Annotated in this window: 132 protein-coding genes and 2 pseudogenes; 75 read left to right on the top strand and 59 right to left on the bottom strand. The window is 72.4% G+C overall.

Annotation, left to right across the window (positions count from 1 at the left end):
- The first annotated feature begins 276 nt into the window (after window positions 1-276).
- Window positions 277-1,566 (top strand): DUF6986 family protein, encoded by a 1,290-nt coding sequence (locus ACFYOY_RS34045; protein ID WP_351894044.1) that lies wholly within the window; start codon window positions 277-279, stop codon window positions 1,564-1,566.
- Window positions 1,567-1,843: 277 nt separating this feature from the next.
- On the top strand, window positions 1,844-3,055 hold the full coding sequence (locus tag ACFYOY_RS34050) for a hypothetical protein (protein WP_351894048.1): 1,212 nt from the start codon (window positions 1,844-1,846) through the stop codon (window positions 3,053-3,055).
- 64 nt (window positions 3,056-3,119) lie between these two features.
- Here the strand turns inward: ACFYOY_RS34050 and ACFYOY_RS34055 are convergent, their stop codons facing one another.
- Window positions 3,120-3,788: a GAP family protein gene (locus tag ACFYOY_RS34055; RefSeq protein WP_351894051.1), complete on the bottom strand. Its 669-nt coding sequence runs from the start codon at window positions 3,786-3,788 to the stop codon at window positions 3,120-3,122.
- 136 nt (window positions 3,789-3,924) lie between these two features.
- Between ACFYOY_RS34055 and ACFYOY_RS34060 the strand changes: the two genes are divergently transcribed.
- Complete coding sequence (locus tag ACFYOY_RS34060; RefSeq protein WP_137969848.1) at window positions 3,925-4,308, top strand: SHOCT domain-containing protein; 384 nt, start codon at window positions 3,925-3,927, stop codon at window positions 4,306-4,308.
- Between the two features lie 23 nt (window positions 4,309-4,331).
- Here the strand turns inward: ACFYOY_RS34060 and ACFYOY_RS34065 are convergent, their stop codons facing one another.
- Window positions 4,332-4,778, bottom strand: coding sequence for a hypothetical protein (locus ACFYOY_RS34065; RefSeq protein ID WP_351894056.1), 447 nt, complete (start codon window positions 4,776-4,778; stop codon window positions 4,332-4,334).
- 164 nt (window positions 4,779-4,942) lie between these two features.
- Window positions 4,943-6,004, bottom strand: coding sequence for a LacI family DNA-binding transcriptional regulator (locus ACFYOY_RS34070; protein WP_351894059.1), 1,062 nt, complete (start codon window positions 6,002-6,004; stop codon window positions 4,943-4,945).
- 145 nt (window positions 6,005-6,149) lie between these two features.
- On the opposite strand from ACFYOY_RS34070, the gene ACFYOY_RS34075 reads away from it, so the two are divergent.
- Both ACFYOY_RS34075 and ACFYOY_RS34080 read left to right on the top strand, forming a co-directional pair.
- Window positions 6,150-7,127, top strand: a complete 978-nt coding sequence (locus ACFYOY_RS34075; protein WP_388591350.1) for an ROK family protein — start codon at window positions 6,150-6,152, stop codon at window positions 7,125-7,127.
- 114 nt (window positions 7,128-7,241) lie between these two features.
- A pseudogene (locus tag ACFYOY_RS34080) lies at window positions 7,242-8,212 on the top strand (serine/threonine-protein kinase).
- A 47-nt stretch (window positions 8,213-8,259) separates the two neighbouring features.
- On the opposite strand, the gene ACFYOY_RS34085 reads toward ACFYOY_RS34080, so the two are convergent.
- A complete protein-coding gene (locus ACFYOY_RS34085; protein ID WP_388591352.1) occupies window positions 8,260-10,317 on the bottom strand; it encodes an NPCBM/NEW2 domain-containing protein in 2,058 nt (685 codons plus the stop codon).
- 214 nt (window positions 10,318-10,531) lie between these two features.
- Here ACFYOY_RS34085 and ACFYOY_RS34090 point away from each other — a divergent pair, with 214 nt between their 5' ends.
- The 4 genes from ACFYOY_RS34090 to ACFYOY_RS34105 all read left to right on the top strand — a co-directional run bounded on the left by ACFYOY_RS34090 (window position 10,532) and on the right by ACFYOY_RS34105 (window position 14,908).
- Window positions 10,532-11,815 carry an ABC transporter substrate-binding protein gene (locus tag ACFYOY_RS34090; protein WP_351894069.1) on the top strand — a complete coding sequence of 428 codons (1,284 nt, stop codon included), beginning with the start codon at window positions 10,532-10,534 and terminating at the stop codon, window positions 11,813-11,815.
- Between the two features lie 12 nt (window positions 11,816-11,827).
- A complete protein-coding gene (locus ACFYOY_RS34095) occupies window positions 11,828-12,742 on the top strand; it encodes a sugar ABC transporter permease (RefSeq protein ID WP_351894072.1) in 915 nt (304 codons plus the stop codon).
- On the top strand, window positions 12,739-13,656 hold the full coding sequence (locus ACFYOY_RS34100) for a carbohydrate ABC transporter permease (protein ID WP_119993222.1): 918 nt from the start codon (window positions 12,739-12,741) through the stop codon (window positions 13,654-13,656). Before ACFYOY_RS34095 ends, ACFYOY_RS34100 begins: the two co-directional genes overlap by 4 nt.
- Window positions 13,657-13,873: 217 nt before the next feature.
- Window positions 13,874-14,908 carry an NUDIX domain-containing protein gene (locus ACFYOY_RS34105; protein WP_351894078.1) on the top strand — a complete coding sequence of 345 codons (1,035 nt, stop codon included), beginning with the start codon at window positions 13,874-13,876 and terminating at the stop codon, window positions 14,906-14,908.
- Window positions 14,909-15,059: 151 nt separating this feature from the next.
- On the opposite strand, the gene ACFYOY_RS34110 is transcribed toward ACFYOY_RS34105, so the two are convergent.
- The gene (locus ACFYOY_RS34110; protein WP_351894081.1) at window positions 15,060-16,421 is read right to left on the bottom strand and encodes a dipeptidase; all 1,362 of its coding nucleotides are present in this window, start codon (window positions 16,419-16,421) and stop codon (window positions 15,060-15,062) included.
- A 169-nt stretch (window positions 16,422-16,590) separates the two neighbouring features.
- Here ACFYOY_RS34110 and ACFYOY_RS34115 point away from each other — a divergent pair, with 169 nt between their 5' ends.
- The 3 genes from ACFYOY_RS34115 to ACFYOY_RS34125 all read left to right on the top strand — a co-directional run bounded on the left by ACFYOY_RS34115 (window position 16,591) and on the right by ACFYOY_RS34125 (window position 20,199).
- Window positions 16,591-17,796, top strand: a complete 1,206-nt coding sequence (locus ACFYOY_RS34115; protein WP_351894085.1) for a geranylgeranyl reductase family protein — start codon at window positions 16,591-16,593, stop codon at window positions 17,794-17,796.
- A gap of 484 nt (window positions 17,797-18,280) precedes the next feature.
- Complete coding sequence (locus ACFYOY_RS34120; RefSeq protein ID WP_388591356.1) at window positions 18,281-19,510, top strand: sensor histidine kinase; 1,230 nt, start codon at window positions 18,281-18,283, stop codon at window positions 19,508-19,510.
- A 23-nt stretch (window positions 19,511-19,533) separates the two neighbouring features.
- Window positions 19,534-20,199, top strand: coding sequence for a response regulator transcription factor (locus ACFYOY_RS34125; RefSeq protein ID WP_351894422.1), 666 nt, complete (start codon window positions 19,534-19,536; stop codon window positions 20,197-20,199).
- Between the two features lie 69 nt (window positions 20,200-20,268).
- Here the strand turns inward: ACFYOY_RS34125 and ACFYOY_RS34130 are convergent, their stop codons facing one another.
- From ACFYOY_RS34130 to ACFYOY_RS34150, 5 genes are all read right to left on the bottom strand, one after another.
- The gene (locus tag ACFYOY_RS34130) at window positions 20,269-21,174 is read right to left on the bottom strand and encodes a DUF2797 domain-containing protein (RefSeq protein WP_388591434.1); all 906 of its coding nucleotides are present in this window, start codon (window positions 21,172-21,174) and stop codon (window positions 20,269-20,271) included.
- Window positions 21,174-21,416 carry a DUF6332 family protein gene (locus ACFYOY_RS34135; protein WP_351894090.1) on the bottom strand — a complete coding sequence of 81 codons (243 nt, stop codon included), beginning with the start codon at window positions 21,414-21,416 and terminating at the stop codon, window positions 21,174-21,176. Before ACFYOY_RS34135 ends, ACFYOY_RS34130 begins: the two co-directional genes overlap by 1 nt.
- A 6-nt stretch (window positions 21,417-21,422) precedes the next feature.
- Window positions 21,423-21,932: a DUF4442 domain-containing protein gene (locus tag ACFYOY_RS34140; RefSeq protein ID WP_351894093.1), complete on the bottom strand. Its 510-nt coding sequence runs from the start codon at window positions 21,930-21,932 to the stop codon at window positions 21,423-21,425.
- Window positions 21,933-22,000: 68 nt separating this feature from the next.
- A complete protein-coding gene (locus tag ACFYOY_RS34145) occupies window positions 22,001-22,735 on the bottom strand; it encodes a maleylpyruvate isomerase family mycothiol-dependent enzyme (protein WP_351894095.1) in 735 nt (244 codons plus the stop codon).
- 54 nt (window positions 22,736-22,789) lie between these two features.
- Window positions 22,790-24,049, bottom strand: coding sequence for an MFS transporter (locus tag ACFYOY_RS34150; RefSeq protein ID WP_351894097.1), 1,260 nt, complete (start codon window positions 24,047-24,049; stop codon window positions 22,790-22,792).
- Window positions 24,050-24,066: 17 nt separating this feature from the next.
- Between ACFYOY_RS34150 and ACFYOY_RS34155 the strand changes: the two genes are divergently transcribed.
- Window positions 24,067-25,296: an ROK family protein gene (locus ACFYOY_RS34155; RefSeq protein WP_388591359.1), complete on the top strand. Its 1,230-nt coding sequence runs from the start codon at window positions 24,067-24,069 to the stop codon at window positions 25,294-25,296.
- Between the two features lie 23 nt (window positions 25,297-25,319).
- Here ACFYOY_RS34155 and ACFYOY_RS34160 read toward each other — a convergent pair whose 3' ends face one another.
- Window positions 25,320-25,907, bottom strand: coding sequence for a DUF4865 family protein (locus tag ACFYOY_RS34160; RefSeq protein ID WP_351894099.1), 588 nt, complete (start codon window positions 25,905-25,907; stop codon window positions 25,320-25,322).
- 227 nt (window positions 25,908-26,134) lie between these two features.
- Between ACFYOY_RS34160 and ACFYOY_RS34165 the strand changes: the two genes are divergently transcribed.
- Window positions 26,135-26,428: an SHOCT domain-containing protein gene (locus ACFYOY_RS34165; protein WP_351894102.1), complete on the top strand. Its 294-nt coding sequence runs from the start codon at window positions 26,135-26,137 to the stop codon at window positions 26,426-26,428.
- Window positions 26,429-26,558: 130 nt separating this feature from the next.
- Here the strand turns inward: ACFYOY_RS34165 and ACFYOY_RS34170 are convergent, their stop codons facing one another.
- Together ACFYOY_RS34170 and ACFYOY_RS34175 are read right to left on the bottom strand one after the other, a co-directional pair.
- A complete protein-coding gene (locus ACFYOY_RS34170) occupies window positions 26,559-27,275 on the bottom strand; it encodes an ATP-binding protein (protein ID WP_388591361.1) in 717 nt (238 codons plus the stop codon).
- A 185-nt stretch (window positions 27,276-27,460) separates the two neighbouring features.
- Window positions 27,461-27,796 carry a hypothetical protein gene (locus ACFYOY_RS34175; RefSeq protein ID WP_059145517.1) on the bottom strand — a complete coding sequence of 112 codons (336 nt, stop codon included), beginning with the start codon at window positions 27,794-27,796 and terminating at the stop codon, window positions 27,461-27,463.
- 179 nt (window positions 27,797-27,975) lie between these two features.
- On the opposite strand from ACFYOY_RS34175, the gene ACFYOY_RS34180 reads away from it, so the two are divergent.
- Entirely contained in the window at window positions 27,976-29,097 is a 1,122-nt protein-coding gene (locus ACFYOY_RS34180; protein ID WP_351894107.1) for a PLP-dependent cysteine synthase family protein, read from the top strand.
- Between the two features lie 43 nt (window positions 29,098-29,140).
- Here ACFYOY_RS34180 and ACFYOY_RS34185 read toward each other — a convergent pair whose 3' ends face one another.
- Together ACFYOY_RS34185 and ACFYOY_RS34190 are read right to left on the bottom strand one after the other, a co-directional pair.
- Complete coding sequence (locus tag ACFYOY_RS34185) at window positions 29,141-29,614, bottom strand: SRPBCC family protein (RefSeq protein ID WP_351894111.1); 474 nt, start codon at window positions 29,612-29,614, stop codon at window positions 29,141-29,143.
- A 24-nt stretch (window positions 29,615-29,638) separates the two neighbouring features.
- The gene (locus ACFYOY_RS34190; protein WP_014058797.1) at window positions 29,639-30,484 is read right to left on the bottom strand and encodes a DeoR/GlpR family DNA-binding transcription regulator; all 846 of its coding nucleotides are present in this window, start codon (window positions 30,482-30,484) and stop codon (window positions 29,639-29,641) included.
- 135 nt (window positions 30,485-30,619) lie between these two features.
- Between ACFYOY_RS34190 and ACFYOY_RS34195 the strand changes: the two genes are divergently transcribed.
- Window positions 30,620-33,070 carry a hypothetical protein gene (locus tag ACFYOY_RS34195; protein WP_351894117.1) on the top strand — a complete coding sequence of 817 codons (2,451 nt, stop codon included), beginning with the start codon at window positions 30,620-30,622 and terminating at the stop codon, window positions 33,068-33,070.
- Here ACFYOY_RS34195 and ACFYOY_RS34200 read toward each other — a convergent pair.
- From ACFYOY_RS34200 to ACFYOY_RS34220, 5 genes are all read right to left on the bottom strand, one after another.
- Window positions 33,040-35,478 carry a right-handed parallel beta-helix repeat-containing protein gene (locus ACFYOY_RS34200; protein ID WP_351894119.1) on the bottom strand — a complete coding sequence of 813 codons (2,439 nt, stop codon included), beginning with the start codon at window positions 35,476-35,478 and terminating at the stop codon, window positions 33,040-33,042. The genes ACFYOY_RS34195 and ACFYOY_RS34200 overlap by 31 nt on opposite strands.
- A 211-nt stretch (window positions 35,479-35,689) precedes the next feature.
- Window positions 35,690-36,292 (bottom strand): hypothetical protein, encoded by a 603-nt coding sequence (locus ACFYOY_RS34205; protein WP_351894122.1) that lies wholly within the window; start codon window positions 36,290-36,292, stop codon window positions 35,690-35,692.
- An 80-nt stretch (window positions 36,293-36,372) separates the two neighbouring features.
- Complete coding sequence (locus ACFYOY_RS34210) at window positions 36,373-38,130, bottom strand: GAF domain-containing sensor histidine kinase (RefSeq protein WP_351894126.1); 1,758 nt, start codon at window positions 38,128-38,130, stop codon at window positions 36,373-36,375.
- Window positions 38,131-38,244: 114 nt separating this feature from the next.
- Window positions 38,245-39,186, bottom strand: coding sequence for a universal stress protein (locus tag ACFYOY_RS34215; RefSeq protein ID WP_351894130.1), 942 nt, complete (start codon window positions 39,184-39,186; stop codon window positions 38,245-38,247).
- A 79-nt stretch (window positions 39,187-39,265) separates the two neighbouring features.
- Window positions 39,266-39,691 carry an ATP-binding protein gene (locus ACFYOY_RS34220; protein ID WP_388591436.1) on the bottom strand — a complete coding sequence of 142 codons (426 nt, stop codon included), beginning with the start codon at window positions 39,689-39,691 and terminating at the stop codon, window positions 39,266-39,268.
- 244 nt (window positions 39,692-39,935) lie between these two features.
- Between ACFYOY_RS34220 and ACFYOY_RS34225 the strand changes: the two genes are divergently transcribed.
- On the top strand, window positions 39,936-40,385 hold the full coding sequence (locus tag ACFYOY_RS34225) for a cyclic nucleotide-binding domain-containing protein (protein ID WP_351894137.1): 450 nt from the start codon (window positions 39,936-39,938) through the stop codon (window positions 40,383-40,385).
- Window positions 40,386-40,508: 123 nt separating this feature from the next.
- Window positions 40,509-41,201: a response regulator transcription factor gene (locus ACFYOY_RS34230; protein ID WP_351894140.1), complete on the top strand. Its 693-nt coding sequence runs from the start codon at window positions 40,509-40,511 to the stop codon at window positions 41,199-41,201.
- A 412-nt stretch (window positions 41,202-41,613) separates the two neighbouring features.
- Here the strand turns inward: ACFYOY_RS34230 and ACFYOY_RS34235 are convergent, their stop codons facing one another.
- Window positions 41,614-42,108, bottom strand: a complete 495-nt coding sequence (locus ACFYOY_RS34235; RefSeq protein WP_351894143.1) for a DUF6643 family protein — start codon at window positions 42,106-42,108, stop codon at window positions 41,614-41,616.
- Between the two features lie 239 nt (window positions 42,109-42,347).
- Between ACFYOY_RS34235 and ACFYOY_RS34240 the strand changes: the two genes are divergently transcribed.
- Complete coding sequence (locus ACFYOY_RS34240) at window positions 42,348-43,748, top strand: TerD family protein (RefSeq protein WP_351894426.1); 1,401 nt, start codon at window positions 42,348-42,350, stop codon at window positions 43,746-43,748.
- 25 nt (window positions 43,749-43,773) lie between these two features.
- Here ACFYOY_RS34240 and ACFYOY_RS34245 read toward each other — a convergent pair whose 3' ends face one another.
- Complete coding sequence (locus tag ACFYOY_RS34245; protein WP_351894146.1) at window positions 43,774-45,006, bottom strand: glycosyltransferase; 1,233 nt, start codon at window positions 45,004-45,006, stop codon at window positions 43,774-43,776.
- A 68-nt stretch (window positions 45,007-45,074) separates the two neighbouring features.
- Here ACFYOY_RS34245 and ACFYOY_RS34250 point away from each other — a divergent pair, with 68 nt between their 5' ends.
- Together ACFYOY_RS34250 and ACFYOY_RS34255 are read left to right on the top strand one after the other, a co-directional pair.
- Window positions 45,075-45,869: an aspartate/glutamate racemase family protein gene (locus ACFYOY_RS34250; RefSeq protein WP_351894150.1), complete on the top strand. Its 795-nt coding sequence runs from the start codon at window positions 45,075-45,077 to the stop codon at window positions 45,867-45,869.
- Between the two features lie 98 nt (window positions 45,870-45,967).
- The gene (locus ACFYOY_RS34255) at window positions 45,968-46,525 is read left to right on the top strand and encodes a hypothetical protein (RefSeq protein WP_351894153.1); all 558 of its coding nucleotides are present in this window, start codon (window positions 45,968-45,970) and stop codon (window positions 46,523-46,525) included.
- 134 nt (window positions 46,526-46,659) lie between these two features.
- Here the strand turns inward: ACFYOY_RS34255 and ACFYOY_RS34260 are convergent, their stop codons facing one another.
- Window positions 46,660-47,595, bottom strand: a complete 936-nt coding sequence (locus ACFYOY_RS34260) for an O-antigen ligase family protein (RefSeq protein WP_351894157.1) — start codon at window positions 47,593-47,595, stop codon at window positions 46,660-46,662.
- A 291-nt stretch (window positions 47,596-47,886) separates the two neighbouring features.
- On the opposite strand from ACFYOY_RS34260, the gene ACFYOY_RS34265 reads away from it, so the two are divergent.
- The 3 genes from ACFYOY_RS34265 to ACFYOY_RS34275 all read left to right on the top strand — a co-directional run bounded on the left by ACFYOY_RS34265 (window position 47,887) and on the right by ACFYOY_RS34275 (window position 51,522).
- Window positions 47,887-48,366: an NUDIX domain-containing protein gene (locus tag ACFYOY_RS34265; RefSeq protein WP_059145500.1), complete on the top strand. Its 480-nt coding sequence runs from the start codon at window positions 47,887-47,889 to the stop codon at window positions 48,364-48,366.
- A gap of 55 nt (window positions 48,367-48,421) precedes the next feature.
- A complete protein-coding gene (locus tag ACFYOY_RS34270) occupies window positions 48,422-49,228 on the top strand; it encodes a 3-hydroxybutyrate dehydrogenase (protein WP_351894160.1) in 807 nt (268 codons plus the stop codon).
- Window positions 49,229-49,473: 245 nt separating this feature from the next.
- On the top strand, window positions 49,474-51,522 hold the full coding sequence (locus tag ACFYOY_RS34275; protein WP_388591369.1) for a helix-turn-helix domain-containing protein: 2,049 nt from the start codon (window positions 49,474-49,476) through the stop codon (window positions 51,520-51,522).
- Here the strand turns inward: ACFYOY_RS34275 and ACFYOY_RS34280 are convergent.
- The 9 genes from ACFYOY_RS34280 to dhaK form a co-directional block, all read right to left on the bottom strand.
- Window positions 51,516-52,937 carry an MFS transporter gene (locus tag ACFYOY_RS34280; RefSeq protein WP_351894164.1) on the bottom strand — a complete coding sequence of 474 codons (1,422 nt, stop codon included), beginning with the start codon at window positions 52,935-52,937 and terminating at the stop codon, window positions 51,516-51,518. The genes ACFYOY_RS34275 and ACFYOY_RS34280 overlap by 7 nt on opposite strands.
- A 199-nt stretch (window positions 52,938-53,136) precedes the next feature.
- On the bottom strand, window positions 53,137-53,817 hold the full coding sequence (locus ACFYOY_RS34285; protein ID WP_351894167.1) for a helix-turn-helix domain-containing protein: 681 nt from the start codon (window positions 53,815-53,817) through the stop codon (window positions 53,137-53,139).
- Between the two features lie 200 nt (window positions 53,818-54,017).
- On the bottom strand, window positions 54,018-55,379 hold the full coding sequence (locus ACFYOY_RS34290; protein ID WP_351894171.1) for a cytochrome P450: 1,362 nt from the start codon (window positions 55,377-55,379) through the stop codon (window positions 54,018-54,020).
- A gap of 82 nt (window positions 55,380-55,461) precedes the next feature.
- The gene (locus ACFYOY_RS34295; RefSeq protein WP_351894174.1) at window positions 55,462-56,823 is read right to left on the bottom strand and encodes a cytochrome P450; all 1,362 of its coding nucleotides are present in this window, start codon (window positions 56,821-56,823) and stop codon (window positions 55,462-55,464) included.
- 14 nt (window positions 56,824-56,837) lie between these two features.
- Entirely contained in the window at window positions 56,838-57,761 is a 924-nt protein-coding gene (locus ACFYOY_RS34300; protein ID WP_351894178.1) for a hypothetical protein, read from the bottom strand.
- Window positions 57,758-58,837, bottom strand: a complete 1,080-nt coding sequence (locus ACFYOY_RS34305; protein ID WP_351894181.1) for a polyprenyl synthetase family protein — start codon at window positions 58,835-58,837, stop codon at window positions 57,758-57,760. The genes ACFYOY_RS34300 and ACFYOY_RS34305 overlap by 4 nt, the downstream gene beginning before the upstream one ends.
- Before the next feature lie 693 nt (window positions 58,838-59,530).
- A complete protein-coding gene (locus ACFYOY_RS34310; protein ID WP_059145491.1) occupies window positions 59,531-59,947 on the bottom strand; it encodes a PTS-dependent dihydroxyacetone kinase phosphotransferase subunit DhaM in 417 nt (138 codons plus the stop codon).
- Window positions 59,944-60,579, bottom strand: a complete 636-nt coding sequence (gene dhaL / locus ACFYOY_RS34315; protein ID WP_208521067.1) for a dihydroxyacetone kinase subunit DhaL — start codon at window positions 60,577-60,579, stop codon at window positions 59,944-59,946. The genes ACFYOY_RS34310 and dhaL overlap by 4 nt, the downstream gene beginning before the upstream one ends.
- A 58-nt stretch (window positions 60,580-60,637) precedes the next feature.
- Window positions 60,638-61,630, bottom strand: a complete 993-nt coding sequence (dhaK, locus tag ACFYOY_RS34320; protein WP_351894189.1) for a dihydroxyacetone kinase subunit DhaK — start codon at window positions 61,628-61,630, stop codon at window positions 60,638-60,640.
- A gap of 142 nt (window positions 61,631-61,772) precedes the next feature.
- Here dhaK and ACFYOY_RS34325 point away from each other — a divergent pair, with 142 nt between their 5' ends.
- Together ACFYOY_RS34325 and ACFYOY_RS34330 are read left to right on the top strand one after the other, a co-directional pair.
- Window positions 61,773-63,881 (top strand): pyridoxamine 5'-phosphate oxidase family protein, encoded by a 2,109-nt coding sequence (locus ACFYOY_RS34325; protein ID WP_351894192.1) that lies wholly within the window; start codon window positions 61,773-61,775, stop codon window positions 63,879-63,881.
- Window positions 63,882-64,017: 136 nt separating this feature from the next.
- Window positions 64,018-65,208: an acyl-CoA dehydrogenase family protein gene (locus ACFYOY_RS34330; protein WP_388591374.1), complete on the top strand. Its 1,191-nt coding sequence runs from the start codon at window positions 64,018-64,020 to the stop codon at window positions 65,206-65,208.
- A gap of 115 nt (window positions 65,209-65,323) precedes the next feature.
- Here the strand turns inward: ACFYOY_RS34330 and ACFYOY_RS34335 are convergent.
- A pseudogene (locus ACFYOY_RS34335) lies at window positions 65,324-66,447 on the bottom strand (FAD-dependent oxidoreductase).
- A gap of 380 nt (window positions 66,448-66,827) precedes the next feature.
- On the opposite strand from ACFYOY_RS34335, the gene ACFYOY_RS34340 reads away from it, so the two are divergent.
- The gene (locus ACFYOY_RS34340; protein WP_351894198.1) at window positions 66,828-67,220 is read left to right on the top strand and encodes a hypothetical protein; all 393 of its coding nucleotides are present in this window, start codon (window positions 66,828-66,830) and stop codon (window positions 67,218-67,220) included.
- Window positions 67,217-71,662, top strand: coding sequence for a caspase family protein (locus tag ACFYOY_RS34345; RefSeq protein WP_388591376.1), 4,446 nt, complete (start codon window positions 67,217-67,219; stop codon window positions 71,660-71,662). Before ACFYOY_RS34340 ends, ACFYOY_RS34345 begins: the two co-directional genes overlap by 4 nt.
- Before the next feature lie 72 nt (window positions 71,663-71,734).
- Here ACFYOY_RS34345 and ACFYOY_RS34350 read toward each other — a convergent pair whose 3' ends face one another.
- Together ACFYOY_RS34350 and ACFYOY_RS34355 are read right to left on the bottom strand one after the other, a co-directional pair.
- Entirely contained in the window at window positions 71,735-74,128 is a 2,394-nt protein-coding gene (locus ACFYOY_RS34350) for an excinuclease ABC subunit UvrA (protein WP_351894205.1), read from the bottom strand.
- Between the two features lie 122 nt (window positions 74,129-74,250).
- Window positions 74,251-74,661 (bottom strand): VOC family protein, encoded by a 411-nt coding sequence (locus tag ACFYOY_RS34355; RefSeq protein WP_351894208.1) that lies wholly within the window; start codon window positions 74,659-74,661, stop codon window positions 74,251-74,253.
- A gap of 120 nt (window positions 74,662-74,781) precedes the next feature.
- Here ACFYOY_RS34355 and ACFYOY_RS34360 point away from each other — a divergent pair, with 120 nt between their 5' ends.
- The 8 genes from ACFYOY_RS34360 to ACFYOY_RS34395 all read left to right on the top strand — a co-directional run bounded on the left by ACFYOY_RS34360 (window position 74,782) and on the right by ACFYOY_RS34395 (window position 84,295).
- Window positions 74,782-75,210 (top strand): helix-turn-helix transcriptional regulator, encoded by a 429-nt coding sequence (locus ACFYOY_RS34360; protein WP_351894211.1) that lies wholly within the window; start codon window positions 74,782-74,784, stop codon window positions 75,208-75,210.
- Window positions 75,211-75,219: 9 nt separating this feature from the next.
- Window positions 75,220-75,636 (top strand): VOC family protein, encoded by a 417-nt coding sequence (locus ACFYOY_RS34365; protein WP_078645797.1) that lies wholly within the window; start codon window positions 75,220-75,222, stop codon window positions 75,634-75,636.
- A gap of 71 nt (window positions 75,637-75,707) precedes the next feature.
- Window positions 75,708-76,658: an oxygenase MpaB family protein gene (locus ACFYOY_RS34370; RefSeq protein WP_388591379.1), complete on the top strand. Its 951-nt coding sequence runs from the start codon at window positions 75,708-75,710 to the stop codon at window positions 76,656-76,658.
- Window positions 76,659-76,680: 22 nt separating this feature from the next.
- The gene (locus tag ACFYOY_RS34375; RefSeq protein ID WP_351894219.1) at window positions 76,681-78,852 is read left to right on the top strand and encodes a serine/threonine-protein kinase; all 2,172 of its coding nucleotides are present in this window, start codon (window positions 76,681-76,683) and stop codon (window positions 78,850-78,852) included.
- 131 nt (window positions 78,853-78,983) lie between these two features.
- Window positions 78,984-80,540 carry an NAD(P)/FAD-dependent oxidoreductase gene (locus ACFYOY_RS34380; protein WP_351894221.1) on the top strand — a complete coding sequence of 519 codons (1,557 nt, stop codon included), beginning with the start codon at window positions 78,984-78,986 and terminating at the stop codon, window positions 80,538-80,540.
- Between the two features lie 120 nt (window positions 80,541-80,660).
- On the top strand, window positions 80,661-81,764 hold the full coding sequence (locus ACFYOY_RS34385) for a nitronate monooxygenase family protein (protein WP_351894223.1): 1,104 nt from the start codon (window positions 80,661-80,663) through the stop codon (window positions 81,762-81,764).
- Window positions 81,765-81,903: 139 nt separating this feature from the next.
- A complete protein-coding gene (locus ACFYOY_RS34390; protein WP_388591381.1) occupies window positions 81,904-83,460 on the top strand; it encodes an acyl-CoA synthetase in 1,557 nt (518 codons plus the stop codon).
- A gap of 232 nt (window positions 83,461-83,692) precedes the next feature.
- Window positions 83,693-84,295, top strand: a complete 603-nt coding sequence (locus ACFYOY_RS34395; protein WP_351894230.1) for a chorismate mutase — start codon at window positions 83,693-83,695, stop codon at window positions 84,293-84,295.
- Window positions 84,296-84,935: 640 nt separating this feature from the next.
- On the opposite strand, the gene ACFYOY_RS34400 is transcribed toward ACFYOY_RS34395, so the two are convergent.
- Window positions 84,936-86,564: an acyl-CoA synthetase gene (locus ACFYOY_RS34400; protein WP_351894233.1), complete on the bottom strand. Its 1,629-nt coding sequence runs from the start codon at window positions 86,562-86,564 to the stop codon at window positions 84,936-84,938.
- Between the two features lie 165 nt (window positions 86,565-86,729).
- On the opposite strand from ACFYOY_RS34400, the gene ACFYOY_RS34405 reads away from it, so the two are divergent.
- From ACFYOY_RS34405 to ACFYOY_RS34430, 6 genes are all read left to right on the top strand, one after another.
- Window positions 86,730-87,536, top strand: a complete 807-nt coding sequence (locus ACFYOY_RS34405) for a crotonase/enoyl-CoA hydratase family protein (RefSeq protein WP_351894237.1) — start codon at window positions 86,730-86,732, stop codon at window positions 87,534-87,536.
- 58 nt (window positions 87,537-87,594) lie between these two features.
- Entirely contained in the window at window positions 87,595-88,554 is a 960-nt protein-coding gene (locus tag ACFYOY_RS34410) for an OB-fold domain-containing protein (RefSeq protein WP_351894240.1), read from the top strand.
- Entirely contained in the window at window positions 88,555-89,622 is a 1,068-nt protein-coding gene (locus tag ACFYOY_RS34415; protein ID WP_388591384.1) for a thiolase domain-containing protein, read from the top strand.
- Complete coding sequence (locus ACFYOY_RS34420) at window positions 89,619-90,785, top strand: thiolase domain-containing protein (protein WP_351894246.1); 1,167 nt, start codon at window positions 89,619-89,621, stop codon at window positions 90,783-90,785. The genes ACFYOY_RS34415 and ACFYOY_RS34420 overlap by 4 nt, the downstream gene beginning before the upstream one ends.
- A gap of 93 nt (window positions 90,786-90,878) precedes the next feature.
- Entirely contained in the window at window positions 90,879-91,124 is a 246-nt protein-coding gene (locus tag ACFYOY_RS34425) for a DUF397 domain-containing protein (protein ID WP_086708648.1), read from the top strand.
- Window positions 91,125-91,532: 408 nt separating this feature from the next.
- Entirely contained in the window at window positions 91,533-93,365 is a 1,833-nt protein-coding gene (locus ACFYOY_RS34430) for an AMP-dependent synthetase/ligase (protein WP_388591386.1), read from the top strand.
- An 88-nt stretch (window positions 93,366-93,453) separates the two neighbouring features.
- On the opposite strand, the gene ACFYOY_RS34435 is transcribed toward ACFYOY_RS34430, so the two are convergent.
- Window positions 93,454-94,608 (bottom strand): isoafricanol synthase, encoded by a 1,155-nt coding sequence (locus tag ACFYOY_RS34435; protein ID WP_351894257.1) that lies wholly within the window; start codon window positions 94,606-94,608, stop codon window positions 93,454-93,456.
- A gap of 250 nt (window positions 94,609-94,858) precedes the next feature.
- On the opposite strand from ACFYOY_RS34435, the gene ACFYOY_RS34440 reads away from it, so the two are divergent.
- Together ACFYOY_RS34440 and ACFYOY_RS34445 are read left to right on the top strand one after the other, a co-directional pair.
- Window positions 94,859-97,786, top strand: a complete 2,928-nt coding sequence (locus tag ACFYOY_RS34440; protein WP_351894259.1) for an AAA family ATPase — start codon at window positions 94,859-94,861, stop codon at window positions 97,784-97,786.
- 61 nt (window positions 97,787-97,847) lie between these two features.
- Window positions 97,848-98,348 (top strand): hypothetical protein, encoded by a 501-nt coding sequence (locus ACFYOY_RS34445; protein ID WP_351894261.1) that lies wholly within the window; start codon window positions 97,848-97,850, stop codon window positions 98,346-98,348.
- Between the two features lie 116 nt (window positions 98,349-98,464).
- On the opposite strand, the gene ACFYOY_RS34450 is transcribed toward ACFYOY_RS34445, so the two are convergent.
- Window positions 98,465-100,489 (bottom strand): N-acetylmuramoyl-L-alanine amidase, encoded by a 2,025-nt coding sequence (locus ACFYOY_RS34450; protein ID WP_388591389.1) that lies wholly within the window; start codon window positions 100,487-100,489, stop codon window positions 98,465-98,467.
- Between the two features lie 33 nt (window positions 100,490-100,522).
- Complete coding sequence (locus ACFYOY_RS34455) at window positions 100,523-101,683, bottom strand: aminoglycoside phosphotransferase family protein (protein WP_388591391.1); 1,161 nt, start codon at window positions 101,681-101,683, stop codon at window positions 100,523-100,525.
- A 246-nt stretch (window positions 101,684-101,929) separates the two neighbouring features.
- On the opposite strand from ACFYOY_RS34455, the gene ACFYOY_RS34460 reads away from it, so the two are divergent.
- Window positions 101,930-103,438, top strand: coding sequence for a hypothetical protein (locus ACFYOY_RS34460; protein ID WP_351894272.1), 1,509 nt, complete (start codon window positions 101,930-101,932; stop codon window positions 103,436-103,438).
- Window positions 103,439-103,579: 141 nt separating this feature from the next.
- Here the strand turns inward: ACFYOY_RS34460 and ACFYOY_RS34465 are convergent, their stop codons facing one another.
- A complete protein-coding gene (locus ACFYOY_RS34465; RefSeq protein ID WP_351894275.1) occupies window positions 103,580-105,103 on the bottom strand; it encodes a SpoIIE family protein phosphatase in 1,524 nt (507 codons plus the stop codon).
- Between the two features lie 314 nt (window positions 105,104-105,417).
- Between ACFYOY_RS34465 and ACFYOY_RS34470 the strand changes: the two genes are divergently transcribed.
- The 6 genes from ACFYOY_RS34470 (at window position 105,418) to ACFYOY_RS34495 (ending at window position 115,005) form a co-directional block, all read left to right on the top strand.
- Window positions 105,418-106,842 (top strand): HEAT repeat domain-containing protein, encoded by a 1,425-nt coding sequence (locus tag ACFYOY_RS34470; protein ID WP_351894278.1) that lies wholly within the window; start codon window positions 105,418-105,420, stop codon window positions 106,840-106,842.
- A 313-nt stretch (window positions 106,843-107,155) separates the two neighbouring features.
- Complete coding sequence (locus ACFYOY_RS34475) at window positions 107,156-108,322, top strand: glycosyltransferase family 1 protein (RefSeq protein WP_351894282.1); 1,167 nt, start codon at window positions 107,156-107,158, stop codon at window positions 108,320-108,322.
- A 118-nt stretch (window positions 108,323-108,440) separates the two neighbouring features.
- Window positions 108,441-109,670, top strand: a complete 1,230-nt coding sequence (locus ACFYOY_RS34480; protein WP_388591394.1) for a glycosyltransferase — start codon at window positions 108,441-108,443, stop codon at window positions 109,668-109,670.
- Window positions 109,667-110,851, top strand: a complete 1,185-nt coding sequence (locus tag ACFYOY_RS34485; RefSeq protein ID WP_388591396.1) for an SGNH/GDSL hydrolase family protein — start codon at window positions 109,667-109,669, stop codon at window positions 110,849-110,851. The genes ACFYOY_RS34480 and ACFYOY_RS34485 overlap by 4 nt, the downstream gene beginning before the upstream one ends.
- The gene (locus ACFYOY_RS34490) at window positions 110,848-114,486 is read left to right on the top strand and encodes a hydantoinase B/oxoprolinase family protein (protein WP_388591398.1); all 3,639 of its coding nucleotides are present in this window, start codon (window positions 110,848-110,850) and stop codon (window positions 114,484-114,486) included. The genes ACFYOY_RS34485 and ACFYOY_RS34490 overlap by 4 nt, the downstream gene beginning before the upstream one ends.
- Window positions 114,487-114,738: 252 nt before the next feature.
- Complete coding sequence (locus ACFYOY_RS34495; RefSeq protein WP_388591400.1) at window positions 114,739-115,005, top strand: WhiB family transcriptional regulator; 267 nt, start codon at window positions 114,739-114,741, stop codon at window positions 115,003-115,005.
- 79 nt (window positions 115,006-115,084) lie between these two features.
- On the opposite strand, the gene ACFYOY_RS34500 is transcribed toward ACFYOY_RS34495, so the two are convergent.
- The 3 genes from ACFYOY_RS34500 to ACFYOY_RS34510 are packed head-to-tail and all read right to left on the bottom strand — an operon-like array spanning window position 115,085 to window position 117,437.
- A complete protein-coding gene (locus ACFYOY_RS34500) occupies window positions 115,085-115,996 on the bottom strand; it encodes a biotin-dependent carboxyltransferase family protein (protein ID WP_351894297.1) in 912 nt (303 codons plus the stop codon).
- Window positions 115,993-116,661: an allophanate hydrolase subunit 1 gene (locus ACFYOY_RS34505; protein ID WP_351894300.1), complete on the bottom strand. Its 669-nt coding sequence runs from the start codon at window positions 116,659-116,661 to the stop codon at window positions 115,993-115,995. Before ACFYOY_RS34505 ends, ACFYOY_RS34500 begins: the two co-directional genes overlap by 4 nt.
- Window positions 116,658-117,437 carry a 5-oxoprolinase subunit PxpA gene (locus ACFYOY_RS34510; RefSeq protein ID WP_351894302.1) on the bottom strand — a complete coding sequence of 260 codons (780 nt, stop codon included), beginning with the start codon at window positions 117,435-117,437 and terminating at the stop codon, window positions 116,658-116,660. Before ACFYOY_RS34510 ends, ACFYOY_RS34505 begins: the two co-directional genes overlap by 4 nt.
- Window positions 117,438-117,673: 236 nt before the next feature.
- Between ACFYOY_RS34510 and ACFYOY_RS34515 the strand changes: the two genes are divergently transcribed.
- From ACFYOY_RS34515 to ACFYOY_RS34550, 8 genes are all read left to right on the top strand, one after another.
- Complete coding sequence (locus tag ACFYOY_RS34515) at window positions 117,674-118,411, top strand: GntR family transcriptional regulator (protein WP_388591403.1); 738 nt, start codon at window positions 117,674-117,676, stop codon at window positions 118,409-118,411.
- Window positions 118,412-118,551: 140 nt separating this feature from the next.
- Window positions 118,552-119,274, top strand: coding sequence for a DUF969 domain-containing protein (locus ACFYOY_RS34520; RefSeq protein WP_351894303.1), 723 nt, complete (start codon window positions 118,552-118,554; stop codon window positions 119,272-119,274).
- On the top strand, window positions 119,271-120,239 hold the full coding sequence (locus ACFYOY_RS34525) for a DUF979 domain-containing protein (protein ID WP_351894305.1): 969 nt from the start codon (window positions 119,271-119,273) through the stop codon (window positions 120,237-120,239). Before ACFYOY_RS34520 ends, ACFYOY_RS34525 begins: the two co-directional genes overlap by 4 nt.
- An 11-nt stretch (window positions 120,240-120,250) precedes the next feature.
- On the top strand, window positions 120,251-120,895 hold the full coding sequence (pcp, locus tag ACFYOY_RS34530; RefSeq protein ID WP_351894309.1) for a pyroglutamyl-peptidase I: 645 nt from the start codon (window positions 120,251-120,253) through the stop codon (window positions 120,893-120,895).
- Window positions 120,892-121,959, top strand: a complete 1,068-nt coding sequence (locus tag ACFYOY_RS34535) for a DUF2891 domain-containing protein (protein WP_388591405.1) — start codon at window positions 120,892-120,894, stop codon at window positions 121,957-121,959. Before pcp ends, ACFYOY_RS34535 begins: the two co-directional genes overlap by 4 nt.
- Window positions 121,960-122,089: 130 nt before the next feature.
- On the top strand, window positions 122,090-123,622 hold the full coding sequence (locus tag ACFYOY_RS34540; protein ID WP_351894312.1) for a hypothetical protein: 1,533 nt from the start codon (window positions 122,090-122,092) through the stop codon (window positions 123,620-123,622).
- 58 nt (window positions 123,623-123,680) lie between these two features.
- Window positions 123,681-124,550, top strand: coding sequence for a hypothetical protein (locus tag ACFYOY_RS34545; protein ID WP_388591438.1), 870 nt, complete (start codon window positions 123,681-123,683; stop codon window positions 124,548-124,550).
- A gap of 62 nt (window positions 124,551-124,612) precedes the next feature.
- Window positions 124,613-130,021 carry a hypothetical protein gene (locus ACFYOY_RS34550; RefSeq protein WP_351894319.1) on the top strand — a complete coding sequence of 1,803 codons (5,409 nt, stop codon included), beginning with the start codon at window positions 124,613-124,615 and terminating at the stop codon, window positions 130,019-130,021.
- 10 nt (window positions 130,022-130,031) lie between these two features.
- Here the strand turns inward: ACFYOY_RS34550 and ACFYOY_RS34555 are convergent, their stop codons facing one another.
- The 6 genes from ACFYOY_RS34555 to ACFYOY_RS34580 all read right to left on the bottom strand — a co-directional run bounded on the left by ACFYOY_RS34555 (window position 130,032) and on the right by ACFYOY_RS34580 (window position 147,346).
- Complete coding sequence (locus ACFYOY_RS34555) at window positions 130,032-139,691, bottom strand: Ig-like domain repeat protein (protein WP_388591407.1); 9,660 nt, start codon at window positions 139,689-139,691, stop codon at window positions 130,032-130,034.
- Between the two features lie 199 nt (window positions 139,692-139,890).
- The gene (locus ACFYOY_RS34560) at window positions 139,891-141,357 is read right to left on the bottom strand and encodes an aldehyde dehydrogenase family protein (RefSeq protein WP_351894326.1); all 1,467 of its coding nucleotides are present in this window, start codon (window positions 141,355-141,357) and stop codon (window positions 139,891-139,893) included.
- On the bottom strand, window positions 141,354-142,511 hold the full coding sequence (locus ACFYOY_RS34565) for an aromatic ring-hydroxylating dioxygenase subunit alpha (protein WP_388591410.1): 1,158 nt from the start codon (window positions 142,509-142,511) through the stop codon (window positions 141,354-141,356). The genes ACFYOY_RS34560 and ACFYOY_RS34565 overlap by 4 nt, the downstream gene beginning before the upstream one ends.
- Before the next feature lie 162 nt (window positions 142,512-142,673).
- Complete coding sequence (locus ACFYOY_RS34570) at window positions 142,674-145,145, bottom strand: FAD-dependent oxidoreductase (RefSeq protein ID WP_388591412.1); 2,472 nt, start codon at window positions 145,143-145,145, stop codon at window positions 142,674-142,676.
- A complete protein-coding gene (locus ACFYOY_RS34575) occupies window positions 145,142-146,227 on the bottom strand; it encodes an S-(hydroxymethyl)mycothiol dehydrogenase (RefSeq protein ID WP_388591414.1) in 1,086 nt (361 codons plus the stop codon). Before ACFYOY_RS34575 ends, ACFYOY_RS34570 begins: the two co-directional genes overlap by 4 nt.
- A 321-nt stretch (window positions 146,228-146,548) precedes the next feature.
- On the bottom strand, window positions 146,549-147,346 hold the full coding sequence (locus ACFYOY_RS34580; RefSeq protein WP_059145443.1) for an IclR family transcriptional regulator: 798 nt from the start codon (window positions 147,344-147,346) through the stop codon (window positions 146,549-146,551).
- 152 nt (window positions 147,347-147,498) lie between these two features.
- Here ACFYOY_RS34580 and ACFYOY_RS34585 point away from each other — a divergent pair, with 152 nt between their 5' ends.
- Window positions 147,499-147,861 carry a bifunctional 3-phenylpropionate/cinnamic acid dioxygenase ferredoxin subunit gene (locus ACFYOY_RS34585; RefSeq protein WP_351894342.1) on the top strand — a complete coding sequence of 121 codons (363 nt, stop codon included), beginning with the start codon at window positions 147,499-147,501 and terminating at the stop codon, window positions 147,859-147,861.
- Entirely contained in the window at window positions 147,858-149,060 is a 1,203-nt protein-coding gene (locus ACFYOY_RS34590) for an NAD(P)/FAD-dependent oxidoreductase (RefSeq protein ID WP_388591416.1), read from the top strand. The genes ACFYOY_RS34585 and ACFYOY_RS34590 overlap by 4 nt, the downstream gene beginning before the upstream one ends.
- Here the strand turns inward: ACFYOY_RS34590 and ACFYOY_RS34595 are convergent.
- The gene (locus ACFYOY_RS34595) at window positions 149,008-149,427 is read right to left on the bottom strand and encodes a hypothetical protein (RefSeq protein ID WP_059145440.1); all 420 of its coding nucleotides are present in this window, start codon (window positions 149,425-149,427) and stop codon (window positions 149,008-149,010) included. The genes ACFYOY_RS34590 and ACFYOY_RS34595 overlap by 53 nt on opposite strands.
- A gap of 363 nt (window positions 149,428-149,790) precedes the next feature.
- On the opposite strand from ACFYOY_RS34595, the gene ACFYOY_RS34600 reads away from it, so the two are divergent.
- From ACFYOY_RS34600 to ACFYOY_RS34615, 4 genes are read left to right on the top strand one after another with little or no spacing between them, the layout of a single operon-like run.
- Window positions 149,791-152,496, top strand: a complete 2,706-nt coding sequence (locus ACFYOY_RS34600) for a nitrate- and nitrite sensing domain-containing protein (RefSeq protein WP_388591418.1) — start codon at window positions 149,791-149,793, stop codon at window positions 152,494-152,496.
- Window positions 152,493-152,921 carry a roadblock/LC7 domain-containing protein gene (locus ACFYOY_RS34605; RefSeq protein WP_078645849.1) on the top strand — a complete coding sequence of 143 codons (429 nt, stop codon included), beginning with the start codon at window positions 152,493-152,495 and terminating at the stop codon, window positions 152,919-152,921. The genes ACFYOY_RS34600 and ACFYOY_RS34605 overlap by 4 nt, the downstream gene beginning before the upstream one ends.
- A 16-nt stretch (window positions 152,922-152,937) precedes the next feature.
- Complete coding sequence (locus tag ACFYOY_RS34610) at window positions 152,938-153,333, top strand: DUF742 domain-containing protein (protein WP_351894356.1); 396 nt, start codon at window positions 152,938-152,940, stop codon at window positions 153,331-153,333.
- The gene (locus ACFYOY_RS34615; RefSeq protein ID WP_161562416.1) at window positions 153,314-153,907 is read left to right on the top strand and encodes an ATP/GTP-binding protein; all 594 of its coding nucleotides are present in this window, start codon (window positions 153,314-153,316) and stop codon (window positions 153,905-153,907) included. The genes ACFYOY_RS34610 and ACFYOY_RS34615 overlap by 20 nt, the downstream gene beginning before the upstream one ends.
- 73 nt (window positions 153,908-153,980) lie before the next feature.
- Here ACFYOY_RS34615 and glpK read toward each other — a convergent pair whose 3' ends face one another.
- The 4 genes from glpK to ACFYOY_RS34635 all read right to left on the bottom strand — a co-directional run bounded on the left by glpK (window position 153,981) and on the right by ACFYOY_RS34635 (window position 158,175).
- The gene (glpK, locus tag ACFYOY_RS34620; protein WP_351894360.1) at window positions 153,981-155,513 is read right to left on the bottom strand and encodes a glycerol kinase GlpK; all 1,533 of its coding nucleotides are present in this window, start codon (window positions 155,511-155,513) and stop codon (window positions 153,981-153,983) included.
- Between the two features lie 14 nt (window positions 155,514-155,527).
- On the bottom strand, window positions 155,528-156,292 hold the full coding sequence (locus ACFYOY_RS34625) for an MIP/aquaporin family protein (protein ID WP_351894364.1): 765 nt from the start codon (window positions 156,290-156,292) through the stop codon (window positions 155,528-155,530).
- Window positions 156,293-156,538: 246 nt separating this feature from the next.
- Window positions 156,539-157,729 carry a lipid-transfer protein gene (locus ACFYOY_RS34630; RefSeq protein ID WP_351894367.1) on the bottom strand — a complete coding sequence of 397 codons (1,191 nt, stop codon included), beginning with the start codon at window positions 157,727-157,729 and terminating at the stop codon, window positions 156,539-156,541.
- The gene (locus tag ACFYOY_RS34635) at window positions 157,726-158,175 is read right to left on the bottom strand and encodes a zinc ribbon domain-containing protein (RefSeq protein WP_351894370.1); all 450 of its coding nucleotides are present in this window, start codon (window positions 158,173-158,175) and stop codon (window positions 157,726-157,728) included. Before ACFYOY_RS34635 ends, ACFYOY_RS34630 begins: the two co-directional genes overlap by 4 nt.
- Before the next feature lie 127 nt (window positions 158,176-158,302).
- Between ACFYOY_RS34635 and ACFYOY_RS34640 the strand changes: the two genes are divergently transcribed.
- The 4 genes from ACFYOY_RS34640 (at window position 158,303) to ACFYOY_RS34655 (ending at window position 162,347) form a co-directional block, all read left to right on the top strand.
- Window positions 158,303-159,385, top strand: a complete 1,083-nt coding sequence (locus ACFYOY_RS34640; RefSeq protein WP_351894374.1) for an ABC transporter ATP-binding protein — start codon at window positions 158,303-158,305, stop codon at window positions 159,383-159,385.
- Between the two features lie 91 nt (window positions 159,386-159,476).
- Entirely contained in the window at window positions 159,477-160,658 is a 1,182-nt protein-coding gene (locus ACFYOY_RS34645; RefSeq protein WP_388591422.1) for an ABC transporter substrate-binding protein, read from the top strand.
- A 1-nt stretch (window position 160,659) separates the two neighbouring features.
- Window positions 160,660-161,505: an ABC transporter permease gene (locus ACFYOY_RS34650; protein ID WP_351894380.1), complete on the top strand. Its 846-nt coding sequence runs from the start codon at window positions 160,660-160,662 to the stop codon at window positions 161,503-161,505.
- Between the two features lie 29 nt (window positions 161,506-161,534).
- Window positions 161,535-162,347, top strand: a complete 813-nt coding sequence (locus tag ACFYOY_RS34655; RefSeq protein ID WP_351894383.1) for an ABC transporter permease — start codon at window positions 161,535-161,537, stop codon at window positions 162,345-162,347.
- 3 nt (window positions 162,348-162,350) lie between these two features.
- Here ACFYOY_RS34655 and ACFYOY_RS34660 read toward each other — a convergent pair whose 3' ends face one another.
- A complete protein-coding gene (locus tag ACFYOY_RS34660; RefSeq protein ID WP_351894432.1) occupies window positions 162,351-163,151 on the bottom strand; it encodes a M15 family metallopeptidase in 801 nt (266 codons plus the stop codon).
- A gap of 121 nt (window positions 163,152-163,272) precedes the next feature.
- On the opposite strand from ACFYOY_RS34660, the gene ACFYOY_RS34665 reads away from it, so the two are divergent.
- From ACFYOY_RS34665 to ACFYOY_RS34675, 3 genes are all read left to right on the top strand, one after another.
- Window positions 163,273-163,518: a hypothetical protein gene (locus tag ACFYOY_RS34665; protein WP_208521121.1), complete on the top strand. Its 246-nt coding sequence runs from the start codon at window positions 163,273-163,275 to the stop codon at window positions 163,516-163,518.
- On the top strand, window positions 163,505-163,981 hold the full coding sequence (locus tag ACFYOY_RS34670) for a Clp protease N-terminal domain-containing protein (RefSeq protein ID WP_388591425.1): 477 nt from the start codon (window positions 163,505-163,507) through the stop codon (window positions 163,979-163,981). Before ACFYOY_RS34665 ends, ACFYOY_RS34670 begins: the two co-directional genes overlap by 14 nt.
- A gap of 101 nt (window positions 163,982-164,082) precedes the next feature.
- Window positions 164,083-165,240, top strand: a complete 1,158-nt coding sequence (locus ACFYOY_RS34675; RefSeq protein WP_388591427.1) for a serine hydrolase domain-containing protein — start codon at window positions 164,083-164,085, stop codon at window positions 165,238-165,240.
- A 257-nt stretch (window positions 165,241-165,497) separates the two neighbouring features.
- Here the strand turns inward: ACFYOY_RS34675 and ACFYOY_RS34680 are convergent, their stop codons facing one another.
- Window positions 165,498-167,936: a glycoside hydrolase family 31 protein gene (locus ACFYOY_RS34680; RefSeq protein WP_351894395.1), complete on the bottom strand. Its 2,439-nt coding sequence runs from the start codon at window positions 167,934-167,936 to the stop codon at window positions 165,498-165,500.
- A 209-nt stretch (window positions 167,937-168,145) separates the two neighbouring features.
- Here ACFYOY_RS34680 and ACFYOY_RS34685 point away from each other — a divergent pair, with 209 nt between their 5' ends.
- The gene (locus ACFYOY_RS34685) at window positions 168,146-170,185 is read left to right on the top strand and encodes an acetoacetate--CoA ligase (RefSeq protein ID WP_351894398.1); all 2,040 of its coding nucleotides are present in this window, start codon (window positions 168,146-168,148) and stop codon (window positions 170,183-170,185) included.
- 374 nt (window positions 170,186-170,559) lie between these two features.
- Here the strand turns inward: ACFYOY_RS34685 and ACFYOY_RS34690 are convergent, their stop codons facing one another.
- On the bottom strand, window positions 170,560-171,882 hold the full coding sequence (locus tag ACFYOY_RS34690; protein ID WP_351894402.1) for an aminotransferase class I/II-fold pyridoxal phosphate-dependent enzyme: 1,323 nt from the start codon (window positions 171,880-171,882) through the stop codon (window positions 170,560-170,562).
- Between the two features lie 48 nt (window positions 171,883-171,930).
- Between ACFYOY_RS34690 and ACFYOY_RS34695 the strand changes: the two genes are divergently transcribed.
- Window positions 171,931-173,418, top strand: a complete 1,488-nt coding sequence (locus tag ACFYOY_RS34695) for an MFS transporter (protein ID WP_388591430.1) — start codon at window positions 171,931-171,933, stop codon at window positions 173,416-173,418.
- Window positions 173,419-173,440: 22 nt separating this feature from the next.
- Window positions 173,441-174,442 (top strand): hypothetical protein, encoded by a 1,002-nt coding sequence (locus tag ACFYOY_RS34700; RefSeq protein WP_351894408.1) that lies wholly within the window; start codon window positions 173,441-173,443, stop codon window positions 174,440-174,442.
- Between the two features lie 72 nt (window positions 174,443-174,514).
- Here ACFYOY_RS34700 and ptsP read toward each other — a convergent pair whose 3' ends face one another.
- Both ptsP and ACFYOY_RS34710 read right to left on the bottom strand, forming a co-directional pair.
- Window positions 174,515-176,185, bottom strand: a complete 1,671-nt coding sequence (ptsP, locus tag ACFYOY_RS34705; protein WP_351894412.1) for a phosphoenolpyruvate--protein phosphotransferase — start codon at window positions 176,183-176,185, stop codon at window positions 174,515-174,517.
- Between the two features lie 108 nt (window positions 176,186-176,293).
- A complete protein-coding gene (locus ACFYOY_RS34710; RefSeq protein WP_388591432.1) occupies window positions 176,294-176,740 on the bottom strand; it encodes a PTS glucose transporter subunit IIA in 447 nt (148 codons plus the stop codon).
- Between the last annotated feature and the right edge of the window lie 423 nt (window positions 176,741-177,163).

The raw sequence follows: 177,163 nt of genomic DNA on the forward strand, positions 1-177,163 counted from the left end.
CTCCGATCTTCGATCTGGTCGACTACGGCGTGGTCGGTGACCTCTTCGAGGTCGTCCCGCAGCTGACCGAGGAGGTCAAGACCCGCAAGGGCTGATCCTTCGCGATCCCCGCAGGGCATTCCGCGAGGCCCCGTACGCGACGCGCGTACGGGGCCTCGCGTCTGCCGAAGGGGGTGTTGACCCGCCGTCGAGCGCCCGGATAACTTCGCGCTACGGATCATCGTTTCCGTAACGTGGAAACAAGCTGGGCGCGGTGGGAAGGGCGGAGGAGCAGACATGAAGCCTCAGGAGACCGTGCCGACCAGCCTGCCGGGTGCCGTACGGGCGTCCATCGCCGACTCCCTCGCCGCCGTCGACGCCGAACTCGCCCGCCGCTACCCCGGCGACCCCGGCACCCGCCAGCCTATCCACACCGTCTATGTGCCCGCCGACCTCCTTACCGTCACCACCGTGCGCGATTGGGGCGACCAGGCGCTGGCCGCCCTCGACCAGCACGCCCCCGACGCCGACTCCTTCGCCGCCGTCCTCGGCCTCCCCGACGACCTCGCCGAGCCCGTCCACACCCGGGTGCGGGCCAAGCTGGAGCGCGAGCCGGTGGAGGATCTGCGCATCGACTTCGAGGACGGCTACGGCCCGCGCCCCGACGCCGAGGAGGACGCCGCGGCCGCCCGCGCCGCCTCGCTCCTCGCGGCCGCCTGCGCGGAGGGCAGCGCACCGCCCTATGCGGGCATCCGCATGAAGTGCATGGAGGCCGCCGTACGCGACCGGGGCATCCGCACCCTCGACATCTTCCTCACCGGGCTGATGGCGGCCGGCGGACTGCCGGATGGCCTGGTGCTCACCCTCCCCAAGGTGACGTACGCGGAGCAGGTCACCGCGATGGTCCGGCTGTGCGAGGAGTTCGAGAAGGCGCGCGGGCTCGCCCCGGGTCGCATCGGCTTCGAGATCCAGATCGAGACCACCCAGGCCATCCTCGGCCCCGACGGCCGGGCCACCGTCGCCCGGATGATCGACGCCGCCGAGGGGCGCGCCACCGGACTGCACTACGGCACCTTCGACTACAGCGCCTCCTGTGGGGTCGGCGCCGCCCACCAGTCCATGGACCACCCCGTCGCCGACCACGCCAAGGCCGTCATGCAGGTCGCCGCTGCCGGCACCGGCGTACGGCTCTCCGACGGCTCGACCAACGTCCTGCCCGTCGGCCGCACCGAGCGGGTCCACGACGCCTGGCGGCTCCACCACCGCCTGGTCCGGCGGTCCTTGGCGCGCGCGTACTACCAGGGCTGGGACATGCACCCCGGCCACCTCCCCACCCGCTACGCCGCCGTCTACGCGTTCTACCGCGAGGGCCTTAAGGCCGCGGCGGAGCGGCTCGCCGCGTATGTGGACCGTACGGCCACAGGCACCGGCATCGCCGACGAACCGGCCACCGCCAAGGCGCTCAGCGGCCATCTGGTGCGCGGGCTGGACTGCGGAGCCCTCGACGGCGCCGAGGTCGAGCGGCTGACCGGCCTGGGCCGCGCCGAACTCGACGCGCTGGCGGGCCGGGCCCCGGCCGCATCCTGACCTCGGCAGTCGCGGGTTCGCCGGAGCCCGCCAGATCGGCGGGAGCCTGCTGATCTGCCGGAGCCTGCGGGTCTGTTGGAGCCCTCAGATCGGTGGACACGTGTCGACTTGCAGGAGCCGTAGACCCGACTGAGCCCGCCGGTCCGCTGGGGACCGCCGCGCCGGAGCCCACAGTTGCACCCGGTGCGCCGGGCCCGCTGATCCGCTTGGCCATATCCGCTCACCCGCACGTGTCACCCGGGATGCGGCCCCGCCGGGGAAGGCGGGAGATGGGTTCATGGCCAGAAGCGCCGTGTCGGCCCTGCTGATCCTGCTCGGTTGCCTGCTCGTACCGGTGTCCGTGCTGACGGTGTGGGTCCACGACATCGTCCTGGACACCGACCGCTACGTGGCGACGGTCGCCCCGCTGGCGAAGGACCCGGCGATCCAGGACACCGCCGTGGACCAGGTCAGCGAGGCCGTCGACATCCGCCACAACAGCCGGGAGGTCACCGCCGACATCGCCTCCTGGCTGCGCGCCCACGGTCTTCCGGAACGGGCCGCCGACACCATCGAGGGGCTGGCCCCGCAGCTGGACTCGGCCCTGGACCAGGCGGTGCGGAAGGTGGCGGCCCATATCGTGCGCAGTGAGCAGTTCCCCGCTGTGTGGACCGGCGCCAACCGGGCCGCCCACACCGCCGTCGTGGGAGCCCTCACCGGCAAGGGCGGCGGGCCGGTCGGCGTCGAGGGCCACACCGTCACCCTCAACGTCGGCGCCGCCGTGGAGCGGGTCCGACAGCAACTGGTGGACGCCGGGCTCCCCGCGGTGACCGGCATCCCCGACATCCATCAGCGGCTCGTCCTCTTCCACTCCGACCGGCTCGACACCATCCGACGCTCGGCACGCCTCCTCGACCTGGCGGGCAACTGGCTGCCCGCGCTGACGGTGACGCTCGGCGGCACCGGAGTGCTGCTCGCCCACCGGCGCCGCCGGGCGCTCGCCCGCGCGGCCCTGGGCGCCGCACTCGCCTCCCTCGCCCTGGCACTGGTTCTTGCGGTGGGCCGTCGCTACTACCTCGACCATGTGCCGGTGAGCGTGCTGTCCAGGGAGGCCGCCGCGGTCCTCTTCGACACGGTGGTGCGCTTTCTGCGGGTCACCGTGCTCACCGTGCTGGTGCTCGGCGTCGTGGTCGCGCTCGGCGCCTATCTGGTCGGCCCGGGGCGTCTGCCGAGCACGGTACGCGGCACGGCCGAGGTCCTCGCCGACAGCGCGGCCCGCTGGGGCGCCGCCCACGGGATGCGTACCGGCCGGGCGGGCATCTGGACCGCGGACCACCGGCGGGGACTGACGACGGCGGCCCTGCTGGTGCCGGTCGCGGTGTTCGCCCTGTGGAACCACCCCACCGTGCTGACGGTGCTCTTCCTGGTGCTGATCCTCCTGGCCGCCCTCGCGGTGATCGCCCTCCTGGCCGCCACGGGCCGCACGGGGGCGCACGGCAGGGGCCGTTAGGGGCGACAGGCCGTCAGGGGGCCAAGCCCGTCAGGGGGTCAAGCCCGTCAGGGGGTCAAGCCCGTCAGGGAGTCAGGATGAGCACGATGAAGATCAGGCATGCGACGACATTGACCACCCAGCTACGGGTCGCGAGCCACTCCCGGAGCCGGGGCATCGCGCGTCGCGCCCGGTCGCCGAGGAGGAGGTAGACCAGCAGCGGCAGCGCCGCGATCAGTACGGTGGCGGCGATGAACGGCAGCGCCGCCGCCAACCCCGCCTGGTGCTGCTCCAGATTCGCCCCTACGGTCAGCATGACCACGATGTCGGACGGCATGAGCAGGATGATCAGCAAGCCGGTCGTGAGCGCCTTACGGGGACCGGCTTCCATCAGCGTGCCCAGCCACTTCGGCGGCTCGACCGTCCGCCGCTTCACCATGTTCTTGACGGCGACCAGTACCAACAGCCCCACTAGCACCAGCTGTACGACCGAGGCGGCCGATCCCCGATGGGCCGGGCTGCCCGGCGAGAGCGCCTGCCCCAGCAGCCCGCACAGCCCCCGGGCGAGAGCGGCCCCCGCAGCGGTCGCGACCGCCACCCCGAGCAGAAACGCCAGGGACACCCGCACCGGCCGCGCGGTGGTCACCAGGATGACCGCGGCCACGATCTGAGGTCCGGCCATCATGGTGACGGCCAGGGGGAGAATCTGGAGATCCACGGCCGCCTGCCCTTCCAGCCCGCGTCGCCCGATCACCCTCCGACTCCCATTTCTACGCACGGCCCGCCGCCACGGCATCCGGCGCTGCGCCGACCGTGGCGCCGTAAGCTGAAGGCGTGGGCCCGGCGGGGCGCTCACGCCCGCGCCGGGCGTGGCCGACGGGAGGCTGACGATGGACTACCCACTGCTGAATGTTTTCCTGACCACGATGTGGGTCTTTCTCTGGATCCTCTGGCTGGCGCTTCTGTTCCGTGTCTTCACCGACCTCTTCCGTGACGACTCGCTGAGCGGCTGGGCCAAGGCGGGCTGGACCGTCTTCGCCCTCCTGCTGCCCTTCCTCGGGGTCTTCGTGTACCTGGTGGCACGGGGGCGGGGGATGGGCATGCGCGAGATGAAGCGTGCCGAGCAGGCGGAGAAGGACTTCCGGGAGTTCATGCGCACGACCGCCACCACCGGCCGGGCGGAGGAGCTCGAGCACCTCGTGGAACTCAAGAACCACGGCGACCTCACGCCCGAGGAGTACGAGCGGGCCAAGGCCAAGGTCCTGGCCGCTTGAACAAACCACCGGCACCGCGGTGATCAGTACCGCACCGCGGTGCCCACCTGTGCCGTGATGCGGCCGGTGAGCTTGCGGTGGCTGCGGGCGGTGGCCTTGGTGGGCCGGTGCGGGGGCACCTTGGACAGGTGCAGGACGACGGCGTCGACCAAATCCCCGCTCGCGTTGCGGAAGTTGACCTCAATGGCGTAGTTGGCCGGGTGCTTGCCCCCGTTGGTGACGGTCAGCGGTGCCACGGCCCGGCCCGCGCCGTTGCGGGTCACCCGGCCGGCCTTCACCTCGCGCTTGGCCTGGGAGCCGCCCTTGATCTTGTCCAGCTCGGCCTGGGCCGACGTCCTCGCGGAGGCGATGGCGGCGGAGGCCCGGGACACTTGGGACGACGGGGTGCCCCCGTCGTCCGAGCAGCCGACGGCGGCCGGCGCCAGCGCGGCCATGAGGCTCACCGCGCAGATCGTCCGCGTTCGGCGCATCGCGTCTCCCTCGTTCCGCCGGCCGGGGTCCCGGGCCCTCCGCATCCACCCTCGGGGCGGCGGGGGGCCGGGGCAACCGGAGCGGGGCCGTTCAGGCGTTCTGGGAAACGCGCCGTGGAACGGCCGAAGCGCGCGGGGAAGCGCGGCCGTTCGGGTAAGGCCGGTCAGGAGGTGGACGTCGCGGGCGGGGGGAGTTCGCCCGAGCCGCGCGGGATCAGCCGGGTCGGCAGGACGACCCGCTGGGGGTCCCCGCCCGCGCCGTCGAGGCGGCGGAAGAGCAGATCGGCGGCGGTGCGGCCGAGCTGGGCCGAGTCCTGGGCTATGACGGTGATCCCGGGGGAGAGCAGATCGGCGAGCTCGAAGTCGTCGAAGCCGACGAGGGCCACCGGCGCGGCGGGCGCGGGGCGCTCGGCCAGGACCCGTACGACCGTGACCGTGACCCGGTTGTTGCCCGCGAAGAGCGCGGTGACCGGCTCGGCGGCGTTCAGCATCGCGGTGGCCGCGGCCCGGACCCGCTCCGGACCGGTGGGGCCGGGCGAGACCCAGGCGTCATGGACCGGCAGCCCGGCCTCGCTCATCGCCGCGTGATAGCCGCGCAGCCGCTCGGCGGCGGTGTGGATGCCCGGCAGGTCGCCGAGGAAGCCGATCCGGCGGTGGCCGTGGGCGATCAGATGGGCGACGGCGTCGCGGGAACCGCCGAAGCTGTCGGAGAGGACGGCGTCGGCGTCGACACGGCCCGCGGGCCGGTCGACGAAGACGGTGGCGACCCCGGCCGCCATCTCGGGGGCCAGATAGCGGTGGTCATGACCGGCCGGGATGATGACGAGGCCGTCGACCCGGCGCGCGCACAGGGCGAGCACCAACTCCTGCTCGCGCTCGGGGTCCTCCGCGCTGGACCCGTTGATCAGCAGCGCGCCATGGGCCCGGGCGACCTCCTCGACGGCGCGGCTCAGCGGACCGTAGAAGGGATCGGCCAGATCCTCCAGGACCAGTCCGATGCTCGCCGTTCGGCCCTTGCGCAGAATGCGGGCGCTGTCGTTGCGGCGGAAGCCGAGTGCGGTGATGGCCTCCTGGACGCGGCGCTCGGTGTCGGGGGTGACGCCCGGTTCGCCGTTGACCACTCTGGAGACGGTTTTGAGGCCGACCCCGGCCCGTGCGGCGACATCCTTCATAGTGGGCCGGGTGCCGTAACGGCGTGTGGCGGTGCTCGGGGCGGTGTCGGTCACAGTGCGCTCGTCCCGTCGCTGGTCGTCGTGGGGGAGGGAGTGACGAGCATAGCCCCTGGACAACGTTGTCAGCGGCGGGAAGACTGTTGTCGCACAGCGAACACGCCCATGCCCACCAGCATGCCCACCAGGAGAGTCGACACCTATGCCACGTGACCTCATCGCCGCACTGGACATCGGCGGGACCAAGATCGCGGGCGCTCTGGTGGACGGGAGCGGAAAGCTGGTCGTACGAGCCCGCCGCGCCACCCGTGCCCAGGAAGACGGCGCGACGGTCATGCGGCAGGTCACCGCGGTGCTCGAGGAGCTCACGGCCACCGCGCACTGGTCACGCGTCGCCGCCGTCGGCATCGGCAGCGCGGGCCCGGTGGACGCCTCCGTGGGCACCGTCAGCCCCGTCAACATCCCCGGCTGGCGTGACTTCCCGCTGGTCGCCGGGGTCCGGGAGACCACCGGCGCACTGCCGCTGTCGCTGGTCGGCGACGGGCCGGCGATGACGGCCGCCGAGCACTGGCAGGGCGCGGCGCGCGGCCGTAAGAGCGCGCTGTGCATGGTGGTCTCCACCGGCGTGGGCGGCGGGCTGGTCCTGGGCGGCCTGCTGCACCCGGGCCCGACCGGCAACGCCGGGCACATCGGCCACATCAGCGTGGACCTCAACGGCGACCTGTGCCCCTGTGGCGGACGCGGCTGCGTGGAGCGGATCGCCAGCGGCCCGAACATCGCCCGCCGCGCCCTGGACGGGGGCTGGCGCCCGGGTCCGGACGGCGACACCAGCGCCCAGGCCGTCGCCGCCTCGGCGCGGGACGGCGACCCGGTCGCGCGGGCCTCCTTCGAACGGGCCGCCCAGGCCCTGGCCGCCGGGATCGCCGCGACCGCCGCGCTCGTCGAGATCGAGGTGGCGGTCATCGGCGGCGGGGTGGCGGGCGCCGGGGACGTGCTCTTCACGCCCCTGCGGCGCGCCCTGCGCGACTACGCGACCCTGTCGTTCGTCAAGGGACTGGAGGTCGTCCCGGCGCAGATGGGCACCGACGCGGGGCTGGTGGGCGCGGCCGCCGCGGCCGCGCAGGAGGCACGGCTGGAGGGGTTCGGCCCGGCGGCGGGCACGCATCCGACCGGCGAATAAGCCCCGCTGTCACCGTCTCCCCCTAAGCTGTTCGCCCCGAGCCCTGAGCCCGGCAGCGGCCAGGCGGGGCCGAGGACAGCGCGAGGGGGAGCGGAGCGGTGGCCACCGGTGGACATGGGCGGCGATCTGTCCGGCAGGCTCCTGGGCGGGCGGTACCGGGTGACGGGCCGGCTCGGCCGGGGCGGCATGGGCGTGGTCTGCAGGACCGTGGACGCGGTGCTCGGCCGGGAGGTCGCGGTCAAGGTGCTGCGCGCCCATACCGACGCGTCCAGCGCCGAACTGGCCGATCTGCGCACCCGGATGCAGCGGGAGGCGCGGGCGGCGGCCCGGATCCGGCACCCCGGGGTGATCACGGTCCACGATGTGGCCGAGGAGGACGGGCTGCCGCTCATCGTCATGGAGCTGATCGACGGGCCCTCGCTCGACGATGTGATCGACGAGCGGGGCACCATCGACCCCCGGGAGGCCGCGGGGTCGGCGCCGAGGTCGCGGACGCGCTCGGCGCGGCCCATGAGCCGGGGTGCTGCACCGGGATGTGAAGCCCGGCAATGTGCTGCTGGACCGCGGTGGAGGGCCCGTCGCCGTTCCGCCGCGCCTCCGTATGGTCGACGCTCACCGCGATCGTCACCGAGCCGCTGCCCGAGCGACGGCTGGCCGGGCCGCTGGCGCCGGTGTTGCAGGCGCTGATGGACAAGGATCCGCGGGGGCGACCGTCCGCCGCCGAGGCGCGCCGGATGCCGGCGGATGTGGCCGCCGGGCGGACGCCGCAGGGCGTGCGACCTCCGTCCGCACCGTCGGGCCGCGCCGGTCTGCCACGGCAGCGGCGGCGGAGGTACGACTGCGAGGTGTGGCGGGACGCGACCTCGTACTCCCATGGCGGTGAGCCGGTCGGCGCCCTCGAGCACGGCGTGAACTACTTCTTCTGCCAGGAGAACCTGGGCCGCCGGGAGACCTACGGCAAGTGGTCGAACGTGTGGTGGGCCAGGACCGACGACGACAACGGCCATCGCGATGTCTGTGTGAGCGTCGTCTACGTCAAGGGCGGGAACAACGACGGGCCCCTCCCCGGGCTGCCCGAGTGCTGAGCCCGGGCGGCCGCGGAAGGGGCGCATCTCCGTGGGGTGAAGAGGTCTCAGCAGCTGAAGGACGCGTCGGCCCAGTCCCCGTGGTCGCTGGTGACCCCGTCCCCGCCGTCGGTGACGACGAGCCGGACCGTGTCCGCGTCGCCGATGGCGGCGTCAAGGGCGGTGGCCGGATCGGCGTTGGTCAGCGTCTTGGACGACGCCACCTTGGTGTCGTCCGCCCAGACCTCGAAGGCGACCGTGCCCTCGGTGCCCTCCTCGTCGTCCACGCCGACCTGTGCGGTGAAGCGCGAGCACCGGCCCCCGGTGTAGTAGGTGACCTCGCTGGGCGCGTGCACGCCCAGGCCCTTGTCGTACGTGGTGCCGCCGAGGGTGAGCGGATGGCCGTCACCCGCCGCGCTCTCGCCGACGCTGGTGTCCTTCTCCACCGGACCCCAGCCGTTGAGCGCGCTCAGCCAGGGCAGATCGCTCGCGTACGAGCTGCCGGAGGGCGGCGCGACCACCACATGGACCGCCGAGACCAGCCGCGCGGCGGCCTTGGCGCCCTTCGGTGAGCGGTAGTCGGCGCCGACCGTCAGATCGTACGCACCGGGCGTGGCCCCGGCGGGCGCGGTGACCTGCCAGCGGGTGGCCAGCTTCGAGCCGGTGGGCAGCGAGGCGGCCCGGGTCGGGGAGGTGGCCTTGATCCGCCAGCCGTCGGGGCCGGTGAGGCGGACCGAGACCTGATGGGCCGGGGTGCGGCCGAGGTCGGTGACCGTGGTGACGACCTGGGCGGTGGCCCCGGCCTCGGTCAGCGCGGTGCCGTCGATGCCGAGTTCGGCGACGGGCGGGTAGGAGGCCCAGCGCGCGTCGGCCGAGACCCGGTAGAGCACGGTGCCATGGGCCGGGACGGTGGCCGAGATGGCTCCGGCGGTGTTGTAGTCCCTGTGCGACCACAGGTCGCGCAGCCGGTACGCGGTCTCCTGGGGCAGCCCGACCCCGGTCGCCGTGGTGGCGATGTGCTGCGGCCGGTCGGTCTCGTTGAACAGCGCGACGGCGCGGCTGCCGTCCGCCATCTCCTTGGCGATGACCCAGCGCCCGCCCTCGGAGGAGACCACGGTGCCCTGCTTGCCGAGCGGGTCCTGATCGACGCCGATGACCTCGCGATTGCCGAGGATCTCATAGGTCTCGGCGCCGGCCTTGCGCAGATCGGTGCCGATCAGCAGCGGCGCGGCCATGATCGACCACAGCGAGAAGTGGCTGCGGTACTCGGTGTCCGTCATCCCGCCGTTGCCGACCTCCAGCATGTCGGGGTCGTTCCAGCGGCCGGGTCCGGCGTACTGCGCGAGCGGCAGGTTCTGCTTGGCGATCGACAGCATGCTGCCCCAGCTGTCGCTGATGTCGCCCGTGGTCCGCCACAACTGGCCGAATTCGCCGGCCCACTCCCATGGCTTGTTCTCGCCCCATTCGCAGATGCTGTAGACGATGGGGTGGCCGGTGGACTCGGACGCGGCCTTCAGCGCGTCGCGCATGTCGCGATAGCGCTGCTTGGCGTCGACACCCTGGTTATTGCAGTTGTCGTACTTGAGGTAGTCGATGCCCCAGTCGGCGAACTGCTGGGCGTCGGACTTCTCATGGCCGAGCGCCCCGGGGAAACCGGCGGTGTTGCAGGTCTTGGTGCCCGCGCTGGTGTAGATGCCGATCTTCAGCCCCTTGGAGTGGACATAGTCGGCGACGGCCTTGATGCCGTTCGGAAAGCGGACGGGGTCGGGGACCAGCTTGCCGTCCGCGTCGCGCTGCGGCAGCGCCCAGCAGTCGTCGAGGTTGACGTACTGGTATCCGGCGTCCTTCAGCCCCTTCGCCACGAAGATATCGGCGATGCCCTTGACCATCGCCTCGTTGAACTCGGCGCGGCAATGGGTGGAGTTCCAGTTGTTGAAGCCCATCGGAGGGGTGAGGGCGAGCCCGTCACCGGGCGCGGCGCCCGAGGCGGAGGCCGGTGTGGTGACCTCGGCGGGGTGCGACGGCTGGGCGACGGCCGGCAGGGCCAGGCCGGCCGTGGCCAGCAGGCCGGCGCTCAGTGCTCCGATGACTCTTCGCTTCGAGGGTCGAAAACAGCGGTGGCGCACGGTGCGGGTCCTCCGTTCTCAACGGGGGTGACGCAGTGTCATGACTGCGTTCACATGCGAGCGTTTACGGTAGACCCTGTTGGAGTCTGTTGGAAGAGATGCGATAACAGTTGTTCGATATCTCGTCAAAACCCTTGACGATTCGCCTGAGTGCCGGGTGAGATCCCCTCACTCGCGTTCGATTGTGTTTGATTGGACCTCTGTGGAGGGGCACATGGCACCGTCATTGTCAGGACATCGGATCTCCCGCCGTGCGCTGCTACGAGGTACCGCGGCCGGAGCCGGCGCGGTCGCCCTGCCGACGCTGCTGACCGCCTGCGGTGGTCCGGGCAACGAAGTGAAGATCGGCTCCAACGCCTCCGACGCCGTGCCCCGGAAGGCGTTCGCCGAGGTCTTCAACGCGTACGAGAAGAAGTCGGACAAGAAGGTCAAGGTCAACACCGTCAACCACGAAGCCTTTCAGGAAGGCATCAACCGCTATCTGAAGGGCACCCCCGACGACGTCTTCATGTGGTTCGCCGGGTACCGCATGCAGTTCTTCGCCGAGCAGGGGCAGCTCGCCGAGATCAGCGATCTGTGGAAGGGTTTCGACGGCTTCTCCGACGCGCTCAAGGCGCAGTCCAGCGGCAAGGACGGCAAGCAGTACCTCGTGCCGTACTACTACTACCCCTGGGCGGTCTTCTACCGGAAGAGCGTCTTCGCCCAGCGCGGCTATGAGGTCCCGAAGACCTTCGACGAGTTCCGGGCGCTCGCCAAGCGCATGGACAAGGACGGCCTCGACGCCATCGCCTTCGGCGACAAGGACGGCTGGCCCGCCATGGGGACCTTCGACTATCTCAATATGCGGGCCAACGGCTACGACTTCCATATCTCCCTGATGGGCGGCAAGGAGTCCTGGACCGATCCCCGGGTCAAGAACGTCTTCGATCTGTGGCGCGGGCTGATGCCGTACCACCAGAAGGGCGGCAACGGACGGACCTGGCAGGAGGCCGCCCAGAGCCTGGCGCAGAAGAAGTCCGGTATGGCGGTCTTCGGACTGCCCCACCCCGGACAGCAGTTCTCCGAAGCCGACCGCGACGATCTCGACTTCTTCGCCTTCCCCGAGATCGACTCCGCCTATGGGCAGGACGCGGTCGAGGCGCCGATCGACGGCTTTCTGCTGGCGAAGAAGTCCAAGCGGCAGAAGGAGGGCAAGGAGCTGCTGAAGTACCTTGCCACACCTGCCGCCGAGGAGATCTACCTGAAGCGCGACCCCAACAACATCGCCGTCAACGACGGCGCGTCCACCTCCTCGTACAACGCGCTGCAGAAGAAGGCCGTCGACCTCGTCTCGAACGCCAAACAGATATCCCAGTTCATGGACCGTGACACCCGGCCGGACTTCGCGTCCCAGGTGATGATCCGGGCCATTCAGCAGTTCATCAACAAGCCGGATGACATCGACTCCCTGACCAAGGACATCGAGTCCCAGAAGAAGACCATCTTCGCCGGCAACTAGGAGATTCGCGCCGTGCCGCTCATCAACGCGCGGCGTGCCAAACGGCGGGGTCCCCGGAGGTTCACCTCCCGCGACCTCGCCGTTATCGGCGTGCTGCTGGGCATACCCATCCTGCTCGACCTGGCCCTGATCTGGGGCCCGACCCTCGCCTCCATCGGTCTGTCCTTCACCAACTGGGACGGGATCGGCGATATCCAATGGGTCGGCATCGACAACTACAAGACCCTCTTCACCGACTATCCGCCGTTCTGGCCCGCCGTCCGCAACAATCTGCTCTGGGTGGCCTTCCTCGGCCTTGTCGCGACCCCCTTCGGGCTGCTGCTGGCCGTACTGCTGGACAAAGGCGTCCGGTTCAGCCGGTTCTACCAGTCCACCCTCTATATGCCGGTGGTGCTCTCCCTCGCCATCGTCGGCTTCATCGCGCAGCTGATCTTCTCCCGTGACCAGGGCGCGCTGAACGCGATTCTGGCCAACAAGGACAACCCGGTGGACTGGCTGGGAGACCCGGAGCTCAATATCTGGATGGTGCTGCTGGCGGCCGCCTGGCGGCACACCGGGTATGTGATGATTCTCTATCTGGCCGGGCTCAAATCCGTCGACCCCTCGCTCAAGGAAGCGGCCGCGATCGACGGCGCCAGCGAGACCCAGACCTTCTTCCGGGTCGTGCTGCCCACTCTGCGGCCGGTCAATGTCATCGTCGGCGTCATCACCGTGATCGAGGCATTGCGCGCGTTCGACATCGTCTACGCCATCAACCATGGCCGTAACGGGCTCGAACTGCTCTCGGTGCTGGTCACCGACAACATCATCGGCGAGGCCAGCCGGATCGGCTTCGGCTCCGCGATCGCCGTCGTTCTGCTGACCGTGTCCATGGGATTCATCGTGACCTATTTGGTGCAGGAGCTACGAGGGGGGAAGAAGGGATGACCATCACCCGGACCGCCCCCGTACGGACCGTGGCGCCGGTGACCGGCACCGGCAAGCGCCGGGTGAGCCGTGGACGGCTCGGGCTGCACGCGTTCCTGATGACCGTGTCGCTCGCCTTTCTCGCCCCGCTGCTGCTCGCCATCTACGCCTCGCTGCGGCCCTACGAAGAGACCGCCAAATACGGCTATTTCTCGCTGCCGCGCCATCTGTCGTTCGACTACTACGCGCAGGCGTTCAACGACTCCGGAATGGGCAAGTACTTCATCAACTCGCTCATCATCGCCGTGCCCGGAGTGCTGCTGACGCTGTTTCTCGCCTCGTTCGTCGCCTTCTGTGTGACCCGGCTGAGAATGCGCGGCGGGCTCGTGCTGCTGATGGTGTTCACGGCGGGCAATCTGCTGCCGCAGCAGGTCATCGTCACCCCGCTCTATGTGCTCTTCACTAAGATCAATCTGCCCTACTGGATGTCGGACTCGATGACGATGTACGACTCCTACTGGGCCGTGCTCGCCGTCCAGGTCGCCTTCCAGGTGGGTTTCTGCGTCTTCGTCCTCGCCAACTTCATGCGCACCCTTCCCGAGGAGATCACGGAAGCGGCGCGGGTGGATGGCGCGGGGGTGTGGACGCAGTACTGGAACATCACCCTTCCGCTGTGCCGGCCGGCCCTCGCCGCGCTCGCCACATTGCAATTCACCTGGATGTACAACGACTTCCTGTGGGCGCTCGTCTTCATCTCCGACGGTGACAAGCTGCCCATCACCTCCGCGCTCAACAATCTGCGCGGCCAGTTCTTCACCGACTACAACCTGCTCGCGGCGGGTTCGGTGATCGTGGCGCTGCCCACGGTGCTGGTCTTCCTGCTGTTGCAGCGCCACTTCATCGCCGGACTCACCCTCGGCGCCAGCAAGGGCTGATAAGGGCTGATACGGCAGGGGTCACCGTGGTCCATGTGGCCGCGGTGACCCCTGTGGCACGAGGGCCCCACGACCCCCGGCCGCGCCTCACCGCACCGCCCCGCGTCATGCGCCCATACGGTCCGGAGCGGCGCGATCCGTCACTCGGTCGTCTTCGGGCGTTTCCGTGGCAGGGTGATGCGGGCAACTGTCAGGAGGCGATGGAATAGGGGGAAATGTGATCGTCTGGCTGAACGGTGCGTTCGGTGCGGGTAAAACCGCCACGGCCCGTGAATTGGTGGACTTCATGCCCGGCAGCACGTTCTACGACCCGGAGCTGGTCGGTAACGGTCTGCGGATGATGCTTCCGCGTAAACGTCTTGAACAGGTGTCCGACTACCAGGATCTGCCCTCCTGGCGCCGGCTGGTCGTGGACACCGGAGCGGCGCTGATCGCGGAGGTCGGCGGTCCGCTCGTAGTGGCGATGACGGTCCTCAGACAGGAGTACCGGGATGAGATCTTCGGTGGTTTCGCGGCCCGTCGCATCCCCGTGCGGCATGTTCTGCTCCACACCGATGAAACGATCCTTCGCGAGCGGATAGCCGGGCGCGAGGAGATACCCGGGGACCGGGACGCGAACGAGTCCATACGCCAGTGGTGCCTGGCCCATCTCGCCCCCTACCGGGCGGCCCTGCCCTGGCTGACCGCCGATGCCCATGTCGTGGACACCACCGGCATCACCCCGCGCCAGACCGCCCAGCACATCGCCGACGCCGTCCGCGACGGCGCCGGGAGCTGCGACATCGTGCAGACCCCGGAGCCGACGGCGGAGACGCTGGCCGCCGGGGTGCTGCTCTTCGACGAGGAGGACCGCGTGCTGCTCGTCGACCCCACCTACAAACCCGGCTGGGAGTTCCCCGGCGGCGTCGTCGAACCGGGCGAACCCCCGATGTGTGCCGGAGTGCGCGAGGTCACCGAGGAGCTGGGCGTACGGCTGGATGAACCCCTGCGGCTGCTGGTCGCCGACTGGGAGCGTCCCCAGCCGCCGGGCTACGGGGGCCTGCGGCTGCTCTTCGACGGTGGCAAGCTGTCCAGCGCGGCCGCCAGGGAGGTGCTGCTGCCCGGCTCCGAACTGCGCGGCTGGCGCTTCGTCACCGAGAGCGAGGCGGCCGCGCTGCTGCCACCGGTGCGGCTGAGCCGACTGCGCTGGGCGCTGCGCGCCCGCGAGCAGGGCCGCCCGCTCTATCTCGAAGCGGGCGTCCCCACCGGCTGACCCACCGGCCCGTCTCGTACTCCACCGGTCCACTTCGTATCCCGCCGGCAGGCCCCGCCCATCCGCGGGGTCCCGCCGCGTCCCACCGCCGGACCGTGCTTTCGCCCCACGGTCCGGAACCGGCCGCGGGGCGACGGCAGGAGGGGGAAGCTCAGCCCTTGCCCGCCGCGTACATCCCCAGGAACAGCGCCTCGGTCAGCGAGAGCTTCTCCAACTCCTGCGGCGAGACGCTCTCGTTGACCGCGTGGATCTGCGCCTCCGGCTCGCTCAGCCCGATCAGCAGGATCTCCGCCTCCGGGTAGAGCGAGGCCAGCGTGTTGCACAGCGGGATCGAGCCGCCCTGCCCCGCGATCGCCATCTCCTGGCCGTCGTACGCCAGGCGCATCGCCTCCCGCATCGCCGCGTACGCCGGGCTCGTGGTGTCCGCGCGGAACGGCTGGCCCTGGCCGACCTGCTCCAGCGAGAGCCGCGCGCCCCACGGCACCGAGGACCGGAGGTGCTCGACGAGCAGCCGGTTGGCCTCGGCCGCGTCCACGCCCGGCGGTACCCGCAGGCTGATCAGCGCCCGCGCGCTCGCCTGGACGGACGGGGTGGCGCCGATCACCGGCGGGCAGTCGATGCCGATCACGGTGACCGCGGGGCGCGCCCAGATGCGGTCGGCGACCGTACCGGAGCCGACCAGCCCGACCCCGTCGAGCACCTTGGCGTCGTTACGGAACGCCTCTTCCGGATACTGCAACCCGTCCCACTCCGCGTCCGCCTCGAGGCCCTTGACGGTGGTCGAGCCGTCCTCGGCGCGCAGCGAGTCCAGGACGCGGATCAGCGCGGCGAGCGCGTCCGGGGCCGCCCCGCCGAACTGGCCGGAGTGCAGATTGCCCTCCAGGGTCTCCACCGAGACCCGCAGCAGCGTCATTCCGCGCAGCGTGGCCGTGACCGTCGGCAGCCCGACCCGGAAGTTGCCCGCGTCGCCGATCACGATGGTGTCGGCGGTCAGCAGCTCCGGATGGGCCTCGGCATAGCGCTCCAGGCCGCCCGTGCCCTGTTCCTCCGAACCCTCGACGATCATCTTGACGTTGACCGGGACCCCGCCCTGCTCCTTGAGCGCCCGCAGGGCGGTGAGATGCATGATCACGCCACCCTTGCAGTCCGCGGCGCCCCGCCCGTACCAGCGGCCGTCGCGCTCGGTCAGCTCGAAGGGCGGGGTGTGCCAGGCGGCCTCGTCCAGCGGGGGCTGCACGTCGTAATGCGCGTAGAGCAGCACGGTCGGGGCACCGGCCGGGCCGGGCAGAAATCCGTAGACGGACTGGGTGCCGTCGGGGGTGTCCAGCAGCGCCACGTCCTCGAACCCCTCGGCGCGCAGGGCATCGGCTATCCAGCGGGCGGCGGCCTCGCATTCCTCGCGCGGGAACTGCGCCGGGTCCGCGACCGACTTGAAGGCCACCAGCTCGGCCAGCTCGGCCCTGGCCCGCGGCTGCAGGGCGGCTACGGTGGCGGCGAGAGGTGCCTTCTCCATGGGGGTCACTCCTGGGATGCGACGGGCAAGCGGCGGGATGCGCTGCGATGGGCACGTATGTACGGCTTGATGCCGCGTGGCCGATCATCCCACAGCGGGGTCATCCGTCGGTGAGCCGTAGGATGCCGGGTAGGCGCATCAGGTCGGTCGATTGGGAGCGGATCCACACGTGAGCAGCGACAACGCAGCCCCGGACAATGAGACGGTATGGGACGTCGTCGTGGTGGGCGCGGGCCCCGCGGGTGCTTCCGCGGCCCATGCCGCCGCCTGCGCCGGACGCCGGGTGTTGTTGTTGGAGAAGGCCGAACTGCCGCGCTACAAGACGTGCGGCGGCGGCATCATCGGTCCCTCGCGCGACGCGCTCCCGCCGGGTTTCGAACTGCCGCTGCGGGAGCGGGTGCACGCGGTGACCTTCTCGCTCAACGGCAAGCTGGCCCGCACCCGCCGCTCCAAGCACGCGCTCTTCGGGCTGATCAACCGACCGGAGTTCGACGCGGCCCTGGTCGAGGCCGCCAAGGACGCGGGCGCCGAGATCCGTACGGGCGTCGCGGTGACCCGTGTCGAACAGCACGGCCCGGCCGTGCCCGACCGGCGCACGGTCGCCGTGGTGCTCGCCGACGGTGAGACGGTGCTGGCACGGGCCGTGGTCGGCGCGGACGGCAGCGCGAGCCGCATAGGCGCGCATGTCGGCGTGAAGCTGGACCAGGTGGATCTCGGTCTGGAGGCGGAGATCCCCGTTCCGCAGACCGTCGCGGAGGACTGGGCGGGCCGGGTGCTCATCGACTGGGGCCCGATGCCCGGGAGTTACGGCTGGGTCTTCCCGAAGGGCGACACCCTGACCGTCGGCGTCATCTCGGCACGCGGCGAGGGCGCTGGGACCAAGCGCTATCTGGAGGACTTCATCGCCCGGCTCGGCCTCGCCGGATTCGAGCCGAGCATCTCCTCCGGCCATCTGACCCGCTGCCGCGCCGACGACTCGCCGCTGTCGCGCGGCCGGGTCCTGGTGTGCGGGGACGCGGCCGGGCTGCTGGAGCCGTGGACGCGCGAGGGCATCTCCTACGCGCTGCGCTCGGGCCGGCTCGCGGGGGAGTGGGCGGTGCGCGTCGCCGAGGCGCATGACGCGGTGGACGCCCGCCGTCAGGCCCTGAACTACGCCTTCGCGATCAAGGCGGGGCTCGGCGTGGAAATGGGCGTCGGCCGCCGTCTGTACACGGCCTTCGCCCGTCGCCCCGGGATGTTCCATGCGGCGCTCACCGGCTTCCGCCCGGCCTGGCGCGTCTTTACGAAGATCACCCGCGGCACCACCACCCTGGGCGACCTCGTCCGCACCCACCCGGCCGCCCGCCGGGCCCTGGCGGCGATGGACCGGGGCTAGGCCCTGTCCGGCGGATCTTCGCGGGCCCGCGACGCCTGGCACGGCGCCCCCAGCTACCGCTGGGACGTGCCCCCGGCTGCGTTGTCGGGATCGTCCGAGTGTGACCCGGTACGAGGCGACCCTCCGCCTTGCGATGCTCCCCCAGCTTCCGCTGGGAGGTGCCCCCTGCCCCAGACGCCGCGGGCCCCGCGGCGCCAGCCGCTGATGTCACAGGCGCGAAGATCCACCGGACAGGACCTATCCGCTTTCGCCCGGGCGTCGCGCGGCGGTCATGCGTCATACGCCGGTGATGCGTCGCGCGGCGGCCCCGAGGCTTCGCCGGTGATGCGTCGCGCGGCGGTCCCGCGTCCTCGTCGGCGATGCGGAGGACCGGGTGCATCCCGGCGGTCCGGGCTCGGGCGGCGCGACGTACTCCGCCGGGAGTACGCGCGGGCACCGCGCAAGGGGGACGCCGGGCCCGCCCGGCCGGTTTAGCGTTGCCCGTATGCACGGATTCACGGGGGAGCACGGTCCCTGGCACCGGCCGGGCGGACGCCGGCGCGAGATGCCCTTCGGCCCACCGCGCTCGGCCGTACCCTGGCCCTCCTCGCTCGCCATCGCCGTCGTCCAGCTGATGGGCACGGGGTTCGCCGCGCATGACCAGCCCGCCCGGGTGGGCCTCGGGCCCGGGGCCGGTGCGCTGCTGCTCGCCGGACCCGCGCTGCTGCTTCTGCGCCATCGCCACCCCGGGACCGTCGTGGTGGGCACGGCGGCGGTGACCGTGGTCTACATCGCCGCCGGATATCCGTACGGGCCCGTCTTCCTCAGCGTCGTCGTCGCCTGTGCGGCGGCCGTCGCCGCCGGGCGGCGGATCGCCGCATGGAGCGCGCTCGGGCTGCTGTGGGGGAGCCATCTGCTCATCGGCCACTGGCTCTACCGCTGGCTGCCGCCGGACGGTGACGGGCCCGTCGGATGGGGGCAGGAGCTGGGGATCACCGCCTGGGCGATGGCGATCGTCGCCGCGTCCGAGCTCGTCCGCGTACGGCGTGAGCGGTGGGTCCGCGAACGGGCCGAACGGGAGGCGGCGGCCCGGCGCCGGGCGGATGAGGAGAGGCTGCGGATCGCCCGCGAACTGCATGACGTCCTCGCCCACAGCATCTCGGTCATCAATGTCCAGGCGGGCGTCGGCCTCGCCCTCCTCGACCAGGACCCCGAGCAGGCCCGCACCGCGCTGACCACCATCAAGGCGGCCAGCAAGGAGGCGCTGGGCGAGGTCCGCCAGGTCCTCGACACGCTGCGGACCTCCGGCGCGTCCGGCGCCGCGCCGCGCTCGCCCGCGCCCGGCCTGGACCGGCTGGAGGAGCTGACCGGGCAGGCGGCGGACGCTGGGCTCGCGGTGCGGGTGGAGGTGGAGGGCGTACGGACGGCCCTGCCGCCCGGCGCCGACCTCGCGGCGTTCCGTATCGTGCAGGAGGCCCTGACCAACATCGTCCGCCACTCCGGCTCCCGGAACGCCCGCGTCCTGTTGCGCTACGCCCCCGGTGAGTTGGAGCTGCGGGTGGACGACGACGGTCCGGCGGCCGGGGGCGAGGTGACGGGCGGCGGCAACGGCCTGGTCGGCATGCGTGAGCGGGCCGCCGCCCTCGGCGGCACGGTGGAGGCGGGCCCCCACCCGGACGGCGGTTTCCGCGTCCGGGCCCGGATCCCGTTCAGGAGCGCGAGGGAGACACCATGAGTGATGGGGACAGGGAAGAGGCCGTGATCCGTGTCGCGCTCGCCGATGACCAGCTCCTCGTCCGCGCCGGCTTCCGCGCCCTGCTGGCCGCGCAGCCGGATATCGAGGTGGTCGGCGAGGCGGCCGACGGGGAGCAGGCGCTGGCGGTCGTGCGGGAGCAACACCCCGATGTCGTCCTTATGGACATCCGCATGCCGGTGCTCGACGGCCTCGCCGCGACCCGTCAGATCACCGGGGACCCGGCCCTCGGCGAGGTGAAGGTGGTCATGCTGACCACCTTCGAACTCGATGAGTACGTCTTCGAGGCGATCCGCTCCGGCGCCTCCGGCTTCCTGGTCAAGGACACCGAACCGGAGGAGCTGCTGCGGGCGGTGCGCGCGGTCGTCGGCGGCGACGCGCTGCTGTCGCCCGGGGTGACCCGCCGCCTCATCGCCGAGTTCGCGGCCCGTTCCAGGGAACCCGCGCCCGCGGCGGCGCTGGCGGAGTTGACCGAGCGGGAGCGGGAGGTGATGGCCCTGGTCGGTATGGGGCTGTCGAACCAGGAGATCGCCCGGCGGCTGGTGGTCAGCCCGCTCACCGCCAAGACCCATGTGAGCCGCACGATGGTCAAACTGGACGTCCGGGACCGCGCCCAACTCGTCGTGCTCGCCTATGAGTCGGGCCTGGTCCGGCCCGGCTGGCTGGGCTGAGCAAGGCCCGGTGCTCAGGGAGCGGTGGCGAGGATGCCAGGTGCTCAGGGCGTTCTCGGAGTCCTTCGCTCAGAACAGCCCCTCCGGGGCCTCCGCCTCCCGCACTCGCGCCGCCACCGGCGCCGTCGTCGGGGCGTCCGCCGCGGCCGCCGTCAGCGGCCAGCCCGCCAGTTGGCGGGTGTCCAGCAGCAGGATCCGGCCGTCCGTCGAGGTCAGGTGGATGTCCGGGCCCGCCACAGCGTCGATCCGACCGGCCACAGTGGCCTCGGGGACGAGCTGGATCAGCCCCAGCGCGGGGCGCACCCGGTCCAGATGGAACGCCGCGTCATGGTGCACTGGCTCGAACGGCGCCAGGGCCAGCGACTCCGGCAGTCCGCCCAGGCCGCGCGCCCGCTGGTGGAGCGCGGCGAGGTCGGCGGCCCGCCGCTCCGGGGGCGGCGCGGCCTCGCGGGCGGTGCGTTTGGCGGCGTAGGGGAAGCGGTCCGGGACGCCGAGCGCGGTGCCCAGCACGGCCTCGGCGCGGCGCGCGGCCATCAGCGGGCCACGGCCCAGCAGGCAGTACGAGAGCGCGGCCTGCTCCAGCAGCCGTGCCCCCTGCCGCTCGGCCGCGGTGATCCCGACCTTGACCAGGTCCGGGTCGAACCAGGCGAGATAGACGTCGTAAGGGCGCGGGTCGTCCGTACGGGTGTCGGCGGCCACGGAGTACGAGCGGTCCAGCCGGGCGCAGTCCGGGCACTGCGCCGATACGGCGGGGGCCGGGACCTCGGCCCCGGCCGGGCACGGGGTGTGCCGGGCGCCTCTGCGGACGCCGACGCAGTCGCGCCGGGGCCCGGTGGTGAAGGAGAGCGGGCGGTCCGGCGTCAGCGGGGAGAGCCGTTCCCCCTGGGCCGGATGGCGCCAGACCAGCGCGGGCCCTCGGTGGCCCCAGCGCGATCCCGCGCACTGCCACCGTGCCGGCCGCGGGGCCTGGGCCATCAGCGCCGCTGCCGGGAGAAGAGCCACAGCGCCCGCACCAGGCGGACGGCGAATCCGACGGTGGCCACCGCGAAGGCGGCTGCCTTCCAGGCCGTGTCCTGGGCCCGGCCCAGGTCGCCGAAGAGCGCGGGGCTCGCGACCGCGACATAGAGCACGGCCGCCAGCAGACCGGCCGTGACCAGGGCGAACACAATCTCGACGGTGAGCGTGTCGCGCTCGTCCTGGGAATGGGGTCCGGTCATCTCGAATCAGCCCTCCGCCTGCTGTCCCGTGGCTGCCGCCGAGTCGGTCCTCCCCGGCTCGCGCTGCCCGTCACGCTGCTTGTGGCGCACATACAGCTGCTTGCGTACGCGTGCCACGACCGTACCGTCCGCGGCGACCACGTCGTTCTCGAACCACGGCAGTGCCTTGCCGCCGTCCGCCGTGGCCTCGCGGATCTCCTCCAGCCGCTCCTCGGTGAGCTTGAAGTCGGCGAACACGTCGCCGCGGCCGGGTGAGACGAAGTCGATCTCGCCGGCCTTGTCCCAGACGATGTAGTCCCGGCCGAGCCGGTTCATCACCAGCAGCATCCAGAACGGGTCGCTCATCGCGAACAGCGAACCGCCGAAATGGGTCCCCACGTAATTGGAGTTGAACCGGTGCAGCCGCAGCCTGACCCGGACACTGCTCCAGTCCTCCGCGAGGTGGACCACCCGCACTCCGGCGAAGAGATAGGGCGGCCACCAGTTCATCGCGCGGCGCAGGCGGCGCGCAGACATCGATCGACGTGACATGTCAGGAAGCTAGCACGTGATATTACCCGTCGGTAACCCAATTGCTCGGCGTATCAGATGCCCGAGCGCTCCCGCCACAGCTCGGCCAGCTTCTCGTCCCCCTCCGTGGTCAGCGCGGTGATCGGCAGCCGGTTCCAGAGCGCGAGATAGAGGTCGCCGGCCGGGCCGCTCAGCTCGCAGTCGGCCGCCCCCTCGCCGTCGCGCTCGGTGCGCGGAACGTCCTGTGACAGCCGCATCGTCCACACCGCGTCATGGTCCGTGGCCCTCACCCGGAACGTGCGCGGGGTGTCCGTGCGCACCCGGGACCGGTCCAGGCCGTGGAAACCAACCAGCAGCTCATCGACCCCGTCGGCCGCGAACTCCGGGGTGAACGGGGAGAGGTCCCCGCCCCGCGCCGACTCCGCGTCGATCCGGTGGATGGCCGTCTCATGGGCCTGGCGCCGGGCCCAGAAGCCCAGCGGGAACTCCGTGGGCAGGAAGGTGAAGCACTTCAGCTCGGGATCGGCATCGGTGAGGGTGCCGACCATCCGTCCATGGACCTCGCGGTACCAGGACAGGATCTCGGCGTCGGCCGGCGCCGGCTCGAGCGTCGGCCGGACCGGGTCCGTCAGGCCCTCGCCGACGATCCGGGCGGCCCAGCCGTGCACCTGGCCGATGTGGGACAACAGGTCACGGACGCGCCAGTCGGGGCAGGAGGGCACCGGGGCGTCCACTCCGGCCTCGGCCGCGGCGTCGGCCAGCAGGCGGCCCTCGCGGTCCACGATTTCGATCAACTCGGCAGTCTCCATGGCGGAATCATGCCAGCCGCCTCCGACATCCACCGGGTCAGGACGGCGAGGATGTCAGTTTCCGGCCGGGCGCACGGCGTTCCGCGTGCCGTACGCGACCACCGCCGCCACGGCCGCCAGTGCCGCGACCGTGGTGAGCGCGATCGGCAGCGAGGACCAGTCGGCGAGGAAGCCGATCGTGGGCGGGCCCAGCAGCATGCCGCCGTAGCCGAGCGTGGAGGCCGCGGCGACCCCGCCCGGCCCCGTCAGCGCGCCCGCCCGCGCGATGGCGACGGGGAAGAGGTTGGCCAGCCCCAGCCCGGTGACCGCGAAGCCCAGGAGCGCGAGCCAGACCGTGGGCGCGAGCGAGCCCAGCAGCATGCCGGCCGCGGCCGTGGTGCCGCCCACGATCAACGCCCTGGTCTGGCCGAGCCGTTCGAGCAGCGCGGTGCCGGTCAGTCGGCCGATGGCCATCATCAGCGCGAAGACGGCGTAGCCCGCGGCGGCGAGTCCGGCGGACGCGTCGAGGTCCTGGTGCAGATGGAGGGCTGCCCAGTCGGCCATCGCGCCCTCGCCGTACGCCGTGCAGAGCGCGATCAGGCCGAAGACGGCGACGAGCCACCGGGCGCGGCCCGGCCGCTCTGCGCCGGGGGACGGCTCGGGGCCGGCGGCGGCGTTCTGGGACTCGGCCGCGGGCCCGGCGCCGTCCCGCGGCGCGGGCGCCGGCAGCGCGATCAGCGTCCGGCCGGCGGCCGCCGCGAGCAGCAGCCCGAAGACCGCGAGCAGCGACAGATGACGAGTGGGGGAGAGGTGGTCGGCGATCAGCCCGCCGAGCCCGGCCCCGGCCATCCCGCCCAGGCTGAAGGCGGCGTGGAAGCCGGGCATGACCGGGCGGCGCAGGGCGGCGATGAGGTCGACCGCCGCGCTGTTCATGGCCACGTTGAGCGCGCCGAACCCGGTGCCGAAGACCAGCAGCACCAGGCCGAGGGCGAGCGCGGAATGGGTCAGCGGCGGCAGCGCGACGGAGCCGGCGAACAGCACACCGGCGGCCACCGTCGTCGGGTGGTTGCCGAAACGGCGGCACAGGCGTCCGGTGGCCATCATCGTGGCCGTCCCGCCCGCGGACACGCCGAGCAGGGCCAGCCCCAGCGCGCCCTCCGAGGCGCTCGTCTGGTCCTTGATCGCGGGGATCCGGGCGACCCATCCGGCGAACACGAAGCCGTCGAGGAAGAAGAACGCGGTGATGGCGGCGCGGAGTCGGGCGAGGTCGCGATCCGCGGTGACGGAGCGGCGCGCGCCCAGGATGGCCGTCCGTGTTTTGTTTGGAGTCGGCACAAAGTGAGAATAGGGGCGTGACCCAGACACGGACAAGGCTCGAGCGCGGCCGAAGCGCTCTTGGCCCGGCACTGGCACTCGTCCACACCGGCCGCGCGCCCACCCGCGCGGTGCTCACGGCCGAGCTCGGGGTGACCCGTGCGACCGCGGGCGCCGTCGCCGCCGAGCTCGAGGCGCTCGGCCTGATCCAGGTCGACTCACGGCCGCTCGGGGCCGCCGGGGCGCAGGGCCGCCCCTCGCACCGGCTGTCGATCGCCCCCCGAGGGCCGGTCGCGCTCGCCGCCCAGGTGCACGCCGACGGGTTCCGCGCGGCGCTCGTCGGGCTCGGCGGCCGGACCGTGGCCACGGCCCCGGGCTGCATGACCGTGCCCGCCGACCCGGCGCATGTCATCGACGCGGTCGTGGAGGCGGGTGCCCGGCTGCTGCGGGAGACCGGCCGCCGCTGTGTGGGCGCGGGGCTCGCTGTCCCGTCCGCCGTCGCCGAACCGGAGGGCACCGCTCTGAATCCGCTGCACGTCGCCTGGCCCGCGGGCGCTCCGGTGCGCGAGCTGTTCAACCGCAGCCTGGCCGCGGCCGGTATCCGCGGCGACGACGGGGAGCCGGTCACCGGCTTCGCGGGCAATGACGTCAACCTGGCCGCGCTCGCCGAACATCGCCATGGCGCGGGCGGCGGCGCCCAGCATCTGCTCTGTGTCGCCACCGGGCACCGGGGCGTCGGTGGCGCGCTGGTGCTCGACGGTCGGCTGCACACGGGCAGCGCGGGGCTCGCCCTCGAGGTGGGCCATCTGACCGTCAACCCCGAGGGCCCGCCCTGCCACTGCGGCAGCCGCGGCTGTCTGGACATCGAGGCCGATCCGCTCGCCTTCCTCACGGCGGCCGGGCGCGACCCGGGCCCGGCGGTGTCCCTGCTGCAGCAGGCCCGCGATCTGCTGCGCGAGGAGTACGCCACGGAGCCGTCCGTACGGGCCGCCACCTGCCAGCTCATCGACCGCCTCGGCCTCGGGCTGGCCGGTCTGGTCAACATCCTCAACCCGGACCGCATCATCCTCGGCGGGCTGCACCGCGAACTCCTGGAGGCCGACCCGGAGCGGCTGCGCGCGGTGGTGGCGGAGCGGAGCCTGTGGGGCCGGAGCGGGGGCGTGCCGATTCTGCCGTGCACGCTGGACCACAACAGCCTGGTGGGCGCGGCGGAGTTGGCGTGGCAGCCGGTGCTGGACGACCCCTTGGCGGCCCTGGGCGTGGGCTGACCACCGCGCGGTCCTTACGGCGGTCACCACTGGCGGCCCCGGGGGAGCGCGTCCAGGTCCGGGGTCGACAGATGGAGCACCTGGTAGCGGTCGCCGGGCTCCGAGGGCGGTGCGGAGTCCTCCCAGAGCGTGAAGTCGATCAGCTCCCAGCCGCGCGGGTCGATGCCGAGGGCCGTCGCGTGGACGCCGTCCGTACGGGCGCGCTCGGCCAGCCGCGCCAGCGCGTCCTCGACAACGGAGGCGGGATCGGCGGCGGCCGGGACCGGCGTGGCGTGGCGGGTGGCCGCGCGCGGCACGGTGCCTGCGGCCGGGCCCCGTTCGAAGGCGAGCCCCTGCCAGTGCTCGACCGTGGGCCTGCCGAAGTCCCGGACGATGCCCTGGAATCCGGGGCCCCACAGAAAGCGGTTCATGGCCTCGGGCGCGGTCCACAGATAGAACGGGGCGTACTGATGGACTGGCGAGCCGTCCACGCCGTGCTCCCGGATGCCGTATGCCTTGAGGCCCAGCCCTGAGAAGTCGTCGAGCAGCGGTCCCTTCGTCTTCACCCGGTCCCGGATGATCCTCATGTCGTAGTCGGCGGGCAGGGTGATCCGGTACTGCATGACGAGCATCGGTGAACTCCTGTCGGCGGGGCGTGCGTTCGCGTGAGTTTCGCTGCGTTCGACTCGATCGTACACACTAGTAGGTACAGAACGGGTAACTACCGGCGCGGGTACTCCCCAGGAGGTACCGGGAGTGTCGTCGACCGTACGACGACCGGGGCACCGTAAGGGAGTGATCCTCGAAGTGGCCATGAGAACGGGCCACGAGACAACCACTCCCGAGGAGCGCGATCATCATGAACCCCCTGGCGCACGGCTTCGCCGACGGCGACGGCCCCGGACCGTGGATTCTGCTCTTCCCGCTGATGTGGGCGCTGGTCGTCGGCGGTGCGGTCTTCCTGTTCAGGCGCGCCGGGCGGCGTGGACGCGCCCCCTGGCGGCAGGGGCGCGTGGACTTCGGCGAGCAATCTCCGATCGCGGTGCTGGGCCGTCGGTTCGCGGCCGGTGAGATCGATGAGGACGAGTACTGGCGCCGACTGTCCGTCCTGGACGAGCAGTTCGGACGCCATGCGAAGGGCGGGGCCCTGTGACCGTCGCTGACGGCGGGGGCGCTGACGCGGGGCGCTCAGGCCGTCCGGGCTGTCAGGGCGGTTGGGGTTGTCCGGGCCGTCGGGGTTGTCCGGACCGTCCCGCCTCGCGGGAGGCGGGACGCCTGCGTGCTCAGCGGGAGGCTGCCGACCGGGCGGCCGCGGGGGCCCGCTCGCGCACCGCAGGCGCCGCGGCCGCGGCCGGTGCCGGGGCCGCGGCGACGGGCGCGGGGGCCGGTGCCGGGGCGACGGGCGCGGGTGCGACGGGTGCGGGGGTGGGTGCCGGTGCGACGGGCACCGGCGCCGGGGTGGTGGCGGGCCCGGGGGTGGGCGCGGGGCCGGTGATGGGCGTGGTGGGCGCCGGCGCCGGGCGGGAGGCGTCCGTGCGATGGGGCGGTGCGGTGCGGCCCGCTCCATGCGCAGTGAGGGGCGACTTGGCGGTGGCGGTGGGCCGCGGCACGGCCAGCGTGAACCAGACGACCTTCCCGCTGCCGTCGTCCCGCGCATGCATCCCCCAGCTCTGGCTGACGGCCGCGACCAGCGCGAGCCCCCTGCCATGCGTGGCGACGGGATCGCATGCCCGAAGGCGGGGCAGCCGCGGATCCTGATCGCGGACCGAAACGGTCAACCGGTCCAGCATGAGAACGATCTCCACCGTGCACTGCTTGTCCGGCTCGGCGTGCCGATGCACATTGGTGAGCAGTTCGGTGACGCCGAGCGCCGCCGGGTCGATGAGCGGATCCAGATGCCAGTAGCGCAACTGCGCCGACACGATTCTGCGGACCTGTCCGATCCGCGACGGCAGGGCCTGCAGCTCCACCGTGCACTGCCTGCTAGGACGACTGATCACGGCTGCGACTCCCTGAAGAAGTTGGGGCTAGCCTGATTCAGATGCGGGCGACGAACACGTTCAGCAGTGGTGGCTGCTGGGCGCGACCGGTGGGACGGTTCTCTGCGTCACCGCTTGTTGACCCTCAGTGATACTGATACACGTCCAGGGTCGGTCCCACCGCTCGCATGCGCAACTCGGCCACTTCACCGCTTCTGGGAGTGCCCCCGAGCGGACCGGACGGCGTCGAGGAAGCGGCTGGCGGCCCCGGAGCCGGACTTGGCCGAGGTGGACTTGGTGTCCTGCGAGCCGAGGGTGAGGCGGTAACGGGTGCCGTTCACGGTGGCCATGGCCTGGTCCCCGTCCACGAACCAGGGCTTGCTGGCGCGCACCGACTGCACCGGCGCGCTGTCGATCTCGCGGCCGTAGCTGGTGAGCAACTCCAGCCTGCCGTCCTTGATCAAGACCTGTCCGGCGCGGGTGACCGAGCGCAGGAACCGCTCGATCCGCACTCCCCTGGCGTTGAACTCGTTATCGGCCATCACAACCGCCTCCCCGATGGCTCCGACTGGCGCTTCTGCCGCCGTCTCTCATTTTCCCTGCTGCGCAGTGTGCCCGGGACCGGCCCCGGGCACCAGGGCGCACTGGGGGACAATGAGGATCGAAACGGCACGAGTATGCCACCTGGGCTGGGTGTGGGCACAAGCAGGAGGAGTGGGCGTTGGACGGCACGGCGCGCGGGATCATCAAGACGATCGACGTGGACCGCAGCGACCACGGCTATCGCGAGTGGCTGAAGGAGGCCGTCCGAAAGGTGCAGGCGGACGCCCAGCGGTCCGCGGACACCCATCTGCTGAGCTTCCCGCTGCCCGAGCGCTGGGGGATCGACCTCTACCTCAAGGACGAGTCCACCCATCCCACAGGGAGTCTCAAGCACCGTCTGGCACGCTCGCTGTTCCTCTATGGGCTGTGCAACGGCTGGATCCGGCCGGGCAAGCCCGTGATCGAGGCGTCCAGCGGCTCGACCGCCGTATCCGAGGCGTACTTCGCCAAGCTGATCGGGGTGCCCTTCATCGCGGTGATGCCCCGCACGACCAGCCGGGAGAAGTGCCGCCTGATCGAATTCCATGGCGGCCAGTGCCATTTCGTGGACGACCCGCGGACGATGTACGAGGAGTCCGCCGCCCTCGCGGCGGAGTCCGGGGGGCACTACATGGACCAGTTCACCTACGCCGAGCGGGCCACGGACTGGCGCGGCAACAACAACATCGCGGAGTCGATCTATCAGCAGATGCGTCTGGAGCGGTATCCCGAACCGGCATGGGTCGTCGCCACGGCGGGCACCGGAGGCACCTCGGCGACCCTCGCCCGCTATGTCCACTACATGCAGTACGACACCCGGGTGTGCGTCGCCGACCCGGAGAACTCCTGCTTCTTCAACGGCTGGGTCCACCATGACGACGACGCCTCCAGCGACCACGGTTCACGCATCGAGGGCATCGGCCGCCCCCGGATGGAGCCCAGCTTCGTGCCGGGTGCGATCGACCGGATGATGAAGGTCCCGGACGCGGCGAGCGTCGCGGCCGTGCGCGCCCTGGAGCGGGCCATCGGCCGTAAGGCGGGCGGCTCCACCGGGACGGGGCTGTGGAGCGCGCTGCGGATCGTCGCGGAGATGGTCGCCGCGGGGCGGACCGGGAGCGTGGTGACGCTGCTGTGCGATCCGGGGGAGCGGTATCTGGACAAGTACTACTCGGACGCGTGGCTCGAGGAGCAGGGGCTGGACATCGAGCCGTATGCGAAGACGCTCGACATCTTCCTCACTACGGGGAACTGGACCGACTGACGGCGCTCACGGCCGGATCGGCCGACCTGCGCCCGTACGGCCGTCAGGCCGCCGCCACCATCCGGTCCAAGTTCCGCACCGCTTGGTGGAACGCGCGCCGCAGACCCGGCCGCATCGCCCGCACGACACCGCGCAGCAGTACCGTGCCGTCCACCGCGAACACATACCGCACCACGGTCCCGCCGCCGTCCGAGGGCCGCAGCGTCCACTCCTCCAGCAGCGCCCGCAGCCCCGGTGCGTTGGTCTCGTCGACGCGGTAGGCGTAGCGCTCGTGCGGATCGGCCGCCATGACCGTCTCGCGGAAGCGGCCGCCGCCCACGAGGCGGATCGCCCTGCCCTTGCCGCCGTCCGTGGAGCGGGCGTCCTTCACCGCCCGGAACCACCGCGGCCAGCCCTCGACATCGGTGAACGCCTCGAACACCGCCTCGGGAGAGGCCGAGACCTCGGCGACGAAGACGAGCCGCAACGGTGCGGTCTCGGCGTACTCCAGTCCGACGGAACGCAACCGGTGTGTCATGGACACACGATAACTGTCGGGGTGTCAGATGTCTGCGGTGCGGGACGGCTCGCCCGCCACCACCAGCTCCGGCAGATACTCCGAGATCTCCGCCCGCGCCTCCTCCGGCAGCCCCGGGTCCGTGACCAGCGCGTTCACCTGGTCCAGCGAGGCGAAGGAACTCAGCCCCACCGTGCCCCACTTGGTGTGGTCCGCGACCACCACGACCCGCCGCGCGGCCCTGACGAAGTGGCGGTTGGTCTCCGCCTCCGCGAGATTCGGCGTCGACAGACCTGCCTCCACCGATATGCCGTGCACTCCGAGGAAAAGCACATCGAAGTGGAGCGAGCGCACCGCCGCGTCCGCGACCGGCCCCACCAAAGTGTCCGACGGCGTGCGCACCCCGCCAGTGAGCACGACGGTAGCCGCACCGGGCCGCGGGCCCACCCCGCCGAGCGCCGCCGACCGCTGGGCGTTGTAGAACACATCGGCCACCCGGACCGAGTTCGTCACCACGGTCAGATCCGGCACCTCCAGCAGCTGCTGGGCCAGCGCGAAGGCCGTGGTGCCCCCGGCCAGACCGATCGCGGTACCCGGCGTGGCCATCGCGGCCGCCGCCTTCGCGATGTCCTCCTTGGCGCTCAGCTCGAGGCCCGATTTGGCCTCGAACCCGGGCTCGTACGTGCTCGCCTCGGCCACCGGCACGGCCCCGCCGTGCACCTTCTCCACCACACCCAGCCGGGCCAGCGCGTCCAGATCGCGACGAACCGTCATGTCCGAGACATTGAGCTTGCGCGTCAGCTCGTTGACCCGCACCCCGCCGCGCCGCCTGACCTCGTCGAGGATCAGGGCGCGGCGCTGCTCCGCGAGGAGGTTCTGGTTGTCGCTCACCCTGCCTCGTCTCCCTCCGGTCGACCCTCGCGCCCGCGCGTTCATCTTCGCATGAGGCGAGGACAGCCGGTCGCCACAGCACCCGGGGTTACGATTTCGCCACGCCCGCCCTGTCAGGGTCGGGGGAGGTGGCCGATGGGCACAATCCTGGAGCAGAACGACCGCACCACACCGGAATCGGGGGACACGGTGCCAGCGACCATGCCTACGGACACGCCGGGCGACGCGGCGCAACGGGCGACGGCAGCCCGTAAGGGCGGAGCACCGCCGCCCGATCTCGAACTCCTCGTCCACGGAGTGGGCGGCACCACCCCCGAGGAGATGCTGCGCGATCCGCGCACCTGCCGGGTCACCGGCGACGAGACCGCGGCGGTCTACCGCAGGGCGGACGATGTCGACGCCGAGCAGCGCCCGCCGGAGGACCGGGAGGGACCGGACCGTGAGGGTCCGATCCGTGAGGCGTACGTATGGTGCAACCTCACCTCGGGCAACAGCTCCCGCGCCCTGTGGCTGCTTTTACTGCCGTTCATGGTCGCCAACCTCGCCCACTGGATGCGGCCCCCGGCCGACCGGCGCGAGCGGACCGTGCGCACCTACGGCCTGTTCGTACGGCTCGTGGCGCTCACCTTGACCGTGCTGCTGATCGCCGGGGCCTGCGAGGTGGCCCTGGACCTGATCGCCTGGCAGTGTGCCGGCTCGGCCGACTGCGCCGGGGGCAAGTCCTGGCTCGGCTTCCTGTCCCCGGAGAACCACGGCTGGTGGAGCCAGCCCGGCCGCAGGCTCGCGCTCGCCGTGGTGCTGCCCGGCGCGCTCACCGGACTGCTGTGGTACCTGTCCAACCGCACCTGGAGCGCGTACGAGTCCTCCCCGCCGCTGGAGCGCCCGGTCGACGAGTCCGCCCCCGAGGCGGGCAACCGCCCCGCCCTGTGCCTGCCCGGCTTCTGGTACGGCCGCAGGATCGTGGCCCGGCTGCGTGCCGCGCACACCGCCGCCGGCTTCCTCACCATCGCGGCGGGCCTGACCCTGCCCACCACCACCTACGACCGCAAGCCGGGCGGCGGCGGGCTGCAGGACGCCGCGGGCTGGGCGCTGCTGACGCTGCTCGCCGCGGGCGCGGTCGCGGTGGTGGCCGTGGTGTGCTATCGCGGCCGCAGCGAGACCAAGGTCGACGGGGAGCTGGACCGCATCACCATCACCGCGCTGCCCGGCGCGGCCCTCGCGGTGCTGGCGCTCTCCGTGCTGTATGCCGGATGGTCCCGCCCCGGCTGGGCCTCCACCGGCAAGCTGCCGGGCAACCAGGCGTTCTGCGCCATCGCCATAGGGGAGGGCGCGCTGATCGTGACCATGGCGGTGTGCGCTCTGGTCCTCCGCCGGTCCGCTCCCGGCCGCACCCCGCTGTACGGACTCGCGGGGCCCGCCGTCGCCGTGCTCGCCTGCGGACTCGGCGCGGTGCTCGCGGGCGGTGTCGCCCAGCGCTTCGCCGACTGGCTGGACGGCGGCGCCACTCCCGGTGAGGGGCCGGGCATCGCCCCGCCGGTTCTGCTGACCTGGCTGGCCACGGCCATCCCCGCGCTGCTGCTCGCCCTGGTCGTACTGCTGCTGATCTTCACCGTAAGGGTGTGGCGGGTGCGCAACCGGCTGCTGCCGACCATCATGGACGGCTATCCGGGGGAGCGGCCCGACTCGGTGCGCACCCGGCGGATCGCGCGCACGATCGCCCGCGCCGGTCTCACCGACTCCGCCCCGTGGATCGTCGGCCCTGTCGCGCTGCTGACCCTGCTGTTCGGCGCCGCCGCCGTCGCCGGGGCCTGGGTCACGGACCAGGTGCCGGGACGGGCCGCCGACGGCGCGCCCGGGGCGGTGGACGCCGCCGCCCAGACCGCGCAGGCGCTGGGCTCCTGGCTGATGGGGCTGGCCTTCCTGATGCTGGTCACCTGGGCCCGCCGCGCCTACCGCAGCCCCTCCGCCCGCCGCACCATCGGCATCCTGTGGGACGTGGGTACCTTCTGGCCGCGCGCTGCCCACCCCTTCGCGCCCCCGTGCTACGCCGAGCGGGCGGTGCCCGATCTGACCTGGCGGATGGAGACCTGGACCCGCCGGCACGGCGGCCGGCTGGTCATCTCCGGCCACTCCCAGGGCAGTGTGCTGGCCGCCGCGGCCGTCTGGCAGCTGGACCACCGCACCCGCGGCCAGGTCGCGCTGCTCACCTACGGCTCACCACTGGAGCGGCTGTACGGGCGCTGGTTCCCCGCCTACTTCGGGCCCACGCAGCTGCTCTCGCTCCACGGCGAGGTGCGCTACTGGCGCAATCTGTGGCGCTACACCGACCCGATCGGCGGTCCCATCCGGCTGCCCGACGGCAGCGGGCCCGAGGTCGACTGCGACGCGCTCAAGGACCCGCTGGTCTACGGCCGTACGCCCGAACACCCGCTGCCCGCGCCGATCCTGGGGCATGGGGACTACCAGGCCGACCCCGTCTTCGACCGGGAGCGGGCCGGGCTGCTGGCCCGGCTCCCGGAGCAGACGCCGCCACCTCCGCAGGAGGGGGCCGCCGGTCAGATGAGCTCCGGCAGATCCTCGGGATAGAGCAGCGTGAGATCGTCCGTGGTCGGGTCGCTCAGCTGGGCGACCCGGCCCGCATGTCGCTCCACCATCGCCTCGAAGGTCTGCCGGGCGGTGCGGCCGTTGCCGAACGCCGGGCCCTTGGGAAGCGCCGTGAAGTACTTCAGCAGCGCCTCCGCCGCCCCGTCGCCGATCCGGTACTCATGCTCCTCGGCCTGCTGCTCCACGATCCGCAGCAGCTCCTCCGGGGCGTAGTCGCCGAAGGTGATGGTGCGCGAGAAGCGGGAGGCCACACCGGGGTTGACGGACAGAAAGCGCTCCATCTCGGCGGTGTACCCCGCGACGATGACCACGACCGCTTCCCGGTGGTCCTCCATCAGCTTGACCAGGGTGTCTATCGCCTCCCGGCCGAAGTCCCGGCCGGAGTCCTCCGGCGAGAGGGCGTACGCCTCGTCGATGAACAGCACCCCGCCGCGCGCCCGGTCGAACGCCTCCTGGGTGCGTATGGCCGTGGAGCCGATGTGCTCACCCACCAGGTCCACCCGGGAGACCTCCACCAGATGGCCGCGCTCCAGCACCCCCAGGGAGGCCAGGATCTCCCCGTAGAGCCGGGCGACCGTCGTCTTACCGGTGCCCGGGGAGCCGGTGAAAACCAGATGGCGGCGGACGGAGGCGGCCTTGAGCCCGGCCTCCTGGCGCCGCCGGCCCACCTCGATCATGTCGGTGAGAGCGCGCACCTCGCGCTTGACGCTCTCCAGCCCGACCAGTGTGTCGAGTTCGCCCAGCACCGCCGAGGACGGGCGGACGGAGACCGGGGGCTCGACGGCGGGCGCGGAGGTCTGGACGGACCGCTGCGACGGGACGCCGCCCAGCAGCCCGCCCGTCGAGGCGGCGGTCTCCACGGCAGGCGCGGTGAGCGGGGGCTGGCCGGGCATGGTCGGGGAGCCCAGCGCCGTGGTGGCGCTCTCGTCGCTGGTGCAGTCCTCGACGAGCGGCCCCGCCTCGGCGAACTCGTACCCGCCGCGCGCACACCGCTCCGTACGGCACCGGGTCATGGTGGTGCGGCAGCCGTCGATGATGTGGAAGCCGTAGCCCCCGCTGCCGGTCACCCGGCAGCCGGTGAACGTGCCCCGGCCCTCGGCGGACACATAGAACCCGGCCTCCGTCGGCCCGGAGACCGTGGTGCGCTCGACCGTCGGATCGGCGCCCTTGGTGACGATCACTCCGGTGGAAGCCCCGTCTATCGTGCAGTTGGCGAGCGTGCCGCCGCTCCCGTGGTCGCGGAACCACGCCCCGGTGGCCGCCTCCCGGATGCGGCAGTCGTCCAGCTGGACGATGGCCCCGTCGCTGACCGAGACCGCGGTGGAACGCACCTGGGACAGATCGCTGTCGACCACATCGACCCGCGACCCGCGGTCCAGCACGAACAGCGCGTCCGGCACCTCGCGCACCCGGCACGAGTCGAGCACGGCGGTCGCCCCGTCGCTCACCCACACCGCCGGATAGTCGCCGGTGCTCTCGTGCAGCTCGCACTGGTTGGCGTCCACCCGGGTGCCCGGGTCCCATACCGACAGGCCGTTGCGCCCGAACCGGCGCACCGTGGAGCGGGTCAGCGTCAGCACCGAACGCGACCTCAGATCGATCGCGTTCTCCGGGATGTCATGGATCTCGCAGTCGGCGAGCGTGAGCACCGCGTCCGTGTCCAGGTTGACCCCGTCGGACGTCGTACGGTGCACCCGGCAGTCGGTGAGATGCCCGGTCGCGCGGGCGGAGACCTGCACCCCGGCGCCCCTGATCTCGTACACCTCGCAGCCGACGGCCTCCAGCGAGGAGCCCTCACCGGTCAGCGAGAACCCCGCCCCGGACGCGTGGTGGACCCGGCAGCGGTCCAGGCGCGGGCGGGCGCCGCCGCGCACCGCCACCCCGGACTGCCCGGCGGCCACCACCTCGCACTCCTCGAACACCCCGCCCGCGCCGTCCAGCACGCTGAGCCCGATGCCCGCGGGGTTGTCCACGGTGCAGCGCCGCACAGTGGGACGGGCGCCGCCGCGCACCTCGATGCCGACCGCCGAGCGCGTGGCGACCCGTACGTCCGACACCTCTGGGGTGGCGTCCTCGATCAGCAGGGCGGGGGCGGCGGAGTCCTGGCCCTCGACATGCAGATCCTGGACCACGGCGGAGGCACGTATCGTCAGTGCGACTCCGTCCACCGGCGCGATGCGCACCGAACCGCGTGCCGAGCCCTCGGGGCCGCGCAGTGTGACGGCCCGGACCACCACCAGATTCTCGCGGTAGGTGCCGGGCGAGATGGAGAGCACGTCACCGTCCCCGGCGGCCTCCAAGGCCGCCGTGAGGGAGGCGTACTCTCCGGTGCGGCGCCGCCACCGCGACGTTCCGCTGTGCGTCACCTGGACGACCGAGCCCTGTGCCATGGTGCTGCTGTGCCCCCACCTCGTGCGTTGCCGGTGTGCGCGCCTGGCCGCCGCTGCTGACTGCCGCTGCGCATATGGAATGCCCCACCGTAGCGTGCGCACGGCACCATGAGATGACCTGCCTGTGGAGCACGGGCGGAGTTGGCGTTCATATGACAACTCCCGCCCGTGCGCTGGCCGCTCGCGCGGACCAACGGTCCACTCACAGGGGCTAGCTGTCGGCGTCCGCCCGGCCCCAGTCCTGACCCGCTCGCTCCCAGGCGATGTCCCACTGTGTGTAGCGCCGGCGCATGAGCCGCCATACGACCAGCCGCCGGGCGCCGTCCACCAGGACCGCCGTCGCCCCGGCCGCGCCGATCCCCGCCAGCACGGCGTGGGTGGTGGCCGTCGCGGTGTCCAGCGGGCGGCCCACCGGGCGGCCGTGGTCGTCGGTCCAGATCCGGAACCGCTCACCGGGGTCGGCACCGGGGTGGGCCCCCAGCGTGCCCTGGTGTCTGCTGCCGTCCGGCCCCGTCCAGCGGGCGAGGACGCGGCGGTGCGCGTCTCTCGCGGAAGCGGTCTCGGGATCGGAGTCGATGGGTGGATGCGGCAGCACCTTCAGCACGGTGGCCGAGAGCGGATGGCGCTCGGCCCGCTGTTCGTGCGCGGCCCTCACCAGCGCCCCGTGTGCCAAGGACCCCGATGCCCAGCCGGCGGCGGGGGCGACGAGCAGGATGAGCGCCGTGGCGATCATTGCCGCGCACGCCTCCACGATGTCGGTCTTACGGCGCAGCGGATTACGCCGCCAGCGCCACAGCCCCCAGATCATTCGCATGGATCACATACCCCCTTCCCCACTCGTGGGTACCGCATGGCGGGCCGGATATGCGTGGATTCGGTGAAGAGAGAGCAATATCACGGGGCCAGCCCTTTCGCCGTTCCGGCGGGCCGTCGGCGGTTCAGAGGGACACACCAGACCAGCCGGGTGCCGCCCGCCTCGGGCGCCTCGATGTCCAATGTGCCGCCCAGGAGTTCGGCCCTTGACCGCATGTTGACCAGCCCCCCGCTGGGGGCGGCGCCCCCGATGCCCACCCCGTTGTCCGCGACCACCAAGGTGATGTCGGCGCCGACGGTCAGCCGTACCTCCACCCGCTGGGCATGGGCGTGCCGCACGGTGTTGCTGAGTGCCTCGGCGAGCACCGCCAGCACATGGTCGCCGGTCGTGTCCGGCACATCGGTGTCCACCGGGCCGTCCATCAGCAGTGACGGTGCGAAGCCCAGGGTGTCGGAGGCCGACCGGACGGCCTTGACCAGCCGGCGCCGCAGCGTGGCGGGTTCGCCGCCGTCGTCCCCGACCGTGCGCAGGGCGAAGATGGTGGAACGGATGATCTTGATGGTCTCGTCCAGGTCGTCCACGGCCCGCCCCACCCGTTCGGCCGCCTCCGGGCGTTCGATCAGCCGGCCCGCGCTCTGCAGGGTGAGGCCGGTCGCGAAGAGCCGCTGAATGGCCAGATCATGGAGGTCCCGGGCGATCCGGTCACGGTCCTGGAGCAGCGCCATATGCTCGGACTCGGCGCGGTGCCAGGCCAGTTCCAGGGCGAGCGCCGCCTGCGCCGCGAACCCCGAGAGCAGCTCCACCTCATGGTCGTCGAAGGGCTGCCGCCCGGCGAGCCGGCACAGCCGCAGCGCACCGGAGGCCCGCGCGCCCGCGACCAGCGGTACGGCCACCACCGGGCCGAACTCGCTCTCGGGGGCCGGCAGCGGCCAGGACCGGGCCCGGGAGTCCACTCGTACGTCCGAGGCGACCGCGGGGCGTCCGGTGCGGGCGGCGAGTCCGGCCAGCGAGCCGTCGGACGGCACCATGAGCCCGCCGATGGCCTCCGCATCATGCCCCTCGGCCACCTCGACCATCAGGGAGTCGGTGCCCGCGGCCGGCAGCAGGATCGCCGCCGAGTCTGCGAGGGACACCTGCAGTGCGAGCCGGGCGATCAGGCTCAGTGCCTCGCCCGCCGCGGTGCCCGCCAGCAGCGTACGGGTGATGACGCCGAGCGCCTCCAGCCACTGCTCGCGGCGCCGGCTCTCGTGGTAGAGCCGGGCGTTGTCGATGGCCACCCCGGCGGCGACCGACAGGGTGGTCAGCACCGCCTCGTCATCGGCGTCGAACTGGGCGCCGCCGCGCTTCTCGGTCAGATAGAGATTCCCGAAGACCTCGTCACGGACCCGGATCGGCACGCCCAGGAACGAGCGCATCGGCGGATGGTGCTCGGGGAAGCCGTAGCTCGCCGGATGCTCCGCCAGATCGGTGAGCCGCAGCGACTGGGGGTGGCGGATCAGCTCGCCGAGCAGTCCGTGACCACTGGGCAACGGGCCGATGCGGTTGGCCCGTTCCTCGGAAATGCCCACCGGCAGGAACTGCGAGAGCCGATGCCGGTCGATCACGCCCAGCGCGCCGTACTCCGCGTCGGCCAGCACCACCGCGGACTCCACGATCCGGCGCAGCACCTGCTCCAGGTCCAGCTCACGGCCCACGCTGAGCACGGCCTCCAGGAGGTTGTGCATCCGGTCCTGGGTGGACCGGGCGGCGTCCAGCCGCGCCTGGAGTTCATCGAGAAGCTGGTCGAGTCGGAGTTGGGGGAGGGCTGGATGGCGTCCCTGATCCGCACTGCCCGACACCTGGCCACCATCCCCCCATGAGCCTCTCACCAGCAGGGTAGCCGGGGCAGGAGCCGGTGGTGGCGCCGATGGAAGGAACTCGGCCAGGGTCAGGAGCCGCTGAGGGACGGGAGCCTAGGAAACCGGCACCACGGCGACCGGGCACTTGGCGTGATGCAGTACGGCGTGGTTGACAAGCCCCAGCTGCATGCCGAAGTGCCCCTGCCGCCGCCGCGCCCCCACCACCAGCAGATCGGCATGCGCGGAGGCGTCCAGCAGAGCCTTGCGCGCCGAGCCCTCGACCGGGCGGTGCGCCACCGGCACCGGCGGCAGCCCGGCCGCCGTGGCGCCGCCCAGCGTCTCGTCCAGGAGCTCGGCGGCGCGCCGTGCGTGGTCCTCGCGCGCTGCGTGGTTCTCGCGTGCCCTGTGGCCCTCGTGTGCTCCGTGGTTCTCGCGCGCTCCGTGGTCCTCGGGGCCCGCGCAGCGCCATGCGTGCACCGCCTCCAGTTCCCCGCCGCGCCCCCGCGCCTCGCGCAGGGCGAACGCGACGGCGGCCGAGGGCGGCGCGGGCTCCTGTTGGCTCGGGCGCTCGCGCTCGGCGATCCCCACCACCACCCGGTTCATCCCGCCGTGCACGTTCTCCGGGCGGCCGCGCACCACGACCACCGGGCACTGGGCGCGGGCCGCGATGCCCAGTCCGACCGAGCCGAGCAGCAGGGAGGCGAACTCGCCGCGGCCGCGCGAGCCGACCACCAGCGCCTCGGCGCTCTGCCCGGCGCGCAGCAGGGCGGTGACCGCGTCGTCGGCCGCCAGGTCGGTCATCACCTTCAGGGCCGGCACCCGCCGCCCGGCTCGCTCGGCCGCGGTGGCCAGCACGGCCTCGCTGTGGAGCCGCTCGGCGGGGCGGTCGGCGGCCGTTCCGGCGACATAGCCCTCGTACCGCTCCCACAGGGAGGCATGGACGACGCGCAGCGGCAGCCTGCGGCGCCCGGCCAGCTCGGCCGCCCAGTCCAGTGCGTCCGAGGCGGCGGCCGAACCGTCGACCCCGACGACCACGGGAAGCTCCACCGTGCCCACCGCCTCTCCTGCCGGCACATGGGTGTGTCCCCTCCCATTGTCCCGCCGAAGCGGTCGCCGAGGGAGTCCGACGGCTCACTCAGCGCAGCCGCATGGCCAGCGTCACCACGGCGCCCACCGCCCCCGCGCTGATCACCAGCCGATCGGTGACCAGCTGGGTCAGCCACAGCCCGCGGCCGCTGGTGGCGCCGTCCAGCCCTGGCAGGATCCGGGGGATGACGTCCTCGGAGAAGCCGGGGCCGGAGTCGCTGATCCGGCACTCCAACTCGTCACCGATCCGCCGCAGCAGCAGGGAGCCGGTGCCGCCCGCATGCTCGATGGCGTTGTTGGCGATCTCGTCGACGGCCAGCACGAAGTCCCCGCGGCGGGCCTCGCTGAGCCCGGCCCAGGCCGCGCACTCCTCGATCTGCACCCGCAGCCGGGGCAGCTCGTCGGCGGTGAAATGGCGGTGGAGCAGGTGTTCTCCGGCTCGATCGGCGGACCGACGAGGGTCGGCTAGCACCAGTGCCTCCCGTTTTGGTGACGAGTACGAGCGACATCGCAGGGTCGGTGAAGCAGCCGAGGGTACGGGGAGTGGGGTCTCATCGGTCATCACGACCACGAATGACGTGTCATATCGGAAACGTGACCGGAAATGGGTAAGGGTGAAGCGATACCCGATCGTCGGTGTATCGCTTTGGATCGCTGCCTCTCGTATGCACAGTGACCGCCGAGGGGCGAGGGGGGAGAGGGGACGGCAAGGTGAGGTCATGATGGGACTTCTGAGCGCGCTGAAGACCGAGCATCGTGAGCGGGTGATGGCGCTTGCCCACGATGTGTCCTTTCCCGCGGGCGGCCGCATCTTCGAGGAGGGCCGTAAGGCCGACCGTTTCTGGATCATCCGCACCGGGGCGGTCACCCTCGATCTGCATGTTCCGGGGCGTCGGGCCGCGGTGATCGAGACCCTCGGCCCCGGAGAGCTCATCGGCTGGTCCTGGCTCTTCCCGCCGGACACCTGGCATCTGGGCGCGGAGGCGCTCAGCCCGGTGCGCGCGCACGAATTCAACGCGGAGGCGGTGCGCCGGCTGTGCGACGAGGACCCGGAGCTCGGCTATGCCCTCGCGCTGGCCTGCGCCCAGGTGATCGGGGGCCGGCTGCAGAGCGCCCGCACCCGGCTGCTGGATCTGTATGGGCCGTACGCGGGCGGGATCTCGCCATGATCGGGCCGGAGGGCGCGGAGAGCGGCCCGGGGGCCGAATGGCCCCTTACGCTGCCCTGCGGCAGAACGTAAAGCTGGGCAGCCGGATCGCGACCGGCGACCCGTGCGCCATGGAGGAGAGGCCGTGCCCCAGACAGCCGACCCCGACGGCCCCATCAGGGTCTTTCTGCTCGACGACCATGAGGTGGTGCGGCGCGGACTGCGTGACCTGCTCGACGCCGAGTCCGATCTGGAGGTGGTCGGCGAGGCGGCCAACGCCCGCGAGGCCATCGCCCGCGCCCCCGCCGTACGGCCACGGGTCGCGGTGCTCGATGTACGGCTCGGCTCCTCGGGCGACGGCGGGGACCACGAAGGGATCGAGGTCTGCCGGGAGTTGCGGGCCCGGCTCCCCGACCTCGCGTGTCTGATGCTGACGTCCTTCGACGACGACGAGGCGCTGTTCGACGCCATCATGGCCGGGGCCGCGGGCTATGTGCTCAAGCAGATCAACGGGTCCGACCTGGTGTCGGCGGTGCGTACGGTGGCCGACGGCCGTTCCATGCTCGACCCCGGCGCCACCTCCCGGGTGATGGCCCGGCTGCGCGGCCCCGCGCCCAGCGGGCCCGCGGAGCTGGAGAACCTGTCACCGCGGGAGCGGGAGATCCTCCAGCTCATCGGCGACGGGCTGACCAACCGGCAGATCGCCGAGCGGCTGTTCCTGGCCGAGAAGACCGTCAAGAACCGCATCTCCTCCATCCTGTCCAAGCTGGGCGTGGGGCGGCGCATTCAGGCCGCGGTGATCGCCGAGCGGATCAAGGAGCGCGAAACGGGTCAGTGAGCCCGTGAGCGGTACGGCCACGAGCCGATGACGTCCTTACGGTGGGCCGGGTGAGGTCCTTACGGTGGTCCCCGCGCGCGTTTCGCGTGGAGCGCGGAACCGGCTCCCCTGCCGGCCCCGCGCCCCACACCGAACGAGGCGGACCGGTCGAGTTGCCCTTCACCGCAGTGGAGTGAGAGCCCGGTCCGCCCCCGTGATGGAGATGGCTCGCGGAATTGCTCGGTCCAGCATCGCGATGCGTGCCACCGTCGGGGAGGGGCCGAACGGCCCTCTCGAGAGTCGGGACCGGCCTCCGGAAATCCAGGGGCCGGACGGCCCGCACAAAAGTCAGGGGCCGGACGGGGATGCCCCATCCGGCCCGATCCTTCCCGCGACCGGGCACCGGCCCGGTCGCATCACCTCCCGACACGTGTCAGTAGCCGCCTCCCGGCTGCGGCGACCGGCCGCCCGGGTACTGCTGACGCCCGTACGGATCGTCGTGGGGAGACGGCGCGGGGGCCGCCGGACGCGGCGCGGCCGGACGCGTCATGGCCGGGCGCATCGCCTCGTACCCCATCGGCGCGGCCGGGCCGGGGCGCTGCATCTGCGGCTGCTGAGCGCCCGGGTAGCCCCGCGGGCCGGTCGGCTGCGGCGGGATGTAGGGCGCATGCGCCTGCTGCAGCCCGGTGGGCTGCGGCTGCTGCTGGTAGCCCTGGTACATGGGCTGCGGCGAGGGCGCGGCCGGCAGCGCGGGAAGCGCTGAGGGCAGGGCCGGAAGATGACTTCCGGTGTCGTAGGCGGACGGCACCCTGATGGGTGCGATCTGTGGTGTGCCCCGCTCGGCGACAAGGCTGTCGTAGATGGGGGTGTCCGGGAAGGACGGCGAGGAGTAGTAGCCGCCACCGTAAGTGCTGCGGGGGGAGGTCATAGACCATAAGTTAAGCCCACCATGTGCTGATTGGGGAGCCCGGTAGGAGGGTTGTTTTCAGTGTTCGGAGTGGTCGTGGATCCCCAATCCGAGCGAACCAGGGAAAATCGGTCGTCAGGGTACGTTGAGTTCGTGTAAAGAGCGCGTTTTCAGCGGGTAGCCACCGGTCGTCCGCGGTACGCGGTGGCCGAGCGGCCCGGTGACCGAGCGAACAGAGAGGCAGGGGGACGGAAATGGCGATGCGCAAGGGCGGTAACACGCCAGTACCGGCAAGCGCGGTACGGATCGAGCTCGGCTGGCGCGCCGGACCGGGGGCGCCGGACGTGGACGCCTCGGCGTTGCTGCTGATGTCCGGAAAGGTCAGGTCCGACGGGGACTTCGTGTTCTACAACCAGGCGACGCACTCCTCCGGCGCGGTGCGCCACGAGGGGAAGCGGACCACGGGTGACACCGTGACCGACACCCTTTCGGCGGACCTCGACCGGGTGGAGCCCGCCATCGACACCGTGGTCCTCGCGGCCTCGGCCGATGGCGGAACGTTCGGTCAGGTCCCCGGTCTGCACATCCGGGTGCTGGACGCGGCGGGCGGCGCGGAGATCGCCCGCTTCGACAGCGAGGACGCCACCGTCGAGACCGCCTTCGTCCTCGGCGAGCTGTACCGCAGGCAGGGCGCCTGGAAGTTCCGCGCGGTGGGCCAGGGGTACGAGAGCGGGCTGGCGGGGCTCGCCACGGACTTCGGCATCAGCGTCGACGAACCGCAGCAGACGCCGGCTCAGCCCGCCGTCCCCGTCCCCGCCGCGCCGCCGAACGCCGGGCAGAACCCGTACGCGGCACAGACCCCGCACGCGGCCGCGCAGAACCCGTACGCCGCCCCCGCGCCGCCGTCCGGCCCTCCGGCCGGGGCGTACCCGCCTCCGCCGCCCACCGCCGTCTCCACGCCCCTTCCGCCGCCCCCGCCCACCGCACCGGCCGCCCCGGCCCCCTCGCCCGCCACGGCGCCGGTGAGCCTCAGCAAGGTCACCCTGACGAAGGAGGCGCCCGCGGTCTCGCTCACCAAGCAGGGCGGCACCTCCGGCACCATGCGGGTCAACCTCAACTGGCAGGTGCACAAGCAGTTCTCGGGCTGGGCCTCCAAGCTGGGCAAGGCCATGGCCATGCACAACGAGCTCGATCTCGACCTGGGGGCGCTGTTCGAACTCTCCGACGGCAGCAAGGGTGTGGTCCAGGCGCTCGGCAACTCGTTCGGCTCGCTGCACCAGCCGCCCTTCATCCACCTGGACGCCGACGACCGGACCGGTGCCCGGGCGACCGGTGAGAACCTCACCATCAACCTCGACCACCTGCGGTCGTTCCGCCGGATCCTGGTCTTCGTGACCATCTACGAGGGCGCCCGCAGCTTCGCCAACCTCCACGCCACGGTCACCCTGCAGCCGCAGTTCGGCGCCCCGATCGACTTCTCGCTCGACGAGTGCACCGTCCCCTCCCCGGTCTGCGCGCTCGCGCTCATCACCAACACCGGCGGCGACCTCGTCGTTCAGCGCGAGGCCCGTTACTTGGTGCCGCAGCGCGGCGTGAGCCCGCAGCGCACCCTCGACCACGCCTACGGCTGGGGCATGAACTGGACACCCGGCCGCAAGTGAAGACCCGGTGCACGGGGCGCGGCCGTCAGGGCGCGGCGCTGGGGCGGGCATAGGTGCGCCCCTTCCAGGCCGCTCCCTGTCCGAGGTGGTGCCGCACCGCCGAGTCCACGGTCATCAGGAGGTAGAGAAGGGCCGTCAGGGGCAGCAGCGGCGCCAGCCACAGGGTCTGCCGGTAGTAGCGCAGCATCGGGATGTAGCTGCCCGCCATCAGGACCCAGGCGGCGGCGCCCAGCGACAGGAGCGCGGGACGCCCCGCCAGTACCCCGGCGACCACGGCCGCGGGCGGCGCGAGATACACCACCGCCAGCCCCGCGACCGTCATCAGCAACAGCAGCGGATTGTGGCGCAGTTGGGTGTACGCGCTGCGCGAGACCATCCGCCACAGCTCGCCCAGCCGCGGATACGGACGCACGCTGTCGACCCGGTCGGCCAGCCCCAGCCAGATCCGCCCGCCGGACCGTTTCACCGTGCGGGCCAGCGCAACGTCGTCGATGACCGACTGCCGGATCGCCTCCGGGATCCCGGCCCGCTCGGCGGCCTCCCGACGCAGCAGCACACAGCCGCCCGCGGCCGCCGCGGTGCGCCCCCGGGGCCGGTTGACCCACCGAAAGGGGTACAGCTGGGCGAAGAAGTAGACGAAGGCGGGCACGATCAGCCGCTCCCAGCCGGTCGCCACTCGCAGCCGCGCCATCTGGGAGACGAGGTCCAGTCCGTTCGCCTCGGCCGCGCGCACCAACTCCCGCAGGGAGTCCGGTTCATGCGCGATATCCGCGTCCGTCAGCAGCAGGTAGTCGACGCCGACGTCGTCCTTACGGTCGCCGTCGTCCTTACGGTCCGCGGCGATACGGGTCGTCGCGAGCGCCATGCCGTGCCGCACCGCCCACAGCTTGCCGGTCCAGCCGGGGCCGGGTTCGCCGGGGGAGTCGATGGTCAGCGGCAGCCCGCCGTACTCCTCGGCCAGTTGACGGGCGAGTTTTCCGGTGCCGTCCGAGCTGCCGTCGTCGATCAGGAAGATCTCCGCCGGCCCCGGATAGTCCTGGGCGAGCAGCGAGGGCAGGCTCGCCGGAAGCACGGCGGACTCGTCCCGGGCGGGCACCACGACGGCCACCGAGGGCCATGCCGCGGGCTCCGGCGGCCCGGAGCCGTCCGGGCCCCTCCGGGGCAGCCGGACGTCCGTACGCCAGAAGAAGCCCTGGCCCAACAGCAGCCACAGCCATGCGGCCAACGACCCGACGGCGATCCACATCAGCGCGCTCACTCGCCGAAGTCTGCCCGAAGGTGTGCCCGGCCGTCGGGCGCACCAGACCGATCCATTAAAGTGACCGGGTGAAGATCGCGCTTATGGACTCCGGAATCGGGCTCTTGCCCACCGCCGCCGCGATGCGCCGACTGCGGCCGGACGCCGAGCTCCTTCTCTCCTCCGACCCCGCCACCATGCCGTGGGGACCGCGCACTCCCGAGGACGTCACCGAGCTCGCCCTGGGCTGCGCCCGGGCCGCCGCCGCGCACCGCCCCGACGCGCTGATCGTCGCCTGCAACACCGCCTCCGTCCACGCCCTGCCCGCGCTGCGGGCCGAGCTGGAGCCCGTTCTGCCGGTCGTCGGGACCGTGCCCGCCATCAAGCCCGCGGCGGCCGGGGGAGGGCCGATCGCGATCTGGGCCACCCCGGCCACCACCGGCAGCCCGTACCAGCGCGGACTGATTCGCGACTTCGCGGACGGCGTCGAGGTGACCGAGGTGCCGTGCCCGGGGCTCGCGGACGCGGTGCAGCACTCCGACACCGAGGGGATCGACGCCGCGGTGGCCGCCGCGGCGGCGCGCACCCCGCGCGAGGTAACGACCGTCGTCCTGGGCTGCACCCATTACGAACTGGTCGCCGACCGCATCCGGGCCGCCGTGCAGCAACCGGGCGCGCCGCCGATCGCCCTCCATGGCTCGGCCGGGGCCGTCGCCGCCCAGGCCCTGCGCCGGATCGGTGCCGACCCCTTCCCGCCGGACGGCGCGGTCGCCGCCGGGGGGCTGACCGTCATCCTCAGCGGGCGCGAGGCCCCCTTGCCGGAGGTCGCCCTGACCTACGCCGAAGGAGTGCTGCTGGCACCCGTGGCCCCGGCGCGCGGTTGACAGCGGCGCCTCGTGCGGTGAGCTGACCGCAACGCTCTTCACCAGCGGAATCACTCTCCCCGCTGCCGTGTGGCCGGAACCTGAGTACGCTGCCAACCATGAGGCACCACGACCACGGAACGCCGAGCGCCCACGGGCAGCCGCCCGCGGTCTGGACCGGACGAGCTCACAACCGCGGGCAGTGGGTGCTGGCCGTGGCGGGCGCCGCGTGCCTGGCGCTCGGTGTCGACCTCGCCGTCGACTCACCATGGGGCTCGGGCCTCGCCCCGCTGCTGATGTCCGTCATCGGCTGTGTCACCGCCGGGCTGCTGATGCTCTTCGGCACCCTCGCCTTCGTCCATGTGGCGGTGCGGGTCGACGACGAGGTGCTGGAGATCCGCTGCGGCCATATGGGGCTCCCGCGCCGCCGCATCCCGCTCACCGACGTGGTCCACGCCGATGTGGCCCGCAAGGTCACCCCCTGCCAGTGGGGCGGCTGGGGCTACCGCTGGCGCCCCGACAAGGGCACGGCGGTGGTGGTGCGCCGGGGCGAGGGCGTGGTGGTCCGCCTCGGGGACGGGCGCGTCTTCACGGTCACGGTGGACGACGCGGAGGCGGCGGTCCGGGTCATCCGCGACCGGCTGCGGCTGATCGCGGCGCGTACCTCCCAGGTCTAGCCGGTCCCCGTTCCCCTCTTTCGGGGGACGGGGGCGTCTTTCGGGGGAGGCGCTGTCCGTCGCGGCCATCGGGGGCCCGCATTCTCTTTCGTCGGACGCGTCCGAGGGCGCGTTCTCTCCCGGCGCGCCGGGTCTCATGGCACCGCTCCGGGGTCGTCGTTCAGGCGGGCGGTCGCCAGTCCGGCGAGGAGGCCCGCTCCCGCGGTGATCTGGGAGAAGCTCAGGGCGTTGCCCAGACAGGACACGACGGCCAGGGCCGTGAGGGTCGCGGCCGCCGTAAGGACCACCGGAGTCGGGCGCGGGGAGCGCCACAGGGCGTGGAGCATCCAGCCGAAGGCGGCGCCCAGCAGGATCACTCCCGGCAGCCCCTGACCGGCCGCCTGCTGCAGCGGCGCCGAATGGGGCTTGGCCTCCGGACCCTGCGGCTGGGCCGCCGCGGGGCTCAGTTCGCCGAAGCGGTCCGGGCCCGCACCGCGCAGCGGGTCCGTCTCCCCGATGCGGGCCGCGTCCTGCCACAGCCGGATCCGGTGCTCGGTGAGATGGGCGCGCAGGGCGGGCGGGAGCCCGCCCGGGACCGCGTTCTTGGCCACCGCCCAGGTGCCGCCGACGGCGACCGCCGCGATCAGCACACACGCGGCGAGCGCCGGCAGCCGGTGCCGGCGCCGGGCGGCGGTGAGCGAGCACACCAGGACGGCGCCGCTCGCGACCGAGCCCGCCGTCGAGCCGGCCACCACGGCCGTGAGCGTGATCGCCGTGGCCAGCAGCCACAGCGCCGGGCGCAGCGCCCGCGGGGCGGCCCAGGCCGCGCAGCAGACCGCGCCCGTGGCCAGGGTGAGCTGGCCCGCGCCCGCCCCCTCATGGCCGGTGAGCCCGTACGGCGAGGCGCAGGCCAGGCCGAACCCCGCGAGCCCGGCGGCCGCCGTCGAGGCGACCGGCAGCAGCGATCCGGCCATCCGGCCGCATGCGTAACCGGCGGCCACCGCCAGCACCGCCAGCAGCACCCCCTCGGGGCGGGCCGGCCGCCCCAGGGCCGCGATCAGTGCCCAGACGGCGCAGCCGGCCAGGATCAAGACCCCCGCGATATCGGATGCGCCGGCACATCCGTCAGCCGGTCTGCCGTGGTCCTGCACGACAGGCTCCACCACTGATGACGTCATCCCGTCGACCCCCCGTCGTGACGGGCACCGCACCGACACGCCTTACGGCCGTCGTGCGAGCCATGACACCCGAAACCGTAGCGCTTGTCGTAAGGAATGTGTATATGGTGCGCAGAAACGATGAGTCGGTCGTGAAACACCCGCCGTGAAGGGCGCCGTTCGGCCGCCGTGCGCGCCCCCATTTCCGCCCGATACCCTCGGCCCATGCCGACCCCCGACTTCATCCGTGACCTCAGGGCCTCCATCGGTCACCAACTGCTGTATCTGCCGGGCGTGAGCGCCGTGGTCTTCGACGACCAGGGGCGGGTGCTGCTGGGTCGCCGGGCCGACAACGGCCGCTGGACGATCATCTGCGGTATCCCCGAACCCGGTGAGCAGCCGGCCACGGCGGTGGTCCGCGAGGTGGCGGAGGAGACCGCGGTGCACTGCGTCCCCGAACGCATCGTGCTCGTACGGACCCTGGCGCCGGTGACCTACCCCAACGACGACCGGTGCCAGTTCGTGGACGTCTGCTTCCGCTGCCGCGCGGTCGGCGGCGAGGCGCGGGTGAACGACGACGAGTCGCTGGACGTCGGCTGGTTCCCGCTCGACGCGCTGCCCGAGATGGAGGACTTCTCCCTGTCCCGGATCAAGCAGGCGCTCGAGGACGGCCCGACATGGTTCGAGCCCACCGTCGCGGAGTGAAGTATGTGCCGCCCCCACATCGGACCGGGCCCGAGGGCTGCCTAATGTGCCCCTCATGAGCGCGTCCACCACACCAGGCCCGGGCCCCCGGCCGCCCGAAGGCCTCGATCTGTCCCGCCGTACCGCACTCGTCACGGGCGCCGCCGGGGGCATCGGCCGGGCCTGTACGCTGCGGCTGGCCACCGCCGGGGCGCGGGTGCGGGCCGTCGATCTGGACGCCGAGGGCCTCACCGACCTGGTCGCCGCGGCCTCCGGACTGCCCGGCCCGGTCGAGGCCCTCCCCCTCGACCTCACCGACCTCGACGCCGCCGAACGGGCCGCCGCCGGCATCGACATCCTGGTCAACAACGCCGGGCTCCAACTCGTCCGGCCCATCGAGGACTTTCCGCCCGAGGTCTTCTCCCGGGTGCTCACCGTGATGCTCGAGGCCCCGTTCCGGCTGGTGCGCGGCGCGCTGCCGGATATGTACGCGCGGGGCTGGGGCCGGATCGTCAACATCTCCTCGGTGCACGGGCTGCGCGCCTCCCCGTACAAGTCGGCCTATGTGGCCGCCAAACACGGTCTGGAGGGGCTCTCCAAGGTCGCCGCCCTGGAGGGCGCGGCGCACGGGGTGACCTCCAACTGCGTCAACCCCGGCTATGTGCGCACCCCGCTCGTCGAGCGGCAGATCGCCGACCAGGCCGAGGCCCACGGGATCTCGCCGGAGCGGGTCGTCGCCGAGGTGATGCTGGCCGATGCGGCGGTCAAGCGGCTGGTCGAACCCGAGGAGGTCGCCGAGGCCGTCGCGTATCTCTGCGGCCCGCACACGTCCTTCGTCACCGGTGCCTCGCTCAGCATGGACGGCGGATGGACCGCCCACTGAGCGGCCCATCGGATCGGTCACCGGGCGACGAAGGCCGATTGGCTCAGCCACCGGGCCACGAGAACGGATCGGCTCAGCCATCGGCGGACACTGGCCGATTGGCTCAGCCACTGGCGGATGGATCGGCTCAGCCATCGACGGACGGTGGCCCATTGGCTCAGCCACCGGACCGCGTATTGCCCGGCCGCCCCGTCGAAGGGGTACCGGGCCGCCTTACGGCTGGCGCCGCCGGTCCCGGCGGGAGTATGTCTGTGCCCATGCCCGACGACCGGCCGGAGGCCCCCTACCTGGAACTGCTCGTACGCGGCGCGCCCGCCGAGGCGTACGAGCGCCCGGTGCTGCGCGCCCGCGCCGACAAGGCCCCGGCCGACCGGCTGGCGGCCCTGGAGCGCGCCAAGCTGCTCGCCCTGCGGGTACGCGGCGAGCTGGAGGGGCGACGGCGCCGCGAGGCCGAACTGTCCGCCCTCTACGAGACCGCCCACGACCTGGCGGGGCTGCGCGATCTGGACGCGGTGCTCCAAGCCATCGTGCAGCGCGCCCGCTCCCTGCTGGGCACCGAGGTCGCCTATCTGACGCTGAACGATCCGACGGCCGGTGACACCTATATGAGGGTCACCGACGGTTCGGTCTCGGCCCGCTTCCAGCAGCTTCGGCTCGGCATGGGGGAGGGGCTCGGCGGCCTGGTGGCCCAGACCGCCCGCCCCTATGTGACCGAGAGCTACTTCCACGATCCGCGGTTCCAGCACACCCACACCATCGACGCGGGCGTCAGGGACGAGGGGCTCGTCGCCATCCTCGGGGTGCCGCTGCTGCTCGGCAGCGGTGTCATCGGCGTGCTGTTCGCGGCCGACCGCCGGGCCCGGGTGTTCGAACGCGAGCAGACGGCGCTGCTCGGTTCGTTCGCCGCCCACGCCGCCGTGGCCATCGACACCGCCCATCTGCTCGCCGAGACCCGTACGGCACTCGCCGAGCTGGAGGCCGCCAACGAGATCATCCGGGACCGCAGCCGGGTCATCGAGCGTGCCTCCGAGGTCCACGACCGGCTCACCGAGCTGGTGCTGCGCGGTGGCGGGGTGCACGACGTGGCCGACGCCGTGGCCGAGGTGCTCAGCGGCTCCGTGGAGTTCCTCGAGGTCGACGAGGCGCCCGCGGCGGCCGTCGACCGGTCCCGGGCCGACGGCCACGCGGTGCGCGACGGCGAGGAGGACTGGGCCGCCGCCGTCTCGGCGGGTGGCGAGCTGCTCGGCGCGCTCGTGCTGCGCGGCCACCCCCGGCTCGACCCCATGGACCAGCGCACCCTGGAGCGCGCCGCGATGGTCACCTCGCTGCTGCAGCTCGCCCGCCGCTCGGCGGGTGAGGCCGAACAGCGGGTGCGCGGTGAGCTCCTGGACGACCTCCTCGACACCCCCGACCGCGAGCCCCGGCTGCTGCGCGAGCGCGCCGCGCGGCTCCGTGCGGACCTGGACACGCCCCATGTGGTGCTCGCCGCGGGCATCGAGGCCCCGGACACCGGCACCCCCGCCGCCGGTCCCGGCGGCGCACACGGAAGCGGCCCCGGCGGTACACCCGGACCGGGCGCCACACCCGGAAGCAGATCAGGCGGCGCACACGGCGGCGGGTCCGGCGGCGCGCCCGCCGAGGACGCCGAGGGCCGTCGGCGGCTGTGGTCCGCCGCGTCCCATCTGGCGGTCACCCGGCACGGTCTGGCCGCCGCCCGCGACGGCGGCACCGTTCTGCTGCTGCCGCTGGCCGAGGGCGACACCGCCGACGCCCTCGCCCGCCGCACCGCCCGGCAGCTGGGCACCGCCGTACACGCCGCGGTCACCGTCGGCGCCTCCGCGCCGGTCCCCGCGCCCGCCGCACGGCCCGGGGAGGTCGCCGCGGGCTATGCCGAGGCGCGGCGCTGTCTGGCCGCCCTGCGGGTGCTGGGCCGGGCCGGACAGGGCGCCGCCGCCGAGGACTTCGGCTTTCTCGGCCTGTTGCTGGCCGGTACCCGCGAGGGCGCCCCGGACGGCACCGGCGTCCAGGACTTCGTGGCCCGCACCGTGGGCGCGGTCATCGACTACGACGAGCGGCGCGGCACCGAGCTGATCCGCACCCTCGACGCGTACTTCGCCGGCGGGATGAGCCCGGCCCGTACGAAGGACGCCCTCCACGTGCACGTCAACACGGTGGCACAGCGGCTGGAGCGGGTCGGGCGGCTGCTCGGCCCCGACTGGCAGTCGCCCGCCCGCTCCCTGGAGATCCAGCTCGCCCTGCGGCTGCACCGCCTGGCCTCGGCCGTGGGCTACTGAGCCGAGGCCGACCGGGCCGTGTGCTCCGCCGCGTCCGGTGCCGGGCGCGGGGACGGGGCCGAGGTCGGTTCGACGGTGGCCAGATCGCGGTCCCGGGTCTCCTTGGCGACGCCCACGGCCACCAGGGTGAGCAGGGCCGCCGCGATCACATAGAGGGCGATCGGGGTGGCGCTGTTGTAGTCGGCCAGGAGCGCGGTGGCGATCAGCGGGGCGGGCGCACCGGCCGCGACGGACGAGAACTGCGCGCCGATCGACGCCCCCGAATACCGCATCCGGGTCGCGAACATCTCGGAGAAGAAGGCCGCCTGGGGGGCGTACATCGCGCCGTGGAAGACCAGCCCGACCGTCACGGCGAGCAAGAGGGCCGGGAAGCCCTTGGTGTCGATGAGGAGGAAGAAGGGGAAGGCCCACGCGCCCACGCCCACCGCGCCCAGGAGATACACCGGGCGGCGCCCGATCCGGTCCGACAGCGCGCCCCATGCCGGGATGACCGCGAAGTGCACGGCCGAGGCAATCAGTACGGCGTTGAGCGCGGTCTGCTTGCCGAGGCCCACATGGTCGGAGGTCGCGTAGACCAGGACGAAGGCGGTGATGACGTAGTAGCTGATGTTCTCGGCCATCCGCGCGCCCATGGCGATCAGCACATCTCGCCAGTGGTGGCGCAGGACCGCCACCAGTGGCATCTTCTCGGTGACCTCCTCGCCCGCGGCCGCCTTACGGGCCTCGGCGCGGGCCTGCGCCGCCTTGAACACCGGCGATTCATCGACAGAGAGACGAATCCACAGACCGACCACTACCAGCACCCCCGAGAGCAGGAACGGCACCCGCCACCCCCACGACTCGAAGGCGTTGTCGGAGAGCAGGGCGGTGAGCGCGGAGAGCACCCCCGTGGCCAGCAACTGTCCGGCCGGGGCGCCGGTCTGCGGCCAGGACGCCCAGAACCCGCGCCGTCGCGCGTCTCCGTGCTCCGACACCAGCAGGACCGCCCCGCCCCATTCGCCGCCGAGCGCGAACCCCTGGATCAGACGCAGCGCGGTGAGCAGTACGGGCGCCGCCGAACCGACCGTGGCGTGGGTGGGCAGCAGACCGATGGCGCAGGTCGCGCCGCCCATCAGCAGCAGACTCAGGATCAGCAGCTTCTTGCGGCCGAGCCGGTCGCCGTAGTGGCCGAAGACCAGGGCGCCGACCGGCCGGGCGGCGAAGCCGACCGCGTAGGTCAGGAACGACAGCAGTGTGCCGACGAGCGGATCGGAGTCCGGGAAGAAGAGCTTGTTGAAGACGAGCGCGGCGGCCGAGCCGTAGAGGAAGAAGTCGTACCACTCGATGGTGGTGCCGATAAGGCTCGCGGCGACGATTCGGCGCAGCGAGCCGGGTGGGGTCGGGGGAGCGGAGGCCGGAGAATCCGGGGTGGTCATGGGTCACCACTTCCGAGCGGGGTGCGGGGATGATTTTGTGTTGCCACACCGTAGAAATGCGCACTTCGGCTCGGATATGTAGGCGGGCGACACACTTCATCCGGCCACTGTGGTGACCCGCCCCGCCCAGGACGCCCCCGAGTCGGCGCGCCCCCGTCCGACATGCCCCCGGGCCGGCGCGTCCCGCCCCGAACGCCCCCTAGTCGATCCGTCCCATACGCGGCCGCCGCACCTTGCCGAGCTGGAGCATGGCGGCGCCGAGCTGGTCCCCGGTGAGCGAGGGGGCCGGGAGCGGGCGGGACCCCTCGGGGCGCAGCCCGTCGAGCAGCAGGGCGAGATAGCGGCGCCAGGCCATGGGCGCGGCGACGGTCGAGCCGGGGACCGCCCGGCCGAGCGCGGCCAGCAGGAACAGCAGGTCCTCCGCGGTGGCGTCCTTACGGGCGGCGCCCTGCTGCTGGGCGCGGCGCAGAAGGACGTCGAGCGTCTTGTGGTTCTCCTTGCGGAGCGCGTCGAGCGAGGGGACGCCCTGGATGCCGGTGGTCATCAGGTCGTTGGTGCCCCGGTCGGCGGCGAGCAGCCCGAATATACGCTCCAGATAGGCCGTCAGGCCGACCCAGGCGTCCGGCGCCGAGCGGGCTTCCTCGGCGGCCCGCAGGATGTCCCGCAGGGAATCTCCGAATACCGCCTCGATGAGCTCCGCCCGGCCGGCGAACCGCCGGTAGAGAGTGGCGCTGCCGACTCCGGCCCGACGGGCGATGTCGTCGAGCGGGGCGTCCACACCCTGATCCGTGTAGATCTCCCGGGCGGCAGCTATCAGCATCTCGCGGTTGCGCCGTGCGTCTCGGCGCAACGGTGTCTCTTTCTCCACACGGCTGCCCATGGCCCGCAACCCTAACACTAACCGGGGGAATCTCTCCGGTTAGGTGTTCAGATCATCGAAGGAACGGGGAACTGTCCCCGGTTCTGGTTTCGGGGGAAGCCGCAATTGTCGCTGCTGGAGGGCGCGATCGACGGCCCGCCCCGGCCCGCCGGCTCGGCGGACCGCGGTGGGCGCCCACCGCGGTCCGAGCGGCAGGGTGTTCAGCGTGGTTCCGGAATCATGCGCAGCGGACCGGCGGTGAGGCTCATCTGCGGCCTCGGCCGGATCTTCGTCCCCGGAATCGGGCGCATCCGCCAGCGGCCCGCGATCGCGGCCAGGGCGAGCGTCGCCTCCGTCATGCCGAAGACGTCGCCGATGCACTTCCGGCTGCCACCGCCGAACGGCAGGTACGAGCCGCGCGCCACGTCCTTGGCCCGCTCGGGGAGCCAGCGGTCGGGGTCGAAGGACTCCGGCTCGGGGAAGAGGGCCGGGTCGCGGTGCAGCACATACGGGCTGATCAGCACGTCCGACGCCGGGGGCAGCCGCCGTCCGCCGAGCTCGGTGGCCTCGGTGGTGGTCCGGGTGAACAGCCACGCGGGCGGGAAGAGCCGCAGCGCCTCGCTGAACACCCGCTGGGTGTAGGCGAGCCGGGGAACGTCGGCGTAGAGCGGGGCCCGCCCGCCCAGCACCTCGTCGACCTCGGCGTGCAGCGCGGCCTCGGCCCGGGGATTGCGGCCGAGCAGGAACCAGGCCCAGGTCAGCGCGGAGGCGGTGGTCTCGATCCCGGCCAGCAGCAGGGTCATGACCTGGTCGTGGATCTCCTGGTCCGACATCGTGCCGCCGGTCTCGTCGTCCTGTGCGGCGAAGAGCGCGGACAGCACATCGCCGCGGTCGCCGTCGTCCGCCCGCTTGTAGTCGTCGATCATGCGGTCGATGAGCTGGTTGAGCCGGGTGAGCGCGTCGTCGAAGCGCCGGTTCGCCGCGAGCGGGAGCTTGGCCAGCAGCCCGGTGGGGTCGATCGCCTGCCGGTAGGCGCCCTCCACGACGATGGGCAGACAGTGCTGGATCTCGGCCACGGCATGCGGTGCCATATCGGTCGAGAAGAGCGCACGTGCCGTCACCCGCGCGGTGAGCGCGAGCATCTCATGGCTGACGTCGAGGGGACGGCCCGCCGTCCACGCCGTCGACTCGGCCTCGCACTCCTCCTCCATCACCTCGGCGTATGTGGCGATCCGGGCGGCCTGGAAGGCAGGCTGCACCAGCCGGCGCTGCCGTCGGTGGTCCGCCCAGTCGGAGGTGATCAGGCCGTTGCCCAGGATGGGCTTCGCCTTCTCCTTGACCGGCCCGCCGGTGTCGTAGATCCGCGCGTTCACCAGCACCTGCTGGACCAGCTCCGGATGACAGGGCAGAAAGACGGGCTTGGGCCCCAGCCGGAGCTCGACCAGATCGCCGTAGGTGGGCAGGGAGGCCAGGAACTGAAGCGGCTTGCGGCCCATCAGCAGGGCATGGCCGGCCAGCGGAAGCCCGCCGGGGGCGAGGGCGTGCCGCCAGTGGCGCGTCGCCGGGTGCTGCGCGGTCCTCATGCGGAAGATGTCCTTCGCTCGCGAGGTGGGGTACGGAAGGTACGGGGCGTCCGGTCCGGGGCGGACCCCGGACCGGACGTCGTCAGCGCGGCTCGCACACCATGGGCAGCGGGCCGGGTTCGAGCGTCGCCTTCGGCTCGGGGCGCAATGCCGTCCCGGGCACCGGGCGAAGACGCCACCGGCTCGCGATCGTCGCCACGATGAGGGCGGTCTCGGTCAGCGCGAGGACGTCCCCGATGCACTTGTGGCTGCCCGCGCCGAACGGGAGCAGCGCCCCGCGCGGCACGTCCTTGGCCCGGTCGGGGAGCCAGCGCTCCGGGTCGAACCGCTCGGGTTCGGGGAACAGTTCGGGGTTGTGGTGCAGCGCCTGGGCGCTGTAGAGGATCATCGTGCCCGCCGGGATGGTGCGCCCGCCGAGGTCGGTCTCGGCCGCCGTGACCCGCATCGCCATCCAGGACGGCGGATACAGCCGCAGCGACTCGGTGATGACCCCGCGGGTGTACTCAAGGGACGGCAGGTCCTCGAAGGTGGGCGAACGGCCCTCGAGGACCTCGTCGATCTCGGCGTGCACCCGCTTCTCCACCTCCGGGTGGGCGCCCAGGAGATGGAAGACGAAGGCGAGCGTCGAGGCGGTGGTCTCGCTCCCGGCGACCAGGAAGGTGACCACCTGGTCGAGGACCTCACCGTCGTCCAGCCCCCCGCCGGTCTCGGGGTGTTCGGCGCGCAGCAGCGTGGAGAGCAGATCGCCGTGGTCGGCGCCGGAGCGCCGGCGGTCGCGGATCATCTCGTCCACGATGCTCCGCAGCCGGGCATTGGCCCGGTCATAGCGGCGGTTGCCCGGGGTGGGGAGCTTCTCCATGATCCCCAAAGGCGCCATGGTGCGCTTGTAGATGCCGTGCGAGACGATGCGCAGACAGTGGCGCGCCTCGTCGATCGTCGCCTCGTCGATCCCGGTGGAGAACAGCGTCCGCGCGGCGACCCGCATCAGCAGGGCGTGCATGGTGTCGCTGATGTCCAGGGTCCGCCCCGGCTCCCAGGAGCCGATCGCGGCGCGGGTGTCATCGGCGACCGCGGCGGTGTAGGCGGCGATCTTCGAGGTATGGAACGCGGGCTGGATCATCCGCCGCTGAGAGCGGTGGTCCTCGCCCCGGGAGACCGAGAGGCTGTTCCCGAGCAGCTGCCGCGCCTTGTCGAAGACCCCGCCCTTGTCGAACACCCGGGGATTGAGCAGCACCTGGCGGACCAGCTCGGGATGGCAGGCCAGATAGGCGCGGCTGGGCCCCAGCCTGACCTCCACCAGGTCGCCGTGGGCGGGCAGGGACGCCAGGAACTGCAGGGGGCGGCGCCACAGCGCCACGGTGTGTCCCAGCAGCGGCACCGAGCCGGGCGCCGTGCCGGTGGTCCAGGAGTGCTCCGGCTGTGCGGAGCTCTTCGCGGGAGTCACGGTTCCCCGTTCCCTTACTGAATGCGAGAGTTGACGTCGTTGACGGCCGTCTTGTAGCGCTTGTTGCTGATGGTCCAGACGAAGTTGCCGTAGATCAGATCGAGGAAGACGTCCTGCGTCAGCTGGTCGAACACCTTGATGCACTCGATGTCCTCGATCATGTCATCGAGCCGGGCCTGGAAGAACTCCTTGAACGTCGTCTCGTCGCTCACATCGCAGAGCCGGAAACAGTTGGTGATCTGGCCCAGCGAGACCTCGCGGTCATAGGAGTAGAAGTCGTTGACGATGGTGAGTCCGCGGGTGGTCATCCGCGCGGCCAGGCTTGTCTTGGCGTGTTCGGTGAACTCCGGATGCCGGTAGATCGGGTACGACATCTTCATCCAGAAGTCGACACCGATGTCCGTGACCCGGAAACGGAAATACTGCTCCGGGGACGTGGTGCACAGCGCCGCCTTGATGGGCGAGTTGCGGAACATGTGGTCGCTGGTGACGAAGGCCCGTGCGGCCTCGTACGCGACCTCCGCGTCCTCGGGGCTGTAGTACTTCTCGCAGATCGCGCGCAGCCGCGGCAGGAAGAGATCGAAGTCATGCAGTGCGGGATCCATGTCGTCCCACACGAACGTCACGCAGTTCAGGACGCAGACGGCCTTGAACGCTTCCATGTCCTTGATATGGCGGGGACTCTGGGACCACAGCACCACCCCCATATAGGAGATCCAGCGCTCATCGGAAACCGATTTACCGAGGGGGGCCACCGCCGCATTGCAGTCGTCTATGACCTCGCGCAGTTCGGCGTCGGTCAATTCGACCTTGGTGGGCCGATTGACGACATAGCGGTCGAACATTTCCTGGAAGCGGCCTGTGCACTCCTCCAGGTACGGGCGGACGCTGCTCCGGCTGATGTCCTGGGCCCCGGCCGTGGAAAGTCCTGTCGTCATGAGTTCCTCACAGTGGCCATGCGGGCGATCAGCTTCAGCGCGTTGACCGCGCCCGCGGTGAATGGGGCGTCGTCGAGGGCCCGCAGGGCCTGTGTCCGGCGGTCGTCGATCATCTGCTCGACGGCCTCCCGGGCGGTGGTGGCGGCGAAGATCTCCTGGATGGTCACGGCGTCCCGCTCGTCCAGCAGCGGATTGCCGATGAGGCTGCGCAACCGCGCCGCCTGGGCGCTGTCGGAACCGCGCAGGGCGAGCGCGATCAGGGTGGTGTTCTTCCCGGCCCGCAGATCGTCCAGTTGGGACTTGCCGGTCGACTCCGGATCGCCGTACACGCCCAGCAGATCGTCGCGGAGCTGGAACGCCTCGCCGAGCGGCAGGGCGTAGGCGGTGAACGCCTCCATGGTCTCCGGGCCGGCACCCGCGATGGCGGCTCCGACGTGCAGCGGACGCTCGATGGTGTACTTGGCGGTCTTGTACCGGTTGACGGTGAGGGTGGCCTCGACGTCGTCCGTCAGCTCCCCGGTGGCCTGCAGATCGAGGTACTGGCCCAGCATCACCTCGGTGCGCATCTCCGACAGCAGCGGCAGCACGGCGTCGAACTGGGCGGGAGTGAGGCCGGCCGAGTGCAGGAGTTCGTCCGACCAGGTGAGCGCGAGGTCGCCGAGCAGCACCGCCCCGCTGACCCCGAACCGCTCGATCTGATCCGGCCTGCGGTCGGCGGCGCACAGCGCGGCCAGGGTGCGATGGATGGTCGGCCGGCCGCGGCGGGTGTCGCTGTCGTCCATGACGTCGTCGTGGATCAGCGCGAAGGCGTGGAACATCTCCAGACAGGCGGCCACCCGGAACACCGCATCGGTTTCCTCACCGCCGCCGACGGCCTGCCAGCCGGTGACACACAACAGGGGCCGTATGCGTTTTCCGCCGGACAGGAAATCCTTGAGCAGTCCGGAGAGATACGGCAGATGGTGTTGCGGAGTGGTACGGGCCTTGGCCGTCAGAAAGTCTTCGAGTACGACGTCCACCGACTCGCGGACGGTATCCGCGTCCAAGCGGCCGGGGCTGAGCGTGGGTGTGGTCATGCGACTGACTCCTCCACGTCGAAATGTCGAAATCCGTTGATTAAGGAGAAGAAAACAGGCACGCGGAAATCCTTGCTTCGCTGAAAAAGATGGATTGCCGTCCGCGCTGTGTGCGGCACCATGAAGGCAGAAGCGGGGTGCGACCGCTGCCTCATGGTCGATGTGTCGAACGCGCCGCGACGGGCGCGAAGATCAGACGCTCAAGGAACTATGAGATCGGCGCGGTCGGGTCATTTCCGCGCGTGGAATCCAAGCCAGCCCGCAATGGGGCCCTGGCCGGTGGGACACCCGCGTCGGCATCATCGGTTCGATGGATGCCAGGTGTGCGCGGGCACACTCAATTACGTCCATTTATTCCCCCTGAGTGCCGCCGGTCCCCCCACTCGGACATCAGCAGTCTAGACGCAAGATCGACGGATTCGGAAGCCCGTTCTGGTATCGCGCCTATCACTTGACGGCAGGGGGCCCGGGAGGTCTCGCCGCGCGCGAGGCGGTCCGAAACGGGCAACTCGCCCCGTACGTGGCGAGTATCAGTGGAATAAACGGCCCGCAATATTGCGACGGAGGGGTTCGTTGAAGATCGAACGGGGCCCCGCCTTCACCGGCGGAGCCCCGTTCAATAGCCGTGCGGTGTCCGATCTTGTGGTGTCGGACCTCGCGGTGTCAGACCTCGCGGTGTCAGACCTTGCGGTGTCAGACCTTGCGGTAGTCGTACGCCTCCGAGGCCGCCTGGAGCACCCCGTCCACATCCGCCCCGGTGGAGGCGGTGACGAGCGCCGCGACCGCCCCCTCCACGAGCGGCGCGTCCACCAATCGGGTGCCCTCCGGCAGTTCATCGCCCTCGGCCAGCAGCGCCTTGACGGCCAGGACCGCGCTGCCCAGGTCCACCAGGACCGCCACTCCGGCGCCCCGGTCGACCGCCTGGGCCGCCTCCGCTATGAGCTCCGGACTGGTGCCGAACCCGCCGTCCGCGGTGCCGCCCGCCGCGCGGACCGGTGCCGCGCCACCGCCGGACAGCCCCTTCGCCATCTCGGCCACCGAGTCCGCCACCGCCGCGCTGTGCGACACCAGGACTATGCCGACCAGCTTCTTCTCACCCTCGTCGGTCATCGTGCCGCCTCCGCCAGTGCCGCGATGAGCAGTGCCGACGAGGTGGCGCCCGGGTCCTGGTGGCCGACGCTGCGCTCACCCAGATAGCTGGCCCTGCCCTTGCGGGCCAGCATGGGCACGGTGGCCAGCGCGCCCTTCTCGGCGGCCTCGCCCGCGGCCGCGAACGACCCGGTAGCCCCGCCCAGCGCCTCGACGGCGGGGAGCAGCGCGTCCAGCATCGTCTTGTCGCCAGGTGCGGCACCGCCGAGCTGCGCCACCGCGTCCACTCCGGCCCGCAGCGCGTCCGCCAGCTGCTGCGGGGTGATCTGCTCGGCGTCGCCGAGCGCCTTGCCGGCCCGCCGCAGCAGCGTTCCGTACAGCGGTCCGGAGGCCCCGCCCACCTTGGAGATCAGCTGGCGCCCGGCCAGGATGAGCGTGGCCCCGGGTGAGCCCGGCGGCTCCTTCTCCAGCGCCTCGGCCACGGCGGCGAAGCCGCGCTGCATATTGGTGCCGTGGTCGGCGTCGCCGATCGCGGAGTCCAGGTCGGTGAGGCGGGCCGCCTCACGGCTCACGGACGTGGCCGCGGCGGTGAGCCATCGGAGGAAGAAAGGGGTGTCGAGCGTGTCATCGACGGCGGGTTCACTGCTGGACACAGGCGCCTCCTCGGTCGTAGCCAACGGCGACAGCGTACGTATCGGGGGCCGGCCGGCCTCAGGCGCCCCAGCGCAGCCCGGCGGTCCGCACGGGCGCGTCCCACAGCCGCAGGAGGTCCTCGTCGACCTGGCACAGCGTGATCGAAGCGCCCGCCATGTCGAGTGACGTGACGTAGTTGCCGACGAGCGTACGCGCCACCGCCACCTGCCGCTCGCCGAGCGCCCGGTGCACCTCGGCGGCGAAGCCGTACAGCTCCAGCTGCGGGGTCGCGCCCATGCCGTTGACGAGGAGCAGCGCCGGGTTCTCCGGGCGCAGGTCCTCGACCACCACCTGCACCGCGTAGTCGGCGATCTCGCGGGAGGTCATCATCGCCCGCCGCTCACGCCCCGGCTCGCCGTGGATGCCGACGCCCAACTCCAACTCCCCGGTGGGCAGGTCGAAGGTGGGGCCGCCCTTGGACGGGGTGGAACAGGGGCTGAGCGCGACGCCGAAGCTCCGCGAGAGCTCGTTCACCCGCCGGGCGATCGACTCCACCCGCTCCAGCGGCGCGCCCTCGGCGGCCGCCGCACCCGCGATCTTCTCCACGAACAGGGTGGCCCCGGTGCCGCGACGGCCCGCCGTGTAGAGGCTGTCCGTCACCGCCACATCGTCGTTGACCAGGACCTTCGCGACCTGGATGCCCTCGTCCTCGGCGAGCTCGGCGGCCATGTCGAAGTTGAGTACATCGCCCGTGTAGTTCTTGATGATGAACAGCACGCCCTTGCCGCTGTCCACCGCCGCCGCGGCGCGCACCATCTGATCCGGCACGGGGGAGGTGAACACCTCGCCGGGGCAAGCCGCGTCGAGCATGCCGCTCCCCACGAAACCGCCGTGCAGCGGCTCATGTCCCGATCCGCCGCCGGAGACCAGTCCCACCTTGCCCTCGACCGGCGCGTCCCGCCGGACGATCACCCGGTTCTCGACGTCGACGATCAGTTCGGGGTGGCAGGCGGCCATTCCGCGCAGCGCGTCGGCGACCACTGTCTCGGGGACGTTGATGAGCATCTTCATGGGTGTGTCCGTCCTCCGCCGGATGGGGGCTGTGCACCGCTGCAACAGCCTACGGATCCGTCGCGTCCATGGCACCCCTTGGACGCTGAGCCGGATGGCCTAATAGGACGAAAAAGGTACATAGATATCATATGGTGCGCGCATGGAGAATACTGCCGCACCGGCGGCCGCCGTCCTGCCCCCGCGCCCCCAGCCACGCCAGCCGCGGCGGTACCGTCGCCCGGCCCCCTGGCTCGGGCTGGTGGCCATCGGATACGCCGTGGTCCAGCTCGCCATGGTGATCCCGCACACCGGCCACGCGCTGGGCTGGGACGAGTCCGTGTACGTCTCCCAGGTCGATCCGCGCACCCCGCCCGCGTACTTCAGCGCACCCCGCTCGCGCGGCGTCAGTCTCCTGGTCGCGCCCGTCGTCGCGGCGACCGACTCCATCCCGGCGCTGCGGATCCTGCTCATGCTGGTGTCCGCGGGCGCGCTCTACGGCGCCTTCCGGGTCTGGACCCGGCTGCTGCCCCCGGCCCAGGTCGCCCTGGCCGCGCTGCTCTTCTCCGGACTGTGGATCACCCAGATCAGCGGGCCCGCGGTGATGCCCAACCTCTGGGTGGCGATCGGCGCCGTCGCCGCCGTCGGCTGGTTCCTCCGCGCGCCGCACGAGACCAACGCCCGCTGGTGGCTGGCCGCCGTCCTCGCGGGCGTCACCCTGGTGCGCACCCCCGACGGGGGATGGCTCACCCTGCCGCTGCTGATCGGCGCGATCGGGGTGCGCACCTGGCGGCCGGCCCTGCCCGCGCTGATCGGCGGACCGCTGCTCGGCGCCGCCCAGTGGATCGGCGAGGCGTACGACCGCTTCGGCGGCATCGGCGAGCGGCTGAACATCTCCAGCGACGTCGAAGGCGGCATGGGCCTCCACTTCAGTGTGGGGGCCGCGCTGCGCAGTCTCAACGGGCCTCAGCTGTGCCGCCCCTGCGAGGTGCCGCTGCGCCACCCGGAGCTGACCGTATGGTGGCTGGCGCTGCCCGTGCTGACCCTCCTGTGCGTCCATGCCGCGCTGCGCGACCGCCAAGAGCTGCGCCGGGTGCGGGTCGGGCTGGGCAGACCGGCCGCCCGGCTCCCCGCCGTACCGCTGACCGTGCTGCCCATCCTCTGCGCGGCCGCCCTCGCCCTGCCGTATCTGCTGCTCATCGGCTACTCCGCACCGCGCTTCCTGATGCCCTCCTACGCGCTGCTGGCGCTGCCGATCGCCGGGCTGGTGTTCCGCGCGGTGCGGGCCGCGCGCTCACCGCAGCATCTGGCGGTTGCCCTCGGGGTGGTCATCACACTCCATCTGGCCAGCCAGTTCGTCATCCTCAACCACACCGCCAAGCAGTCCGGCAACACCACTGGGCGCTATCGCACCGCCGCGCAGGGGCTGCAGCGGCTGGGGCTGCGGCCGCCCTGTCTGGTGACCGGTGACCGCGCCCTGCCCGTCGCGTACCACGCGGGCTGCTCCTCCGCGCAGACCAGCGGCAACAACCGGTCCACCACCCTGCCCACGCTGCTGCGCCGCGCCGCCCGGGAACCCACCGCGCTGCTGCTGCGGCGCGGCCAGACCCGGCCGCCGTCCTACGCCCGGACCTGGGTCGCCTATCCGCTGCCGGGCACCGAGTGGAACGCGTATCTGCCACCGGATCAGGCGCGGGAGTCGGAAGCCGGGAAATCCCGACAGGAGATGTCCGGAAACGGCCCGAGCATGGGCGCCATGACGATGACCTACCCGACCACCAGCTGGGCCGGATTCGCGGCGGCCGAGCCCGCCTTCGCCGATTACGCCCAGGACCGCTTCAACCGCTACCGCCACCATGTGCTGGCCACCCTGCGGCAGGACGGCTCCCCGCGGGTGACCCCGCTCGAAGTCAACTTCCTCTCCGGCGAGTTGTGGCTGGGCATGATGCCCGACTCGCGCAAGGCGCTGGACCTGCGCCGCGATCCGCGGTTCTCGGTGCAGGCCAACCCGGGCCCGGGCGAGGGGCTGACCGAGGGCGATGTGCGGGTGAGCGGCCGGGCGGTCGAGGTGACCGACCCCGAGACGGTCGCCCGCTTCGCCCAGGAGGTCCGGCCGCCCGAGCCCTTCCACCTCTACCGCGCCGAGCTGACCGAGGTGGTGCACACCGCCCTGGAGAACGGGGAGATGGTGCTGCGGACCTGGCGTCCGGGCCAGCCGGTACAGGTCGTACGGCGCGGCACCGACGACAGCCCGCCCCGGGTGGAGAGCTGAGGCCCGGGCCGTGGACCGGGTCGACGGGCCCGGTCCACGGCCCTTCCGTATTGTTGGAACACGTTCTACCGTGCCCCTCGATCCCAGGACGCTCCCAGACCGCCGTCACGGCGCACGCGAGACTCCAGGAGGGGCCGTGGACCTCGAATACACCCCTGATCAGCGGCGGTTGCGCGATGAGCTGCGCGCGTACTTCGCCGAACTGGTCCCCGACGACGCCTACGCCCGCTACGCCGACTCCACCGGGCAGAAGCGGTTCTACCGCGAGACCATCCGCCGGCTCGGCACCGACGGCTGGCTGGGGGTCGGCTGGCCCCAGGAGTACGGCGGGCGCGGGCTCGGCCCGGTCGAGCAGTTCATCTTCTTCGACGAGGCGGCCCAGGCCGGCGTGCCGCTGCCGCTGATGGCGCTCAACACGGTCGGGCCCACGATCATGCGGTTCGGCACCGAGGAGCAGAAGGCGTACTTCCTGCCCAAGGTCCTCTCCGGCGAGATCGACTTCGCGATCGGCTACAGCGAGCCCGACGCCGGTACCGACCTCGCCTCCCTCAAGACCCGCGCGGTGCGCGACGGCGACACCGCCTCCGGCTACTACACCGTGAATGGCCAGAAGACCTGGACGACCAACGGTGACACCGCCGACTGGGTCTGGCTCGCGGTCCGCACCGACCCCGACGCCAAACCCCACAAGGGCATCAGCATCCTGCTGGTCCCGACCGCCGACCCCGGCTACTCCGCCACCCTCATCAAGACCCTCGCCTCCCACGACACCACCGCCAGCTACTACGAGAACATCCGCGTCCCGGCCACCCGCCGCGTCGGCCCCGAGAACGAGGGCTGGCGCATGATCACCACCCAGCTCAACTACGAGCGGGTCACCCTCGCCGCCCACGGCACCATGGCCATCCGCGCCCTGCGCGGCGTCCGGCAGTGGGCCGCCGACACCAAGCTCCCCGACGGCCGCCGGGTGATCGACCTGGCCTGGGTGCGCGGCCGGCTGGCTCGTACATACGCCCGGCTGGACGCCATGAAGGTGCTCAACTGGCAGATGGTGGACGCCCTCCAGCGCGACACCCTGACCCCGCAGGACGCCTCCGCCGTCAAGGTGTACGGCTCCGAGGCGCGCCGCGACGCCTACGCCTGGCTGATGGAGATCGTCGGCGCCGCGGGTCCCCTCAAGGAGGGCTCGGCGGGCGAGGTCCTCCACGGAGAGCTGGAGCGCGGCTACCGCAGCAGCGTCGTCTTCACCTTCGGCGGCGGCAACAACGAGATCCAGCGGGAGATCATCTCCTGGATCGGCCTGGGGATGCCACGGGTGCGCCGCTGAGAAAAGCGAGAGGCTTCGTGGGACGGTCGCGGTGGCCGTTCCACGAACGGCGAGCACGGAGCGGTCGAGCACCTGAGCGGGAGTGACCGTCACCGTGGCGGTGTCAGCCGGCGGCTCATGAGGGCTGCTCGTCCCGGGCGACGATGTTGATCACGTCCTGGAGGGTGGGATGGTCAGGGTCTTCGGCTGTCGCGAGCTGCCCGGCACTGCGGGGGAACATCACGTGCTCGTATGCGGAGAGCGCGGTCTCGATGTCGCCCGGGTGTGCGGCGAGGGCCGCACCGAGGTCGGCGCCGTCCAGCATGGCCAGGTTGGCGCCCTCGCCGTTCGGGGGTATGAGGTGGGCGGCGTCGCCGACCAGGGTCGCCCCCGGCACCCGGTCCCACCGGTGCCCGACCGGCAGCGAGTAGAGGGGGCGCAACACCGGTGCCGTGTCGCTTTCGGTGATCAGGGCGGTGAGTTCCGGTGCCCAGCCGTCGAACGCCTGCGCGATCCGTGCGGCGGCCGCGGCGGGATCGGCGAAGTCGATACCGCCGAACCAGTCCAGCGGCTCGGACAGCATCGCGTAGACGTGAAGGGTCCCGCCCTTCTCCCGCTGGGCCCCGATCTGCCCCGTGCCCTGACCGCCCGCGAACATCGACCCGCCACCGACCGCCGTCGCGGCAGCGGGGTGCCGCGTGTCGGCGTCGAACAGGTAGGTCTCGACGAACGACGCGCCGGCGTATACGGGGCTTGCGCTGGAGAGCACCGGCCGGACGCGTGACCACGCGCCATCCGCGCCGACCAGCAGGCCGGTGACGACGGTGCCGCCGTCGGCGAAGGTGACCTCATGGCGGCCCTCGCCGAGGCCACGAACACCGCTGGCCTTGTGCCCCCACCGGACGATGCCCGCCGGGAGCGAGTCGATCAGCAGCTGCCGCAACTCGCCGCGCTGCACCTCAGGGCGTCCGCCCGTACCGTCGTCGTCCTCGTCGACCAGGACGTTTCCCTCCCGGTCGAGACCCCGCACCGCCTGACGGCCCTCCAGGACGATGCCGCGGAACTCATCCATCAGACCGGCCGCCCGCACCGCCAGGAGGCCGTTGTGGTCGTGGATGTCGAGCATCCCGCCCTGCGCACGCGCCGTCGGCGAGGACTCCGCCTCGTAGACGGTGGCCGGGATGGAGAGTGGACGTGCAGGACGCGGGCGAGCGTGAGCCCGCCGAGCCCGGCGCCGATGATCGTGACGTGAGGGGCCATGCTGATTCCTTGCCTGTCGCATGCCTCCCGGATGGGCACCCGGCAGGCTCTGCGGGCAAGGCGCCGGCCCTCCGCCGACAAACCACCGCCATCGGACCGACAGCCCTGAGATATCACCGACACCGCGGCTCGGGCGGTTCTCGTGGCACACGCCGCGGTGCGATGTCTCGTTGGCGACACCTCCGGTGGCAGCCGTGCGCCAGTGCCGACTACCGGCGAAAACGCCCTGGACGGTGTGGAGTCGGCGAACCCGCCGAGGAAAAGCGTGTCGTGCGTGGTTCCCGTACGGCATGCTGTCGGACGGGCGAGGAGGGGCGGCTCAGCTGGGCGCGTCGCCTTGCCCGGAGGAAACGTCCGACCCCGGGGGGACCATGCGGCTTGTGGTGACGGTACGTGGCGATGAGGACGGCGCGGAGGGCGGCCTCGCGGAACTCGGAACGTGGCTGACGGACGTACCGCAGCTGAGAGGGCGCGTCGACCGGGTGGAACGGGACAGTGTTCCGGCGGGGGCGATGGGACCGGCCGCCGACGCGTTGGTGGCGGTGCTGGAGCCCGGCGGGGTCGCCGCGGCCTTCGCGGGGGCGCTGGTGGCCTGGGTGCAGACCCGTCGCAGCAGCCACACGATCAGTGTGACCCGGCCCGATGGCACCCGGATCACCATCTCCTCCCGCCAGGCCCGCGCGCTGAGCCCGCAGGAGGCGGCCGACCTCGCCGAACGCCTGGCACGCCCCCCGCAGGACGGGGAGGATTCGCCCGACTCCCCGACGACATGACCGGCGGTCTCGCGGCACCCGGCGCGCGAGCCGTGCTGTTCGGCACCGGGGGCCACATCCGCGGGTCGAAACTGGACGATCTGCCGTCCGTCGACAGCACACTCGACGATCTCCGGGACACTCTGCTCGACGTGTGCGGCATGGCGCCGGGGCACGTCGTGCGCGTCCCGGCTCACGCCCACGCCGCCGAGGTGGTCGGTGCGGTCGAGGAGGCGACAGCCGCCGGCGGCGGACCCGTGCTGTTCTACTACGCCGGGCACGGTCTGCTCGGTCCGCGCGACGACCTGTACCTCGCCACCCGGGCCAGCCGGTCCGCCGGGCACGTCGCGCAGTCCGTCTCGTACCGCACGATCCGTGACCTGCTGGGCGAGGCGCCGAATGGCAGCCTCGTCGTCCTCGACTGCTGCTTCTCCGGCCGTGCGGGTGCTCCGCCCGCGCAGGGCGGGGCGCGGCGGGCCTTCGCCTCCTCGCGGCCCCGGGGCAGCTTCCTGCTCACATCGGCCTCGCACTACGCGCTCTCGTTCGCCCCCGAGGGCGAACGGCACACCCTGTTCAGCGGGCGGCTGCTCGAACTGCTCAACGCGGGAGACCCGGCCGGACCACTGTGGCTGACCGCGGACCGGCTGCATGCCGCGCTCGACGAGGAGTTCGCGGACGACGGGCGCGTCAATCCGGCCAGGCAGAGTGAGGGCACGCTGGGATCGCTCGTACTCGCGCGCAACCGCGCGTACCCGACCGGTCGGACCGAGGAGGCCGACCGGCCGGCGGACCTGCCGTGCCCGTACCCAGGGCTGCAGCCCTACCGCGCGGAGGACAGTGCGCACTTCTTCGGACGCGAGGAACTCACCTCGCGGCTCTTCGAGATGGTCGAGGACGCGCCGGACGACGGTCCGGTGGTGCTGGTGGGCGCCTCCGGCGCGGGCAAGTCGTCCGTGCTGCGCGCCGGCCTGCTCGCCGGTCTCGAGGCCCGTGCCACCTCCCTTGCCCCCGCGCTGCTGGTCCCGGCCCCTGGGCCGCACCCGATGCGCACCCTGGCCGAGGCGTGGGCGCGAGCCACCGGGCGTGACACGCAAGAGGTACGGGCCGAACTGGAACGTGGGTGCTTCCCGCCGCCGCGGCACGAGCAGCCCGCCTGCCGACTGCTGGTGGTCGATCAGTTCGAGGAGATCTTCACACGGTGCCACACGCCGGATGAGCGCGCCGCGTTCGTCTCCGTGCTCACCCGGCACGGGCCCCGCCCCACACCCCGCGTCGTCCTCGCCCTGCGTGCCGACCACTACGGAAGCTGCCTGGAGGAGCCCGGGCTCGAAAGGGCTCTGACCCGGGCCCAGCTCACCGTTCCCCCGCTGCGCGAGCGGGAGCTGCGCGCCGCCGTCGAGGGCCCGGCAGCGGCCGTGGGACTGACCGTCGAGCCGGGGCTGACCGACCGGCTGCTGCACGACCTGCGGTCGGGGCGCTCAGCCCACGACGCGGCGGCCGCACTGCCGTTCCTGGCCCATGTGTTGCGGGAGACATGGCGTCGCCGCAGCGGAAGCCGGCTCACCCTCTCCGGATATCAGGCCACGAAGGGCATCTGGCATTCGGTGGCCACCACGACCCAGCGCTTCTACGACTCACTGGACAGCGAGGGGCGCGCGATGATGCGGGAGCTGCTGCTGCGTCTGGTCCACCTCCCCCCGGACGGCGGAGCCCCCGTCGTACGGCATCGGGTCCCGCTCGCCGCCGTGCCGGCCGGGTCGGAAGACCTCCGCGAACGGCTCGCCGACGCACGTCTCCTGACGGCGGACAAGTACACGGTGCAGATCGCGCACGAGGCACTGCTGCGGGCCTGGCCTCAGCTCCGGCGGTGGATCGAGGAAGATGCCGCGACCTTGCTGCTGCGGCAACAGCTGGGAACCGCTGCCGAGGAGTGGGACACCGCGGGACGTGACGCCGCCTTCCTCTACCGGGGAAGTCGGCTCCAGGCGGCTGTTGAACTCGCCGAGCAGTCCGAACTGCCCTCCAGGGAAGCGGAGTTCCTCGCGGCCGGACAGGCTGCGGCCACGAGCGAACTGCATCGAGAGCAGCGCCGGACCAGGCTGCTGAAACGAGCACTGGCCGGTGTCGCCGTCGCCCTGTGTCTCGCGCTCGTCGCCGCCGGCGTCGCGGTGCGGCAGCAGCGGAACGCGGAAGCGCAGCAACGGCTGGCCACCGCCCGCTCACTGTTGGCCGAGGCCGGCAACCTCGATACGACCGACCCTCGCACCGCACTGCGGCTCGGCCTCGCCGCGTACGCTCTGCGTCCCAGCGCCGACGCCCGCCGTACGCTCTTCGACACCCTGGCCGGGAACGCGTTCCGCGGCGCTTCCAGGCTGCCCGCGACGGAGACCGATGGGGTGCTCGGTGCCGGCGGGCGCAGGCTGGCCACGGTGAGCGGTGAGGATCTGGCACTGTGGGACACCAGCCGCCGCGCGGTTCCGCGCACCCCGCTGGCCCGACTGTCCTGTCCCTCGAAGGACGGCGCGGGCTCGAGCGTGGCCTTCGGCGGGCCCGACGACCGGATGCTCGCAGCCACGTGCGGTGAAGACGAGGTGCGGCTGTGGAACCTCGCCGGCCCGCGGCGGGGCGGGGGATCGCGTCATGTGGCGACGCTGCGGGCGGAGGACGTGACGGACGAGACGGACAGACCGGCCGGGGTCGCCCTGAGCCCGGACGGAAGCATGGTGGCGGCCATCGGTTGGTCCCGGCACGGCGGTCCGGGCATGCTCACCCTGTGGGACGTCCGAGATCCGAAGAGCCCGCGGCGGCTCGCCGTCGTCAAGGACACGTCGCGTCTGAACCTGCCGAGCGACCGGGTGGCGTTCAGCCCGGACGGCCACCTGCTGGCCACCGCGGACAGCAACGGGGACATGCGTCTGTGGGACCTCTCGAACCCCCGCGAGCCCCGGCCCGGTGGCACGGTGGAGGAGGTCGGCGACGTGTTGGCGTTCCGTCCGGACGGCGACCTGCTGGCGGTGAGCGACGACCGCGTGGTCAAACTGGTCGACATCCGATCGCCCCGGGACCCGAAGGTCCTCGACGAATGGACGGCCCATGCCAATCGCGTCGGCTCCCTCGACTTCTCCCCGGACGGCCGGCATCTGGCCAGCGGGGGATGGGACCACAGCGTCGCGCTGTGGAATGTCGGCGATCCGCGGGATGTGACCGGACAGGCCCGGTTGGCCGGGCACTCGTCGTTCGTCGACGCGACGAGGTTCGGCGCGGACGGCCGCTCGCTGGTCTCGGTGAGCTTCGGTGAGGTCGTCCACTGGGACATGGCCGACGTCGACCAGTCCGAGGTCCTGGACGTGATACCGGGCGGGAATGACCTGGCGCTGGCGCCGGACGGCACGACACTCGCCGCTGCCCGGGGTGCGCGGATCGGCCTGTGGGACCTGTCCGACCCCGCCGAACCACGGCGGCTGGCCGAGCTGGACAACCCCGTGGAGAACGCGTACGACGGCGTCGGCGGCACTACCGTCATCGGCACCGGTGATGTCATCTCCGACATCGCCTTCAGCTCCGACGGCGCCCTGCTCGCGACACTGAACCACGACCGGAGGGTCACCCTCTGGGATATCTCCGACCCGGCCCGTCCACGGATTGCCGGCTCCTTGAGCAGCGACAACCAAGGGGCGGTCGGACCCTCGCTGGCCTTCGCCCCCGACGCGCCGCTGCTCGCCGTCAACGACCTGGAACAGGTCCGCGTCTGGGACGTGTCCGACCCCGCCCGGCCCGCCGTGACCCGATCTCGCACCCTTGGCGGGCTCAGGGACGTCGCCTTCAGCCCGGACGGCCGCCGGCTCTTGCTGGCGGGGGTGAGGGTCCACCTCTGGGACCTCTCCTCCGGGAAGCTGACCTTGCTGTCCGGCGACCACTTCTACCTGGCAGGCTCCTGGGCGGCGTTCGCTCCCGGGGGGAACACCGTGGCGGCCGTCGCCCAGCTGCCCCCGACCACGGGCCCGGACGTCGGTGTGCACCTGTGGGACGCGAAACACGCGGGAAGCGCACGCATGCGGGGCGAGACCGAACCGATGGGAGGGGACACGGCGAAGTTCAACCGGCTCGCCTTTCATCCCGAGGGCGATCTGCTGGCCGGTGCGGGGGAGGACGGCGCCGTACGCCTGTGGAGCGTCGCCGACCCCGAGCGGCCGCATCTCGCGCTCACCTTCGGCGGCCACAGCGAGGGCGCCGACGACGTGGTGCTGGGCGGACCACACGGGCGGACCATGATCACATCGAGTGCGGGCATCGCCTACGTCGTGGACATCGGCGACTACCCCGAGATCGCGGCCGACACCGTCGGCATGGCCTGCCGGGTCGCGGGCGGTGGCCTCACCCGTGAACAGTGGGCGGACCACGTACCGGCCGCGGAGTTCGTGGAGACCTGTCCGAAGTCATCCGTGCATGACAGCGCCACATGACAGGCGCCGCCATCCCGGATCTGATGTCGTGCCGGCCGCGCCTCGGTCAGATGCAGGCGCAGGCCACCTCGGTCAGCTGCCGACGTACTCCGCGAGGTGCCGGCCGGTGAGGGTGGAGCGCTCGGCGACGAGGTCGGCGGGGGTGCCCTCGAAGACGATGCGGCCACCGTCGTGACCGGCACCGGGGCCGAGGTCGATGATCCAGTCGGCGTGTGCCATGACCGCCTGGTGGTGCTCGATGACGATGACCGACTTGCCGGAGTCGACGAGCCGGTCGAGCAGGCCGAGCAGTTGCTCGACGTCGGCGAGGTGCAGACCGGTGGTCGGCTCGTCGAGGACGTAGACGCCGCCCTTGTCCGCCATGTGGACGGCCAGCTTGAGTCGCTGCCGCTCGCCGCCGGAGAGCGTGGTGAGCGGCTGGCCGAGGGTGAGGTAGCCGAGTCCGACGTCCGACATCCGCTGGAGGATCTTGTGGGCCGCCGGTGTGCGCGCCTCGCCGCTGCCGAGGAACTCCTCGGCCTCGGCCACCGACATCGCGAGCACCTCGCTGATGTCACGGCCGCCGAGGTGGTACTCCAGCACCGATGCCTCGAACCGCTTGCCCTCGCACTCCTCGCAGGTGGTGGCGGTGCTCTGCATGATCGCCAGGTCGGTGTAGATCACGCCGGCGCCGTTGCAGGTGGGGCAGGCGCCCTCGGAGTTGGCGCTGAACATCGCCGGCTTGACGCCGTTGACCTTCGCGAACGCCTTGCGGATCGGGTCGAGCAGTCCGGTGTAGGTCGCCGGGTTGCTCCGGCGCGAGCCGCGGATCGGGGTCTGGTCCACCGAGACCACACCCTCCGGGGCCGGGATGGAACCGTGGAGGAGTGAGCTCTTGCCGGAACCGGCGACGCCGGTGACGACGCAGAGCACGCCGAGCGGGATGTCGACATCGACGTTCCGCAGGTTGTTCGCCGTCGCGCCACGGATCTCCAGGGTGCCGGTGGCCTTGCGGACCGTCTCCTTGAGCCCGGCCCGGTCGTCGAGATGGCGGCCGGTGATGGTCTGGCTCGCCCGCAGCCCCCCGACGGTGCCCTCGAAGCAGACGGTGCCGCCCGCCGAGCCGGCGCCCGGGCCGAGGTCCACGACATGGTCGGCGATGGCGATCGTCTCCGGCTTGTGCTCCACCACCAGCACCGTGTTGCCCTTGTCCCGCAGCCGCAGCAGCAGATCGTTCATCCGCCGGATGTCATGCGGGTGCAGGCCGATGGTGGGTTCGTCGAAGACGTAGGTGACATCGGTGAGCGAGGAGCCGAGGTGGCGGATCATCTTGATGCGCTGCGCCTCGCCGCCGGAGAGCGTGCCCGAGGCCCGGTCGAGCGAAAGGTAGCCGAGGCCGATCTCCACGAACGAGTCGAGGGTGTGCTGCACCTTGGCGAGCAGCGGCGCCACCGACGGCTCGTCCAGTCCGCGGACCCATTCGGACAGGTCGCGGATCTCCATCGCGCATGCGTCGGCGATGTTGACCTCGCCGATCCGGGAGGAGCGGGCCAGCTCGCTGAGCCGGCTGCCGCCGCACGCGGAACACTCGGCGAAGGTGACCGCCCGGTCCACGAACGCCCGGATGTGCGGCTGCATCGACTCGCGGTCCTTGGCGAGGAACGACTTCTGGATCTTCGGGATCAGCCCTTCGTAGGTGAGGTTGACGCCGTTGATCTTCACCTTGGTCGGCTCGCGGTAGAGGAAGTCGTGCCGCTCCTTCCTTGTGTACTCGCGGATCGGCTTGTCCTTGTCGAAGAAGCCCGACTCGGCGATGACCCGCACGACCCAGCCGCCACCGGTGTAGGTGGGGATGGTGAACGGGTCCTCGGCGAGCGATTTGGAGTCGTCGTACAGCTGGGTGAGGTCGATGTCGGAGACCGTGCCGCGGCCCTCGCAGTGCGTGCACATGCCGCCGGTGCGGCTGAAGCTCACCGTCTCGGTCTTGGTCTTCTCGGTACCGCGGTCGACCGTGAACCCACCCCTCGCCGAGACCGAGGCGACATTGAAGGAGTACGCGCCGGGCGGGCCGATGTGGGGCTCGCCGAGCCGGCTGAAGAGGATGCGCAGCATCGCGTTGGCGTCGGTGGCGGTGCCGACGGTGGAGCGGGGGTCGGATCCCATCCGCTGCTGGTCGACGATGATCGCGCTGGTCAGCCCGTCGAGTACGTCGACCTCGGGCCGTGCCAGTGTTGGCATGAAGCCCTGTACGAAGGTGCTGTAGGTCTCGTTGATCAGCCGCTGCGACTCCGCGGCGATGGTGGTGAACACCAGCGAGCTCTTGCCCGAGCCGGAGACGCCGGTGAACACCGTCAGCCGGCGCTTCGGGATCTCGATGCTGACGTCCTTGAGGTTGTTCTCGCGCGCGCCGTGCACCCGGATCAGATCGTGGCTGTCGGCGACGTGGGGCACAGGCGACCGCTGGTCGGTGTCCGTGGCCATGCTCATCGTGTCTCCATCTGTTCGGGCGGGGCCGCCTTCGCGATCTCCAGCGGTGTCGCCTGGCTCGATCTGACCAGGTTCGAACAATACGTCCGGTTCGCGGATCGCGGCTGCCGGGGCCGGACGGCTCAGCGCAGCTCGTTGATGCGGATCATGTTGCCCGCGGGATCGCGGAAGGCGCAGTCGCGGATCCCGTACGGCTGCTCGGTCGGCTCCTGGACGACCTCGGCGCCGCTGGTCCGCACCCGTGCGAAGACGCCGTCGAGGTCGGCGGTGGCCAGGGTGACGCGGGCGTAGCTGCCCTTGGCCATCATCTCGACGACGGTGCGGCGCTCGTCGTCGGTGATGCCGGGGCCGAGGGCCGGGGGCTCCAGGACGATGGAGGTTCCGGGCTGCCCGGTGGGGCCGACCGTGATCCAGCGCATCCCGTCGTATCCGACGTCCTTGCGGACCTCGAAGCCGAGGGTGTCGCGGTAGAAGGCCAGCGAGGCGTCCGGGTCGTCATGGGGGAGGAAGGTCCAGTGGATGGTGAGGTCCATGGCGATGACGCTAGCCGCGCCCGCGTGACCGGGGCTTCTCCATTCCTGACCGGTCCGCCGGCTGTTCTCCGGCCGGTCGCTCCTCATCCCCGGCCCCCGGTGCTGTGGGAAACTGAGCCGGTGAAACGGCAGGATCTCGATGACCTCGTCCGGCTGCGGCGGGCCCGCGACCGCATGGACCGCGACTACGCCGAGCCGCTCGACGTCCCGGCACTGGCGCGTGGCGCCCTGATGTCGCCGGGCCATTTCTCCCGCAGCTTCCGCGCCGCCTTCGGCGAGACGCCCTACAGCTATCTGATGACCCGCCGCATCGAGCGGGCCAAGGCGCTGCTGCGGCGCGGCGACCTTACGGTGACCGAGGTCTGCATCGCGGTCGGCTGTACGTCGCTCGGGTCGTTCAGCTCGCGCTTCACACAACTGGTCGGCGAGAGCCCGAGCAGCTACCGGGCCCGGAGCCATGACCATGGCGCCGCCATCCCGGCCTGCATGGCCAAGATCCACACGCGACCGGTCAGGAACGGAGAAGCGAGCCCCGCCGCCCGGCCGTAGCGTGAGCGCATGGACATCACACTTTCCAGTTGCTTCATCGCCGTCGACGACCACGACAAGGCGCTCGCCTTCTATCGCGATGCCCTCGGCCTCGAGGTCCGCAACGACGTGGGGTTCGAGGGAATGCGCTGGGTGACCGTCGGGGCGCCCTCGCAGCCGGACGTGAACATCGTCCTGGAGCCGCCGCTCGCCGACCCCAACGCCTCGCCCGACGACAGACAGGTCATGGCGGAGCTGATGGCCAAGGGCCTGTTGCGCGGTGTCATCTTCGCGACGGACGACTGCGACGCCACTTTCGAGCGCGTCAGCGCCGCGGGCGGCGAGGTGCTGCAGGAGCCCATGGACCAGCCTTACGGTGTCCGCGACTGCGCCTTCCGCGACCCATCCGGCAACATGTTGCGCTTCACCCAGCCCCTGAAGAAGTGAGCCCTTCGGGGGTCCCGCCCAGGGGGCCGGCGCCGCCTAGGCTGGCAGCTGGCCGTCGGGAGGTGGTGGCCATGGCGGCGGCCATACGACAGGGCGGATCGGACGCCGACCCGGGGCTCTACGGCCCCCGGTCGGTCACCTGGCAGATGCACGGCGACCCGGTGATGTGGATCGCGGGGGTGCGCGCCCTGTACCTCCAGGCCCTGCATCCGCTCGCGGTGCGCGGCGTCACCCAGAACTCCGACTTCCGCACGGACGCCTGGGGAAGGCTGCTGCGCACCGCGCGGTTCGTCGCCACCATCACCTACGGCACCACCGAGGCCGCCGAGCGGGCGGGCGCCAAGGTCCGGGGCATTCACCGCAGGCTCTCCCTGACCGACCCCGTCACCGGTGTCCGGCACGGCGTCGACGAGCCCGAGCTGCTGCTGTGGGTGCACTGCGCGGAGATCGACTCGTACCTCCATGTGATGCGGCGCTCCGGCTATCCGCTCACCGACGCCCAGGCGGACGCCTATGTCGCCGAGAACGTGGTGTCCGCCCGGCTGGTCGGCCTCGCCCCCGCCGCCGTACCGGCCGATATGGCGGCGCTCGCCGCGTACTTCGCGACGGTGCGTCCCCAACTCGCCAACACCCCCGAGGCCCGCGAAGTGGACGCCTTTCTGCGGCGGCCCCCGGTCCATGCCCTGCTCGTCCCGGCGCGTGAGGCGATCTGGGGGCGCTTCGCCGCGCTCGCCTACGGGTCCCTGCCCCCGTACGCCCACGAACTGTACGGGCGCCCCGCACCCCCGCCCCCCGTGGTCACCCGCCGATTGCGGGCGATGGGCAGGGCGCTGCGCTGCATCCCGCCCACGGCCCGCTGGCAGCTCCCGCCGAAGCACATCATGCGGGCGGTCGAGCGGCTCGGACCGGGCAGCCGCCCCTCGCCCTACAAACTGCGCAGAAACGCGGCCATACTGGACAGCGGGGATGCGACGGGGGCTCGGCCGCACGCGGCCGGTCTCCACGGGGGCGGCGGGAGCTGACTTCCGCCAAGGCAGGGGGAGCATGGCGGACATCAGGCTGATCCAGGGCCGGTACCGGCTGCTGGACCGGATCGGGCGCGGGGGAATGGGCGAGGTGTGGCGGGCGCGCGACGAGTCGCTCGGGCGCCGCGTCGCCGTCAAATGCCTCAAACCGCTGGGGTCGCGCCACGACCCCTCGTTCACCGGTGTGGTGCGCGAGCGCTTCCGCCGGGAGGCGCGGGTGGCCGCCGCGCTGCAGCACCGCGGGGTCACGGTGGTGCATGACTTCGGCGAGTACGAGGGCGCGCTGTACCTGGTCATGGAGCTGCTGGAGGGCCGCAACCTCAGCCAGTTGCTGAAGGACAACGAGCGCCGCCCGCTGCCGGTCCCCGAGGTGCTGGACATCGCGGAGCAGGTCGCCGCGGCCCTCGCCTACACCCATGACCAGGGCGTGGTGCACCGCGATCTGAAGCCGGCCAACATCATGCGGCTCACCGACGGCACCGTGAAGCTCTGCGACTTCGGCATCGCCCGCCTCGGCCATGACGCCGGCTTCACCTCCCGGCTCACCGGCACCGGCGTCGCCATGGGCACCCCGCACTACATGTCGCCCGAGCAGATCGCGGGCGGCCCGGTCGACCACCGCAGCGATCTGTACTCCCTGGGCTGTGTGCTCTACGAACTGGCCACCGGGGCGCCGCCGTTCGCCCTCGACGACGCATGGGCGGTCCTCGTCGGCCACCGCCACACCCCGCCCGCCCCGCCGCGCGGCCTCCGGCCCGAACTGCCCGAGCGGTTCGAGCGCGCCGTCCTCGATCTGCTGGCCAAGACCCCGGAGGGCCGTCCACGCGACGCCGCCGAGCTCGCCCAGCGGATCGCCCCGGCGCGCGCGTCCCGGTGGCCGACGGCGCCACGGCTCCCCGAGCCGCGCGGCGCCCTCCCGGCCGCCGGACCCCCGGCCTCGCGCCTTCCGGCCTGGGCCCGGGACATGACCACCGGGTCCAAGGCGCAGACCGGCGGCGTGGGACTGCTGTCGGCGACCCCGCCCGACGCGACGGCCGCGCTCACCGGCGCCTGGACCGGACGCCGCGTCAGCGCGCGGCCCGCACCGCCGCCCGGGGTCCGGGCCCGGCTCGCCGACCGGCACCGCGCCGCGCTGGACCTGGGGCGGCTGGGCCGCTGGGAGGAGGCCGTGGCAACCCACCGCGCGGTGGCCGCCGAGCGCGAGCGCGCGCTGGGCGCCGACCACCCCGACACCCTCACCAGCCGCTATGAGGCCGCCTTCGCCCTCGGGATCCTGGGCCGCCCCGGCGAGGCCCTGCGCGAGTACGAGCGGGTCGCTGCGGGCCGCCGGCGCGCCCTGGGCCCCGACCACGCGGACACCCTCGCCGCCCGCCAGGAGACCGCGTTCACCCTGGGCCGCCTCGGCCGCTTCACCGAGGCTCAGCACCTGTACACCGCCGTGCTCGCCGCCCGCGAGCGCACCATGGGCGCCGACCATCCCGACACCCTGCGCTGCCGCCACAACCTCGCCTTCAACCTGGGCTGTCTGGGGCGCCTGGAGGAGGCGCACCGCATGGCGGAGGGGGTGGCCGCCGACCGCGCCCGGGTGCTGGGCCCCGACCACCCCGACACGCTGGTCACCCGCTACGAGGTGGCGTACTCCCTAGGCCGCCTCGACCGCTGGCGGGAGGCCCTGGACATCTTCCGCGAGGTGGCCGCCGACCGCGCCCGCACCCTCGGCCCCGACCATCCCGACACCCTCGCCGCCCGCTATGAGATCGGCGTCGGGCTGGGGCGGCTGGACCGGGGTGCGGAGGCCCTCGCGGTCTACCGCGCCCTCGTCGAGGACCGCACCCGCGCCCACGGCCCGGCCGATCCGGAGACCCTCCGCGCCCGGCACGGCCTCGGCGTCAGCTTCGGCCGACTGGGCCGCTGGGAGGAGGCGCTGGCCGAGGCGCGGGAGGTCTGCGACCTCCGCGAGCGCTCCCTGGGCCCCGACCATCCGGACACCCTGGTCAGCCGTCGTGAGGTGGCCGTCGCCCTCGGCTGGCTCGGCCGCTGGTCCGACGCGCTGGACGGCTACCGCCGGGTGACCCGCGCCCGCGCCCGCGTCCTGGGCCCCGGCCATCCCGACACCCTCGTCAGCCGTGGTGACGAGGCCCACTGCCTGGAACGGCTGGGCCGGCGCGCCGAGACGGCCGAGAGGGCCTAGACGGCCGAGGCGGCGGGGCCGGGCGCGGCGGCCCAGGCGGCCGAGACGGCCCTGGCGTCGGGGCGGCGGCGCGGCAGGGGGTGACCTGCGGCGCCCTGGCCCCGGCGATCAGCGCGTGCTAACCAGAGGGCATGTCTCACAGCGATGCGTACGACGTCGTCATCGTCGGCGGCGGTCACAACGGTCTGGTCGCCGCCGCGTATCTCGCCCGCGCCGGGCGGAGCGTGCTGGTGCTCGAGCGCCTCGGCCACACCGGTGGCGCCGCCGTGTCCACACGGCCCTATCCCGGCGTGGACGCACGGCTCTCGCGCTACTCCTATCTGGTCAGCCTGTTGCCGCGGCGGATCGTCGACGACCTCGGACTGCGCTTCGCGGTGCGCAAACGCGCGGTGTCCTCGTACACGCCCGAGGTCCGGCGCGGGCGCCACACCGGGCTGCTGGTGGACGCCGGCTCCTCCGCCCGGACGCGCGCCGCGTTCGCGCGGCTGACCGGCTCGGAGCGGGAGTACGAGTCCTGGCAGCGCTTCTACGGCATGACCCAGCGCGTCGCCGAGCGCGTCTTCCCCACGCTGACCGAGCCGCTGCCCACCCGGGAGGAGCTGCGGGCGCGGATCGGGGACGACGCGGCGTGGCAGGCGCTGTTCGAGCGGCCGCTGGGGGAGGCGGTCGAGGCGGCGTTCGACGACGACCTCATCCGGGGCGTGGTCCTCACCGACGCGCTCATCGGCACCTTCGCCCGGGCCCACGACCCGTCGCTGCGTCAGAACCGCTGCTTCCTCTACCACGTGGTCGGCGGCGGCACCGGCGACTGGGACGTCCCGGTCGGCGGCATGGGGGCGCTCACCGATGCCCTGGCCGACGCCGCCCGCGCGGCGGGCGCGCGGATCGCGACCGGGCGCGAGGTCACCGCGATCGCGACCGACGGCACCTCGGCCGAGGTGCGGTACGAGGGCGAGGCGGGGGAGTCCACCGCGGCCGCCCGGTATGTGCTCGTCGGGGCCGCGCCGCGCGAGCTGGCCCGGCTGCTGGGCGAGGAGCCGCCCGCGCCGCCCGCCGAAGGAGCGCAGCTCAAGGTGAACATGCTGCTGCGCAGGCTGCCCGCGCTGCGCGACCGCGAGGTGGACCCGCGCGAGGCGTTCTCCGGGACGTTCCACATCGCCGAGGGGTACGGGGCCCTGGAGGACGCGTACCGTCAGGCGGCCGCGGGGGAGCTGCCGCACCGGCCGCCGTCGGAGATCTACTGCCATTCGCTGACCGATCCGTCGATCCTCGGCCCGGAGCTGGCACGCGAGGGCTATCAGACCTTGACCCTGTTCGGACTGCACACCCCCGCCCGGCTGTTCACCGAGGACAACGACGCGGCGCGCGCCGCCCTGCTGCGCGCCACCCTCGCGGAGCTGGACGCGCATCTCGCCGAGCCGATCACCGACTGTCTCGCCCACGACGCTGACGGCCGGCCGTGCATCGAGGCCAAGACCCCGCTGGACCTGGACGCCGAGCTGCGGCTGCCCGGCGGCAACATCTTCCACCGGGACCTGGCCTTCCCGTACGCCCAGGAGGGCACTGGCCGCTGGGGCGTGGAGACGCGCCACGCCAATGTGCTGCTGTGCGGCGCGGGGGCGGTGCGCGGCGGCGGGGTGAGCGGAATCCCCGGGCACAACGCGGCCATGGCGGTGCTGGGGAAGTGACGCCCGAAAGCCCTCGGCGAGTCCTCCCGACGGCCCTGGGAGCGCTTTTCTACCGTTGAATCTGACGTAGCGTCAGAAAAACTCTTCCTTCGTCCGCCCCCCTGCGGCATCCTGCCGACCATGCAGACGGAGCTGAGCACAAGGCTGGGTGTCGAGCACGCCGTCTTCGGCTTCACGCCGTTCCCCGCCGTGGCCGCGGCGATCAGCCGGGCCGGCGGATTCGGTGTGCTCGGCGCGGTCCGCTACGGCGCGGGCGAGGAGCTGGCCCGCGACCTCGACTGGATGGAGGAGCACGCCGACGGCAAGCCTTATGGCCTGGACGTGGTGATGCCCGCGAAGAAGGTGGAGGGGGTCACCGAGGCCGATATCGAGGCGATGATCCCCGAAGGCCACCGCGCGTTCGTCCGGGACACCCTCGCCAAGCACGGCGTCCCCGAACTCGCCGAGGGCGAGGCGTCCGGCTGGCGGATCACCGGCTGGCTCGAGGAGGTGGCCCGCAGCCAGCTCGACGTCGCCTTCGACTACCCCGTGAAACTCCTGGCCAACGCCCTGGGCTCACCCCCGGCCGATGTCGTCGCCCGCGCCCATGACCACGGCATCCTCGTGGCCGCCCTCGCGGGCAGCGCCCGCCACGCCCTCCACCACAAGGAGGCGGGACTCGATGTCATCGTCGCCCAGGGGTACGAGGCGGGCGGCCACACCGGCGAGATCGCCTCCATGGTGCTCACCCCCGAGGTGGTGCGGGCCGTGGCCCCGCTGCCCGTGCTCGCCGCGGGCGGCATCGGCAGCGGTGAGCAGATCGCCGCCGGGCTGGCGCTGGGCGCCCAGGGCGTCTGGATCGGTTCCCTCTGGCTCACCACCGAGGAGGCCGAACTGCATTCGCCGGCCCTCATCCGCAAGCTGCTGGCAGCCGGATCCGGGGACACCGTGCGCTCCCGCGCCCTGACCGGCAAACCCGCCCGTCAGTTGCGCACCGAGTGGACCGACGCCTGGGAGGACCCGGACGGCCCGGACCCGCTGCCCATGCCGCTCCAGGGGCTGCTGGTCGCCGAGGCCGTCTCCCGCATCCAGAAGCACGAGGTGGAACCGCTGCTCGGCACGCCGGTCGGTCAGATCGTCGGCCGGATGGACGAGGTCCGCCCGGTCCAGGCCGTCTTCGACGATCTGACCCGGGGCTTCGAGCGCGCCATCGACCGCGTCATCCGCATCGCCAAGCGCGCCTGACCGCGTCTGCCGCAACCTGCCTGACCGCGCCTGCCACAACCTGCCTGACCTCGCTCGACCTCGCCTGACCCCCGCCCCACCTCGCCTGATCTCGTCCCACACCGCCTGACACCGCCGTCAGAAGGAGGACCGGACCGCCATGTCCCCTACACCCAACGGCTTCTGGGCCCAGGCCGCGCTCGAGCCCGACCGCACCGTGCTCATCGACCCGGACGGTGAGGAGTGGACCGCCGGCCGGCTGCACAGCGCGTGCAACCGGCTCGTCGCCGGGCTGCGCGTCGCCGGGCTGCGACGCGGCGACGCCCTGGCGGTCGTCCTGCCCAACGGGGTGGAGTTCTTCGTCGCCGCCCTCGCCGCCACCCAGGCCGGGCTCTATCTGGTGCCGGTCAACCACCATCTGGTCGGCCCCGAGATCGCCTGGATCGTCTCCGACTCCGGCGCCAAGGTGCTGATCGCCCATGAGCGCTACGGCGGGCAGGCGGCCGCGGCCGCCGCCGAGGCGGGACTGCCCGCGACCCACCGCTACGCGGTCGGCGCCATCGACGGCTTCCGCCCATACGCCGAGCTCATCGAGGGGCAGCCGGAGGAGCCGCCCGCCGACCGCGAGCTGGGCTGGGTGATGAACTACACCTCCGGCACCACGGGCCGTCCGCGCGGAATCCGCCGTGCGCTGACCGGAAAGCTCCCCGAGGAGAGCCACCTCGGCGGCTTTCTGCGCTTCTTCGGCATCACACCGCGCTCCGAGGAGCCCGACCACGTCCATCTGGTGTGTTCACCGCTCTACCACACCGCCGTACTGCAGTTCGCGAGCTCGTCGCTGCACATCGGCCATCCCCTGGTGCTCATGGACAAGTGGACGCCCCAGGAGATGCTGCGCCTCATCGACACCTACCGCTGTACGCACACCCATATGGTGCCGACCCAGTTCCACCGGCTGCTCGCGCTCCCCGACGAGGTCAAGCGGTCCTACGACGTCTCCTCGATGCGCCATGCCATCCATGGCGCCGCACCCTGCCCCGACCATGTCAAGCGCGCGATGATCGAGTGGTGGGGCGGCTGTGTCGAGGAGTACTACGCGGCCAGCGAGGGCGGCGGCGCCTTCGCCACCGCCGAGGACTGGCTGAAGAAGCCGGGGACCGTCGGCCGCCCCTGGCCCATCAGCGAGCTCGCCATCTTCGACGACGAGGGCGCCCGGCTCCCGGCCGGTGAACTCGGCACGGTCTACATGAAGATGAGCACCGGGGGCTTCGCCTACCACAAGGACAAGAGCAAGACCGAGAAGAACCGCATCGGCGACTTCTTCACCGTCGGCGACCTCGGACTCCTGGACGAGGACGGCTATCTCTACCTCCGCGACCGCAAGATCGACCTGATCATCTCGGGCGGGGTCAACATCTACCCCGCCGAGATCGAGGCCGCGCTGCTGACCCACCCGGCCGTCGCCGACGCCGCCGCCTTCGGGATCCCCCATGAGGACTGGGGTGAGCAGGTCATCGCGGTCGTGGAACCCGCCGAGGGGCATGCGCCGGGGCCCGATCTGGCCGCCGAGATACTCGCCCACTGCACGACCCGGCTGGCGGGCTACAAATGCCCCAAGTCGGTGGACTTCATTGCGGAGATGCCGCGCGACCCCAACGGCAAGCTCTACAAGCGGCGGCTGCGGGCGCCGTACTGGGAGGGTGCGGGGTCGCAGTGAGCGTGTGGGGGCGGCCTGCTGAGTGCCAGGAGTTGCCAGTAGTGCCAAGGAGTGCCAGCGGCGCCTGATCCGGCCAACGCGCCATGGGGCCGGTCCCGCTTTCCCGCGGGACCGGCCCCATGGCGTGCCGATGGTGCGGCGTCCTATCGTTCCAGAACCCGTCGGACGCCCCCCCCGGGCTGCCGGGGCGACGCCTCGGGCCGCCCGTCCTGCGAGAGAGGAACCCCCGCCCATGCGACCGTATCTGTCCCCGCGTCCTGCGCTGATCGCCGCGCTGGCCACCGCCGTGCTGGCCACGGGGGCCACCGCCGCCTTCGCCGCTCCGGTGGGTCCGGCCCGTGTCCACGGCACCCTGCGGCCGCTGGTCGAGCTGTCCGCGCAACGGGTGCTGGTGGCCGATGAGGTCGCCGCCGCGAAGTGGGGCACGGACAGCCCGATCGACGACCCGGCGCGGGAGCGGGAGGTGCTGGACGCGGTGGCGCGGCAGGCCGAGGAGCTGGGTGCCGACCCCGTGGCGACATCGAGGATCTTCCGCGACCAGATAGAGGCCAGCAAGGTCGTCCAGCGCGGCCTTTACCGCCGCTGGGACGCCGACCCCTCACAGGCGCCCACCGAACGCCCCGACCTCGGGCGGATCCGGCTGGAGATCAACCGGATCAATGGCGAACTGGTGCGCGCCATCGCGGACTCGGCGGCCGTGCGGGAGGCCCCCTCCTGCGTGGGGCGGCTCACGGCCGGGGCCGCGGCGGTGATCCATGGGCGGCACCTGGACGCGCTGCACAGCGTGGCGCTGGGGCGGTCGCTGCCGTCGGTGTGCGAGCGGGCGGCGCCGTGAGGCTGCGGTAGGGCTGCCGTTGGGCGGCGGGGCGAGCACCCGGTCAGCCGTGCGGGGTGTCCGGCGGATCTTGCCCCACCCCGCCCCTCCCCGAAACCGGGGGCCCGGCCCCCGGCCCCCGGCCCCCGGCCCCCGCCGGGGCTCCGCCCCTGGACCCTGCTCCTCAAGCGCCGGAGGGGCTGGATTGGTGGCCCGCGTCTCCCCGAGAGCGGGGCTTGGGGCCCGGCCGTCGGCGGGGCTCCGCCCCAGACTCCGGCCGGGGCTCCGCCCCTGGACCCTGCTCCTCAAGCGCCGGAGGGGCTGGATTGGCTCCCCGCCCCTTCCCGCTATCAGGGGCTTGGCCCCTGGGTACCGGGGTCCGGGGTGGGCCCCGGTTTCGGGAAGGCGCCCTTGGGCCTTGGGGTTTGGGGCGAAGCCCCTGATAACGGGAAGGCGCCCTGGGCGCCGGGGTCTGGGGCGGAGCCCCACCACGCGGCGGAGCCGCATATCGATGCTGCGGGAAGGGGCGGGGTGGGGAACAGCCCGCCGCAGGCGTCACCATCCGGCGGACAGACCCTGGTCGCAGGGCGGAGCGGTCCGGCCGTGGTGCGCAGCGGTCCGGCCGTGGTGCGCAGCGGTTCGGGGCGTGGTGCGCAGCGGTTCAGCCCCCGCGCCGGGTGTCCCGGTCCGCCTCCTGCGCGACCGCACGCGCCCAGCGGTAGTCGGCCTTGCCGCTGGGGGAGCGCTGGATGCGGTCGGTGAAGACGACCGTACGCGGGATCTTGTAGCCCGCGAGCCGCTCCCGGCAGTGGTCGCGGACGGCGTCGGCGGTGAGCCCGGACGACTGTGTGCGGGGCTGGACGACGGCCGCGACGCGATGGCCCCAGCGGGTGTCCGGGACGCCCGCCACCAGCGCGTCGTATACGTCCGGATGGGCCTTCAGGGCCTGTTCGACCTCTTCGGGATAGACCTTCTCGCCCCCGGTGTTGATGCACTGCGAACCGCGCCCGAGGACGGTGATCACGCCCTGCTCGTCGACGGTCGCCATGTCGCCGAGCAGCACCCAGCGCTCCCCATCCGCCTCGAAGAACGTCTCGGCGGTCTTCTTCGCATCGTTGTAGTAGCCGAGCGGCACATGGCCGCGCTGGGCGATCCGGCCGGGCTCACCGGGTGCCACCGGGGCGAGGGTCGCCGGGTCCACCACCGTCGTACGGGCGTTGACGTGCAGCCGGAAGCCCTTTTCGGGACCGGAGTCGTCGGTGGCCGTGCCGTTGAACCCGGACTCCGAGGAGCCGAAGTTGTTCAGCAGCAGGGTGTGCGGGGCGAGCTCGGCGAACTGGGCGCGTACGGTCTCCGACAGGATCGCGCCCGAGCTGCTGACGCTGAGCAGCGAGGAGAGGTCGGTGCCCTTGAGGGGGCCGGTCAGGGCGTCCACCAGTGGCCGCAGCATCGCGTCGCCGACCAGTGAGACGGTGGTGACCTTCTCCTTCTCGACCGTCCTCAGGACATCCTGGGGGACGAACTTTCGGTGCAGCACCACCTTCTGACCGAAGTTGAACGCGATGAAGGCCGTAAGGGTGGAGGTGCCGTGCATCAGCGGCGGAGTGGGGAAGAAGACCAGCCCCTCGCCGCCCGCGGCCACCCGCTCGGCCAGCTCCTCCGGGCGCCCGACGGGCCGGCCGGTCGGAGCGCCGCCGCCCAGCCCGGAAAAGAAGAGGTCCTCCTGCCGCCACATCACCCCCTTGGGCATACCGGTGGTGCCGCCGGTGTAGATGATGAAGCGGTCGTCGGCGGACCGCGCCGGGAAGCCGCGCTCGGGTGACCCGGACGCCTCGGCGTCGGTGAACGCCACGGACGTGCGGGGGCCGTCCCCGGTGCCGACCCGCACCAGATGGCGCAGGCTGTCGGTGTGCGGCAGGGCGGCGGCCACCCGCTCGCCGAACTCGGCGTCGTAGACCAGCCCGGCCAGGTCCGCGTCGCGGTAGAGATAGACCAACTCCTCTTCCACATAGCGGTAGTTGACGTTCACCGGCACAGCCCGGATCTTCACGCAGGCCAGAGCGGTCTGGAGGTACTCGACGCCGTTGCACAGATGCAGCCCGACATGCTCGCCCGGGGCGATACCGCTGTCCCGCAGATGGTGGGCGAGCCGGTTGGCGGCGGCGTCGAGCTGGGCGTAGGTGAGCCGCCGCTCGGCTCCGGTGCCGGGGTGGTCCAGGTACACCAGCGCCTCTCTGCCAGGCACCGTGTCGACGATCGACTCGAACAGGTCGGCAAGGTTGTACTCCATGACTCCTCCTGACCCCTCGATCCGGCGGCTCGGCGCTCATTAGAGCCGCGCGGGGATGAGGTGGGAAGGCCCCCGGTCGAAGAAATCTGACTGAGCATCAGATTTCTCTTGAAGTCGGCCTTCCCCTGCTGCAACCTGTTCTAGGTCTCGAGACGGGAGGACGTCGTGACAAGCGGGACCGAACACCTCATCGTCGAGCGCGTCGGCGCGACCCTGGTGCTCACCTTGAACCGGCCCGAGGCCAGGAACGCGCTCTCGCTGCCGATGCTGGTCGGGCTGTACGACGGCTGGGTCGAGGCCGACGAGGACGATGCCGTGCGCTCCGTGGTGCTCACCGGCGCCGGTGGGGCCTTCTGCGCGGGAATGGACCTCAAGGCGCTCGCGGGCGGCGGCCGGATGGACGGACAGCACGTCCGCGACCGCCTCGCGGCCGACCCCGATCTGCACTGGAAGGCGATGCTCCGCCACCATCGGCCGCGCAAGCCGGTGATCGCCGCCGTCGAGGGCCCCTGTGTCGCGGGCGGCACCGAGATACTGCAGGGCACCGACATCCGGGTCGCGGGCCGCGGGGCCACCTTCGGGCTCTTCGAGGTCCGGCGCGGGCTGTTCCCCATCGGCGGCTCTACGGTACGGCTGGCCCGCCAGCTGCCCCGCACCCACGCCCTGGAGATGCTGCTCACCGGGCGCCCCTACCCGGCCGAGGAGGCGGCGCGGATCGGGCTGATCGGCCATGTCGTCCCGGACGGCACGGCGCTGGAGAAGGCGCTGGAGATCGCCGAGCTGATCAATGCCAACGGCCCGCTCGCCGTCGAGGCGGTCAAGGCGTCCGTCTACGAGACCGCCGAGATGACCGAGTCCGACGGCCTGAAGTCCGAACTCGAACGCGGCTGGCCGGTCTTCGGCACCGCCGACGCCAAGGAGGGTTCGAAAGCCTTCGTGGAGAAACGGCCGCCGGTCTACCGCCGGGCGTGATCCCCCAACACCTCAGGCCGCCGCCCCACGCCGGCCGCGCGGAAGGAGACGCACCCCCATGACCCCGGCTCCCTCACCCGAGGTGCTCCAGGCGCCTTTGGTCGTCGAGTTCCCCTTCACCCGCTCCCTCGGACCGGTGCAGAGCGCCTTCCTCACCGGACTGCGCGAACGCACCGTGCTCGGCGTGCGCACCACCGACGGCCGGGTGCTGATGCCGCCCGTCGAATACGACCCGGTCACCGCCGACGAGCTGTCCGACCTCGTCGAGGTCGCCCCCACCGGCACCGTCACCACCTGGGCCTGGAACCCCGCGCCGCGCCGCGGCCAGCCCCTGGACACCCCCTTCGCGTGGGTGCTGGTGCGGCTGGACGGCGCGGACACCGCCCTCCTCCACGCCCTCGACGCACCCGGCCCCGACGCGGTGCGCACCGGTATGCGAGTGCGGATCCGCTGGGCCGGGGAGCGCGTGGGCGCCATCACCGACATCGCCTGCTTCGAGCCGTACGACGGCGCCGCGGGCGGCGAAGCCGTGCCGCACAGCGGGGAGTTCACCGATCCCGTCACCGGCATCGTGGCCCCCGCCCGCCTCGACTACACCTACGCACCCGGCCGCGCCCAGTCGCGCTATCTGAAGGCCCTCGCCGACCGCACCACCCGCGGGGAGCGCTGCCCGTCCTGCCGCAAGGTGTACGTCCCGCCCCGGGGCGCCTGCCCCACCTGCGGGGTCGCCACCGACGAGCAGGTGGAGGTCGGCCCCCGCGGCACGGTCACCACCTTCTGCATCGTGAACATCAAGGCCCGCAACCTCGATATCGAAGTGCCGTACGTCTACGCCCATATCGCCCTGGACGGCGCCGGTCTGGCCCTCCACGGGCGCGTCGGCGGCATCCCCTACGACCAGGTGCGCATGGGGCTGCGCGTGGAGCCCGTGTGGAGCGAGGACAGCCGCTACCCCGACCACTACCGCCCCACCGGCGAACCCGACGCCGACTACGACACCTACAAGGAGCTGTTGTAGATGCGAGAGGTTGCCATCGTCGCCTTCGGCCAGAGCGACCACCGGCGCGACAGCGCGGAGGTATCCGAGGTCGAGATGCTGATGCCCGTCCTCCACCAGGTGCTCGACGCCGTCGGACTCCGGGCGGGCGAGATCGACTTCACCTGCTCCGGCTCCTCCGACTATCTGGCGGGCCGGGCCTTCTCCTTCACCATGGCCCTCGACGGCGTCGGCGCCTGGCCGCCGATCTCGGAGTCCCATGTGGAGATGGACGGCGCCTGGGCGCTGTACGAGGCGTGGACGAGGCTGCTGACGGGCGAGGCGGAGACCGCGCTCGTCTACTCCTACGGCAAGTCCTCACCCGGCGATCTGCGGGAGGTCCTGACCCGCCAGCTCGACCCGTACTACGTGGCGCCCCTGTGGCCGGACTCGGTCTCCCTAGCCGCCCTCCAGGCCCAGGCGCTGCTCGACGCGGGGGACAGCGGCGCCGATGAGCGGGCGCTGGCCGCGGTCGCCGCGCGCAGCCGGACCGCGGCCGAGGACAACCCGCATGCGCAGGTGACCGGTTCACCGCCGCCCGAGGCGCTCCTGGACGACCCGTATCTGGTGCGGCCGCTGCGCCGCCACGACTGCCCGCCGGTGGGCGACGGCGCGGCCGCCGTCGTGCTCGCCGCCGGGGACACCGCGCGCCGGCTCTGCCGCCGCCCCGCGTGGATCCGCGGCATGGACCACCGGACGGAGGCGCACAGCCTCGGCGTACGGGACCTCACCCGCTCCCCGTCCACCCGGCTCGCCGCCGAGCGCGCGGGCGCCTTCGAGGCCCCCGCCGACCTGGCCGAGCTGCATGCGCCGTTCACCTCACAGGAGCTGATCCTCCGCCGGGAGCTGGGGCTGGGGGAGGGCGTACGCGTCAATCCGTCCGGCGGGGCGCTGGCCGCCAACCCCATGATGGCCGCCGGGCTGATCCGCCTCGGCGAGGCCGCCGCCGCCATTCACCGCGGCGCCGCCGACCGGGCCCTCGCCCATGCCACCTCGGGCCCGTGTCTGCAGCAGAACCTGGTGGCGGTCCTGGAAGGGGATGTCCTGTGACGAAGGAGCCGGTGGCCGTCGTCGGGATCGGCCAGACCAAGCACACCGCCGCACGCCGGGACGTCTCCCTCGCCGGGCTGGTCCGGGAGGCCGCCGTACGGGCCCTGGACGACGCCCAGCTGACCTGGGCGGACATCGACGCCGTCGTCATCGGCAAGGCGCCCGACTTCTTCGAGGGCGTCATGATGCCCGAGCTGTACCTGGCCGACGCGCTCGGCGCGGTCGGCAAGCCGATGCTGCGCGTGCACACCGCCGGTTCGGTCGGCGGCTCCACCGCGCTGGTGGCCTCCGGCCTGGTCGCCTCCCGTGTCCACCGGACCGTGCTCACCCTCGCCTTCGAGAAGCAGTCGGAGTCGAACGCCATGTGGGGACTGTCCCTGCCCATCCCCTTCCAGCAGCCGCTGCTGGCCGGGGCGGGCGGCTTCTTCGCCCCGCACGTACGGGCGTACATGCGGCGCACCGGCGCGCCCTCCGGTATCGGCGCCCTCGTGGCCTACAAGGATCGCCGCAACGCGCTGCGCAACCCCTACGCGCATCTGCACGAGCACGATCTGACGCTGGAGAAGGTGCGGTCCTCCCCGATGCTGTGGGACCCCATCCGCTACTCGGAGACCTGCCCCTCCTCGGACGGTGCCTGCGCCATGGTGCTCACCGACCGGGCCGGCGCGGACCGTGCCCCGTATCCGCCCGCCTGGATGCACGGCGGCGCCATGCGCAGCGAGCCGACGCTCTTCGCGGGGAAGGACTGCGTCTCGCCGAGGGCCGGCCGGGACTGCGCGGCCGACGTCTACCGCCAGGCCGGGATCACCGATCCGCGCCGGGAGATCGACGCGGTGGAGATGTATGTGCCCTTCAGCTGGTACGAACCCATGTGGCTGGAGAACCTGGGCTTCGCGGACGAGGGCGAGGGCTGGAAGCTCACCGAGTCGGGGGTGACCGAGATCGACGGCGAGCTGCCGGTCAACCCCTCCGGCGGGGTGCTGTCCACCAACCCCATCGGCGCGTCCGGGATGCTGCGGTTCGCCGAGGCCGCGCTCCAGGTGCGTGGACGGGCGGGCGAACACCAGGTCGACGGCGCCCGTAAGGCGCTCGGCCACGCCTATGGCGGGGGCTCGCAGTTCTTCTCGATGTGGGTGGTCGCGGACACGCCGCCCGCCGATTGAGTCTCCTCCTTAGTCCTTCTTTCGTGGCCTGTGCGGCACCGGTCACGATCGCTAGGGTGGGGCGCGGACGACAATCCGGGAGGATGAGCTGACGTGGCCGACACCACCACCACCGCACAGCCACTGACAGGAAGCGCAGAGAAGCCCGATCTCGACCTCTCGGGCGCCCAGTGGCAGTCGAGTAGCCAGGGTGTGGGCGATGTGGAGATCGCCTTCGTCGAGGGCTTCATCGCGATGCGCCACGGCCGTCGTCCCGAGGGTCCGGCACTGATCTTCACCCCGGCAGAGTGGCGTGCCTTCGTCCTGGGCGCGCGTGAGGGCGAGTTCGACCTCACCTGAACCGGGACCGCCGATCAGGGGCGGGCGGGTCCGGCCGGACCCGCCCGCCCTTGGCATGTCGCCCCTCGGAAGAGCACCCCGCGGCCCCGGCCCCGCGGCGCCCGGGCCCACGGCGATGAGTGCGTTATCGGCCAGAATCAGGACGTGGAGCGCCCAGGTGGAGCCACCCGTCGCCGGACCCGGCCGCGAGGCCCGTTTTCCCATGCGTTCACCGAAGGTTCACGACTCCTCCACGGCCCGTGTTGAAACGTGAGGGTGACTCACGGTAACGGCGGCAGGTCGCAGCAGGTCTCCGCGGGCGGGAACAGAATCGTCCACCGCTCTATGCAGCCCCGGCCCCGGCGGGTAGTTTTCCCTCCCACTTCCCCGTTGCGCGGGGCGGCAAGTCGGCTGAAAACAGGGGGTGTCGTGCGCGAATTCAGTCTCCCTCACATGGTGGAACCTCTGCGCGCGGGCGGGCTCGCGGACTCGGTCTACGAACTGGCGGACCGCGAACCGGACAGGGCCCAGCTCGCCCGGCGCGACGCCACCGACCGCGGCCGGTGGACTCAGGTGACCGCCCGGACCTTCCGGGACGAGGTGCTGGCGCTGGCGAAGGGCCTGCTGGCCGAGGGCGTGCGGTTCGGGGACCGGGTGGCCCTGATGGCGCGGACGCGGTACGAGTGGACGCTGTTCAGCTATGCCCTGTGGTCGGTCGGGGCCCAGGTGGTGACCGTCTACCCCACCTCCTCGGCGGAGCAGGTGCGCTGGATCCTGGCCCAGACGCGGGCCGTGGCCGTGGTGGTCGAGGGCGAGGACCACGCCATGACGGTCGGCGCCGTCTGTGACGCCCTTCCCGGGCTGCGCTCCATCTGGCAGATGGACCAGGGGTGCGTGGCGGAGCTGTGGCGGCGGGGCGCCGACGTCCACGAGGAACTGGTCACCGAGCGGCGCTGGCTCGTGGAACCGCGCTGCACAGCGGTCATCTGCTACACCTCGGGCACCACCGGACAACCCCTGGGGTGCATGATCACCCATGCCAATCTCGCCGCCGAATGCGACACCCTGTTCGCGGGCTGGAGCAGGCTGTTCGCCGAGCCCGGGGTGCAGCCCGCCATCCTCGCCTTCCTCCCGCTGGCGCATATCTACGGACTGATGGTCCAAGTGCTCTGTGTGCGGGGCGGCATCCTCATGGGGCATGAGCCCGAGCTCACCCCGTCCGCCCTGCTGCCGTCCTTCCAGAGCTTCCGCCCGACCTGTGTCTTCGCGGTGCCCTACATCTTCGAGAAGATCATCGCAGCCGCGCGGACCGCCGCCCAGGAGGCGGGCAGGGGCGTGGTGTTCCAGAAGGCCATGGCCACGGCGATGCGCTACGCCGCGGCCGTCGAGCGGCAGTCACAGGGCGACGGGAAGGGACCTGGCCCAGGGCGCAGGGCCACGCACGCCGTCTTCGACCGGATGGTCTACCGGCGCTTGAGAGCCGTCCTGGGCGGCCGGGTGCGCTACGCGGTCACCGGTGGCTCACCGTTCAGCCGGGAGCTGGGGCTGACGTTCGCCGGCGCCGGGATCACCGTCTACAACGGCTACGGCCTCACCGAGACGACGGCGGCGATCACCGCGCAGCCGCCCGGCCGTCCCCGGCACGGCACGGTGGGCCGCCCGATGCCGGGCACGACGGTGCGTATCGCGCCGGACGGCGAGGTATGGGTGCGCGGCGGCACCGTCTTCGAGGGCTATCTGGACGATCCGAAGGCCACCGGGGCCGCGCTGCGCGACGGCTGGCTGCACACCGGAGACGTCGGATTCCTCGACGGCGAGGGCTATCTCACCATCACCGGCCGGAAGAAGGACATCATCATCACCAGCGGCGGTAAGAGCGTCTCCCCCCTGCCGCTGGAGGAGCGGCTGCGGGCGCATCCGCTGATCTCGCAGTGCGTCCTGGTGGGCGACAACCGCCCCTTCGTGGGGGCGTTGATCACCCTGGACGCCGAGATGCTGGCGCGCTGGCACCAGGTGGTCGGCGCGCGGCTTCCCGTCGGCCGGGAGCACGCGTCGGCGAACAAGGCGCTGCACGCGGAGATCCAGCAGGCGGTCTCCACGGCGAACCTCTCGGTGTCCAGGGCGGAGTCGATCAGGGCCTTCCGCATCCTCCCGAAGGAATTCACCGTGGAGGACGGGCTGCTGACGCCCTCGCTCAAACTGCGGCGCGACGCGGTCTACAAGGCCTGCGCCGCCCAGATCGAGCAGCTCTACGCGAGCTGAGCGCTCCATACGAGGTGAGCGCCCCACGCGAACTGAGCGCCCCACACGAGCTGAGAGCGCTCCGAACGCGTCGGCTTCCACGCCCCGGCTAACGGGAGCCCGAGCCGCTGCCGAGCGGTGGCAGCTGCGCGCCCCGCCCGGCGCGGATCAGCTCCTCCGCGCCGGTCAGCTGGGCCCAGGGCCGCTGCCGTCCCCCGCTGACCGCCTCGGTGCCCCGCTCGTCGTAGCGTGCCGTACGCAGCGACCAGCCCAGATTGCCGGTCATCACATGCCGCATGCCGTCCACATAGCGCCCCACGGCGTGGTGGGTACCCGGGTCCGCCCCCGCCTCGGTGAGCAGCGCCGGCAGCCTGGCCGCGGTCTCCTCGAACCAGCGGTAGCGTGCGTTGGCCAGGTCGGCGATATGGCCCACCGCGTCCTCCAGTTCACCACCCGCGCGCTCCCACTGGACGATGACACTGTTGTGGACGTCGCCGACGGCCAGTTCCTTGTCCAGGGAAGCGATGTCATTGGTGAAGACCACCACATCGTCCGTAGCCTCCCGCATCCGCGCCATCGGGAAGCCGCCGTGCAGCGCGGGCGGCAGGGTGTAGCCGCCGAGCGGCTCGTTCAGGTCGAGACAGGGCTGTACGCCTATCGAGTGACGCCGCAGCGCCAGCACGGCCTCCACCGTGCGCGGTGCGTCCTCACCGGCCCCGGGCAGGGCGCCGGTCCGCTCCAGGGCCTCGCGGTGGTAGGAGTGCAGGTACTCCAGCCAGTGGTGGCGGAAGCGGTCCCGCCACACCTGCGGCCGCCCGGAGTTGATCCGGCGCCACAGGTCGCGGAAGCTCTCCAGGAGCGGCCCTTCGCCGCCCTGCGCCCTGCCGTGCGCCAGGTCCTCCTCGGTGATCCGTATGACGTCCGCCACCAGCCGTGCCACGGCCTCCGGACGGGAGCCCAGCTCCCCGTCGAACTGATCGTCGAAGACGAAGTACCAGCCCACGAGGTCACTGCCCAGGTTCAGGTCGGCGCCGGTCGCCCGGGGGTAGAACAGGCCCGCCAGCACGTCGAAGCGGAGCGCGTCGTACTCCGCGACGGACGCGCGGTCCTCGAAGACGCCGAACCGCGAGAGCCATTGGATGGTGTGCCGCCTGGCCGCCTCGGTGCCGGGACTGAGGTCGGCGGAGGCCGGAAAGTCGAACAGGGCCGCCCGTCGCAGCAGTGTCGTCTGCCGGGCCTGTGGTCGCGAAGCGTGCGCGTGCATGAGTCGTGTCCGCCCCCTTCGTCGGTTGGGCGGCCGAGGCCGCACATACCACAGGCGTGCGCGGCTTCTGGCCAACCCGGTGAATCCGGTCATCCTCGCGTGCGGAACGTGGCATCGATAGAGGAGGCAGTGAATTGGCGTGTGCCACTGGCAATGCCCGGCGGAAAACCCCCCATTGAGGGGCTACGGAGCGTGCCATCCGCGCTACGCTCGGCGTCACCTGCCGGAGGGGAAGAACGTGGCGGAGGACATGAGCCAACAGGACCGGACGCGCCGGACGCTGCTGGAGCGGGATCGGGAGCTGCGCGCGGTGGACGCCGCGCTGACCGAGCTGTGCGGGACGGATCCCGCCGATCGGGCCGAGACCCGCGGCGGCGGAGTGATCGCCTTCGAGGGCCCCGGCGGCGTCGGCAAGACCGCGCTGCTCGGCGAGGCGCGCCGGAGGGCCGCCGCACGCGGCTGCACCGTGCTCCGGGCCCGTGGCGGTGAGCATGAACAGGGCGCGGCCTTCCATGTGGTGCGCCAGCTCTTCCAGCCGGTGCTCGCGGCGACCGGCGAGGACGAGCACCGCAGGATCCTCGGCGGCTGGTACGACATCGTCGCGCCCGCGGTCGGCCTGGTGGTCTCGGGCAGCGGCGGCGCACCCGATCCGCAGGGCGTCCGCGACGGCCTCGACTGGCTGGTGACCCGCTTCGCCGTGGAACACGCCCCGGTCGTCATGGTCCTCGACGATGTCCACTGGGCCGACCCCGAATCGCTGGACTGGCTGACCCGGTTCGCCTCGCGCACCGCGGACCTGCCCCTGCTGCTCGCTGTCGGCTACCGCCCGGAGGGCCTGACCGCCGACGTCGCCGTGATACGGGCTCTTGCCGAGCGCCAGGGAACACGTCCCCATGTGCTGGCGCCGCTGACCCCGAGCGGAGTCGGCAGGATCGTCCGGGAGGTCCTCGGGGACCACGCCGACGACGCGTTCTGCCGCGAGTGCTGGGCGATGACCGGTGGCAACCCCTGGGAGATCACCGAGCTCACCGCCAAGATCCGCGACCGCCGGCTGAAACCGCAGTCGGAGAACCTGCCCGCGCTGCGCGAACTGGTCTCCTCGGCCAAGGACAGCGGGCTCAACGACCGGCTCACCCGTCTCGGCACCGCCGCCGTCCGCCTCGCCTGGGCCGTCGCCGTCCTCGGCATCGAGGCCACCCCGGCGCTGACCGCCAATGTCGCCGGGCTCAGCGAGACCGAGGCCGTCGATGTGGTGGCGCGGCTCGTCGACGCGCGGATCCTGGCCCCGCCGCGCCCCGGAAACGGCACCCGGCCCCTCGAATACCTCCACCCGCTCATCGCCACCGCCGTCTACCAGGCCATCCCCGGCGCCCTGCGGGTGGCCATGCACGGCCAGGCCGCCACCGTGGTGCTCGGCGCGGGCCTGGGCTCCGCGGCCGCCGGCCGGCATCTGCTGGAGATGCACCCCGAGGGCGACCCCTGGGTGGTGCACCATCTGCGGGCCGCCGCCCGGGAGTATCTGCGCGCCGGAGCCCCCGACGCCGGGCGCCGCTGCCTGGCCCGGGCGCTGCGCGAACCACCCGCCCTGGAGGAGCGACCCGCCGTGCTGTACGAACTCGGCTGCGCCGCCCAGCTCACCGAGCCCGACGTCACCGTCAATCATCTGCGGGCCGCGCTCGAAGAGCCCGCGCTCGGCCCCGACCTGCGCGAGGCGATCACCTACCGGCTCGCCCAGGCATACGGCCACAGCGGCCGCATGGAGGAGGCCGCCCAGGTCGTCGCCGCCGAGATCGGACGGGCCACCAGCGCCCGCACCCGGCTGCGGATGCAGACCGAGCAGCTGATGTGGAACATGTTCCGCGCCGACGAGAAGGAGTCGCCCGCCCGCTCCCGGCGCCTCGCCCGGCTCGCGGACCACCTCACCGGCCGCGGCATGGCCGAGCGCTATCTGCTGGGACTGCGCGCCTGGGACGCGATGACGCGTGGAGAACCGGTCGCCACCGCGCTGCACTACGCGGAGGAGGCCCTCGGCGGCGGCCTCAGCTGGACCGATGACGACTGGGGCTTCGAGGTGCCCATCCTGGTCGCCCTGGTCTTCCTCCACTGCGACCAGCCCGGACGCGCCGAGGAGCTGTTCAACAAGGGCATCGCCGAATGCGAGCGCAAGGGCTGGCGCGGCTCCCATCTGGCGTTCGGCTTCACTCTTCTCGGTTACGCCCGGCTGCGTCGCGGCGCGCTCGGCGAGGCGGAGGAGCTGGCCCGGGAGGGGATGCGGATCGCCGACCTGGTGGGCTCCTCGACACCCGCGCACTGGACCGCGGTCGGCACCCTCATCGGAACGCTGATCTGCCAGGGCCGGGTCCGCGAGGCCCAGGAGTTCGCGGCCGCGCACCGCGGCGAGACCCTTCCACAGGCCACGCTCTGCCCCGACGTACCGGCGGTCCGCGGTGAGCTGCTGCTGGCCGGCAATCTGCACCGCGAGGCCCGGCACCAGCTCACCGAGGTCGGCCGCCGCATGGACGGGCGCGGTATGCGCAACCCCGCCTGGTGCCCCTGGCAGCTCCACCTCGCCCAGACGCTCGCGCTGACCGATCCCCGGCAGGCCGCCGAGGTCTCCGACGACGCGGTGCGCCGCGCCCGTCAGTTCGGCACCCACTCCGCGATCGGCAAGGCGCTGCACACCGCGGCCACCGTGACCCAGGGGCCGGACCGGATCAAGCTGCTTGCCGAGGCCGTCAGCCATCTGATGCGGTCACCGGCCGCCTACGACCTGGCCGTGGCGCTGGTCGACCACGGCGCCGCGCTGCGCCGCATCGGCCTGCCCCAGGAGGCCGGCGACCGGCTCTACCGCGGCCTGGAGGGAGCGGTGCGCTGCGGAGCCGACGCGCTCGCGGCCCGGGCCCGCGACGAGCTGTCCGCCGCCGGGCTGCGCCCGATGCAACTGCGTGTCGATCACACCAGCCCGCTGACCTCGCAGGAGCAGGCTGTCGCCGAACGGGCCGCCGAGGGCTGGCCGGATGCCCGGATCAGCGAGGCGACGGGGCTGGAGGAGCGTGAGGTCGCCCGGCTGCTGTCCGATGTCTACCGTAAGGTCGGCACCGATCGCGCCGGGCTGGTGAAGCGGCTGATCACGCCCACGGTCGGCCTTCCCCAGCGCCCGGCGGCCGACCCCGGATGAGGGGTACGGCCCGCCCGCTCCCCGGCACGGTAACCGGCACGCGGCCACGTACCATGTTCGCATGTCCTTCCTCCGCCGCCGCAGCGCCGCCACGCCCACCGGGCCGGACTTCGATGTCCTCGCCATGGACCCGGGAGACTGGCCCGGCGATCTCGGGGCGGGGCTGCTGCCCGCTCCGGACGGCACCTGCCAGGGCGTCTTCCTGCGCTACGACCTGTTCGGCGGCCGCGGCCCGGCGATGATCATCGGCAATCTGCCCGAGGGATCCCCTGCCCGGGAGGTCGCGGAGGACCAGCCGCCGTTCGAGGTCACCCAGCTGCTGGCGGCGCTCGGGAACGATGAGCCGGTCCATGTGGTGGACACCGAGGACAGCCCGGTCATGCATGAGGACAACCTCCTCATCGTCCGCCGGATCAAGCTCTCCGAGGGCCGGATCTCCTGCGCCCAGTTCGACCGCAGCGACGGGGTGCTCGTCACCATCGCCAGCTGGGACCGGCCGATCACCGACGATCTGTACCGGCTGCTCAAGCCGCTGCCCGCGGAGATGTTCCAGCAGCGCTGAGGAGCGCCGCCGAGGGGCCGTGAGACGCCCGTACGGCACACAGCCGACACGGTCGCCCACGGCCCCCGGATGGCCCGTCTACCACTCTCCCGGGGAGGACTGATGGCCCGTCAGGCTCACTTCCCCGAGCGCCGGACCGTCACATCGGCGGCCCGGACGAACGCCACCCGGTGCCCGAACTGGATCTGGTAGTACACGTCCTGGCCGCGCACCACCTTGTGACCCGCCGGATCGAAGGTGGTCGCCCACAGATACTCGCCCCGCGTCCTCAGCCCCAGCGGATAGGACTGCCCGGCGAGCAGCTTGTACGGCAGCGGCGAGACCGCCTGCACCGGCACACCCTCCGGATACGCCCCCTCCTCCGGATAGGCGCGGCCGTACACCGGAACCTCCGCCGCCCCGGCCTTGGGCGTCACGACAAGCCCCTTGGCGCTCACCGCCGTCGGCCGCCGCTTGGGGTCCTGGAACCAGGCCCGCTGGCCGAGGTACCAGATCGCCGTCCAGTCGCCCTCACGGCCCGCGACCGCGAACTGCTGCCCGGTGGTGGCGCGGGCGCCGGTGTCATTGACCCCGGTCGTCGAGTCGGAGCCGTCGGGCCGCAGCCCGATGTCCTTGACCAGCGGGGCGTCCGCACGCGGCGCGGTGTGCAGCCGCACCGCGGCCGAGCCGTGCGGGGCACACGCCTGGCCCGCCGTCTCACAGCCGGTGTAGACGGGCCGGTTGGTGTCGTAGTCGGGGCGGATGGTGACCAGGCCGCCGGAGGAGCCCGCGGTGCGCCGGAAGGGCGCGCCGAGCAGGGTGAAGTAGTGCGCCCAGTCCCAGTAGGGGCCGGGGTCGGTGTGCATGCCCGCGATGGTGGCGGTGGTGGTGCCCGGCACGTTGTCATGGCCCAGGATGTGCTGGCGGTCCAGCGGAATGTCGAACCGCTTGGCGAGATAGCGCACCAGCCGCGCCGAGGAGCGGTACATCGCCTCCGTGTACCAGGCGTCCGGAGCGGTCAGGAACCCCTCGTGCTCCAGGCCGATGGACTTGGCGTTGACGTACCAGTTGCCCGCGTGCCAGGCCACGTCCTTGAGCGGCACATGCTGGGCGATATGCCCGTCGGAGGAGCGCAGGGTGTACTGCCAGGACACATAGGTGGGGTCCTGGACCAGCTTGATGGTGGTGTCCCAGGAGCCCTCGGTGTCATGGATGACGATGTAGTCGATGGACTGCGAGGCGGGGCGGTCGCCCAGGTCGTGGTTGCCATAGTCGTTGTCGCCGAACTCCTCGTAGGGCGCCGGGATCCACTCGCAGGACACATCCTTGGGGGCCTCGACATGCGGATCCCGGGCACGGGACGGCAGACCGAGCGTCCGCAGCTGCCGGGTGTCCGGCGCGAGAGCGGGCGCCGCGTCGAGGGAGACCCGCTCGCCGTCGGCGGTCGTCCGTGTGGCACCGCCGCGGATCACCTCGTACACCTCGTCGGCGAAGGCGGCCGCGGCCGTGGCGTCATCGGCGCCGGAGTAGGCCGCCACCGCCGCGTACCAGCCGGCGGGGTCCTCGCTCGGCGGGAGCCCCAGCCGCTTCTGCGTGGCGGCCAGCAGGGCCGCGCCACCGCGCACATTGGCGCTCTCATCGCCGCGCAGCGCCTCCGCGGACAGCCCGGTGAGCTCCGCGGCCCGGCCGAGGGTGCGCAGCCGGGCGGGCAGCTGCCGGGGCTCGGGAACGGTGGCCTTGGGGACCCTCAGGGGCCGGGCGAGGTCGCCGCGCGCGTCCTCGGTGCCCTGGCTGTGGTGCGGGGCGGTGAGCAGAGCGGTGTGGGCATCGGTGAGATGCATGGGCCCATAGCCGCCGGTGACGCTCGGCGCGCCGCGGTGGCCGTCCCAGCGCGACTGGAGATACGAGACCCCCAGGAGCACGCTGAGCGGAACGCCGTACTCGGCGGCCGCGGCCGCGAAGGCGCGCTGCAGGGCGCCGCCGTCGGCAGGAGGACCGTCGGCCCGCGGCTGGTCGGCATGGGCGGCGGGTGCCGCTGAGACCAGCGGGAGCAGAAGGGCGGCGGACGCCGCGGCTCCCGCGGTCCGCAGTGTGGTTCTCCGGGTGGGACCGGACGGAGTTCCGTTCGCGTCGTGGGCGCTGTCCTGTGCGGATTCTGGCATTGCAGCCTCCTCAAGCGGGCCGGGCCGAGCCACTTAGAGATATGCGCTGCCAGGCGTGACGTCAATCGCCGTCACCCAGACGCGTGTTCGCATGTCAGCCCGACCGCGGCGCGTCACCGCCCGCCGGGCCAGCGCGCAGTCGTCATGCAGCCGGCGCAGCAGCAGCCGCTGCTCCTCACCGGCCGGGACCGCGCCCGGCACCACGGGGGCGGGATCGTGCATGGTGCGCTGCACCGCGGTCTCGTACTGGCGGATCTCCCGCGTCAGCACCAGCATCAGATTCACCAGGAAGGAGTCCCGCGCGGCCGGGCCCGCGGCCTGCGCCAACTGGCTGATCTGGCGTCGGGTGACGGGGGCGTCGCCCAGCACCGTCCACAGCGTGGCCAGGTCATAGCCGGGCAGATACCAACCCGCGTGATCCCAGTCGAGGAGCACCGGGCCCGCCGGGGACAGCAGGACATTGTTCAACAGGGCATCGCCATGGCAGAACTGCGCCGGGGTCTGCCGCCCCCAGGCGTGCGAGACGCCGCGCAGCAGCTTCTGCAGATCGCCCATGTCTCGGTCGGTCAGCAGCCCCAGCTCGTGATAGCGGGTCAGTCGTCCGGCATAGTCGATGGGGGCGTCGAACAGATCGGCGGGCGGCCGCCACTGGTTGACCCTGCGGATCGCGCCCAGCACCGCCCCCAGATCGGCGCGCGGCGGGGGCTCGGTGGGGTGGCGCTGCGCGGCCGCGATCCGCCCGGGCATCCGCTCGATGACCAGCGCGCAGTTGTCCGGGTCGGCGGCGATCAGCCGGGGCACCCGCACCGGCGGGCGCTGACGGACGAACGCCCGGTACATCGCTATTTCCCGGCGGAACCGCTCGGCCCACGCGGGGGAGTGGTCCAGCAGGCACTTGGCCACCGCGGTGCTGCGCCCGGTCGCCCCGATCAGGAGCACGGACCGTCCGCTGCGCCGCAGCACCTGCACCGGATTGAACTCCGGACAGATGCGATGGACCGAGGTGATCGCGGTGCGCAGCTGCGCACCCTGTGGACCGGACAAGTCGAGTCTCCCGCGAGGCGGCACCGTGCCGAGTGCGGCGGTCCGCCGGACCCGGCCGCCGTGGGCGGGATCGAGGTACGGCCCGGAGCCGGGCAGCTGCCCTCGGTACGGCCGGGGCGGGACGGACACGGAGGACGACGCTGCGTACATGGGCGATACAGATCCCTTCGTGTGCCGACGAGTTGCGTACGCACCCGGCCCCGAGGCGGGGCCGCACCCTGGGGAATGCGGTCGGTTCAGCTCGATCCGCCACGGGGCCGGGTAACGCACTCCTACATCACACCCCTGTGCGGGTGGCACACCATGTGGCGGACCCTGGCGAACCCTGGCGAATAGTCGCACGGCTCGTGACGGGACCGTTACTGTCAAGTCAGCCGAGGAACCTGGGGGCTTGACGTGACGAGGGAACCCAACACCCGTCTTGCGGACCTGTTCGGCCTCGCCGGATGGTCCAAGGGGGAGCTCGCGAGGCTCGTGAACCGGAAGGCGGCGGCCATGGGCCATCCGCAGCTGGCGACCGACACCTCGCGGGTGCGGCGTTGGATCGACACCGGCGAGACGCCGCGCGATCCCGTGCCCAAGGTGCTGGCGGCCCTGTTCACCGAGCGTCTCGGTCGAGTCGTGACCACTGAGGATCTCGGGTTCGGACGAGGGGGGCGCTCGGGAAAGGGGCAGCCCGCCGACGGGCTGCTCTGGCCGCCCGAGTCCACGGCCGCGGTCCTCACCGAATTCACGGGAATGGACCTTATGTTCAACCGACGCGGCTTGGTGGGTGCGGGCGCCGCGCTCGCCGCAGGATCCGCCATCACCGGTGCCATGAGCGAGTTTCTGCTCTCCGACCCCACCCTCGCCACCGACGCGCCCCGTACCGACAATCCCCTGTCCATCGAGCCCGTGGGCTTCGACCGCTATGAGGCCGCCCCCGTCGGCTCCCAGGAGATCGACGCCCTGGAGACCTCGGTCGAGGTGTTCCGCGCCTGGGACGCGGCCCGCGGCGGCGGGCTCCAGCGCAAGGCCGTGGTCGGCCAGCTCAACGAGGTGGGCGGCATGCTCGCCTACCGCCACCCCGAGCATCTGCAGCGCAGGCTGTGGGGGGTGGCGGCCAACCTGGCGGTGCTCGCCGGCTGGATGTCCCATGACGTCGGCCTGGAGCCCACCGCCCAGAAGTACTTCGTCATCGCCGCCCATGCGGCCCGCGAGGGCGGCGACCGCCCCCGGGCGAGCGAGGCGCTCTCGAGGGCAGCCCGGCAGATGGTCCACCTGGGCCGCCCGGACGACGCCCTGGATCTGATGAAGCTGGCCAAGACCGGTGCCGGCGAGGCGGCGCTGCCGTGCACCCGGGCCATGTTCTGCACCATCGAGGCATGGGCGCAGGCGTCCAAGGGCCACGGCCAGGCGGTGCGCCGTGCCCTGGGCGAGGCGGAGGAGCTGTTCATCTCGGACCGGGATGACGGTCCGGCGCCGAGCTGGATGCAGTTGTTCAACGAGGCGGATCTGTACGGGATGCAGGGGCTGGTCTACCGCACCCTCGCCGAGCATGAGCCGGGGGCGGCGGGCATCGCCGAGAGCCATGCCAAGAAGGCGCTGCGGATGCGGGAGGGCGGGCGCCAGCGGTCCCAGATCTTCGACCACATCTCCATCGCCTCGGCCTGTTTCATCGGCGACGATCCCGAGCAGGCCGAGCGCTATGCCCGGCTGGCCCTGCTGACGATCGAGCAGAACTCCTCGCATCGCACCTGGGACCGGTTGCGCGAGATGTACCGGCTCACCGGGCGGTACTCCACGGCACCGGCCATCCGGGAGCTGCGTGAGGAGATCCAGCAGGTGATGCCGAAGGGGGGCGCGGGGAAGGGTGGCCCGGGGCTGAAAGGGTCCGGCTCCATCGTCCGTAGCGCGGCCGTCTAGCGGCGGGGCCACGCCTCATCAGGGGCCCGGCGAGGGGCAACGCCTTACGACGAGTCAACCCTTACGAAACAAGTCACCCGTACGGGGAGCCAACGCCTTACGAGGGCCGATCACCGCGCCACACCGACGTGGGAAGCCGCGTCATGCGCGGGCACCGGTGACCCTGGCGATCAGCACACAGGCGTCGTTCTCGCGCGGCTCGTCGCCGAACGCCTCGGCCACGGTCCGTACGCACTCCTGTGCGCCATGGGCGGCGGTCAGCCGTGGCGCGAGTGCGAGCAGCCGCTCGGTGGCGCCCTCGGCGTCCCGGGCGAGCCGTCCGGTGTGCAGCACCAGCAGATCGCCCGGCTCCAGCCGCTCCTCGGACTGGGTATACGTGGCGCCCGTGGTGGCGCCGAGCAGCACGCCGTCGGGAGAGCGCAGCGGGCGCCCCGTCCCGTCGCGGAAGAGCAGCGGGGCGGGGTGTCCGGCCTGCGCCCACACCAGGGTGCGGGTGCGCGGGTCGTACTGCCCGCAGGCGGCGCCGACCAGTGCGGGCTGGGAGGAGACGGCGAGCAGTTGGTTGAGCCGCCCCATCAGCGGGCCCGGCTCGATCCCGGCCACCGCCATGCCACGCACCGCGCCCAGCAGCATGGCCATACCGCAGGTCGCGGTCACGCCATGGCCGGTGAGGCCGCCGACGCTCAGCAGGGTCCGTCCGTCCGGCAGTTCGAGCGCGTCGTACCAGTCGCCGCCGATCTGGGCGCTGGACTCGGAGGGGAGATAGTGGGCGGCGATGTCGAGGGCGGTGCCGTCGGCCGACGGGCCGGCGCCCGGAAAGCCGTCGCCGGACGGAAGCCGGAGGGAGCCGCGCCACGGCGGCAGCACGGCCTCCTGCACCTCCACCGCCAGCCGGCGCTCCGTTCGCGCGATCCGCCGCTGGTGGCTGAGGGTGTCCCGGCTTTCGCGCACCGCCCGTTCGCTGCGGCGCAGCTCGCTCACGTCCCGGAGCACGGCCCACATGGAGGCGGTGCTGCCGTCGGTGTCGAGCACCGGCTCGCCCGCCATATGGACGGTGCGCACCACCTCGTCCGCGCGCACGACGCGGAACTCGCCGTCAATCCGCTTTCCGTCCACCAGGCAGTCCGTGACCATCGCGGTCAGGATCGGCTGGTCCTCGGAGAAGACCCAGGAGGGCAGCTCGTCGAGGGTGAGCCCGCCGTCCCGGGGGTCGCGGCCGAAGATCCGGCACAGCTCGTCGGACCAGGTCACCTCGTCGGAGAGGAGGTTCCACTCGGCGCTGCCGACCCGGCTCAGCAGCGAACCGCGGCCGGTGCCATCGCCTCCGGCCGGGGCCGCCGTTCCCGCGTCGCCTTCCGTCCCCGCGTCCGTCTCCGCCGCGTCGGCCTCGGTCCCCTCGTCCGTTCTGGGGGGATCGGCGAGCAGTCCCTCGCGCAGCTCGCCCAGATGCCGGTCCAGATCGTCCAGCTGGTGGACGGCGAGCTCGCACAGCGCACGCTGCCAGCGCACCTGCGCGTCGTCCGTGCCGCCCAGGTCCGCGACGGTGTCGCGGCGGACGGCGTCGAGCCCGCCGCGGAGCCGCTGCGTCTGCGAGATGAGGGCGTCGACCGTGTCACGCTGGGGAGGTGGAGCGGCGGGATGGTCCGCGGAGCGGGGGGACGGCATGACGTTCTCCGATACGGGCGCGGCGCGGCCGGGTCTTGAGGGGAGGGACCGGTAACGACTCTTGCACAGGCTGCGACATCCCGTAAGCGGTTTGGCAATACCCGATCCGGTGGTGCTTGCGGCATATGCCGATGGCCTTCCGGGGGTATATCGGCGGGGAATCGGCGGAGGGCGCGATTCCGGGTAGGCTGCGGCGCTCGGGAGTCCCTCAGTCCCACGCCGTTCATCAGGCATACGGCGCCAGGACATCGGCAAGAATGCCGATCGACGGAAATCCCGTTGCCAGCGAACCTCCCGCACCGGATGCTGACCTCATGTTCGATCCAGACATAGCGCCCAGCGGCACCCTGCTCGGCCTCCTTCAGCGAGGCCGCGGCGACGGGACCCTGCATGCCCTCGCCGCGCCGCGGGCCGAGGCGCTCGCGGCACTGCACCACTGTGTGCTGCGCGACCCCCGCCGTGACTGGCAGGTCGAGAACCGCTCGCTCTATTACGCCAGGCTCTGCCTGGACCTCGACGCCGAGCTCGACGAAATCGAACAGCATCTGTTCCACCCCGACGACCTGGTCAACGACGACGAGGCGCGCACCGGGCTCGCCCTCTCCGTCCTCGGCCACCTCGCCGCCTACGGCAGGGCCGACGCCCTGCGGCTGCTGCGCCGCTACACCGCGGCCGGCAGCAACTGGGAATGGGCCCTCGACGAGCTGGCCCTGCGCGACGACGACCCGGGGCTGCGCGGCCTGGCCCCCGCGGTCCTCGCCCGCTTCCCCGAGACCTCTGAGGGCGACGCCGAGCTGGCCGCCGTCGTACGCGGCGCCTACGAGCCCCGGCCCTGGCGGCTGTGGGCCGGCGATCCGCACCACGGGCCGCGGGTGCGCGCGGCGGCGGAGCAGGGTGCCTTCGACCGGTGGCAGCGCCAAATGCGGCCCTCGGGACCGCGCCCCGGATGGAGCGTCCAGGACATCCTGCTGTGGGCCCAGCGGGAGCACGATCTGAAGCCGGACGCCCGCCGCCCCGACGCGGCGGCCCGCTGCCTGGCAGCCGTCGCCGGTCCCGAGGACCGGCCCGAACTCCTCGCCGCCGCCGCGTCGGCCCCCGACGCCGCCCGCGCCGCGGCGCTGCGGCATCTCGCGGAGATCGGCGACCCCGAGGTGCTCGACCTGATCGAGGCGGCCGTGACCGAGCCGGACGCCTCGGAGCTGGTCTCCCAGGCGGCCCTCTCCGCCTTCGAACGCATGCGCAGTATCTCCGCCCTCGACCGGGCCCGCGTCTGGGCCCACCGCCCCGACGCCCTCGGTGACGCGGCGGCCGCGATGCTCTCCTGCCGCGGCGGTCAGTACGACACCCCGCTCGTGCTCGCCGCCCTCCGGCGCACGGTCCGGGCCGAGGGCCCGGACGCACAGATCCTGTGGACGCTCGTCGACGGCGCCGGGCGCCTGACGATCTCGTGCGCCGCGCCCGTACTGCGCCATGTCTACCGGGAGACGGCCTCCTCCCACCTGCGCGGCCGCGCCGCCCGCGCGCTGGCCGCCACCGATCCGTCCTTCGCGGCGGGCTTCGCCGTCGAATGCCTCTGGGACTGCGAGGAGAGCACCCGCGAACTCGCCGCCCGCCACGCCGCCACCGCCGACACCCGCGTCGTCGAACAGCTCCGGCGGCTGGCCGCCGATCCGGCGGAGGAGGCCGAGGTCCAGACGGCGGTCCGCAGCCGCATCGGGCCCGAAACCCCGGACTTCTGACCCCGCCGGCCGCCCCGGAGCGCGATCTCGCGCGGGGCGCAACCTCGGAGGCGGCAGACGCGTCTTCCCCGGCAGGGTGAAGGGATCGTCACCCTCCGTACCTCCGCGCCACCCGAACAGGGTGTTCACCCAGGCGACAGTTTCACGCCGAGTGACCGGTCGCTCATTGCGGCGGGTTCATGCGGGTTTGACGTGATCTCGCCGGGGTCCCGAGCGGGGCCCGGGGAGCGCGAAGGCCAACGCTCATGGGACGTTCTACGGCGCGAAACGTGCACGATGCCGGAGCCACCCTTCGTACGCCGACAACACCGGTATGCGTGTCGCCATCGTGACTGAATCCTTCCCACCCGACATCAACGGCGTCGCTCACTGCACGCTGCAGACGGCCGACCATCTCCACCGCCGTGGTCATCACCCCTTGGTCATCGCACCGGCGGGTCCCCCCGGAGGTCCACCGCCCGCCACGGCCGGCGGGCCACCCGAGAGCCAAGGGGAGCTCGACCGGTCGCATCCGTACCCCGTCGTACGTATCCCCTCCCTGCCCTTGCCCGGCTATCCGCAGGTGCGGGTCGCGCTGCCCAGCCGTAAACTCGCCGCCGCCATCACCTCCCACCACAGCGACGTCGTCCACCTCGCCAGCCCCTTCGTGCTGGGTGCCCGCGGGATGACGGCCGCGCTCCGGCTGCGAATACCGGCGGTGGCCGTTTACCAGACCGACCTCGGTTCGTACGCCCGCACCTACCTCGGCGCGGGCGAGAACGCGGCCTGGCGGCGCATCCGCGCCGTGCACACCGCCGCCGACCGCACACTGGCTCCTTCCACCGCCTCCGCCCGCGACCTCGAGGAGCACGGGGTGCCGCGGATCCGGCTGTGGCCGCGCGGGGTCGACACCGAGCGCTTCCACCCCTCGCGCCGTGACCCGGAGCTGCGCCGCTCCCTCGCCCCCGGCGGTGAGCTGATCGTCGGATACATCGGCCGCCTCGCCCCGGAGAAGAACGTCGAGCTGCTCGCGCCGCTGAGCCGGCTGCCCGGCGTCCAGGTCGTCGTGGTCGGGGACGGGCCGAGCGAGCCCGCGCTGCGGGCGGCCATGCCCAGCGCCCGCTTCCTCGGCCGCCGCACCGGCAACGACCTGGCCCGCGTCTTCGCGTCGCTGGACGTCTTCGCCCACACGGGGCCCCAGGAGACCTTCTGCCAGACCGTGCAGGAGGCCCAGGCCAGCGGCGTCCCGGTGGTCGCGCCCGCGGCGGGCGGCCCGCTCGACCTCGTCGACCACGGGCGTACGGGGCTGCTGGTGCCGCCCGGGGACGCGACCGAGGTGACCGACGCCGTATCGCTGCTGTCGGCCGACGCGAAGCTGCGCGCGGCACTGGGGCACGCAGGGCGGGGGGCGGTCGAGGGCCGCACCTGGGAGGCGATCGGCGACCAGCTGATCGACCACTACACCGAGGTGCTGGCGGCCCGTACGGCGGTCGCGGCATGAGCGCCGCACGCGCGGCGGCCGGGCTGCATGTGGTCGCGTTGCCCGCGCCTTTGGGCCGTGTGGGCGGAGAAGCGAATGAAGGGGGCACCGCGTGAGCGCCGTGGGAGGAGAGAGCAGCATGAGCGACGGCAAGGGGCTGCGCATCGTCCGGCTGGCCAACTTCGTCACACCCGCCTCCGGCGGCCTCCGCACCGCGCTGCGCGAGCTCGGTGCCGGTTATCAGGCGGCCGGGCACGAGGCTGTCCTGGTGGTGCCGGGCGAGCGGGTCTCGGACGAGCAGACCCGGCAGGGGCGGGTGATCACGCTCCCCGGGCCGACCATCCCCGGCACCGGCGGCTACCGTGTCCTGACCGACCGGCGGCGGCTGACCCGGCTGCTCGACGGCCTGGCACCGGACCGGCTCGAGGTGTCGGACCGCACCACCCTCCGCTGGACGGGGGAGTGGGCGCGGCGCGCCCGCGTACCGGCCGTGATGGTCTCCCATGAGAGCGCGGACGCCGTGCTGCGCACCTGGGGCGTGCCGGACGGGTTCGCCCAGGGAGCCGCGGACCGGCTCAACCTCCGTACCGCGCGGGCGTACTCGCGGATCGTCTGCACCACCGAATGGGCGGCGCGCGAGTTTGTACGGATCGGCGCGCGGAATGTCGTACGCGCCCCTCTGGGCGTGGATCTCGGCCACTTCCACCCCTCCCACCACGACGCCGCGCTGCGGGACCACCACCGTGGCGAGGCGGCCGTCCTCCTCGCCATGTGCTCGCGGCTCTCGCCCGAGAAGCGGCCGGGCCGGGCGCTCGACGCGCTCGCCGAGCTGCGGCGGCGCGGTGTCTCCGCGGCGCTCGTGGTCGCCGGGGACGGGCCGCTGCGGCCGCGACTGGAGGCCCGCGCCCACGCCGAGGGGCTTCCGGCCGTCTTCCTGGGCCATGTGGCGGAGCGGGCCGGGCTCGCCGCCATCCAGGCCAGCGCCGATGTCGTGCTGGCGCCGGGCCCGGCGGAGACCTTCGGCCTCGCGGCCCTGGAGGCGCTGGCGTGCGGTTCGCCCGTCGTCGTCAGCGCGCTCTCCGCACTGCCCGACATCGTCGGCGCCGCGGGCGAGACCGCCGCGGACAACGGAGCGGCCTTCGCGGACGCCGTGGAGCGCGTCCTGGCCCGCTCGGAGCCCCTCCGCCGGGCGGCGGCCCGGGCACGCGCCGAGCGCTACGGCTGGCCCACCGCGGTCGGCTCCTTCCTGACCGCCCATGACGCGTCCACCGAGGGCGTCCGGTGCGCCGACGGCCGCCGGGTCGCGGCCGCAGCGCTCCCGGCCGCCACGGCGGCCTCCGCGCACCGGGCAGTCGGCGGTGTGCGGTGAGCGCAGCCGGCGCTCACACGGGGGACCGCGCTGGTACGGAACCGTCTCGTAAGGACGCCGTCCTTACGAAAACGGAGACGGAGCGTGCGGGGGAGGGTTCCACCACTGCCCCGCACCCCGCGGGACGGACGCCCGGCCCGACGCCGGGCCCGGGCGACGGCGCGGAGCCGCGCAGGCTGCGGTTCGCCGCCCTCGGCGACTCGCTCACCGAGGGGCTCGGCGACCCGGCGCCCGGCGGCGGATGGCGTGGCTGGGCCGCACTGCTGGCGGCCGCCACCGGGCCGCATCCCGACGAACCGGTGGAGTTCGTCAATGTGTCCCGCAGCGGGGCGCTGGCCGCCGACGTCGCCGATGAGCAATTGGCCGAAGCCCGCCGCGCCCGCCCGCATCTGGCCTCGGTCGTGGTCGGCGGGAACGACACGCTGCGCGACTCGTTCGACATCCATCGGGTCGCGGAGGCCCTCGACCGCACGATCGGCGCCCTGCGCACCGACGGCGCCGTGGTGCTCACCGCCTGCCTGCCCGACCCCGGGCGGATGCTGGGGCTGCCGTCGGCGCTCGCGCGCCCGCTGGGGCGCCGGATGCGGGCGGTGAACACGGTGGTGCACGCGCTGTCCCAGCGGTACGAGGCGGTTCATGTGGAACTCGGCGACCACGGCTGGGTCGCCGAGCGGCGGGCGTGGAGCGTGGACCGGCTGCATCCGAGCGAGCTCGGGCACCGGCTGCTGGCAAGGGAGTTCCACAGCGCCCTGCGCGCCCGGTCCGTCGCGACCGGCGCCCCGCCGTCCCTGGAGCTCGACGGCCCCGCGCCCTCGCGCGCCGCCTCCGCGTGGTGGATGGCGACCCGCGGCACCCGCTGGATCGCGGACCGCTGCACCGACCTCCTGCCCGGTCTGGTCGCGCTGGCGGCCCTGGAGTGGAGGCACCGCCTCCGGGGCACCGCCCATCTGCTCGAAGAGCGGGACCGGCGGGCGACTCTCGCCGCGCTCACCGCGGTGACCTCCTGCCCGGCCCCCGCCCTGCTCCCTCATCCGCCCGCCGGCTCCCTCACCGAGCGGCCCCCGCCCTCGTCCGCCGCCCCGCTCGCCCAGCAGCCTGCCCCCACCACGCCGCTGTCTCACCCGCTCGCCGACCCGCTCATCGCCGACACACCGCCGCCCGCTGCGACAATAACGGGGTGACGGGTCGCTGGGAATTCTGGATCGACCGGGGCGGAACCTTCACGGACGTCGTCGGCAAGCGTCCGGACGGCCGCCTGGTCACCCGCAAGCTGCTCTCCCACCACCCCGAGCGCTATACCGACGCCGCTGTCGCCGGGATCCGGCAGACGCTGGGGCTCGGCCCCGGTGAACCGATCCCGGCCGACCGGATCGACGTCGTCAAGATGGGCACCACGGTCGCCACCAACGCCCTGCTGGAGCGCACGGGCGAGCCGACCGTCCTCGTCGTCACCGAAGGCTTCCGGGACGCGCTGCGCATCGCCTACCAGAACCGCCCCCGCCTCTTCGACCGCCGGATCCTGCTCCCCGAGGCGCTGTACGACCGGGTGGTGGAGATCCCCGAGCGGGTGGACGCCCACGGCGAGGTCGTCCGTCCCCTGGACCTCGACGCCGCCGCCGAGGCGCTGCGCACCGCCCACCGCGACGGCTTCCGCAGCGTCGCCGTCGTCCTGCTGCACGGCTATCGGCACGCCGTGCACGAACAGGCCCTCGCCGAGGTGGCGCGCGACCTCGGCTTCCCGCAGGTGAGCTGCTCCCACGAGGTCAGCCCGCTGATGAAACTGGTGTCACGCGGCGACACCACCGTGGTCGACGCCTATCTCTCGCCCATCCTGCGCCGCTATGTGGAGGACGTGGCCGCCGAACTGCGCGGTATCCGGCTGATGTTCATGCAGTCCAACGGAGGGCTGCGGGAGGCCGCGCACTTCCGGGGCAAGGACGCGGTGCTGTCCGGACCGGCGGGCGGCGTGGTGGGCATGGCGCGCTCCTCCGGCGGGGCCGGACACGACCGCGTCATCGGCTTCGACATGGGCGGCACCTCGACCGATGTCTCGCACTACGCGGGCGAGTTCGAGCGCGTCTTCGGCACCGAGGTCGCCGGGGTGCGGATGCGCGCCCCGATGATGAACATCCACACCGTGGCGGCGGGCGGCGGTTCGGTGCTCCACTTCGACGGCCGGCGCTACCGCGTGGGGCCGGACTCGGCCGGGGCCGTCCCCGGCCCCGCCTGCTACCGGCGCGGCGGTCCGCTGACCGTGACCGACGCGAATGTGATGCTCGGCCGGGTCCAGCCGGACCACTTCCCGGCGGTCTTCGGCCCGCACGCCGACCAGCCGCTGGACGCGGCGACGGTCGGGGAGCGCTTCGCCGCGCTCGCCGAGGAGATCGCGGAGGCGACCGGCGACCGGCGCGGACCGGAGGAGGCCGCGGCGGGCTTCCTGGACATCGCGGTGCTCAATATGGCCAACGCGGTCAAGAAGATCTCCGTACAGCGCGGCCGTGACGTCACCCGCTACGCGCTCACCAGCTTCGGCGGGGCGGGCGGCCAGCACGCCTGCGCGGTCGCCGACGCGCTCGGCATCGGCACGGTGATCGTGCCGCCGCTCGCCGGAGTGCTCTCCGCGTACGGCATCGGGGTGGCCGACGCCACCGCCATGCGCGAGCAGGCCGTCGAGGCGGAGCTGGGCGGGGAGACGCTGCCGCGCGTGCGCGAGCTGTGCGGGCGGCTGACCGGCCAGACCCGCGACGAACTGCTCGCGGACGGTGTCCCGGAGGACACCCTGGACACCGTCGCCCGGGTCCATCTGCGGTACGCGGGCACCGACTCCAGCATCCCTGTCCCGCTGGACTCCGTCCCCGTGATGACCGAGGACTTCGTCCGGGCTCATCGCGCGCGCTACGCCTTCACCATGGACAAGCCGCTGGTCGTGGAGGCGGTGTCGGTCGAGGCGGTCGGTGCGTCCGGGCCCACCGGCGGCCATGCCGTGGAACGGCTGCCGAGAGAGGGCGAGTTGGTGCCCGTGACGACCGTAAGGATGTTCGCGGAAGGGCGATGGCAGCGGACGGCGCTGTACGAGCGCGACCGTATGCGCCCCTCGGACCGGGTCACCGGGCCCGCGATCATCGCCGAGGAGGACGCCACCACCGTGGTCGACCCCGGCTGGCAGGCCACCGTGGGCGAAGGCGGCCATCTGCTGCTCACCCGGGTCCGGCCGCGGCCGAGCACCACCGCGGTCGGCACCGAGGTGGACCCCGTGATGCTCGAGGTCTTCAACAGCCTCTTCATGGCCATCGCCGAACAGATGGGCGTGCGCCTGGAGCACACCGCCCACTCCGTCAACATCAAGGAGCGGCTCGACTTCTCCTGCGCCCTCTTCGACGCCGAGGGCAATCTCATCGCCAACGCCCCGCACATCCCGGTGCACTTGGGCTCCATGGGCGAGTCCATCAAGGAGGTGCTGCGGCGCAACGGGGACACGATGCGGCCCGGGGATGTGTACGCGATCAACGACCCGTACCACGGAGGCACCCACCTGCCGGATGTCACCGTGGTCAGCCCGGTCTTCGACGAGGCCGGGGACGAACTGCTCTTCCTCGTCGCCTCGCGCGGCCACCACGCCGAGATCGGCGGTATCACCCCCGGCTCCATGCCCGCCTTCAGCCGCACCATCCAGGAGGAGGGCGTCCTCTTCGACAACTGGCTGCTGGTACGGGACGGGGCGCTGCGGGACCGGGAGACCCGTGAGCTGCTGACCGGCGGGCCGTATCCGTCCCGCGCCCCGGACGCCAACCTCGCCGATCTGCGCGCCCAGATCGCCGCCAACGAGAAGGGCATCCAGGAACTGCGCCGGATGATCGGGCAGTTCGGCCTCGATGTCGTGCACGCCTATATGGGCCACGTCCAGGACAACGCCGAGGAGTCGGTGCGCCGCATCGTGACCGGCCTCAGCGACGGCTCGTACCGCTACGAGACCGACAACGGGGCGGTCATCCGCGTCACCCTTACGGTGGACCGCGCGGCGCGCGGCGCCCTCCTGGACTTCACCGGCACCTCGCCCCAGCGGCCGGGCAACGACAACGCGCCGAGCTCGGTGGTCATGGCGGCCGTGCTCTATGTGTTCCGGACGCTGGTCGCCGAGGACATCCCGCTCAACAGCGGCTGTCTGAAGCCCCTCGAGGTCCGCATCCCCGAGGGCTCCATGCTGGCGCCCGTCTTCCCGGCCGCCACGGTCGCCGGGAACGTCGAGACCTCCCAGGCCGTCACGGGCGCCCTGTACGCGGCCCTGGGCGTCCAGGCCGAGGGCTCCGGCACGATGAACAACGTCACCTTCGGCAATGACCGCGTCCAGTACTACGAGACGGTCGCCAGCGGCTCCGGCGCGGGAGACGGTTTCGACGGCGCGGACGCCGTACAGACCCATATGACCAACTCCCGGCTGACCGACCCCGAGGTGCTGGAGTGGCGCTATCCGGTGCGGGTGGAGAGCTTCGCGATCCGCCGGGACGGCGGCGGCCGCGGCCACTGGCACGGCGGCCACGGCGTCACCCGCCGCATCCGCTTCCTGGAGCCGATGACCGTCGCCCTCCTCACCGGCCACCGACGGGTGGCCCCGTACGGCATGGCGGGTGGCGAACCGGGCGCGCTGGGCGCGAACCTGATCGAGCGCGCCGACGGTTCGGTGGACCGCCTGGAGGGCCGCGACGCGGCGGACGTCGGGGCGGGGGACATCCTGGTCGTCCACACGCCGGGCGGCGGCGGTTACGGCCCGGCTGAGGAGGCCGGAGTCCCTTTGACCGGTGCCGGACGGGACGCATGACCGCTCACCGTGGCACGGCGGGACTGACGCCCCCGAGGACGGACCGAGCCGCCCAGGGGCTCGTCGAGGAAGCCCGGTGTGCGTCATGGCCGCGTCCGGATCCGTTTGCCGCCGCCGCGATCGGAAACCCGACCCATATCGAAGCCCGCTAGGACGCGCCCGCATGATTCTCGGGCGGCGCCCGCTCGCGAACCATGCGTGTGAGCCCGACGGCGGGCGATTTCAGCACCGTCGTTCACGGAAGGGGCAGCCATGGCCTGGTGGCAGAAGGCCGAATGCACGCACGAGGACCCGGAGCTGTTCTTCCCGGTGGGGGTGGCGGGCCCGGCCGCCCAGCAGCAGGAGGCGCGGGCCAAGGAGGTCTGCCACCGCTGTCCGGTGATCCAGGAATGCCTGGAGTACGCGCTGGAGACCGGGATGACCCACGGGGTCTGGGGCGGCGTCGGCGAGGAGGAGCGCCGCTCCCTGCGCCGCAAGGCGCAGCGCAGGGAGCGGGTCGGCGCACGGCGGGCCCGCTGAGGGCCTGCCCGGCGCATCTTCGCGCCGGTGACATCAGCGGCTGCGGCCGCGGGGCCCGCGAAGATCCGCCGGACGGCTCCTAGCGGCCGTCCGCGCCGGTCCGCTGCGCAGGCGGTCCCCAGGAGGCCCGGCCCAGCGGGGTGAACCGCACCGGGGTGCCGGGGACGGCCTGCGCGGCGGCGGCCAGATACGGCTCCGGCACGACGCCCACGACCGGGTAGCCGCCGGTCGTCGGATGGTCGGCGAGGAAGAGCACCGGCCGTCCGTCCGGCGGGACTTGGAGCGCGCCGAGCGCCATTCCCTCACTGGCCAGCTCACCGTCCTTCGCCCGCTCCAGCGAGGGGCCCTCGGTGCGCAGGCCGATCCGGTTGCTCGCGGCCGAGACACGGAAGTCCCCGGTGGTGAGGGTGCGCAGCCCCGCCGGGGTGAACCAGTCGTCGCGCGGGCCGAGCATCACGGGAAGCACCAGCTCCGGCGCGACGCCCCGATGCGGTACACCGTCCACACCGGGCGCGGGCCCGCCCGGCGGCCCGAGCCGCAGCACCGCGCCGTCCACGAGCGCCGCCGGGCCCAGCCCGGAGAGCACATCCGTGGCCCGGCTGCCGAGCACCGGCTCGGCTTCGACGCCACCGTCGAACGCCACATAGCTGCGCACCCCGTGGGCGGCGGCCCCGGCCTCCAGGAGCGCGCCCGCCGGCACCCGTACGGCCGCTCCCCACGCGGCGGGGCGGCCGTCGACCGTGACCGGGCAGGGCGCGCCGGTGACCGCGACCGTCGCCGGGCGGCGCAGCCGCACCGCGCAGCCGGTCAGTGTGGTCTCCAGGGTCGCGGCCTCCTCGGCGTTGCCCACCAGGCGGTTGGCGAGCCGGTGGGCGGGCTGGTCGAGCGCACCCGAGCGGGGCACCCCGAGATGGGCATGGCCGACGCGGCCCAGGTCCTGGACGGTGGTCAGGGCTCCCGGCCGTACGACGACGAAGGCACTGTCGGTCATGGCGCCGTCCCTTCCGGGGCCGGGCCCGGCGCGGGGCCCGCCGTACCCGGTACCGGGACGAAGCGGACGCGGGTACCGGGGGTGAAGAGCGCCGCCGGTTCCCGCGCGGTGTCCCACAGCACGGCGTCCGTGGTGCCGATGAGCTGCCAGCCGCCGGGGGACGAGCGCGGATAGACGCCCGTGTACCCGCCCGCGAGGGCCACCGAGCCGACCGGCACCCGGGTCCTGGGCGTCGCGTGGCGCGGCACATGGAACCGCTCGGGCAGCCCCGTCAGATAGCCGAAGCCGGGCGCGAAGCCGCAGAAGGCCACCCGGAACTCGGTGCCCGAGTGGATCCTTACGGCCTCCTCGGGGGTCACCCCCCACCGCTTCGCGACCTCGGACAGATCGGGCCCGTCGTAGCGCACGGACACCTCGACGATCTCGCTGTCGCCGCGGTCCAGCGGCGGTATCCGCCAGCCGGGCAGCTCGGCGGCGAGCCGCCCGGGTTCGGCGAGCCCGTCGAGGAACACGGTGCGGGCGGCGGGCACGATCTCGCGTACGACGGGGAGTTCCCGCGTGGCGGCGCGGCGCAGCAGCTCGGCGTGGAGCGCCTCGGCCGCCTCGCCGCTGTCGACCTCGATGAGCAGCCCGTGCTCGCCGACGGGCAGGGACCGCAGGGTCATGTGAACGCCGCCACGCGCACTCCGGCGGCCGTCAACTCGCCCCGCACCCGGCGGGCGAGGTCGGCGGCGCCGGGGGTGTCGCCGTGGACGCACAGCGAGCGCACGTCCACCTCGATCCGCTGTCCGTCGATCGAGGTCACCGCGTGGTCCCGGGCGAAGCCGAGGGCGCGCTTGACCACCGTGTCCGGGTCGGAGACCACGGCGCCGGGCTCGCCGCGCGGTACGAGGGTCCCGGCGGCGGTGTAGGCGCGGTCGGCGAACGCCTCGGCGATCACCGGCAGCCCGGCCGCGCGGGCCGCCTCGTGCAGCCGGGACCCGGGCAGCCCCAGCACCGGCAGCGGACCCCCGGCGGCCAGCCGGACGCCCTCGACCACGGCGGCGGCCTGCGCCTCGTCATGCACGCTGCGGTTGTAGAGCGCACCATGCGGCTTGACGTAGTGCACCCGCGCCCCGGCGGTGCGGGCGAAGATCTCCAGCGCGCCGATCTGATAGGCGATCTCGTCGGTCAGCTCCCGCGGCGGGACATCCATGCTGCGCCGGCCGAAACCGGCCAGGTCGCGGTAGGAGACCTGGGCCCCGATGTGCACCCCGTGCTCGGCGGCCAGCTCGCACACCCGGCGCATGGTCGAGGGGTCCCCGGCGTGGAAGCCGCAGGCGACATTGGCGCTGGTGACGATGGACAGCAGGGCCTCGTCGTCGGTGAGCTCCCAGCGGCCGAACCCCTCGCCGAGGTCGGCGTTGAGATCGATGGACAGGTTCGCCAAGGATGCGGTCATATCCGTCCGTTCGGGGCGTGGGGGATACGTCAGGGGCTGCGGATGGCACCACAAGGTAAGCGATCGTTGAACGATCCGACAAGATGTCTGTTGTCCGGCGACGGTTTCTGGGCTTGACTTCTCGCTATACGGGACGAACGAGACACCGAACAGGGGCTGATGTGGCGAACGGGACAAAAGGCGTAAATCGCCGACCCGGTGAGTCGTCGGAGGAATCGTCGGACGAGTCGCCGGGAGTGTCGGAGGCGCCGGAGGCGGCGGAGGCGGCCGGGTACCCCCAGGTATCCGGTCTCGCCGCCGGGCTCGAGGCCGACCGGGCCCTGCTGGGGCGCACCAGCACGGCGGAGCGCGTCGCCGACATCCTGCGCGACCGCATCGCCGAGGGGTTCTTCCCGCCCGGCACCCGGCTGTCCGAGGACAGCGTGGGCGGCGCGCTCGGCGTCTCGCGCAACACCCTCCGCGAGGCGTTCCGCCTGCTGACCCATGAGCGGCTGCTGGTGCACGAGCTGAACCGTGGGGTGTTCGTCCGCGTCGTCACGGTCGACGACCTCAATGACATCTACCGCGTGCGCCGGCTCGTCGAATGTGCGACGGTGCGCGGCCTGGGGGAGCCGCCCTACGCGGTCCAGGCGGTCGAGGCGGCGGTCCTGGCGGGCGAGCGCGCCGCGCGGGACCGGGCCTGGCAGGACCTGTCCACCGCCAATATCCGCTTCCATCAGGCGATCGTCTCCCTCGCTGGAAGTCCCCGCGCGGACGAACTCATGCGCGGGGTGCTGGCCGAGCTCCGGCTGGTCTTCCATGTGATGGCCGACCCCCGCCGCTTCCACGCCCCCTATCTGGTGCGCAACCGCCAGATCCTGGAGGTGCTGCAGAGCGGCGACGCGGTGGAGGCGGAGCGGCTGCTCGCCTCCTATCTGGACGATTCCCAGGGGCAGTTGGCCGATGCCTACGGGCGGAAGATGTCCCGGCGATAGAGGTTTCCCAGCGGTAAACGATCCGACGGAGCCGGAACAAGTTCGTTTCAGGCTCTTGTCGGATCGTTGAACGAACGCCTAGCCTCCGGTGCACTCTCCTCACGCCCCCGTGAGGTCCTTCTGCGCGGAAGGCGGGACGCATGATCGTTCTCCTTGGCGTCCTCGTGGTGATCCTCGGCTTCGCCACACGACGCAACCCGTTGCTGGTGGTGGGGGTCGCCGGCATCGCCACCGGACTGCTGGCCAAGCTCTCGCCCCAGGAGATCCTGGCGGCCTTCGGCGACGGCTTCGCCTCCAGCCGGTCGGTGACGATCTTCGTCATCACCCTGCCCGTGATCGGCCTCCTGGAGCGCAACGGCCTCCAGGAGCAGGCCCGGACCCTCATCGGGCGGCTCGGCAAGCTCACCACCGGCCGGTTCCTCGCCCTCTACCTGGCGCTGCGCCAGCTCACCGCCGCGCTCGGCCTCACCAGCATCGGCGGCCCCGCCCAGAGCGTGCGGCCCATGGTCGCGCCGATGGCCGAGGGCGCCGCGGAACGCCGCCACGGCCCGCTGCCCGAGCGGATCCGCGAGCGCGTCCGCTCGTACTCCGCCAGCGCCGACACGGTCGGGCTGTTCTTCGGCGAGGACTGCTTCCTGGCCATCGGCTCGATCCTGCTGATCACCGGATTCGTCAACACCACCTACCACACCCATCTGGAGCCGCTGCAGCTTGCGCTGTGGGCCATCCCCACCGCCGTCTGCGCGTTCCTCATCCACGGCTTCCGGCTGCTGCGCCTGGACCGCTCCCTGGACCACGACCTCGCCGCCCCGGGCGGCCGATCCGCTGCCGAGGGCAGCCGCACCGCGGAGGAAGCCAAGTGATCAAGGCGGAGTGGTTCTACTGGCTCGTCGGCGCCGTCTTCCTCGCCATGGCCGCCCAGATGGCCGTCGACCGCAGCAACCCCAAGCGCCTTGGCTCGGCCGCCTTCTGGGGGCTGCTCGGCGGCTGCTTCTTCTACAGCAGCTGGGTGGTGGAGAAGAAGGCCCCGGCCGAACCGCTGGGCGTCGCCGTCCTCGCCATGGTCTGCCTCGGCGGCTTCCAGCTCACCGGGCGTGGTGTGCCGAACACCACCACGACCGAGCAGCGCACCGCCACGGCCGCTCGGCTCGGCAGCAAACTGTTCGTCCCGGCGCTCACCATCCCGCTGGTCGCCGTCGTCTGCGCCTCGGCCGTCAAGCACTGGCACATCGGGGGCGAACCGGTCCTGGAGGAGGGCAGCGAGACCATCCTCGGCCTCGGCTTCGGCGCGATCGTCGGGCTGCTGGTCGCCATGGTCGTGGTGCGCGAGCGGCGGCCCTCGGTGCCCCTGCACGCCGGCCGGAGCCTGCTGGAGTCCATGGGCTGGGCGCTGCTGCTGCCCCAGCTGCTCGCCGTGCTCGGCTCCATCTTCCAGGTGGCCGGGGTCGGTACCCAGGTCGGCAAGATCACCGAGCAGCTGCTGCCGGACGGCCAGAAGTACATCGCCGTGGCCGTCTACTGCGTCGGAATGGCCCTGTTCACCATCATCATGGGCAACGCCTTCGCCGCCTTCCCGGTGATGACCGCCGCCATCGGCTGGCCCGTGCTCATCCAGCAGATGCACGGGGATCCGCCCGTCGTCCTCGCCGTCGGCATGCTGGCCGGTTTCTGCGGCACGCTCGTGACCCCCATGGCCGCCAACTTCAACCTGGTGCCCGCCGCGCTGCTGGAACTCAAGGACCAGTACGGGCCCATCAAGGCGCAGATCCCCACCGCCGGTGCGCTGCTGGTCTGCAACATCGCCATCATCTCGCTCTTCGCCTTCTGAAGGGGGCCGCTGTGACCCGAGTACTTCTCACCGGCTTCGAGCCCTTCGCGGGCTCGGACGTCAACCCGTCGTGGCAGGCCGTCTCCCTCGTCGCCGCCGCTCCGCCGCCCGGCACCGAGGTCACGGCCGTACAACTCGCATGCGTCTTCGGCACCGCGCTGGAGGAGCTGGCCGCGGCCGTGGAGGAGGCCGACCCCGACCTCGTGCTGTGCGTGGGCCAGGCCGGCGGCCGTCCCGGTGTCACCGTCGAGCGGGTCGCGATCAACGTGGACGACGCCCGGATACCCGACAACGCCGGACGCCGGCCCATCGACGAACCGGTTGTCGAGGGCGGCCCCGCCGCCTACTTCGCGTCCCTGCCCGTCAAGGCGTGTGTCGCGGCCGTCCGCGAGGCCGGGATTCCGGCCGCCGTCTCGCAGACGGCCGGAACCTTCGTGTGCAACCACGTCTTCTACGGCCTGGCCCATCTCATCGCCACCGAGCGGCCCGCCCTGCGCGGCGGCTTCGTCCACCTCCCGTACGTGCCCGAACAGGTCGTGGACCGCGCCGAACCCGCGCTGCCGGCCGCCATGTCCGCCGACGCGCTGCGGGCGATCATCGGGGCGGCCGTGCGCACCCGGACCGACCTGCGCATCGCCGAGGGAGCAACGCATTGAACGAGCCGCACGAGCCGCACGAGCCGCACGAGCCGCACGAGACAGCGAGCGGACTCGGCCGGTACGTGGCCCGGTTCGCCGCCCTGGCCACCGCCAACGTCACCCGGGCCTACCCCAACGCCCCGGCGCATCTGCTGCGCGGGCCCGAGGACTTGGTGGAGCCGCGCCACCACCACCCCGCCTTCTACGGCTCCTACGACTGGCACTCCGCGGTCCATATGCACTGGCTGCTGGTCCGGCTGCTGCGCCGCTGCCCCGACCGCATCCGCGCCGACGAGGTCACCGCCGTACTGGACGGGCATCTTACGGCCGATGCCCTGGCCGCCGAGGCGGACTATCTCCGTGCCCATCCCTCCTACGAGCGCCCTTACGGATGGGCCTGGCTGCTCGCGCTGACCGCCGAGTGCCGGAGCCTCGGACCCGCGGGCGAGCGCTGGGCGAAGGCCCTGGAACCGGCCGCCGACGCCGTCTGCGCACTGCTGGGCGGATGGCTGGCACGCGCCACCTACCCGGTGCGGCACGGCGTCCACACCAACAGCGCCTTCGCCCTCGGCCTGGTCCTGGACAGCGCGGCCGCCGCCGGCGTCAAGACGGTCGTCGGACCGGTCACCGAGGCCGTCCTCGGCTGGTTCGCCGACGACCGTGACGCCCCCGTCCACTGGGAGCCCTCCGGACAGGACTTCCTCTCGCCCGCGCTCACCGAGGCCGAGGCGATGAGCCGGGTGCTGCCGGAAGAGGAGTTCGCGCGCTGGCTGGAACGCTTCCTGCCCGGCGTCGAATGGGGTGCGCCCGTTACCGTGCTCACCCCGCCCGTCGTCTCCGACCCCGCCGATCCGCAGATCGGTCATCTCCTCGGCCTCATCCTCAGCCGGGCCGCCGCGCTCCGCCGCCTGGCCGCCGCCCTGCCGCACGGCGATCCGCGGGCGGACGTGCTGCGGACGGCGGCCCGCGACCATCTGGCCGCCGGCCTCCCGGCCGCCGACTCCGGGGACTTCACCGGCGACCACTGGCTGGCCACCTTCGCGGCGCTCGCCCTGGACGGACCACCGGCCGGTGAGCCGTAGACTGACGGATCGGTGAGGTGCGGGGGACGTGCCGGTGTACGCGCGTGCACGTCCAGGGGATCTGGTGCGTCATACCGGGATCTCCGTGCCGTTTCGTACGTTGTCGGTGCGACCGCCTACTCTGTGCGACGTGACATCTCCACCCCCGGGGGCCGCCGCGCCCCAGCTCAACACCGCTGAAGGGGCTGCCCGGCCGGCCCCGGGCCCGGCCGCCGACGAGGGCCTGGCCCGGCGGCTGCGCGCGCTCGCCTGCACCGCGCCGCTGCACGACCTCGACGCGCGCAAGGCCAACCTGGCGGGGGAGTACGGGGTGTACGCGATGGCGGAGGTCGCCCTCGCCGCCATCGATCTGGTCACGCTCCACATGGACTTCGACACCGGCGCCGACCACGAGCAGATAGTGGCCAGGCTGCTGCCCCGCGTCGCCGCCCAGGCTCCCGGGCGCCCCGCCGCCGAGCACGACCGGGTCGCCCGCTGGGTGCTGGAGAACCTGATCAACGTCGGCAGTGTGGACCGCGGCTTCCGCGCCGTTTACGGCACCTTCGGGCCCGATGGGGTGTATGTCCGCAGGGACTATGACTTCAAGCTGATCGAAGAGGTGCCCGGCCCCGGCGGCAGCGTCTATCTGCGCACCACCGACGAGGCGGTCAACGTCCTGGTCGGCGCCCTGGACACGGATGTCACCAGCGCCCAGATCGCCGCCGAGGTCAAGCTGGAGGTCCTCATCAGCCGGGGCCGGCTCGCCGATGCCCAACTCGCCGCCGAGCAGGCCCGCTACCGCACCGTGCAGTACTCGGAGACGCTGCGCCGCACCCTCGACGCCACCCGGCGCAACGTCCGCGCCGTCGACTGGCTGAGCACCGTCCCCGAGCTGATCAGTGAGGCGCTCGACCACGTCGCCGACCGCTACCGCCATGAGAACGCGATCCTCACCAACATCCGTAAGGCGCGCGACGAGGCAGAGGGCGCCGAGCACAAGCGGCGCGCCGCCGAGCTCGTCGACATCGTCAAGGACTGCATCCGGCGCCACACCCAGCTGCAGTCCCGGCTGCTGGAGGCCGGTCCGCTGTTCCGCGCCGAGCAGGACCGCCAAGCCTTCGCACCCCCCGCCCCGCGCTCCGGATACGATCTGTACGGACAGCTGCTGGCGCCCGTCCTCCCGCTGCCCCTCGACCGCGCGGGCCGGGTCACCGACGCGTTCTTCGCCCGCGGCACCGGCCTGCGCACCCCGACCTCGGTGCGCATGGGCGACCTGGTCGAGATGCTGCTCACCCCGCCCGTGGAGCGTGAGCACCTCGGCGCCGAGATGCCCGAGCCGGACCTCATCGCCACCCCCGACGACAGCCGCTTCAGCGAGGAGCAGCTGGCGGTGGCCATGGAGCTGCTCGAGCTGCCCGCCGACGCCCCCCGCCGGCTGTCCGGGCTGCTCGCCGACGCCCGCCGCCGCGACCCCGAACTGCCCTATCTGATCGCCCTCCTCGCCTTCCACGCCGCCAGCCCCCCGGTCGGCACCGCCTACCGCCAGGGCGAGCAGCGGCTGCTGTTCGCCGTGGACGACGGCACCGAGCTGGACGACCCCGAGTTCGGCGGCGCCGACCTGATAGTAGGTACCGCCCTGCTGGACGCGGCCGGTATGGCGGCCGACCGGGCGGAGGTTGCCTGATGGCCATGACCAGTGAAGACGCCCCGCGCGAGGAGGTTCAGCCGTGACCGAGTACGACATGGACGACATGACACCGCCGGAGGCGGCACCCGCCCCGGCGGCGCCCGGGATCACGCCCGCCGACGCGGCCGACGCCGCACGGCTGGTGGCCTTCGGACTCCAGCCCAAGCTGCTGCCCGCGCGGGACGTCGAATACGCCGAGCTGCTGCGCCGCCACCGCGACGAACCGGCGTTCGCGCGCCTGGCCGACGCCATCGCCGCCGGGCTCGGGCTCATCGTGCTGGAGGTCTCGACCCGCGCCGGAATGGCCGTGACCGCCGCCGAGGACTCCGTCTTCGCCGTCCGCATGGGTGACTACGCCCGCCGGGCCGCCACCGATTCCGCCGACCGCTTTCTGCACGGCCTCGCCCATCTCGCCGTCGCCGCCCTGGCGTTCCCCCGCCCCGAGGACCTCGCCGACGACGGCTATATCGGCCGGGTCACCGTCAACGGCGTCGACGCCTTCGTCCGCCAGGCGTGCCGTCGGCTGGAGGAGCGCGCCGAGGAGCAGGGGGAGAACACCGACCCCGCCACCGGCGCGCCCGGGCTGGAGTCCGCCTGGCGGGTGTACGCCCGGCGCAGTGCGACCGGCGCCACCAAGGACGCGCGCAGGCTCGCCGGTTCCACCACCGGCATCGTCGGCAAGGCCCTCGCCTTCCTGGTCGACTCCGGCTTTCTGCAGCGCACCGGGGACGAGTCCGGCGGCACCTACCGCACCACCGCCCGCTATCAGCTCCAGGTGCGCGACATGGCGGCCACCGCCGCCATGGCCGAGCTGCTGGAGCTCGGTGTCGTCCCCGTCAGCGACGGCAGCGCGACCCTGCTGCCCCCCGACGAGGGCGACGACCTCGATCTGGTGGCCGACGCCGGTCTCCCCTTCCACTCCTGAACCCCGCCCCGTCCCCGCCCGCCCGGTATCACCGCCCCTTCCGACAACGAGAGTCCGCCGCCATGTACGAGCTGTCCCGGATCCGCCTCTACTCCATCGGGCCGGCCGGTGCGCGTTACGCCGACACCGTGCTGGACCTGCGCGGAGTCGGCGAGCCGGTGCCCAGCCCCGCGCCCACCCAGGCGGAGTTCTTCGAGGAGGAGCCGGTCGGCCCGCCGCGCCGCCCCGCCCCCGCCGGTGTGCTCTTCCTGGAGAACGGCGGCGGCAAGTCCGTCCTGCTCAAGCTGATCTTCTCGGTGATGCTGCCCGGCCATCGCAACACCCTGGGCGGCGCCAGCTCCGGTGTGCTGCGCAAGTTCCTGCTCGCCGACGACTGCGGGCATGTCGCGCTGGAGTGGCAGCACACTGTCACCGGTGAGACCGTCGTCGTCGGCAAGGTCAGCGAATGGCGCGGCCGTCAGGTCTCCAACGACCCGCGGAAGTTCGCCGAGGCGTGGTACTCCTTCCGGCCCGGCCCCGGAATGAGCCTGGACTCGCTGCCGGTCGCCGAGTCCGCGGCGGTGCGGCCCGCCGTCGAGGGCGCCTCCACCGCACGCGGCCGCCGCCGCACCATGAAGGGCTTCCGTGACGCCCTTACGGAGGCCGGCAAGGCGTATCCGCATCTCGACGTGGTCTGGGTGGAGATCCACGAGCGCTGGAACGAACACCTCGGCGAACTCGGCCTCGACCCCGAACTCTTCCGATACCAGAGGGAGATGAACGCCGACGAGGGCGAGGCCGCCGGGCTCTTCGCGGTCAAGAACGACTCCGACTTCACCGACCTCCTGCTGCGCGCCGTCACCGACACCCGTGACACCGACGGGCTCGCCGACCTCGTCCACGGCTTCGCCCACAAGCTGGGCCGCCGCGCCGAGCTGACCGCCGAGCGCGACTTCACCGCCGGTTCGCTCGATCTGCTCCAGCGCATCGCGGAGGCCGCCGAGCGGCGTGAGCAGGCCCGCGGTGTGCACGCGGGCGCCGAGCGCCGCACCCGTACGCTCGCCCGGCGGCTGTCCGCGCGCGGCGCCGAGGAGCGGGCGCGCGCCGCCGAACTCGCCGAGCGGGTCGGCTCCGCCGCCCAGGCCGTCACCGACGCCGAGGGGGCCCGCAGCCGCAGCGACCTCGTCGCCGCCGAACTCGCCTACCGCCACGCCTCCTTGGCGCTCGCCGCCGCCGAGAAGGGCGCCGCGGCGCAGCGCCGCGAGCTCAACGACGCCCGCACCCTGCACTCCGCCTGGCAGGCCGCCGAGACGGTGCTGCGCCACCGCGCCGCCGCCGACCGCTCCGCGCGCGTGGCCGCCGCCATCCGCGAGGCCGAGCGGGACGCCGCCCCCGCGCTCGCCGCCCGCGCCAAGGCCGCCGGCGACCTCGTCCGCGCCCTGCACGCGGCGGCGGCGGAGGGAGAGCGGGTCGCGGGCGAGGAGGAAGAGCGCTCCGCCGCCCTCCAGGAGGCAGGCGAGGCCGCCCACCGCGACGCCACCTCCGCCGCCACAGCGGCCCAGCGCGCCCGCAGCGACGCCGAGCATCTGCGCCAGCGGCTCACCGAGGTCGAGCAGGAGACCGCCGAGGCCGTCCGCGCCGGCTGGCTCGACGACTCCGCCCCCGACGCCGACCCGGCCCGCGCCGCCCTCGCCGCGAGCGACGCCGAGAAGACCACGGTCGCCGCCTTCGACGAGGCCCGCGAGACCGCTCGGCGCACCGCCGACCACGCGAAGTCGGCCGCCGCCGAGGAGGCCCGCGCCGACCTGGCCGCCGCGCGAGCGGTGGACGCGGCGCGGGCCGCGGAGTCCGCGTACGACGCGGAGCGGCGCGCCGCGGAGGCGCTGGGCGCGGAGCAGCGCCTGGTCGAACTGCTGGGCCTGCCGCAGCCCTCCGCCGCCGTCCCCGCCCCGCGCGCCGCCGCCCGCCCATCGGCGGCGGACGCGCGCGCGGCGGGCGGGGTGACGGTGCGCATTCCTGAGGCGGGCGCCGCGCGTCGGCAGGGCACCCGCGCCCTGCCGACCGACTCCGCCCGGGCCGGGTGGATCACGGTCCGCGTGGACGAGGAGGACGAGGAGGACATCGGTCTCTCCCAACTCCCGGCCGCCTTCCGCGCCTCCACCCGCACCGTCCCCCTGGACGCCGAGTCCATGCCCCCCGACCACACCTACGCCTTTGAGGAGCCACCCACCGATACCGACACCCGCGAACACGATGCCGCCTCCGTTGGCGACCGGTGGGCGGATGCTGAACCGGTGGGTGAGGAGGAGGCGTGCTCCGCTCGGCAGCGGGCGGCCGGTGCCGAGGACGCGGAGGCGGGGCCGGGGGAGGGCCCTTGGCGACGTCCGCTCGCGGCGGAGTCGCGGCCTGTGGGGCGGGTGACGGTGCGGATCGACGAGGTCGAGGACGCCCCGTGTCCGGATGGCGGGCGCCACGGTGCCCGGGCCGTGGCGGCAGACTCCAGGCCGCCCGGGGAGGTGTCGGCTCGGGTCGGGGACGGCGACGACGGTCGGGCCGAGTCGGAGGCCGCCATCGACCCCGCCGACGACATCCACGCCGACACCGGCACGGACGACGCCGACGACCCCGACGCCACCACCACCGCCCCCACCGACGACTCCGAATGCTGGGCTCCCGAGCCCGGTGGTGCACCCGGCCGGGACCGCCGCGACCGCTCCCGCCCCGCCCAGCGGCCCCTCGGTGACGGGCCGCTGACCGCCGAGGAGCTGGACCGCAACGCCGAGGCGCTGCGTGAGCTCCTCGAGGAGAGCGTGGCCTCCGCCGAGCGCCAGCTCTTCGAGCTGCGGACCGCCGCCGCCGAGGACGCGCGGATCCTGGGCGCGCTTGGTGACGGGGGGCTGCTGCCGCCCAGCCCCGATGTGCTGGCGGCCGTCGAATACCTCGGCGAGCATGGCATCCCCGCCCTCCCCGGCTGGCGTTACCTCGCCCAGGCCGTGGACCCCGTCGACCACGCCGCCGTGCTCGCGGCCCGCCCCGAGCTGGTGGACGGCGTCGTCATCACCGACCCCGACACCCACGCCCGCGCCCGTGCGGCCCTCGGCCAGGCGTCGCTGCTGCCGCGGTCCGCCGTGGCCGTCGGGACGTCCGCCGCGCTGCTCGCACCGACGCCCGCCCCCGGCACCGAGGACAGCGGGGTTTTCCTCGTGCCGCCGAACCCGGCGATGCACGACGAGCGCGCCGCCGACGACGAGCGGCGCGAGCTGCGGGCCCGCGCCACCGAGCGGGACGAGGAGATCAGGGCGCTCGCCGCCCGGCTGGCCGGGGACCGGGCGCTGTCCGCGCGGCTCGCCTCCTGGCGCACCGGCTGCCCGCCCGGACGGCTCGCGGAACTCGCGGCGGCGGCGGAGACCGGCCGGGAGACCGCCGACACCGCACAGCGCGAGCTGGTGGAGGCGCGTACGGTACGGGCGGAGGCCGACGAGGCCGCCACCGAGGCCGCCCGCGTCCGCGACGAGCGCCAGGAGGCGGCGCAGCGGGCGCGCCGGGTGGCGGACGCGCTGGCCGGTCTGGCGTACCGGCTGCGGGAGCGCGCCACCTGGCAGACCCGGCTGCGCGAACTGGCCGAGGAGGCCGCCGAGTACGAGGAGCGCGCCGCGGGCTGCGTGGACCGGGCCCGCTCCGCCGACGAGGACCGACGCGCCGCGCAGCGCGCGGCCGATGACGCGCACCGTACCGCCCGAGCCCTGCGCGCCGAGCGCGCGGAGATCGCGGGTGCCCCCGACGACCTCGGTGAGGACGCCGAGCCGCCCACCACCTCGCTGCCCGCGCTCCGCGAGGCGTACCGCGCCGCCTCCCAGGTCTACGAGAAGGTCGGAGTCGGCGCCGATCTGCGCGCCGAACAGGCCCGCGCCGAAAGCGACGAGAGCGCCGCCCTCGCCTCCCTCGACCGGCTCACCAACAAGGTCCGCACCCGCGCCGCCCAGCTCCTGGAGGGCACCGACGGCGCTGACGGGCCCTCCCGGCAGGCCGCCGCCGCCCGCGCCGAATCGCTCGTCCAGATGCTGGAGAGCCGAGCGTCGACGGCGAGTGAGCAGCTCGGACGGCTGCGCGGCGAGGCCGAGCGGCTCGCCCCCGCCGACGGCGACGCCCACACCGAGCTGCCGGAGGAGACGGTCCCGGCCGACGCCGAGCAGGCGAAGGAGCTGCTGCGCACCGCCAACGGCGAACTGGCCGCCCGTACGGATGCCCTGGACACCGCCCGCACCGCCCACGCCGACCTGGTGCGCGCCCACCGCTCCGCCGAGGACGCGGCGGGCGGCTTCGACGAAGCCGCCGCCCTGCTGCGGGATCTGCTGCGCGAGGGCCCCGGTGCGGAGGACGACGGCGAGCGGCCCGAGCCGTACGCCGGCGATCTGGCCGAGGCCCGTCAGGCCGCCGCCGAGACCCGCCGCTCACTGCGCGGCTGCGCCGCCGATCTGTCGGGGGCCGAGTCGGCGGTGCGGGAGGCCGGCGATGTGCTGGTGCGGCACGCCAACTCCACCCGCTACGAGCAGGTGCGCACCCCCGCCCGCCAGCAGATCCGCGAACTCCCCGCGGCCGCGCTGCCCGAGCACGCCGCCGCCTGGGCCGACGCGTTCGCGCCCCGGCTGCGCGTGCTCACCGACGAGCTGGAGCAGCTGGAGCGCAACCGCGACTCCATCGTGGACCGGCTGCGCGGCCTGGTCGAGTCCTGCCTGGCCACCCTGCGCTCGGCACAGCGGCTCTCCCGGCTCCCGGAGGGGCTCGGTGAGTGGTCGGGGCAGGAGTTCCTGCGGATCCGGTTCGAGGACCCCGACCAGGCCACGCTCGCCGAGCGGCTCGGCGAGGTCATCGACGAGGCGACCCGCTCCGCCGTCCGGAAGAACTCCGATCTGCGGCGGGACGGCATGTCGCTGCTGCTGCGCGGCGTGCATGCCGCGCTCCAGCCGCGCGGGGTGGCCGTCGAGATCCTCAAACCGGACGCGGTGCTGCGGGCCGAGCGGGTGCCGGTGGGACAGATGGGCGATGTGTTCTCCGGCGGCCAACTGCTGACCGCCGCCATCGCGCTGTACTGCACGATGGCGGCCCTGCGCAGCAACGACCGGGGCCGCGACAAGCACCGCCACGCGGGCACCCTCTTCCTCGACAACCCCATCGGCCGGGCCAACGCCACCTATCTGCTGGAGCTTCAGCGGGCGGTCGCGGACGCGCTCGGGGTCCAGCTCCTCTATACGACGGGGCTGTTCGACACCACGGCGCTGGCCGAGTTCCCGCTGGTGATCCGGTTGCGCAATGACGCGGATCTGCGGGCCGGGCTGAAGTACATCAGCGTCGAGGAGCATCTGCGGCCCGGCCTGCCGGTCCGGGAGCCGGAGGAGGAGCAGCAGGTGCACGGCCAGATCACCGCGACACGGATGTACCGCCGCCCCGAGGCGGGCGCGGATGCGCCCGTCGAGGCGGCGGACCGGCTGTGAGCCCGGCGGGCTACCCCTGACCGGTGTTCACCGTCTGTGTGGTGGTCGCCGAGGAGGTCGCGTAGTTGACGTTGCCGTTGTAGTTGGCGGTGACGGTGTGCGTCCCCTTCTGCAGCGGGTTGAACGTCGCGGAGGCGGTGCCGTTCACCAGTGTCACCACCTGGGGGGTGCGATCGGTGATGGCCAGGGTGACGGTCCCGGTGGGTGTCCCGGTGCCGGGGGCGACGGGGGATACGGTCGCGGTGACAGTCACCGGATCGCTCACCAACGAGGGGTTCGGGGAGGAGACCACGGATGTCGTGGTGGCCGTCTTGTCGACGGTCTGGGTGTCGGTGCCGCTGGAGGTGGCGAAGTTCTCGGTCCCGTTGTAGGCGGCCGTGACGGTGAACGGGCTCCCGGTGGTGCTCGTGTAGGTGTGGGTGACGGTCGCGATACCGCCGAACAGGATTCCCACGGCGGTGTTGGTGCCGTCACCGAAGGAGAAGGTGACCGCCCCGACCGGGATACCGGTCGGGGACGAGACCGTCGCCCGGATGGTCACCTGCTGGCCCACCACCGAGGGGTCGGGGATCGATGTCACCGTGGTGGTGGTCGCGGTCTTGGCGTTGAGGGTCTGGGTGTCGGTGCCACTGGACGCGCTGAAGTTGGTGTCCCCGTTGTAGGTGGCCGTGATGGGGAAGGGGCTGCCGGCCTTGGTGGTGTAGGTATGGGTGACGGTCGCGACGCCGCCGGAGAGGGTCGCGGTGGCGTTGCTCGTACCGTCGCCGAAGGAGAGGGTGACGGTGCCGGTCGGGGTTCCGGCGCCGGGGGAGACGGATGCCACGGTGGCGGTCAGGGTCACGGACTCCCCGGTCGCCGAGGGGTCCGGGGCGGAGACCACGGCCGTGGTCGTGGCCGCCCGGCCCACGGTCTGGGTGTCGGTGCCGGTGGACGAGGCGTAGTTGGTGTCGCCGTCGTAGCTGGCGGTGACCGTGAAGGGGCTGCCGGTCCGCGTGGTGTAGGCATGGGTGGTGGTGGCCGTGCCACCGGACAGGGGCGCGGTGACGGTCGGTGTGCCGTCGCCGAAGGAGAGGGTGACGGTGCCGGTCGGGGTTCCGGCGCCGGGGGAGACGGATGCCACGGTGGCGGTCAGTGTCACGGTCTGGCCCGTGACACTGGGGTCGGGTGAGGAGGTGACGGCCGTGATGGTGGCCGCCCTGTTGACCGTCTGGGTGTCGGTGCCGGAGGACGAGGTGTAGCCGGCGTCCCCGTTGTAGGTGGCGGTGACGGCGTAGGGGCTGCCCGAGGTCCCCGCGTAGACGTGGGTCACGGTGGCCACGCCCCCGGTGACCGGTGCCGTGGCGGCCGGTGTGCCGTCGCCGTAGGTGAAGGTGACGGTGCCGGTCGGGGTGCCGGAGCCGGGCCCGACCACGGTGACGGTGGCGGTGAGGGTCACGGTCTGGCCGGCCACGGTGGGGTCGGGGGAGGAGGTGACGGTCGTGGTGGTGGGTGCCCGGCCCACGGTCTGGGTGTCGGTGCCGGTGGACGAGGCGTAGATGGTGTCGCCGTTGTAGGTGGCGTTGACGGTGAAGGGGCTGCCGGCGGCGCCGGTGTACGTGTGGGTGGTGGTGGCCGTGCCACCGGACAGGGTTGCGGTGATGGCCGGGGTGCCATCGCCGGGGTCGAACGTGACGGTGCCGGTGGGTGTCCCGGTACCGGGGGCGAGCGCGGAGACCGTCGCGGTGAGGGTGACGGTCTGCCCGGTGACGCTGGGATCGGGTGAGGAGGTCACCGCCGTCGTGGTGGCCGCCCTGTCGACCGTCTGGACATGGGTGGCGGTGGAAGCGGTGAAGCCGGCGTCCCCGTTGTAGGTGGCTGTGACCGTGTACGGGCCGCCGGAGGCGGCCGTGAAGGAGTGGCCGACGGACGCGAGGCCATCGGAGAGCGGAGCGGTGACGGTCGGTGTGCCGTCGCCGAAGTCGAAGGTGACCGTCCCGGTCGGCACCCCCGCCCCCGGGGCGATCGGCACCACCGTCGCCGTGAGGGTGACGGGCTGACCGCTGACCGTGGGGTTCGGCGAGGAGACCAGCGCCGTGGCAGTGGCCGCCTGGTCCACGGTCTGGGTGTCGCTGCCGGTGGACGAGGTGTAGCTGGTGTCGCCGGCGTAGGTCGCGGTCACCGTGAAGCCATCGGCGCTCGCATAGGCGTGGTTGATCGTGGCCGCCCCGCCGGTCAGCGACGCCGACGCGATCGGAGAGCCGTCGCCGAAGTCGAAGGTGATGGTGCCGGTGGGCACCCCCGCGCCCGGGGCGACGGGGGCCACGGCGGCCGTGAGGGCCACCGGCCGGCCGACCGCGGAGGGATCCGGTGCGGAGGCCACCGTCGTGGTCGTCGTCGCCGGGGTGACCGTATGGGTGTCCATGCCCGCGGAGGTACTGAAGTTGACGTCCCCGCTGTAGCCGGCGGTGACCGTGTACGGGCTGCCCGCCGCGGTCGAGTAGGAGTGGACGATGGTCGCCACGCCTGCGGACAGCGACGCCGTGGCGGGCGCCGAGCCGTCGCCGAAGTCGAAGGTGACCGTGCCGGTGGGCACCCCGGCGCCGGGTGGCGTCGGTGCCACGGTCGCGGTGAAGGTCACCGGCAGGCCCGTCACCGAGGGGTCCGGCGAAGATGTCACGGTGGTCGATGTGGTGGCGGCGCTCACCAGCACCGTATGGGTCCCGGTGGCGGTGGACGGGGCGAAGTCGGGGTCTCCGCCGTAGGCGGCGGTGACCGTGAAGGGGCTGCCGACCGAGGTGGCGTAGGCGTGGGTGGCGCTCGCCACCCCGCCGGTGACCGGTGCGGTGACGGTCGGCGTGCCGTCGCCGAAGTCGAAGGTGACGATGCCGGTGGGGGCGCCCGCCCCCGGAGCCACGGCGGAGATCCTGGCGGTGAGGGTGACCATTTCACCCGCCACGGACGGGTCCGGAGAGGTGACCACGGCGGTGTCGGTGTCCGCCTGACCGACCGTCTGGGTGTCCGTGCCGGTGGAGGCGGTGAAGTCGGCGTCACCGCTGTAGGCGGCGGTGATGGTGCGGGGGCTTCCGGAGGTGCCGGCGTAGGTGTGGGTGATGCTCGCCGACCCCGCGGTGAGCGGCGCGGTGACCGGTGGGGTGCCGTCGCCGGGGTCGAAGGTGACGCTCCCGGTGGGGATTCCGCTTCCGGGCGCGGCCGGTGCGACGGTGGCGCCGATGGTCACCTGCTGGCCCGGCACCGAGGGGTCGGGGGCCGAGGTCACGGTGGTGTCGGTCGCGGCCGGGGCGACGCTCTGGGTGGCGGTGTCGCCGGACGGGGCGAAGTCGGCGTCACCGCTGTAGTCCGCCGTGATGGTGTACGGACTGTTGAGGGCGGTCGGATAGCCATGGGTGAGAGTGGCCGTCCCACCGGCGACCGGTGCGGTGACCGTCGGCGTGCCGTCGCCGAAGTCGAAGGTGACGGTGCCGGTGGGGGTTCCGGCCCCCGGGGCGATGGCCGAGACGGTCGCGGTGACGGTCACCGGCTGGCCCGTGACCGACGGATTCGGTGACGAGTCGACCGTCGTACTCGACGACGCCCGCTCGACGAAGTGCGTTTCCGCGTCCACGGAGCCGATGAAGCGGCCGTCCCCGCCGTAGGCGGCGGTGACCGTGTACGGGCCGGCCGCCGCGGTCGCGTACGTGTGCACGGCCGTCGCCACACCGTCCGTCACCGGGACGTCGACCGGCGCGGTTCCGTCGCCGAAGTCGTAGGTCACCGTGCCCGTGGGCGAGCCCTCGCCCGGGGCGACCGGCGCCACCCTCGCCTGGAACGTCACCGGCCGGCCCGTGACCGACGGCTCCGGCAGACCGCTGACCATGATGGTGGTCGAGGCGAGACCGACGGTCTGGGTGGCGGTGCCGCTGGAGGCGGTGAAGTCGGCGTCGCCGCTGTACGCGGCCGTGATGGGGTACGGGCTGCCGGAGGCGTCGGTGTAGGCGTGGGTGACGGTCGCCACGCCCTCGGCCAGGGACGCGGTGACAGGGGCCGTGCCGTCGCCGGGGTCGACGATGACGGTGCCGGTGGGGGTTCCGGCTCCCGGTGCGACGGCCGAGAGGGTCGCGGTGATGGTCACCGGCTCGCCCGTCACCGATGGATCGGGCGAGGACACCACATCGGTGTGGGTGTCGGCCGGGGCGACGGTGTGGGTGGCGGTGCCCCTGGACGCGGTGAAGTCACCGTCGCTGCTGTAGGCGGCCGTGATGGTGTACGGACTGCCCGAGGTGTCGGCCCAGGCGTGCGTGGCCGACACCACCCCGGCCGTGACCGGTGCGGTGACGATCGGGCTGCCGTCCCCGAAGTCGAAGGTGACCGTGCCGGTGGGGGTTCCGGCTCCCGGTGCGACGGCCGAGAGGGTCGCGGTGATGGTCACCGGCCGGCCCGCCACCGACGGATCCGGTGTCGAGGTCACCGCGATCGTGGTCGGGGCCCGGCCGACGGAGTGGGTGACGGTGTCAGTGGAGGCCGTGGAGTCGGGGCCGCCACCGTAGGTGGCGGTGACGGCGTACGGGCTGCCCGCCGCACTCGTATAGGCGTACGTGGCCGTCGCCAGGCCGTCGACGACCGGAACCGCGGCCGGGGCGCTGCCGTCGCCGAAGTCGAACGTCACCGTCCCGGTCGGCGAGCCCCCGCCCGGTGCCACCGGCGCCACCGTGGCCGTGAAGGTCACCGGCTGGCCCATGACGGACGGCTCCGGCGCGGAGCTCATCGTGGTGGTGGTCGCGGCCCGCAGGACCGTCTGGGTCTCGGTGTTCACCGAGGGCCTGAAGTCGTCGCTGCCGTCGTACGTGGTGGTGATCGTGTACGGGCTGCCGAGACTGCTCGCGTACGTGTGCGCGAGGATGGCGGCCCCTCCGGCCAGGGGCGCGGTGACCGGTGCCGTGCCGTCGCCGAAGTCGAAGGTGACCGTGCCGGTCGGCACCCCGGCTCCCGGTGCCAGCGGTGCGACCGTCGCCGTGACCGTCATCTGCCCGCCCACCACCGACGGGTCGGGATCGGCGGTCACCGTGGTGGTGGTCGAGGCCGGTGCGACGGCGTGGACGTCGGTGCCGGTGGAGGAGGCGAAGTCGCCGTCATCGTCGTAGGTGGCGGTGATGGTGTACGGGCTGCCGGACGTCCCCGTGTAGGCATGGGTGACCGTCGCCACTCCGGCCACGCTGGCGGCGGTGACCGTCGGCGTGCCGTCGCCGAAGTCGAAGACGACCGTGCCGTCGGGTGTGCCCGACCCCGGGGCGAGGACCGTGACATTGGCGGTGACCGTCACCGGCTCGCCCGACTGGGACGGGTCCGGCGAGGAGAAGACGGTGGTGGAGGTGGCCGCCGGGTTCACGGTCTGGGTGTCGGTGTCCGTTAATCCGGTGAAGCTCGCGTCCCCGCCGTAGGTGGCGGTGACGGCGTACGGGCTGCCCGCGGGGGAGGGGTAGGCGTAGACGGCGATTGCCGTCCCGTTGTCCAGGGGCGCCCTGACCGCCGGGCTGCCGTCGCCGAAGTCGAAGGTCACCGTGCCGGTCGGGGTACCCGCACCCACCTGGCCCGGGGTGACGGTCGCGGTGAAGGTGACCGGCTCGCCCGTCACCGACGGATCCGGAGCGGAGCTCACCGCCGCGGATGACGAGGACGGGGTGACCGTCTGGGTGTCGAGCCCGGTCGACGCGGTGAAGTCGCCGTCGCCGCTGTATTCGGCGCTGATCGTGTAGGGGCTGCCCGCGGTGGAGGTGTAGACATGGCTGGTCGTCGCCGTGTCGCCGGTGAGCGGGACGGTCACGGCCGGGCTGTCGTCGCCGAACTGGAACGTCACCGTCCCGGTGGCGGTGCCCGCGGCCGGCGGGAGGACGGCGACCGTCGCGGAGACGGTCACCGCCTCGCCGGCGACGGACGGGTCCGGAGCGGAGCTCACCGTCGTCGAGGTGGCGGAGACGCTCACCTCCACCTGGTGGGCGGCGGTGCCGGTGGAGGCGGCGAAGTTGTCGTCCCCGCTGTAGGTGGCGGTGATCGTGTACGGGCTGCCCGCGGTGGAGGTGAAGGCGTGTGACGTCGCGGCCACCCCGCCCGCGACCGTCGCGGTGGCGGGCGCGCTGCCGTCGCCGAAGTCGAAGGTGATGGTGCCGGTCGGCGCGCCCGCGCCCGGTGGCACCGGCGCCACCCGCGCGATCAGCGTCACGGACTGGCCCACCGCCGACGGACTCGGCGACGAGCTCACGACGGTGGTGGTCGACGCCGGTGCGACGGCGTGGTCGAGGGTGTTCTCGGACGGGGCGAAGTCGGTGTCGCCGCCGTACTCGGCCGAGATGGTGTAGGGGCTGCCGGCCGTGCTGGTGTAGGCGTGGATGACCGCCGCCGAGCCGGCCACCAGCTCGGCGGTCACCGGCGGAGTGCCGTCGCCGAAGTCGAGGGTGACCGGCCCGGTCGGGGTGCCCGCGCCGGGCCCGGTGGGGGCCACGGTGACCGTGACCAGCTCCCCCGTGACGGTCGGGTCGGGCGTGGCGGTGATCGTGGTGCTGGTCGCGGCCGGGTCGACGGTGTGGAGGCCGGTGCCGACGGACGCCACGAAGTTGGCGTCGCCGTCGTAGGTGGCGCTGGCCGCGTACGGGCTGCCCGCCGCGGTGGTGTAGGCGTGATCGGTGGTCGCCGTCCCTCCGGTGAGGGGGAGGGCGACGGGCGCGGTGCCGTCGCCGAAGTCGAAGGTGACCGTGCCGGTCGGGGAGCCGGAGGCGGGTGGGGCGGCCGCGGCGGTCGCGGTGAAGGTCACCGGCTCGCCGGTCACCGAGGGGGACGGCGAGTCGGTCAGCACCGTGGTCGACACGGCCTGGACGACCTGATGGGTGCCCGCTGCCGAGGACGGGTGGAAGTTCTGGTCGCCGCTGTAGGTGGCCGCGACCGTGTACGGGGTCGCGGTCTCCGGGTTGGTGTGGGTGACCGAGGCCGTGCCGCCGGTGACGGGCGCCGTGACGGGTGGGGTGTCGTCGCTGAACTCGAACGTCACGGTGCCCGTCGGCGAACCGGCCGCCGGAGTGCCGGGGGTGACCTTCGCGATGAACGTCGTGGACTGGCCCACGGTGGAGGGGTCGGGCACCGAGGCGATGGCGGTGGCGGTGGCGGCCGGTTCGACGGTCTGGGTGTCGGTGCCGCTGGACGCGGTGAAGTCGATGTCGCCGTTGTAGGTGGCGGTGACCGTAGAGGGGCTGCCTGCGGTGTCGGTGTAGGCGTAGCTGGCGGTCGCCGTGTCGCCGATGAGGGCCGCGGTGATGGGCGGAGTGCCGTCCCCGGGGTCGAAGGTGACCGTGCCGGTGGGGGCGCCCGCGCCGGGCGGAACGGCCGTGACCGTGGCGGTGAAGGTCACCGGATCGCCCACCGTCGAGGGGTCGGGCGCGGCGGTCACGGCCGTCGCGGTGGCGGCCGGCTGGACGGTCTGCGAGTCGGTGCCGAGGGACGTCTGGAAGTCCGCGTCGCCGTTGTAGGTGGCGGAGATGGGGTACGGACTGCCCGCGGCGGAGGTGTAGGTGTGCGTGGCCGTCGCCTGGCCCCCGGACACGGGCGCGGTGACCGGTGGGGTGCCGTCGCCGAAGTCGAGGGTGACGGTGCCCGTCGGTGTTCCCGCCCCCGGGGAGACGGCCGTGACGGTGGCGGTGACGGTGACCGGCTCGCCCACCGCCGAGGGGTCGGGCGCGGAGGCCACGGCGGTCGTGGTCGAGGACTGCCCCACCGACTGAAGGTCGGTCCCTGTGGAGGCCGAGAAGTTGCTGTCGCCGCTGTAGGTGGCGGTGATGCTGTACGGGCTGCCGGTGGCCCCGGTGTAGGTGTGGGTGGCGGCCACCGTGTCGCCGGTGAGAGGCGCCGTCATGGGTGGGGTGCCGTCGCCGAAGTCGAGGGTGACGGTGCCCGTCGGTGTTCCCGCTCCTGGGGAGACCGCGGTGACCGTGGCGGTGACGGTGACCGGCTCGCCCACCGCCGAGGGGTCGGGCGCGGAGGCCACGGCGGTGGCCGTCCCGGCCTGCTCGACGGTATGGCTGTCCGTTCCCACGGAGGAGGTGAAGTTCGTGTCGCCGTTATAGGTGGCGGTGACCGCGTACGGGCTCCCGGGGACGTCCGTGTAGGCGTGGTCCACCGTCGTCGCCCCGTTCGCCAGCGGCAGGGTGACGGTCGGGGTGCCGTCGCCGAAGTCGAGCGTCACCGTCCCGGTCGGGGCACCGGCCCCCGGCGACGCGGGGGCCACCTGGGCCACGAAGGTGACGGACTGTCCGGGCACGGACGGATCGGGGGTGGAGGCCACCGTGGTGGTGGTCGCGGCCGTCTCGACGGTCTGGGTGTCCGTCCCGGTGGACGGCGTGAAGTACGGAGCGCCGCCGTACTCGGCGGTGATGGCGTACGGGGTGACCGACGGTGCGGTGTAGACGTGGCTGACCGTGGCCGTGCCATCGGTGAGGGAGACGTTCACACTCGGGCTGCCGTCGCCGAAGTCGAAGGTGACGGTGCCGGTGGGGGTCCCCGCCGTGGGCGGAACGCCCGTCACCGCGGCGGTGAAGGTCACCGGCTGGCCGACGACGGAGGGATCTGGAGCGGAGGTGACCGCCGTCGTGGTCGACGCCGTGTAGGCGAAGCCGCCCGGCACCGTCACACTGCCCCCGGCGGTGGTGACGGTGATGTCGGCGGGGCCGGGGACGCCCGGGGGTGTCACCACGGCGAGCAGGGTGTCGGAATACGACTCGAAGGACGCCGCGGGGACTCCGCCGAGGGTGACGCCGGTGACATAGGTGAGCCCGGTGCCCGTCAGGACGGTGGTCTCGCCGCCCGTGACCGACCCGGTGGCCGGACTGACCTCGGTGACGACCGGCACGGGCGCGTAGGTGTAGAGCAGCCGGTTGCTCACTCCGCCCACGCTGATGACGTACAGCGAGACGGTCCCGGGCCCCGAGGCCGGGGGAGCGGTCACGAGCAGATGCTGGTCGGAGACGGCCGTGGGGGAGGCGATGGCAGTGCCGAAGCGCACCAGCCGCGCGGTGCTCAGATTGACGCCGGTGAGCTCGACGATGTTGCCGCCGCCGATCGGGCCGGCGATGGGCAGGATCCCGGTCAGGGTGGGCCAGGTGACGTAGTAGAAGAAGCCGACGGGGGCCGTACCGCCCGGAGTGGTGACCTTGACCGGGACCGATCCGGTCCCCGAGGGGCTCACCGCGATGATGGTCTGGTCGTCGAGGACGGAGAAGCTCGCCGCCCGGCGGGACCCGAAGGAAACGGCCGTGGCGCCCGAGAAGTGGCTGCCGATGATGGTCACCAAGGTTCCGCCGCTGTAGGGGCCCTGGTCGGGGAAGATCCCGGAGAACTGGTTGAAGAGCTCGAACGTGCCCAGAGGACGGGCGATTTCGATACCGGGCCACTCGCCCGGCCGCACCCCGGTACGTGCCGGCCGTTCCGAGGCATCGGGGAGGCTGTCCAGCAGGGTGCCGCGGTGGAAGGCCGCCAGCGCGTCGAGGCCGTCGAGCGCGGTGTGCACCACCAGGCGGTCGGGCATGCATCGTGCCGGGAGCGGGATCGGTGCGCTGAGCGTCGGGACGAGCCTGCGGGACTCCGGGTCGACGACGGCGATGCAGTTCTCACCGGGATCGGTGACGAGGATGAGTCCATGCGGGCGACAGGACATGACGGCTCCGATCTGGCAAGGCGTCTTCCACTCCACCGGAAAGGATGGGCAGCCCACCGGAATCGGACGGATTCAGTAACCCATTCCGGTGGGGGGCGGGCAACGTCCTTGACCGGAGCTCACCCGAATGGCGCAGCGCGGCCCTGGCCGCCTCGCCGCGCCGCCGTCTCGTGCCGACCCGGCCCGGGCGGATGCCCCGTCAGGCGAACCAGCCCTGCGGACGCGGACGCGTATTGCGCCAGATGTGCTTGGCCTCCCGGTACTCCGCGAGCCCGCAGGGCCCCAGCTCCCGTCCGCTCCCCGACTGTTTGAACCCGCCCCACTCCGCCTGCGGCAGATAGGGGTGGTAGTCGTTGATCCATACGGTGCCCAGCCGCAGCAGGGAGGCCACCCGCTGTGCCCGCCCCTCGTCACCGGACCATACGGCCCCGGCGAGCCCGTACACGGTGTCGTTGGCCAGCCGCACCGCCTCGTCCTCGCCGGCGAAACGTTCCACCGTGAGCACCGGCCCGAAGGACTCGTCGGCCAGCACCGACATACCGCTGTGGCAGCGGTCGAGGACGGTCGGCAGAAAGTAGTAGCCGTCGGCCAGGGCCGGATCGTCCGGACGGGTGCCGCCGCAGCGCAGCCGGGCGCCCTCCGCGAGCCCCGTCGCCACATACGCCTCGACCTTGGCGCGGTGCGCGGCGGAGATCAGCGGGCCGGTCTGGGCCCGCTCGTCGAACGGCCCGCCCAGCCGGATCCCGCGGGCGCGGCGCACGACCTCCTCGACGAAGGCGTCGTGCACGGGGTCCTCCACCAGCAGCCGGGCCCCGGCCGAGCAGACCTGCCCGGAGTGGAGGAAGACCGCGGTGAGCGCGTAGTCCACGGCCGTTTCGAAGTCCGCGTCGGCGAAGACGATATTGGGGTTCTTGCCGCCCAGCTCCAGCGAGGTCCGCTTGACCGTGCCCGAGGCGGCGGCCATGATCCGGCGCCCGGTCCGCAGGCCCCCGGTGAAGGACACCATGTCCACATCGGGGTTGTCGGTGAGCGGGGCCCCGGCCTCGGCGCCCGGGCCGAGCACCAGATTGGCCACCCCGTCCGGCAGCCCGGCCTCCGCCAGCAGCCGCATCAGGGCGATCGCGGTGCTCGGGGTCAGCTCACTGGGCTTCAGTACGAAGGTGTTGCCCGCGGCGAGCGCGGGCGCGACCTTCCACGAGGTCTGCAGCAGCGGATAGTTCCACGGGGTGATCAGCGCGCAGACTCCGACCGGTTCATAGACCACCCGGCTGACGGTGTGCTCGGTGCCGGTGTCCACGACCCGGTCCGCCTCGGTGCGCACCAGCTGCCCGTAGTAGCGGAAGCACGCCACCACACCGTCGATGTCCAGCTCGCTCTCGGCCAGTCGCTTCCCGGTGTCCAGCGATTCGGCGCGGGCGAGCCCGGCCTTGTCGCGCTCCACCAGATCGGCGACGCGCAGCAGCAGATCGCCGCGCGCCTCGACCGGGGTTCGGGGCCAGGGCCCCTGGTCGAACGCCTGCCGGGCGGCGGCTACCGCCTCGGCCGCGTCCTTGCCGCCGCCCTCGTCGACGACCGCCACCAGCGATCCGTCGGCCGGGCAGCGGATCTCACGGGTGCGCTCGTCGATCGCTTCGGTCCACTGGCCACCGATGAAGAGGTCCGTCACGGGCATTCCTCCGCGTCGGGGGTCGGGACATGGTCGGTCACCCATCGGTGGAAGGCGCCGATGTGGTGTTCGCTGGGGACGAGCACCCCGCCGTCGCGGTAGGCGCGGGAGTCCATGGCGGGCTGGGTGCGCTCACAGGCGTCGAAGTCCTGGGCGTTGACCCGGTGGAACAGCTCCACCGACTTCGACAGATCCCGCTCGGACGCCACCACCTCGGGTGCGTAGAGCCAGTCGCATTCGACCAGTGTGCGATCGGGGGCGAGCGGAAACATCCGGTGCATGATCACGTGGTCGGGGACCAGGTTGAGGAAGACCTGCGGCCGTACCGTGATCGCGTAGTAGCGACGGTCCTGTTCCTCGGCGATCCCTGCGATGCGGCCGAACCCTTCGCTGCCGTCCACCGTGAACCCCCGGGCCTCCTCGGCGAACTCGGCGCCGTGCCCGACGAAGTACTGCGCCGCGAGGCCGTCGGCGAACTCCGGCAGCACCTCGGTGAGTTCGGGATGGATCGTCGCGCAGTGGTAGCACTCCATGAAGTTCTCGACGATCAGCTTCCAGTTGGCCCGGACGTCATAGGAGATCCGGCGGCCCAGCGCCAGCCCCGCCACGCCGTAGCGCTCCACGGATGCCGCGTCGCCGAGCCGGTCGGCCACCGACCCGATGACCGTCTCCTCGAACGATGGTGGCTCCTCGGCCAGGCAGACCCAGGCATAGCCGAGCCATTCGCGAAGCCGCACCGGCACCAGTCCGCGCTCGACCCGGTCGACATCGGGCATCTTCTGAAGGTTGGGGGCGGCGGTGAGCCTGCCGTCCAGATCGTAGGTCCAGGCGTGGTACGGGCACTGCAGCGAGCGCCGCACCGTCCCGGACTCCTCGGTGCACAGCCGGGCGCCGCGGTGGCGGCAGATGTTGAGGAACGCCCGCAGCTCACCCCGCCGGTTGCGGGTGATCAGCACGTTCTCCCGGCCGATCTGCACGGTGCGGAACGCACCCGGCCGGTCCAGATCGGCCCCGCGCACCGCGCAGAACCACATGGCCTCGAACAGGTGCTCCTGCTCCCGCCGGAAGATCCCGGGAGCGGTGTACCAGCGGCCGGGGAGAGTGACGAGCAGACTGGGGGTCGTGGCGGCGGGGGACTCGGGAGCCACAGTCATGGGGTTCTCCTCAGGCGGGCGCGGCGATCAGCCGGCGGGGGTCGAAGAGTTCGAGGGGGTGGGCGGCGGCACGGCCCATGTCGCCGGGGCCCGGGACGATCACAGCGTGGATGGGGGCCATCAGGGGGTCCTCCAAGCGGTCGCTCGCGGCACGCGCTCGCGTCAGCGGCGGATACGCTCCATGCGCGGGTCGAAGAGGGGCTCGGCAGCGACGGTCGCGGGGATCTTCTCGCCGAAGTACTCGATGTGGACGGCGGTGCCGGGCACGGCGGCCGCGGCGGGCAGCCAGGCGTAGGCGACGGTCCGGCCGATGGTGTAGCCGTAGGACGCGCTGGTCACATAGCCGGCCGGGACGCCATCGGCGTACACCGGCTCCTTGCCCATGACGACCGCGGCCGGGTCGTCCAGGGTGAGACAGGTCAGCCTGCGCGCCGCCGTCTCCGCGCCGCGGCCCTCGAGCGCCGCACGCCCGATGAAGTCGCCCTTGTTCATCCGGACGGCGAAGCCGACCCCGGCCTCGTAGGGATCGTGCTCGGTGGTCATGTCATGGCCCCAGGCGCGATAGCCCTTCTCCAGCCGCAGGCTGTTGAAGGCCGAGCGCCCGGCGGCGATCACCCCGTGGCGCCGGCCCGCGTCCCACAGAGTGTCCCACAGCCGCAGCCCCATGTCGGCGGTGGTGTACAGCTCCCAGCCGAGCTCGCCGACGTAGGACAGCCGCATCGCGGTCACCGGGACATGGCCGATGTACGTCTGCCGGGCCTTGAAGTAGCCGAAGGCCTCATGCGAGAAGTCATCGCGGGTCAGCGGCTGGACCAGATCCCGGGCGAGTGGGCCCCAGACGCCGATGCAGCAGGTGCCCGGCGTGATGTCGGCGATATGGACGTCATCGGGCGCATGGCGCAGCAGCCAGTCCAGGTCCAGTCCGCCGTTGGCGCCGACCTGGAAGTGGCGCTCCGACAGCCGGGCGACGGTGAGATCGCTGCGGATGCCCCCGGCCTCGTCCAGCAGCAGGGTGTAGGTGACCGCACCGGGCTTCTTCGCCAGCTGATTGGTGGTCATGCGCTGCAGGAAGTCCAGTGACCCGGGCCCGGTGACCGCCAGCCGCTTGAGCGGGGTCATGTCGTACAGCGCGACCCGCTCCCGGGTGACCCTGGCCTCGGCGGCGGCGATGGGCGACCAGTAGCGGGCCGACCAGGCGTCGCGCGGGGGCAGGTCGATCGACTCGGCGAGCGGGGCGTTCGCCTCGTACCAGTGCGGCCGCTCCCAGCCCGCGGCCTCCAGGAAGTACCCGCCCAGCTCCCGCTGCCGGACGTGGAAGGGGCTGACCCGCAGCGGACGCGGCTGCTCCATCGGCTGCAGCGGATGAATGACGTCATAGACCTCGACGAAGTTCCGGGCCCCGCGCTCGGCGACATAGGCGGGGGAGGCTTGCGCGTCCTCGAAGCGGTACAGATCGCACTCATGGACGTCCATGCCCGGCCGCCCGTCCGTCATCCACTCGGCCACGGCCCGGGCGACGCCCGCGGAGTGGGTCACCCACACCGCCTCGGCCAGCCAGAAGCCGCGCACCTCGCGGGACTCGCCGATGACCGGCATACCGTCGGGGGTGAAGGAGAAGACGCCGTTGAAGCCCTCCTCGACCCGGCTCGCGCCGAGCGCGGGGAGCAGTTCGACGCTGTCCTCCCAGCTGGGGGCGAAGTCCTCGGCGGTGAACGGCAGCGAGGACGGCATCACCGGGGCCTCGTCGTACGCGGGCAGCCGCGCCGGGTCGACGGGGAGCGGGCGGTGGGCGTAGCTGCCGATGCCGATGCGGTCGGTGTGCTCGCGGAAGTAGAGGTCCCGGTCCTGGAAGCGCAGGATGGGCCGACTCGCCTCCGTGCGGGGGTCGTTGAGCCCCGCGAGCTCGGGCAGCGGCCCGGTCCTGGCGTACTGGTGGGCCAGCGGCTGCAGGGGGACGGGGACCCCCGCCATCGCGCCGATCAGCGTGCCCCAGAACCCGGCGGCGGAGACCACGATGTCGGCGGGGAAGGTGCCCCGGTCGGTGACGACGGCGGTGACCCGGCCGTCCTCCCGCTCGATGGCGGTGACGGTGTGCCGGTCCAGGAAGCGGGCGCCGTGCGCGGTGGCCCGCTCCATCTGGGCGCGGGAGGCGAGCAGCGCCCGGGCCAGCCCGTCGTCCGGGGTGTGGAATCCGCCGAGGATCCGGTCCGGGTCCAGCAGCGGCCACAGCTCGGCGCACTGGGCCGGGCCGAGCAGCTCGCCCCGTACGCCCCAGGAGGCCGCCAGCCCGGCCTTGCGGTGCAGATCGGCCCAGCGCTCCTCGCTGGTGGCGATCTCCAGCCCGCCCACCGGGTTGAAGCAGGACACCCCGTCGACCTGGAGGGAGGAGAACTTCTCGACGGTGTAGGTGGCGAAGTCGGTCAGGGTCTTGGAGGGGCTGGTCCGGAAGACCAGGCCGGGGGCGTGCGAGGTCGAGCCGCCGGGGGCGAGCAGCGGGCCCTGCTCCAGGACGGTGACGTCCCGCCAGCCGCGGGCGGTCAGCTCATCGGCGAGCGAGCAGCCGACGATCCCGGCACCGACGATGACGACACGGCTGTTCGGGGCGGAAGCCTGAGTGTGAATGGTGGCAGTCACAGGACCACCACCGACCGCAGCACCTCGCCGCGCTGCATCTTGGCGAACGCGGCCTCGACCTCGTCGAGCGTGATCGTCTCGCTGACGAACGCGTCCAGATCCAACTTGCGGCTGAGGTGGAGATCGACCAGGACCGGGAAGTCGCGGCTGGGCAGGGAGTCGCCGTACCAGGACGACTTGAGCGCACCGCCCCGCGAGAACAGATCGATCAGCGGCAGATCGATGCGCATCTCCGGGTCCGGCACCCCGACCTGCACCAGCACCCCGGCCAGGTCGCGCATGTAGAAGCCCTGGGTGTAGGTCTCGGGGCGGCCCACCGCGTCGATGACCACATTCGCGCCGAAGCCCCCGGTCAGCTCGCGCACCGCCTCGACCGGGTCCGTACCACGGGAGTTGACGGTGTCGGTGGCGCCGAAGCGGGTGGCCGCGTCCAGCTTGGCGTCGTCGATGTCCACGGCGATCACCCGGCGCGCCCCGGACAGCGAGGCCCCGGCGATCGCGGCGTTGCCGACGCCGCCGCAGCCGATGACCGCGACCGTGTCGCCGTTGGACACCCCGCCGGTGTGCACGGCCGCGCCGTAGCCGGCCATCACCCCACAGCCGATCAGCCCCGCCGCCTCGGGACGTGCCGAGGGGTCGATCTTCACCGCCTGCCCCGCCGCGACCAGCGTCTTCTCGGCGAACGCGCCGATGCCCAGCGCCGGGTTGAGCGGGGTGCCGTCGGTCAGGGTCATCGGCTGGGCGGCATTGCGGCTGTCGAAGCAGTACCACGGGCGGCCCCGGCGGCAGGAGCGGCAGCCGCCGCACGGCGCCCGCCAGGCCAGGACCACATAGTCACCGGGCGCGAGTCCGGTGACGCCGGGGCCCACGGCCTCGACCATTCCGGCCGCCTCGTGCCCGAGCAGATACGGAAATTCGTCACCGATCGCGCCGTCCCGGTAGTGCAGGTCGGTGTGGCACACCCCGCACGCCTGGACTCCCACCAGCACCTCCCCGGGGCCGGGGTCGGGCACGAGAACGGGCAGCACCTCCACGGGGGCGCCCCTTTTGACCGCGACGACGGCGCGGGCTTCTTGCGGCATGGCTCACTCCTCTGTTCTCCTGCGATCGCAGGGACCGGTGCACGGGAGCTGGCATGACTGCCTCGATGGAGGGTGAGGCCGAGGCCGTTTCAACGGCCGCCGGTTACCACCCAGTTGCGTATAGCGCGGCATGTTGCGCGATGAGAGACATCCTGAAAGTCGCCGCCCCGTGCGGTCAAGGGGTTCGCGAAAACCGCCTGTAAACCAGCGCTGACTGGGGGTTTCGCGTCGGTCACACGCCCCTGGGCCCTGGCCGCGGACGCGACGAGGGGGCCGGAGTGGTCCGGCCCCCTCGTCAGGTGGGTGGGGTGATGTGGCGGCTCAGCCGGGGAAGCCCATCCGCCGGGACAGCTCCTCGGCGGTCTTCACGGCGTACTCGGCCAGATCGGGCAGCCGGCTCTGCGCCATCCGGTACGCCGGGCCCGAGACGCCGATCGCCCCGATGAGCGCGCCGTCGTGGCCGCGCACCGGCGCCGCCACCGCGTTCAGCCCGATCTCCAACTCCTCGCAGGAATAGGCGTAGCCGCGCTCGGCCGCCGTCTCCAGCTGCTGGCGCAGCTCGGCGGAGGTGGTGATGGTGTGCTCGGTGAACCGCGGCAGCTTCCGCGTCACCAGCCGCTCCCGGCGTTCGCCCGACAGATGTGCGAGCAGCACCTTGCCGCTCGCGGTCGCGTGCAGCGCGGTGCGCCGCCCCAGCCAGTTGAAGGCGGTCACCGCCGCGGCGCCGCGCGCCTGCATGATGTTGACCGCCGCGTCCCCGTCCAGGACAGCGATATTGGCCGTCTCACCGGTCTCGTCGGCCAGCGCCCGGCACACCGGGGCGCCCTCCTGCGAGATGTCCAGGCGGATGGCGGCGGCGCCGGCGAGTCTGAGCACCCCGGCGCCCAGGTAGTACTTCCCCCGGTCGCGTTCCTGCCCGACGAGTCCGCGGTTCTCCAGAACGCCGAGCAGCCGGAAGGCGGTCGACTTGTGGACCCCCAGCTCGTCGGCGATCTCGGTCACTCCGGCCTCGCCGAGCCTGGCAAGGATCTCCAGGACGCTCACCGCCCTGTCCACCGACTGCACTGCCCCGGCGGCCCCCCGCTTCTCCTCGGCCCGATCCTCGGTCGTGTTCGTCATGGTTCTGATCTCACCATCCGGTGGCTCTGCGTGGGGCCCCCTCGGTCCAGGGAACTCTTGACGGCTGCCTTCCCGATCTGGATTCTGTTGCGCATCGCGCTTTTCAATGCACTATCCACAACGCATGATACCGATCAACGTGAGGGGGGCCAATGATTCCCGTCTGCCGTATCGAGGACTTGCCGGAGGGTGAGTCGATGCGTGTCGAGGCCGGCGACGCCACCGCGGCGATCGCGGTGTTCCACACCGACGGAGCGTTCTACGCCATCGATGACACCTGCAGCCACCAGGACGCCTCCCTCTCCGAAGGGTGGCTGGAAGGCTGCTACGTCGAATGCCCGCTGCACGCCGCGCTGTTCGATCTGCGGTCCGGCGAGCCGACCTGCCTGCCCGCCCGCAAGCCCGTACGGACCCACGCTGTCACGGTCGTGGACGGAATGCTGTATGTCCACCCCGCGGTGCGTACCGTTCCCGGCGAGCCCGTGCATGCGGCACCGGAAGAAGCCGTGGCATGACGACGCTCACCACGGTCACGGTGGTCGGGGCCTCGCTCGCGGGACTGCACGCGGCGCGCGGCCTGCGCTCCCTGGGATACGACGGGCGATTGGTCGTCGTCGGGGAGGAGCGCCACCGCCCCTACGACCGCCCGCCGCTGTCCAAGGAGTTCCTGACCGGCGACGGCGATCCGGGCGAGGGGCCGGGCCGCCTCACCCTGACCGATCCCGAGGAGGAGGCCGAACTCGACGCCGAATGGCTGCTCGGCGTCCGGGCCGAGGCGCTGGACACCGCCGCCGGGGAGATCCGCCTCGCCGGCGGCCGCGCCCTGCGCACCGACGGCGTCGTCATCGCCACCGGGGCCACCCCCAGAACCCTGCCCCTTCCGCGGCTGGACGGGGTGCACACCCTGCGCACCCTCGACGACGCGACCCGGCTCCGCGCCACGCTGCGCGCGGGCGCCGCACGGGTGGTGGTGATCGGCGCGGGCTTCATCGGCGCCGAAGTGGCCTCCTCCTGTGCCGCCCTCGGGCTCGATGTCACCGTCGTGGAGGCCGCGACGCTGCCGCTGGTGCCCCAACTGGGCGAGGAGATGGCCCGAGTGTGCGCCGGGCTGCACACGCGGGGCGGGGCCACCCTGCTGTGCGGCACCGGCGTCCAGGGCTTGCGTGGCAGCGGCCGGGTCACCGGGGTGGAGCTGACCGACGGGCGGGTGCTGCCCGCGGATGTGGTGGTCGTCGGCGTCGGGGTGCGTCCCGTCACCGGGTGGCTGGAAGGCTCCGGTCTGGCCCTGGACGACGGGGTGCGGTGCGACGCCGGCTGCGTCACCGCGCTGCCCAATGTCGTGGCCGTCGGGGACGTGGCCCGGCTGGCCCAGCCGGGCACCGCGCGCACCGTCCGGGCCGAGCACTGGACCAGCGGAATGCTGCAGGGCGCCGTGGCCGCCCGCAATCTGCTCGCCGGGTCCACCGTCGAACCCTTCGAGGCGCTGCCCTACTTCTGGTCCGACCAGTACGGCGCCCGTATCCAGTACGCCGGGCGGCGTGCACCCGGCGACACGATCCGGATCGTCGAGGGCGACCCGGCCGACGGCGGCGGCTTCCTCGCCGTCTACGAACGTGGCGGGATCTCCACCGCCGCCCTCGGCGTCGACCGGCCCAGGCCCTTTATGCGGCTGCGCCGCGAGCTGGCCCGTGCTCCGCAGCCGGCCGGGAGGTGACCGGCTCCGCCTCACCGGCCCGGCGGCGCTGCCGGCGCATCTCCCGGGCCGTGCTGCTGGGCCGGGACACCACTCCGTACCGCTGGCGCCAGACCTGACGGGTCACCCATACGTCCAGCACGCCCCAGGTCGCCACCACCGTGCTCGCCACCGTGGCGAGCACGGTGGGGAAGGCGGACCATGAGCCCGCCAGGGTGCACAGGAGGGCGACCATCGTCTGAACCAGCGTCACGGCGATGATGATGACCGCCCGCACCGCCGCGGCGCGGACGGGATCGGGGAGCCGCCGCCTGCGCGCCGGCTCCTCGGTCCACAACGGCCGGGCCCCGTGTGCCGGGATGTCCCGATCCTTGTCCATCGCGTCCATGACGCTCCCACCCCTTTCCAAGGCTGCCCCGGTGCGGCCGAGTCAGATAGCGGGACTTGGGTTGTATGCCCCCCTAGTGTGCCCCTTTGGATCACGAATGGCACCGACCCGGGGTTCCCTTGGGGAGGGGAAAACCAGCCAACCGTGGCCGAATGGCCGCATGCGGCGCCCGGGAGATGAGCCCCGAGGGTGGGGGGTAAGTCGGGGAATCGCCCGACAACTCCTGATCACGCAGTGTAAGGAGTTCCCTGCATCAAGTGGACATGCCTTCGATATGTCCAACTGGCAGTAGTAGGCTCGCGCCGCTCGTTGTCGGAACTCGGAACACCGCCCCCGGAATTCGGGGTTGACGTTAGGGAGGCCATGCGCTTTCGCGGTAAGTCCATCCGCAGGAAGATCGTGGCGCTGTTGCTGGTGCCGCTCGTGTCGCTGACGGCGATATGGGCCTTCGCCACGGTGATCACCGGTCGCGAGGCGATCCAACTGCTGGACGCGGCCGACATCATCGACAAGGCGGGCCAGCCGGCCGAGGACGCGGTGCACGCCGTCCAGAAGGAACGCCGGCAGACGCTCATCCTGCTGGCCGATCCGCGGCAGTCGGACGCCCTGCCCGTGCTCCACTCCCTGCAGCGCAAAACCGACCAGGCCATCGACAAGCTACGGGCCGCCGAGTCGGACGGCGATATGCACGGCAAGATGAACGACGACTCCGAGGAACAGCTCGACAACATCCTCAAGGCCGCCGACGGGCTGGACAGCCTGCGCCGCAAGGTCGAGGACGACGGCATTTCCTCGACCCAGGCGTATGAGTATTACAACAAGCTTGTCGACCTCTGCTACACCTTCCGCAGCTCCCTCCACGCGGTGCCCGACACCGACCTCGACAAGCAGGGCCGCGCGCTGGTCGCCATGATCCGCGCCAGGGAGGCGCTCTCCCGCGAGGACGCGCTGTATGTCTCGGCGCTGACGGCGCGCAAGATGACGATGGCGGACCTCCAGGCGATGTCCGACCTCATCGCCGAGCGCACCCTGCTCTACGAGATCAACCTGCCGATCCTCCCCGACTCCGAGCAGAAGGTCTTCGCCGACTACCGGCGGACCAACGCCGCCCCCGCCGCCCTCCGGGTGGCCGAGGGCAAGGTCCTCTCCTCGATGGACCCCGCCACGGCCATCAGGGCCCTGGACCAGGAGCACTGGGAGGCCGCGGCCCACCCCGTCCTCAACGACTACGACCGGCTGGGCGACGAGGCCACCGACCGGCTCAAGAAGCGCATCGACCCGGTGGCCAGCAGCGTGTTGCTCAAGGCGGGGATCGCCGGCGTCCTCGGCCTGATCGCGCTCATCGTCTCCATCTTCGTCTCGTTCCGGATCGGCCGCAGCCTGGTCCGCGACCTGTCCCGGCTGCGCAGGGACGCCCAGGAGGTCTCCAGCGTCCGGCTGCCGAGCGTGATGCGCCGCCTCGGTGCGGGCGAGCAGATCGACGTGGAGACCGAGGCGCCCCGGCTGGACTACGGCCCCGATGAGATGGGCCAGGTGGGCCTGGCCCTCAACACCCTCCAGCGGGCCGCCATCGAGGCCGCGGTCAAGCAGGCCGAACTGCGTCAAGGCGTCTCCGAGGTCTTCGTCAACCTCGCCCGCCGCAGCCAGGTGCTGCTGCACCGTCAGCTCACCCTCCTCGACACCATGGAGCGGCGCACCGAGGACACCGATGAGCTCGCCGACCTGTTCCGCCTGGACCATATGACCACCCGTATGCGGCGGCACGCCGAGGGCCTGGTCATCCTCTCCGGCGCCGCCCCCTCCCGGCAGTGGCGCAAGCCGATCCAGCTGATGGACGTCGTGCGCGCCGCCGTCGCCGAGGTGGAGGACTACGAGCGGATCGAGGTCCGCCGGCTGCCCCGGATCGCGGCCGTCGGCCCGGCCGTCGGCGACCTCACCCATCTCATCGCCGAACTCCTGGAGAACGCGACCGTCTTCTCGCCGCCGCACACCGCCGTCCAGGTGCACGGTGAGCGGGTCGCCAAGGGCTTCACCCTGGAGATCCACGACCGCGGTCTGGGCATGACGCCCGACGCGCTGCTGGAGGCCAACCTCCGGCTCGCCGAGACCCCCGAGTTCCAGCTGTCCGACACCGACCGGCTCGGACTGTTCGTGGTCAGTCGGCTCGCGCAGCGGCAGGGGGCACGGGTCTCGCTGCAGCCCTCCCCGTACGGCGGCACCACGGCCATCGTGCTCATCCCCGCCAACCTGCTCACCGACGAGGGCGGCCGGGGGGAGCCCGACGACCGCGACAGCGGCGACCGGGACACCGGCGGCCGCTTCGCCGACACCGCGCGGCGGGGCGTGGGCGACATCCGGCTCGGGCCCGTGGACGAGGCCGGGCCGGCCTCGCAGCTCGCCTCCCTGACCTCGTCCTTCGCACATGAGGGTCACGAGGGCGCCGACGAGGACGAGGAAGTGGGCGGAATCTTCCGGGCCCGCGGCCTGAAGGCGCGTCAGTCCGTGCGCACCGGGCCCGCCCCGTCCACCGTGGAGCAGCATCAGCAGACTCCGGACGGCCCGGACCCGGCACCGGACGGTGGCCCCGCGCCGCTGCCCCGCCGTGTCCCGCCGGTACTGGTCGCCGACCACGGCCGACCGGTCGAGGGCACGTCCGGCGGACGGCACACCCGTTCGCAGGGCCCGGGACAGCCGTCCTGGGCCGACCGCTCCGAACGCCAGGGCCAGGACCAGGCCCAGGCCCAGGGCCGAAGCCAGGGCCCGCGGCGCACGGGGGCGGAGCGCAAAGGTCCGGAGCAGAGCCCGGTGCCGACCCAGCGGGCGGCCTCCGGCCTGCCCAAGCGGGTACGGCAGGCCAGCCTGGCCCCGCAGTTGAAGAACGACCCCGCACCCCCGGACGAGGCGGACCGAACCGCTGCCGAGATCGATCCCGAGCGCGAAGCCGAGCAGGCGAGGGCCACCATGGCCTCGCTCCAACGGGGTTGGCAGCGCGGTCGGCGGCAGTCGGCCACCGGATCCGGCGATGCGGACGTAAGCCCGGGAACGACACATGAGGGGGACGGTCGATGACCGCATCGAACGCCGCAGCATCCAACGGCTCGCCGAATGGATCGGGCGAACTCAACTGGCTGCTCGATGAACTGGTCGGAAGAGTGGGCAGCATCCGCAAGGCGCTGGTGCTCTCCGGTGACGGGCTCGCCACCGGCGGCTCACGCGATCTGTCCCGGGAGGACGGTGAGCACCTGGCCGCCGTGGCCTCCGGCTTCCACAGCCTGGCCAAGGGCGTCGGCCGCCACTTCGACGTCGGCCGGGTCCGTCAGACCATCGTCGAACTCGACGACGCCTTCCTGTTCGTCACCGCGGCGGGCGACGGCAGCTGTCTTGCCGTCCTCGCCGACGCCGACTCCGATGTGGGCCAGATAGCATACGAGATGACGCTGCTGGTCAAGCGGGTGGGCGTGCATCTGGGCTCGGCCCCGCGCTCCAGCGGGTGACGGAGGCCGGGGGAAGATGAGCGGAGACCCGGAAAGCGCCGCCCGGTGGTTCGACGACGCGGCGGGACCGGTGGTCAGACCTTATGCGATGACGCGGGGACGCACCCGCAGCGCCGCGGAGGAGAAGCTGGATCTGATCGCGGTCGTCGTCGCCGACAGCGCGAACCACCGGACCGTCGCCGACCAGATGCTGTCCCCGGAGCACATCGACATCGTCGAGCTGAGCCGGGACAGTCCGCAGTCCGTCGCCGAACTGGCGGCGGAGCTCGACCTTCCGATCGGCGTGATCCGTGTGCTCATCGGCGATCTGCTCCACGCCGCACTCGTCCGAGTGTCGCGGCCCGTACCTCCGGCGGAACTGCCGGACGAGAGGATTCTGCGCGAGGTGATCAATGGGCTACGGGCACTCTGACCTGGTTCGCCCTCATATCGTCGAACCGGTCACGCTGAAGATACTGGTGGCGGGCGGCTTCGGGGTGGGCAAGACGACCCTGGTGGGGGCGGTCAGCGAGATCAGGCCGCTGCGCACCGAGGAGCTGCTCACCGAGGCGGGCCGGCCGGTCGACGACATCGCGGGGGTGGAGTCCAAGACGACCACCACCGTCGCCATGGACTTCGGGCGCATCACGCTCCGCGAGGACCTGGTGCTGTATCTCTTCGGCACACCGGGACAGGACCGCTTCTGGTTCCTGTGGGACGAGCTGGCCACCGGCGCGCTGGGCGCGGTGGTGCTGGCCGACACCCGCCGTCTCGAGGACTGCTTCGCCGCCATCGACTACTTCGAGCGGCGGGACATCGCCTTCACCGTGGCGGTCAACTGCTTCCAGGGCGCCGACCGCTATCCGGAGGACTCGGTGCGCGACGCACTGGACCTCGACCCGGGCACCCCGGTGGTCCTGTGCGACGCCCGGGAGCGCGAGTCGGTCAAGCATGTGCTGATCTCGGTGGTGGAGCACGCGATGCTGGCCACCGCGCCCCGGGGCTGACCGCGCGGCACGGCCCGTACCCCGCCGTCCGGGGTACGGGCCGCCGTTCGCGAGCGATGGCACCGTACGCGGCTCAGGAGCCCTCGGCCGACTGCCCTTCCTTGTGCCAGCCGAAGCTGCGCTCCACCGCCATGCGCCAGTTGCCGTACTCGCGCGTCCTCTCCTCCTCGGACATCCCCGGGGTCCACTCGGTGTCCCGCTTCCAGTGGGCCCGCAGCTCGTCGAGGTCCTGCCAGGCGCCGGTGGCCAGCCCGGCCGCGTAGGCCGCGCCCAGGCAGGTGGTCTCGGCGACCACCGGGCGGATCACCGGGACGCCCAGCACATCGGCCTGATGCTGCATCAGCAGGCCGTTCGCGGTCATACCGCCGTCGACCTTGAGCGAGCTGATCCGCACCCCGGAGTCCTGGTACATCGCGTCGACCACCTCGCGCGTCTGCCAGCTGGTCGACTCCAGGACGGCACGGGCCAGATGAGCCTTGGTGACATAGCGGGTGAGGCCGGTGATCACGCCACGGGCGTCCGAGCGCCAGTACGGGGCGAAGAGACCAGAGAAGGCCGGGACGATATACGCCCCGCCGTTGTCGTCCACGCTCGCGGCGAGCGGCTCTATCTCGTCGGCGGAGCGGATGATGCCCAGCTGATCGCGGAACCACTGCACCAGCGCGCCGGTGATCGCGATCGATCCCTCCAGGCAGTAGACGGGCCGCTCACCGCCGAGTCGGTAGCCCATCGTGGTCAGCAGCCCGCTCTTGGACGGCACCGGGCGGTCACCGGTGTTCAGCAGCAGGAAGCTGCCGGTGCCGTAGGTGTTCTTGGCCTCGCCGACGCCGTAGCAGGTCTGACCGAAGACGGCGGCCTGCTGGTCGCCGAGCGCGGAGGCCACCGGCACACCGGCCAGCTGCCCGACCGCCGTGCCGTACACCTCGGCGGAGGAGCGGATCTCCGGGAGCATCGCCTCGGGCAGGCCCATGGCGGCGAGGATCGAGGTGTCCCACTGGAGGGTCCGCAGATCCATCAGCAGCGTGCGTCCGGCGTTGGTCACATCGGTGACGTGCACTCCGCCGTCGGTGCCGCCGGTGAGGTTCCAGATCAGCCAGGAGTCGATGGTGCCGAAGGCGATCTCGCCCAGCTCCGCACGGTGGCGCAGCCCGGGGACGTGTTCCAGCAGCCAGGCGGCCTTGGGCCCGGAGAAGTAGCTGGCGAGCGGCAGTCCGGTGGTGTCCCGGAAGCGGTCCTGCCCCACCTCGCCCCCGAGTTCGTCGCACAGGCCGGAGGTGCGGGTGTCCTGCCAGACGATCGCGTTGTGCACCGGCTTGCCGGTGCGGCGGTCCCACAGCACCGTCGTCTCGCGCTGGTTGGTGATGCCCAGGGCGGTGAGCTGGTCGGCCCGCAGTCCCGCCTTGGCCAGCGCACCGGCCACCACGGCCTGCACCTTGGCCCAGATCTCGGTGGCGTCGTGCTCGACCCAGCCGGGCTTGGGAAAGATCTGGCGGTGCTCACGCTGGTCGACGGCGACGATCGCGCCGTCGCGGTCGAAGATGATGCAGCGGCTGGAGGTGGTGCCCTGGTCGATCGCGGCGACGTAGGTGTCCGTCGGATGCGGCATGGCGTCTCCTTCGGTCAGAAGGCTGCGTTGAAGACGAGACCCGCCAGCACGGCCCCGATCAGCGGGCCCACCACCGGGACCCAGGCGTAACCCCAGTCCGAGGTCCCCTTGTTGGGGATGGGCAGCAGAGCGTGGGCGAGGCGGGGCCCCAGGTCGCGCGCCGGGTTGATGGCATAGCCGGTGGGCCCGCCCAGGGAGAGGCCGATGCCGACCACCAGGAACGCGACGAGCAGGACGGAGATGCCCGAGCCGAGGACCATGGTGCCGCCGCCGTCGGCGACCGGGCCGATCCCGATGCCGTCGACCTTGCCGAACGCGAGCAGCGGCAGCACCAGCGCGGCTGTCGCGATGATCTCGGTGACGAGGTTGGCCACCGGATTCCGGATCTCCGGAACGGTGGAGAAGACCCCGAGCGTGGGAAGGGCGTTCTTCTCGTCCGCGTTGGCGGCGAACTGCGCGTAGTACAGCGCCCAGGCCAGCACCGCGCCGATCACGGCGCCGATCAGCTGCCCGAGGATGTAGAGCGGCACCTTGTCCCAGTCGCCGGTGTCCACGGCGACGCCCACGGTCACCGCCGGATTGAGATGGGCTCCGGACAGCGGGGCCGCGGTGTAGGCGCCGGCCATCACGCCGAAGCCCCAGCCGAAGGCGATGACGATCCACCCCGACGCCTTGGCCTTGGAGTGGTTCAGCGTGACGGCGGCGCAGACGCCCGCCCCGAAGAGAATCAGTATCGCGGTGCCGATGACCTCACCGGTGAAGATGTCCCCATTGCTCATGTCGGCTCCTAGGACCTCGCCCGGGGCGGGTGGCCCCGGTCCTCCGTGCTGGGTCGTTTCGAGCGTGCGGGTGCATCGGAATCGCCCATGGGGGGTGAACGTCACAAGAGCCTGCGTGCGGCGACGCCGACTGACACCGCAGAAGTGTTCACCGGTGGTCAGGGGGCGTCAAGGTGATGGACGGCAACGGTGTTCGTGACAACCGTAAGGACGTTGCCCTGGCACCGGCGCACGCTCGGGCACCGCTCAGCGGACCGCGACGACCGACGAGCCATGCCCGAACAGCCCCTGGTTCACGGTGATTCCGGCGCTCGCCCCCGCCACCTGCCGCTCGCCCGCCTGCCCGCGCAACTGCTGGGTGAGCTCGCATACTTGGGCGATGGCCTGCGCCGGAACCGCCTCCCCGAAGGAGGCCAGCCCCCCGCTCGGATTGACCGGAATCCGCCCGCCCAGCGCCGTCGCCCCCTCGCGCAGCAGCTTCGCGCCCTCCCCGGGCCCGCACAGCCCGAGGTCCTCGTACCACTCCAGCTCCAGGGCGGTGGACAGGTCGTACACCTCGGCCAACGACAGATCCTCCGGCCCCAGCCCCGCCTCCTCGTACGCCGCGCGGGCGATGGAGGGCCGGAACGGATCGGACGCGGCGGAGCCCGGCGGGGCCGAGTCGGTGGCGATGTCCGGCAGATCCAGCGCGGTGCGCGGATGGCTGGGGGAGACGGATGAGACCGCGCGGATCCGCACCGGGCGGCTCATCCCGAGCCGCCGCGCCGTCTCCATGCTGCCGAGCACCAGCGCCGCCGCCCCGTCGGAGGTCGCGCAGATGTCCAGCAGCCGCAGCGGATCGGCGACCACCGGGGACGCGGCGACCTCCTCGGCGGTGACGGGGGAGCGGTAGCGGGCGTACGGATTGGCGGCGCCGGCGGCCGCGTTCTTCACCTTCACCCGCGCGAAGTCCTCCGCCGTGTCGCCGTACATCGCCATCCGGCGGCGGGCCCAGAGCGCGAAATAGGCGGGGTTGGTGGCGCCCAGCACCCGGAAGCGCAGCCAGTCCGGATCGTCCGGCCGCTCACCGCCCGCCGGGGCGAAGAAGCCCTTGGGTGCCGCGTCGGAGCCCACCACCAAAACCGTGTCCGCCATACCGGACAGGATCTGGGCGCGGGCGGTGTCGATGGCCCGCGCGCCGGACGCACAGGCCGCGTACACGCTGGTGACGCGGGCGCCCTGCCAGCCCAGCGCCCGGGCGAAGGTCGCGCCCGCGACCTGCCCGGGATAGCCGCAGCGCACGGTGTTGGCACCCACCACGGACTGGATCGCGGACCACTCGAGCCCGGCGTCCACGAGCGCGGCCCGCGCCGCCTTCGTGCCGTACTCCACGAAGCTGCGGCCCCATTTCCCCCACGGGTGCATCCCGGCGCCGAGCACCGCCACCTCACCGGTCATGACGCCTCCTCAGGGACGGGCCGCCAGTGCCAGGTGGTGAGGGTGTGCCCGCCCTCCTCGCCGAGCACCCCGGGCACCACCTCGACCTCCATCCCGACGGCCAGATCGGCCACGGTCACCCCGGGGGCGCCCTGACCCAGCACCACCATCCGCTCGGCGGCCAGCTCCACGGCGATCAGGGTGTACGGCCGCCACTCGCCCTCGGGGCCGGACGGGTAGGGGGCGGGCGGCCGGTAGCGGCCGTCGGTGTAGGACCACACCCGGCCGCGCCGGGACAGCGGCACCTCCGCCAGTTCGGTGCCCACGCAGCCCGGGGCCCGGCAGAAGACGTCCTCCCGCGGGAAGTACACCGCCCCGCAGCCCCGGCAGCACGTCCCCAGCAGCCGGAACTCCCCGCCCTCGGAGCTGAACCACCCGTCGACCACGGGCACACGCGTGGGGGACACGGCCCCTCCCGATACCTGGAAACTGACGATGTGTCAGAAGTGTGGCACGGGGACCGTAGCGCGCGTAACCCCGGTACAGTGACCGCGATCACGGTCCTGATCAGCCGAAGGGCGAGGGGAGCGGTCGGTGGCGGAGACACAGACGCAAGCCCGGGCCACGACGCGGACCGGCACGGCCGTCCGACTCGAGGCCGTCACCAAGGACTTCGGGACGGTGCGCGCGGTGGACGCCGTCGACCTCACCGTCCACGAGGGCGAGTTCTTCACCCTGCTCGGCCCCTCCGGCTCGGGGAAGACCACTTTGCTGCGCCTGGTCGCGGGGTTCGAACAGCCCACCGGCGGCCGTATCGAACTCGCCGGAGACGACGTCACCGCGACCCCGCCCAACCGCCGCGATGTGCACACCGTCTTCCAGGACTACGCGCTCTTCCCGCAGATGAGCGTCGAGCAGAACGTGGCCTACGCCCTGACCGTGCGCGGCGTCCGCAAGGCCGAGCGGCTCGCCCGCGCCCGCGAGGCGCTGACCACCGTACGGCTGGACGGCTTCGCCTCCCGCCGCCCCGCCGAGCTCTCCGGCGGCCAGCGCCAGCGCGTCGCCCTCGCCCGCGCCCTCGTCGACCGGCCCGCCGTGCTGCTGCTCGACGAACCGCTCGGCGCGCTCGACCTGGCGCTCCGGCAGGAGATGCAGACCGAGCTCAAGGAACTGCAGCGCACCACCGGCATCACCTTCCTCCTTGTCACCCATGACCAGGACGAGGCGCTGACCATGAGCGACCGCATCGCCGTGGTCCGCGACGGCCGCATCGAACAGACCGGTCCGCCGGTCGAGGTGTACGAAAGCCCCGCCACCGCCTTCGTCGCGGGCTTCGTCGGCACCACCAACCTGCTGCGCGGTGAGGCCGCGGTCCGCGTGGTGGGCCGCCCCGGCACCTACTCCATCCGGCCCGAGCGGATCCTGCTCACCGACCCCGCCGAACCATCCGCCCGGCAGTCCGCCGCGGCGTCCGCCGAGGGCCGCCGGACCGTCACGGGGCGCATCACCGATATCGTGCACGCCGGGGCGCACACCCGCTTCACCATCGTGCTTCCGCACGGCGACCGGCTCACCGTGCTCCGCCAGAACCTCACCGGACTCCCCGAATCCGCCCGCCCGGACGGCGAGATCGGGCTCTCCTGGGACGAGCGGGACGCCTTCCCCGTACCGAGTTGACCTTGTCATTGCCGACGGCACCCTGGCGGGGGCATACCGCCCGCCTGATACTGGCCGAGCCTCAAGTGCCAAGCGGGACGAGGAGGACCGGATGCGGAAACGGAAGATGTCTGCGTGGAGGTCCGCGGCCGCCATCTGCGCGCTGCTGCTGACCGCCGCCGGATGCGGTTCCGGAAACGACGACGACAAGGGCGGCCAGGCGCCCGACAAGCTCGGTAAGGGCGAAGGCAAGGTCAACATCATCGCCTGGGCCGGCTACGCCGAGGACGGCTCCAACGACCCGAAGGTCGACTGGGTCCACCCGTTCGAGAAGAAGACCGGCTGCCAGGTGAACACCAAGACGGCCGGGACCTCCGACGAGATGGTCTCGCTGATGAAGACCGGGCAGTACGACACGGTCTCCGCCTCCGGCGACGCCACCCTGCGCCTCATCGCCGCCGGCGACGCGGCCCCCGTCAACACCAAGCTGGTCCCGAACTACAAGGACATCTTCCCGGCCCTCAAACAGCAGCCGTTCAACTCCAAGGACGGCCGGATGTACGGCATTCCGCACGGCCGGGGCGCCAACCTCCTCATGTACCGCACCGACAAGGTCACCTCCGCGCCCGACTCCTGGCGCGCCGTCTTCGACGACGCCGCGCGGTACGACGGCCATGTCACCGCCTACGACTCGCCCATCTACATCGCCGACGCCGCGCTCTATCTGATGCACGCCAAGCCCTCGCTCGGCATCAAGAACCCCTACGCGCTCGACCAGAAGCAACTCGACGCCGCCGTCGCCCTGCTGAAGAAGCAGCACAAGGCGGTGGGGGAGTACTGGAGCGACTACCAGAAGGAGATCACCGCCTTCAAGGGCGGCGACAGCGTCATCGGCACCACCTGGCAGGTCATCGCCAACCTCACCAAGGCCGAGAAGGCTCCCGTCAAGGCGGTGCTCCCCAAGGAGGGCGCCACCGGCTGGTCCGACACCTGGATGGTCTCCGCCAAGGCCGAGCACCCCAACTGCGCCTACAAGTGGCTCGACTGGATCGTCTCGCCCAAGGTCAACGCCCAGGTCGCCGAGTACTTCGGCGAGGCTCCGTCCAACCGTAAGGCGTGCGCCGAGACCTCCGCCCCCGACCACTGCGCGATCTTCCACGCGGACGACGAGAAGTACTTCCAGCGCGTCCACTTCTGGACCACGCCCATCAAACAGTGCCTTGACGGCCGTGAGGACGCCGACTGCACCGACTACGCCCAGTGGACCAGGGCCTGGACGGAGGTCAAGGGCTGAGATGCCCGCCGCGCCCACCCCAGGCTCGCGGCTGCGGCTGACCGCGCTCCTCGCCCCGCCCCTGCTCTGGCTGACCCTGGCCTATCTGGGCTCGCTCGCCATCCTGCTGCTGTCGGCCTTCTGGGCCACCGACTCCTTCACCTCCGATGTCGTCCACACCTGGAACACCGACAACTTCCACGAACTGCTGACCACACCCGTCTACCGCACCATCGCCCTGCGCACCCTGTCCATCGCGGCCGCCGTCACCGTCGTCGACGCGCTCCTCGCCCTGCCCATGGCCTTCTTCATGGCGCGGGTCGCGGGGCGCGGCTGGCGGCGGCCGCTGCTGGTCGCCGTGCTCACCCCACTGTGGGCCGGCTATCTGGTCAAGGCGTACGCCTGGCGGGTCATGCTCGGCGAGGACGGCGTGGTGGGCGCCGCCCTCGCCCCGTTCGGGCTGCACGGACCCGGCTACGGCACCACCGCCGTCGTCATCGTGCTCGCCTACCTCTGGCTGCCCTACATGATCCTGCCGGTGTACGCGGCCCTCGAACGGCTCCCCGAGCGGATGCTGGAAGCCTCCGCCGACCTCGGCGCCGGCGCCTGGCGCACCCTGCGCTCCGTCGTCCTGCCCGCCGTACGCCCCGCCGTGCTCGCCGGATCCGTCTTCACCTTCTCGCTCAGCCTGGGCGACTACCTCACCGTGCAGATCGTCGGCGGCAAGACCCAGTTGCTGGGCAATGTCATCGCCTCGCAGGTCACCCTGGACCTGCCGATGGCCGCCGCGCTCTCCGCCGTACCCGTGGTCCTCATCGTCTGCTATCTGGCCGCCGTACGCCGTGCGGGCGCCCTCGACTCGCTCTAGTCGCTCCAGTCGCTCCAGGAGGTGGACACATGCGCATCTCGCGCACTGCCCGCGTGGTCCTCGGCTGTGTCACCGCGGCCGGCCTCGCGATCGTCTACGTCCCGCTGCTGCTGGTGCTGCTCAACTCCTTCAACACCGACCGCTCCTTCGGCTGGCCGCCCAGCGGCCTCACCGGCCGCTGGTGGCGGGCCGCCCTGCACAGCGAGGGCGCCCGCCAGGCCCTGCTCACCTCGCTCAAGGCCGGAGTCGCCGCCACCGCGATCGCCCTGGTGCTCGGCACCCTGGCCGCGTACGCCGTCCACCGCCACCGCTTCTTCGGACGGCGGACCGTGTCCTTCCTGCTCGTCCTGCCGATCGCGCTGCCCGGCATCGTCAGCGGCATCGCCCTCAACGCCGCCTTCCGTACCGTCCTCGACCCGATCGGCATCGGCTTCGGCCTGTTCACCGTGGTCGTCGGGCACGCCACCTTCTGCGTCGTCATCGTCTTCAACAACATCGGCGCCCGGCTGCGCCGTATCGCGCCCTCCCTGGCCGAGGCGTCCGCGGACCTCGGAGCGCGCCCCTGGCAGACGTTCCGGTACGTCACCTTCCCCGCCATGCGCTCGGCGCTCTTCGCGGGCGGGCTGCTGGCCTTCGCGCTCTCCTTCGACGAGATCGTCGTCACGACCTTCACCGCCGGGCCCGGCACCCGCACCCTGCCCATCTGGATCTACGAGAACCTGGCCCGCCCCCACCAGGCCCCCGTCGTCAACGTCGTCGCCGCGCTCCTCATCCTGGCGTCCGTGGTACCCGTCTACATCGCCCAGCGGCTGTCCTCGGACACCGCGGGAGGACGGCTGTGAGGCTCAGCCGGTCAGCGAGCGGCGCGAGACCGGAAAGTCGAAGTAGGTGTCCGGAAACAGCTCCGGCTTGTACGTGTAGTGCCACCACTCCTCGGCCAGATTGACGAAACCGAGCTTCTCCAACGTCCCCTTGAGCAGCAGCCGGTTGGCCCGCTGCACGCCCTTGATCCGCGGATCGAGCGTATGCGAGAGCGTGTCGAAGCAGTCGTACCCGGTCCCCATGTCCACCGAGTTGTCCGGGAAGCGGTCCTTCTTGGCCGCGTAGCACGGCACCAGCTTCTCGCCCGGCACATAGGGCCGGGTGGGCAGCGCGGGCAGCCGCACGATCGTCAGGTCCATGGTGCTGCCCCGGCTGTGCCCTGACTTCTCGGCGATATAGCCGTCCTCGAACAGCCGGGTCTTGTCGACCTCCGGATAGAACTCGCCCTTCATCCGCTGGTCGCCCAGGTCCTTGGCCCATTCCACGAAGTCGTTCACCGCGCGCTGCGGCCGATAGCAGTCGTACACCTTCAACGTATAGCCGCGCTTCAGGAGTTGCCGCTGCGCCCGGTGCAGCGCCACGGCGGCCGGGCGGGTCAGGACGCACATCGGCCGGCGGTAGCCGTCCACCGGATCACCGGTGAAGTTATGCGGCGTGAAGTAGCGGATCTCCTGCAGGATCGTCGGATCGACGTCGCTGAGGGCCACGAATTCCTTCGGAGCCTTCGGCTCCGGCTTCGCCTGCGCCGGGGCGGACGGAGCGACGGCCAGCAGAGCGGCAACGGGCAGGGCGAGCGCACGCAGCGCGACGGCGAGTCTTGGCATGCCCATCACTTATCCCGCCCATCAGAACCGGAAACAAGCCACCGCCCACAACTCCCCAGCCCTGCCTCCGTCATGAGCAACTCAGGTTGACTAAGTCCATGAGTCAACTACAGTTGCTTGCATGTCCGCCGCCAAGAATCCCCTTCCTCAAGAGCCCGCTGACAGCCTGGCGGCTGTCGTGGCGTTGCGGCGCCTCGCCGATCAACTGGAGGACGCCGCCGTCGAGCAGGCCATGCGAGCGGGCTGGAGCTGGCCGCAGGTCTCCGAGGCACTCGGTGTCACCCGCCAAGCCGTCCACAAGAAGCACGCCAAGCGGCTCATCGCCGCCGGAGTCAAGCTGAGGAGGCGCGGCGATGAGCGCGTTTGACAAGTACCTGCACGCGGTCATCGTGCGGGCGACGCACGAAGCCCACGAGGACGGGGCGGCGACGATCGACGCGCACCATCTCCTCTTGTCGCTCGCCGCCGATCAGGGGTCCACCGCACAACGGGTCCTGGCCTCGGCCGGGCTCGATCACGCTGCTGTCCGCGAGGCGCTGGACCGAGAGTTCGAGCACAGCCTGAGCCTGATCGGAGTGTCTTTGGCCACCTATGACCTCCCCAGGCCGAGCCACACTTCCCGGCAGCCCAAGTTGGGTGCGTCCGCCAGACTCGCACTGGAGCGGAGCTTCGCCTCCGCCCGCAAGAAGGACCTGGGGTCGGCGCATCTGCTGCTCGGGATCCTGCAGGCCCACATCGGCACCGTGCCACGGGCTCTCGCCCTGGCCGGTATCGATCAGGCCGAACTGGCGGGCCGCGTACGGCAGGCGCTCAACAGCCAGGATCAGTGACCACCGGAAACAGCTGATACGGCCACTTCCCCCTCGATGAATCACGCCGTGGGGAGGGGCCGGGTGGCCATCTACGGGTCACACACGACAAGGAGAACCCCATGCACCAACACACCGCTGATACGGACACCGGCCGACCAGGCACCGAATCAGCCGGGCCTGGAGCCATATCCGAGTCCGCGCCGGCCTCGAGCGCCGAGGGCTACGAGGCGATCCGGCGATTACTTCAGCAAGCGGTGATTCAAGGCGGCCTTCCCGGCATTCTCGCTGAGGTCCGCGATGGCGACCGGCAGTGGTTCGGGACCGCAGGAGTGGCCGACACCCGAACCGGCCGCGAGCGCGCACAGCAGGACCGGTTCCGCATCGGCAGCATCAGCAAGACGTTCGTGGCCACCGTCGTGCTGCAACTGGCGGCCGAAGGCAGGCTGAGCCTGGATGACACCGCAGAACAGTGGCTGCCCGGCGCGGTCCACGGCCACCACCACGACGGTGCCCGCGTGAACATCAGAATGCTGCTCAACCACACCAGCGGGATATTCAACTACACCGATGACCAGGAAGCGCTGAACCGTTCCCAGACACGCACCCCCGAGTCACTGGTGCGGATCGCCGTATCCCATCCGCCCACGTTCACACCGGGTTCGGGATGGGCGTACTCCAACACCAACTACGTCCTCGCAGGCATGATCATCGAACGGGCCACCGGCCGCGCGCTTGCCGAGGAGATCACAGAGCGGATCTCCCGCCCACTTGGCCTGACGGGGACGTACCTGCCGCACGGCAGCGACCCGACGATCCACGGGCCACACTCCCGGCATTACACGAAGCTGTTCCAGACCGACCCCGGCGCGCCGGTCCACGACGCGACCGAGCTCGATGCATCCCTGTTCTGGGCGGCCGGCGGCATGATCTCCACCGCCGGTGACCTCAACCGGTTCTTCGGCGCCCTGCTGGGGGGCCGGATACTGCCACCGGACCAGCAACGCGACATGTTCACCACCGTGCCCACCCGCGGCTGGATTTCCCAGGCCGCCTACGGCCTCGGCGTTTCCTCGGTGGGCCTGCCCTGCGGGGAAACGGTCTGGGGCATGGGGGGTGCGCTCTTCGGATCGTGGTCCTACACCTACGGCGCTCGCGGTGGCGAACAGATGGTCGCCGCCAACGTCAACGGCGACTGGTGCGATGGCGGTTGGGACGACCCCATCGGTATCTTCACCGATCTCCTCCAGGCGAAGTTCTGCCGCCGGAGCGGTACCTGAACACCGGAGTCTCGGTCCCCCCGCCGACCACCCTCCGCCCGCTTTCGGCCGGGCAGGCGCCCGGCCCGTGCGGGGGCCCGCAGGGGCGGCCCCGTTGGGCTCGGGGGAGCCCACCCGCCGGGACGGCGCGGCGGAGGGGCCGGCCGCCGTCCGGGACGGTGTACGCAGCAGAGGCCGGCCACATCGCAGTCAGCCCGCAAGGGGCCCGCGCCGCCCCCACCACACCGCCGCAGGGCGACCCGCGACCGCGCGCCCCCTCAACTCGTGCGACGCGGCGGCTTGCCCTCCTCCGGCGGTGCCTCACCCCGTATCGTTACCGGGTATCCCACCTCGCCACCGCCCTCCCGCTCGATCGTCAGCGCACCGTCCCGCAGCCGGGTGGCGAACCGCAGCAGCTCCGGCTTCTCCCAGCCGTCGCCGGTCTCCACGGCCAGCGTGCCCGCCCCCGCGCCCTTACGGCCCTGACACGGTGTCCACACCTCCAGCTCCACCCCGCCGTCCGCCCCCGCCACCGGAACCACCGAACCGGCCCGGGCCAGCACCGGGATGCCCGACAGCGGGGCGTCCAGCACCACCTGGCCCGGGCCGTCGTACGCCCGGCCGGTCACCGTGTCGTACCAGCGGCCGCGCGGCAGCCGTACCGGCCGCCGGCGGGCGCCCTCCTCCAGTACCGGTGCCACCAGCAGCGCGTCGCCCAGCAGAAAGGCGTCCTCGCAGTCGCGCAGCGCGCGGTCCTTGGGTGTCCGCCACCACACGGGGCGGACGTACGGGGCGCCGGTGCGCGCGGCCAGCTGTGCCAGTGTCGTGAAGTAGGGCATCAGCCGCTGCCGTTCGCGCAGTGCCGCCGCCGCGTGCTCCAGCACCTCCGAGCCGAACTCCCACGGCTCCCGCCGCCCCGCCGAGATCGCCGAATGGGTGCGGAACAGCGGCAGATACGCGCCCAGCTGGAACCAGCGCAGATACAGCTCCGGCGATGGAAAGCCGGTGAAGCCGCCGATGTCGGGCCCCGAATACGGCACCCCGGACAGGCCCAGCCCGATCACCAGCGACAGCGAGGCCCGCAGCCCCGCCCAGCCCGTGGCCACGTCGCCGGACCAGCTGCCCCCGTACCGCTGCAGTCCCGCCCACCCCGAGCGCGAGAAGAGGAACGGCCGTTCGTCGGGGCGCAGCTCGCACAGCCCCTCGTAGCCGGACCGCGCCATCGCCAGCGCGTAGACGTTGTGCGCCTCGCGGTGGTCGCCGCCCCGGCCCTCCAGGGCGTGCCGGGCCGAGCGCGGCAGGGTGGTCTCCCCGAAGGCGGCGAACGACACCGGCTCGTTCATGTCGTGCCACACCCCGGAGAAGCCCTGCGCCAGCCGCTCCGCGTACAGCCCGCCCCACCACTTGCGCACCCGCGGATCGGTGAAGTCGGGGAACACCGATTCACCCGGCCACACCACTCCGCGCACCTCACGGCCCCGGGTGTCGCGCACGAAGACGTCCTCCGCCACTCCGCTCGTGTACACCGCGTTGCCCGGCTCCGCCTTCACCGCCGGGTCGACGATCGACACCAGCCGCACCCCGTCCTCGAGCAGCTCGGCGGCGAGCCCCGGCAGATCGGGAAAGCGCGCGCCGTCCACCGTGAACACCCGGTGGCCGACGAAGTGGTCGATGTCCAGATGCAGCGCGGACAGCGGCAGATCCCGCTCCCGGTAGCCCGCCACCACCCGCCGGACCTCCTCCGCGTCGCGGAACCCCCAGCGCGCGTGGTGATGGCCGAGCGCCCACCGCGGCGGGACGGCCGGGGCGCCCGTCAACGCCGTCCAGCCGTGCAGCACCCGCGCCGGGGTGCCCACGATCACCCAGTAGCGCAGCGGGCCGCCCTCCATCCGCGTCCGGCAGCCGCCGGGCCGGTCGTGGCCCGAGCCCGCGCCCTCCTCGCCCTCCCGCAGGGTGACCGTGCCGTCCCAGGAGTTGTCGTGAAACACCAGATGGGTGCCCGCGTCGGCCACCACCAGCTGCACCGGCATGGTCAGATACAGCGGATCGTCCCCGGGCTCGAAGCTGCCGCCCGGATCGGTGTTCCACAGCCGGTACACCCCACCCCGCAGCCGCGGCCCCGACGCCCGTCCGCCGAGCCCGAAGAACCGTGCGTCCGCCGCCACTTCGGACCGCTGCAGCCAGCGCGCGCCCACCCCGCCCACCCCCGCCCCCGGCTCCGCGGGCCCCGGCGCCCCGGCCGGCTCCCACCAGCGCGGCGGCAGATCCCGCCGCAGCACCACCCCGCCCGGGGTGCGCACCTCCACCGTGCCGGTCCGCGACACGATCACCGTGACCCGCTCGGACACCACCCGCCAGCCGCCCCCGGTGTCCGGCTCCAGCTCCGCCCGCTCGTCCGCCTCCGGACACGGCCCGTCCAGCGCGTACGAAGGCTCCGGCTCGGCCCCGTCCCAGCCGCAGAACACCGCGCCCCCGGTGGTCACCCGCACCCGCAGCGAGGACCTGGCGAACCGCACCACCCCGCCACCCGGCTCCGGATCCGCCCCCTCCACCTCACCCGGCACCCGGGCCAGCTCGGTGCCCCTGCGGGGCAGCCCGACCGCGTCGGAACGCCGACGCCGCCAGGCCGAGCGCAGTGACCGCAGCCCCTGCGCCGTGCAGATCACCTTCACCGACCGCACCAGCTTTTCCGACCGCACCAGGTCACGCGCATCCATACTGATCAGCCTGCCATTGCCGACGCCCGGCAGGGATATGGTTCAACTGCCGTTCACCTGTGCTCCTCCCACATGATCCCGCCCTGTGATGTGGAGTGGCGCCCCTGGTGTCGGAGTCGATCACATGGCATCGTCCTGACCGGACGCATACGAGGCGGATGCACCACCCACGGACACATCCGACGCGGACAGCCCGGGAGCCGACAGCCATGACCACCGCAGCTCACTTTGACCATCGGCCACAGCCCCTGTGGCAGCCCGGCGCGGACCGGATCGCCCGGTCCCGGCTGACCGCCTTCCACGCCTGGGCGGCCGAGCGTCACGGCGCGCCCGCCCCCACCAAGGACGACCCGACGGCGGGCTACGCCGCGCTGCACCGCTGGTCCGTGGAGGAGCTGGAGACCTTCTGGCAGGCGGTCGCCGAATGGTTCGAGGTGCGCTTCACCACCCCGTACGAACGGGTGCTCGCCGACGCCACCATGCCCGGCGCCCGCTGGTTCCCCGGCGCCACCCTCAACTACGCCGAGCACGCCCTGCGCGCCGCCGAGGACCCCGCCCGCGCCGACGAGCCCGCGCTGCTCCACGTCGACGAGACCAATGACCCGCGCCCGGTCAGCTGGGCCGAACTGCGCGGCCAGGTCGGCGCCGTCGCCGCCGAACTGCGCCGCCTCGGCGTCCGCCCGGGCGACCGGGTCAGCGGCTATGTCCCCAACATCCCCCAGGCCACTGTCGCCCTCCTGGCCACCGCCGCCGTCGGCGCCGTATGGACCTCCTGCGCCCCCGACTTCGGCGCCCGCAGCGTCCTGGACCGCTTCCAGCAGGTCGAACCGGTGGTGCTCTTCACCATCGACGGCTACCGCTACGGCGGAAAGACCCACGACCGCACCGCGACCGTGACCGAGCTCCGCGCCGAGCTGCCCGGCCTGCGCGCCGTCGTCCACATCCCGCTGCTGGACACCCCCGCCCCCGAGGGCGCGCTGGTCTGGGACGACATCGTGCGCGAACCGGCGGAGCCGGTCTTCGAGCCGCTGCCCTTCGACCACCCCCTGTGGGTGCTCTACTCTTCCGGCACCACCGGCCTGCCCAAGGCGATCGTCCAGTCCCAGGGCGGCATCCTGCTCGAACACCTCAAGCAGCTCGGCCTCCACTGCGACCTCGGCCCCGGCGACCGCTTCTTCTGGTACACCTCCACCGGCTGGATGATGTGGAACTTCCTGGTGTCCGGGCTGCTGGTCGGCGCCACCGTGGTCCTCTACGACGGCAGCCCCGGCCATCCGGACACCGCCGCCCAGTGGCGCGTCGCCGAGCGCACCGGGACCACCCTCTACGGCACCTCCGCCGCGTACGTCATGGCCTGTCGCAAGGCCGATGTCCACCCGGGCCGCGACTTCGACCTCTCCCGGGTGAAATGTGTCGCCACCACCGGCTCCCCGCTGCCGCCCGACGGCTTCCGGTGGATCCACGACGAGGTGGCCGAGGACATGTGGATCGCCTCCGTCAGCGGCGGCACCGATGTGTGCAGCTGCTTCGCGGGCGCCGTGCCCACCCTCCCCGTCTACATCGGCGAGCTGCAGGCCCCCGGACTCGGCACCGACCTGCAGGCCTGGGACCCACAGGGCGAACCGGTGGTCGACGAGGTCGGCGAGCTCATCGTGGCCCGCCCCATGCCGTCGATGCCGGTCCGCTTCTGGAACGACCCCGACGGCAGCCGCTACCGCGACAGCTACTTCGAGATGTTCCCCGGCGCGTGGCGCCACGGCGACTGGATCACCCTGACCTCCCGCGGCACCGTGGTCATCCACGGCCGCTCCGACTCCACCCTCAACCGGCAGGGCGTCCGGATGGGCTCCGCCGACATCTACGAGGCCGTCGAACGGCTCCCGGAGATCCGCGAATCCCTCGTCATCGGCGTCGAACAACCCGACGGCGGCTACTGGATGCCACTCTTCGTCCATCTCGCCCCCGGCGCCACGCTGGACGAGGAGCTCCTGGCCCGCATCAAGACCACCATCCGCACCCAGCTCTCCCCACGCCACGTCCCGGACGAGATCATCGAGGTTCCCGGCGTCCCCCACACCCTGACCGGCAAACGCATCGAGGTCCCGGTCAAGCGCCTCCTCCAAGGCACCTCCCTGGACAAGGCGGTCAACCCGGGCTCGGTGGACGACGTGGAGCTCCTGCGGTACTACGAACGCCTGGCGGAGGAGAAGCGCGGCTCGGCTCCGTCGGGGGGCGCGGCTGGGGCTTGAGAGGGAGGTCGTCCGGGGCGGAGCCGCACCCCAGCCCTCCAGCCTCTCCGGGCCCTCCCAGCCCCCTCCGGACCCTCCGAACCCTCCGGACCTCCAGTCCTCTCCGGGCCCCAGCCCCGCATCCCCTCCGGACCCCCCAGTCCTCTCCGAACCCGCCCTCCAGCCTCTCCGGACCCCAGTCCTCTCCGAACCCCGGCCCCGCATCCCCTCCGGGCCTTCCAGCCCCGCCAGCTCGTCCGGACTCCCAGCCCCTCCGGCGTTTGAGGAGCGGGGTCCGGGGGCGGAGCCCCCGAAACGGGGTCTGGGGCGCAGCCCACGCGGGGCTCGGGGCAGCGCCCCGGTTCGGGAAGGGGCGGGGTGGGGAAACCCCCCGCCTACCCCCCATACGTCGCCTGCGCCTCCCCCAACACCCCCGCCAAATCCCCCGCCAAAACCCCCGCATCCCCCTCCCCCAACCCCGCCGTGGTAATCCGCACCCCCGCCCCGGCACCCAGCCGAAACCTCGCACCGGCCGCCACCCACCACCCCCGCGTCCGCAACCCGTTCACGACCGCCGCCTCGTCCCGCACCGGCACCCACACATTCATCCCGCTCGCCCCGTGCGCGGCGACCCCCCGAGCCGACAGCGCGGCCAGCAGAGCCTCACGCCGCCGGGCATAGGCGGACCGCGCCGAGGCCACCAGGCCCTGGATCTCCGGGTCGGTCATCAGCCGGGTCACCGTCTCCTGCAGCACATGGCTGACCCAGCCCGAGGTCAGCACCATCCGGCCGTCATGCCGCGCCAGCGTCGTACGGTCGCAGGCGAGCGCGCCCCACCGCAGGTCCGTCCCCAGGTGCTTGGAGACCGTGCGCACCTGCGCCCAGCGCGCCAGGCCGCCCGTGGTGAGGCTGTGCAGCGGCACTCCCGCGACGTCCGCGGCGTGGTCGTCCTCGACCACCAGCACCTCGGACGGCGCCGCGCCCAGCACCTCAAGCAGCGCCTCCCGCCGCCGCGCCGAGAACCAGCCGCCGTAAGGGTTCTGCGCGCGCGGGCTGCAGATCAGGGCACGCGCCCCGGACCGCAGTGCCGCCCGCAGCGCGTCCGGCCGGATCCCCTCGTCGTCCACGGCCACCGGCACGGTACGCAGCCCCAGCGCCGGAACGAGGTCCAGCAGATGGTGGTAGCCGGGGTCCTCCATCGCCACCGCGTCACCCGGCCTGAGCTCGACCGACAGCAGCCGGGCCACGCAGTCCAGCGCGCCATGGGCGAAGGTGAGGTGCTCAGCCGGCACCCCATCGCGCTCGTACCAGGCGCGGGTCAGGTCCTCCAGACCGGCAAGCCGGGGCTGGGCGCGGTGCGACCGGACTCCGGGGGAGAGGCGGCCGGCCGGCAGCAGCGCGGGGAGGAAGGCCGGATCGGGGTGACCGCCTGCCAGATCGCGCACCCCCTCCGGCACCGGCGGCGGGCGCCGCGAGGCGACCGCGGGCGTCGGGGCGACCACCGTGCCGCCCCTCCCGTGGGTCACCACGATCCCGCGCCGCCGCAGCTCCTTGTAGGCGGTCGCGACGGTGCCGGGGCTGACGCCCAGCCGCTCGGCGAGCCGGCGCACCGGAGGCAGTGCGGTGCCGGGCGCCAACGCCCCCTCCACCACGCCCTGTTCGACGGACGCGGCAATCCCCTTGGCCGACGCACCGGTGATCTCATATTGTGTCGCCACAGAAAATATTCTGTATCAATACAAAATCGAATGTCAAGGGGGACCAGGGTGGGCAAGCCAACGTGGCGCACCGCGCTGAGCGACCGCATCCCCGGCGGCCGGGACGGCCGGCGCATGCTGACCGTCACCTTCGTCGACCGGATCGGCTCGGGCCTGTGGGGCGCGACCGCGACGCTCTACTTCACCTACGCCGCCGGGCTCGGCACCGCCGAAATCGGCGTGCTGCTCGCCGTGTCAGGATGTGTGGGCATCGCCGGCCCACCCCTCGGCGGCCTCCTCGCCGACCGCGTCCCGCTGCGCCCGCTGCTGATCATCGTCCAACTGGTCCGCGCAGTCGCCTCACTCGCCCTCCTCACCACCACCGACCTCGGGCTCCTGCTTGCCATCACCTCGGTGGGCAGCCTCGGCGACCGCGCGGCCTCCGTACTGACCAAGCTGTACGCGACCCGCGTCGCGGGCCCTGAGCGCGTCCGCTACCAGGCCATCAGCCGCACCGCCATGAACGTGGGCTGGGCCGTCGGCGGCCTCGCGGCGGCAGCGGCACTCACCGGCGGTACGGTCACCGTCTACCGCTGGCTCCTCATCGGCGACGCGCTTTCCTTCCTCGCCTCCGCGCTGTTCACCCTCGGCTGCGCCGAACCGCCCTCGGCCGCCCGCATCGCGGCCAAGTCCACTCCCGCGTCCGGCGCCTCCGCGTCCGGCGCCTCCGCGTCCGGCGCCTCCGCGTCCGGCGCCTCCGCGTCCGGCGCCTCCGCGTCCGGCGCCTCCGCGTCCGGCGGCTCCGCGTCCGGCGCCTCCGCACCCAGCGGCTCCGAGCCCGGCGTCTCCGCACCCAGCGCACCCACGCCCGACGCCTCCGCACCCAGCGACTCCGCATCCAGCGACTCCGCATCCGCACCCGGAAAGACCGCCGCCCCCAACCCCTGGCGTGACCGCCGCTATCTCACCTACACCGCCAGCGAGGCCGTCCTCTTCCTCGACGACTCCGTCTTCAAGATCGGCCTGCCACTGTGGGCCGTGACGGCCACCAGCGCACCGCATCAACTCGTCCCCCTGCTGCTCGTCCTCAACAACGTGCTCGTGGTGCTCTTCCAGGTCCCGTTCGCCCGCTTCGGCGCCACCCCGCACACCGCACGCACCTCGCTGTGGCCGCTGGCCGGCGCGTTCCTCCTCGGCGGGGCCGCGCTGGCCGCCTCGACCGTCGGCGCGCCCTGGCTCGCGGCCGTGACACTTGTGCTGGCCGCCACCGCCTTCACCGTCGCGGAGATGCTGCACGCCACGATCTCTTGGGAGCTGTCCGTCGTCCTGGCCCCGCCCACCGCACAGGGCGCCTACCTCGGCGTGCACGGCCTGGCCCAGGCCGTCCAGCGCAGCGCGGGACCACTCGCGGTGACGGCGGCGATCGCGGCGGGCCCCCTCGGCTGGCTCGGCCTCGGCGCCGGGCTCGCCGCGATGTGCGGCGCCCAGCACCACCTGGTACGGGACCGCGGCGACGGAGCGTTGTCAGTGGCCACGGCTACGGTGAGTGAGCACTGAACATCCGCGCTGAGGGGGAGTCATGGCGCACACCGGACAGCGGAGCGAGGACTGGAGCCGCCCCGGCAGGCACCGGGGCAAGCACGGCAAGCCGAAGCCACATCCGAAGACGACGAAGCCGAAGACAGCGAAGGCGAATACGAGGACGCGGCACCGGACGAGGAGCCAGACCGCCCGCCGCGCCCTGCGCAGAGAGGTGCCCAGCACGGTGGCCCTGCTCGCCGACGAGCGGGACTTCGCGGCCATGCGGCACTACGCGTCGTTCGCCTTCGACGACCACGGTGCGTATCTACGGCAGATGGAAGGGCTGCTGAAGGCACTCGCGGCCAAGGGCGTCCACACCACCGTCGCCCTGTTCGACCCCGTCGCCTACGAGGAGTTCTGCGCGGACACCCGGCTCGACCCGGACACCCCCGCGAGCCGCACTCGCTATACGGCGGAGCTGGCCGCCGCGGGCGGCACCGTCACCTATGAGGGCCAGCCGATCGACCGCCTGGTCCCACGCCTCATCGGTGTGGCCGACGAGCAGGCCACCTGGGAGTACGCCACGGCGCTGCTCTCCCGCGCCGGCCACCGCGGGGAGTGCCGCGACGACACCACCGCCCGCGCCGCGTTCGACCGCGCCGGGGCCGCCTTGCGCAAGGTCGTCGAGGCGGCCGGGCCAGGCGTCCACCATCTGGTCTGCAGTGTCCCTGCGGACGGCACCTCGCTGGTCGCCGTGCTTCACGCCGACGCCAGGGAAGCGGGCCCGCCGAAGCTGCCCGAGCCTTCGGGGCTGGTCTTCCGCACCGTCCTGGCCTGTGGCTTCGCCCTGCGCAGCCCCGGCGGCCTGGTGCTGCGCACCATCGTCGCGGACACCCCCGAGACCGTCCGCGGCTGGGCGCTGCACGACGGCTGGCTGCGCCCACTGAGCGAGGCGGAGGTGTTCACCGCGTACTGCACCGACGCCGAAACCGGTGAACCCATCCCTCCGGAGCACGGCGTCGAATACCGGGCGGGCATCCCGCTCGGCAGCCCGGAATGACCGAAGGCGTCCCGCCGTGTGGCGGGACGCCTTCACCGAAGCTCACCGGCTCACGGTCACGGACTCACCGGCTCATTCGCCGGACAGCACCGCCTGCGCCGCCCGGCGGGCATCCTCGGCGGTGTCCGCCGCGCGCGCCGCGGAGGCGGCCCGCTCGCACTGCGCGAGCGTGTGCTTGGCCAGCGTCGCGCGCACATACGGAATGGAGGCCGCGCCCATGGAGAGACTGGTGACCCCCAGACCGGCCAGCACACACGCCAGCAGCGGATCGGAGGCGGCCTCACCGCAGACACCACAGCTCTTGCCCTCGGCCTGCGCGGCCTCCGCCGACGCCGCCACCAGGTCGAGCAGCGCGGGCTGCCACGGATCCTGCAGCCGCGAGACCGCACCCACCTGACGGTCGGCAGCGAAGGTGTACTGCGCCAGGTCGTTGGTGCCCAGCGACAGGAACTCGACCTCCTGAAGGATCGAGCGCGCCCGCAGCGCGGCGGACGGAATCTCCACCATCGCGCCGAACTTGGCCCGCAGCCCCGCATCACGGCACGCGTCCGCGAACGCCTTGGCGTCCAGCCGGTCGGCCACCATCGGGGCCATGACCTCGAGATAGACCGGCAGCCCCTCCGACGCCTTGGCCAGCGCCGTGAGCTGCGTCCGCAGCACCTCGGGGTGGTCCAGCAGGGTACGCAGACCGCGCACACCCAGCGCCGGGTTGGGCTCATCGGCCGGGGTGAGGAAGTCCAGCGGCTTGTCCGCGCCCGCGTCCAGGACCCGCACCACCACCCGGCCCTCGGGGAACGCCTCCAGCACCTGGCGGTACGCCTCGACCTGCTTCTCCTCCGACGGCGCCTGGGTGCTGTCGTCGAGGAAGAGGAACTCGGTGCGGAACAGCCCCACACCCTCGGCGCCCGCCTCGACCGCCGCCGGCACATCGGCCGGTCCGCCGACGTTCGCCAGCAGCGGCACCTTGTGCCCGTCCGACGTCGCGCCCGGACCGGAGGAGGCGGCCAGCGCGGCCCGGCGCTCCTCGGCGGCCCGCGTCAGTTCGGCCCGCTTCTCCTCGCTCGGGGACACGAAGATCTCACCCGTGCTGCCGTCCACGGCGATCAGGGTTCCCTCGACCAGATCCCCGGCACCGGGCAGCGCGACCACGGCCGGCACCCCCAGGGCGCGGGCGAGGATCGCGCTGTGGCTCGTCGGCCCGCCCTCCTCGGTCACGAACCCCAGCACCAGCGTCGGGTCGAGCAGCGCGGTGTCGGCGGGGGCGAGGTCCCGCGCGATCAGCACATACGGCTCATCACTGTCCGGCACACCCGGCATCGGCACACCCAGCAGCCGCGCCACGATCCGGTTCCGCACATCATCGAGGTCGGCCACCCGGCCCGCCAGGTAGTCCCCGGCCCCCGCGAGCAGCGCCCGGTAGGCGGCGAAGGCGTCGTACACCGCGCGCTCGGCGGTGCTGCCCACGGCGATACGCCGCTCGACATCGGCCATCAGCTCCGGGTCCTGCGCCATCATGGCCTGCGCCTCGAGCACGGCCTGGGCCTCGCCGCCCGCCAGATTGCCGCGCGCGACCAGATCGGCCGCCACGGCCTCCACGGCCTGGCGCGCCCGCCCCTGTTCACGCGCCGCCTCATCGGCCGGAATCTGCCTCGCCGGCGGCTCCAGGACCGCCGTCCCCATATGGCGCACCTCGCCGATGGCCACCCCGTGGCTCACGCCGACGCCTCGCAGCGTTGTCTCCATGTCACCCGTCCCCGGTCGATACGGCGGAACCCCGCCATGGTGGATGTCGTACCAGCAGTGCGCGCCGCCCGGCCCCGGTCCCCACCGGCCGCCGAGCGTACGCGCGGCTCACCAGCTGAAGAGCGTGTCGCCCGGCTTCACGTCGACGTCCTGCTTGACGTCGGACAGGGCATCGGCCGTGGCCTCGAGTGCCACGATCGGACAGATCGGCGACTTGCCCGCGGCCACGGCGGTGGCCGGGTCCCAGCGCACGATCGCGTCGCCCCGCTTGACGGTGTCCCCCTTGTTGATGAGCACCTCGAAGCCCTCACCGTTCAATTGCACGGTGTCGATGCCGAGGTGGGTGAGCACACCGTGCCCCTCCCCGTCCACGACGACGAACGCGTGCGGGTGCAGAGAGACGACGATGCCGTCGACCGGAGCCACGGCCACAAAGGGCTCGAGCACCGGGTCGATCGCCGTGCCCGGACCGACCATGGCGCCGGAGAACACCGGATCGGGGACCGCTTCGAGTCCGATCACGCGGCCGGTGACCGGTGAGGTCACGCTGGTCATGGGGGCCTCCCGGGGTGAAGAATCATCACGCGCCGTCACCGTCTGTCCCGGACAGCGCACTGCCCAGAAGAGTAAGTCATAGGAACTTCGGATTCCGCACACGTGGCGCTGGCAGAGTGGACGCTCGGGCCTGGAATCGATTTGCCACGGCCGAGTGAGGCGCTGTACTGTCGTACCCCTGCCCACCGGATGAAGCACTGCGGTCATCTGCGTGTACATCCAGGTTCAGGGCAGCGCCATCAGCTACTTGATCCAAATCTCGGATCCGCTTTCGCATGCCTTGCGAAAGACACCGGTTCGGAGAGCGGGAAATGGTCTGATAGCGTGTGAAACACCGAAGGGAAGCGCCCGGAGAAACCGGTGAAACGGTTTCAAAGGAAGCGTCCGTTCCTTGAGAACTCAACAGCGTGCCAAAAGTCAACG

The organism is Streptomyces sp. NPDC007875, from assembly GCF_042868035.1.
GTDB classification, from domain to species: domain Bacteria; phylum Actinomycetota; class Actinomycetes; order Streptomycetales; family Streptomycetaceae; genus Streptomyces; species Streptomyces antimycoticus.

Bases quoted from the DNA above. Each gene is read 5' to 3' on its own strand.
- ACFYOY_RS34045 (WP_351894044.1), top strand. From the start codon at position 277: ATGAAGCCTCAGGAGACCGTGCCGACCAGCCTGCCGGGTGCCGTACGG.
- ACFYOY_RS34050 (WP_351894048.1), top strand. From the start codon at position 1,844: ATGGCCAGAAGCGCCGTGTCGGCCCTGCTGATCCTGCTCGGTTGCCTG.
- ACFYOY_RS34060 (WP_137969848.1), top strand. From the start codon at position 3,925: ATGGACTACCCACTGCTGAATGTTTTCCTGACCACGATGTGGGTCTTT.
- ACFYOY_RS34065 (WP_351894056.1), bottom strand. From the start codon at position 4,778: ATGCGCCGAACGCGGACGATCTGCGCGGTGAGCCTCATGGCCGCGCTG.
- ACFYOY_RS34075 (WP_388591350.1), top strand. From the start codon at position 6,150: ATGCCACGTGACCTCATCGCCGCACTGGACATCGGCGGGACCAAGATC.
- ACFYOY_RS34090 (WP_351894069.1), top strand. From the start codon at position 10,532: ATGGCACCGTCATTGTCAGGACATCGGATCTCCCGCCGTGCGCTGCTA.
- ACFYOY_RS34100 (WP_119993222.1), top strand. From the start codon at position 12,739: ATGACCATCACCCGGACCGCCCCCGTACGGACCGTGGCGCCGGTGACC.
- ACFYOY_RS34110 (WP_351894081.1), bottom strand. From the start codon at position 16,421: ATGGAGAAGGCACCTCTCGCCGCCACCGTAGCCGCCCTGCAGCCGCGG.
- ACFYOY_RS34120 (WP_388591356.1), top strand. From the start codon at position 18,281: ATGCACGGATTCACGGGGGAGCACGGTCCCTGGCACCGGCCGGGCGGA.
- ACFYOY_RS34130 (WP_388591434.1), bottom strand. From the start codon at position 21,174: ATGGCCCAGGCCCCGCGGCCGGCACGGTGGCAGTGCGCGGGATCGCGC.
- ACFYOY_RS34135 (WP_351894090.1), bottom strand. From the start codon at position 21,416: ATGACCGGACCCCATTCCCAGGACGAGCGCGACACGCTCACCGTCGAG.
- ACFYOY_RS34140 (WP_351894093.1), bottom strand. From the start codon at position 21,932: ATGTCTGCGCGCCGCCTGCGCCGCGCGATGAACTGGTGGCCGCCCTAT.
- ACFYOY_RS34145 (WP_351894095.1), bottom strand. From the start codon at position 22,735: ATGGAGACTGCCGAGTTGATCGAAATCGTGGACCGCGAGGGCCGCCTG.
- ACFYOY_RS34160 (WP_351894099.1), bottom strand. From the start codon at position 25,907: ATGCTCGTCATGCAGTACCGGATCACCCTGCCCGCCGACTACGACATG.
- ACFYOY_RS34165 (WP_351894102.1), top strand. From the start codon at position 26,135: ATGAACCCCCTGGCGCACGGCTTCGCCGACGGCGACGGCCCCGGACCG.
- ACFYOY_RS34175 (WP_059145517.1), bottom strand. From the start codon at position 27,796: ATGGCCGATAACGAGTTCAACGCCAGGGGAGTGCGGATCGAGCGGTTC.
- ACFYOY_RS34185 (WP_351894111.1), bottom strand. From the start codon at position 29,614: ATGACACACCGGTTGCGTTCCGTCGGACTGGAGTACGCCGAGACCGCA.
- ACFYOY_RS34195 (WP_351894117.1), top strand. From the start codon at position 30,620: ATGGGCACAATCCTGGAGCAGAACGACCGCACCACACCGGAATCGGGG.
- ACFYOY_RS34200 (WP_351894119.1), bottom strand. From the start codon at position 35,478: ATGGCACAGGGCTCGGTCGTCCAGGTGACGCACAGCGGAACGTCGCGG.
- ACFYOY_RS34205 (WP_351894122.1), bottom strand. From the start codon at position 36,292: ATGCGAATGATCTGGGGGCTGTGGCGCTGGCGGCGTAATCCGCTGCGC.
- ACFYOY_RS34225 (WP_351894137.1), top strand. From the start codon at position 39,936: ATGATGGGACTTCTGAGCGCGCTGAAGACCGAGCATCGTGAGCGGGTG.
- ACFYOY_RS34235 (WP_351894143.1), bottom strand. From the start codon at position 42,108: ATGACCTCCCCCCGCAGCACTTACGGTGGCGGCTACTACTCCTCGCCG.
- ACFYOY_RS34240 (WP_351894426.1), top strand. From the start codon at position 42,348: ATGCGCAAGGGCGGTAACACGCCAGTACCGGCAAGCGCGGTACGGATC.
- ACFYOY_RS34255 (WP_351894153.1), top strand. From the start codon at position 45,968: ATGAGGCACCACGACCACGGAACGCCGAGCGCCCACGGGCAGCCGCCC.
- ACFYOY_RS34265 (WP_059145500.1), top strand. From the start codon at position 47,887: ATGCCGACCCCCGACTTCATCCGTGACCTCAGGGCCTCCATCGGTCAC.
- ACFYOY_RS34270 (WP_351894160.1), top strand. From the start codon at position 48,422: ATGAGCGCGTCCACCACACCAGGCCCGGGCCCCCGGCCGCCCGAAGGC.
- ACFYOY_RS34275 (WP_388591369.1), top strand. From the start codon at position 49,474: ATGTCTGTGCCCATGCCCGACGACCGGCCGGAGGCCCCCTACCTGGAA.
- ACFYOY_RS34280 (WP_351894164.1), bottom strand. From the start codon at position 52,937: ATGACCACCCCGGATTCTCCGGCCTCCGCTCCCCCGACCCCACCCGGC.
- ACFYOY_RS34285 (WP_351894167.1), bottom strand. From the start codon at position 53,817: ATGGGCAGCCGTGTGGAGAAAGAGACACCGTTGCGCCGAGACGCACGG.
- ACFYOY_RS34290 (WP_351894171.1), bottom strand. From the start codon at position 55,379: ATGAGGACCGCGCAGCACCCGGCGACGCGCCACTGGCGGCACGCCCTC.
- ACFYOY_RS34300 (WP_351894178.1), bottom strand. From the start codon at position 57,761: ATGACGACAGGACTTTCCACGGCCGGGGCCCAGGACATCAGCCGGAGC.
- ACFYOY_RS34305 (WP_351894181.1), bottom strand. From the start codon at position 58,837: ATGACCACACCCACGCTCAGCCCCGGCCGCTTGGACGCGGATACCGTC.
- ACFYOY_RS34310 (WP_059145491.1), bottom strand. From the start codon at position 59,947: ATGACCGACGAGGGTGAGAAGAAGCTGGTCGGCATAGTCCTGGTGTCG.
- dhaK (WP_351894189.1), bottom strand. From the start codon at position 61,630: ATGAAGATGCTCATCAACGTCCCCGAGACAGTGGTCGCCGACGCGCTG.
- ACFYOY_RS34325 (WP_351894192.1), top strand. From the start codon at position 61,773: ATGGAGAATACTGCCGCACCGGCGGCCGCCGTCCTGCCCCCGCGCCCC.
- ACFYOY_RS34345 (WP_388591376.1), top strand. From the start codon at position 67,217: ATGACCGGCGGTCTCGCGGCACCCGGCGCGCGAGCCGTGCTGTTCGGC.
- ACFYOY_RS34350 (WP_351894205.1), bottom strand. From the start codon at position 74,128: ATGAGCATGGCCACGGACACCGACCAGCGGTCGCCTGTGCCCCACGTC.
- ACFYOY_RS34355 (WP_351894208.1), bottom strand. From the start codon at position 74,661: ATGGACCTCACCATCCACTGGACCTTCCTCCCCCATGACGACCCGGAC.
- ACFYOY_RS34365 (WP_078645797.1), top strand. From the start codon at position 75,220: ATGGACATCACACTTTCCAGTTGCTTCATCGCCGTCGACGACCACGAC.
- ACFYOY_RS34370 (WP_388591379.1), top strand. From the start codon at position 75,708: ATGGCGGCGGCCATACGACAGGGCGGATCGGACGCCGACCCGGGGCTC.
- ACFYOY_RS34375 (WP_351894219.1), top strand. From the start codon at position 76,681: ATGGCGGACATCAGGCTGATCCAGGGCCGGTACCGGCTGCTGGACCGG.
- ACFYOY_RS34380 (WP_351894221.1), top strand. From the start codon at position 78,984: ATGTCTCACAGCGATGCGTACGACGTCGTCATCGTCGGCGGCGGTCAC.
- ACFYOY_RS34385 (WP_351894223.1), top strand. From the start codon at position 80,661: ATGCAGACGGAGCTGAGCACAAGGCTGGGTGTCGAGCACGCCGTCTTC.
- ACFYOY_RS34390 (WP_388591381.1), top strand. From the start codon at position 81,904: ATGTCCCCTACACCCAACGGCTTCTGGGCCCAGGCCGCGCTCGAGCCC.
- ACFYOY_RS34395 (WP_351894230.1), top strand. From the start codon at position 83,693: ATGCGACCGTATCTGTCCCCGCGTCCTGCGCTGATCGCCGCGCTGGCC.
- ACFYOY_RS34400 (WP_351894233.1), bottom strand. From the start codon at position 86,564: ATGGAGTACAACCTTGCCGACCTGTTCGAGTCGATCGTCGACACGGTG.
- ACFYOY_RS34410 (WP_351894240.1), top strand. From the start codon at position 87,595: ATGACCCCGGCTCCCTCACCCGAGGTGCTCCAGGCGCCTTTGGTCGTC.
- ACFYOY_RS34415 (WP_388591384.1), top strand. From the start codon at position 88,555: ATGCGAGAGGTTGCCATCGTCGCCTTCGGCCAGAGCGACCACCGGCGC.
- ACFYOY_RS34435 (WP_351894257.1), bottom strand. From the start codon at position 94,608: ATGCACGCGCACGCTTCGCGACCACAGGCCCGGCAGACGACACTGCTG.
- ACFYOY_RS34440 (WP_351894259.1), top strand. From the start codon at position 94,859: ATGAGCCAACAGGACCGGACGCGCCGGACGCTGCTGGAGCGGGATCGG.
- ACFYOY_RS34445 (WP_351894261.1), top strand. From the start codon at position 97,848: ATGTCCTTCCTCCGCCGCCGCAGCGCCGCCACGCCCACCGGGCCGGAC.
- ACFYOY_RS34450 (WP_388591389.1), bottom strand. From the start codon at position 100,489: ATGCCAGAATCCGCACAGGACAGCGCCCACGACGCGAACGGAACTCCG.
- ACFYOY_RS34455 (WP_388591391.1), bottom strand. From the start codon at position 101,683: ATGTACGCAGCGTCGTCCTCCGTGTCCGTCCCGCCCCGGCCGTACCGA.
- ACFYOY_RS34465 (WP_351894275.1), bottom strand. From the start codon at position 105,103: ATGCCGTCCCCCCGCTCCGCGGACCATCCCGCCGCTCCACCTCCCCAG.
- ACFYOY_RS34470 (WP_351894278.1), top strand. From the start codon at position 105,418: ATGTTCGATCCAGACATAGCGCCCAGCGGCACCCTGCTCGGCCTCCTT.
- ACFYOY_RS34475 (WP_351894282.1), top strand. From the start codon at position 107,156: ATGCGTGTCGCCATCGTGACTGAATCCTTCCCACCCGACATCAACGGC.
- ACFYOY_RS34480 (WP_388591394.1), top strand. From the start codon at position 108,441: ATGAGCGACGGCAAGGGGCTGCGCATCGTCCGGCTGGCCAACTTCGTC.
- ACFYOY_RS34495 (WP_388591400.1), top strand. From the start codon at position 114,739: ATGGCCTGGTGGCAGAAGGCCGAATGCACGCACGAGGACCCGGAGCTG.
- ACFYOY_RS34500 (WP_351894297.1), bottom strand. From the start codon at position 115,996: ATGACCGACAGTGCCTTCGTCGTCGTACGGCCGGGAGCCCTGACCACC.
- ACFYOY_RS34505 (WP_351894300.1), bottom strand. From the start codon at position 116,661: ATGACCCTGCGGTCCCTGCCCGTCGGCGAGCACGGGCTGCTCATCGAG.
- ACFYOY_RS34510 (WP_351894302.1), bottom strand. From the start codon at position 117,437: ATGACCGCATCCTTGGCGAACCTGTCCATCGATCTCAACGCCGACCTC.
- ACFYOY_RS34520 (WP_351894303.1), top strand. From the start codon at position 118,552: ATGATCGTTCTCCTTGGCGTCCTCGTGGTGATCCTCGGCTTCGCCACA.
- ACFYOY_RS34545 (WP_388591438.1), top strand. From the start codon at position 123,681: ATGGACGACATGACACCGCCGGAGGCGGCACCCGCCCCGGCGGCGCCC.
- ACFYOY_RS34550 (WP_351894319.1), top strand. From the start codon at position 124,613: ATGTACGAGCTGTCCCGGATCCGCCTCTACTCCATCGGGCCGGCCGGT.
- ACFYOY_RS34555 (WP_388591407.1), bottom strand. From the start codon at position 139,691: ATGTCCTGTCGCCCGCATGGACTCATCCTCGTCACCGATCCCGGTGAG.
- ACFYOY_RS34565 (WP_388591410.1), bottom strand. From the start codon at position 142,511: ATGACTGTGGCTCCCGAGTCCCCCGCCGCCACGACCCCCAGTCTGCTC.
- ACFYOY_RS34575 (WP_388591414.1), bottom strand. From the start codon at position 146,227: ATGCCGCAAGAAGCCCGCGCCGTCGTCGCGGTCAAAAGGGGCGCCCCC.
- ACFYOY_RS34580 (WP_059145443.1), bottom strand. From the start codon at position 147,346: ATGACGAACACGACCGAGGATCGGGCCGAGGAGAAGCGGGGGGCCGCC.
- ACFYOY_RS34585 (WP_351894342.1), top strand. From the start codon at position 147,499: ATGATTCCCGTCTGCCGTATCGAGGACTTGCCGGAGGGTGAGTCGATG.
- ACFYOY_RS34590 (WP_388591416.1), top strand. From the start codon at position 147,858: ATGACGACGCTCACCACGGTCACGGTGGTCGGGGCCTCGCTCGCGGGA.
- ACFYOY_RS34595 (WP_059145440.1), bottom strand. From the start codon at position 149,427: ATGGACGCGATGGACAAGGATCGGGACATCCCGGCACACGGGGCCCGG.
- ACFYOY_RS34600 (WP_388591418.1), top strand. From the start codon at position 149,791: ATGCGCTTTCGCGGTAAGTCCATCCGCAGGAAGATCGTGGCGCTGTTG.
- ACFYOY_RS34605 (WP_078645849.1), top strand. From the start codon at position 152,493: ATGACCGCATCGAACGCCGCAGCATCCAACGGCTCGCCGAATGGATCG.
- ACFYOY_RS34610 (WP_351894356.1), top strand. From the start codon at position 152,938: ATGAGCGGAGACCCGGAAAGCGCCGCCCGGTGGTTCGACGACGCGGCG.
- ACFYOY_RS34615 (WP_161562416.1), top strand. From the start codon at position 153,314: ATGGGCTACGGGCACTCTGACCTGGTTCGCCCTCATATCGTCGAACCG.
- glpK (WP_351894360.1), bottom strand. From the start codon at position 155,513: ATGCCGCATCCGACGGACACCTACGTCGCCGCGATCGACCAGGGCACC.
- ACFYOY_RS34625 (WP_351894364.1), bottom strand. From the start codon at position 156,292: ATGAGCAATGGGGACATCTTCACCGGTGAGGTCATCGGCACCGCGATA.
- ACFYOY_RS34630 (WP_351894367.1), bottom strand. From the start codon at position 157,729: ATGACCGGTGAGGTGGCGGTGCTCGGCGCCGGGATGCACCCGTGGGGG.
- ACFYOY_RS34645 (WP_388591422.1), top strand. From the start codon at position 159,477: ATGCGGAAACGGAAGATGTCTGCGTGGAGGTCCGCGGCCGCCATCTGC.
- ACFYOY_RS34650 (WP_351894380.1), top strand. From the start codon at position 160,660: ATGCCCGCCGCGCCCACCCCAGGCTCGCGGCTGCGGCTGACCGCGCTC.
- ACFYOY_RS34655 (WP_351894383.1), top strand. From the start codon at position 161,535: ATGCGCATCTCGCGCACTGCCCGCGTGGTCCTCGGCTGTGTCACCGCG.
- ACFYOY_RS34660 (WP_351894432.1), bottom strand. From the start codon at position 163,151: ATGCCAAGACTCGCCGTCGCGCTGCGTGCGCTCGCCCTGCCCGTTGCC.
- ACFYOY_RS34665 (WP_208521121.1), top strand. From the start codon at position 163,273: ATGTCCGCCGCCAAGAATCCCCTTCCTCAAGAGCCCGCTGACAGCCTG.
- ACFYOY_RS34670 (WP_388591425.1), top strand. From the start codon at position 163,505: ATGAGCGCGTTTGACAAGTACCTGCACGCGGTCATCGTGCGGGCGACG.
- ACFYOY_RS34675 (WP_388591427.1), top strand. From the start codon at position 164,083: ATGCACCAACACACCGCTGATACGGACACCGGCCGACCAGGCACCGAA.
- ACFYOY_RS34680 (WP_351894395.1), bottom strand. From the start codon at position 167,936: ATGGATGCGCGTGACCTGGTGCGGTCGGAAAAGCTGGTGCGGTCGGTG.
- ACFYOY_RS34685 (WP_351894398.1), top strand. From the start codon at position 168,146: ATGACCACCGCAGCTCACTTTGACCATCGGCCACAGCCCCTGTGGCAG.
- ACFYOY_RS34700 (WP_351894408.1), top strand. From the start codon at position 173,441: ATGGCGCACACCGGACAGCGGAGCGAGGACTGGAGCCGCCCCGGCAGG.
- ptsP (WP_351894412.1), bottom strand. From the start codon at position 176,185: ATGGAGACAACGCTGCGAGGCGTCGGCGTGAGCCACGGGGTGGCCATC.
- ACFYOY_RS34710 (WP_388591432.1), bottom strand. From the start codon at position 176,740: ATGACCAGCGTGACCTCACCGGTCACCGGCCGCGTGATCGGACTCGAA.